The organism is Fimbriimonadaceae bacterium (genome assembly GCA_023957775.1).
Classification (GTDB): domain Bacteria; phylum Armatimonadota; class Fimbriimonadia; order Fimbriimonadales; family Fimbriimonadaceae; genus JAMLGR01.
Genome location: JAMLGR010000004.1, coordinates 57,104 through 252,929, shown reverse-complemented (window position 1 = coordinate 252,929; position 195,826 = coordinate 57,104). Strand labels below are relative to the sequence as shown.

General features: G+C 66.1%; 165 protein-coding genes and 1 riboswitch (1 of these 166 only partly in view). Of the genes, 61 read left to right on the top strand and 104 right to left on the bottom strand.

Features of this window, described 5'->3' with window-relative positions; all coding sequences use genetic code 11:
• From M9921_05380 to M9921_05355, 6 genes are all read right to left on the bottom strand, one after another.
• Window positions 1-776 (bottom strand): carbohydrate ABC transporter permease (locus M9921_05380; GenBank protein MCO5296272.1); only part of this gene is annotated, 776 nt, incomplete at its 3' end.
• On the bottom strand, window positions 766-2,100 hold the full coding sequence (locus tag M9921_05375; GenBank protein ID MCO5296271.1) for an ABC transporter substrate-binding protein: 1,335 nt from the start codon (window positions 2,098-2,100) through the stop codon (window positions 766-768). The genes M9921_05380 and M9921_05375, both read right to left, overlap by 11 nt.
• Before the next feature lie 123 nt (window positions 2,101-2,223).
• Window positions 2,224-3,117 carry a sugar ABC transporter permease gene (locus tag M9921_05370; GenBank protein ID MCO5296270.1) on the bottom strand — a complete coding sequence of 298 codons (894 nt, stop codon included), beginning with the start codon at window positions 3,115-3,117 and terminating at the stop codon, window positions 2,224-2,226.
• Window positions 3,118-3,240: 123 nt separating this feature from the next.
• Window positions 3,241-3,843, bottom strand: coding sequence for a redoxin domain-containing protein (locus M9921_05365; GenBank protein ID MCO5296269.1), 603 nt, complete (start codon window positions 3,841-3,843; stop codon window positions 3,241-3,243).
• 4 nt (window positions 3,844-3,847) lie between these two features.
• Window positions 3,848-4,648, bottom strand: a complete 801-nt coding sequence (locus tag M9921_05360; GenBank protein ID MCO5296268.1) for a hypothetical protein — start codon at window positions 4,646-4,648, stop codon at window positions 3,848-3,850.
• Window positions 4,649-4,680: 32 nt separating this feature from the next.
• Entirely contained in the window at window positions 4,681-5,718 is a 1,038-nt protein-coding gene (locus M9921_05355) for a beta-lactamase family protein (GenBank protein ID MCO5296267.1), read from the bottom strand.
• Window positions 5,719-5,765: 47 nt separating this feature from the next.
• On the opposite strand from M9921_05355, the gene M9921_05350 reads away from it, so the two are divergent.
• The gene (locus M9921_05350) at window positions 5,766-6,299 is read left to right on the top strand and encodes a helix-turn-helix domain-containing protein (GenBank protein MCO5296266.1); all 534 of its coding nucleotides are present in this window, start codon (window positions 5,766-5,768) and stop codon (window positions 6,297-6,299) included.
• A 52-nt stretch (window positions 6,300-6,351) separates the two neighbouring features.
• Entirely contained in the window at window positions 6,352-9,639 is a 3,288-nt protein-coding gene (locus M9921_05345) for a hypothetical protein (GenBank protein MCO5296265.1), read from the top strand.
• A 76-nt stretch (window positions 9,640-9,715) separates the two neighbouring features.
• On the opposite strand, the gene M9921_05340 is transcribed toward M9921_05345, so the two are convergent.
• From M9921_05340 to M9921_05330, 3 genes are all read right to left on the bottom strand, one after another.
• Window positions 9,716-10,975 carry a hypothetical protein gene (locus tag M9921_05340; protein ID MCO5296264.1) on the bottom strand — a complete coding sequence of 420 codons (1,260 nt, stop codon included), beginning with the start codon at window positions 10,973-10,975 and terminating at the stop codon, window positions 9,716-9,718.
• Between the two features lie 62 nt (window positions 10,976-11,037).
• A complete protein-coding gene (locus M9921_05335) occupies window positions 11,038-12,135 on the bottom strand; it encodes a hypothetical protein (protein ID MCO5296263.1) in 1,098 nt (365 codons plus the stop codon).
• A 4-nt stretch (window positions 12,136-12,139) separates the two neighbouring features.
• Window positions 12,140-14,128, bottom strand: a complete 1,989-nt coding sequence (locus M9921_05330) for a hypothetical protein (GenBank protein MCO5296262.1) — start codon at window positions 14,126-14,128, stop codon at window positions 12,140-12,142.
• A 44-nt stretch (window positions 14,129-14,172) separates the two neighbouring features.
• Between M9921_05330 and M9921_05325 the strand changes: the two genes are divergently transcribed.
• Window positions 14,173-16,098 carry an NPCBM/NEW2 domain-containing protein gene (locus tag M9921_05325; GenBank protein MCO5296261.1) on the top strand — a complete coding sequence of 642 codons (1,926 nt, stop codon included), beginning with the start codon at window positions 14,173-14,175 and terminating at the stop codon, window positions 16,096-16,098.
• 12 nt (window positions 16,099-16,110) lie between these two features.
• On the opposite strand, the gene M9921_05320 is transcribed toward M9921_05325, so the two are convergent.
• The 7 genes from M9921_05320 to M9921_05290 all read right to left on the bottom strand — a co-directional run bounded on the left by M9921_05320 (window position 16,111) and on the right by M9921_05290 (window position 24,772).
• Window positions 16,111-16,551: a DUF3237 domain-containing protein gene (locus tag M9921_05320; protein ID MCO5296260.1), complete on the bottom strand. Its 441-nt coding sequence runs from the start codon at window positions 16,549-16,551 to the stop codon at window positions 16,111-16,113.
• A gap of 84 nt (window positions 16,552-16,635) precedes the next feature.
• On the bottom strand, window positions 16,636-17,589 hold the full coding sequence (gene araH, locus M9921_05315; protein ID MCO5296259.1) for an L-arabinose ABC transporter permease AraH: 954 nt from the start codon (window positions 17,587-17,589) through the stop codon (window positions 16,636-16,638).
• Window positions 17,586-19,094 (bottom strand): L-arabinose ABC transporter ATP-binding protein AraG, encoded by a 1,509-nt coding sequence (gene araG / locus M9921_05310; GenBank protein MCO5296258.1) that lies wholly within the window; start codon window positions 19,092-19,094, stop codon window positions 17,586-17,588. The genes araH and araG overlap by 4 nt, the downstream gene beginning before the upstream one ends.
• Entirely contained in the window at window positions 19,091-20,071 is a 981-nt protein-coding gene (locus M9921_05305; protein ID MCO5296257.1) for an arabinose ABC transporter substrate-binding protein, read from the bottom strand. The genes araG and M9921_05305 overlap by 4 nt, the downstream gene beginning before the upstream one ends.
• 242 nt (window positions 20,072-20,313) lie before the next feature.
• Window positions 20,314-21,669 (bottom strand): alpha/beta fold hydrolase, encoded by a 1,356-nt coding sequence (locus M9921_05300; GenBank protein MCO5296256.1) that lies wholly within the window; start codon window positions 21,667-21,669, stop codon window positions 20,314-20,316.
• Window positions 21,670-21,772: 103 nt separating this feature from the next.
• Window positions 21,773-22,402 carry a pyridoxamine 5'-phosphate oxidase family protein gene (locus tag M9921_05295; GenBank protein ID MCO5296255.1) on the bottom strand — a complete coding sequence of 210 codons (630 nt, stop codon included), beginning with the start codon at window positions 22,400-22,402 and terminating at the stop codon, window positions 21,773-21,775.
• A gap of 24 nt (window positions 22,403-22,426) precedes the next feature.
• Window positions 22,427-24,772: a glycoside hydrolase family 95 protein gene (locus M9921_05290; GenBank protein ID MCO5296254.1), complete on the bottom strand. Its 2,346-nt coding sequence runs from the start codon at window positions 24,770-24,772 to the stop codon at window positions 22,427-22,429.
• A gap of 145 nt (window positions 24,773-24,917) precedes the next feature.
• Here M9921_05290 and M9921_05285 point away from each other — a divergent pair, with 145 nt between their 5' ends.
• The gene (locus M9921_05285; GenBank protein ID MCO5296253.1) at window positions 24,918-25,997 is read left to right on the top strand and encodes an SPFH domain-containing protein; all 1,080 of its coding nucleotides are present in this window, start codon (window positions 24,918-24,920) and stop codon (window positions 25,995-25,997) included.
• Here M9921_05285 and M9921_05280 read toward each other — a convergent pair.
• The 5 genes from M9921_05280 to M9921_05260 are packed head-to-tail and all read right to left on the bottom strand — an operon-like array spanning window position 25,994 to window position 30,824.
• Window positions 25,994-26,878, bottom strand: coding sequence for a homocysteine S-methyltransferase family protein (locus M9921_05280; protein MCO5296252.1), 885 nt, complete (start codon window positions 26,876-26,878; stop codon window positions 25,994-25,996). The genes M9921_05285 and M9921_05280 overlap by 4 nt on opposite strands.
• Window positions 26,875-27,972, bottom strand: coding sequence for a hypothetical protein (locus tag M9921_05275; GenBank protein MCO5296251.1), 1,098 nt, complete (start codon window positions 27,970-27,972; stop codon window positions 26,875-26,877). Before M9921_05275 ends, M9921_05280 begins: the two co-directional genes overlap by 4 nt.
• Entirely contained in the window at window positions 27,969-29,117 is a 1,149-nt protein-coding gene (locus M9921_05270) for a hypothetical protein (GenBank protein ID MCO5296250.1), read from the bottom strand. The genes M9921_05275 and M9921_05270 overlap by 4 nt, the downstream gene beginning before the upstream one ends.
• Entirely contained in the window at window positions 29,101-30,180 is a 1,080-nt protein-coding gene (locus tag M9921_05265; protein ID MCO5296249.1) for a hypothetical protein, read from the bottom strand. Before M9921_05265 ends, M9921_05270 begins: the two co-directional genes overlap by 17 nt.
• Window positions 30,181-30,185: 5 nt before the next feature.
• Complete coding sequence (locus M9921_05260) at window positions 30,186-30,824, bottom strand: corrinoid protein (protein MCO5296248.1); 639 nt, start codon at window positions 30,822-30,824, stop codon at window positions 30,186-30,188.
• 124 nt (window positions 30,825-30,948) lie between these two features.
• Here M9921_05260 and M9921_05255 point away from each other — a divergent pair, with 124 nt between their 5' ends.
• Together M9921_05255 and M9921_05250 are read left to right on the top strand one after the other, a co-directional pair.
• Window positions 30,949-31,707 carry a DUF1638 domain-containing protein gene (locus M9921_05255; protein ID MCO5296247.1) on the top strand — a complete coding sequence of 253 codons (759 nt, stop codon included), beginning with the start codon at window positions 30,949-30,951 and terminating at the stop codon, window positions 31,705-31,707.
• Window positions 31,697-33,313 carry an ASKHA domain-containing protein gene (locus M9921_05250; GenBank protein MCO5296246.1) on the top strand — a complete coding sequence of 539 codons (1,617 nt, stop codon included), beginning with the start codon at window positions 31,697-31,699 and terminating at the stop codon, window positions 33,311-33,313. Before M9921_05255 ends, M9921_05250 begins: the two co-directional genes overlap by 11 nt.
• Before the next feature lie 30 nt (window positions 33,314-33,343).
• Here M9921_05250 and M9921_05245 read toward each other — a convergent pair whose 3' ends face one another.
• The 4 genes from M9921_05245 to M9921_05230 form a co-directional block, all read right to left on the bottom strand.
• Window positions 33,344-38,104: an acetylxylan esterase gene (locus tag M9921_05245; GenBank protein ID MCO5296245.1), complete on the bottom strand. Its 4,761-nt coding sequence runs from the start codon at window positions 38,102-38,104 to the stop codon at window positions 33,344-33,346.
• Window positions 38,105-38,205: 101 nt separating this feature from the next.
• Window positions 38,206-39,261, bottom strand: coding sequence for a 2-oxoacid:ferredoxin oxidoreductase subunit beta (locus tag M9921_05240; GenBank protein ID MCO5296244.1), 1,056 nt, complete (start codon window positions 39,259-39,261; stop codon window positions 38,206-38,208).
• A complete protein-coding gene (locus M9921_05235) occupies window positions 39,258-41,057 on the bottom strand; it encodes a 2-oxoacid:acceptor oxidoreductase subunit alpha (protein MCO5296243.1) in 1,800 nt (599 codons plus the stop codon). Before M9921_05235 ends, M9921_05240 begins: the two co-directional genes overlap by 4 nt.
• Window positions 41,054-42,868: an FAD-dependent oxidoreductase gene (locus tag M9921_05230; GenBank protein MCO5296242.1), complete on the bottom strand. Its 1,815-nt coding sequence runs from the start codon at window positions 42,866-42,868 to the stop codon at window positions 41,054-41,056. The genes M9921_05235 and M9921_05230 overlap by 4 nt, the downstream gene beginning before the upstream one ends.
• A gap of 169 nt (window positions 42,869-43,037) precedes the next feature.
• Between M9921_05230 and M9921_05225 the strand changes: the two genes are divergently transcribed.
• Window positions 43,038-43,271 carry a ChaB family protein gene (locus tag M9921_05225; protein MCO5296241.1) on the top strand — a complete coding sequence of 78 codons (234 nt, stop codon included), beginning with the start codon at window positions 43,038-43,040 and terminating at the stop codon, window positions 43,269-43,271.
• 22 nt (window positions 43,272-43,293) lie between these two features.
• Entirely contained in the window at window positions 43,294-45,705 is a 2,412-nt protein-coding gene (locus M9921_05220) for a hypothetical protein (protein MCO5296240.1), read from the top strand.
• Window positions 45,706-45,907: 202 nt separating this feature from the next.
• Here M9921_05220 and M9921_05215 read toward each other — a convergent pair whose 3' ends face one another.
• Both M9921_05215 and M9921_05210 read right to left on the bottom strand, forming a co-directional pair.
• Window positions 45,908-47,383: a sulfatase-like hydrolase/transferase gene (locus M9921_05215; protein ID MCO5296239.1), complete on the bottom strand. Its 1,476-nt coding sequence runs from the start codon at window positions 47,381-47,383 to the stop codon at window positions 45,908-45,910.
• A 27-nt stretch (window positions 47,384-47,410) separates the two neighbouring features.
• Entirely contained in the window at window positions 47,411-48,868 is a 1,458-nt protein-coding gene (locus M9921_05210; GenBank protein MCO5296238.1) for a DUF4139 domain-containing protein, read from the bottom strand.
• Between the two features lie 178 nt (window positions 48,869-49,046).
• Here M9921_05210 and M9921_05205 point away from each other — a divergent pair, with 178 nt between their 5' ends.
• A complete protein-coding gene (locus M9921_05205) occupies window positions 49,047-50,549 on the top strand; it encodes an aldehyde dehydrogenase family protein (GenBank protein MCO5296237.1) in 1,503 nt (500 codons plus the stop codon).
• 42 nt (window positions 50,550-50,591) lie between these two features.
• Here the strand turns inward: M9921_05205 and M9921_05200 are convergent, their stop codons facing one another.
• The gene (locus M9921_05200; protein MCO5296236.1) at window positions 50,592-51,098 is read right to left on the bottom strand and encodes a hypothetical protein; all 507 of its coding nucleotides are present in this window, start codon (window positions 51,096-51,098) and stop codon (window positions 50,592-50,594) included.
• Window positions 51,099-51,177: 79 nt separating this feature from the next.
• On the opposite strand from M9921_05200, the gene M9921_05195 reads away from it, so the two are divergent.
• The 5 genes from M9921_05195 to ftcD all read left to right on the top strand — a co-directional run bounded on the left by M9921_05195 (window position 51,178) and on the right by ftcD (window position 58,792).
• Window positions 51,178-51,843 carry a YciI family protein gene (locus tag M9921_05195; GenBank protein MCO5296235.1) on the top strand — a complete coding sequence of 222 codons (666 nt, stop codon included), beginning with the start codon at window positions 51,178-51,180 and terminating at the stop codon, window positions 51,841-51,843.
• 40 nt (window positions 51,844-51,883) lie between these two features.
• On the top strand, window positions 51,884-53,386 hold the full coding sequence (locus tag M9921_05190) for a sialate O-acetylesterase (GenBank protein ID MCO5296234.1): 1,503 nt from the start codon (window positions 51,884-51,886) through the stop codon (window positions 53,384-53,386).
• Between the two features lie 204 nt (window positions 53,387-53,590).
• A complete protein-coding gene (locus M9921_05185; GenBank protein MCO5296233.1) occupies window positions 53,591-55,495 on the top strand; it encodes a hypothetical protein in 1,905 nt (634 codons plus the stop codon).
• 10 nt (window positions 55,496-55,505) lie between these two features.
• Window positions 55,506-57,083 carry a beta-N-acetylhexosaminidase gene (locus M9921_05180; GenBank protein MCO5296232.1) on the top strand — a complete coding sequence of 526 codons (1,578 nt, stop codon included), beginning with the start codon at window positions 55,506-55,508 and terminating at the stop codon, window positions 57,081-57,083.
• 17 nt (window positions 57,084-57,100) lie between these two features.
• Window positions 57,101-58,792, top strand: coding sequence for a glutamate formimidoyltransferase (ftcD, locus tag M9921_05175; protein ID MCO5296231.1), 1,692 nt, complete (start codon window positions 57,101-57,103; stop codon window positions 58,790-58,792).
• Window positions 58,793-58,905: 113 nt separating this feature from the next.
• Here the strand turns inward: ftcD and M9921_05170 are convergent, their stop codons facing one another.
• From M9921_05170 to M9921_05160, 3 genes are all read right to left on the bottom strand, one after another.
• Window positions 58,906-59,205, bottom strand: a complete 300-nt coding sequence (locus M9921_05170; GenBank protein MCO5296230.1) for a hypothetical protein — start codon at window positions 59,203-59,205, stop codon at window positions 58,906-58,908.
• Window positions 59,206-59,272: 67 nt separating this feature from the next.
• Window positions 59,273-60,133: an AraC family transcriptional regulator gene (locus tag M9921_05165; GenBank protein ID MCO5296229.1), complete on the bottom strand. Its 861-nt coding sequence runs from the start codon at window positions 60,131-60,133 to the stop codon at window positions 59,273-59,275.
• Between the two features lie 22 nt (window positions 60,134-60,155).
• Window positions 60,156-60,890, bottom strand: coding sequence for a class I SAM-dependent methyltransferase (locus M9921_05160; protein ID MCO5296228.1), 735 nt, complete (start codon window positions 60,888-60,890; stop codon window positions 60,156-60,158).
• A 290-nt stretch (window positions 60,891-61,180) separates the two neighbouring features.
• Between M9921_05160 and M9921_05155 the strand changes: the two genes are divergently transcribed.
• Together M9921_05155 and M9921_05150 are read left to right on the top strand one after the other, a co-directional pair.
• The gene (locus M9921_05155) at window positions 61,181-62,413 is read left to right on the top strand and encodes a cytochrome c family protein (GenBank protein MCO5296227.1); all 1,233 of its coding nucleotides are present in this window, start codon (window positions 61,181-61,183) and stop codon (window positions 62,411-62,413) included.
• A gap of 77 nt (window positions 62,414-62,490) precedes the next feature.
• Window positions 62,491-64,038 carry a 5'-nucleotidase/apyrase family protein gene (locus M9921_05150; GenBank protein MCO5296226.1) on the top strand — a complete coding sequence of 516 codons (1,548 nt, stop codon included), beginning with the start codon at window positions 62,491-62,493 and terminating at the stop codon, window positions 64,036-64,038.
• Here the strand turns inward: M9921_05150 and M9921_05145 are convergent.
• A complete protein-coding gene (locus M9921_05145; protein ID MCO5296225.1) occupies window positions 64,035-64,736 on the bottom strand; it encodes a hypothetical protein in 702 nt (233 codons plus the stop codon). The genes M9921_05150 and M9921_05145 overlap by 4 nt on opposite strands.
• Before the next feature lie 134 nt (window positions 64,737-64,870).
• Between M9921_05145 and M9921_05140 the strand changes: the two genes are divergently transcribed.
• A complete protein-coding gene (locus tag M9921_05140) occupies window positions 64,871-66,052 on the top strand; it encodes an amidohydrolase (protein MCO5296224.1) in 1,182 nt (393 codons plus the stop codon).
• Window positions 66,053-66,107: 55 nt separating this feature from the next.
• Here the strand turns inward: M9921_05140 and M9921_05135 are convergent, their stop codons facing one another.
• The 15 genes from M9921_05135 to M9921_05065 all read right to left on the bottom strand — a co-directional run bounded on the left by M9921_05135 (window position 66,108) and on the right by M9921_05065 (window position 82,542).
• Window positions 66,108-67,289 (bottom strand): hypothetical protein, encoded by a 1,182-nt coding sequence (locus M9921_05135; GenBank protein MCO5296223.1) that lies wholly within the window; start codon window positions 67,287-67,289, stop codon window positions 66,108-66,110.
• A gap of 2 nt (window positions 67,290-67,291) precedes the next feature.
• Window positions 67,292-67,738: an RNA polymerase sigma factor gene (locus tag M9921_05130; protein MCO5296222.1), complete on the bottom strand. Its 447-nt coding sequence runs from the start codon at window positions 67,736-67,738 to the stop codon at window positions 67,292-67,294.
• A 178-nt stretch (window positions 67,739-67,916) separates the two neighbouring features.
• Complete coding sequence (locus M9921_05125) at window positions 67,917-68,342, bottom strand: cytochrome C oxidase subunit IV family protein (protein MCO5296221.1); 426 nt, start codon at window positions 68,340-68,342, stop codon at window positions 67,917-67,919.
• Window positions 68,339-69,016: a cytochrome c oxidase subunit 3 gene (locus tag M9921_05120; protein MCO5296220.1), complete on the bottom strand. Its 678-nt coding sequence runs from the start codon at window positions 69,014-69,016 to the stop codon at window positions 68,339-68,341. The genes M9921_05125 and M9921_05120 overlap by 4 nt, the downstream gene beginning before the upstream one ends.
• Window positions 69,016-70,710, bottom strand: a complete 1,695-nt coding sequence (locus M9921_05115; GenBank protein ID MCO5296219.1) for a cbb3-type cytochrome c oxidase subunit I — start codon at window positions 70,708-70,710, stop codon at window positions 69,016-69,018. Before M9921_05115 ends, M9921_05120 begins: the two co-directional genes overlap by 1 nt.
• On the bottom strand, window positions 70,707-71,708 hold the full coding sequence (coxB, locus tag M9921_05110) for a cytochrome c oxidase subunit II (GenBank protein MCO5296218.1): 1,002 nt from the start codon (window positions 71,706-71,708) through the stop codon (window positions 70,707-70,709). Before coxB ends, M9921_05115 begins: the two co-directional genes overlap by 4 nt.
• Window positions 71,709-71,725: 17 nt before the next feature.
• A complete protein-coding gene (locus M9921_05105) occupies window positions 71,726-72,586 on the bottom strand; it encodes an SCO family protein (protein ID MCO5296217.1) in 861 nt (286 codons plus the stop codon).
• On the bottom strand, window positions 72,583-73,011 hold the full coding sequence (locus M9921_05100; protein ID MCO5296216.1) for a hypothetical protein: 429 nt from the start codon (window positions 73,009-73,011) through the stop codon (window positions 72,583-72,585). The genes M9921_05105 and M9921_05100 overlap by 4 nt, the downstream gene beginning before the upstream one ends.
• Window positions 73,001-74,197 carry a hypothetical protein gene (locus tag M9921_05095; GenBank protein MCO5296215.1) on the bottom strand — a complete coding sequence of 399 codons (1,197 nt, stop codon included), beginning with the start codon at window positions 74,195-74,197 and terminating at the stop codon, window positions 73,001-73,003. Before M9921_05095 ends, M9921_05100 begins: the two co-directional genes overlap by 11 nt.
• Window positions 74,194-74,820, bottom strand: a complete 627-nt coding sequence (locus tag M9921_05090) for a cytochrome c (protein MCO5296214.1) — start codon at window positions 74,818-74,820, stop codon at window positions 74,194-74,196. The genes M9921_05095 and M9921_05090 overlap by 4 nt, the downstream gene beginning before the upstream one ends.
• Entirely contained in the window at window positions 74,817-75,365 is a 549-nt protein-coding gene (locus tag M9921_05085; GenBank protein ID MCO5296213.1) for a DUF3341 domain-containing protein, read from the bottom strand. The genes M9921_05090 and M9921_05085 overlap by 4 nt, the downstream gene beginning before the upstream one ends.
• A 3-nt stretch (window positions 75,366-75,368) precedes the next feature.
• Window positions 75,369-76,781: a polysulfide reductase NrfD gene (gene nrfD, locus M9921_05080; protein ID MCO5296212.1), complete on the bottom strand. Its 1,413-nt coding sequence runs from the start codon at window positions 76,779-76,781 to the stop codon at window positions 75,369-75,371.
• On the bottom strand, window positions 76,781-79,807 hold the full coding sequence (locus M9921_05075; protein ID MCO5296211.1) for a TAT-variant-translocated molybdopterin oxidoreductase: 3,027 nt from the start codon (window positions 79,805-79,807) through the stop codon (window positions 76,781-76,783). Before M9921_05075 ends, nrfD begins: the two co-directional genes overlap by 1 nt.
• Before the next feature lie 13 nt (window positions 79,808-79,820).
• Window positions 79,821-80,561 (bottom strand): cytochrome c family protein, encoded by a 741-nt coding sequence (locus M9921_05070; GenBank protein ID MCO5296210.1) that lies wholly within the window; start codon window positions 80,559-80,561, stop codon window positions 79,821-79,823.
• A 133-nt stretch (window positions 80,562-80,694) separates the two neighbouring features.
• Entirely contained in the window at window positions 80,695-82,542 is a 1,848-nt protein-coding gene (locus M9921_05065) for a heme o synthase (GenBank protein ID MCO5296209.1), read from the bottom strand.
• A gap of 245 nt (window positions 82,543-82,787) precedes the next feature.
• Between M9921_05065 and M9921_05060 the strand changes: the two genes are divergently transcribed.
• The 3 genes from M9921_05060 (at window position 82,788) to M9921_05050 (ending at window position 85,987) form a co-directional block, all read left to right on the top strand.
• Window positions 82,788-83,771, top strand: a complete 984-nt coding sequence (locus tag M9921_05060) for a S41 family peptidase (protein MCO5296208.1) — start codon at window positions 82,788-82,790, stop codon at window positions 83,769-83,771.
• Between the two features lie 501 nt (window positions 83,772-84,272).
• The gene (locus M9921_05055; protein MCO5296207.1) at window positions 84,273-85,781 is read left to right on the top strand and encodes a sulfatase; all 1,509 of its coding nucleotides are present in this window, start codon (window positions 84,273-84,275) and stop codon (window positions 85,779-85,781) included.
• A gap of 68 nt (window positions 85,782-85,849) precedes the next feature.
• Window positions 85,850-85,987 (top strand): hypothetical protein, encoded by a 138-nt coding sequence (locus M9921_05050; GenBank protein ID MCO5296206.1) that lies wholly within the window; start codon window positions 85,850-85,852, stop codon window positions 85,985-85,987.
• Window positions 85,988-86,372: 385 nt separating this feature from the next.
• Here the strand turns inward: M9921_05050 and M9921_05045 are convergent, their stop codons facing one another.
• From M9921_05045 to pcrA, 6 genes are all read right to left on the bottom strand, one after another.
• Complete coding sequence (locus tag M9921_05045) at window positions 86,373-86,795, bottom strand: single-stranded DNA-binding protein (GenBank protein MCO5296205.1); 423 nt, start codon at window positions 86,793-86,795, stop codon at window positions 86,373-86,375.
• Window positions 86,788-87,087, bottom strand: a complete 300-nt coding sequence (gene rpsF / locus M9921_05040) for a 30S ribosomal protein S6 (protein MCO5296204.1) — start codon at window positions 87,085-87,087, stop codon at window positions 86,788-86,790. Before rpsF ends, M9921_05045 begins: the two co-directional genes overlap by 8 nt.
• A gap of 486 nt (window positions 87,088-87,573) precedes the next feature.
• The gene (locus M9921_05035) at window positions 87,574-88,938 is read right to left on the bottom strand and encodes an IS110 family transposase (protein MCO5296203.1); all 1,365 of its coding nucleotides are present in this window, start codon (window positions 88,936-88,938) and stop codon (window positions 87,574-87,576) included.
• Between the two features lie 369 nt (window positions 88,939-89,307).
• Window positions 89,308-89,997, bottom strand: a complete 690-nt coding sequence (locus tag M9921_05030; GenBank protein ID MCO5296202.1) for an HD domain-containing protein — start codon at window positions 89,995-89,997, stop codon at window positions 89,308-89,310.
• A gap of 28 nt (window positions 89,998-90,025) precedes the next feature.
• On the bottom strand, window positions 90,026-90,583 hold the full coding sequence (locus tag M9921_05025; protein ID MCO5296201.1) for a hypothetical protein: 558 nt from the start codon (window positions 90,581-90,583) through the stop codon (window positions 90,026-90,028).
• Window positions 90,580-92,805 (bottom strand): DNA helicase PcrA, encoded by a 2,226-nt coding sequence (gene pcrA / locus M9921_05020; protein ID MCO5296200.1) that lies wholly within the window; start codon window positions 92,803-92,805, stop codon window positions 90,580-90,582. Before pcrA ends, M9921_05025 begins: the two co-directional genes overlap by 4 nt.
• A gap of 146 nt (window positions 92,806-92,951) precedes the next feature.
• Here pcrA and M9921_05015 point away from each other — a divergent pair, with 146 nt between their 5' ends.
• The 3 genes from M9921_05015 to M9921_05005 are packed head-to-tail and all read left to right on the top strand — an operon-like array spanning window position 92,952 to window position 97,530.
• Window positions 92,952-94,439, top strand: a complete 1,488-nt coding sequence (locus M9921_05015) for a hypothetical protein (GenBank protein ID MCO5296199.1) — start codon at window positions 92,952-92,954, stop codon at window positions 94,437-94,439.
• Between the two features lie 12 nt (window positions 94,440-94,451).
• The gene (tatC, locus tag M9921_05010) at window positions 94,452-95,282 is read left to right on the top strand and encodes a twin-arginine translocase subunit TatC (GenBank protein MCO5296198.1); all 831 of its coding nucleotides are present in this window, start codon (window positions 94,452-94,454) and stop codon (window positions 95,280-95,282) included.
• Window positions 95,283-95,286: 4 nt separating this feature from the next.
• On the top strand, window positions 95,287-97,530 hold the full coding sequence (locus tag M9921_05005; GenBank protein ID MCO5296197.1) for a DEAD/DEAH box helicase: 2,244 nt from the start codon (window positions 95,287-95,289) through the stop codon (window positions 97,528-97,530).
• On the opposite strand, the gene M9921_05000 is transcribed toward M9921_05005, so the two are convergent.
• On the bottom strand, window positions 97,527-99,497 hold the full coding sequence (locus tag M9921_05000; GenBank protein MCO5296196.1) for a S8 family serine peptidase: 1,971 nt from the start codon (window positions 99,495-99,497) through the stop codon (window positions 97,527-97,529). The two genes, M9921_05005 and M9921_05000, sit on opposite strands and share 4 nt — an antisense overlap.
• Window positions 99,498-99,565: 68 nt before the next feature.
• Entirely contained in the window at window positions 99,566-99,994 is a 429-nt protein-coding gene (locus M9921_04995; protein MCO5296195.1) for a low affinity iron permease family protein, read from the bottom strand.
• A 109-nt stretch (window positions 99,995-100,103) separates the two neighbouring features.
• Between M9921_04995 and aroF the strand changes: the two genes are divergently transcribed.
• From aroF to M9921_04975, 4 genes are all read left to right on the top strand, one after another.
• Window positions 100,104-101,120 carry a 3-deoxy-7-phosphoheptulonate synthase gene (aroF, locus tag M9921_04990; GenBank protein MCO5296194.1) on the top strand — a complete coding sequence of 339 codons (1,017 nt, stop codon included), beginning with the start codon at window positions 100,104-100,106 and terminating at the stop codon, window positions 101,118-101,120.
• Window positions 101,121-101,418: 298 nt separating this feature from the next.
• Window positions 101,419-102,231 (top strand): prepilin-type N-terminal cleavage/methylation domain-containing protein, encoded by an 813-nt coding sequence (locus tag M9921_04985; GenBank protein MCO5296193.1) that lies wholly within the window; start codon window positions 101,419-101,421, stop codon window positions 102,229-102,231.
• Between the two features lie 4 nt (window positions 102,232-102,235).
• Window positions 102,236-102,955: a hypothetical protein gene (locus M9921_04980; GenBank protein MCO5296192.1), complete on the top strand. Its 720-nt coding sequence runs from the start codon at window positions 102,236-102,238 to the stop codon at window positions 102,953-102,955.
• Between the two features lie 40 nt (window positions 102,956-102,995).
• Complete coding sequence (locus tag M9921_04975; protein ID MCO5296191.1) at window positions 102,996-103,508, top strand: PepSY domain-containing protein; 513 nt, start codon at window positions 102,996-102,998, stop codon at window positions 103,506-103,508.
• A 204-nt stretch (window positions 103,509-103,712) separates the two neighbouring features.
• Here the strand turns inward: M9921_04975 and M9921_04970 are convergent, their stop codons facing one another.
• Window positions 103,713-105,530, bottom strand: a complete 1,818-nt coding sequence (locus tag M9921_04970) for a DUF5107 domain-containing protein (GenBank protein MCO5296190.1) — start codon at window positions 105,528-105,530, stop codon at window positions 103,713-103,715.
• A gap of 250 nt (window positions 105,531-105,780) precedes the next feature.
• On the opposite strand from M9921_04970, the gene M9921_04965 reads away from it, so the two are divergent.
• Entirely contained in the window at window positions 105,781-106,245 is a 465-nt protein-coding gene (locus M9921_04965; GenBank protein ID MCO5296189.1) for a hypothetical protein, read from the top strand.
• Window positions 106,246-106,363: 118 nt separating this feature from the next.
• Here M9921_04965 and M9921_04960 read toward each other — a convergent pair whose 3' ends face one another.
• Window positions 106,364-106,855, bottom strand: coding sequence for a fasciclin domain-containing protein (locus M9921_04960; GenBank protein ID MCO5296188.1), 492 nt, complete (start codon window positions 106,853-106,855; stop codon window positions 106,364-106,366).
• A gap of 95 nt (window positions 106,856-106,950) precedes the next feature.
• Window positions 106,951-107,892, bottom strand: a complete 942-nt coding sequence (locus tag M9921_04955) for a metalloregulator ArsR/SmtB family transcription factor (protein ID MCO5296187.1) — start codon at window positions 107,890-107,892, stop codon at window positions 106,951-106,953.
• A gap of 225 nt (window positions 107,893-108,117) precedes the next feature.
• Between M9921_04955 and M9921_04950 the strand changes: the two genes are divergently transcribed.
• The 3 genes from M9921_04950 to egtB are packed head-to-tail and all read left to right on the top strand — an operon-like array spanning window position 108,118 to window position 113,364.
• The gene (locus tag M9921_04950; GenBank protein MCO5296186.1) at window positions 108,118-109,389 is read left to right on the top strand and encodes an amidohydrolase family protein; all 1,272 of its coding nucleotides are present in this window, start codon (window positions 108,118-108,120) and stop codon (window positions 109,387-109,389) included.
• Window positions 109,386-112,070, top strand: coding sequence for an amidohydrolase family protein (locus M9921_04945; GenBank protein MCO5296185.1), 2,685 nt, complete (start codon window positions 109,386-109,388; stop codon window positions 112,068-112,070). Before M9921_04950 ends, M9921_04945 begins: the two co-directional genes overlap by 4 nt.
• Window positions 112,071-112,098: 28 nt before the next feature.
• Complete coding sequence (gene egtB, locus M9921_04940) at window positions 112,099-113,364, top strand: ergothioneine biosynthesis protein EgtB (GenBank protein ID MCO5296184.1); 1,266 nt, start codon at window positions 112,099-112,101, stop codon at window positions 113,362-113,364.
• A 115-nt stretch (window positions 113,365-113,479) separates the two neighbouring features.
• Here the strand turns inward: egtB and M9921_04935 are convergent, their stop codons facing one another.
• From M9921_04935 to M9921_04885, 11 genes are all read right to left on the bottom strand, one after another.
• The gene (locus tag M9921_04935; protein ID MCO5296183.1) at window positions 113,480-116,287 is read right to left on the bottom strand and encodes a VWA domain-containing protein; all 2,808 of its coding nucleotides are present in this window, start codon (window positions 116,285-116,287) and stop codon (window positions 113,480-113,482) included.
• Between the two features lies 1 nt (window position 116,288).
• Complete coding sequence (locus M9921_04930) at window positions 116,289-118,109, bottom strand: VWA domain-containing protein (GenBank protein MCO5296182.1); 1,821 nt, start codon at window positions 118,107-118,109, stop codon at window positions 116,289-116,291.
• Window positions 118,106-118,996, bottom strand: a complete 891-nt coding sequence (locus M9921_04925; protein ID MCO5296181.1) for a DUF58 domain-containing protein — start codon at window positions 118,994-118,996, stop codon at window positions 118,106-118,108. The genes M9921_04930 and M9921_04925 overlap by 4 nt, the downstream gene beginning before the upstream one ends.
• Window positions 118,997-119,001: 5 nt before the next feature.
• On the bottom strand, window positions 119,002-120,009 hold the full coding sequence (locus M9921_04920; protein ID MCO5296180.1) for a MoxR family ATPase: 1,008 nt from the start codon (window positions 120,007-120,009) through the stop codon (window positions 119,002-119,004).
• The gene (locus M9921_04915) at window positions 120,006-120,356 is read right to left on the bottom strand and encodes a hypothetical protein (protein MCO5296179.1); all 351 of its coding nucleotides are present in this window, start codon (window positions 120,354-120,356) and stop codon (window positions 120,006-120,008) included. Before M9921_04915 ends, M9921_04920 begins: the two co-directional genes overlap by 4 nt.
• 9 nt (window positions 120,357-120,365) lie before the next feature.
• Window positions 120,366-121,583, bottom strand: a complete 1,218-nt coding sequence (locus tag M9921_04910; protein MCO5296178.1) for a hypothetical protein — start codon at window positions 121,581-121,583, stop codon at window positions 120,366-120,368.
• Window positions 121,546-123,108, bottom strand: coding sequence for an ABC transporter permease (locus M9921_04905; GenBank protein ID MCO5296177.1), 1,563 nt, complete (start codon window positions 123,106-123,108; stop codon window positions 121,546-121,548). The genes M9921_04910 and M9921_04905 overlap by 38 nt, the downstream gene beginning before the upstream one ends.
• Complete coding sequence (locus M9921_04900) at window positions 123,108-124,037, bottom strand: ABC transporter ATP-binding protein (protein MCO5296176.1); 930 nt, start codon at window positions 124,035-124,037, stop codon at window positions 123,108-123,110. The genes M9921_04905 and M9921_04900 overlap by 1 nt, the downstream gene beginning before the upstream one ends.
• A complete protein-coding gene (locus tag M9921_04895; protein MCO5296175.1) occupies window positions 124,030-124,872 on the bottom strand; it encodes an ABC transporter permease in 843 nt (280 codons plus the stop codon). Before M9921_04895 ends, M9921_04900 begins: the two co-directional genes overlap by 8 nt.
• Window positions 124,869-126,653: a hypothetical protein gene (locus M9921_04890; GenBank protein MCO5296174.1), complete on the bottom strand. Its 1,785-nt coding sequence runs from the start codon at window positions 126,651-126,653 to the stop codon at window positions 124,869-124,871. Before M9921_04890 ends, M9921_04895 begins: the two co-directional genes overlap by 4 nt.
• Window positions 126,654-126,762: 109 nt before the next feature.
• Window positions 126,763-128,823, bottom strand: a complete 2,061-nt coding sequence (locus tag M9921_04885; GenBank protein MCO5296173.1) for an ATP-dependent DNA helicase — start codon at window positions 128,821-128,823, stop codon at window positions 126,763-126,765.
• A 62-nt stretch (window positions 128,824-128,885) separates the two neighbouring features.
• On the opposite strand from M9921_04885, the gene M9921_04880 reads away from it, so the two are divergent.
• The gene (locus M9921_04880; protein MCO5296172.1) at window positions 128,886-129,545 is read left to right on the top strand and encodes a DedA family protein; all 660 of its coding nucleotides are present in this window, start codon (window positions 128,886-128,888) and stop codon (window positions 129,543-129,545) included.
• A gap of 5 nt (window positions 129,546-129,550) precedes the next feature.
• Here the strand turns inward: M9921_04880 and M9921_04875 are convergent, their stop codons facing one another.
• The gene (locus tag M9921_04875; protein MCO5296171.1) at window positions 129,551-129,943 is read right to left on the bottom strand and encodes a GxxExxY protein; all 393 of its coding nucleotides are present in this window, start codon (window positions 129,941-129,943) and stop codon (window positions 129,551-129,553) included.
• Window positions 129,944-130,061: 118 nt separating this feature from the next.
• Between M9921_04875 and M9921_04870 the strand changes: the two genes are divergently transcribed.
• Together M9921_04870 and ligD are read left to right on the top strand one after the other, a co-directional pair.
• Complete coding sequence (locus tag M9921_04870) at window positions 130,062-130,841, top strand: Ku protein (protein MCO5296170.1); 780 nt, start codon at window positions 130,062-130,064, stop codon at window positions 130,839-130,841.
• A 102-nt stretch (window positions 130,842-130,943) separates the two neighbouring features.
• Window positions 130,944-133,673: a non-homologous end-joining DNA ligase gene (gene ligD, locus M9921_04865; GenBank protein ID MCO5296169.1), complete on the top strand. Its 2,730-nt coding sequence runs from the start codon at window positions 130,944-130,946 to the stop codon at window positions 133,671-133,673.
• Between the two features lie 58 nt (window positions 133,674-133,731).
• Here ligD and M9921_04860 read toward each other — a convergent pair whose 3' ends face one another.
• The 13 genes from M9921_04860 to M9921_04800 all read right to left on the bottom strand — a co-directional run bounded on the left by M9921_04860 (window position 133,732) and on the right by M9921_04800 (window position 146,273).
• Window positions 133,732-134,985 (bottom strand): Glu/Leu/Phe/Val dehydrogenase, encoded by a 1,254-nt coding sequence (locus tag M9921_04860; protein MCO5296168.1) that lies wholly within the window; start codon window positions 134,983-134,985, stop codon window positions 133,732-133,734.
• A 17-nt stretch (window positions 134,986-135,002) separates the two neighbouring features.
• Window positions 135,003-135,482 (bottom strand): hypothetical protein, encoded by a 480-nt coding sequence (locus M9921_04855; GenBank protein ID MCO5296167.1) that lies wholly within the window; start codon window positions 135,480-135,482, stop codon window positions 135,003-135,005.
• On the bottom strand, window positions 135,479-136,267 hold the full coding sequence (locus M9921_04850; GenBank protein MCO5296166.1) for a rod shape-determining protein MreC: 789 nt from the start codon (window positions 136,265-136,267) through the stop codon (window positions 135,479-135,481). The genes M9921_04855 and M9921_04850 overlap by 4 nt, the downstream gene beginning before the upstream one ends.
• Before the next feature lie 14 nt (window positions 136,268-136,281).
• Window positions 136,282-137,349 carry a rod shape-determining protein gene (locus M9921_04845; GenBank protein ID MCO5296165.1) on the bottom strand — a complete coding sequence of 356 codons (1,068 nt, stop codon included), beginning with the start codon at window positions 137,347-137,349 and terminating at the stop codon, window positions 136,282-136,284.
• Window positions 137,339-137,605 (bottom strand): DUF370 domain-containing protein, encoded by a 267-nt coding sequence (locus M9921_04840; protein MCO5296164.1) that lies wholly within the window; start codon window positions 137,603-137,605, stop codon window positions 137,339-137,341. Before M9921_04840 ends, M9921_04845 begins: the two co-directional genes overlap by 11 nt.
• A gap of 119 nt (window positions 137,606-137,724) precedes the next feature.
• The gene (locus tag M9921_04835; protein ID MCO5296163.1) at window positions 137,725-138,027 is read right to left on the bottom strand and encodes a hypothetical protein; all 303 of its coding nucleotides are present in this window, start codon (window positions 138,025-138,027) and stop codon (window positions 137,725-137,727) included.
• Between the two features lie 202 nt (window positions 138,028-138,229).
• Window positions 138,230-139,762, bottom strand: coding sequence for a bifunctional phosphoribosylaminoimidazolecarboxamide formyltransferase/IMP cyclohydrolase (gene purH, locus M9921_04830; GenBank protein MCO5296162.1), 1,533 nt, complete (start codon window positions 139,760-139,762; stop codon window positions 138,230-138,232).
• Between the two features lies 1 nt (window position 139,763).
• The gene (locus M9921_04825) at window positions 139,764-141,353 is read right to left on the bottom strand and encodes a hypothetical protein (protein ID MCO5296161.1); all 1,590 of its coding nucleotides are present in this window, start codon (window positions 141,351-141,353) and stop codon (window positions 139,764-139,766) included.
• 90 nt (window positions 141,354-141,443) lie between these two features.
• Window positions 141,444-142,673 (bottom strand): hypothetical protein, encoded by a 1,230-nt coding sequence (locus tag M9921_04820; protein ID MCO5296160.1) that lies wholly within the window; start codon window positions 142,671-142,673, stop codon window positions 141,444-141,446.
• Between the two features lie 49 nt (window positions 142,674-142,722).
• Window positions 142,723-143,925: a M48 family metalloprotease gene (locus tag M9921_04815; protein ID MCO5296159.1), complete on the bottom strand. Its 1,203-nt coding sequence runs from the start codon at window positions 143,923-143,925 to the stop codon at window positions 142,723-142,725.
• Window positions 143,912-144,313, bottom strand: coding sequence for a cupin domain-containing protein (locus M9921_04810; protein MCO5296158.1), 402 nt, complete (start codon window positions 144,311-144,313; stop codon window positions 143,912-143,914). The genes M9921_04815 and M9921_04810 overlap by 14 nt, the downstream gene beginning before the upstream one ends.
• Window positions 144,310-145,266, bottom strand: coding sequence for an alcohol dehydrogenase catalytic domain-containing protein (locus M9921_04805; protein ID MCO5296157.1), 957 nt, complete (start codon window positions 145,264-145,266; stop codon window positions 144,310-144,312). The genes M9921_04810 and M9921_04805 overlap by 4 nt, the downstream gene beginning before the upstream one ends.
• A complete protein-coding gene (locus M9921_04800) occupies window positions 145,263-146,273 on the bottom strand; it encodes an alcohol dehydrogenase catalytic domain-containing protein (GenBank protein ID MCO5296156.1) in 1,011 nt (336 codons plus the stop codon). The genes M9921_04805 and M9921_04800 overlap by 4 nt, the downstream gene beginning before the upstream one ends.
• A gap of 21 nt (window positions 146,274-146,294) precedes the next feature.
• Here M9921_04800 and M9921_04795 point away from each other — a divergent pair, with 21 nt between their 5' ends.
• Window positions 146,295-146,735 carry an SRPBCC family protein gene (locus M9921_04795; protein MCO5296155.1) on the top strand — a complete coding sequence of 147 codons (441 nt, stop codon included), beginning with the start codon at window positions 146,295-146,297 and terminating at the stop codon, window positions 146,733-146,735.
• A 58-nt stretch (window positions 146,736-146,793) separates the two neighbouring features.
• Here M9921_04795 and M9921_04790 read toward each other — a convergent pair whose 3' ends face one another.
• From M9921_04790 to M9921_04780, 3 genes are all read right to left on the bottom strand, one after another.
• Window positions 146,794-148,863, bottom strand: coding sequence for a glycosyltransferase (locus M9921_04790; GenBank protein MCO5296154.1), 2,070 nt, complete (start codon window positions 148,861-148,863; stop codon window positions 146,794-146,796).
• Window positions 148,864-148,879: 16 nt separating this feature from the next.
• The gene (locus M9921_04785) at window positions 148,880-149,155 is read right to left on the bottom strand and encodes a MerR family transcriptional regulator (protein ID MCO5296153.1); all 276 of its coding nucleotides are present in this window, start codon (window positions 149,153-149,155) and stop codon (window positions 148,880-148,882) included.
• A gap of 88 nt (window positions 149,156-149,243) precedes the next feature.
• A complete protein-coding gene (locus tag M9921_04780; GenBank protein ID MCO5296152.1) occupies window positions 149,244-149,609 on the bottom strand; it encodes a hypothetical protein in 366 nt (121 codons plus the stop codon).
• A gap of 81 nt (window positions 149,610-149,690) precedes the next feature.
• On the opposite strand from M9921_04780, the gene M9921_04775 reads away from it, so the two are divergent.
• The gene (locus tag M9921_04775; GenBank protein ID MCO5296151.1) at window positions 149,691-149,870 is read left to right on the top strand and encodes a hypothetical protein; all 180 of its coding nucleotides are present in this window, start codon (window positions 149,691-149,693) and stop codon (window positions 149,868-149,870) included.
• A 6-nt stretch (window positions 149,871-149,876) separates the two neighbouring features.
• Here the strand turns inward: M9921_04775 and M9921_04770 are convergent, their stop codons facing one another.
• Genes M9921_04770 through gatC form a run of 7 tightly spaced genes read right to left on the bottom strand, consistent with a single transcriptional unit; the run spans window position 149,877 to window position 154,274 of the window.
• Window positions 149,877-150,290: a hypothetical protein gene (locus M9921_04770; GenBank protein ID MCO5296150.1), complete on the bottom strand. Its 414-nt coding sequence runs from the start codon at window positions 150,288-150,290 to the stop codon at window positions 149,877-149,879.
• A 6-nt stretch (window positions 150,291-150,296) separates the two neighbouring features.
• Window positions 150,297-150,548 (bottom strand): hypothetical protein, encoded by a 252-nt coding sequence (locus M9921_04765; GenBank protein ID MCO5296149.1) that lies wholly within the window; start codon window positions 150,546-150,548, stop codon window positions 150,297-150,299.
• A 44-nt stretch (window positions 150,549-150,592) separates the two neighbouring features.
• The gene (locus tag M9921_04760) at window positions 150,593-150,883 is read right to left on the bottom strand and encodes a hypothetical protein (GenBank protein MCO5296148.1); all 291 of its coding nucleotides are present in this window, start codon (window positions 150,881-150,883) and stop codon (window positions 150,593-150,595) included.
• Window positions 150,880-151,716 (bottom strand): 4-(cytidine 5'-diphospho)-2-C-methyl-D-erythritol kinase, encoded by an 837-nt coding sequence (gene ispE / locus M9921_04755; protein ID MCO5296147.1) that lies wholly within the window; start codon window positions 151,714-151,716, stop codon window positions 150,880-150,882. Before ispE ends, M9921_04760 begins: the two co-directional genes overlap by 4 nt.
• Window positions 151,713-152,510 (bottom strand): hypothetical protein, encoded by a 798-nt coding sequence (locus M9921_04750; protein MCO5296146.1) that lies wholly within the window; start codon window positions 152,508-152,510, stop codon window positions 151,713-151,715. The genes ispE and M9921_04750 overlap by 4 nt, the downstream gene beginning before the upstream one ends.
• A gap of 13 nt (window positions 152,511-152,523) precedes the next feature.
• Window positions 152,524-153,981 carry an Asp-tRNA(Asn)/Glu-tRNA(Gln) amidotransferase subunit GatA gene (gene gatA, locus M9921_04745; GenBank protein MCO5296145.1) on the bottom strand — a complete coding sequence of 486 codons (1,458 nt, stop codon included), beginning with the start codon at window positions 153,979-153,981 and terminating at the stop codon, window positions 152,524-152,526.
• Window positions 153,982-153,983: 2 nt separating this feature from the next.
• Entirely contained in the window at window positions 153,984-154,274 is a 291-nt protein-coding gene (gatC, locus tag M9921_04740) for an Asp-tRNA(Asn)/Glu-tRNA(Gln) amidotransferase subunit GatC (GenBank protein ID MCO5296144.1), read from the bottom strand.
• Between the two features lie 69 nt (window positions 154,275-154,343).
• On the opposite strand from gatC, the gene M9921_04735 reads away from it, so the two are divergent.
• The gene (locus tag M9921_04735) at window positions 154,344-156,443 is read left to right on the top strand and encodes a DUF255 domain-containing protein (GenBank protein MCO5296143.1); all 2,100 of its coding nucleotides are present in this window, start codon (window positions 154,344-154,346) and stop codon (window positions 156,441-156,443) included.
• Between the two features lie 3 nt (window positions 156,444-156,446).
• Here M9921_04735 and selD read toward each other — a convergent pair whose 3' ends face one another.
• The gene (gene selD / locus M9921_04730; protein MCO5296142.1) at window positions 156,447-157,448 is read right to left on the bottom strand and encodes a selenide, water dikinase SelD; all 1,002 of its coding nucleotides are present in this window, start codon (window positions 157,446-157,448) and stop codon (window positions 156,447-156,449) included.
• A 35-nt stretch (window positions 157,449-157,483) separates the two neighbouring features.
• On the opposite strand from selD, the gene M9921_04725 reads away from it, so the two are divergent.
• Entirely contained in the window at window positions 157,484-158,119 is a 636-nt protein-coding gene (locus M9921_04725; GenBank protein MCO5296141.1) for an O-methyltransferase, read from the top strand.
• 3 nt (window positions 158,120-158,122) lie between these two features.
• On the opposite strand, the gene M9921_04720 is transcribed toward M9921_04725, so the two are convergent.
• Window positions 158,123-158,881, bottom strand: a complete 759-nt coding sequence (locus M9921_04720; GenBank protein ID MCO5296140.1) for a prepilin-type N-terminal cleavage/methylation domain-containing protein — start codon at window positions 158,879-158,881, stop codon at window positions 158,123-158,125.
• An 85-nt stretch (window positions 158,882-158,966) separates the two neighbouring features.
• Window positions 158,967-159,107: riboswitch (cobalamin riboswitch) on the bottom strand.
• A gap of 27 nt (window positions 159,108-159,134) precedes the next feature.
• Here M9921_04720 and M9921_04715 point away from each other — a divergent pair.
• Window positions 159,135-160,004 carry an alpha/beta hydrolase gene (locus M9921_04715; protein ID MCO5296139.1) on the top strand — a complete coding sequence of 290 codons (870 nt, stop codon included), beginning with the start codon at window positions 159,135-159,137 and terminating at the stop codon, window positions 160,002-160,004.
• Window positions 160,005-160,090: 86 nt separating this feature from the next.
• Window positions 160,091-161,158: a peptide chain release factor 1 gene (gene prfA / locus M9921_04710; GenBank protein ID MCO5296138.1), complete on the top strand. Its 1,068-nt coding sequence runs from the start codon at window positions 160,091-160,093 to the stop codon at window positions 161,156-161,158.
• A gap of 43 nt (window positions 161,159-161,201) precedes the next feature.
• On the opposite strand, the gene M9921_04705 is transcribed toward prfA, so the two are convergent.
• Both M9921_04705 and tmk read right to left on the bottom strand, forming a co-directional pair.
• Window positions 161,202-162,299, bottom strand: a complete 1,098-nt coding sequence (locus M9921_04705; protein MCO5296137.1) for a TlpA family protein disulfide reductase — start codon at window positions 162,297-162,299, stop codon at window positions 161,202-161,204.
• Between the two features lie 53 nt (window positions 162,300-162,352).
• Window positions 162,353-162,952 (bottom strand): dTMP kinase, encoded by a 600-nt coding sequence (gene tmk, locus M9921_04700; GenBank protein MCO5296136.1) that lies wholly within the window; start codon window positions 162,950-162,952, stop codon window positions 162,353-162,355.
• A gap of 133 nt (window positions 162,953-163,085) precedes the next feature.
• On the opposite strand from tmk, the gene M9921_04695 reads away from it, so the two are divergent.
• The 3 genes from M9921_04695 to M9921_04685 are packed head-to-tail and all read left to right on the top strand — an operon-like array spanning window position 163,086 to window position 166,689.
• Window positions 163,086-164,531 carry an FAD-binding protein gene (locus tag M9921_04695; protein ID MCO5296135.1) on the top strand — a complete coding sequence of 482 codons (1,446 nt, stop codon included), beginning with the start codon at window positions 163,086-163,088 and terminating at the stop codon, window positions 164,529-164,531.
• Complete coding sequence (locus M9921_04690; protein ID MCO5296134.1) at window positions 164,525-165,355, top strand: FAD-binding oxidoreductase; 831 nt, start codon at window positions 164,525-164,527, stop codon at window positions 165,353-165,355. The genes M9921_04695 and M9921_04690 overlap by 7 nt, the downstream gene beginning before the upstream one ends.
• Window positions 165,352-166,689, top strand: a complete 1,338-nt coding sequence (locus M9921_04685) for a (Fe-S)-binding protein (protein ID MCO5296133.1) — start codon at window positions 165,352-165,354, stop codon at window positions 166,687-166,689. Before M9921_04690 ends, M9921_04685 begins: the two co-directional genes overlap by 4 nt.
• A gap of 3 nt (window positions 166,690-166,692) precedes the next feature.
• On the opposite strand, the gene M9921_04680 is transcribed toward M9921_04685, so the two are convergent.
• The gene (locus M9921_04680; protein ID MCO5296132.1) at window positions 166,693-167,037 is read right to left on the bottom strand and encodes a DUF2007 domain-containing protein; all 345 of its coding nucleotides are present in this window, start codon (window positions 167,035-167,037) and stop codon (window positions 166,693-166,695) included.
• A 105-nt stretch (window positions 167,038-167,142) separates the two neighbouring features.
• Here M9921_04680 and folE2 point away from each other — a divergent pair, with 105 nt between their 5' ends.
• The 3 genes from folE2 (at window position 167,143) to M9921_04665 (ending at window position 171,807) form a co-directional block, all read left to right on the top strand.
• The gene (folE2, locus tag M9921_04675; GenBank protein ID MCO5296131.1) at window positions 167,143-167,937 is read left to right on the top strand and encodes a GTP cyclohydrolase FolE2; all 795 of its coding nucleotides are present in this window, start codon (window positions 167,143-167,145) and stop codon (window positions 167,935-167,937) included.
• Window positions 167,938-168,048: 111 nt separating this feature from the next.
• Window positions 168,049-168,744 (top strand): methyltransferase domain-containing protein, encoded by a 696-nt coding sequence (locus M9921_04670; protein ID MCO5296130.1) that lies wholly within the window; start codon window positions 168,049-168,051, stop codon window positions 168,742-168,744.
• 111 nt (window positions 168,745-168,855) lie between these two features.
• Window positions 168,856-171,807 carry an alanine--tRNA ligase gene (locus tag M9921_04665; GenBank protein MCO5296129.1) on the top strand — a complete coding sequence of 984 codons (2,952 nt, stop codon included), beginning with the start codon at window positions 168,856-168,858 and terminating at the stop codon, window positions 171,805-171,807.
• A 93-nt stretch (window positions 171,808-171,900) separates the two neighbouring features.
• Here the strand turns inward: M9921_04665 and M9921_04660 are convergent, their stop codons facing one another.
• From M9921_04660 to mutS, 3 genes are all read right to left on the bottom strand, one after another.
• A complete protein-coding gene (locus M9921_04660; GenBank protein MCO5296128.1) occupies window positions 171,901-172,350 on the bottom strand; it encodes a hypothetical protein in 450 nt (149 codons plus the stop codon).
• A gap of 100 nt (window positions 172,351-172,450) precedes the next feature.
• Window positions 172,451-174,850, bottom strand: a complete 2,400-nt coding sequence (gene priA / locus M9921_04655; GenBank protein MCO5296127.1) for a primosomal protein N' — start codon at window positions 174,848-174,850, stop codon at window positions 172,451-172,453.
• A 128-nt stretch (window positions 174,851-174,978) separates the two neighbouring features.
• Window positions 174,979-177,606, bottom strand: coding sequence for a DNA mismatch repair protein MutS (gene mutS, locus M9921_04650; protein ID MCO5296126.1), 2,628 nt, complete (start codon window positions 177,604-177,606; stop codon window positions 174,979-174,981).
• Window positions 177,607-177,641: 35 nt separating this feature from the next.
• On the opposite strand from mutS, the gene M9921_04645 reads away from it, so the two are divergent.
• The 14 genes from M9921_04645 to M9921_04580 all read left to right on the top strand — a co-directional run bounded on the left by M9921_04645 (window position 177,642) and on the right by M9921_04580 (window position 189,456).
• Window positions 177,642-178,037 carry a phage holin family protein gene (locus tag M9921_04645; protein ID MCO5296125.1) on the top strand — a complete coding sequence of 132 codons (396 nt, stop codon included), beginning with the start codon at window positions 177,642-177,644 and terminating at the stop codon, window positions 178,035-178,037.
• Window positions 178,030-179,340, top strand: coding sequence for a uridine diphosphate-N-acetylglucosamine-binding protein YvcK (gene yvcK, locus M9921_04640; GenBank protein ID MCO5296124.1), 1,311 nt, complete (start codon window positions 178,030-178,032; stop codon window positions 179,338-179,340). Before M9921_04645 ends, yvcK begins: the two co-directional genes overlap by 8 nt.
• Complete coding sequence (gene gmk / locus M9921_04635) at window positions 179,337-179,894, top strand: guanylate kinase (protein MCO5296123.1); 558 nt, start codon at window positions 179,337-179,339, stop codon at window positions 179,892-179,894. Before yvcK ends, gmk begins: the two co-directional genes overlap by 4 nt.
• The gene (gene coaBC / locus M9921_04630; protein MCO5296122.1) at window positions 179,891-181,084 is read left to right on the top strand and encodes a bifunctional phosphopantothenoylcysteine decarboxylase/phosphopantothenate--cysteine ligase CoaBC; all 1,194 of its coding nucleotides are present in this window, start codon (window positions 179,891-179,893) and stop codon (window positions 181,082-181,084) included. Before gmk ends, coaBC begins: the two co-directional genes overlap by 4 nt.
• A 97-nt stretch (window positions 181,085-181,181) precedes the next feature.
• Window positions 181,182-181,868: a PEP-CTERM sorting domain-containing protein gene (locus M9921_04625; protein MCO5296121.1), complete on the top strand. Its 687-nt coding sequence runs from the start codon at window positions 181,182-181,184 to the stop codon at window positions 181,866-181,868.
• Window positions 181,869-182,015: 147 nt separating this feature from the next.
• Entirely contained in the window at window positions 182,016-183,089 is a 1,074-nt protein-coding gene (gene recA / locus M9921_04620; GenBank protein ID MCO5296120.1) for a recombinase RecA, read from the top strand.
• A gap of 4 nt (window positions 183,090-183,093) precedes the next feature.
• Window positions 183,094-183,543, top strand: coding sequence for a RecX family transcriptional regulator (locus M9921_04615; GenBank protein ID MCO5296119.1), 450 nt, complete (start codon window positions 183,094-183,096; stop codon window positions 183,541-183,543).
• Window positions 183,540-184,751, top strand: coding sequence for an HD domain-containing protein (locus M9921_04610; protein MCO5296118.1), 1,212 nt, complete (start codon window positions 183,540-183,542; stop codon window positions 184,749-184,751). Before M9921_04615 ends, M9921_04610 begins: the two co-directional genes overlap by 4 nt.
• Window positions 184,752-184,758: 7 nt before the next feature.
• Window positions 184,759-185,562, top strand: coding sequence for a TIGR00282 family metallophosphoesterase (locus M9921_04605; GenBank protein MCO5296117.1), 804 nt, complete (start codon window positions 184,759-184,761; stop codon window positions 185,560-185,562).
• Between the two features lie 5 nt (window positions 185,563-185,567).
• Window positions 185,568-186,518, top strand: a complete 951-nt coding sequence (locus M9921_04600; GenBank protein MCO5296116.1) for a PKD domain-containing protein — start codon at window positions 185,568-185,570, stop codon at window positions 186,516-186,518.
• Between the two features lie 164 nt (window positions 186,519-186,682).
• Entirely contained in the window at window positions 186,683-187,318 is a 636-nt protein-coding gene (gene sigH, locus M9921_04595) for an RNA polymerase sporulation sigma factor SigH (GenBank protein MCO5296115.1), read from the top strand.
• A gap of 117 nt (window positions 187,319-187,435) precedes the next feature.
• Window positions 187,436-188,053 (top strand): response regulator transcription factor, encoded by a 618-nt coding sequence (locus M9921_04590; GenBank protein ID MCO5296114.1) that lies wholly within the window; start codon window positions 187,436-187,438, stop codon window positions 188,051-188,053.
• Window positions 188,050-188,859: a phosphatidate cytidylyltransferase gene (locus tag M9921_04585; protein MCO5296113.1), complete on the top strand. Its 810-nt coding sequence runs from the start codon at window positions 188,050-188,052 to the stop codon at window positions 188,857-188,859. Before M9921_04590 ends, M9921_04585 begins: the two co-directional genes overlap by 4 nt.
• A 21-nt stretch (window positions 188,860-188,880) precedes the next feature.
• Entirely contained in the window at window positions 188,881-189,456 is a 576-nt protein-coding gene (locus tag M9921_04580) for a hypothetical protein (protein MCO5296112.1), read from the top strand.
• Here M9921_04580 and M9921_04575 read toward each other — a convergent pair.
• The 3 genes from M9921_04575 to M9921_04565 are packed head-to-tail and all read right to left on the bottom strand — an operon-like array spanning window position 189,440 to window position 195,479.
• Window positions 189,440-190,297, bottom strand: a complete 858-nt coding sequence (locus M9921_04575) for a hypothetical protein (GenBank protein MCO5296111.1) — start codon at window positions 190,295-190,297, stop codon at window positions 189,440-189,442. The two genes, M9921_04580 and M9921_04575, sit on opposite strands and share 17 nt — an antisense overlap.
• 8 nt (window positions 190,298-190,305) lie before the next feature.
• On the bottom strand, window positions 190,306-192,609 hold the full coding sequence (locus M9921_04570; GenBank protein ID MCO5296110.1) for a UvrD-helicase domain-containing protein: 2,304 nt from the start codon (window positions 192,607-192,609) through the stop codon (window positions 190,306-190,308).
• On the bottom strand, window positions 192,606-195,479 hold the full coding sequence (locus tag M9921_04565) for an exodeoxyribonuclease V subunit gamma (protein ID MCO5296109.1): 2,874 nt from the start codon (window positions 195,477-195,479) through the stop codon (window positions 192,606-192,608). The genes M9921_04570 and M9921_04565 overlap by 4 nt, the downstream gene beginning before the upstream one ends.
• Window positions 195,480-195,506: 27 nt before the next feature.
• Here M9921_04565 and M9921_04560 point away from each other — a divergent pair, with 27 nt between their 5' ends.
• Window positions 195,507-195,826: the 5' portion of a hypothetical protein gene (locus M9921_04560; protein ID MCO5296108.1), read on the top strand. 286 nt of this gene lie beyond the right edge of the window; only the first 320 of its 606 coding nucleotides appear in the window; its start codon is at window positions 195,507-195,509; its stop codon lies off the right edge, out of view.

Genomic DNA, 195,826 nt, shown 5'->3' with positions numbered 1-195,826 from the left:
GGGAGGGTGAAGATCGTGGCCGCGGCCATGAGCTGCGCGAAGAACCCGCCGTAGTGCGACACGAACTGCTGCAGACCGTAAGCCAGCGTGTACTTGGCCGGGTCGTTGATGTACAGCAAGGGGCCGAGGAAGTCGTTCCACGTGCCGATGAACTGGAACAGCGCACACGTGGCGAGCGCAGGTTTCGACAGGGGCAGCACGAGCGAGCGGAAGATGGTCCAGTCGCCGGCCCCGTCCACCTGGGCCGCTTCGGACATCTCCATGGGGAGCGTCTTGAAGAACTGCGTGAGCAGGAACACGTAGTACGCGGACGCGGCGAACGAGGGCACCACGAGCGGCAGGTAGGTGCCGTACCATCCCAACGAACGGAAAAGGCTGAACACGGGGATCATCGTGACCTGGCCGGGCAACGCCATCGTCGCGATCATCACCGCGAACCACACCTTCTTGCCCCGAAACTCGATCTTGGCGAACCCGTAGGCCACGAGCGCGCTGCTCGCCACGGCCCCCACCACGGTCAGCCCGCACAACAACAGCGTGTTGCGCAGGTACAGGAAGAACGGCATGTTCTGCAACGCGTCCGGGTAATTCGTGGTCACCAGCGGCGAAGGGATCAGCGCTTTGAAATTGAAATCGCCGCCCGCAAAGATCTGTTCGTTGCCCTTGAGCGAGGTGGAGACCATCCACAGCATCGGCATCAGGGCGGGGATGCTGAGCAGCACCAGGGCGGTATAGATCCCGATCTTCGAGGCGGCGGAGAGACGGTTATTGGTCATAGCCCAACGACCTCCGTTTGTCTCTCTCCTCGATGAACCGCTTCTGCAACGTTTCCAGCGCCTGTTTCGGCGTGACGGCTCCGCGCACCGCCTGATCCTCGGCGCGAACGATCAGGTCGTTGAGGAAGCTGAGGTTCGGGATCGAGGGTGCCGCCTTGCAGTTGGGACTGGCCAAGATGTCGAGGAACGCTTGGAACTGTGGGTTGGCCTTGAGCCACCTCTGAAACGTGGGGGAGTTGGCGACCGCCGGCGAGTAGGGCAACCATCCGCCGAGGTTGTAGAACGTCGCGGCCCGGTCCGGGTTCTCAAGGCCCGTCCAGAACTTGAGGAACTCCCACGCACCCTCCTTCTGCTTGGCCGAGATCGGCACGATCATGTAGTTGCCCCCCACGAGCCCTCCCAGCGGCGTGCCCCCCTGGGCCGGGGGCGGGATGGGGATCACCCGATACTCCATGTCGGGCTTGAACTTGCGCAGCTCTTCGACGCGCCACTGTCCGTCGTAGGTGATGGTGAGATCGCCGTGCATGAACGCCCACGACGCGGCGCCCTCGATGTCGTTCAGCCCCGCCTGGAAGCGCAGCACGTTGTCGAACCCGACCTTCTTGCGGAAATCGACGATGTTCTGCAAGGCGCGCAGATTCTGCGGCGTGTCCAGCTTTGGGGTGCCGTCTGGAAGCACGTCGAACCCCCCGCCATAGAGGTGGGCGAGATACGACACATCGTTGATCAGCAGGCCCAGGCGGGTGAGGTTCCCCTGCTTGTCGTACCGGTTCAGCTTGAGGCCGAGCTCCTCCAGGCCCTCAAGGGTCTTGGGCAGGTTGTCGGGGTCGTAGCCCGCGTCGCGAATCTGCTGGACGTTGACGTAGAGCGCCATGAGGTCCGCGCCGATGGTGACGCCGTAGCACTTGCCCTCGTACATGCCGGTCTCCCTGATCGAGGGGTAGCTCTCTTCGAAGAACCGCTTCTTGTCCTCGGGCGACATGAGGGTCCCGAGGTCGGTGAGGAATCCGTTGGACGCGAGGTTGGGCAGTCCGCCGCTGCCCATCGACATGAGATCGGGCGGGTCGCCGCCGATCACGCCAAGAATGAACTTCGCCTCCGACGAACCACCGCCGGGCACGCTGACCGGCACAACCTCGTACTGGTCCTGGCTCTCGTTGAACGCGTCCACGATCTTCTGGACCTGCTTCTCCCAGTCCCCCTGCCAGCGATGCCAGAAGCGAACGAGTTTGCGGTCTGGATACTTGCGCGGCGTGCTGGAACCGGTGGCCACGATGAAAACCACCAGGGCCAGGAGGCTCGCCCAAACGAGGATGCGCTTCACAGTGCCCCCCCTTTGGGAGTACGCGAGCTCGCCCGCGCTGTCACCCGCCGGACTTGTCCGGCGCCAACTTGCAGCAAGCTGCTCGGGAACACGGCGCGACCAAGGTCGCGCACTCCCATATCCCTAGCCACCGTAATGCACCCACTTCCGCTGCGTGCGGAATACCAGAGCGGTGAGCACCACGATCACCAGGAACAACATCCACGCCATCGCGCTCGCGTAGCCCATGTCGAGGTACTTCCAGGCGCGGTTGTAGAGGTAGAGGCTGTAGAAATAGGTGCTGTCCTGCGGCCCTCCCCCGGGGGTCATCACGAACGCCTGCGTGAACGTCTGGAACGCGCCGATGATGCCCATCACCAGGTTGAAGAAGATCACGGGGGTGAGCATCGGAAGCGTCACGTGTCGCAGTTTGTGGACCGCGCTCGCGCCGTCGATCGTCGCGGCCTCGTAGAGGTAGGTCGGAATGTCCTTGAGCCCCGCAAGGTAGATCACCATGCTGCCGCCCACCCCCCAAAGCGCCATCATCACCAGGCTGTAGAAGGCCCAGGGAGCGGTGTTGAGCCAAGCGGGCCCGTCGACCCCGATCAGGGCGAGCATGCGGTTGATGAGTCCGATGTTGGGATTCAGAAGCCAGATGAACAGCACCGACGTCGCCACCACCGGCACGATCGAGGGCAGAAAGAACACCGTGCGGAACACCGCAATGCCCTTCACGTCGGCGTTGAGCAGCAACGCCAGCACCACCCCGATCACGATCGCGATGGGCACCGAGATCGCCGCGTAGCGCAGGGTCACCCAGGCCGACTTCCAGAAGAGCTCGTCCTGGGTGAGCAGCATCTGGTAGTTCGCTCCGCCCACCCACTTCGGGGCCGTCACGATGTTGTAGCGGGTGAACGACAGGTAGATGCTCTGCACGAACGGCCACGCGGTGAACACCAGGAACCCGACCAGCCACGGGCTGATGAACAGGTAGCCGATCAGGTCCCGCTTGGCCCGGTGGTTCGTCGTGCGCGCCATCCCGGGTTCATGATAGCGAGTTCGTTGGTCGTTTGTCGTCGATCCTTTGTCGTCCAGAGGGAGAGGGAGAACACGACAGACGACCAACGACCCACGACCAGCGGCGCCCCCCCAGGGGGGCGCCTAGTACTTGACCGCGCAGCCGTACGCCTGCGTGGAAGGGGTCGAGACCGGCTTGCCGGCGTGCACCTCGTCCCACGCGCGGCGCAGGTAGTTCTCGGACTGCAGGATCGCCGCTCCGCTGGCCCGCGGGTTGTTGTCGATCGCTCCGTTGTAGAGCATCTCGCCCTTCGGACCGATCAGCACGATCTGAGGCGTCGCGGTGGCGCGGTACGCCTTGCCCGTTTCGCCGGTCGTATCGAACAGGATGTCGGTGGGTTGCCCGCCCATGCCCTTCATCGTGGTCATGGCGTTCTCCGTGGTCACGTAACCCTGCTTTCCTGGGGCCGACGACACAATGGTGAGCCACACCGCGCCCTTCTCGATGAACTCCTTCTGGAGCTTCGGGATGTTCTCGCTGCGGTAGTGCTTTCCGACCACAGGGCACCCGTTGTTCCACCATTCGAGAATCACGTACTTGCCCTTGAAGTCCGTAAGGGACAGGGTCTTGCCGCTTGCGGCGGCCAATTTGAAATCGGGCGCTTCCGGGGCCCTGTTGCCGAACGTGAACGCACCCGCGCACACCACGGCGCCTAGAGCGCCCAACGCGATTACCTGCTTCATCATCATCTCACTCCTTGCCTCCTTCGAGGCTGAAGGGAGCCTTGATCCAATAAGACTCCGTTGTCTTGTTTGCAAAAGATACGGTGAGAACACCGTCCAAAGATCCCGGCTGCTTGGCGCCGGGGAGGGTCTCGAGACTCAGTTCGTAGGTCCCCGCCTCTCGCTTGACCTGCTGGGCGGCACCAGGTGAGACAAGCCCGCTGGCCGCTGCGAAGAACGTCGCCCCGGCCACCTCCGGCTTCCCCTGCAGGTGGAACTGCAGCCGACAGCCCTTCTCCGTCCGGACGGCTCGGGCATTCAACGCCGTCCCCGGTCGCGGAAGGGCCGCACGGGCGGTTTCGAAGAGCTTGGCGGTTGCGGGAGCGCGCCCCCACTCGAGCCCGGCGTTGGAGGAGCCCAGCTCGCAGTTCTCGTTGCACACCATCCAGTCCGTCTCGACCCCGATGGCCGTCGGGGACGCTTGATCCAACCGCTCGGGCGGCACGATCCGCGCGAGCACGATGGGTGCCCCTTCGAAGCCGTAACTGACCAGCCCCCCCGCTTCGAAACGGTGCGGCGTCGGCCACCGAACCTCGGAAACGCGGAACCCGGGCGGGAGCTTCCAACGAATCTCCGTGGGCAGACCCGAATCGCCCGGGTTGGTCCAGTAAATGTGCCAACCCGGCTCGATTTCAAACTGGAGCGCGACCCAAAACGGCTGCCCCGCGGTTACAGTGGCCACCTCGGCATGAAGATTCACGCTGCACCGCTCGGGCTGCATCGTTCCGACGGAAAGCGCCACCCCCACCGCCGCCAAGATCGCCAGCATGCTCTTCCATACGCCGCCCGAGCCCTGTAGGGTTACCCTCCCTCGAGGGTTCGAAGGACGTCCATGATGGCGACCCGCATCTTCTCCGGTGTATTGCTGTTCGAGCAGGTGATCACAAGGTCGCCCTCGTGCGGCATGTAGAGGATCGCGGCCTGGAAACCAAAGTCGTCCCCGCCGCCGACGTTGCAAAACGGGGTGCCCGCCGCTGTGCGACCGACCATCCATCCGTAACCCTCGTGCTCGAAGACCGCACGGAACATCCGTGGCTCGTTGGCCATGCTCAGGATCTTGCCCTGGGTCAGCGCCAACACGGCCTTTCCGAGGTCTTCGGACGTCGAGACAATGCCTCCCGCCCCTTTGAGAGACCAGGTCACGGGCCCCCAGTGATAGGCCATGTTCCTCGTTCCATGCGTTTTGGCGCGTTGTCCGATGGCGAACTGGTCCTCGGGCCACAGTCGATCGCCGAAGAACCCCGAACGCGCCATGCCCGCGGGTTTGAAGATGAGGTTGCGCACACACTCCTCGTAGCTCTGCCCCGAAGCCTTTTCAAGAATCATCGCCAGCAAGGTGTAACCGACGTTTGAATACTCGGTCTTGGTCCCAGGCTCGAACTTCAGCTTCTCGGCAAGGATGCGTTTGAGCGCCGTCGCTCGGTCGATCTTGGCGAAGTCGCCCCCTTCGCCGGGCCGGTCGATGTAATCGCCCAGTCCGGCCGTGTGCGCGAGCAGTTGCTCGATCGTGATCCTCCGCTTGTCGGCGGGCACGTGGTCGATGAGCCGCGCGATGGGATCGCTCAGCTTCAACTTGCCGTCCTGTTCCAGCCGGAGCGTGACGAGGGCGGTGAACCACTTCGTTACCGAGCCGATGGAGAAGATCGTCGAAGGGGTCACCTTGCGCCCCGCCTTGGGATCGGCAAAGCCATACCCCTTGGACAGGACCGATTTGCCGCCGTGCACGACCAGAACCGATCCGCTGAATCCGTCGGAGGCCGCCTCTTGGAGACGTGCGTCGACGGTTTTGGGCAAGTCGGGGGCAGCTGAGCCCTGCATCAGCATGAGAGAGGCTAGCATGGACAACATATAGTGTAATATTACAGTGAATTACACTCATCGGTTCCATGAAACAGAGAATTGTGCTCACCGAACCTCAAATGGAGGCGCTTGCCGACCCCCTCCGTTCCGAACTGGTCCTCGCACTCAGGGCCTTCGGGCCTGGATCCGTCGCCGAGTTGGCGCGCCGAGTCGCTGCCGATCCGAAGTCGCTCTACTACCCCCTCCGCAAACTGGTCGCCACAGGGCTCGTCCGGATGGTGGGTAAGCAGAGGGGGAAACGCCGGGCCGAAACGGTCTATGCCGTGACGGCAGACCGCTTCGAAATCGCCCGCGGCGCAGACCTCGAGTTGCGCGCGCGGCTCGTCAAGGCCACGCTGCGGGCCGCGGAGCGGGAGTTCCTTGCCGCCCAGGCTTCCGTCCCATCGCCCAAGTCGCTTCGGATCGCGCGCGCCCAACTCTGGCTGCAGCCCGATGACCGCGACGCGTTTCTTGCCAGACTGACGGAACTGGAGCACGAGTTTGGCGACCGCTCCGAGGTCGGGCGCGGCGAGTTGATCCATTGGACGTCGCTGGTCGTCCCGGAACCTTCCGGAGACTGACCCGTGGCGCGCGCCATGCGCCTTGACGCATGATGGAGCGGGAGGAGTTGGAATGCTTCTAACGCTCATCGCGCTCGCCTCGTCGCTCGCCCCTACGCCCGTGCTCTCGCAGGACCCTCTGGCCCGGGGTTTCGTGAACCCGCCGGCCTCCGCAAAGCCGCACACGTGGTGGCACTGGATGGACGGCAACGTCACGAAGGAGGGTATCACCGCCGATCTCGAGGCGATGGCCAAGGCGGGGATGGGAGGCGCCCAGATGTTCACCGTAGCCGTGGGCATCCCCGCCGGACCCGTGGGTTACATGAGCCCCGAGTGGCGCGCGATGATGACCCACGCGGTCAAGGAGGCCGACCGCGTCGGGCTCGAGCTGTGCATCCACAACTGCGCGGGCTGGTCGAGCAGCGGCGGACCTTGGATCACGCCCGAAAACGCGATGCAGGTGCTGGCCTGGTCGGAAGAGACCGTTTCCGGCCCCGCGCACTTCTCAAAGACCCTTGCCATCCCCAAAGCGCCGCAGGTGGTGCGCGCGGTCGACTACCACAAGGACATCGCCGTGTTCGCGTTCCGCACTCCCGCGGGAGGCAAGGGCGCGCAACCCCCACAGTTCCTCGGGCGCACGGGCGTCGTGCGCACCGACGGCCTGCGACCGCTCGACCAGCCGGCGACCTCCGCGCCGGTCCCGCTGGAGGGCTTGATCGATCTCACCTCCAAAATGGACGCCACTGGCCATCTCCAATGGGACGTGCCTGCGGGCAACTGGACGATTTTGCGCATGGGGCACACCCCGACGGGCAAAGACAACCATCCGGCGCCGCCCGAAGGCGATGGGCTGGAAGTGGACAAGCTCAGCCGCGAGGCGCTCGATATGCACTGGGCCGGCATGATGGCCAAGGTGCTCGCCGACGTCGGGCCCCTCGCCGGCAAAGTGCTGAACAACGCGCTGATTGACAGCTACGAGGTCGGCAGCCAGAACTGGACCCCCAAGTTCCGAGAAGAGTTCCGCGCGCGCCGAGGCTACGACCCACTTCCCTACCTGCCGACCATCGCGGGCTGGACGATCGGCAGCCCGGCGACGACCGAGCGCTTCCTGTGGGACTTCCGACGCACGATCGCGGACCTCTATGCCGACAATTACTTCGGCTACTTCGGGGAGCTGTGCCACAAGGCGGGACTCCAGTTCTCCACCGAGCCTTACGGCAACGGCGGCTTCGATACGATGCAGGCGGGAGGCCGCGCCGACATTCCGATGGGCGAGTTCTGGGTCAGCGGTGGGGCGATGGAGACCACGAAGCTCGCCGCCTCGATCGGTCACACGTACGGGCACCAGGTGGTGGGCGCCGAGTCCTTCACCGCCGACGAGCAGCGCGGCCGCTACCTCGTCGAGCCGTACTCGATCAAAGCGCTGGGCGACTTCGTGTTCACCCAGGGCATTAACCGATACATCTTCCATCGCTACGCGCATCAGCCCTGGATGAACCTGCAGCCGGGGATGACGATGGGGCCCTGGGGCACCCATCTTGAGCGCACGATCACGTGGTGGGACGAAGCCTCTGCGTGGCTGCGGTACGTCGCGCGCTGCCAGTTCCTGCTGCAGCAAGGTCGGTTCGTGGCCGACGCGGCCTACTTCGTCGGCGAAGGGGCGCCCAACGATCTCCCCTCGCGCAGTCAACTCCAGCCCGCCATTCCCGCCGGCTACGATTACGACGGCATCGACGCCACCCTGCTTCTTGGCCAAGCAGGTGTACGCAACGGCCGAATCATCCTCCCCAGCGGTATGGAGTACCGCGTGCTGGTGCTGCCCGATTCCCCGCTCATGACCCCGCGGCTGGCGCGCAAGATCCGCTCGCTCGTGCTGGCGGGTGCCACGGTGGTCGGCCCGAAGCCGACGCGATCCCCCAGCCTCGCCGACGTGCCGAGGGGCGATGCCGAAGTGCGCGCCATTGCGGAGGAGGTGTGGGGCGGTCTGGACGGCGAGACGGTGAAGGAGCACCGCTTCGGGCAAGGGCGGGTCGTTTGGGGCAAGCCTCTGGAAGAGGTGTTTGCCGGGCTCGCGGTTTCGCCGGATTACGAGGCCCGGGGCGGGCGCACGGCCTTCATCCACCGACGGGTGGAAGGAGCGGAGGTGTACTTCGTGTCCAACCAGCGGTATCTGCCCGCGGACGTCGAGTGCACGTTCCGGGTCGCCGGCCGGGTTCCCGAGCTGTGGGACGCCGCGACAGGAACGATGCGGGACGCGCCAGCCTACCGCGTCGAGGGCGGACGAACCACGGTGCCTTTGCATTTCGATCCTGCAGGCTCGACGTTCGTCGTGTTCCGACGCCCCGCGACCCGCGCGCATCTCGTGTCCGCGGAGTTCGTCGATCCCGACCGCAAGGTCGTGGCCCCGCCGAAGATCGTGATCACACGCGCGCGCTACGAGACGGCCGACGGGCTCGGGGCGGATGTCACCGAGACTGTCCGCCGCCTCGTGGCGGAGGGTCAGGTGGAGATCCCCGCGACCAACGGGATGTTCGGCGATCCGGCTGTCAACGTCGTGAAGCGGCTTCGAATCGACTACACGCTGGATGGAAAGGCGATGAGCCAAACGGTCGCAGAGAACGAGACATTGACTCTCCTGAGAATTGCGGCTCCTCCCGCCTTCCCCTCCTCCACGCTCCGCACCAACGCGCGGGGCGAGGTCGAGCTGATCCCCTGGGCGAAGGGCACGCTGTCGACCAAGAGCAGCACCGGTGCAACGCGTTCAGTGGCCGTCTCAGACAGCCCCCTTCGCCTCGCCATCGGCGGGGCGTGGCATCTTGCGTTTCCGCCCAAGCTGGGTGCCCCACCTCAGGTGGAACTGTCGAGGCTGATCTCTTGGACCGACCACCCGGTTTCCGGCGTCCGCTACTTCTCCGGGACCGCCACGTACACGAAACAGGTCACGGTCCCCTCTGCGTTCTTGGCTCCGGGCCGCGTTGTATGGCTGGATCTCGGGCGCGTGAAGAACTTCGCCGAGGTCGTTCTCAACGGCAAGAGCCTCGGGGTGCTCTGGAAGGAGCCCTTCCGCTTGGACGTCACCCAGGCGCTGAAGCCGGGCGCGAACGCGCTTGAAGTGCGGGTGACCAACCTGTGGCCGAATCGCCTGATCGGGGACGAGCAACTCCCGCCCGATGTCGAGTGGGCTGGCAACCGGTTGAAGGGTTGGCCGGACTGGCTGGTCAAGGGCGAACCCCGGCCCAAGACCGGGCGCATCGCCTTCACGACCTGGCACTTCTACAACAAGGACTCGCCGCTGCTGGAATCGGGGCTGCTGGGTCCGGTGACTTTGCGCTCAGCAAGAATCGTTAGGCTGCCGAAGTAGTTTGGCAGCAACCTAAGGGGATCGGAGACTAGAACTCACGCCCGTCAAGCGGGCGTGGCACCCTCTGAATCGTCGCTCACCCATCCAGCCGCTGCAATGGAACAAGGAGTTGAAACTCCTTCTTGCCCACTACGACGTGATGCTTCACTCCCAAGGAAACGTCGAACTTCACGCCCGCCTTCACACTCTTCGGGTCCACCAACATGCGGACCGCCCAGCCGCCGCGGCTGATCCCTCCACCCGCACCCGACCAGGTCGTGTTCGCGACGATCTTGCCGAAGCTCAGGGAAACGCCGTGGGTGGAGCGCAACACGTTCTGGGCTCCTGGCAAGTCCAGGTTCTGGGTCCCTTGCGGGAACGTGACGTTGAAACCCACTTGGGCTTGTCCGGAGGGATCCATCTCGACCGGGAGTTGAAACACCGGCATGACCACTTCAAGGCCAGTCGAAAGCACGACCCGCTGCTCGCGCCTGTTTGCGATCGCCAACTGTCCTGTCCGCGGGTCGCGCAAAACCAAGAGTCCGCGGAACACGGCCGCCTCCTCGTAACTCTGGCGCACTTCGACGTCGCCCACGACACGCACCCGATCGGCATAGGCTGCAAACTCCGCCCCCTGACCTTCGCTCGTCGAGCGCGGCTCGGTGAAGCGAGAACCGCCGCCGCTCCAGTACCGCTCCTTGCGCCATGTGGACTCGGTGATCGAGTGGTGCAGCCAGACTTCGAGGTCGGGGGGGAATTGCCCGTCCAAGCGCAGGTGCAGGTTCACGAAGCCGGTCTCCCTCCCCACAAACTTCTCTTGCACCGTCTTCGTAGCGGTCGCTTCGATGGAGAAACCCAGGACGTCGTCGATCCGGGTGACCGTGGGCTCATCGGCAGGAATGTGCAACGTGTCGGTGGGGTAGTTCGGCAGGGGCCACCGCGCGACCTCCCGGCCGTCGATCGAAGCGACGAGCCACGGGTCGACGAACGACCCGCCCGATCCCGGCAGGAAGTTGATGCAGGCCACGCTGGTCTGCTTGACGTCAGAGACAACGTTCGCCTCCAGGGGGAAGGAGTCGCCGTTCTTTGCCTCCAGCGCGAAGAGAACGTCACCGGGCTGCAGCTTTTGATTCAGATCTTTGGGCCGGTGCGAACCCAGGTCGACCCAGGCAAAGGCAACGGAGTCGGCGCGACTGATGGTGCGCCTCAGACGAACGCCATCCACGACCATACCCGGCGCATCTTCCGCCCGCTGAAAGCCCAGCAGCCGGAACTGCGTTGCCGGTGCCGGGCGCCGGTAGGCAGCGACAAGCGCGACGATTCCCAGGGCCAATGCGGGCAGCCAGAACTTCCACACAGCAGTTCAGTGTAACCCGGATCTCCCGTCGCAGACTGTCGCAACACCCTGGGTGCCACGACCTAGCGGGCGCCGATTCGGTAGATGTGCACCTGGTACGGGGCAAACGTCTCGGCAGCTCTGCCGTCGTAAAGCGAGAGCATGCGACCCTCCTCGATCTCCTCGACAACGCTCTGCCGCAGTTCGGCGGGCAACTGCAACACCGCGGTCACGGGATGGTCCTCCAGCGACACCGCGAACAACGTCGCATTGCCACCCACCGTCGACGCCCAGCTGTGGATACCGTTGTCGAACATGACCCCGGCGCGGCGCACATTCCCGAGGCGAAGCGCGTACCGTTGGATCTGCTTGTTGAGCGAGGTCACCGCGGCCAGCATTTCGGGGTCGTCCAACAGCGCGTGCTCGTTGAACTTCGGCTGAAACTGGTGGACGAAGTAGATCAGCCCTCGGGCGCCGTGGATGATCGCGGACCACGCCTCGGCCTTGACCTGAGCAGGGGTGGCCTTGCCCTTGGCTCCGATGTCGGTGCACTCGAGGCACGTCCAGATCCGCTTCTTGTCGTCGGCCCACGCCTTGAGGCGGTCCACTCCCTTGGCGACAAGCCCGAGCTGGAGCGGCTCGCCGACGCCCGCGACGGGATACACGTCGAACGACACGATGTCGCTACCCTGCACATAGGTCTTGTAGTCGTCGAGCTTCGCGCCGTTGCCCCGGCCCTTCCACGCGTCGTTGGCGACCCCCTGGCCAAGGTTCAGCAACACCGGCCGGCTCGGATCCGCCGACTTGAGACGCCGATAATCCGCTACGATGCGGGCGGGAGGCACGCACGGGCCCCACGTCTGCTTCCCCGTCGCGGGGTCGATGACCGCCTGCGCGTTGTCCGGTTCGTCGCCGTGCATCCAAGCGACGATCGTGGGGTCCGCAAGATGCCGAAGGCCCACGGCGTTCTGGTCGCACACGACGGGCATGCCAGCCTTCTTGAGCGCGGCGAGTTGCTCCTCCGTCGGACCCTGCCACAACCCTACATAAAGGTTGATGCCGGCTGACTTGTACCGTGTCGCCTGCCCGGGGTCCTGAAGCCACACCGCGATCGGAAACGTGCCTGCGTCCTTCAGCGGATTCTGGAACGTGGTTGCGAGCAGTACGAGAGCGAGGAGCATCGTTCTAGTGCAGTGCGCCCTTTGAGAATCGAACGCTCCAGCCCGCCGGATCGCCGCCCACCGGGAACGTCAACTTCAGCACCTCTCCGTCCAGCGCGTGCGGCACGGATGCCTCCACGACCTTCCAGCCGGCGGGAACGCGAATGAAGACCGACCACGCCTGACCCGGGCCGCGCAGAAACCGGCCCGATAGGCGATCGTTAGCCCACCGAACGTTTTCGAGTTCGTACGCTCCCTGGCTCAGGTGGCGGTTGGTGCCCAGCACCTGCGGACGCCCGAGGTCCGGCCTCAGGGAGAGCACCTGGCACTGGCCCTTCGGAAGCGCGCGGAAGGACGCGGCCTCCACGCTGCCCAAGAACTCTTCGTTCCAGAAATCGAACGCCAGGAACCGGCCTTTGCCCGGAGTCGCGACCTCCCGCGCGGGCAGATCCTGCCACGCGAACCGCGCCATGACCGTCCACTGCTCGCCCCCCTTCTCGGCGTTCAACGTCATGAACTCGGGGTCGGGACCGTGGGAGACCACGTTGAGCGGGCGGGTGAAGATGGGCGGTCCCACGCGGCGCAACGCGTCGAGGTGCGCGGCGTCGTACGCCGCGATGGGATCGCTCACCATCAGATGGCCTCCCGCAAGGAACGTCAGCGTCGCCCACGCGCGCGCCTGGTCGATGGGCACGCGGAAGCACATGTAGTCGGGGTCGTTGCGCCACACGACGTTGTTCAGATACTGGAACTGCGCGATGTACTTCGCGCTGCGGCGCATGCTGTCGAAGTCCGGTCCCACGTCCTCGCCGATCCGCGCGCCGTCCGCCAGCCCCGCGAGTTCGGGAATCGTGCCCCAGCACGCCAGCACATAGGAGTCCTTCGCGGCCTTCTTGGTTTCCGCCAAGATCGTCCGGTACGCGGCCTCCATCGATTCGCCGCGCGCCTTCCAGTAGTCGGGCACCTGGCGGTAGCTGTCGTACAGCACGTGCCGCAGCGTGTCGATCTTGAAGTAGTCCCAGCCCTGCCGTTTGAACTGGCGGATCGTGTCGATGTACGCCTCGTCCCGCGCCGGGCCGTCAAGGCCGTTCATCGCGTAGTTCACCCACGGCCCCTTGTGCGGTTGCCCATCGGGATCGGTGACATAGCCTTCCTTGTGCTGCAGACCCAGCGGAAGGTAGTAACCGACCCACACGCCTGGGGTCATGCCGAGCGCCTTGATCTCGTGGGCCAGCGCCTCCATGCCGTGCGGGAATTTCTCGTTCGGCCGAGTCCAGTAGTTCGAGAACGGTTCCCCACCCTTGTTGTCCTGCCCGAACTGGAGCACCCGCTGGTAGCCGTCGTCGATCTGCACGATGTCGTAGCCGTACGCCTTCAGGTTCTCCGAGAAGAAACGGGCCGCCGCCAGGACATCGCGCTCGGTCACGCCCTGCAGGTGCGCCATCCAGGAGCACCAGCCCGCCACCGGCTCCTTCCACAGAGGTTTGGACTTGTCCCAAAGGAAGTAGCCGAGGTGGTCGCGGTAGTAGTTCGGCTTGAATCGAACGGTGCATGGCACCGCGCACTCGATGCTGAACTCCGTGTTTCCGACGGGCTGGATCGATACCGGTCCGCCTTCCACGCTGATCAGCCAATCGCCCGTCCGATCGTACACGGCGTTGGCGCCTTCGATCACAGGTCGGCCAAAGGTGCTGCCAAGCGGCACCTTCGGGTCGTCGGTGCACGCAAACGCGTCTGCCGAAGCCGAGATCGTGCCGTGGATCCGCTCGAGCACCATCGTGTAGGTCTCGCGCTCGCGTCCGGGAGGTACGAACTCGGCGGTCTTCGGGCCGTGCGGATAGCCGAGAAAGAGGGACTCGCAAGGCTCGACCGCTCGCGCGGGTTCGACCCGCGGACCCACCCCGCTCGCGGCCAGCACGGGCTTGTCGCGCCAACGGACCTCGAACGAGTCGGGCGTCGGCGCATGGAACGAGAACGAAGACGTTTGCATCACGGCAAGAAGAAGGGAGAGCATGGCTCGATTCGATTCTATCCGGTTCCCGGTAACCTCGAGCCACCGTGAATCTGATCTGCCTGGCACTGCTCGGTTCGATCCAAACCTCGACCGTGTTCGTCTCCGATCTCGACCTTTCGCACATCCGCCAAGGCTGGGGGTCGCCGGTGCAGAACCGGTCGGTGACCAACCAGCCGCTCTCGATCGCGGGGCGGACCTTCGACAAGGGCTTGGGAACGCATGCGATCAGCACCTTCAAGATCCGGCTCGATGGCAAGGCGACGCGATTCCATGCGTTCTGCGGGGTGGACGACGACGCGGGCTCGGCCAACGCCAGCGTCGTCTTCCACGTACTCGGGGACGGGAAAGAGCTCTGGAAGAGTCCGAGGCTCTCGTGGAAGCAGCCGCCCGTCGAGGCAAGCGTCCCCCTCCGCGGCGTCAAGATCCTGAGTCTTGTGGTGGACGACGCCGGCGACGGCATCGACTTCGACCACGGCGACTGGGCCGAGGCCACCATCGAGTACACGGGCGCCAAACCCGCGGCGCTCGTTCCGCCCATCGAGAAGGCCGTGATCCTCACCCCACCGCCTCCAGCCAGCCCGAGGATCAACGGCCCGACGGTCACGGGTGCCCGACCGCTACACCCCTTCCTCTACCTGGTGCCGGCCACCGGCGTGCGGCCGATGCGGTTCTCGGCGACCGGCCTGCCCGACAGCCTCACGCTCGATCCGAGCAGCGGCCGCATCACGGGCGCGATCGCCAAGCGAGGCACCTACACGGTGGCGCTGCGGGCCACCAACCGCAAGGGCACGGCGACCCGGAACCTCAAGATCGTGTGCGGCGACGCCATCGCGCTGACTCCGCAGATGGGCTGGAACAGTTGGTACGTGTGGATGGGCGGCGTGAGCGACGCCATCATGCGCGAGGCGGCCGACGCGATGGTCGCGAACGGCATGGCCCAACACGGCTGGCAGTTCGTGTGCATCGACGATTGCTGGGCCCGCGTCCCGGGCAGCAAGGACCCGGTGGTGGGCGGCCCCACGCGCGACGCCCAAGGACGCATCCTTCCGAACGCCAAGTTCCCCGACATGAAGGCGCTGACGACGTTCATTCACGGCAAGGGACTGAAGGCGGGCATCTACACGTCGCCCGGACCCACCACGTGCGCGGGGTACGAGGGGGCGTTCGGCCACGAGGCTGTGGACGCCAAGACGTTTGCGGATTGGGGCTTCGATCTCCTCAAGTACGACTGGTGCAGCTACAAGGCCGAGGTGCCGGGCGTGGAGGGATTCAAGAAGCCGTACCAGGTCATGGGCGATCTGCTGAAGGCGCAAAGCAGGGACATGGTGCTGAACCTGTGCCAATACGGGATGGCCGACGTTTGGAAGTGGGGCAAAGAGGTGGGTGGCCACAGCTGGCGCACCGCGGGCGACCTCGGAATCGGGTTCACCTTGTTCCAGGACAGCTTCGATCTCTATGCGCGCCAACACCTCGACCGCTACGCCGGGCCGGGCGCGTTCAACGACCCCGACTACCTCCTGCTGGGCCAAATCGCCGGATCGGGCGGCAAACGCAAGACGCCGTTCACCCCCAACGAGCAGTACACGCAGATGTCGATGTGGTGCCTTCTGGCCGCACCCCTGATCCTCAGCGGCGACATCACGACCCTCGACCCCTTCACCCTCAGCCTTCTCACCAACGACGAGGTGATCGCCGTCGATCAGGACGCCCTGGTGAAGGCCGCCCACCGGATCGCCAAGGTAGGCGAGACCGAGGTGTGGGCCAAACCACTCGAGGATGGGGGTCTGGCGGTCGGGCTCTTCAACCTTGGCGAGGAGGAAGGGCCGGTGCGCGTGGCGTGGAAGGATCTCGGGATCAGCGGAGGGAAGCGGGTGCGCGACCTGTGGCGCCAGAAGGAGCTCGGCACGTTCGCCGTGAGTTTTGAGGCGAAGGTGCCGAGGCATGGCGTCGTGCTGGTGAAGGTGAGATAGGGGGAACACCCCTCACTGCATGTAGCCGTCGATATGGACCTTGCCCTCGGCGAAGTTGACGGTCCCGACGCCCCATATCTGCCTCGAGTTCACCCAGGCATACCCCTCGGCGGCGGTGGTGAGGCTGACATTCTCGAACAGGTCCGCGATCGGCGCGTCGGCGCGAGGCACCGCGACGCCGTCCGCGGCCAGCGCGATGCGATGCCCGTCCTCGGTCACGATCACTCCGCGGATGTCCAAGTCGATGCGGCCGTCGGCGCGCATCCGGACGTGGTCGATCCCGCTCACGCGTCCCGCAAGGCGACCGTTCGCCGTTCCGTCGAAGGCGACGTCGAACCGCAATCCCTGCGGTGGAACCGCGGCTTGGCCGGAAAGAACGGCCTCCATCGTCAAGCCAAAGTCCGTCACACCCGTGACGTCGACGTCGTATTCGTAGATCTTCTCGCCATTCATGCTCATTCTCCCTGTGTGCGAACTCTCGCGCCGAATCGGATTATGCGGGAAGCCCCTCCCGCCTCCCGCCTCACGCCTCACGCCTCACGCCCTCACGCCCCGCCTCTTCAATCGATCGAGCAGCACCGCCGCCAGGAGGATGGCGCCGCTGACCAGGTACTGGTAGAACGTCGGCACGCTCTTCAAATCCATGATGTTCTGGACCGTGCCCATGATCAGCACGCCCACGATCACGTGGTGGATCGAGCCGATGCCACCGGTGAGCGAAACTCCGCCCAAAACACATGCGCTGATGACCCGCAGTTCGAGCCCCACCATCCCCTTGGGATCGCCCAACTGCTGCTGCGCGGCGCTCACCACACCGGCCAAACCCGCGAGGGTCGCCTGCAAGGTGAAGATCAGCATCTGCGTGCGCGCCGTGGGCACCCCGGCGAGGCGCGCCGCCTCGCGGTTGCCGCCGATCGCCAGCGCGTTGCGACCGAAGACCGTCATGTGGAGCGTGAATCCGAACACCGCCAGACAGCCGAGGAGGACCCACAGCGGAATGGGCAATCCCAGAAAATCCCCCGTACCGAGCCCCGCGAAGGCCTCGCTCGAAATGCCGAGCGAGTTGCCGTCCTTCAACAGATAGGCCAGTCCGCGCACGATCTGCATCGTCGCCAGCGTCGTGATCAGCGCGTTGATCCCGAACACAGCGATGATCAGCCCGTTGAACAGCCCGACGCACGCACAGGCTGCCAAGCACAGCGGAACCGCCCACAGACTGCCTCCCATGGCGTCGAGCAGCACCGCGACCAGCATCCCCGCAAACGCCGCCACGGACCCCACGGACAGGTCGAAATCCCCGGCGGCCAAGCAGAACAGCATCCCGCACGCGACGATGCCCGTGGTGGTCACCGAGAGACCAAGGGCGTACACGAGGTTGGTCGGCGTGAAGAAGTTGCCCACCCCGAAGCTCGCGTAGGCGAACAACGCCAGGAAGAGGAGCACCATCCCACCGCTGTCCCAAGCCGTCGCCAGCCAGTTCGCTCTCTTCATGACGCGGCGCGTCCGCCCGCCGGCAGCGCCAGTTCAAGCACGCGCTCGGGAGTCGCGTCGCCGCGCGGCAACTCGCCCACCAAGGCGCCTTCGCGCATCACCAGCACGCGGTCGCTCAAGTTGATCACCTCGGGCAAGTCGCTGGACACGAACAGCACCGCGGCCCCGTTGCGCGCCAGGTCGCGAATGATCGCATAGATCTCCTGCTTCGCCCCAATGTCGATGCCCCGCGTGGGCTCGTCGAGGAGCAGAACCTCCACGTCGTGCCCGAGCACACGCCCGAGAATCGTCTTCTGCTGGTTCCCTCCCGATAGATTGCCGACCGCTTGCCGCAAGCCCGAAGCCCGAATGCCCAGACGCTCCACTCCCTTAAGCGCGTTGCGATGCTCCCGCCCGGGGTGGATCACAAATCCGAGGGGCGAGAAGCGTCGGCGCACCCCGAGGTTCAGGTTGTCTTGCACGCTCGCGAGGGGCACGATGCCTTCGGCCTTGCGATCCTCGGGGCACCACGCAAGACCCGTGGCGAGCGCCTTGCCCGGGCCGTGCGGCCCCAGTTCGACACCGTGCAGCGACACGCGGCCAGAACGCGCCTTCGCCGCGCCGTAGATGAGCTTCAGCAGCTCGGTTCTCCCCGCGCCGACCAGCCCGAAGAGCCCGACGATCTCGCCCTTGCGGATGGCGAGATCCGCGGGCGCCACCACCCCCGGTCCTGTCACATCGGCAACCCGCAGCGCCACGTCGCCAAGAGCACGCGCCTCGCCCTCTTCAGCAAAGGCGGCCACGTCCCGCCCGACCATGCTCCGCACCAGTTCGTCGCGGGTCACCTCCTGGAGCGAGTCCCACGTCTGGACGTGCTTGCCGTCCCGAAACACGGTCGCCGCGTCGCAGAGCTTAAAGATCTCCTCCATCCGGTGCGACACGTAGAGGATCACGCGGCCCTCGTCGCGCAACTGCCGGATCACCTCGAACAGGCGGTCCACCTCGCGGCTGGTCAGGGAGCTCGTGGGTTCGTCGAAGGCTAGAACACGCGCGTCGAGCGAGAGGGCCTTCGCGATCTCCACCATCTGCCGCTGCGCGATGGGCAGTGCGCCGAGGCGCGTGCGGGGGTTCAACGCCTCGCCGACCCACTCGAGAAGCCGCCCCGATTCGGCGAACAGCCGGTGGCGATCCACTTTGCCGAACCGTTGGGGAAGGTGGCCCAGAAACAGGTTCTCTGCGACGGAAAGATCGTCTACGAGTTGGAGCTCCTGATAGATCACCGCGATGCCCTCGGCGATGGCGTCCTGCGTGTTGCGGAATCGCTTCTCCTTGCCGTCGAGGAGCACCCGGCCCTCGTCCGCCCGATGCGCGCCGCTGAGGATCTTCAGCAGCGTGCTCTTACCGGCCCCGTTTTCTCCGAGCAGCGCGTGGACCGACCCCGCTCCGACGCCAAAGCTCACGTCGTCGAGCGCAACCACACCTGGGAAGGTCTTCCGGATGCCCTCGAACTCGAGCGCGCGATTCACTCGGGAAGCCCTTGGTCGGCGAGCACTTGCTTGAAGTTCTCGCGGGTGATGAGAATGCCGTCGGTGTAGGTGATCTTCGGAGGCGCCGTACCCTCCGTGATCCACTTGAACATCATGTGGCTCGTGTCATACCCGTGGCGCTTGGCCTGCAGGAGGATCGAGCCGTACAGGCCGTTCGGGGTGGGCTTCTTCAGGTCGGCAAGCGCCAAGTCCCCGTTGATCCCGATGCCGATGACGCGCTCCGCGGGGATGTTGAACGACTCCGTGGCGCGTACGGCGCCCATCGCTCCGGCGTCGTTCATCGAGGCGATCAGCCAGTTCTTGAACTCGGGGTGTTGGGTGAGGACGGGCGTGGCGGCGGTGCGGCTGTCGGCGATGTCCTGTCCGCGCTCGGGCGCCTTGAAGACGTGGCTTTCCGGGAAACCACCGGCGACCACCGTCTCGATGGCGCCATCGGTGCGTTCGCGCGCGGTGTCCAGCTCTTCGAAGGTCACGGCGATCATCCCGGTCTCTTCGGGCTTCCAACCCCGCTTCTTCATCTCGTCCAGCAGCGCTTGACCCAGGTTGTTGCCGATCTTGTGCGCACTGATGCCCACGTGGGGGACGTCGAGAAACTTGCCGTCAGGCCCGACCAGTTGGTCGTCCACCGTCAGCAGCTTGAGGTTTCGCTGCGCGCACCGCGCGACGATCGCGGGGCCGAGCTTGACGTCCGGCGTGCAGATCACCAGACCCTGCGCCCCTTGAGCGGCAACGTTCTCGATCGCGGGGAGGACCTTGTCGCCGTCGGTCGCGCCGATGGTGATCAGTTCGAACCCGTCGGCCTGGGCCGCCTCGCCCGCGAACTTCCACTCGAGCTGGAACCACGGCTCGTCGGGCTTCTTGACGATGAATCCGATCTTGACCTTGTCCTTCGGCGCTTCGGCGACTCCTTGGGCGTTCTTTTCCCCGCCGCCGCAGCCCGCGGCAACAACGATCACGGCAAGACTCCAGACGAGGTGCCGAAGGTTCAGTGGAGTGATTCGCATTGAAAGCCTCACTTGGGGAACGCTTCGCGCGCATTCCCGATCGCGAGTTTACGGCACCCAACGGGATTTTCGCTGGCCTCAGCCGCACTTCGCGGGCCGAGATTCGCGGGCCGGCGAGGCCCGCCACTTTGGCGAGTTTCAGACCAGCCTGACCGCTCTCCGCGGCCCATCGCCCCCTGGTATTGATGGGCGCCTCATTCTGGATCCTCCCGACCCTCGCCTCGAAGCTTTCGCTTAAGATAATCCAGCACCGTCTCCACGATCGAGGGGTTGAACTCCGACGCCTTGCCCCACTTCTCCTGGCTGTCGCGCATCGAAGTCGTCTTCGACCAGATGTGGTCTGTGCCCTCCAGCAGCCTGAACTCCCCGGAGCCCGCGCGCTTCCTGTTCATTGCAGCCGCGATACGCTCGTGGTCGTCGCGGCCCGAAAGGAAGTCGTTCTCGCTGTAGATCGCCAGCACATCGGCGTTCGTGCCCGACCACGCTTTGGCGAGGTTCGTGTTCGCGAGTTCCCGCCAAAAGCCGAAACCGACCCCCGAGTAGGTCTCGCCATCGGGGAAGTTGCCCTTGATCCAACTCGCGGTCTCCGGGTGCTCCTCGGAGGCTTGCTTGGGAGTCAGGCCCTCGTCGAACAGGTAGTGCATGGCCGTCAGGCATTGCCGCAGGGTCTGATCGAGGCCGTCGGGCGCCGCGCCGCCGAGTTCGGCCTGGCGGCGCGTGTTCTCCAACATGTACTCGCCGAACGTCTTGTACAACGTGCCGGTGACGAGGAGCGCCTTGACCGGCTCCTCGGCAGCGACCAGCGGCCCGAAGCATCCGCCCATGCTGTGGCCGAAGATCGCGATGCGGTCGGGGTCCACGTATTCCAGCGTCTTCGTGAGCCGCAAGGCCTGAAGGTAGGCGTCCTTCTCCTCGCCGAAGCCGAGGTTCTTGTATTCTGGCCCCTCGCTGTCGCCGATGCCAGGCTTGTCGATACGCACGGTCACGTAGCCCGCTTGCGAGACAGGGCCCAGAACCTTGCCGTAGAAGCTGCTCGAGAGCGCGCCGTCCATGCTGTACGCGCCGATCCCGCCGATAAAGAACAGGGTCGGGAACCTCCCCGGCCCCTTGGGCTTGGTGATCATCACACGGACGCGATTGCCCCGGCTGAGCACTTGGTCGAAGATCACGTCGAGGCCTGGCTCGGAGGGGATCGGGCGTGCGATCATCTTGCCTCCGGCCGCCGCCTCCTTGCCCGCTCGGACGTAGGCGATCTTGAGCGCATCGCCTCCCCTCACCGCGCGAATGGCGATGTTGAGTTGCTGCTGGGTCGCCAGGACTGTCCCATTGAGCGACAGCAGCACGTCGTCGGCCTTGAGGCCGAGCGCTTCGCCCGATCCACCGGGCACGATGCGCACGACTCGGACGCCCTTGCCGCCCTCCACCGCCGCGGTCTGCACCCCGAGGAATCCCGCGCGGGGGAGCGACTTGCCGCGCTGGACCTGGGCGGGCCATGCCGTGCCGCTGAGACAAATGGAGAGCAAGAGGGTCGACAGAGCCAAGCGTCTCATGGACACGAGTTTACGGCAGATGGGGAGCCCCTCCACCTTCACAAGTTTCCAGCCCTTGGGTGGCACGAATCGAAACACCGGACTCGTACGACCCATTGTCGCTCTAAGTTGTCTCAGCGCGTCGATCCGACGTTCCGGGCAGTGCGTCCCGGAACTCCTCCATCTCCTTCCACTCGGGCTCAGGTGGTGTTCGATCGTGGGTGGGCGCGTATACGGAGTGCTCGACCAACCGCAGCCGATGGATGTAGCGCGGACAGTTCGGGAAGATGCGCTCGGCGCGCACCCGGACGATCAATTGCGCGCCTGGAAACTCAGACAGCAACGGGTCCTCCTCGTGCAAAGTGGCAAGGCCATTGATCCGCAGGCGGGCCGGTCTCTCGAAGTCGAGGAAGAGCAGCCCGACGCGGGGGTTCACCGCCACGTTGCCCAGACTCCGGAACATTCCATTCCCATCGTAGTCGGGAAAGGCCAGCGTGCGGGTATCGAGCACCCTCACGAAGCCGGGCATCCCGCCCTTGTAGGAGCACTCCGGCCACCCCTCTTGGTTCGCAGTGGCGAAAAAGAACATCGAGGAGCGGGCGATGAACTCACGGTCGCCATCGGTGAACACCGTATGGGCGGTCACCTGCTCCAGCCGATCCGCGATTCGGCGGCTGTCGAAGCGATCTTGGAGCTGGCGGGAGCCGTCGTGATAGCCGCCCGGAATCTCAGAAGAAGATGGATCTCTCGTCATTCAACACGTCCTCAGTATCGTCTCTCACCCATTGGATCCGAGCCCGAAGCGCACCGTCGCCGTCTGGCCCTTCCTCAGCGAGAGCTCCAACCCGTCTCCCTCCTGATTTGCCATTGCGGGCCTACCGTCGACCGACACGGAGGCCACCTTCGCGCCCCCGGGGAGGCGCACCGTGCAGCTGCCGGCCGAAACAGCCTTCACCACCGCCGACTGCAACCGTCCGGAGCTCCAGGCCATCGACACCTCGAATCCGCCGCGCGCCCGAAGGCCCGTCACAGACCCGTCGCTCCACGCCTTGGGCAGCGCGGGAAGCAGACGGATCTCCCCGCTCTGGCTCTGGAGCAGCATCTCCGCGATCCCCGCGCAACCGCCGAAGTTGCCGTCGATCTGGAAGGGCGGATGGTTGTCGAACAGGTTCGGCAACGTCGAGTGCGAGAGCAGGGCCACAAGGTTCTCGTGAGCCAACTGGGGCTCGCGGAACCGCGCCCAGAAGTTCACGATCCACGCGCGGCTCCAACCCGTGTGCCCGCCCCCGTGGCTCAAGCGAAACTCCAGCGACTTGCGCGCCGCGGCGGCCAACTCCGGAGTGCCCTCGAGCGTGATCTCGTGGCCGGGATGGAGACCGTACAGGTGCGACATGTGCCGGTGCCCGGGCTCGGGCTCGTCGTAATCCTCGACCCACTCCTGCAGCCGGCCGCTCTTCTTGCTGATCTGAAGCGGCGCCAACCGATCGAGCGCCGACATGAGCTCCGCACGAAAGGCGGCGTCGAACCCCTTGTCCCCCTTGCCCAGTTCGTCGATGGCCGACACGCAGTTGGCGAACAGGTCGTGCGCGATCTCGAGATCCATGGTCGCGGCGTAGGTGAACTGCGAGGTCGTGCCGTCGGGCTTGCGGAACGAGTTCTCGGGAGAGTGCGACGGGTTGGTGACCAGCTTGCCCGCCACGGGACTGCCCGCCGGGGCCTTGACCAGAGTGTCGAGCAGGAACTGCGCGGCGCTCTTCATCAACGGGTACCCGCGCTCCTTCAGGAACTTTCGGTCCTGCGTGAACAGGAAGTGCTCCCAGGGGTGCTGCGCCAGCCACGCCGCTCCCACCGGCCACACGCCCCAAACGCCGTCCGCCGGCACGGTGAAGCCCCACACGTCGGTGAGGTGGTGCACCACCCAGCCCCGCGCGCCGTACATGCGTTTTGCGGTGTCCTCGCCGGGCCCCACAAGGCTCTCCATCAGGTCGAACAGAGGGAGATGGCACTCGCCGAGGTTGGCGACCTCCGCTGGCCAGTAGTTCATCTGAAGGTTGATGTTCGTGTGGTAGTCCGCGTTCCAGGGCGCCTTGAGGTCCTGGCACCAGATCCCCTGGAGGTTCGCAGGCATGTCTCCGGGCCGCGACGAGCTCATGAGCAGATACCGCCCGTACTGGAAGTACAGCGCCTCGAGCGCGGGGTCGGATTTGCCGGCCTGCACCGCTTTGAGCCGCTCGTCGGTCGGCAGATTGGCCAGTTCGTTCGAGCCCAGATCGAGCGAGACGCGCCGAAACAGACGTTGGTGCTCCCGAACGTGGTCGGAGACGAGCTTCGCATACGGTTTCGCCATCGCCTTGGCCAGCGTGTCCTCGCACGCCTTCATGCGGTCTCGTTTCAAGGGGACGCCCGGATGCCGGCGATCGTAGTCCGTCTTGGAGGTCAGGTAAACCGTGGCCGACTTGGCGCCCTGGATGCGGAGGCTGTTCGCGGCGCCCGTGATCGTGCCGCCCTCGATCTTCACCCGCAGCAGGGCGTCGTATCTCGCCCCTTTGTCGCCGGCCTGGCCGGCCATGCGCAGGCCGTCGTTGCCGAAGGGCTCTGTCTTGAAGTTCTCGGGCCGGTCCATCTCCACTTCGGCAGAGAACGAACCGCCGAGGGTCGCCTGGAGGTTCAGCACGATCACGTCGTCCGCGGCCGAGGCGAACGCCGTCCGCGTCAACCCACCGCTTTGAACGGTGGCGAGCGCCCGGTCGAGATCGAGCGTCCGTTCGTAAGAGCCCGAGACCGCACCGTCGGCGAAGCGCACGTGCAGGTCCCCCAGAGTTTGGTACGAGTCGATTCTTGGCGGCACGCCCATCATGGCTTGGTCGGCGAGCGCGCGGGCCTCCTCGTTCTTGCCCTCGAAGATCAGCCGCCGCACCTCGGGCAGCGCCGCAAGGGCCTTCGGGTTCACCCGGTCCTTCGGCGCGCCCTCCCACAACGTGTCGTCGTTGAGCTGCAGCCGCTCTTCCGCAGCCCCGCCAAACACCATCGCGCCGATGCGCCCGTTGCCGATCGGCAGCGCCTCGTTCCAGTTGGCCGCGGGTTGCTTGTACCAAAGCGTCAACGCCTCGTGAGGAGCGGCCATCAAAGTTGAGACGAGCAATGTGGCGGCAAGGAGGGACATGAGGGTGAGTTCGGCGCACCCTGCGCGCAACCCTCTTGACGCCGTGATCCGCAAAGCGAACGGCCCCCTGGCCCGATTGCATCGCCAACCTACGCAGGAACCACTCGTGAGCCAGTCGAATCCTGAAGCACAGATGGACTTCGACCAGCTCCGGAAGACTCTCCAGGCGCTCTCGGAGCAAGCGCAACAGAACGCCCAGGCACCCTCCAAGACCGGAGACGGGGGCGAGGCGTTCCCCTTCCGCGAGTCACCCTCTGCATTCTCCACGTCCAACTTCACCTCGCTGCGTCAAAAGCACAGGCTCTCATCGGGGACCACCATGATCGTCAACTACCTCTCGCTTATCGTCTTTCTCATTCTCAGCGGCATCGGCTGGGTGCTCTTTGGCAAAGACCTCACGGAAGAACCAAGGGCGCTCCTGATGCCGACCGCTTGGTTCGTGGCGAGTTGGCTCGCCGCCTCCGCGATCAAACTTGCGGCGCAGTGGGAACGGGTCCTGGTGTTCCGGCTCGGGAAATTCCACCGACTCACCGGGCCTGGTGTGTACGGAGTCATTCCACTGCTGGAACAGATCCGATCCGTGGACACCCGCGTGTTGTCCGTGGACATTCCCCGACAGGAGGCGATCACCCGCGACAACGTGCCGATCGCCATCGACGGCGTGGTCTTCCTGCGCGTCGTGCGTCCCGATCAGGCGGTGATCAACGTCCAGGACTACATGTGGACCATCGTGCAGTACGCGCGCGCAGCGCTTCGCGATGTGATCGGCGGGCGCACCCTCGACGAGGTTCTCACCGAGCGCGAGGGTTTGGGGCACCAGATTGAGCAGATGCTGATCAAAGAGACCGAGCACTGGGGACTCGAGGTGGACGGCATCCGGATCCAGGACATCATCCTGCCGGAGGAGCTGAAGAAGGTGATGAGCCGGCAGGCGAGCGCCGAGCGCGAAAAGCGCGCGAACATCACGAAGTCCGAAGGGGACCGCCTGGCAGCGGACAACCTCGCGGCCGCGGCGCACACGATGATGGAGAGCCCCGGTGCGATGCAGCTCCGCACCCTACAGACGATCGACGGCCTTGGACCCACGGCGTCGAACACCGTGGTGCTGGCCGTGCCGGTCGAAGTCATGGAGGCCGCCTCTGCCCTCGCGAAGCTTCAGAAGGGCTTGCCCTCCGAGTCCGGCTAGCGCCGCAAAACCTGCGCCATGGCGGCCACATGCGCGGGGGTCGTGCCGCAGCACCCTCCCAACACGCGCACGCCGACCTCGGCCGCACGTGCCGCCCACTTCCCCATCTCCTGGGGCGTCGCGGAGTACTCGATCTCCGTGCCCGAAGCGCGCGGAGGCCCGGCGTTGGGTTGCAAGACCACCGGCCGCCCCTTGGCCGCGGCCACCAACTCGTCGGCGAGCTGCAAGTAGTCGTCCAAAGAGAGGTTGGTGCCGCAGTTGGCGCCCGCGGCGTCGGCCCCGGCATCGAAGGCGGCCCCAAGGGCCTCGGCGACGCCGGTCCCCATGATCGTCCGGAACTCCGCGCCCATCCGCTGGAAGGCGTAGCTCGCGAGCACGGGCCAATCCCCGGCCTGGCGCGCGGCGCGAACGGCGATCGTCAGTTCGTTCGGGTCCACCATCGTCTCGACGAGAACGCCATCCGCTCCCGCCACCCGAAGCGCGGCGACCTGCGCGCGATACGTCTCCTCGACCGCCTTGGTCGACGCCTCGCCGTAAGGCTCGAGGAAACCGCCGAAGGGGCCGATGTCGCCCATCACCCGAACGCGGTCGCCCACTGCCTCGCGCGCGAGGGCCACCGCGGCCGCATTCAACTCCGCCGTGCGATCGGCAAGCCCGTGGCGGGCCAACGCGAGCGGCGTCGCGCCGAACGTGTTGGCCGTCACAAACGCCGAGCCCGCTTCCGCGTAGCCGCGATGCACCCCTGCCACAAGATCGGGCTGCTCGACGTTCCATAACTCGGCGCTCGCCCCCGGCGCCAAGCCTGCCCGAAACAGCATCGTGCCCATCGCCCCGTCCCCGAGCAACGGACCCTCCGCCAGGGCAGCCCCGAGCCAATTCAAAGCCGCTCTCCGAAGAGCGGCGTCTTCACATCCTCGATCAACGCCTCCAGGTTGCGCCACGGCACGTCGGGTTCGATGGCGTGGGTGGGAGAAACCACCATCCTGCAACCGCCGCAGGCGAAATCTCTCACCCGCCCCACGGCCGCACGGACGTCGTCCGGAGTGCCGAAAGGCATCGTGGTCTGCGTGCCGATCATTCCCCAAAACGCGAGGCGCTCCCGGTAGGCGGCCACGACCTCTTCGAGCGGCATGCACTCGGGCTGCACCGGGTTCAGGATGTCGATCCCGATCTCGATCAGGTCGGGGATGATGGGGCGAATGTCGCCGTCCGAGTGGTAGGCGATCCATACTTCGCGGTTCTGGGCGTTGCGCGCGGCCGCGACCACGCGCTTGAGGCGGGGCTTCAGGTGTTCGCGCCAGAAGGGGACCGCCATCATCATCCCGCGCTGGGTGCCGACATCGTCGCCGAGCCACACAATATCCGCCCCCGCCCGCACGTAGTGGGCCACCCCGACCTCCGAACGGTGGGTGAACCAATCGAGCAACCAATCCGCCGCCCCGGTTCCATCGACAAGATCGAGGAACACCCGATCCATGCCGCGCAGGTACCAGGTCATCTCGAACATCGTGCAGTCCATCTGACCGATCGACGTGATGCCTTTGGAGTGGATCTCGGCGAAGTGGTCGGGGAGATGCCGGTAGGGCTCCGGCGAGTCCACGTCCGGAAACGGAAGGCTCGCGAGTTGGGCGACCGTCACCTCTCCCGAGAGCGGGTGGCGCATCTCCAGCAGGTGATAGGCATCGCCGAGCGAGTGGGCGGGCGGCACGTCGTCCACCGTACCGAGCGCACCCAAAATCGCCTCCGGGTGGACGGCGAAGCCTAGCTCGCGGTAAGACTCGCGCCAGGCGTCGGGACGCGCGGGAAACCGCGGTCCCACCCGTTCCACCGAGAGGCCAAGAGCCTCCACCGGGTCCCGCGTGCCCCGGTGCGCCTCGACCATGGCAAGCGACGGTGCGGTCAGCCAGACGTCGAGCGGCAGGTGGCTGGCCCGCTCACCGGCCAGCATGCGCAGCAGGTTCTCGCGCTCGGTCACGCGCCCCCCACCTCCCACATCGGTTTGAGATTCACTCCCTTGCCCCACCTCTCGCGGGCCAGCGAGAGGTAGAAGAGGTAGTTCTCGAGCGGGACGTCCGGAGGCACCCGGTGGTCGCAGAACGGAATGTAGCCGCCCTCCTCGACCAGCGGTGTCAACCGCTCGACCTCCTCGACGATGCCGGGCTTCGGTCCGGCGAGGATGTGCTTGTCGAAGCCGCCCATCATCAACAGCGCCTTGCCGTACTCTTTGCGGTAGCGCACCGGATCCGCGCCCCACGTGCCGATCTCGATGGGGAACATGCAGTTGACGCCGGCGTCCAGCCACAAAGGCATGAGCTTCTCGATGTTGCCGTCGCAATCGAGCCAGATCACCTCCACCCCGTTTTTGCGCAAGAGGTCGGTGATGCGCCGGTAGCGAGGCACCAGATACTGTTTGAAGTGATCCACACCCAGCAGCGGGCCGCCGGAGTAACACATGTCCTCCCACATCCCGCACGAGTCGAAGGCGACGCCCGACTCGAATGCCCGGGTCAGGATCCCCTCGATCAACACGCACACGGTCTCCACCATCTCCTCGAACCAGGCGGGATCGTCGTAGACCGAGTACGACACGTTCTCCACCCCCATCCAGTTTCGGATCCAGCCGTACAGGCTGCCGCCGGGAAGGGTGAGACAGTAGGGCCGATCAGGCCTCTTCCAGCGTTCGACCCGCGTTTCCCAAGTGGCCGGAAAGCGCGCGGGGGACAAGGGGTCGAGTCGAGGTTTGTAGTGCTTGTTCCAGCTCTCGCGATCGGTGAGAAGGTGCCCCACGTGCATGGGAATGGAGCTCATGAACTTGTGCCGCAGGGTGCGAACGCCGTCCCCGCCCTGCACGACCTCCTGATCCCCACGGTCCTCGAGGACGAACTCCTCGAACGAGGGGTCGAGAGAATCTCGAATCCCAACCGGTCCCTCAAAGCGGTCCATCCCGAGGAAGTCGGAGGTCGTGGTGTCCGTCCAGTGCTCGGGCAAACCCTGGTCCTTCCAGACCTCGATCGTCTCCGACCAGAACCCGAAGTCGCAGATCGGCACCCGATCGCGCGTCTGGTACCGCATCGTGGCCAAGAATCGCTGGCGGTCGTTCATCTCAATCGTAGTTCCCATGGCGATCGACCAGATCGATCACGAACTCGTAGGTCTCCCAGCTCACGGTCGGGGGAACCGAGTGGTCCGAGTGATACGCGTATCCTCGGGTGGCCATGCCCGCCTGGAGCTTGGTCCGGACTTCGTGCTCGACGAGTTCCAGGTCGTTGGTGGCCATCACCATCACGTCGATGTTCCCGAACAGGGCCAGTCGCTCGCCATAAACAGGGGACAACGATCGGACGTCCATCCCCGCCTTCGCTTCCAGCGGCTGAAGGCAGTCGAATCCCGCTTCGATGTAGTGCTCCAGCACCCCTTTGACGTCGCCGTCCGTGTGGAAGATGAAGGGCAGACCGCGCGCGTGCGCCCAATCGGCCATGCGCTTGTGATCGGGCCAGACCAACTCCCGGTACATCGCGGGCGAACACATCGTGCCGCGCCGATACGCCATGTCGCCGTAGATCCAGACCCCGTCGGGTTTCACGCCGCGGTCCATCAGGAGGTCGAAATCCCTGAGGACAAGCCCGGTCATCGTTCTCGACACATCGACGATCCACTCGGGATCCTCGATCATCCCGATGAGGAACACCTCGTCACCCAACTGACGGCGGGTCATCTCGAACGTCTCCAAACCACACAGGTAGGTCCAGAGGCCGTTGCGCCGACCGCTTTCGAAGTCTCGATACGAGGCGTAGGGGTTGACGAACGGCCAAGCCGCCAACAGCGCAGGCTTGTACGTCTCCTCCCACTCGCGTCGGGACGTGCACCCGAACGCGACGTGCTCGGGGGTGCCGGAGCGATGTTTCCAATAACGCACCGTGTTCCCCCACTCGTCCACGAAGGTCTGCGTCCTACCGTCTTCGGACACAAGGCGCTTCTGCCCGGGAAACGGCCGGGGATCGCTCCACGAAAGCGCCTTGAAATCGGTTCCGAGAAAGGCGTTGAGGTCGCCCTCCTGCCCCTCGTTCCTCCAGCGTTCGGAAGTTTCAGTCCAGAAGCTGTCGGCGCGGGGGATGCAGTCGTGATCCTGCCTCTTGAACATGCGCGCGACCCGTTCGCGGCTGGAGAGGCGCGAGGTACGCATGGGGCCTAGGGGGGGTCTCCGTGCGTCAACATCGCCCTTGCGATCTCAACACCGCTGGCGGCGTCGGCCGCGAACGCATCCGCTCCGATCTGCTGCGCGAACTCGGGCGTGATCGGGGCGCCGCCGATGATGACCTTGGCCCTGAGACCGGCGCTGCGGATGGCCTGGATCGTCTCCTTCATGGACGGCATCGTGGTCGTCAGCAGAGCCGATAGGCCAATCAAGTCGGCGTCGTGCGTCCGCGCGGCCTCGACGAACCGCTCGGGCGGGACGTTGGTGCCAAGGTCGACGACCTCGAAGTGGGCGCCCCGCCACATCATCGCCACCAGGTTCTTGCCGATGTCGTGGAGATCGCCCAGCACCGTGCCGATCACCGCAGTGCGCTCGGGGCGGATTCCGGCCTTCACGAGGACCGGTTCGAGCACGGCCATGCTCTCCTTCATCGCCCGCGCGGCGATCAGCATCTCCGGTACGAAGGCCTCGTTGCGTTGAAACCGTCCGCCCACCTCGTCCATCCCGGCCACCAACGCGGCGAGCACCTCCCGGGGATCGTTGCCCTCCGCGAGCGCTTCGGACGTGAGCCGGGTCGCTTCGTTCCGGTTCCCCGCGATTACGGCGTCGGTGAGGGGCTGCGACTGATTCATCGAGGATGCACCTCCTTGCGATCGTCACGAGGACGACCACTCCGTAATACCCGAGCCAAGACGATCCCCCCTGTAGGCCAAAACGGCGACAAACCGAGGGCAGAAACCTCGTATCATCCCCACGGTGGCGCACAGATCCAAGGCCAACAATCGGAACCCCCGCACGGTGGTCATCACCTGCTCCGTTCTCGAAACCGAGATCGCGCACTTTGCCCGCGGACTGGAGCACATCGTCCGCATCGACCTGATGCCCCAAGGCCTGCACAACGAACCGGAGCGCTTGCGACGCGAACTCCAGGACGCGATCGACAAGGCCGAGAGGGAGACCGAGGCCGAGGCCATCGTGCTGGGCTACGGGCTGTGCAGCCGGGGCACGGAGGGCGTGCGGGCAGCGAGGGCGAAACTGGTGATCCCGCGAGCCCACGACTGCATCACCGTGTTGCTGGGCAGCAAAGAACGGTACGCCGAGTATGTGCGCCAGGCGCCGGGGACCTACTGGTACAGCCCCGGCTGGAACAAGCACCACCTGCCCCCGGGCGAGGAGCGGCACCGTCTGCTCCGCGCAGAGTACGCGGAGAAGTACGGCGAGGACAACGCGGATTACCTCATGGAGACCGAACAGCACTGGTTCTCGACCTACGACCGAGCGACCTACGTGGACCTCGGCCCAGGCGCGACGGAAGAGGACGTCGCGTTCACGAAGAAGTGCGCCCATTGGCTCGGGTGGAGCTTCGACCGGCAACAGGGCGATCCCGAACTGCTGAAGGCCCTCCTGAATGGCGAATGGGACGCCGAGCGCTTCCTCGTGCTGGAGCCGGGGCAGACACTCCGCATGACGGCCGACGAGCGAGTGGTGGAGGCCGCGCCCCCAGATGCGGATTGAGGTCCAGCTCCCAGATGGCACGCGGGAGCTCGTTCTGACCCAAGACCAGGCCCGGCGCAGCCTCGCCCAGATCCTGCGCGGCCACGACCTCGCACTCAACACGCGCTGCGGCGAGAAGGACATGTGCGCGGGGTGCCTCGTCGAACTGGTGCGAGGAACCCTGGAACACGCAGACGGCACCTCGTTGACCGTGTCCCGGGGAGATTCCGTGGAAGTCCGAGGCTGCCGCTATCGGCCCACTGGGGAGTTCGCCGCCATCCGAATCCCTCAACGCTCTCGCCTGGCGTACGCGCCCCAAGTTCTCGACAGCTACCGCATCAACGTCCCGTACGCGCACGATCCTCTCGCCGCAGACGGGCTCGGAATCGCCGTCGACGTGGGGACCACGACCGTTGCGCTGCAGGCGGTGGACCTGGCGACCGGCGAAATCGTCGGCAAAGCCTCGGGATTCAACCGACAGATGCACTTTGGCGACGATGTGCTGACCCGGATCAACCTGTGCGCAACCGACCCCGCGATGCTCGGACGAATGCAGGCGTCCCTCGTCGAGCAAACCCTGCGGCCGCTGGTCCGTCAGGCGGTCGGAGACCCGGAGCGGGTCGTCGGGTACACCGTCGCCGGAAACACGACGATGCTCCACCTGCTCGTCGGCGAGGACCCTTCCCCGATGGGCGTGGCGCCCTTCGCGCCGCGTTTTCTCTCGCGCGAGCCGTTCCAAGCCGAGCGCATCGGTCTTGAGCCCGCCGGCGCGTTCGTTCGCCTCCTTCCGTCGATCGGGGCCTACATCGGTGCGGACATAGCGGCCGGGGCCTTTGCCTCGGGACTGCTCTACGACGACGGCCCCAGCCTCCTCGTCGACGTGGGAACCAACGGCGAGATCCTTCTGCGCGACGTGGGACGGACTTCAGCCTGTGCGACGGCGGCGGGTCCCGCGTTCGAGGGCTCGGGGCTCTCGGGAGGCATCCGGGCGGGCGAAGGTGCGATTTCCCGGATTGCGATGGGCACGGCCCCCTTTTGCGTCCGGTGGGAGAAGATCGGGCCGCGAGCCCTGAAACCGACGGGCATTTGCGGCTCGGGCTACGTCGACATGCTCGCCGAGGGCCGAAGGTGCGGGCTGCTCGGCGCGACGGGTCGGTTCCAGGCCTTGGACGGCCTCGACGAACACGTGGTGGACACCCCCCACGGGCAGGCGGTCCGTGTCGCGTGGGGCCAGGGCAAGCGGCCGATCCTCGTGTCCGAGGCCGACGTCGCGCGCCTCCTTCAGGCGAAGGCCGCGATCGCCGCCGGCATCCTCACCCTCCTGCGCCGCCACGGGCTGACCCCCTCCGATGTGAGGACGCTCTACCTGGCCGGCGGCTTCGGCATGCATCTGGACCTGCGCAACGCCATCGCGTGCGGCCTGCTCCCCGGCTTCACGATCCCGCAGATCGAGCTGGTGGGCAACACGTCCCTGGCCGGCGCGACCTTGGCACTCCTCGACCGCAACACGCTCGCGGAGTTGGAGAGAGTGCGCGATGGCGTCGAGGTGGTGGAGCTCAATCTCGATCCCGGGTTTGAGGACGCGTACCTCGATCAGCTCCAACTTCCAAATCGCCCAGCCCCCTGATCTTCCAACTCGAAGGCCCGGGCCCGAAACTCATCCGCGCCATACGGCGTTCGGTACGGATCCGCGCAGCGCATCCAGCGGCGGCAGCAGGTTGGCGCGCGGCTGAACCAGCAACGGGTTGGCCGACGTGTCGAACACATCCTCCCAACGCTGCAGGCCTCCGCTGGCCTCGATTCGCGCGGCATCGGGCGCGAGAAGGCCCGCGTCCAGCGCGGCCATCGAGGCCAAGGGTCCGCGGGCTTCGATCACAAAGGCGGATCCGTACCGCTTCATCGCTTCGATGGCCCTTGCGATCTGCCACCCCGCGGTATAGGGGACGGCCGTGCCGAGATAGATGGCGTAGCGCAGATTCACCTCGGCCAATTCGCCGATGCCGAGCGTGTCCAAGAACAGCACGGCTTCCCCCGCTCGTTGCTTCCCGTCAAACTCCGCGACGGCGGCCGCCTTCCCACGATCGTCCACGACGATCCGCACGGTGTCCACCTTCGCCTTGGGCAGAAGGAGGATGCCCGGGGTCCGCAGGCCGGGTTCCGACTCGAAGACAACGGCGCGCTTCGAGCCCGAGCCCGTTTCCACATAACGCAGATCGCTCCGCGGCGGCAACCCTCCGTTCACGTCGGCAAGGGTGTAACGCCCGGGGTGCCCAAGGGCTTCGCGCGCCAATTCGCGCATCGTGCGCTCGTCGGACGGCGGATCGGGAAGGACCAACAGCGACCGATCCTCGGCGTCCAACGCCTGGAGGGCGGGCTCGGGCACGGGCGAACCGTCGCCCACCCCGCGCAGGGCGTGGTCGAAGAACCCGATCATCGCCTCCCGCATGGGTTTGCTGTAATCGTGCCCGCCAGGAAAGATCCGCGTCGTCACCGCGCCCGAGGCGCCAAAGAGGCCCCACTCCCGCTGCATCTTCGCGCCGGTCAGCCTCGTGGCGTCGGCGGGAAACTCGCCGTCGTTCTCCGCCCCCATCAGGAGCACGGGCTTGGGCGCCTGGATCGCGATGACGTCGGAGCGGTCGCCAATCTGCAGCGTCCCCGGAACGTGGTTGCACAGGCACCCGTTGTCCGGCGCCAACTCCATGCTCGCCATGTACACGACCGGAACCGCGGCCTGATACCGATCGTCCGCGGCAAAGGCGTAGAGCGTCGCCAACCCGCCACCCGACGCGCCGGTCAATCCCACGTGCGCCATGTCGGCGTCGGGGCGGGTCGTCACGTAGTCGAGCGCGCGCATCGCATCCCACACGTACACGCCGGTCGCGTTCAACCCTCCCTGGACCAAGAACCAGTCGTTGTGCTCGCCCTCGGCGCGGCGCTCGATAAGGCTGTTGCCCTCGAAGCTGTGCCCCGGGCTGTCGATGGCGATCGCCAGGTAGCCGCGCAGCGCTTGGAACGCGCAGCGCAACTGGATGCGGTCCTCGTCCTTCTTGTGCGCCCAGTGCCCGTTCACGTTCATGATCACCGGATGCTTGCCCGGCGCGTCCGGCACGTACACGTGGGCCGTCACATAGAACTTAGGGCGGCTTTCGAACACGACCTTCTCGATCTTGTAGCCGGACCGTTGCAGCACCCCGGTCGTGCGTGCGTTGAGAGGCGTGCGCGACGGCAGGGGGTCGAGGCCGAGGGAGCGCATCAGTTCGGCCCGTCGGCGCGCGCGCTCGCGTTGAAACGCCGGCCTGTCTGCCGGAACGGTCCGCCTGGCGGCCTGCACGACCTTCGCACGCTGATACGCCGCAACGACCGCAGACCCCTTGCCCTCCAGCACGTCGTCGTCGAGGGTGGGACCCGGCACCACGGTGGCGGAGTCCATCCCCTGCTCCCGCGCGATCACCTCGCCCAAGGTCAGGAACGGGATGTCGTGCGCGTTCATCAGGTCGGGATGGTTCGAACTCGAGTAGTCCGCACCCTCGCTGTTGCTGTCGATGAGCACCGTAGGCTTCGTCTTCCCGCCCAGACTGAGCAACGCCACGAACGCCTTCGCGGCCGACGGGATGTGCATGCGCTGCATGAGGCGGGCACTGGTGACCCACACCTCTCCCTTGCCGAGTTTCAGCCGGGCGAGTCCGCCGTTGCCGAACACCTCCCACCCGTCGCTCGGCAGGAACCTCTGCCATAGGATGTCGGCGGTTTCGACCTTGGACAGTCCGAGTTGGCCTCCCGGGTCGAACACGCCCCAGTTGCCCCCCTCGAACTTCAACGGCTTGGGAAGCCAGTCGAGCTTGTACTTGTTGAAATCCTGCTGGAGGATCACGAGACGCATGCCGCGCTCGATGGGGTCGAGCAGCTTGCGCTGCGTGGCTTTGTCGAACGACGTGAAGAAGCGCCACGCCCGAGTGCCGAGCAGCATCCCGCCGTACTGGGAGGGGTCGAGCGCCTCAGGCTTGAGGTACGCCATTGCCTCCTCGGCGCTGTAGATCGGCGGGGTGGGGCCCGGTTGGCTGGGCACGACAAGGTAGGGGCGGGCCTCCGCCGGGGACGGCTCCCGCCAAACAGCCCCGCCGTCGCGGATCTCCACGGCGATCTGGTGCCCCCACTTCTGGCGCGGGAACGTCGCCTCGAAGTGGTCGCCGACTCGTCGCATCGGGACCTTGTGGAAGAACGTCGAACTCGGAAGGGGCTTCTCCAGCAGCCACGCCGCGTCGCTTCCCCGTGCATCGAGGCGAACGACGATGTTGCCACCCGACACACGCCACTCAAGGTTCGCCTTGCCAAACCGAACCGGACGGAGCGGGTCCTCCGTCGAGATCGGAGGCACAGCCTTGGGAAGCGACAGAATGCGCTTGGACTCCGCCGCGACCTTGGCCGTCTCCTGGGCCCAGGCAAACGTGTTCGTGTGCATCCGAAGCCGATCGGTGAACGGCTTGTAGAACGGGTTGTCGGCAAGACGCCGGGACGCGTCGGCCGCCCACTGGATCGCGTCGGTATCCACGGGATCACCCGAAGACCGCTGGGCCACTCCGGAGACAGATTCCACCTTCGCCATCGACCAGGCGGCAAGTAGCCGCTGGGCGTAGTACTCCGCAAGGTCCGACATCAGGCGCGAGGCGTTGGCGATCTCGGGGCCGCGCCCGCCCGGAACCGCGATCTGGTCAAGCGTTGCTCGAACCCGCTTGGCGCGCAATCGCAGCAGTTCGGACGTGGCAAACGAGCCGATGCGTCCGTCCAACCCTCCGGTGGCCGCGTTGGCCAACTCCTCGTTGATGGGAAGGAACGAGTGGGTGTCGAACCCTTGTCCCTGGATGAACGTGGGCGTGTCGCCACCCCATTCCAGCTCCGGCGCGTGGCTGCGGTGGTCGGGCCCCAGCGCGTACGCCATGAACGCCAACGGCAACAGGGTGCTCGCCTCTTTCCAAGCCTGAACGAGCGCCTCGCTCCCCTTGCCCAACATCCGAGCGGTCTCGGCGTCGAACACCTCGTCCTTCACGGTCGGGTCATAGCCCAGGCGGCCCCAGGTGGTCCAGTACATCGCGTCGCGCTGGTGGATCCACTCGTACCCCTTCTTCGAGGGGTCGGCCATGTAGTAGTCGGGCTGCTTCGGGAAATAGGCGTCCTCACCCTCGATCGTGTATCCCGAGGCCGTGCCCATCTTCATCGAGAGGATCGAGCGGCGCACCCACTCGGGGTTGTAGAAGGGGAAGATGCGGTGCGTTCCGTTCGCGCGCACCTGCCACACGATCTTGTACGGTTCGCTCGGCCACCTGCCTTCGGCGGGGGCTTCGGCGGGCCAGCCTGGCCATGTTTTGGCGTTTGTTTCGGGCTTGCCGGGGTCGCTGAGGTAGTCCTCGAAGGAGTAGCTGTACCAGTTGGCCACGCGGCCGCCGGCCACCATGTACGGCGCGCCCCAGTGTTCGCCGTTGTACTTGATCTCGACGGTGAAGTCCTTCGACGCGCGCGCCAGAGGCAGCACGCTTTGGCGCCGCGTGACCCAACTGCGCGTGATCAGCGGGATGTCCCGCCCCGAGTTCTTGACCGCCTCGCCGTAGCACGTGAAGAACGACCCGCCGTGCCCGCTCTCGCCGATCCGGAATCCGATCGAGTCGAGTCCCGGAGCGTTGCGGATCATCTGCTCGACGGCTTCGCGCGTGTAGGCGTAGACGTTCTCCTCGGTCCCCTCGTATGGCGGGTTCGGGTTCTGGGGGATCCTGAGGCTGGCCTGATACGCCATGAGGCTCACGCGAATGCCCCGCGCGTGCGCCATGTCGATCACGTGGTTGAGCTGCGCGAGGTTGGCGGCCTTGATCTCCGGGCTCACCCCGACCTTGGGGAACGAAGGGGCCGTGACGAAGTACGCGTAGAGGTTGGGCGCGTCGGTCACGCTGATGTCCCACGTGCCATGAATGTCGAGCCAGTTCAGGCGGCTGTGGGCCATGAGGTCGAGCAGGGACGTCCAGTACGCGTCGTTCTGGAACCACCAGCGCTTGGGATCCACCAAGGCCGCCGGGTCGTACTCGGTGTCGTTCTTGGCGTAGTTCCAAGGAAGTGTGAGGAAGAGGTTCAGCCCCCGCTCGGGAAGGTACGGCTTGCCCTGCGCCTTGGCGCTCCATGCCCCTGCAGGGTCGTTTTTCACCCGCTCGGCGAACTCGAACGCCCCGTACATGACCCCCACAGGATCGCCTCCCTCGATACGCACTTTGCCCCCGCGCGGAGCGATGGTGTAGCTCTCGGCACCCAACGAGGATCGCACCGCCAGTTCGACCTCGCCCGCCCGCGAGCCGGCAGCGGCCGCGATCTCCTGTTTTGCGAACTCAAGCGGCGTCGAAGCCGCAGCGGAAGCAAGAAGCGCGAGAAGCAATACCATGGTCGTCCTCCGGCGTCGTCATTCGTTCATCGTCTATCGTTTGTCGTTTGTCGCCGGATCTCCTCCCCGACGACAAACGATCAACGATAGACGATAGACGACTATCTAAATCGCTCTTGGAGCTTCTGAAGGGCGGCGTCGCCGGGGCACAGATCCTCGAAGGGCAGGTCTGTAAGGGCCTCGGGGATGGTGCCCATCTGCTCGTGCATGTCCGCGAGGTCCGTTCCCACGTAGAGCAGCCCCGTGGGTACCTCGCCCACGCGCTGGTGGGCTCGGATGTGGGCGTATGCCCGGTCGCGGTCGGTGGGATCGTAATCGTCCTCGACCTTGCGCAGCATGATCCAACTGTCGTCGTGGAGCTGGACGCGGTGCACCTCGCCGGCCGCGTACTGGGCCGTGATCTCGTCGCGCGGAATGATCATGTCGGCGTGGACCACTTCGATCTGGTGCTTGCGCGTGTACGCATAGCTCTTGGTCGAGCCCACGTGGTCGTTGAAGGTCACGCACGGCGAAATCACATCGACGAAGGCGAACCCCTTGTGCGCCAGTCCCGCCTTGAGGATCGGGACCAGCTGCTCCTTGTCACCCGAGAAGCTGCGCGCGACGAACGTGGCGCCGAGGTTCAGGGCCAACAACACGCTGTCGATCGAGGCCATGGTGTTGGGCTCGCCGCGCTTGCTGGTGGAACCCGGGTCGGCCGATGCGGAGAACTGGCCCTTCGTCAGGCCGTACACGCCGTTGTTCTCCAACACGTAGAGCAGGTTCGGATTGCGGCGCATCGCGTGGCAGAGCTGTCCGAGACCGATCGAGAGGGAGTCCCCGTCGCCGGAGATCCCGATCATCATCATCTCGCGGTTCGCCGCCGCGGCGCCCGTCGCCACCGACGGCATGCGGCCGTGCACGCTGTTGAACCCGTGCGCCTCCCTGAGGAAGTAAGCCGGCGTTTTGGACGAGCAGCCGATGCCCGACATCTTCGCGACCTTGTGCGGCTCGACGTCCAATTCCCAAAAGGCTTGGATGATCGCCGCGGTGATCGAGTCGTGGCCGCACCCCGCACAGAGCGTGGTGAGCGAGCCTTCGTAGTCGCGGCGGGTCAGCCCGATCGCATTGCGCTTGAGCGAAGGGTGGTGGACTTTGGGTTTCGTGATGTAGCTCATGCGGTCCTCCGGATCTGGCTCTTGATCCCCTCCACCACGTGGTGGGCGCTCATCGGATAGCCCGCGTAGTAGCGCACGGAGTCAAGCCGCTCGCAGCACACCCCGGTTTCCAGAGCGAGCAGGCTTCGAAGCTGCCCGTCGCGGTTCTGCTCGACCACGAAGTTCGTCTCGTGGGCCTCCAGGAACTCGCGCACCTCGTCCCCGAAGGGAAAGCCGCGCACGCGCATGTAGTCCGAGGCAATGCCCTCGGCGGCAAGCTGATCCCTCGCTTCGACGCAGGCGGCGTGGCATCCACCCACGGTCACGATGCCCATCTTCGCCCCGTCCTGCTTGGCCATCACGGGGGCGGGCACGGCTTTCGCGGCACCTTGGATCTTGGTCGCCAAGCGATCGAGGACCTCCTGATACTCGTCGCCGTCCTCCGTGTAGAGCCCGTGCTTGTTGTGTCCCGAACCGCGTGTGAAGTAGGCGCCCTTCGGGTGCTGGCCGGGAAGGGTCCGATAAGGAATGCCGTCCCCGTCGACGTCGAGGTAGCGGGAGAACTTCGCGATGGCGTCGAGCTGCTCGGGCGAGAGCACCTTGCCTCGGTCGGGCCGGTACGTGTCGTCCCACTTGAGCTTCGGCACCATCCAGTCGTTCATCCCGATGTCGAGGTCGGTGAGCACCATCACCGGCGTCTGGTACCGCTCGGCGAGGTCGAAGGCCGCGACGGCCATTTCGAAGGCCTCCCGCGGGTCGGAGGGGTAGAGGCAGATGTGCTTGGTATCGCCGTGCGAGGCGTAGGCGCACAGCATCAGGTCGCCCTGCTGGGTGCGCGTCGGCATGCCCGTGGACGGCCCGGTGCGCTGCACGTCGAACACCACCGCCGGCACCTCTGCGTAGTAGGCAAGCCCCAGGAACTCGCTCATCAGCGAGATTCCGGGCCCCGCGGTGGGAGTGAAGGAGCGCGCACCCGCCCAGGAGGCCCCAATCACGATGCCTATCGCGGCCAGTTCGTCCTCGGCCTGCAGGATCGCGAACCGGTTCTTCTGCGTCACGGGGTCTTTGCGGTAGCGCTGACAGAACCCGTTGAACGACTCCATCAGCGACGTGGCCGGGGTGATCGGATACCAGGCGCCCACCGTCGCCCCCGCGTAGAGGCAGCCGAGGGCGGCGGCCGCGTTGCCGTCGATGAGGATGCAGTCTTTGGTCTCGTCCATCGGCTCCAACGCGATGGGAAGGGGACAGGCGAACCGCTCCTTGGCGCCGTTGAAACCCAGCTCGATGGCTCGCTGGTTCGATTCGAGCAGCGCGGGCTTGCGACCGAACTTCTCCTTCGCAAGCTCCGACAGGATTTCGGGGTCCAGGTTCAGCAAGGCTGCCAACGCCCCCGCGTAGGCGATGTTCTTCATCAAGATGCGCTCGCGCACCCCGCCGAACGCTTCGTTGCACAATCGGGCGAAAGGAATCCCGAGGTAGACGACGTCGTTGCGGAGTTTGCTCTCGTCCAGCGGCCAGGTGGAGTCGTACAGCAGATAACCGCCCGACCGCAGTTCCGCGACGTCGTCGTCAAAGGTCGCCTTGTTGAAGGCGCCCATCAAATCGAAATCCGGGGTGCGCGCCGTGTAGCCGTCCTTGCTGACCCGAAACTCGTACCAGGTGGGAAGGCCCTGGATGTTCGATGGAAACAGGTTCTTGCCCGTGACCGGAATGCCCATCCGGAAGATGGTCTGCATGATCAAGGCGTTGGCGCTGGCCGAGCCAGTGCCGTTGACCGTGGCGATCTTGAACGCGAAATCGTTGATCCGGGATTTCATGAAACGGGCGCAGGCTCCACAACGCGAAGAGTGCTCTCGGGAACGGGACGGCCCGCATACGGGAGGTGGAGGACGAACTTGCGCATGTCCCAAGCGTAGGTGGGACAGCGCTCGGCACAAAGGCCGCAGTGAAGGCAGAGGTTCTCGTCCTTGACCATCACGCGGCCGGTCTGCTTCAGGTCCTTCGAGACGTAGAGCGCCTGTTCGAGGACCTCGGCGGGAGCGGTCAGCTTCGCGCGAAGGTCCATCTCGTCCGCATTCTCCGTGATGGTGAGGCAGTCGGTCGGGCAGATGTCGATGCACGCGTCGCACTCGATGCAGAGGGAGGCGGTGAAGTGCGTCTCGACGTCGCAGTTGAGGCAACGCTGCACCTCGGCGCGGGTCTGCTCCGGCGTGAACCCCTCTTCGACCTCGATGGTCATGTTGGAGAAGCGCTGCGGCATCGACACGTGCGTCATCTTCTGCCGCATCACGGGCGCGTAGTCGTTGCTGTAAGCCCACTCGTGCAAGCCCATCTTCGTGCTTGCGAGCGTGCTGCCGTGCGGAGGGCGCTCCGTGACCGCGCGTCCCGAGCAGTACTGGTGGATCGAGATCGCGGCCTGGTGTCCATGCTCGACGGCCCAGATGATGTTCTTCGGGCCGAACGCCGCGTCGCCGCCGAAGAAGACCCCGGCGCGCGTGGACATGTGGGTGGTCTCATCGACCACGGGCATATCCCACTTGTTGAACTCGAGGCCGATGTCGCGCTCGATCCACGGGAAGGCGTTCTCCTGGCCGATCGCGAGGATCACCGTGTCGCAAGGGATTTCCACGTGGCCGAGGGGCTCCTGCACCAGTTTGCCGTCGAGTTCGACCGACGAGAACTTCTCGAACTCCATGCCGACCAGCGTGCCGTTCTCGACCAGGAACTGGACCGGCGACTTGTTCTCGAGGATCTCGACGTGCTCCTCCTCGGCGTCCTCCAGCTCCCAGGGCGAGGCTTTGAAGTACTTGCGCGTCTTGCGCGCGATGACCTTGACGTCTTTGGCACCGAGGCGCTTGGCCGAGCGGCAGCAGTCCATCGCCGTGTTGCCCACCCCGATGATGATCACCCGCTCGCCCACCGAGTCCACGTGGCCGAAGTGGATCGACTCGAGCCATTCGATCCCGATGAACACTTGGTCCGAATCGTGGCGGCCCGGAATGTCGAGTTCCTTGCCTTTCGGGGCACCGCTGCCGACGAACACCGCGTCGTACTCGTCCGAGTCCAGGAGCGCCTTGAGGCTCTTGACCGGCGTGTTGTAGCGAATGTCCACACCCATGTCGAGGATGTAACCGATCTCCTCGTCGAGCACCTCGGCGGGAAGGCGGAAGGCAGGAATGTTGACCCGCATCAGGCCGCCGGGCTTGGGTCCGGCCTCGAACAGAGTCACTTCGTAGCCGAGCGGCATCAGGTCGTTGGCGACAGTGAGCGACGCGGGGCCCGCGCCGATCAGCGCGATCTTCTTGCCGTTCTTCTTCTCGGGCGCCTTGGGGAGCCGATCGCGAATGTCCTGCTTGTTGTCCGCGGCGACGCGCTTGAGGCGGCAGATCGCCACGGGTTTGCCGTCGACGCGCGTGCGCCGGCACGCGGGTTCGCACGGGCGGTCGCACGTCCGGCCGAGGATTCCCGGGAAGACGTTGGACTCGCGGTTGACGATGTACGCATCGTCGAAACGCCCTTGGGCGATCAGGCGGATGTACTCCGGAACGTTGGTGTGCGCCGGACACGCCCATTGGCAATCGACGACGCGATGGTAATACTCCGGATTCCCAACGTCCGTGGGTTGCATGCCACCTCGGATTATGCGCGATCCCCCCTTCCCTTCGCCAACCTGCGCCCAGTTCGCCGCCGGCAGGCGCGTAGGAAAGGCGCTAGAGGGGGGACCGAGACCTCCCGAAGCGCGTCGGGAGAGGGGGTGGGCAACGCGGCAGACGACCCCGCCCAAGGAGACGATGACCATGCCATACAGCAGCATTCAGGAGTTGCCGGACCGCGTGAGGGAGAACCTCCCCAAACACGCGCAGGAGATCTTCAAGGAGGCGTTCAACAGCGCGGTGAAGGAGTACAGCGACCCCGACGAGCGTCGCAACAAGGACGACGATCCCGAAGAGGTCGCCTTCAAGGTCGCGTGGTCGGCCGTGAAGGAGAAGTACGAGAAGAAGGGAGGCGAGTGGGTGAAGAAGTCCGACTAGCCGCTCGGGTTTACTGCGGCACGTGCACACCACCGCGCTCGACCACGGTTGGCGCTTTCGCCGCGAATCATCGGGACCGGGCTATTGGCGCCCGCACGCCCCGAAAGACCTTTGGCGGCCGGCGATCGTTCCGGGCCACGTCCACCTCGACCTCGCACGAAACGGCGTGATCGCCGACCCCTTCACGGCCCAGCACGAAAGCGGCTGCCAGTGGGTGGACGAGGAGGATTGGACGTACCGCCTCGAGTTCGAGTGGATGCCCCGCGAACGCGGTTCGCGACGGGTGCTGCGCTTCGAGGGGCTCGACACGGTGTGCACGATCGTGCTCAACGACGAGGAGATCGGGCGGCACGACAACATGTTCGTGCCGCTCGAAATCGATGTGAGCGAACGGCTCCGCGAGGGGAGCAACGCGCTGGAGGTGCGGTTCGCGTCGGCCGTGCGCGTCGGAGCCGAGCGGCGTGCCGCGTACTTTGAAAGGGAGGGTTTGCCCCTCGACACCGCCATCTTCGACGAGCGCGCGTTCGTGCGGAAGATGCAGTGCGCGTCGGGCTGGGATTGGGGTCCCCGCCTCGTTTCCTGCGGCATCTGGAAACCGGTGTCCCTGCTGGAGTTCGACTCTCGGCTCGTCTCGTTCTCGGTGCGACAACAGGCCCTCGGCGACGGGCGCTTCCGGGTCTGGACCGAATCGGTGGTGGAGGGCCCGGGGACGTTGGAAACCCGCTTCGAGGGTACGAAAACCCGGGGGGAATGGGACGACGTCGTGGCCTCGCCCCGACTCTGGTGGCCGAACGGCGAGGGGGACCGGCACTTCTACAGCCTCGAGGCACGGGTACCGGGGGGCGATTGGGTCGGCGCCATGGTCGGCCTCCGCACGATTCGCCTCGTCCGGGAGCCGGACCCATTCGGCGAATCCTTCGAGATCGAGGTCAACGGGCGGCGCATCTGGGCGCGCGGCGCCAACTGGATCCCGCAGCACGCCTTTCCCTCGCAGGAATCGGACCGTCAGACCGCGCTCCTGATCGACCAGTGCGCGGCGTTGAACTTCAACCTGCTGCGGGTGTGGGGAGGCGGACTGTACGAGAGCGACGCCTTCTACGAAGCGTGCACATTCAACGGAATCCTCGTGTGGCAGGACTTCCCCTTCGCATGCAGCCACTACCCGGACGACGAGGGGGCCCGAGAGGCGCTCCGTGTGGAAGCAGGGGCCTCGATCCGCCGCCTGCGCAGCCATACGAGCCTTGCGATCTGGTGCGGCAACAACGAGAACCAGACGATGGTCGAAGGGCGTTGGGGAGGCGAGAAGAGCCCGCCACGCGATCATGGGCTCGCGCTCTACGAGGAGGTCCTGCCCGAACGGCTGGCGGAGTTGGATCCGGACCGCCCCTACATCCCGACGAGCCCGACCGGGTCGCCACCCGGCCAGAACGACTGCAACGCAGGCGGCTACGGCGATCAGCACTACTGGGACGTGTGGCACGGCCGCGGGGATTGGGTGCACTACCGCGAGTCCGACGCCCGGTTCAGCAGCGAGTTCGGCTTCGCGTCCTCGTGCTCGTTGGCCCAATGGCGAGAGGTGGTGCCCGAACCCACGCAGTGGCACCACGAGTCGGCCACCGTCCGTTGGCACGACAAGACGGGCAAGGCGTGGGAGACGTTCCGCGACCTCGTCCAGCTTCACTATCCCGAGGCGAAGTCGCTCGAGGAGTGGGTGTACTTCAGCCAGCTCAACCAGCGCGACGCCCTACGGTGCGCCATCGAGCACTACCGCTCCCACGACGCGTGCAAGGGTTCGCTGATTTGGCAGCTCAACGATTGCTGGCCCGTCCAAAGCTGGGCCGTGCGCGATTTCATGGGGATCGTCAAACCCGCGGGCTTCGAACTGAGCCGCCTCTATGCGCCGACGATCGTGTGCCTGCGCGTGGACGAGGGATGGGCCCGGGTCCGGGTGGCCCACGACGGGTCTGCGCCGCGCCGGATGACCGTGGCCGCGGCCGCGATGGACACCTTGGACGGGCGGCCCCTGGCCGCCACGGAGGCCCATCTCGAGCTAGCCCCCGGCACGCGCGTGGCGGCGATCACCTTGGACCTCGGCGCGCTCGAGGCCGACCGCACGATCGTCTGCGCGTGGATCGAGGGCGAGCCCGAGTCGCGCACGTTTCGGACCCTGGCCGAGCCGAAGGAGATGCGTTGGACCCCGCCTCGCTACCGGGTGAGTTGGTCGGATCAGGAGTTGGCCGTGGAGGTCGAGGGGCTGGCGTACGATCTCGTCATGAGCGATCCTTCGGACGCGCTCAACGTGAGGCCCGTCCCGCTCTTGGACGGCTGCCCGGCGCTTTGCCCTGCCGGCGAGACCCTCCGGATCCGTTGCCCACGCAAGCCGTCGCTGGTCGAGCTGAGGTCGCTTGCCGGTTTTCAGGAGATTTCGCTCTAAAGCAAGGGCGTGGGAGTGCGCGAGCTTGCTCGTCGCCCTGAATCCGAGCGGCTCGCCGCGAGCCCGGAAGCGCCGGGCAAGCGTCGTGGGAGTGCGCGAGCTTGCTCGTCGCCCTGCACCCGAGCGGCTCGCCGCGAGCCCGGAAGCGCCGGACGAGTCCGGCGGGACCAGGGCGACGCGCAAGCGCGCGCACTCCCACGCCTCACCAACCGCTCCGCGGCTGCCCCCCGTGGGTGCGGAACCAATCGGAGTGCCCTTGCCGGCCGCTCGATTCCAACCGCCTGCAGTACTCCTCCCACATCGGGCTCTTCTCGTTGGCGTGGCACGGGCCGCCCTCCGCGAGCACCACGTCGAACGGATCGCCGAGCGGGCATACGCTCGCCGCGTCTGCAAACCAGCTCTCGATCCGGCCGAGACCCTCTCGCACCAGGTCCGGGTGCTCGGCGGCGCGGTTGGTCGTCTCGTGCGGGTCGGCGTCGAGGTCGAACAGCATCGTCTCCGGAAACTCCTTGAGCCCGGTGTGGACGGTGTGGATCAAGATCCACCGATCCCAGCGCATCGAGCGCTGGCAGCTCCACGCCCCCTGGCTGAGGAACAGCGCGTCGCGCCCCGGCTCGAAGAGCGACCGTCCGTCCCAGCCGGCGTCCCTCACCGAGTCCGCACCGGCGGGCCCCGCCAGTTCCACGATCGTGGCCGCGAGGTCCAGGTGGTAGCGCAACCCGGAATCTGCTTGTCCCGCCCGGTGGTCCGTCACGCCCGGCCACCTCACGACGCAAGGGATGTGGCACGTGAACTCGTCCGCCGTCTGGTGGTCTCCCCACACGTTCAGCTCTCCAAGGTTCTCGCCATGGTCCGCCGCGACCACGACGGCGGTCTCCTCCAAGACTCCGAGCGAATCCAACTCATCGAGGATCTTGCCAATATAGTGATCGCTATAACGCACGCCGGTGTCGTATCCGTCCCAGTGCACCTGCGCGTCGTCGAGCGAGGCGATCTCTCCGACGCCCCACCTCCAGGAAGCTGGTAGATCCGGCGTAATGTGCGGGACTTCGCGCGCCGAGTGGGGACCGCAACTCGCGCGCTGACGCTCGAGGATCGCCGGCGTGAGCCAGGGGACCGGCGGCTCCCCGGCGAACGGATTGCCGAACGACTCTGGCGTGTCGTAGGGGGTGTGAGGGTCCCACATGTTCACATGGAGGAACCAGTGGTCGGACGCACCGTTGCGATGCAGCCAATCGGCGACGGGAAGGAAGATTTCGTCGGCGTTCTCCAATCCACCCCTTCCTGTATCGATCGTTTCATGGAAGCCCCAAAAGATCTGGTACGCCGAGTGGCGGCGTGGGAAAGGGCTCACGCTCGCGGTTCGGTAGCCCAATCGCGTGAGTTGGGAGGCCAGCGAGGATTCGACCAGCCGCGATCGAAAGTCGCGGGTCTCGCCCTGCGGTGTCAGATCTGCGCACCGCCCCCCGTGGTTGATCACTCCGGTCTTCGTCCCGAATCGCCCGCCAAAGAACGCGGTGCGGCTGGGCAGGCACGGGACATCGGAGGCGTAGACGTTTTCAAACCGCATCCCCTGGGCGGCGAGTGCGTCGATGTTCGGCGACGTCGCCCTTGGGTAGCCGTAGCATCCGAGGTGGTCGGGCCGCAGAGAGTCGATGTCCAGATAGAGGATGCGCACGCACCCAGACTACTCCGCACCCTTGCGCTAGCCCAAGAGCACCGAGAACTTCACGACCGTTTCCCCGCCGGCGGGCACGGAAACCTTCCACTGGGCCGTGGAGCTGTCGAGCTTCGTGCTCTTGCTGGACTCGGATTCGATCTTCCAGGCACTGTAGAAGCCCTCCACCAACCGCACGTCTACCGCCCGCTTCTTCTCGTTGTGCAGGTGCACTTCCACACGCCGCCTCAAATGACGCTTGTCGACTTGTTGGGATTGAACCAACTTGGGGAGCGCGTACACGTTGAACACGTTGGTCAGCGTCAAGCTGGCTCGCGCGTTCTTGGGCGTGTCCGGAATCCCCGCAGCGCCGATGGAGTCCGGCGTCCCCGCGTCGGACGTCTCATAGACTCTCACCGCCCCTGCTGGGAGCGGGAAGCCGAGTCCCGATGACTCGTCGTTGGTAAAGTTGATCGCAAGCGTCGCTCGAATCCGCTGGTCCGAGGCACCACCGGAGATCTGGGCGCTGGCGGGCAGTCGCACCGAGTAGTCGCGAACGAGCTTGGCTTCGTTTGCCTCCATCATCCGCACGCGGTTCATCTGGCCTTGGCGGATCGTGGCGGTCGACTTGTAAGGGTACGCGACGAGTTCGCCTATCGGACGAGTGTCGGAGTCCATCGCCATCGGATTGGCGAGAGGCCGCATCTCCTCCCTCTGCCATTCCCCAGCAATCGACGTTTCGGCCTCCAATTTGTTATGTGAGGCCGTCACTGCCCGATTGGGCGAGCCCGCCACGAACTGGAGCTTGGCATCCGGATAGTCGATGCCCGTTCCATTCGTGACCGTGGCCCAGCACTCGAGCCGCATCGAGTCCGAGTCTGGGTCGAGGATCGCCGTGTAGTCCGCGCTCCAACTGAGTCCACGCGTCATGTAGGCCAAATCGAGCGTCGCCTTCTGCGCGCTCTTGCTCTCCACTTCGGCGCTGAGCTGAGCGACAGGCACGATGCCCGAATTGGCAGGCACCTCGACCGTGGCATTCGGATTGACGACGAAGTGATCGCCCACACGGACGACCAGGTTGCCAGGCGTCGCCACCTGCAGAATCCCTTTCGTGCGTTCACCCTCCTTGCCGTTGTCTCCTCGGTACACCAGCTCGATCTCGCGGTTGAGGAATCTCTGAAGGAGCTGGGTGCTCTGTTCGATTCCCAGATCGTAGGTGCTGGAATCCACCGAGACACCCTTCGCATCGTTCCACGTGTAAAGGACGGACGCCTGGTCGAGCTGCCGGCTCACGTCGGCGACGTCGACCCGGTTCCGGCCGGCGGCCAACTCCAAGGGCCGCGCCTCGCGTACCTGGGCAAAATCACCGGTGTAGACGACCAGTTCGATCCCGCCCCTCGCGGCGGCGACGGGTTCCGGACTCACGCCAGCCGCTTTCGAGCAACCCGAACCCAGAATGGCCCCGACAAGGACGTAGCAGACAACGCAAAACGCAAGGATCTTCATATCCATGAGTATCCGCCCATCTTCCAATCGTTCATAGGTTTGACGCGCCGCAGCAGTTCTGGAACCGAATGGCCGTGGGGCCTACTCGGGGGAATCCCTGCGCCCCTCCCAGACCGCTCGCTCAGGGCAACAGGAATCGACGGACGACCGCTTCGCCAACAGATACAATGGAGCCGCCGTGGAAAACGCACCCGAACTCCTCTCTCGCCTGCATGTCGACTTGTCCAGCCGTTCCGGCGAAGACCTCGTGGTCACCTCGCCGATCGACGGCTCGGCCTTGGCTTCGCTGAGAAACAACTCGGCGGCCGAGGTGGACCATGCGATCGCCCGTGCGTCCCAGGCGTTCCACGCGTGGCGGGATGTGCCGGCGCCTCGCCGCGGCGAGTTGGTGCGGCTCTTCGGCGAAGAGCTGCGCAGCCACAAGGAGGACCTGGCCCGGCTCGTCACCCTCGAGTGCGGGAAGATCCTCGAAGAGGGCCGCGGCGAAGTCCAGGAGATGATCGACATCTGCGACTTCGCTGTGGGGCTCTCGAGGCAGTTGTATGGATTGACGATCGCCTCGGAACGGCCCAACCACTCGATGCAGGAGAACTGGTTGCCGCTGGGACCGATCGGGGTGATCAGCGCGTTCAACTTCCCCGTGGCCGTGTGGGCGTGGAACGCGACACTCGCCTTCGTCTGCGGCGATCCGGTCGTGTGGAAGCCGTCGGAAAAGACGCCGCTTACGGCCCTCGCGTGCCAGGCGCTGTTCGAACGGGCGTGCAAACGCTTCGGAGCCGCACCCGATGGATTGAGCTCGGTGGTGCTGGGAGATGCGACGGTGGGCAACCTCTTGGTCTCAGACCGTCGCCTCCCTCTCATCAGCGCGACCGGGTCCACCCGGATGGGCCGCGCCGTGGGCCCCAAAGTCGCCGAGCGGTTCGGACGGGCTCTGCTCGAACTGGGCGGCAACAACGCGGTGATCGTCTCCCAGCGCGCCGATCTGGACCTTGCGATGCCGTCGATCCTGTTCGGCGCCATCGGCACTGCGGGTCAGCGGTGCACGTCCACGCGCCGCGTGATCGTCCACCGGTCGATCGCAGACACCCTGTACCAGAGGCTCAAGGGCGCCCTTTCGGGAGTCGTCCCCCGCATCGGCGATCCACTCGACCCGCGCACCCTGGTCGGTCCGCTGATCGACAAGGATGCTTACACGTGCCTTGAGGAGACCCTCGCGGAAGCGCGCCGCGACGCGCGCGAACTGATCGGAGGCGAGCGGATGCACGCGGAGCGCTGGCCCGACGCGTACTACGTCCGTCCCGCGCTCGCGCTGATGCCGAACCAGACGGCGGTGGTCGAGCGGGAAACGTTCGCCCCCCTCACCTACCTGATTCCGTACGACACGCTGGAAGAGGCGCTCGAGATCCACAACGCGGTTCCCCAAGGCCTCTCCTCGGCGATCATGACCACGGACCTGCGCGAGGCGGAGTATTTCAAACGTCGATCCGACTGCGGCATCGCCAACGTGAACATCGGGACGAGCGGCGCGGAGATCGGCGGGGCCTTCGGAGGCGAGAAGGAGACGGGCGGCGGACGCGAGTCCGGCTCCGACGCGTGGAAGGCGTACATGCGCCGCCAGACCAGCACCACCTACTTCGGAACGGAGAAACCCGCGTTGGCCCAAGGCATCACCTTCGAGTAACGCAAGGCGAGGAGAGGGGTCATCCCGGGCGATGTCGAGGGATCAACGATCGCCCTTGCGCACGTACTTCCCGTCGAACGCCACGGTCCACTTCTTCGTGGCCTCGTCGTAGTCCTCGATCAACTGTCGCACCGACCCGTCGGCGTTCTTCGTCAACTTCTCGCGCGACTTGGTCTTCTTGCCACTGGGGTACTTCGATTCGCCTTCGAGAGAGATTCCGCCCTGGATTGGCTTGCCCGTCTTCTGGACGATCCACCCCGTGTCGCTGATCCAGAGCTGGCGCCACGTGCCGTCCGCCGCGTCGAACACAAAGAAGCTTCGCCCCTGGCCACCCCGTGCGCTCGTCCAGTGCTCGGTAACGCCAAACCCCTTCAGCGTCTTCTCGATCACGCTCGAGCCGACCTTCTGCCCGCCCATGAAGACGTCCCACTCGCCCACCCAGTGATCGAGGGCGTCGTGGCCCTTGTAGGTCGTCGCCGCGGGAGGGGTGGGCGTTTGGCCCGACGCAGCGACCGCCAGACCGATGGCGAGAATCTGAAGAAGCCTCATAGCCATCCGACGCGAACCGGGAGCCCAAGCGTCACGCCCTCCGTGCCAAAGACCCACGAGGGTGTCCCATAATGAGCCCATGCTCGCTTCACTCTTCGCCGTCGTGGTCTTGGGACTCCAGACCCCGCCCAAGCCGAACTACACGTTCGTGTTCTTCAAGAGCGGAACGAACAAGGAGGTGCTGACGAAGGAGCAGCGCGAGGAGGCCATGACGGGCCACCTCGGCAACCTCACCCGGCTTTGGAAGGAGGGGATCTCTCCTGCTGCGGGTCCCTTCGGGGACAACACCGCCCTTCGCGGCATCGTGGTCCTCAAGGGGGACCAAGGCGACGCCAAGCAACACTTTGCCAACGACCCCTTTGTCAAGATGGACAAGCTCGTTGTGGATGCGCACCCGTGGTTCTTGCCCGACGACCCCTTCGCCAAGGTGGGAGAGGACGCAGAGATGAAGGAGTACGGCGTCGTCCTCATGTACCGGGGCCCCAAGCGGGGCGACCCGGCAACAGAGGCGGCGCAACGTCTGGCTTCCGGACACATGTCCCACTTGACAGCCCTCGCCAAGGACGGGAAGGTCGCCGCCGCTGGCCCTTTCCTAGACGACGGGGACCTTCGCGGCATCGTGTTCTTCCACACGGCCGATGAAAGGGCCGCCCTCGAAGCGCTCGCCAAAGACCCCGCGGTCGAGGCCGGTTGGCTCCGCATCGAGTACCACCCGCTCTGGATGGCCAAAGGCATCCTCAAGTAACAAGCAGGGAAAGCCGCCGCATCGCCGAATAGGGACAGCGATGGTACGCCCCCTCCTCGCTCTCGCCTCCCTCGCCCTCTCCACCGCGCCCACGGTCGCCTCGGTCGCCATGCCGAGCCTCTTCTCGGACCACATGGTCCTGCAGCGCGACGTGCCGTTGCGGGTGTGGGGCTGGGCCGCGCCTGGCGAAATCGTGAACGTCCACATCGCGAAGGGCGAGCCGGCGAACCGCATCCGCTCCGCGCGGACCGTCACGGGTCCCGATGGCAAGTGGGAAGTTTCCTTGCTTCCGCTCCCGGCGGGAGGCCCCTTCGAACTGCAGGTTCTCGGGCAAAACTCCCTTGCGTTCACGGACGTTTTGGCGGGCGACGTCTGGGTGGGCTCGGGCCAGTCCAACATGGAGATGGCGGTCGCCTCCTCCAAGGACGCGCAGACGGAGATCGCAGCGGCGAACCACCCGGACATCCGGCTGTTCACCGTCCCCCGCCGGTCCACCGAGTTCCCCATGGCCGACGCCTACGGGACGTGGGCCAGGTGTTCGCCCGAAACCGTGCCCCGATTCTCGGCGGCGGCCTACTTCTTCGGTCGGGAGCTGCGGCAGCAGCTGGGAGTCCCCATCGGACTGATCCACTCGTCGTGGGGCGGCACGCCCGCGGAGGCGTGGACACCTCGGCCTTGGCTGCGGGCCCACAGCGTGCTGGGGCAGCGGCTCGGCGCCTACCTCGAGGGCCTCAAAACCTATCCCGAGCGCAAAGCGCAATGGGACGCCGAGATGGAGACCTGGCGTCGGAAGCCCGAGGCCGAACGCGGCCCTCAGCCGCGCGCCCCAGGCGGCGGCCCCGGCGGTGGAGGCGTCCCGGGAGGTTTGTACCAAGGCATGATCGCACCCCTCGTGAAGTATCCCGTCCGCGGCGTCATCTGGTACCAGGGCGAGTCGAATGCGGGCGAGCCCGAGTTGTACTCGGAACTGTTCCCGATGATGATCACCGCCTGGCGCCAGGCGTGGAACCGCCCCGAGCTGCCCTTCTACTTCGTGCAGCTCGCGAACTTCGAGACAGGCTTCAACTGGGCCTGGGTGCGTGAAGCGCAGGCCGCAGCGCTGAGGCTCCCCCACGTGGGACTGGCAACGGCCATCGACGTCGGCGAAGCGAGGGACATCCACCCCAAGAACAAGCAGGCCGTGGGCAGGCGCCTCGCGCTGATCGCCCTCGCCGACGCCTATCGCCGTCCCGTTCAGGGTTTCGGTCCCACCTACACGGGGTTTGCGGTCGAGGGGAGTGCGATCCGAGTGCAGTTCGCCGCGGCGCAAGGGTTGAACGCTCGAGGCGGCACCGTCACCAGCCTCGAGATCGCGGGCGACGATCGGAAGTTCGTTCCCGCGACGGGCACGGTCGACGGACAAACGCTGGTGGTGCGGTCGGCCGAGGTGCCCCACCCCGTGGCCGTCCGATACGCGTGGGCCAGCAACCCGAGCGCCAACCTCTACAACGGTGCGGGGCTCCCCGCGCCGCCGTTCCGCACCGACGCCTGGCCCCGCCAATAACGGCAGGTGCGACCCGTGTCAGGGGTGAGTCCCGGCTGCACCGCTTCTTCGTTCGAAAGCAGCGGGAGCGTCTTCAAGTGGCGCGTCGCCGACGGTCGCGAGTTTCGTTGTACCCCTCGGCAAGCCCCGGCCAGCAGCACCTGGCACTCTGGCCCTGCGCGCAGAACATATGGGTCCCCCCACCCGTCCTCCACATGGAAGCTCATGATCCTCGCCCTGCTTGCGTACACTGTGATAGGCCCCGCGCCGCTCACGCTCGCTATCCGCGGCGCGACGGTTTCGAACGCCGTCCGCCAGATTGGCGAGGCAACGGGCTTGACGCTTCATGCGCGCCCCCCCATTCAAAACCAGATGGTGCTGATCGACGTGCACGAAGCGCCCGTCGAGGAGGTGCTGGAACACTTGGCGCAAGCCGTTCACGGCGAGTGGCTCAAGGATGGCGACGCAAGAATCCTCACGCGCTCGAAGGGACTCCAGACGCGCCTTGAGAAAGCAGCACGCGAGGCGGGGGCCAGGCAGATCGACGAACACCTCCAGAACCTCCTCAAAGCCCAAAGGCCGTGGACGGACGCGCGCTGTCAGGATCTGGTCACCCGCATTCGAAGCGCCCAGGCGAGGTGGCAGGCAAACTACGATCCCGCGGCAGAAGAGGAGCTCTCGCGCCTCTATCAGGAACTCCCGTTCCAGAATGGGCTTGTCCAGCTTCTCGCCAAAATCGGCGGCGCGCGGCTGTCGGGCCTGCAGCCCCTGGAACGCATCGTGTTCTCCAACCAGCCAAACGGGCGACAGCATCGCCTTCCGGAGGGCTGCGATGCCATTCTTCGAGAACTGGCGGAGACCGTGAAGAGGTTCCAACAGGAGGTCGTTCGCCAAGGCGGCGGGGTGGTGGGGTACGGCGAGACATCACCGCGCGCGTTCGACCCGAGCACGAGGGTGATCGTCTCCGTGCAAGGAAGCGATGTCGCCACACTCCGAATGGCGGGTGAACGCGCCTCGGTCACCACTCTTCTTTTGGAAGGAGAGACGCAACCCCACCTCGACGCGCGGTACCCGGAGACTCCGGTCCCACTCAGCCCGACCGCTCAGTGGATTGCCGACTGGTGGGAAAGCCGGAGGACCCAGACCACTCCTCCGAAACCAACCGAGGAGATTCGCGAGTACTTGCTCAATCCCGCCGATCACCCGCGGATCGGAACCCTGGTCTATGAGAGTCTCGACGCCCTCGCGGCGCACGACGGGCGGCAATGGATCGCATGGATCCCGTCGGTGGCCGAGAGGCGCCTGGAGATCGATTGGTCGAGCAAGCCCACGCTCGGCCGGATCGCCACGGCCCTCCAGTTGAGAGGTTGCGAACTGCTCCGGGAGGACGGCTGGCTGATCGTTCGACACGCCAGACCAACGTTGATCGAATGGCTAGAGAAGCCTCTCGAACCCCTGCAACGCTTTGTCAGACACGTGGTCGAAGTCGGTTCGGTACGGTTCTTGGACGAAGCCGCACTGATCGCGCAGATCGGCTATGGAGTTCCCCACGACGAAGTGGCGATGCTGGGATACCCCACCGTTTCGATTCCTATCAACGCGCTCGTTCCTCTCGTAGGCTCGTTCTCACGCGCCCAGCGCACTGCCGCGGCCTCCCCTGCCGGCATCGCGATCAGCCAACTGGCGCCACCTCAAGTCGCCCTTGCCGAAAAGGCCCTGTACGAGCAGGACGTATGGCCAAGGCCTCCCTTCGAAGTCACCGATGCGTACCCAAACGGCATCCCGCGCGACACCGTGTTCAAGCTGGCCGTAGACTCGCGCGATGTGGCCCAGCCCTGGCTTGAGGCCGCGCCGAACGCCCGGACGCCCCTTCTCGACATCGGCCAACTCGTCAGCCAGATCTCGAACCGACAACAGGGCAAGAGCCAAGGCTACGCCTGGGATATGGCGAACCGGTACCTGCACGGCACGCAAAATGTGTTCCACCTCACTCTGGTCTTCAGCACGGGCGATCCGATCGCCGCCGAAATCGGCGAGCCAGCCGTTTTCGACCCCAAGCCTACGCCGTGGACGGAGTTCCCCGAGCCGTTCCGGAGCGAAATCGAGAAACGTCTGAAAGATCGCGGGTAAACCCTGCGCCATGCTCTCCGCGATGGCCATGGCGACTCTCTCCACCCTCAACCTCGTCCCCGCTCCGGTCTCCGTCGTCCCCGGGCTCGGCACGTTCGAGCTGAACGCCGAGACCGTGATCCTCGCCAGCGAGGCGGCCCTCGGCGAGGCGAGGCTCTTTGCGGAACAGATCGCGCCCGGCACCGGGCTGAAACTCGAGGTCGACGAAGGCGAGGCCCCGCGAAACGGCGCGATCCTCCTGCGGCTCGATCCGGATCGGCGAGGCAACACGACCGACGAGAGCTACACCCTCGAGGTGTCCCCCTTCCAGATCCGCATCGACGCGGCCTCGCCGTCGGGGCTGTTCTACGGGTGCCAAACCCTGCGCCAGATGATGCCCGCGGCGACCTTCGGCACCCAACCCTCGGGTCCGGTTCAGATTCCCTGCGCCCGCATCGAGGACGCGCCCCGCTTCCAATGGCGCGGCGCCATGCTCGACTGCGCGCGCCACTTCATGCCCAAGGCGTTCGTGATGCGGTTCATCGATCTCCTCGCGCTGCACAAGATGAACTCGTTCCACTGGCACCTCACGGACGACCAGGGGTGGCGCGTCGAAATCAAGCGGTACCCCAAGCTCACCGAGATCGGAGCATGGCGCGACGAAACCCTCGTCGGCCACTACGGCGCCAAGGAGCCGAAGTACGACGGCGTGCGCCACGGCGGCTACTACACCCAGAAGGATATCCGCGAGATCGTCGCCTACGCCGCGCGCCGGCACGTGAACGTGGTGCCCGAAATCGAGATGCCCGGCCACTCCCAGGCGGCCATCGCCGCGTATCCCGAACTCGGCAACACGGACACGCATCTCAAGGTGATGACCACGTGGGGAGTGAACCCGAACGTGCTCAACACCGAAGACTCCACCATCGAGTTCCTGCAGAACGTGCTGGCGGAAGTGATCGAGCTGTTCCCCTCGAAGTTCATCCACGTCGGCGGCGACGAGTGTCCCAAGGACCAGTGGAAGGCCAGCGAGCGCGTGCAGGCGAAGATGAAGGCCCTGGGGATCCAGGACGAGCATGAGATGCAGTCGTGGTTCATCCGCCAAATGGACAAGTGGCTCGCCGACCGCGGCCGCCGTCTCATCGGGTGGGACGAGATCCTCGAAGGAGGGCTCGCACCGGGGGCGACGGTCATGTCCTGGCGCGGCATCCAAGGCGGCATCACCGCCGCGAAGTCCGGCCACGACGTCGTGATGGCGCCCACGAGCCACCTCTACCTCGACTACTATCAGGCGAGGCCCACCGATAAGGAACCCCTGGCGATCGGAGGGTTCCTGCCGCTTGAAAAGGTGTACGCGTTCGACCCGGTGCCCGAGGGCTTCACCGACCAGGAGGCCGCCCGCGTCCTCGGGGCCCAGGGCCAGATCTGGACCGAGTACATCGCCACGCCGGAGTATGCGGAGTACATGGGCTTTCCCCGCATCTGCGCACTCGCCGAGGTCGTATGGACGCCCCAGGCGGAGCGCTCCTACCCCGATTTCCTGGAGCGGCTCCAGGGCCACCTCGCGCGGCTCGCGGCGATGAAGGTGAACTTCCGAAAGCTGGATTGACCGATATACTTCGACACATGAGCGAGCCCCTGATCGAGTGCGTGCCGAACTTCAGCGAGGGCCGGGACCCGGCGGTGATCCAAGCGATCGCCGACGCGGTCTCGGCGGTCGAAGGAGCGACGCTTCTCAACGTCGATCCCGGCAAGTCCACGAACCGCACGGTCTTCACCTTCGCAGGAGCTCCCGAGGCGGTTTGCGAAGCGGCGTTCCAGGCCGCGAAGGTGGGTTCCGAGCGCATCGACATGGCGCGCCACTCCGGCGAGCATCCCCGCTTCGGCGCGATGGATGTGTGCCCCCTGATCCCCATTTCGGGCATCTCTATGGAGGAGGTCGCGGAGCACGCTCGGGCGCTGGGCAAACGCCTGGGCAAGGAGCTGGGGTTGAGCATCTTCCTCTACGGCGAGGCGGCCACAAGCGAGGAGCGAAAGGAGCTCTCGTCGGTCCGCGCGGGCGAGTACGAGGCCCTACCCGAGCGCCTCAAGGACCCGCGGTGGAAGCCCGACTTCGGCCCCGCGACCTTCCAGCCCAAGACCGGGGCCACCGCCGTCGGCGCGCGCGATTTCCTCATCGCCTACAACGTGAACCTCAACACGACCTCCGCGCGCCGCGCCAACGCCGTGGCGTTCGACATCCGCGAGCGCGGACGCGTCAAGCGCGAGGGCGACCCGCTCACGGGCGAGATCGTGCGCGATGCCGAGGGCCATCCCGTGTACGAGCCGGGCGCGCTCAAAAGCACGAAGGCGATCGGGTGGTTCATCGAGGAGTACGGTTTCGCTCAAGTCTCGATCAACCTCACCAACCTGCGCGAGACGCCGCTCCACACCGTGTACGAAGTGTGCTGCGAGAAGGCCGGCGAGCGGGGGATGCGGGTCACCGGTTCCGAACTCGTCGGGCTTGTCCCCCTCGAGGCGATGCTTGCGGCCGGGCGACACTTCCTGAAGAAGCAGCAGCGCTCCACCGGCCTGCCCAACGATGAATTGATCCGGATCGCGGTCAAAACCATGGGCTTGGACGAACTGGATCCCTTCGACCCCCAGGAGCGGATCATCGAGTACGCGATGCGGGACCGCGGCCTGAAGAACCTCGTGGATTTGGACGTGCGCCAGTTCGCCTACACCGTCGCTTCCGAATCACCGGCGCCCGGCGGTGGCTCGGTCGCCGCTCTGGCCGGCGCCCTCGGTGCGGCGCTCGGCACCATGGTCGCGAACCTCTCCAGCCACAAGCGCGGCTGGGACGCGCGGTGGGAGGAGTTTTCCGACTGGGCCGAGCGCGGCCAGGCGTGCTGCGACGAGCTTCTGCGCCTCGTGGACGAGGACACGCGCGCGTTCGACCGCCTCATGGCGGCCTTCAAGCTGCCCAAGGGCACCGACGAGGAGCAGGCGGCCCGGCACGACGCCATCCAACGACGCACCGAGGAGGCCATGCAGGTCCCGCTTCAGACCATGGAGGTTGCGCTCCGTTCGATGGAGGTGCTGGAAGCCATGGCCGCGGAAGGCAACCCGAACTCCGTGAGCGATGCGGGAGTAGGTGCCCTGTGCGCCCGAGCCGCCGTTCGGGGGGCGCATCTCAACGTGCAGATCAACTCCTCGGGCGTCGAGGACAAGGCGTTCGTCGATCGTATCTTGGCTCGCGCTGCGGAGATCGACGCAGAGGCGGCAAAGCGAGAGGAGGCGACCTTGGCCCTGGTTCGCCAGAAGATGGACGCGTAGGCGTTTTGTGGTTTGTGGTTGTGGTCCGCCCCCCCTCGCCCCTCTGGGAGAGAGGGGGCAGCGGGTGAGGGGCCCTCGTGGTTTGTCGTTTGCCGTCGGTGTCCCTCGGGAGGCTAACGTTTGCGGATCTGGAGCGGGACCTTGCCCGGTACGCGTTCGATAAGTTCCCGCGCCTCGAGATCGAGCTGCACGACCTTACAGTACCACCTCACGGAGCCGGGCTTCGGGAACAGCTCCATCGGCGCTTTCGTCCGCTTGAGGTGGGCCGTCACTTCGGTCTCCAACTCCTGGAAGGTGATTCCACCTTCGGCTGGGACCACGCCCAGGATCGCATCGCGAATGAGCGTGTACTTCTGCTCGTTGAGGGGCTCTTGGTAGCCTGGATGGTTGACGTTCTTCGCTTGAATCGACATCGGGGTCACCTCACACACTACGACCAGTATCCACCGCATGCCCGATGGCGTCCTTGTCGAATCCTGCTCACTCGGCGAACTGGTCGCGATACGCCCCGGGAGGCACGCCAAATCGCCTGCGGAACGCGTGGGTGAAGGAGCTGGGGCTGGAGTAGCCCACCTCGAGCGCGATCTCCAGAACCGACCCCTTGCTGGACTCCAACAGGCGCCGGGCAGCATCCAGGCGCAGGCCGATGACGAACTGCCGCAAGGGCGTGTCGAACGCCGCGCGGAACAGGCGGGCAAAGTGAAACTCGGAGAGCCCGAGCTCGTCGGCAACCGCGCGCGTGGTGAACGCGCTGGCGAAGCGAGCCTCGACCATCTGCCGAGCAAGCATCAGCCGGGGCAGCAACTCTTCCAACGTGCTGCCCCGATGCCTCGCGAGCCTCAGCATCGCCTCATGCCGAATCCGCATGAGGCTCAGGACGACCCCGATCACATCGAAGCCAGCCTCCTCGGCATCGTCATGCCGACCCTCGAGACACGCCTTTGCAAGCTCTGCCGCCGCCGCGGACAACGGGTCTCCCTTGCGAAGCGCCACTCCATGCAGCAGTTCTTGGAAGCCCGCGGGGATGACCAGGCTCTCGGCCATCTCGGCGATGAACCCAGAGCTGAGCCACAGCACCAACACCTCGGCGGGCCCGGCTGGTACACCGAGAGTCAAGGTCGAATCAGCCGCGCCCGGGGCAAGCAGTAGGTAGCGGTCCTTGCGAAGAACCGCGCCCTGACAAATCACGCCCGGCCCCTCCACCGGCAGGACCAGAACCAACTGCCCGCCGCGTGGCAGCTCCAACCGACGTTCCAGCCGCCCGCGCCAAACCGCATTCAGCCGAGTCTCCGGTCCCTGGGGGGCGAGTGGCGCGGGAGCGCGGGGGAGAACGATCAGCATCGCTGCTTCCAACGGACCGTCATCAATGCGGCACCATCCCTCGGCTCGAAACCCAGTTGGACCTGGGCCTCGGCTTGAGAACGTGCGCGTCCAAACGATGCAGGACGGTGAACGACTCGGGAGCAGTCCCATGCAGCAAGGCGTGGTGAGCGGCATCGAACGCCTCGACCTCTGATTCCGAAAGCACTGCTCCCACCCCCCGGCAGGCGCGGAATCGGCCACGCCAGCTCTCTCGCGTGAATGCGATCGGCTCATCGTAGACGAACATAGCCTCTACTTCGAACTCGGGCTCCGCCCAGGAAGGCACTTTCGGCACGTCGCCCGACCAATCGGCTGCGCTCCAATCCGGGTTGAACTCGAGGACCAGTTGCTCGCTTCTCCGAGCGATCGCATCCAACCGGGGGAGCCACGAGAAGTGAGAGGTCACCAGCTTCCCTCCCGGTTTCAGAACTCGCCGAAGCTCCGCTACAACCCTCTCTCGATCGAAATAGAGCCAACACTGATTCGCCGTGGCCACGTCGAACGTCGGTCCAGACCACGGGAGCGCCTCTGCCGGATGGGGAAGGAACTCGACCTCCAAGCCCTCTTCCGCAGCCAGTTGGCCGGCCATCGCAATCTGTTCTGGAGAAACGTCAACTCCTGACACGAGCGCGCCTTGCCTTGCGAACTGGCGCGCCATCACGCCCGTCCCAGTCCCAAGGTCGAGGAGGCGCTGCCCTTCCGTGCCGATTCCAAGCTCCAAGAATTGTTCAAACAAGCTCGGCGGGGGCCCCGGTCGATGAAGGGCGTAGTCTTGCGAGGTCTTGCCCCAGTCGATCACTTTGTTCCCGTCTCGCGGTCCCAGTCCGTGCATTGCCACCCGCCCCGTTTTCCATCGCTCCGCAACATGCCTGCGAATCTTTTCGAAAGTGCCGTTACACTTACGAGTATGGGTCGGGTCGAGCGACGAGTTTCGACTCGGAGCCAATTGCGTTGATCGAGAGGGGTCCGGGGGGACAAGCCCCTTTGCGATCAGGCGGCCGTGCCTGGCCCGTAGGGAGTTGAATCATGTTGGAGAGTCCTCGAGCCACCCGCAAGGGGAAGGCGAATTCCTGGTTGCTCGCGATCGTGTCGGGTGGGTTGCTCACGCTCGGCTTTGGATCCGTCAGCAGCCACCGTCCCGATCCTCCGGCTGCACCGCAGATTCTGGGCGACAAGCTGGTCATCGCCTACAACGACCTGGGCATGCACTGTCTCAACGACGACTTCTCGGAGATCTGCATCCTCCCGCCCTACAACACGATGCGGGCGACCGTCATCGACCGTTCGAACGAAGATCCCAAGATCCTGACGACCGGCGTGACCGTGGAGTATTCGATCCCGGGAAACACGGTGAGTCACACCAAGACCAACTTCTGGGACTACGCTCCGGCCCTGTTCGGCGTCGCTCTCCCTTTGGATGTCGGCCTGACCGGCAACGGCCTGACAGGCTCCATGACTCCTACGGCCGACCGTGATTGGATCGCCTCGGGCATCCCAATCACGCCCATCACGGATCAGGGAGCGAACGACCCGTACCAACTGGCCCGCGTGCAGGTCCGTCAGAACGGACAGGTCAAGGACGTGACCTACGCGGTGATTCCCGTCTCCTGGGAGATCCACTGCGACTACTGCCACCGGCCCCAAAACGGCGACACGGTCGCCGGAGACATTCTAAGGAAGCACGACCGCAAACACGGGACGGACCTGATGAACCAGAAACCGGTCCTGTGCGCAAGCTGCCACGCCGACCCAGCGCTCGGGACGGCGGGAGTGCCAGGAGTCTCGTCCATGTCGTCGGCGATGCACAGTTCGCACGCCAAGCGCGCCATGCCCTACAGGATGCGGTCGGGGCCCGCCAAAGAGGCGTGCTACAACTGCCACCCGGGCACCCAGACGCAGTGCCTTCGCGACGTGCACTACGCGCGTGGTATGAAGTGCGAAGATTGCCATGGCAACATGAAAGCCGTCGGTAGTCCGCTTAGAACGGCCTGGGTGGACGAGCCGCGCTGCGGCAGCTGCCACCACGTGCCTGGGCACGAGTACGAACAACCCGGCAAGCTGTTCCGTGATTCGGTCGGGCACAAGAACGTCAAGTGCGTGGTTTGCCACAACAGCCCCCACGCCATCGTGCCCACGGTGACCGCTCAGGACAACGAGCAGATGCTCCGCGTCCAAGGGCACGTCGGCACGCTGGACACCTGTTCCGCGTGCCATTCGCGGGCGCCCGACCACCCGTTCTTCCACCGACGGGAGTCGTAACGCTCGGCGCCCCCTCCGGCCCAATGGGATCGGAGGGGGCTGTCCCACTTCAGGACACCGCTTGGTAGACTGCCGCCATGCGACGTCTCGCCTCCCTCCTGATCTCCCTCGTCGCCGCCTTGGCGTTCGGCCAGTCGTACACCTTGACCGTGCTCCATACGGACGATCTCCACGGTCACATCGAGCCCGTCAAGGTCGGCAAAGGCATGTACGGGGGCTATGCGAAGCACGTCACGCTCCTCATGCGCTTCGCGGCCACCGAACCCAACCCCGTGGTCCTCTCGGGAGGGGACACCTTCCAGGGCACGATGTACTTCAAGGTGTACGAGGGACTCGCCGACGCGTTCTTTATGAACCTGATGGGCTACCGCGCCATGGCCGTGGGCAACCACGAGTTCGACCTCGGCCCCAAGCCGCTCGGCGTCTTTGCACGCAACGTCCAGTTCCCGATGCTCGCGGCCAACCTCGACGTTTCGGGCGATCCGGACCTCAAAGACGTGATCAAGCGCTCGGTTGTGATCGTGGTCGGCGGCCAACGCATCGGGCTGGTGGGCGCCGTCACACCGCAACTTCCCGATGTGAGCAGCCCGGGGCCGACGGTCAAGATGCTAGAGCTCATGAGCAACGTGCAGAAGGAGGTCGACCAGTTCTCGGCACAGGGCATCAACAAGGTCATCCTGCTCAGCCACCTCGGGTATGAGCTGGAAAAGAAGGTCGCCGCCACGGTCCGCGGGGTCGATGTGATCGTCGGGGGACACAGCCACTCGTTGCTCGGAACGTTCGCCAATCCCGACTTCCCCGCCAGCGAGGGGCCCTACCCGACCGTCGTCCAGAACCCCGGAGGCAACAAGACCCTTCTCGTCGCGAGCTGGGAGTGGGGGAAGGTCCTCGGACACCTGCAGGTGGACTTCAACGCCAAGGGCGCCGTCACGGCTTGGCGCGGCGCGCCGGTGGTCGTCGACGCGTCGATTCCGGACGACCCGTTCGCCCTGTCCGCACTCGACGCGTTCCGCATGCCGATCCTGGCCGCGTCACGGAAAGTCGTCGGAAAGAGCGATGCGGGAGTGCCCAACGAGGAGGGACGGCTCCGCGAATCCGCCATGGGCGACCTCATAGCGGACGCGACGCTCGAGGCCTGCGCGGCCTCCAACCCCGACTTCGCCGTCGTGAACAGCGGCGGCGTCCGCGCCCCCTTGCCAAGCGGGACGATCACCTACGACAAGCTCGTGGAGGTCCAACCGTTTGCCAACACGCTCATCGTGATGGAGCTCACCGGCAAGGAGATCAAGGCGGCACTCGAGTACGGATTAAGCGGGCTCGAAGAGAAGGAGGGTCGCTTCCTGCAGGTTTCCAGGGGCTTCCACTACGCGTTCGACGCTTCGAAGCCCGTGGGCAGCCGTCTGCTCTCCGCCTCGCTGAAGGGGCAACCCGTGGAGGACGGCCGCACCTACCGCGTGGCCGTCAACCAGTACATCGCCAACGGTGGCGATGGGTTCGAGGTATTGAAGGCCGCCCCAGGCATGCGCTGGAATCTGGGACTCGTCGACATCGACGCGTTGGAAGCGTACGTGGCCAAGTATCCGCTGCCGTCGAAGCCCGAGGGGCGAATCGACGGCAGCGGTTAGGGTCTCGTGACCATGAAGACGAACACCATGCTCCACGCGGCCTCGGCGAGCACCGCGAAGCAGAACTGCAAGTCGGCGGGCATGGCGTAGACGCACAGGAGAACGGGGATCCAGAACGCCCAGCAGGGGATGAGCGTCGGCCACACCTCCTTGGCGTAGAACCTGCGCGAGAAGGCCGAACGCCACCCGTCGAACCGAAATCCCCTGCGCTTCCACGCGTAGAGGAACACGGCCGTGGGGATGCTGATCACCGTGGTGAAGAGCGACATGTCGACCGCAGTCTTGACGATGAGGGTTTGGGCATCGTTGCCCGTGCCGAAGACGAGCCCCTGCAGTTGGTAGAAGAGGTCCACCTGGACGCCCACGACCCCATAGACCAGCGCGTTGTAGCCCGCTGTGGCGGCCCAGGCACGATCGAACCGCGGGATGCGGCGCAGAAGGAGCCTGGCGAACTCGGGGATCGCCCCTCCGGCAACGCCCCCCGCCAGGAAAGAGAAGAGCAGCCCCCCCGCCACTTTGACCCCGGCCAGCTTCGCCGCGACCGTCTGCATCTCGGGGCTTCGGTAGTAGGCGATGACGAGCATCACCGCGGCGATCTGGATGACGACCAGAGGCCCGATCTGGCTGCGCACCGCGGCGATGCCGGGGGCAAAGGCCCGTCGGAGCGCGGTTCGTTGGAAAGGGGGCGCGTCAGCCAAGTCATCAGTTTGGCACGCCCTCCTCCCCGACTCCCGATTCCCGTCCCCCGATTCCCGTTTCCCGATTCCCGATTCCCGTCCCCCGATTCCCGATTCCCGATTCCCGTTTCCCGCAACGAAGTATTCTCTTCCCTATGGACCTCGCCCAAGCCATCGCCGCCGAGTTGCCCGAGATCGAGGAGATCCGGCACGACCTGCACGCCCATCCGGAGTTGGGGTACCAGGAGGTCCGAACCAGCGGCGTGGTGCAGCGGGAACTCACGCGGCTCGGTGTGAAGCACGTGCCCGGTCTGGCCGGAGGCACGGGCGTCCTCGCGCTCATTCCCGCAACCGTGCCGAGTGCCCGCACGATTGCTCTCCGCGCGGACATGGACGCCCTCCCGATCGTGGAGAACACGGGTCTTCCGTACAGCTCGACCCACGAGGGGCGGATGCACGCGTGCGGCCATGACGGACACACGTCGATCCTGCTCGGCGCGGCCCGGGTGCTCTCTAAGCTCGAGGAGCGTCCGAATCACGTGCTCCTGTTGTTCCAACCCGCGGAGGAGGGGGGCGGTGGGGGCAAGAAGATGGTGGACGACGGCGCGCTCGCGGGTACGGTGCTTGGGAATCGCGCGGACATGATCTTCGGGCTGCACGGCTATCCCGGCATGAAGGTCGGCCAGATCGCGACGCGAGTCGGAGCGATGATGGCCTCGGCCGACGGTTTCGAGATTCTGGTGACCGGCAAGGGCGGACACGCCGCAATGCCCCACATGGGCATCGACCCCGTGGTCGTCGCGAGCCACATCGTCACCGCCCTGCAGACGATTGCGAGCCGCAACGTGAAGCCGCTCGACTCGGTGGTGGTCACGATCGGCAAGATCGTTGCGGGCACGGCCAGCAACATCATTCCCGACACGGCCTTGCTGGTGGGCACGCTGCGCACGCTCAACGAGGCCACGCGCCACCTCGCGATGCGCCGCATCGACGAGATCGCCTCAGGGGTGGCGGCCGCGTTCGGCGCCAAGGCCGAGCTGAGCTTCAACTACGGCTACCCCGTGACGTGCAACGACGCGTCTGCCGTCGCGCGCCTGCGCGAGACCCTAGGACCCGTGTTCGGCGACGCCCTCTCGCCGGACGAAGTGGAGCCGGTGATGGGCGCCGAGGATTTCTCGTTCTACGGCGCCGAGTGCCCGGCGTGCTTCTACTGGCTGGGCCTCCTCGGCGAAACGCAGGAGCAGTACCCCAACCTCCACGCGCCAGAGTTCGATTTCAACGACAAGGCGCTGCCGGTTGGGATGCGGGCGATGTGTGAGTTGGCTTTGGCGCGTTAGGAGATGTCTCACGCAGAGGCGCAGAGGCGCTGGGGGGGACTCTCCGCAGTAGGTACTACTTGTTCTTGTTGGGATGGGCAGCCCAGTAGGCAGCGGAGAAGGGCTCGTTGAGCATGAAGATCCCACCCGCCGCCACGGTTGGCACGTCCGCGAACGCGTAGGTCTCGCCGTTGAACCTGACGTGGCCCGCGACATTCTTCCCAAACCAGTGCTCCTCCCAGTGAGGGTCGTTCCGACTCGATCTTATCACGGCAAAGTCTCTCCCCCCAACCCGCAACAAGCCCGATCCCAACGGGTCAGCGAACTGTCCTTTGTACATCTTGGTCGAACCGTCCTTCGCGGTCAACGCAATTTCGAAGATCCCGAAGGGCGCCTTTTGGACGCGAGCGGCCTCCATGAGCACGGCAACCTCAAATGGAGCGATGACGACCATCGCAACTGCACCCTTGGCGTCTTTCGCAATCCTGGCCATTGGCTCACGCAGCTTTCGATGATCGATGACCTGCGCGCTCGCGGGGACGTTCGGTTTCAGGCGAGCGGGGTCGAACTTGGCGTAATTGTAGGTCCACTCATCTCCCCACGATCCGCGGTCCCGCATCGAGGTGAACCGAATCGGCAACTTGGTCTCCGGGTCCACAAGCAACTCTTCATCCACGTTGGTGTTGCCGACATCGGCCTTGTACGTGAACCGCGTCACGGTGCGCCCGTTCCAGTTGTAGCCCTCTTCGACCTTGGCGGCAGCGAAGTCCTTGAGCATCTCCTCGACCCTTGGAGCCCGATTCGCCCTCGGTTGAATCTTTGATTTGGCGTCGTAGACAACCAGGTTGAGCGCGGAGCGGTACCAGATCGTCTCCTCTCCATGCGTGCAGTAGAAGTCGCCGGTCGGCTCAGGGTCCAGGGCTCGCTGCAGCTCCGTGCGTGTCTGGTCGCCCAAAACCCACGTCGTGACCGTGAAACCACCGCCCTTCTCGGGACTCATGATCCGTCTGTGCACGATGGTCAGCGAGTCGGCCTTTTGATCGGCCGCAATCACCTGAGCCAGCGTCACCTTGGATGAACCGAAGAAGACGAACAGGGACAGCGCACCGAGGGCCAGACTGGAGCCGCCAAGGCCCAAAGCAAGAACGCGTAAGCGGCGGGACCGGTCCCGACGGGGGATCAAGTCCAGCACGGTGTCCTTCAACGCGAGTTCGGCGGCCCGGTCTCGCCAGCCCGAAAAGTGAATCGGTTCTTCCATGTTCATGTTTTCGCCTCTCGAGGAGTTGTTGAAACTGGGATCTCGACGCCGAGCAGGCGCCGCATACGGTGGACCGCTTCGTGTACTCTGGCCTGCACCGTGCCTTGAGGGAGCCTCAGCACTTCGGCCGCTTCTTTGGACGTGAAGCCCTCGGCCTTCACCAAGACAAACACCTCTTGGAGCTTCGGCGGCAGCTGCCGAAAGGCTCGTTCAAGGTCGATGAGAGCAGCGAGATTGGGCGAGTTTGAGGCGACGAGATCGTCGATTGCGTCGGTCCGGATTCTGCGAACGCGCCGCCACTTGTTCACGACGATGCCGAACAGATAGGCGCGGTGAAGTGGCTCGTCCGCATTCCGATGCAGCCTCTGCAACGCCGCGAGGATCGTCTCGCTCGCGAGGTCCTCGGCCACCGACCGATTGCCGGAGAGCCGGAGCGCAAATCGGTACACCGCCTCACCATGCTCGTCCCAGAGGCGTTCGGCACACTTACTCTTTGAGTCGTTGCTCGGCTTTTGCCCCACACTTCATAGTGCCGCTTCTAGCCGAGATTGTTGGGTGCAATCGCGAGATTTTGCGACCCCCGTTGGGGCCCGGTTCCCGAGTCCCGGTTCCCGGTTCCCGGCCTTCCTAGTGTCCCTTCGCCGCTTCGCCTTCGATCGGCTTGAAATCGCTGTTGACGGGGCCGGGGAACTTCTTGACGCCGAGGATGATCTCGTTCGAGGGCGTCCAGCCCTCCACGGGCTTGCGCGTCGAATAGTCGCCGTAAGTGATCATGAGAAGCAACACCCACGCGAAGCCGGCGATCGCCCACATCTGCACAAGCTTGGTGGTGTACTTCACGCCCATGAAGAAGAGGATCACGAGCGTGGCCTTGGTCACCGCGATGCCCATGGCGATCGCGTTGTTCAGAAACGTCGCGGCCGCGCTGCCCTCGGCGAACAGGTGATCGCCGACGTCGAACTGCGCGGCGGCGATGGTCAGGACCATCAACACGACCAGTGCCGCGAAGTTCTTCGCGTAAACGCCGAGCGGGAGAACGTGGGTGCCTTTCATGACTTGGGGATGAGATAGAACAGCGGGTACAGGAAGATCCAGACCAGGTCGACGAAGTGCCAGTACAGGCCGATCATCTCGGTCGGCAGATAGTCGCGGTTCACCGAGGTGTGGCGCTTGGCCACGAGCGTCGCGAGCACTCCAATCACGATGATGCCGATGATGACGTGGATGGCGTGGAGGCCCGTCATCGAGAAGTAGAGCACGAAGAACATCTCGGCGACGCCCTTCGAGGCGCCGGCATGCGCCCACTCGAAGTGCGCGCCCGGCACCAGATGGTGCTCGATCTTGGCGCTCCACTCGAAGAACTTCACCACGAGGAACCCAAACGCGCACAGGATCGTGATGCCAAGCATCTGCAGCTGCTTGTCGAACTTGCGCAGTTGCGAGAAATGGACGGCGCACGCCATGGTGAAACTGCTGAACAGCAGGATCATCGTGTTCAGACCGCCCAGCCGCCAATCCAACTGCTCGTGGATCACGTACCATTGCGGCGCGTGCATCCACCGTTGGAGGATGTACACCAGGAAGAGGCCGCCGAAGAACATGACCTCGGTGACGAGGAACGTCCACATGCCGACGAGATAGGTCTCGTTCTGCTGCTCGATGTCCTCGAACTGGACGTGAAGATCGACTTCCGCCGGATCGGGCCGCGTGTGTGTGGCGGTTGACACTACTCGTCACTCCCCATGTGTGCTTCCTTCTTCATGACTTCCTGGGCCTGCGCATGCTCGATCTCGTCCACCGCGGCGTAATCGTACGCCTCGTGCGTGACGATGGGAATCTCGTGGAAGTTGTGGGTGTCCGGGGGCGACTCCGTCTGCCACTCCAGCCCCACGGCGCCCCACGGGTTGCGGCCCGCCGGCTTGCCGTACTTCAGGGAGTGCAACAGGTAGAACGCCGGCAAAATGTACCCCAACGCCAGGACGGACGCCCCGGCCGAGGACATGATGTTGTACGCCTGCCACTGCGGGGCGAAGTCGTAGTAGTGGTACCGCCGGGGCATCCCCAGATAGCCCAGGATGAACTGCGGGAAGAACGTGAGGTTGAACCCGACGAACACCAGCGCAGCGCCGATCTTCGCCCAGTTGTCGGAGTACATCTTCCCGGTCATCTTCGGCCACCAGTAGTGCAGCGCGCCGAGGAAGCCCATCATCGCGCCGCCCACCATGATGTAGTGGAAGTGCGCGACCACGAAGTACGTGGCCTGCAGGTGCACGTCCGTCGCCAATGACGCGAGGTAAAGGCCCGTAAGACCGCCCACCACGAACAGACCCAGGAAGCCGAGCGCAAAGATCATCGGGGAACGCAGATCCACGTTGCCCTTGTAGATCGTCGCCATCCAGTTGAAGGTCTTCACCGCGGAAGGAACCGCCACCACGAACGAAATCAGGGAGAACACCAGGCTCTGGAACGTCGACTGGCCCGAGGTGAACATATGGTGGCCCCACACGATGAACCCGAGACCCGCGATCGCGAGGCTCGAGAACGCCACGAAGTGGTAGCCGAAGATCCGCTTGCGGGAGAAGCAGGCGATCAGCTCGCTCATCACGCCCATCGACGGCAGGATCATGATGTAAACCGCCGGGTGCGAGTAGAACCAGAACATGTGCTGGAACAGCACGGGATCGCCACCCAGCGCGGGGCTGAAGATGCCCACGCCCATCGTGGCCTCGACCGCGACCAGCGCCAGAGTGATCGCGACGACCGGGGTGCCGAGAACGATGATCACGGACGTCGCGTACATCGCCCACACGAACAGCGGCATCCTGAACCACGTCATTCCAGGCGCACGCATTTTGTGCACCGTCGCGATGAAGTTGAGACCTGTGAAGATCGATGAAAAGCCTGCGATGAAGACCCCGACAATGGCCAGCACGACATGTCCCGAGCTGTACATGCTCGAGTAGGGCGTGTAGAACGTCCACCCCGTGTCCACGCCGCCCATCAGCAGCGCGGCGAGGATCAGGCCGCCGCCGATCATGTAGAGGTACCAGCTCAGCAGGTTCAGCCTCGGGAACGCCAAGTCTTTGGCGCCGATCATCATCGGCAGCGCGAAGTTGCCGAAGGTGGCCGGGATCGAGGGCACGAGGAACAGGAACACCATGATGATCCCGTGCGCCGAGAACATCTTGTTGTACGTCTCGGACTCGAGCATCACGCCGCGGGGCGAGGTCAGCTCGAGACGGATCATCGACGCCGCCAATCCTCCCAGCAGGAAGAAGAACGAGATCGACACGAGGTAGAGCACCGCGATCCGCTTGTGGTCCTGCGTGAGGAGCCACGACTTGATCGTGTGGGACACGTTCAGGTAGTTCGGACGTGTCGCGTCGTCGAGTTCTTCTGGTCGAGCTGCCGTAGCGCTCATCGATTACCCTCCTGAGGGGTGGTCGCGGCCGCCGGTGCGGCGGGGGCCGCCGGCTTCTGCACTCCCAAAGTCTTCATGTAGGCGATCAACTGGAGCGCCTGCTCCTCGCTTAGCTCCTGTTCGTAGTTCGGCATCGTCGCGATGTAGCCCGCGACCAGCTTCTTCTCGGCCTTGAGCAAGGACTCGCGCAGGTACTCGTCGTCCGCCAGCACCGTCGTGCCGTCCGTCATCTGCTGGCGCTTGCCGAACAGGCCATACAGCGAAGGGCCGCGCGGCGTGTCCACGTCTCCATGGCAGTTTGCGCAGTTGTAGAGCTTGTAGAGATCCTCGCCCGACTCGACCATCGTTCGATCCTTCGGACGCATGGAACGCCCACCGTCGGCGAGCCACTTCTGGAACTCGTCGGGCCTCTGTACGATCACCTTGCCCACCATCTCCGAGTGCTGCGTGCCGCAGTACTGGTTGCAAAGGATCATGTACTCGCCCTCCTTGGTGGCTTGGAACCACAATTGCGTGTACTTGTCCGGCACGACCATGTACTGGGTGCGGAATTCGGGGATGTAGAACGCATGGATCACGTCCTGGGAGATCATGGTGAGCTTGACCGGCACCCCCACCGGCACGTGGAGTTCGTTGTTCTCGCGCACGCCGTTGGGATGCTGGATGTGCCACATCCACTGCTTGCCGATCACGAAGATCTCCATCGCGTCCTTTGGCGGCTTCCGGAGGTCGACGAACAGCTTGGCACTGTAGCCGAAGACCGCCAACGCCAAGAGCAGCGGGATGATCGTCCACGTCAGCTCGAGCTTGAGGTTCTCGTGGCTGGGGCGCGACCGGTCCACCTTGTTGCCCGCCCGAAACCGGACGGCGAAGATGATCGCCAAGATCATGACCGGCACGGAAAACACGATCGTAAGGACCGTCAGAATCCCGAACAGCAGGTCGTGCTGACCCGCAAAGGTCGAGGCGGCCTCGGGACGAAGCGGAAAGTTGAACATGGAACCTGGCTCCGGCGCTAGGCCGAGTCGCCGCCCTCCTTATCGCCGGCACGGGCGCGCCGGCGGTTGGACAAACCCATCACGACCATGCTCATGACCAGCACCACCACGGTGAGGCCTGCCGCAAAGCTGAGCGCGCGGCGGATATTGACCGTGTACTTCCCGTTGTGGGGGTCGTACATGATGCACCCGAGCAGAATCTCCTCCGCTTTGGGGCCGATCTGGCTGCTCGACGCCTGCACCAGCGCGTCGCTCAAAGGCTTCGCGGGAAACTCCACGCCGTAGAAGTAGCGCGACACGCGCCCCTCGGGAGTGAGCACCATGATGCCCGCGGGGTGTCGGACGATCTCCTTGACCGGATCCCAAACGTAAGAGTAGCCCACCGCGTCCGCGACCTTGCGGGCCTGCTCGTACTCGCCGGTCAGGAAGTGCCAACCCTGGGCGGCATCGGGCTGTCGGCTCTTGATCTTCTCGACGTAATCCTTCTTGGTTTCCGCCGCCAGCTCCGGCGTCTCCTTCGGGTGAATGCTGATGGTGACCACGTCGAAGTCGCGGCCCAGCTTCTCGGTCTTGAACGCGCGCAGCGTCTGCGTCATCGAGTCGAATTCGAGGGCGCACGTTCCCGCGCATCGGTAGAACACGAGCATCAGCACGACGGGCTTCTTCCCGAGGTACTCGCCCAGGACGACGTCCCGTCCCGTCTCGTCTTTGAACTTGGCGTCCAAAGGAACCTGGGCGTCGAGCTTCTGCACGAGGGCGAGTCCCGAAGTGGGGCTCAGCGGCGAAGGGCCGCTCGGCGGAGGGCTGTTCTGCGCTCCGACCAAGGCGACCGCTCCGATCAGCGTGCCCACTGCCAACAAGGTTCTTGCGAGTTTCATTGCGGCGCCACCTCCGGCGCTTTGGGCGCGGCCGGCTGCGGCAAGCCGCGCTCGGCGATCTCGTCGATCGCCTGGTCGATGGGGATCCGGTACTTGCCCGGCTCCTCGAGGGAGGGTCCAGAAGTCGTCAGCGCCTCGTGCTCCTTCTTGCGCAGGTCCACGATGTCGGTCTTCGCCGTCTCCCGATTCTGCAGCGGGGGCTGTGGCTCTTCCCAGCGACGCTGGATGGCTTGGGGAGACTCCCCTGCGAACAGCGGTCCCCCGACAAATATCTTGTAGAAGGGGATCATCACGATCGCGCTGAGAACGGTGAACGCGAAGAAGCCCACGACGGCCCAGGCCAGAGGTTTCAACTGCACGTCGCGCCGGTCGTAACCCAGCTTCTTCAGTTCGTTGACGTCGTCGGGCTCAGACTTATGATGCATGTTCGACCACCTGTCGGATGCGCGGATCGTGCACGGGGAAGGCGTTCGCCTTCTTGTGCTGCGACACAAAGACCGAGAACCACAGCCCGCCCAGGCCGAGCAACGCGAGGGCGTCGGCCACGGTGGGAAGGGGACTGCCGTCGTGCCGGATCGCGGGAATCGCAGTCCAGTATAGATCAAGGATGCGGAGCACGAAGATCCACACGGCCACCTTGATGAGCAGCGACGCGTGGGCCTTCGTCCGCGGAGCCAGCAGCGTGAAGAACGGCAGGAAGAACTGCCCCATGATCACGATCCACCCCAAGAACTGCCACCCGTGGTCGGACCGTGCGAGGAAGTACGGAATCTCCTCCTTCAGGTTCGCGGACCAGATGATCAGGAACTGCGAGAGCATCAGATACGCCCACAGCATCGTCATCGTGAACAGCAGATTGCCGTGGTCCTTGGTGAGACCCGGCACGATCACGTCCTTGAAGGGCTGTTGCCCGCGGTGGGCGAGCAACATCGCCGTGCAGAACGCCATTGCCAGCAGCGCCGATCCGACCGCGAGCCACGCGCCCCACACCGTGGAGTACCAGTGCGGCATCAGCGTCATGATCCAGTCCGTGAAGGCCGCGGTGACCGTCAGGAAGAACATCACCAAGCCGGGCGCCGACACGTTCGTGCGCTTGATCGCCTCGTTCGGGTCCCGGTTCTGGTCCTGGAGCACCGACGAGCGCCGAAGGTACGCCGACCAGGCGATCCAGACCACGAAGTAGAACACGGTCCGGGCGATGAAGCCGGTCTCGTTCAACCACCACTGCTTCTGGCGGACGATCTCGTCGATGTGCGCTGGGTCCGCCCAAGGATAGAGGTGGTACGAGTGAAGACCGTAGGCGACGGGAATGAAGGCGACCAGCGCGAATCCCAGCGCCGTGGGACCGCCGCCCGCTTCGAAGAACCGAAGCAGCGAGAGTCCCCATTGCCCCCGAATCGTGTGGTGCAGCAACGTGAGGGCAAAGCACCCCAGCGTCATGCACACGAGCACGATGAAGGCGAACAGGTAGGAACCCAGCAACGCGTGCTTCGCCTCTTCGCCAGCCGAAACGAACAGGCCCGCCCACGCGAGAATGCCCACGAGACCGACGACCAGCCCCACGGACCCGAATCGGTGCAGTCCCATCCCTTGTGGTGTTTCGTTGCTCATCGAACGACCTTCGCCTCCTCAGTCGGGTGCATCTGCGCGCTCACATCGCTCCCGGCGGCCTCCGCGGGGGCGCCGGCGGCGGTCGCGTTCTGGCTGGCCTGCAACACGCGGATATACGCCGCGATGGCCCATCGATCTTCGGGCTTCACCCTTGCCGCGTAGCTGAACATCACGCCGTACCCGTTGGTGATCACATCGAAAAAGTGCCCGATCGGCATGTTCCGCAGCCGTTCGGTGTGGTAGCTCGCCGGCTTCTTGCGCAGGTTGAAGCCTCGCTGGGCGATCATCCCGTTGCCGTCGCCCAGTTGCCCGTGGCACGGCGTGCAGTAGATGGTGAAACGCTCCTTGCCCCGCTCCAGCAGCGCCTTCGTGAGCGGAACGGGCAACTCGGTCACCAGCTTTCCGTTGACGAACCCCGTGCTGAACGCGTCGTCCGCGTTCAGATGCCCCTGCGCCACAGTGCCGGCGACCGGCTTCCGGGCCGATTGGCCGTCGGCGTAGAACGTGCTCTTGTCCAGCGCCTTCGTGCGCGGCTGCACCCACATGTCCGTGTGGCATCCCGCCAACACGAGCATCGCGCCGCCCCCGGCGACCACCGCGCGAATCCCATTCGAGAACGTCACGAGGGCTCCACCTCCGTCACCGCCACGGCACCGACGCCGGAAAGGAACTTCTCCGCTTGATCGAACTGGGGGTCCTCCGCTTCGATGCAGAGGAAGAACCGATCCTGGGACGCCCGCTCGAAGTTCGCCGTGTCGAAGATAGGGTGATGCGGCCGCGGCAGACCGTTGAGGGCCAGCATCCCGAACACCGCACCAAACGCCGCGATGAGCACCGTGCACTCGAACGCGACCGGAATGAACGCCGGCCAACTGAACAGCGGACGACCGCCGATGTTGAGCGGGTAGTCGATCACCGAAATGTAGTACATCATCCCCATGCCGCCGGACACGCCCAGCAAGCCGCCGATGAAGATGATCCACTTCACGCGGACATCGCGCATCCCCAACGCCTGGGACAGCCCCTCCACCGGGAACGGCGTGTACGCGTCCATCTTCGTGAAGCCCGATTCCGAGGCCTTCATCGCCGCCACCAGCAGGTCTTCCGGGTTGTCGAACTCCGCCGCGATCCCGTAGACCCCACCCTCTGGCTCTCCGTGGTAACCCATCGCTTACTCCTTGCCTCCCGTGCCCGCGGGCGCCGCGACGGCATGACTGTGCGCGTGCTCCTCGTGCTGGGTGTGGTGGAACAGCTCCCGCATCTCGAAGATCGAGATCATGGGGAGGAACCGAATGAACAACATCATCATGAACAGGAAGAACCCGATGGTTCCGAAGAACATCCCGAAGTCCCAGATCGTCGGTGAGTAGTAGCCCCACGACGACGGCAGGAAGTCGCGGTGCAGCGACACCGGGATGATGATAAACCGCTCGAGCCACATGCCGAGACTCACGATGAGCGACACGCCGAACACCGTCGGAATGTGGTAGCGCGCCTTCTTCCACCAGAGAATCTGCGGGGCCACCCCGTTGCAGAAGATCAGGGTCCAGTAGAACGGCGCGTACGGTCCGCCGAACCGGTTCATCATCATGAACCGCTCGTAGATGTTGGCGCTGTAGAACGCGTAGAAGATCTCGAGCAGATACCCGTAGAACACGATCAAGCCGGTGGTCAGCATGATCCGGCACATCCAGTCGATATGCTTGTCCGTGATGTACTGCTTGAGGTTGTACCAATTCCGCGCCGGAATGCCGAGGGTCAACACCATCGCAAAGCCCGCGTAAACCGCACCCGCCACGAAGTAGGGCGGGAAGACGGTGGTGTGCCACCCCGGCACGAGCGACACGGCGAAGTCGAAGGACACGATCGTGTGGACGGAAAGCACGAGGGGCGTCGAAAGGCCCGCGAGAATCAGATACGCCTGGTTGTACCGCTCCCAGTGGTACGCCGACCCGCGCCATCCCATCGAAAGGACGCCGTAGACCAGCTTCATCGACGGCTTCGTCGCCCGGTCGCGAAGACTCGCGAAGTCCGGAATCAAGCCGATGCCCCAGAACAGGAGCGAGACCGTGAAGTACGTCGAGACCGCGAACACGTCCCAAACCAGCGGCGAGCGGAAGTTCGGCCAGACCGCGAGGACGTTGGGATAGGGGAACAGCCAGTACGCGACCCAGGGGCGGCCCGTGTGGAGCAACGGGTACATGCCCGCGCACATGACCGCGAAGATCGTCATGGCCTCCGCGAACCGGTTGATCGACATGCGCCACTTCTGGCGCATCAGGAGCAGGATCGCGGAGATCAGGGTGCCGGCGTGGCCGATGCCGATCCACCAGACGAAGTTGATGATGTCGAAGCCCCAGGCGGCGGGGATGTTGTTTCCCCAGATCCCGATGCCCTTGTAGAGGAGCCAGCCGATCGAGATCATCAGGACGTTGACGAAGAGGAACCCGATCAGCAGCAGGGAGTAGAACCCTTTGCCGTGCGGCTTCCAGCTCATCACCACACGGCTGATGCGCTCGGTTATCGTCTCGTAGGTCTGTTCGCCCTCGATCAGTGTGTCTTGGACAATCGCGTCGTTCGCCATCAGTTTGCCCCGATCCCCGGATTCGGATTCTTGACCTTGGCCAGGTACGTGGTCCTCGGTCGCGTGTTCAATTCTTCAAGCAGGAGATAGTTGCGGGGGTTGGCCTTGCGCTTGACCACCGCGCTCTCCGGGTCGTTGATGTTGCCAAAGACGATCGCCTGCGTGGGACACGCCTGCTGGCACGCCGTCACGATCTCCCCGTCCTTGATGTCCCGGCCTTCCTTCTTCGCCGTGATGCGGGCCGCGTTGATGCGCTGAACGCAGTACGTGCACTTCTCCATCACGCCACGGCCGCGGACCGTCACGTTCGGGTTGTTGAGCATCCGCAGGAGGGGAATGCGCTCCTGCTGCTTGAACTGCTCCATGTTGTCGGTGTAGTTCAAGAAGTTGAACCGGCGCACCTTGTACGGGCAGTTGTTCGAGCAGTACCGGGTGCCGACGCAGCGGTTGTACACCATCTGGTTCAAGCCTTCGTGGCTGTGCACGGTGGCGCCGACGGGACACACGGGCTCGCACGGTGCGGATTCGCACTGCATGCACGTGAGGGGTTGGAAGTGGACTTCCGCGTCGTCGAGATTTGAGCCGTAGTAGCCGTCGATCCGGATCCACTGCATGATGCGCCCGCGCATCACCTGCTCCTTGCCGACGACCGGGATGTTGTTCTCGGCCTGGCACGCCACGACGCACGCGTTGCAACCGGTGCACGCGCCCAAATCGATCGACATGCCCCACTGGTTGCCGGTCTTGAAGTCGAACGGCCGGTCGTGGTAGAGGGTCATCTCCTCCGACGATTCGCCCTCCGGCGCGGGGGCGAGGGTCGGATTGCTCGCCAAACCGGCAAGCGTGCCGACGCGCACGATGTCGCGGCCCTCCATCGCGTGGTGGTGCTGGGTCGTCGCCAGTCGAGCGCGGCCCGGCGCCTTGACGGCCTTGGCTCCACTCACCTCCCAAGGAGAGGCCGACGTCCGAAGCGCGTTGGCGTCGAATCCGTCGCTCAGATCCGAGACCTGGCCGCCGCGCGTTCGGCCGAAGCCAAGGTGGAGGGTGATGGAATCGTCGGGAAGACCGGGCACCAACCACACTGGCGCCTTGACCGAGCGCTCCTGGTGCGAGATCTCGACGTAATCCTCTTGGGTCAGGCCCAGCTTCTCGGCGGTGCTGACGCTCATGTACGCCGCGTTCTCCCAAGTGAGCTTTGAAAACGGCTTGGGGAGCTCTTGCAACCACCCGTTGTTCGCGAACCGCCCGTCGAAAATCCCGGGATCGGGTCTCAAGACGACCTCGATGCCTCCGGAGCCGGCGGAACGGGCCACCACGGCCGGAACGCCTGCGACAAGGGTCGGCGCCTTCTTCGCGGCCGACGTGCTGGGAATCACACCGTCGTAGAGCGCCCGGCGCCACCATTTTTCGAACGCCTGGTCGCTTCCCGTGCCGGTCGTTCCGACCTTCGCCTTCCACTGCGCGCGCACCAGGTTGTAGCCCGAGTCGGGCGTATCCAGCAGCGCGGCAACCACCTCGATCTGCGATTTGCCGCCGAAGAGGGGCTCGCTGAGGGGCTGCACGATCGACGCCGTGCCGTCGTACGCGCGCACATCGCCCCAAGCCTCGAGGGGATGGGCTTCGTTGACGTGCCACGTGGTCATCGCAGATGTCTCGTTGTCGTACTGCGCGATATGCGCCGTGTGCTTCACGGACGCCAGACCCTTGGCGAACGGCACGTCGGAGGGGGCGCTGAACACGGGATTGCCGCCCAGGATGATCAGGGTGTCCACGCGCCCGGCGCCCATGGCACCCGTGAGGTCGCGCAGCGACTCGGTCATGTTCACGGGCTTGGCGTGGATGGGCTCGATGTACTTGACGGTCGTCCCCACCGCACCCAGCGACGCGTTCATCGCGTGGGCGAGCGCATGGATCACGGCCGGCTGCTCGTGCCCGGCGACCACGACAGCGGACCCGGCGTTGTCCATCAGATCGCGCGTCAGGGCGTCGAACCACGGCGCAGGCACCGAGGCGGGCGTCGCACCGGTCGCTCCGGCGACCCCGAGCCGCGAGGCAAGCGCCCGCGCAAACGCTTCGATCTCCTCGGCGCGCAATCCGATTCGGTGGTCGGCCGTCGCGCCCGTGAGCGTCATCGTGCACTCGACCGCATAGAGCCGGTTCATCGTCGACGCCGGACCCTCGACCCGGCGGCCCTTCATCAGATCGCGGGCGTACCGCACGTTCGTGCCGATCGCCGTGAACACGTCCGCGTCGAGCGAGAGGATCACGTTCGCGCGGTCGAAGTGGTAGATCGTGTCGACGTCTTCCCCGAACGCCAGCCGCGCCCCCTCAAGCGCCGCATCGCGGTGCGCAGGCTCCCACTGGTGCCACCGCATCGCCGGGAACTTCGCGCGCATCTTCTCCATCAGTCCCGCCATCGTGGGCGAGGAGACGGCTTCCGAGAGCACCCGCAAGCCGGCGCCCCCCGAAGCGAGCTGCTTCGTCAGGACGGGCCGGAGCTCGGCCAGAAACGCCTCGTAGGTGGACGGGTCGCCGTTCTTGCGGACCATGCGCGAACGATCGGGATCGTAGAAATTGAGGATCTCCGCCTGGGCGAACTGATCGGAGGAGCCCAAGCTGGCCGGGTGGTTGGGGTTCCCCTCGATCTTGGTGGGACGCCCCTCGTGGCTCTCGACGAGCACACCGAACCCGAAGCCCGCGATCGAAAGCGCCGAGGCGTACCGAAGCGGCACGTTGGGAACGATCTCCTCGGGCTGGGTCACGTAGGGAACGATCTCCTCCTTGGGGAGCCGCCGGCAACCCGCCAGACCGGCGAGGGCGAGCGACGCGCCCATCACTTTGAGGAAGTCGCGCCGATCCAGCGAGAGAAGCGTCGATCGACCCGGGAACTCGTCTTCGAGGAACGCCTGGAACTGAGGCGTGTCGGCGACCTCTTCGAGGCTCCGCCAATAGCGCTTCCCCGACTTCCCTTCGAGTCGTTTGCGGATCGCGGAAAGATCCAGGGGCGGTGTCTTTTCGTTGTCCATCCAGTCGTGTTTCCTAGCGGTGGCAAATCGAGCAATCTTCCAGTTGCTTGACGTCGATCTTGAGGTCCTTCACGAGCTTCGCGCCCTGTTCGGGGTTCCCGTTGGAGGGCAGGCTCTCTCCATGCGCGAGCGCCTCCTCGGGCTGGGTCAGCTTCACGCCGCCTTGGATCTTCCAGTACAGGTCGAAAACCTGCTGGCGCGGGCTCTCCTTGGAGTCGGGGTTGGCCTGAAGGTACTTCTCGGGGTTTCGGTGGCACTCGAGGCACCAGACCATCTGGAACGGCTCACCCTTGTACGTGATGGGCATCTCTTGGACCGGCCCGTGGCACGTGTTGCAGTTGATTCCCCTGCTGATGTGGATCGAGTGGTTGAAGTACACGAACTCGGGAACCTTGTTCACCCGCTGCCACTCGATCGGCGTGCCCGTCGCATAGCTCTGGCGAAGCGGCTCGAGAAGGGGGCTGTTGGTCCAGATCTGCGAGTGGCACGTCATGCACGTCTCGGTCGGGGGTACGCCGGCGGCGGAGGACTCTTCGACGGCGGTGTGGCAGTAGCGGCAATCGATGCCGAGCTCCTTCGCGTGGTGCAGGTGGCTGAACGGGATGGGCTGGTTGAGAGGAACGCCGACGTTGGTGTTGGCGGGCGACCGGGTGATGGTCATCCCCCCGTAGATCGCCATGACGGGAATGCTCGCCGCCACGATCAGGCTGATTTTGACGAGCGTGTTGGCGCTCGGCTTAAAGATCTGAGCCATGAATTTCCTCCGTTCCCCCTCGGTCGTCCGCGCGCAACGCCCCCCGACGCGGCACAGGCCGGCAAAACCGGCTCCAACCCCACCGCGGGAAATTACCCCACGTTTGGGGTCCTTTGCCATGACGCCAAATCAATTACACGATCCTCGCTTGGTCGACGGCGATGGTCAAAAACAGAATCGCCAAATAAAGCATCGAGTACTTGTAAAGCGAAACGGCGCGCGGCCTCGCCGGGTCCACATAAAGTTGCATCGACCGCACGAGCAGAAGCACATCCAGCGCGATGGCGGTCCACAGGTAGAGCGAGCCGACCTGCCCCAAGAACCACGGAAGGACGGTGAGCGCGGCGGTGAGCACCGCGTACCCCACGATCTGCAGGACCGTCGCCCGTTCGCCGTGCACCACCGGCAGCATCGGCACGCCCGCGGAGTGGTAGTCGTCTTTGATGAGCAGCGCCAAGGCCCAGAAGTGAACGGGTGTCCACAGGAACACGATCCCGAACAGCGTCCACGCCAAGGGGGAAAGAGAGCCGGTGACGGCGGCCCATCCCACCAGGGGCGGGAACGCGCCCGCCGCTCCCCCGATCACGATGTTCTGCCACGTGCGACGCTTGAGCATCATCGTGTACACGATCACGTAGAAGACCAGCCCTGCCAGCGAGAGCATTGCGGCCATGAGGTTGGAGGCCAGGCCCAGGATCGCAAACGAGGCGGCGGCGAGTCCGAGCCCGAAGGTCAGGGCCTTGGGTGCCGGAATCTGGTGCGTGATCGTCGGACGCGTCGACGTTCTGCGCATGAGCGCGTCGAGGTCCCGTTCGAGGACCATGTTGATCGTGTTCGCCGCTCCGGCCGACATGTACCCGCCGACGAGCACCCCGACCAGGGGCCAGAGGCCGGGCCAACCGCCGGCCGCCGCGAACATCGCGGTGATGGTCGTGAAGAGAAGAAGGCTGATCACCCGTGGTTTGGTGAGTGCGACGTAAGCCCGCCACGTCGCCCGCTCGCCGGCGCGCGCGCCCTCGGCCTCCGATTGCGGGACCCATTCGACCCGCTCCACACCCTCGGCGAGGGCGCCGGCCGCAAGGACGATGAGTGCCACCCAGCTCACATCGGCGAGCAGCAGGTGCGCCATCTGCATGGGGATCGGCGCCTTGAGCACGACGTTGAGGAGGCCGAGCCCGAGTTGCGAACCGAAGATCCCGATGACCCACAGCGCGGCGGTTCGCGTGTTCGCCGAAGGCCTCAGCTTCATCGCGAGCCCCGCCACGAGCGTGAGCAGCAGCCCCACGACGAGCGCGAGGAGCGGGTGCAGGATGCGAAGCCGCACCAAGAAGTGCTTCGTCGGGTCGGAGATGTCCGCCACCGTCGCGTGGGCGTCGCTCAGCGGGTAGAGCGTGTCGCCCAGCGCCGTGACGGCGCCGCTGATGCCGATGGCGAGCAGGCCGACGATCGCGGCCGCGATCGCCCAACCCATCGCGCCCTGTCCCTTGAACTTGGGACGAGGGATGCCCGCGCTCCACGCCGCGCACAGCGCCAACGCCCCGATCAGCACGAAGGTGTTCGCGAGGTGCACCGCCAGAACGACCGCGCGGGCGGAGGACGCGTCGTGCGCTACCCATCCGAACTTCACGAGGCCGCGTCCGATCAGCGCTTCGAAGACGATGAACAACAGGGAAACAAGGGCGGCCTTGCGCACCGGCGAGCCTTTGGCGAAGAGCCGGTACGCCCAGATGGCAAGACCCAGGACAAGCAAGCCGTCCAGGGCGCTCATCATGCGGTGGCTGAATTCGATCAGCGTCTTCGAGTCGAAATAGGGGGGAATCAGCGCGCCGTCGCACAGCGGCCAGTGGCTGCCGCATCCATCGCCGGAGAAGCTCGCGCGCACAAACGCGCCCCACACGATCACCGCGAGGTTGTACGCAAGGACGAACCACGCGAAGTTGGCAAAGCGGGCCCGGCCCGGACTGGGCGGAACCGCGCGCATCGTTGTGTCAGACCCCCTGGGAGTGTTAGCGTTCATCGACCCCTCCCCAGCCATCCACCTCACATGGAGCCCGGGCGTAGAAAGCCGCCGCAGCGCTGGGGAACGAGACCCGGCGGTTGCCGGATTTCAACGCGATTCTGCCCGACGCCGCCGCGGGAAGTCAAGCAATCTCCAGGGTCCAAAGCCCCGATCGAGGCACGTGAAGGACGAAGGTTGCGGCCATCTGCCGTATCGTGAACACGCCTATGAACGCACGCAAGCTTTCTCTCCTCCTTCTCGTCGCCGCCAGCGTCGCCGCCGGCGCCCAGGGCCTCGATGCAACCGAGCGTACGAGCGCGGTGAGTTCGCTCGCCGACGCGTTTGAGTCGCGGTACGTGTTCAAGGAGTTGGCAACCCAAGGCGCCGCACTGCTGAGGAAGAACCTACAGGAGGGCAGCTACGACGCGATTACGGACGGCCAAGCCCTCGCCCAGCGACTGAGCGACGACCTCCACTCGCTGTGCAAAGACGCCCACCTTCGCGTTCGCTACAGTACGGCCAAGCTGCCCGAGCGAGCCGACCGCGCCGAGCCCGGCCCGGAAGAGATCAAGGCTCGCAACGAGATGATCCGGCGGCAAAACATGGGTTTCGAGACGGTCAAGCGTCTGGAGGGCAACGTGGGCTACCTCGAGGTGCGCTCGTTCATGGCGGGCAAGGACGCGGCTCGCCCGGCGAAGGCCGCCATGGAGTTCCTTGCCGACACCGACGCCTTGATCATCGACATGCGAGGCAACGGCGGAGGCGACCCCGAAGGGGTGCAGCTGCTGTGCAGCTACCTATTTGGGGAGAAGCCGGTCCACCTCAACAGCCTCTACTTCCGCGAAGGCGACCGGACGATCGAGTTCTGGACTCTGAAGAAGCTCGACGGACCGCGCTACGTGGACAAGCCGGTGTACGTCCTCGTCGGGCCGCGCACGGGCTCCGGGGCCGAGGAGTTCACCTACAACCTCCAGAACCTCAAACGCGCCACGATCATCGGCAAGCCCACCTGGGGCGGCGCGAACCCGGGCGGCACCGTTCGCCTAACGGACCATTTCTCCGCCTTCATCCCTGTGGGCCGCGCGATCAACCCCTACACGAAGACGAACTGGGAGGGCACCGGCGTGATCCCCGACGTGGACGTGCCCGAGTCCGACGCCCTCGCCACCGCCCACCGCATGGCGCTGGAGAAGCTGAGTCGGGGCGGGTAGAGGCGTCCTTGGGCCTTGGGCTCGGCTCGTCCTTCGTCCTTCGTCCTTCGTCCTTGGGCCTTGGGCCTTGGGCCTTGGGCGTTGGGCCTTGGGCCTTTGGCCTTTGGCCGGTCATCCCAACCCCTTGATCATCCCAGCCGCTTGGTATCCCAGCCCCTTGGTATCCCAGCCCCTTGGTCATCCCGAGCGAAGTCGAGGGATCCGCTCGCAGGGGGCACGGGTGTCCGAGCGCGGGTGCGGGCCGGTTGGGGCCAGATCCCTCGACGTTGCTCGGGATGACGGGAACCTCCGCGCCCCTGCGTGCAACTCCCCCTCCGCGCCTCTGCGCCTCCGCGTGAACCCCATAGCGCCCTTTGCGTACCTTGCGTGCAACTCCCCCCCCCGGCGCCTCTGCGCCTCCGCGTGAACCCCTAGCGCCCATAGCGTCCCTTGCGTGCAACTCCCCCCTCCGCGCCTCCGCGTGCGGAGGAATCCGCGCCCCCGCCGCCGAAGCTCCGCAACATGAAAGCCTTGTGCTGCGCCGGGGCGCTGCTCGCGACCTTCGCGTCCGCCGAGCGGCCCAACATCCTCCTCATCTTCAGCGACGACCATGGGTATCAGGCCCTCAGCGCCTACGGGTTCGGCATCAACTCCACGCCGAACCTCGACCGCATCGCGAACGAGGGGATGCGCTTCGACCGGTGCTTCGTCACGAACTCCCTGTGCGGGCCATCGCGCGCCACGGTGTTGACGGGCAAATACGGCCACCTCAACGGATTCGTGCAGAACGGCCAGGTCTTCGACGGCTCGCAGCAGACCGTCGCGAAGATCCTTCAGAAGGCGGGCTACTCGACCGCAGTCATCGGCAAATGGCACCTCGGAACCGACCCCACCGGGTTCGACTATTGGCACATCCTCCAAGGCCAGGGCCCCTACTACAACCCGAAGATGAAGACCGCGGGCGGCATCGTGCCCCACACTGGCTACACGACCGACATCATCACCGACCTCGCGCTCGAGTGGCTGGACAAGGATCGCCCGAAGGACAAGCCGTTCTTCCTCATGTACCAACACAAGGCGCCCCACCGGAACTGGCAGCCCGGGCCCAAGTACCTGAACAAGTACGACGACGTCGAGATCAAGGAGCCGCCGACGCTGTTCGACTCGTACCTCGGGCGCGAGCAGCCCGCCCACGAGCAGACGATGACCGTCGCCAAGGACCTGACCCCGAACGACCTCAAGCTCACGCAACCAGGCGGCCTGACGCCAGAGCAGCTCGAGGCGTGGAACGCGGCGTACGGACCCAAGAACGAGGCGTTCAAAGCCGCGAACCTGCAAGGAAGAGAGTTGGTGCGCTGGAAATACCAACGGTTCGCCAAGGATTACCTCCGCTGTGTAGACTCGGTGGACGAGAACGTGGGGCGCGTCCTCGACTACCTCGACAAGACGGGACTGGCGAAGAACACTCTCGTGATCTACACGTCGGACCAGGGGTGGTACCTCGGCGAGCACGGCTGGTTCGACAAGCGGTGGATGTACGAGGAGTCCTTCCGGACGCCGCTGCTCGTGCGCTGGCCGGGCCATACGGCGCCCGGCACCACCACAAAAGCGTTTGCGATGAACCTGGACTTCGCCGAAACATTCCTCGACGCCGCCGGGATCCCCGCACCCAAGGACATGCAGGGCAGCAGCCTCGTCCCGATTCTCGAGGGCAAAGCGCCCGGCGGCTGGCGACAGGCCGTCTACTACCACTACTACGAGTACCCCGCCGACCACCGGGTCCGGGAGCATCGCGGCGTGCGTACCGAGCGGTACAAGCTCATCGAGTTCTACACTCTGGGGCTTTGGGAGCTGTACGACCTGCAGACCGACCCGCTCGAGCTGTGGAGCCTCTACCACAACCCCAACTACCAGGGCGTCGTGCGGCAGATGAAGGCCGAACTGGCGAAGCTCCGCCACCAGTACCGGGACGAGGATGCGCCTCTGTGCCTGGATTGGCGGCAGCTCACCGGTCTCGAGGAGAAGGCGTGAGGTGGAGACGGGCTGTCGCCGTCTGCGTTGCCGCAAGCCTCCTCTCGTGCGGAGGGTGCGGAGTTCTCATGATGAGCGAGGGACCGACCGCGGACGGGGGCATCGGCTGGCAACCCGGCCAGGAGTTGTCGATTCGCGGCCTCGCCCTGCTGACGCTCACGCTCTGGATCGCCGCCGGGTGGATGGTCCTTCGCTCAAGGCGCTGATCAGGGCGCGAGGGATGCCACGCCCGCTCGACGGGCGTGGCCATCGGAACCAGCCCACCCACGATCCGAGACCTGGGCAGCCCGGTAACTGAAGTTGCTCGCACGCCCGTCAAGCGGGCGTGGCACCCACGGCACCAGCACCGAAGCCCGTCAAGCGGGCGTGGCACCCATGGCACCTGCTCGCACGCCCTTCAAGCGGGCGTGGCACCCGCGGCACCTGCTCGCACGCCCGTCAAGCGGGCGTGGCACCCGCGGCACCTGCTCGCACGCCCGTCAGGCGGGCGTGGCACTCGAGGCACCTGCACCGAAGCCCGTCAAGCGGGCGTGGCACCCATGGCACCTGCACCGAAGCCCGTCAAGCGGGCGTAGCACCCGCGGGACACGCCTACTCGTCCGCGAACGGGTCGTACTCGTCCTCGGTGGGCGCGGCGCCGGAACCGGCGGCCACGGCCGCGGTCGCGGCGGGGGCTCCAGTGTGGGCGTCGTCCCTCGGCCGATCGAGGCCTTGGACGCTCTCGGCGACCACTTCCACGACTTCGCGGTTGGAGCCGTCGCTCGCTTGGTACTTGCGCGACTGCAGACGACCGTCCACGGCCACGAGGCGACCCTTGGTCAGGTAGTTGGCGACGAACTCGGCGGTTTTCTCCCAGCAGCTCACGCGGAAGAAGTCGGCCGTATCCTCGCCGTCTCCGCCCTTGAACCGCTTGTCGACCGCGATCGAGAAGTTCGCGACGTTCTTGCCGGTGTTGGTTGTTCTCAGCTCGGGATCGCGGGTGAGGCGACCGACGAGCACGACTCTGTTAATCACTTAAGTCCTCCTCTCTTCGGAAGATCCGATGACGAATTATATCATCATTGATCCTCATTTGTCGATTCAGCTCCACGGGGACCTTCGGATCGCACTCAAAGTGCATGAGGACGTAGTTGCCTTCCTTGTGGCCGTCGATCTCGTAGGCGAGCTTCCTCTTGTCCCATTTCGCGGCGGACTCGACGGTTCCTCCCCGCTCTTCGACGACCGCCTTGAACTTGTCGGCGATCTTCTGGACGTCCTCGTCGGAGAACTCGGGCTTGACGATGTAAAACGCTTCGTATTTGTTCATGATGCTCCCTCTGGCCTAGGTCGACTCCGCCACGCGGAGCAGAGAGCCGGTTTGCGCGAAGAGGATACCCGGAGGGGGAGTTTCACGCAAGGAACGCAAGGAACGCGAGGGGGAGTTTCACGCGGAGGCGCTGAGGCGCGGGGGGAGGTGCACGCAAGGAACGCAAAGGGCGCTAGTAGGGGTTGCAGAGTTCCACGCGGAGGCGCAGAGGCGCGGAGGGGGGTGTCACGCAAGGAACGCAAGGAACGCGAGGGGGGAGTTTCACGCTGAGGCGCGGAGGGGGAGTTGCACGCAAGGAACGCAAGGAACGCGAGGGGGGAGTTTCACGCTGAGGCGCGGAGGGGGAGTTGCACGCAAGGAACGCCAAGGTCGCTAGGGGTTGCAGAGTTCCGTCATCCTGAGCAACGTCGAGGGATCTGGCCCCACCCGGCCCGCACCCGCGCTCGGACACCCGTGCCCCCTGCGAGCGGATCCTCGACTTCGCTCCTAAGAAACTGTAGCCGCTGCAGATTCAGGAGTGTCCTGGACCGGGACGAGTTGGTAGCCCAGTTTTCGAGCCTGCCGTTGCATGCCCTTGAGTCTTTGTCGCCTCTGTTGTTCTTCGTATGCCGCTGCTCCGATGTCGACATATTCCTGGCCCTTGGTCATGGCGTTGTAGTAGGCGGTCGCGATTTTCCGGGCGATCGCTTTGATGGCCGCGGGCATTCCTCGGCGGGCCGCGATCCGTCTGAGTTGGCAGCCCAAGGCGCAATCGCTGTGGTGCAAGGACTGCGCCGCGAGTCGGAACGTCTTGGACACGCGGCATGCCGCAGGCATCGTAAAGCCACGCAGACGCTTGCCTCCGCTGACGCGGTTGCAGGGAGCGAGCTTGAGCCAGCTGGTCCAGTGCTTGGATGTTTTCCAGGGGCTGTAGTCCGTGCCGCATTCGGAGATGATGCTCAGCAAGGAGAGCGCGTCCAACCCGTCGATTCTCGTGAGATCCATCCCCGTCAGGCCCTCAAGAGTGCCGCTCAGGTCGAAGCGGGCTTCGTTCTTGCGGGGCTTGCGCTGCGATGGGTGCTGGACCGGTTCTCGGCCGTAGCGCGAACACCACCGCTCGAGTTCCTCTTTCAGGCAGCCATCGATCTCTCGAAGCATCCCTTCCAGGTGGTCGTACAGTTCGACTGCTTGGCGCAAGGCGACCATGTGGTGCTCCGCGAACGTCCCTTCCAGAGCCTTGACGATCTCCTCCTGGCTCTTCTTGACGCCAGGCTGTCGTTTGGATGCGAGCACCTGCGGGTCGCGCTCGCCTGCGAGGATGGCGCGGATGATCTCCATGCCCGTTACTCCGGTGATGTCGCTCAGCACCTTGTGCAGTTGCAGGTTCATCAGCTCGAGCGCCTTTTGCATCATCAGGATCTGGTTCGAACGCAACTCGACAAGATGCTCCCGCTGCCGATGATGCGCCCGCAAGGGCAGGACCTGGGCTTCGGGAACGAAACAGCGCGAAAGAAGGCCGTAGCTGTGAAGCTCGCACAGCCACTGGCAGTCCTGCACGTCGGACTTGCGCCCCGGCAGGTTGTGCACTTTCCGGGCGTCCACCAGCTGCACGCTCAGACCCATCGAGACCAGAACCTCGTAAACGGGAACCCAGTACACACCCGTCGCCTCCATCGCCACACTCGTGACGCCGTGGGACAAAAGCCATTGGCCCATCGAGACCAGATCGCACGTGTAGCAACCGAACGAGCGAACGGATTCCTCGCACTTTTCGGGGCTGACGGCGGCGAAATGGGCCTGCGACCCAAGGTCGATACCCGCCGCTTTGGGATGGACCACTTTGAGCGGCCGGCGTGATTTGCGATTCGACATTTCAGACACCTCCATCGAAAGGGGAGTCCAAGCCGGCCGGGGGTATGCTCCAATCTCCTAAACGGGATGGCGTTTCGCCCCCTCGGGGGGCGAACGCCTCTCCAAACTTCCCACCGAATAGGCCGGGACCAAGCTCGGGAACGGGCAATTAAGGCACCAATGCGCAGACGGTCTTGACTCTGTGGACTCCTGAGCCTAGGGTAGCTCGGTTTCTTCGCCTTCCCAGCCGGCGCCAGCCGAGCCCTTGGGGCTGGGATGATAAAGGGGCTGGGATGACAGGTGACCGGCCCAACGCCCAAGGGACCAATGCCCAAGACCCAAGGACGAAGGACGAAGGACGAGCCGAGCCCAAGGCCCAAGGCCTCGCCCCTACTCCAAATTCACGCCGTTCACCCGCAACAGGAACCGGTAGCCGAGCGTGTCGGCGGAGCGGCGGCACATCACCATGCGGCTCAGGAAGATCTCGAAGTACTCCATGACCGATGCGTGGGTCGTATCGATCTGGAGCGTCAGCTCGATCGTCTGGGCCGTCGCGTCCATCTCGACGCGGCTCTTCTGCACGGCGTAGTTCACGCGGTCGTGGATGTCGAACGTCTCCTGGATCGGATTCTGCACGCGGCTGAAGTGCACGTCGCTTTTGTCGGCGATGATCAATGCAGCGGACATCGTGCTCACGGGCACCCCGAGCAGCTCTTCGTGGTTGCCGATGGCGCCGAGGATCGGCGAGATCTCGGAGGCGTCCATCCCCATCTCCGTCAAGATCGAGTACGCGATGTTCGCGCCGGAGATCGGGTGGTCGCTGCGGTTGATCACATTGCCGATGTCGTGCAGGTACGCCGCGATCTGGCCAAGCTCCGTCTCGCGCTGCGGAGTGCCGAGTCCCTCGAGGATGTAACGGGTGATGCTCGACACCACGCCCACGTGCCGGTGCCCGTGCTCCGTGTAGCCCATGGCCTTCATCACGTTGTTCGCGCCGTCGATCAACGTCTTGACCTTGGGGTTCGCCTTCACGTCCCGCAAGACGACCAGCCGCTCCGACAGTGCTTCTTCCTGTGCCATCGTTCCCATCTTCCCACAAAGGGGCAGCCTAGCCGCCGCCGAGGAACTCCATCTCCACGTCGAAGCGGCCATCGGTTTCCTGGCGCTGCCTCACCAGCCCGACCCCCGACGCATAGGCGCTGCGCACGAGAATCTCGTGGCCCTCGAGTCGGATCCGGAGATCCGTCTTCACGACGTCCACCTGCTTGGAGCCCAACGTGTCGCGCCCTTCGGACTGCATCAAGGTCGCCGCCGCGTCGAACTCCCGACCCAAGTGGCGCACCGTTCCCTTCCACGTCCGCGTCGCCTTCGGCTCGCCGTCGACCAGGATCGGAAGCGGCGGCGTGAAGCGCAGATTGCTCGTCTCCTCGGCAAGGAGCACGCCGTCTTTCCACGCCACCCGCGCGACTCCCAAGGGGCTGGCCAACTGCCACCCGTCCACGCCCGCCACCGCGGTCGGCGCCTCGACCTTCAGTTGCTCGACGCTGCGGGGAAAACCCGTCCGCACGTTGTACGTCCAGCTTCGACCCAGCTCCAGCGGAAACAGCTCGTGGCGCGCGCACCCTGCCAGCGCGAGCACCGCCGCAACGCCCGCCGCAAACCTCACACGGCCTCCAACTTCGCCAGACTCTGCACGAGGCGCTTCACTCCCACGACACCGGGAAAGGCGACCGTGACCTCGGCGTCGTTCGTGACGGGATTGCACGCGATCACCACGCCGATGCCGAACTTGCCGTGCCGCACGCGCTGCCCCACCTCGAACGGGGGCTTCCAGTCCGGGCCCTTCAGCTTGCGCGGCGCCTCGACCGCGGCGCGCGACGGTTCGCTGGTCCGATAGCGGCCGGTGCGGTCCGACTCGACGCGCCGGATATCGGGGCTGCGGGGCCCGAACCCGCCGGACTCCACCACCCGCTCCATCGGCAAATCCTCCAAGAACCGAGAGCGGCGGTTGAACGCGGGCGTGCCGAACACCGTGCGCCGGTGCGCGTAGAGTAGATGCAGCTCCTCCATCGCGCGGGTCATGCCCACGTAGCACAGCCGCCGCTCCTCTTCGAGTTCGCGATCGGATGCCATCGAGCGGGAGTGCGGGAACACCCCCTCCTCCAATCCGGTGAGAAACACCACCGGGAACTCGAGCCCCTTCGCGCTGTGGAGCGTCATGAGCGTGACCGCGTCCCCCCCGTGGCCGTCGAGCGCGTCGACGTCGGACACGAGCGCAACGCTCTCCAAGAAGCCGCCCAGCGACGGCTCCTCCGTGGTGGCGTCGTACTGGGTAGTGACCGTGAGCAGCTCCTGCAGGTTCTCGAGCCTTGCCACGGCGTCGTCCGAGCGCTCCAGCTTCAGCGCCTCGATCATGCCCGAGGCGTTCATCAGGTGCCTCAGGAGCGGCGTGACTGGTCCCGACTGGGCTCCCGAGCGCGCCTCCTCGATGGCCGAAACGAACGCGCGCACCCCTCCCGCCGCCTTCTTGGGAAGCGTCGATTGCAGCTCCTGGTCGACGAGCGCGTGCCAGAGCGGCGACGATCGCGCCGCGGCCCACGCTACGATCTGCTGCATGGTGGTCGCGCCGATGCCGCGCGGTGGCGTGTTCAGCACGCGGCGCACCGACACGTCGTCGGCCTCGTTCAGCGCCAGGCGCAGGTAGGCGACCATGTCCTTGATCTCCTTGCGCTCGTAGAACCGCTGACCGCCCACCAACACGTGCGGTACGCGCAACATGAGGAAGGCCTCCTCCAGGACGCGGCTTTGCGCGTTGGTGCGGTACAGCACCGCGAACTCTCGGTAGCTGCGGCGGCCCGCACGGGTGTCCGCCAGAACCCGCTCGGCGACGGCCATCGCCTCGTCCTGCTCGGTGCCCGCTCCCGAGAGCGTGATCGGCGCGCCGGCGTCGTTGTCGGTCCAAAGCTGCTTGTCCGCGCGCGACCGGTTGTGCTTGATCACCTCGTGCGCTGCCTCGAGGATCGTCTTCGTGGAGCGGTAGTTCTGCTCGAGCTTCACGACCTTCGCGTCCGGATAGTCCGAGCCGAACTTGAGGATCAGGGAGACGTCGGCGCCGCGCCACGCATAGATCGATTGGTCGTCGTCGCCCACCACGACCACGTTGCGGTGCCGGCCCGCCAGCAGCTTCACGATCTGGTACTGCGCGTGGTTCACGTCCTGGTACTCGTCCACCAGCACGTGGAGGAACCGGTCCTGATACTTCTCCAGCACGTCGGGGCGCTGCTCGAGCAGCCGCACGGTGTAGAGCAGCAGATCGTCGAAGTCCAGCGCGCTCGCCTTCTCGAGCAGGCGGTTGTACTCCTTGTACACGTCGGAAGCGATCTTCTCGAAGAACCCCGCGGCCTGCTCGGCGTGCTTCTCCGGCGACCACAGCTTCTCCTTGGCGTTGCTGATCTCCGAAAGAAGCGCCCGAGGCTGGACGTGCTTGTCGTCCAGGTCGCGCTTCTTGAGGATGTCGCGGATCAGGGACATCTGGTCGGCGTCGTCGTAGATCGTGAACTGCGGATTGAGCCCGATCGAGCGGCCGTCGATGCGGAGCAGGCGCGCGCACACCGAGTGGAACGTCCCCATCCACATGCCCGAGGCCCTCGACCCGGCGAGTTTCTCCACGCGCTCCCGCATCTCCCGCGCCGCCTTGTTCGTAAAGGTGACCGCGAGGATTCGCGAGGGCGACATCCCTTCGGCAAGCAGGCGGGCGATGCGCGTGGTGACCACCCGCGTCTTCCCGGAGCCGGCCCCGGCGAAGATCAGCAACGGGCCCGAAGCGTGCTCCACGGCTTCGCGCTGCTGGGGGTTCAGGGAGTCGAGTTCGGGAAGCGTGGGGCTCACCGTTTCATTATGGGGAACAAACAACAAACCACAAACCACCCACCCTCTTCTGTAACGAACGCGAAGCGAATCGCGTCATAATCGTATCGACGGGGGTATGCGCCGCGGTCCGCTCGGTCGTCGCTGCCCTGTTTGGAGGAATTCGCATGAAGCGAGGCATTGGAGTTTTGTTGGGCTTGTTCGCCGCGGCGTTCGCGCTGGCGCAGGCGCCTTTCACGATCGTCCGCCCGGCGGAGGGATCGAAGGTGCGCGAAAAGGTCAAGATCGACATCCCTGGGGACAGCATCCCGGACGGGGGCTACGTCGGCATCTTCGTCGGCGGCAAGTTCGTCGAAGCCACCGTGCTTGACAAGGGCGAGAAGTTCTACGAGTACATTCTCGACACCAAGGCGCGCAACATTCCCGACGGCGATCTGCGGATCGAAGTGGTGCTCTACGTCGATTTCAACGACGCTCCGCGCATCGTGGACCGCTCTTCGGTCGACGTCGTCGTCCAGAACTCGGCGAACATTCCAATCCCGGAAGATGGCATCGCGTTGCGCTACAAGTTCGTCCCCGGCGCCCAGATGGTCTACAACATGGAGCAGCGGGTCGCGGTTTCGACGATCACCCAAGCGCAAAACCAGTTGGGCGGCCGCGCGGCCGAGCTTCCGCTCGAGTCGGAGTCCGTCCGGCTCCTCTATGCGGTGGACAACCGGTACCCCAACGGTGACGGCCTCCTCCGCATGCAGGCCCTTCCCGACAAGGGAAAGGACTATGCGACGCTGACGACGCTCGATCAGACCGAGCCGCGCCGCTATTACGATTACGAGATGGCGCCGATCTACATGCGCCTCGACCCCACGGGCAAGGAGGTCTTCGGATCGATCCCGCTGTACGTGCCCATGCAGGGAACGGCCGGCGAGCCTTCCCGAACGGACCTCTTCGCCGACTTCCCCCTGCCCTCTTTCCCGCAGAAGGCCGTGAAGCCGGGCGATCGGTGGCAGGGCCGCTTCCAGTGGGGCAAACTCGATCTCGACCAGATCTACGAGCAGCCGACCGTCGTCGAGAACTTCCCCGCGGTGGGCCAGTTCCTCGGCGTCGAGTGGGAGATGGGCTTCCCGTGCGCGAAGATCCAGCACGCGATCCAGGCCGGCACCAAGAGCATCGAAGGCATCAAGCTCGCCGAGGCGGGCCGTGACTTCACCGACGAGAAGGTCGCCATGACCGAGACCATCTGGTTTGCGCTCGACACCGGCAAGATCGTGAAGATCATCCGGGACATTACCATCGACCGCAAGGTCGAGCAAGCCGCCGATGGCGGAGCGGCCGCCGGCGGCGGCGCCATGGGCGCGCCCGCGGGCGGCGGACGGCGCGGCCCCATGGGGGCAGCGGGAACGGGCGGTCCCGACCTGCCCGGCAACGGAAAGGGCGGCGGGGCGATCGGCGAGGGGTTCTTCCAGCGCGGCGGAGCCCAGGGCGGCGGCCGGCGCGGCGGCCCGATGGGAACGGCCGGCGGCGGTCCCCAGGGTGCCCCCGGCGGAGGCGACACCGGGCTTCAGCGAGGCGGCCAGACGGGCCGCGGCGCGGGCGGCTCGGGCACACCGCTGTACGTTCGTGTGAAAGTTCAGCAGATCTTCACGCTCGAAAAGTAGACTCGACCCCGTATGCGCCTCCCGCTAAAGGGCCGAACCACCTCCACGCGAAACTCTTCCGAGGACCCGGAAGAGTTTCGCGCTACTTTGGGCGAACACCTCGAAGAGCTTCGCGACCGCATCCTCCGCATTCTCCTCATCATCGTCGCGGGATGGGTGCTGGGCTGGTTCATCGAGCCTCCCCTCTACACCGCCCTGTCGCAACTCGTCCGCGACTCCGTTCCCCCCAAACTGCTCGAAGCCGGCGTCTACTCCGAGGCCTTTCGGAACGCGACCGAGCCCTTCATGCTCAAGTTCAAGCTCTCGTTCATGCTGGGCTTGGGCATCACGCTGCCCTTCCTCGTGATGCAGTTGTGGGGGTTCGTCAAACCCGGCCTCCGGCCGTCCGAGAGGAAACCGCTCGCCCTGATGGCGCCGTTCAGCGTGGTGCTGTTCGCGATCGGGATGTTCTTCTGCTGGCTGATTCTGCCGAGCGCGTTCCAGTGGTTCTTCAGCTACATCGAGGAGTTTCCCGGCACGCAGATGATCCAGGAGCCGGGCACGATGGTGTTCTTCATCCTCAAGATGATGATGGCGTTCGGGATCGGTTTCCAGCTCCCCCTGATCGTCTTCATGCTCGGCAAGGTCGGCCTGATCGGGCCCGATACGCTGGTGCAGTACTGGCGCCAGGCCACGGCCCTGATCTTCTTCGCCGCGGCCATCCTCACGCCCTCGCAAGACGCCTTCAGCATGTTGATGATGGCCGTGCCGCTGTCGCTCCTCTTCATCCTCAGCGTCATGGCCGTGCGCTTCACGACCCGCAACTCGGGGAGCAGCTCCCCCGAACTCGACGACCTCGACTGAGCCCATGAACCCGCTCGACCGCCTGCGCGAGGACGAGCTCTTGGCCTCGCAGATCGCCTCCATCCAGGTGACGGAGCCGCGGCCCCCGAAGTGGGGCTCGCTTCGCCACGCGCTGCACCCACGGCTCGCCGAGCGGCTGGAGGCGACCGGGCGCGGGCGGCTGTACGCCCACCAGGCGCTGGCCGTGGACGCGGCCCTCGACGGACGCGACGTCGTGGTCGTCACCGGCACGAACAGCGGCAAGACCCTGTGCACCCACCTTCCGGCCATCCACGCGTGCCTCGCCGAACCGGCCGCGCGCGCCCTGTTTCTTTTCCCGACCAAGGCCCTCGCCCAAGACCAACTTGGCAAACTCGAGGAGCTCTGTCCCCCAGACGTGTGGCCCGCCACCTACGACGGCGACACACCGAAGTACAAGCGGACCACGATCCGAAAGGGGGCCCACATCGTCCTCACAAATCCGGACATGCTGCACGTCGGCATCCTTCCGGGGCACGAGACCTGGGCGAAGTTCCTGAAATCCCTCCGCGTGATCGTGATCGACGAGATGCATGTGTATCGGGGGGTGTTCGGCTCCCACGTCGGCAATGTCCTCCGAAGGCTGATCCGCCTGTGCGAATGGCATCGCAGCCGCCCGCAGATCATCGCGTGCAGCGCGACCATCGGCAATCCCACCGAGCTGTTCCGAAAGCTCACGGGCCGGCACGCGGCGGTCGTGGACGAGGACGGATCGCCCCAAGCGCGCCGCACCTTCGTCTTTTGGAACCCACCGACCCTCGACGACGCGTCCCGGGCGAGCCCGAACCTGGTGACTTCCGAAATCCTGGCGACCTTGGTGGAAAACGGGCTCACGACCCTGGCGTTTTGCAGGTCGCGCATCACCGCCGAACTGGTCCTCCAGTACGCGCGGCGCCGGTTGGAGCGGGGCGGCACGCCCCCCTCATCCATCGAGAGCTACCGGGCCGGCTACACGGCCAAGGAGCGCCGCGGGATCGAGAGGGCCCTCTTCTCCGGTGAGCTGAAGGGGCTCGCCGCCACGAACGCGATGGAGCTCGGGGTCGACATCGGAGGCCTCGACGCCGTGATCCTCAACGGCTACCCGGGAACGGTCTCCAGCTTCTGGCAGCAGGCGGGACGCGCGGGGCGCGGCTCGCGCGAAGGGCTGGCGATCTTCGTCGCCCACGAAGACCCGCTCGAGCAGTTTCTCGTCCGAGAGCCCCAACTGGTGCTCGAAGCCGCCGTGGAGAGCGTGTCGGCCAATCCCGAGAACCCGCGCATCCTCGCCCAGCAACTGCGGTGCGCGGCGCACGAACGTCCGCTCGCGCCTTCCGAGTTGGACGCGTTCGGCCCCCATGCGCTGGACGTCGCCGAAGCGCTCGAAGACGAGGGCGTCCTGGAACGGCGGGGGGGCGTCTTTTTCAACCCCGCCCACGAGGCGCCCGCCCCCGGCGTCGACATTCGGTCCGGCGGGGGAGGGACGGTCCTCCTGATCCACAACGGCGAGGAGCTGGGCTCGATGGAGCGATGGCGCGCGCTCGAGCACGCGCACGAGGGGGCCGTGTACCTCCACCGGGGCATCAGCTATCTGGTCACCGAACTCGACCTGGACACCTGCGAGGCCCACGTGGTGCAGAAGGACGTCGACTACTACACCCAGCCGCTGACCCAATCGATCTTGGAGTCCGGCGAACGGATCGAGGAGGAAGCCTGGGGACGCCACCTCGCGCGATGGGGCGCTCTGCGGGTGACCGACTCCGTCGAGGGGTTCCGAAGGATCGCCCACGACGGCGCCCGCGTCCTGAGCGTCGAATCCCTCGAACTGCCGACCCAGAGTTTCGACACGCTGGGAATCCACCTGTCGCTTCCCGAGGCGGACGATCCTGAAGAGAGCATGCGGCGCGCAGCCGAGCTTCACGGACTCGAGCATGCGCTGATGGCGGTCGCCCCGCTTCTCGCGGGGTGCGATCGAGAGGATCTTGGGAGCACGTGGTACGCCCTGTTCCCCGAAACGCTCGCACCCGCCCTGTTCGTCTTCGATCGCGCGCCGGGGGGCGTGGGCCTGTGCGAGAGCCTCTGGAGCCGCCGAGGCGACTGGGCCTCCGCGGCACGACGGCTCCTGTCCGGTTGCCCTTGTCGGGACGGTTGCCCCGCCTGCCTGCTCAGCCCCCGCTGCCCGAGCGGCAACGAGGTGCTCGACAAGCAGGGCGCCCTGCGGTTGCTTGCCGAACTGCTGGAGCCCTCCGCTTAGCGCGGGATCGCGTTGCGGAACTGAAGCATGTCGATTCGCAACTCGGTCCCCTCCACCACGTCGTTCGTGGTCTGAAGGAGGAAGTACACCGTGTGTTCGGGATCGACGAACCGCGAGGGATTCGAGACCGTATACGTGGCGAAGCCGCCGGCGCTGAGGGGTCTGGACCCGATCTGGACCCAGTTGCCGTAGGGGTACGAACCCGACGTCCAATCGTACAGATAAAGCCGCTCTGTCCCTGCGCTGGTCGGCGTGTAGCGCCGAAGGATCTTCAAGTACGCGCGATCCGTGAGGAGATGGACGTTCTGGAACGTGCCTTGAACGAGAATGGTGCCGTCCTCGCGGCGAGTGCAACGCATTTCCTGGCCGTCCTGGTTGGCCGTCTCGGTGAATCCGCCGGTCAGGGTGGCCCCTTGCGTCGAGGCCTCGGCCAACCCGTAGATCATCACCGGCTCGTGCACCTCGTCGGCGCCGAGTTCGTAGGCGGGCATGCGTACGGTGCCGACCGTCACGCCATCGACCTTGACCTGGAGCACGCCGGGCGCCAAGGGGAGGTCCACATCGATCCAGTCGCGGTCGCGCGCCAGGATGCGAACCGGGAACGGCCCCCACCAGACGCTCACATTCCCCGGAGCCTGGAATCCGCGGCCCTGGATGCGGCCTCGGTGGACGATCGCCTCCTCGCTGGCGGCGTAGGCGATGGAGACCGCGGTCGGGCTCATCCAGCGCACGACCCCGGGCCTGGGAGGCGCCGCGGTGCCCAGGAGCGCGGTCAGGGCCGCAAACGCGTCCACCCTGCCGTAGTTCGAGAACTCTCCGAACGGCGCCTGCACGATGGGTACGGCCGTGTCCTCAATGGCGTCGCGCACTTCGGCGGCCGTCGCGGCCGGCCGCGCCCCGAACAGCAGGGCGGCGACGCCGGCGACGTGCGGCGTCGCGCCGCTCGTGCCCGCGAATCCGAAGGTGTAAGAGCCATCGTTCGTGGTGGTCACCAGGCTGACTCCGGGGGCCGCGACGTCGACCCACGAGCCCCAGTTGGAGAAGCCGGCGCGAAGCAGGTTGGTGTCCAAAGCCGCGACGGCGACCACGTTGGGGTAGGCGCCCGGATAGAACGGGATCACCGAGTTCGCGTTGCCCGCCGCCGCGACGGGAAGAACGCCGTGTTCGGTGCAGTAGTTCATCGCGTCTCGCTCCGCCAAACTCACCCGGTCGGAGAAGTAGCTCATCGACAGGACCCTGGCGCCCATGGCGGCCGCGTAGAGATAGGCCGGGACCGTGGCGGAGTCGTAGAAGTAGCCGTCGTTCGTCGCGGTCTTGAGGGCCATGATCTTCGCCCGCGGCGCGACTCCAGTGCCTCCGAGCCCGTTGTCCTGGACCGCGGCAACGATGCCCGCGCACGCTGTTCCGTGTCCGAAGACATCGGTGATGTCGGCGTCGCTGTACGCGAAGTCCCAGCCATGGACGTCGTCGATGTAGCCGTTGTGGTCGTCGTCGATGCCGTTCCCGGCGATCTCTCCGGCGTTGGTCCACATGTTCGCGGCGAGGTCTTCGTGCTCCGCCATCACTCCCGTGTCGATGACGGCGACGGGCACGGCGCTTCCGAACGAAAGGTCCCACGCCGCGTCGACGCCGATCGCGGGATAGTGCCACATCTGCGGCCACAGGGGGTCGTTGGGGGCATAGGCCGGCTCGGCCGCCCGATCGTACTCCGCCCGCAGGCCGGGCCAGCGGTTGAGCCGGGCGCGGGTCGCCTGGAGACTCCTGCGGGGTACGGAAACGACGACCCAGCCGATCTCCGGCATGCGTCGCGTCACGCGCACCCCCGCGAGTTGGAGTCCGTTCTCCGCGAACGGCGACGCCACGCGTACGAGCAGTCTCTCGGGGTGGCAACGCACCCCCTCGGCAAGGATGGGCGTCGGGGCGGCCTGGGTTCCCAGAGTTGCTAAGGCGATCGCGATTCCAATCATCGTTCTTAGCCTCAGAGTAACACCCCCCGAGACAGCGGATCGAAACGGAGCGAAAAACCTGGTACCGACTAATCCAGACCCTCGTTTGCCTCCACACGTGGCGTGCCGTTGTCCGGCTCGCCGTCGCGCAGTCGTCGACGGGCGTTGGCAGCAAGCCGCTGGTACCGCTTCTTGATCTTTTCAAGATCGGTGTCGTCCAACTCCTCCAGATCGAGGAGCACGTTGTGCGCGTCGTGCGTCGCCCGAATCAACTCGTCGAGCTTGATCTGGATCGCATGGGTATCGCGATTCTGCGAATTCTGGATGAGGAACACCATCAAAAAGGTGATGATCGTCGTGCCGGTGTTGATCACCAACTGCCACGTGTCGCCGAAGGCGAAGAACGGGCCCGTCAGCGCCCAAAGGACGACGATCGCGGCTGCGACCAGGAACGCCAAGGGCCGCCCCGCCGCCAACGCGGCGCCCTTCGCGAACCGAACGAACCAAGATTCTTGCATGCCGACCTCCTGGCCCCGTAGGCCACCTTCATTCAACTCCGTCCGGAAGGGCCGAGGCATAAGAGTTCCGTTTAGTTCTCATCGGGTGCTGGCGGTATCCTAAGCCCCAATGATCGTCCTCATGCAGCGCGGCGCAAGCCCGGAGCAAGTCGAGTCCGTTTGCGACGCCATCCGCGGTTTCAAGTTGGAACCGCTGGTCCTGCCCGGCGATCGTGTGGCGATCGGGATTCCCTCGGCGATCCCCCAGGAGGCCCGCGAACCGCTCGATGTGACGATCTCCTCGATGCCCGGCGTGCACAAGGTCACGCACGTCAGCCGCCCCTACAAGCTGGCGTCGATGGAGTTTCAGGGCCGGCGCTCCGTTGTGGAGGTCGGAGGGGTGTCCATCGGAGGCGGCGACTTCGTGATGATGGGCGGCCCCTGTTCGATCGAGTCGTACGAGCAGTTGGCCGAGTCCGCCCGCATCGTGAAAGAGGCCGGGGCGACCGTCCTGCGCGGGGGCGCCTTCAAACCGCGCACCTCGCCCTACGCGTTCCAGGGCCTTGCCGAAGAGGGGCTGCAGATCATGCAGCGCGTCGGGCGGGAGTTCGGCCTCGTCACGATTTCCGAGGTGATGAGCCCCGAGAACGTCGAACTGGTCGGCAGGTACGTCGACATCCTCCAGATCGGGGCGCGGTCGATGCAGAACTTCCCGCTTCTCGTGGAGGCGGGCCGCAGCGGGAAGCCCGTGTTCTTAAAGCGCGGTCCCGGAGCGACGATCGACGAGTTCCTCCTCGCGGCCGAGTACGTGCTCCACCAGGGAAACCCGAACGTGATCCTGTGCGAACGCGGCATCCTGCCCCTGGATCGGAACTACACGCGCAACACGCTCGACTTGGCGGCGGTTCTGGTGCTGAAGGAGTTTTCGCACCTGCCGGTCATCGTCGATCCGTCGCACGGCACGGGCGTCGCGAGGTACGTCGCCCCGATGGCGATGGCCGCGATGATCGCCGGGGCGGATGGGGTGATGGTCGAGATGCACCCGAACCCCAAGGTCGCGCTCAGCGACGGCTCGCAAGCCCTGACGCCCGAGCAGTTCACCGAGCTCATGGGCGATCTCTCGCGCCTGCGGGCGACGCTGGGGTAGACCGGTTGTGGTCCTTCGTCCTTCGTCCTTAGTCCTTGGGCCTTGGGTCTTGGGTTCGCACGCCCGACAAGCGGGCGTGGCACCCTCGTCCCCCCTTCCCCCGCGCCTCTGCGCCCCTGCGTGAAACCCTTGAGCCCCTTGCGTCCTTTGCGTCCTTTGCGTGAAACTCCCCCCGCGGGCTCCCATTCTGACGGCGAGTTGACAAATCTGACGAAGCCTCGCTGGGTTCAACGAAACGGGGAGGTGATCGTCAAAAACATCAAGTCACGAGGTTCCACCGTATGGGATTCCTTAGGGCATGAGAGTGAAACGTGCATTTACGCTGATCGAGCTTCTGGTCGTGATCGCGATCATCGCGATTCTTGCGGCCATCCTCTTCCCGGTCTTCGCGCAGGCCAAGACCGCCGCCAAGCGAACGATGAGCATGAGCAACATGCGCCAAGTCGGCATTGCCATGCTCCTCTACATGGGAGACACCGACGACACCACACCGACTCTGTACTACTACGACGCCAACAATCTGAGCATCCCGAGCACCCAGGGCTTCTACTACTGGCCCGTGCTGCTCCTTCCCTACACGAAGAGCGAGAGCATCTTCCTCTGCCCCGCCGACAAGGACGAGGATCCCATCCTCGTGGACTCCCAGGGACGCGGCCGCTTCGATCCGAACAACGAGCTGCACTTCTACATCGTGGGAGCGAACCCGAGCTACGGCTACAACTACCGCTACCTCGCCACGCAGATCATGGGCAACGATCCCAACGGGACCAACCCGACGCCCTTCTACTACGTGGGAAAGAACGCCTCGGCGATCAACTCGCCCGCCTCGACCGTCTTCCTCGGCGAGTCGACGATGAAGGACAAAACCCGGCCCGGAGGCGGAACGATCACCTCGACGATCGGCTACTCCCGCATCGAGCCGCCGAGCCGGTGGATCGGCGAGCGGCCCAACGCGAACGCGACCGGCCAGCTCTGGCCCCGATTCAACGACGACACCGTGAACATCCTGTGGCTCGACAGCCATGCCAAGCCGCGCGCGATCGACCAGCTCCGAGTGGACGATCCCGCCCCGGAGATCATGGACCGGTACTGGAACGGAACCGCCAACTGACGCCATGACCACGCAGAACCCCCTCCACTACCTCCCTCTCCTCACCACGGCGGTCTCCCTCGGGTTCTTCGTGGTGCTGGTCCGGGCGGCGCAGGTGCGCCGCTCCGGACCCCATCTCATGTGGTGGGCCATCGGGGCCCTTTGCTATGGACTTGGTACGGGCATCGAGAGCGCCATCACGCTCACCGGCAACTCCGTCGAACTCACCAAAATGTGGTACGTCGCCGGCGCACTCCTCGGGGGCTACCCGCTGGCCCAAGGCACCGCGTACCTGCTTCTCAAGCGGCGCACCGCCAACATCCTCTCGTATGCGACCCTCGCGTTCGTCGCCGTCGCTGCCATCCTCGTGATCGCGAGTCCCGTGAACCTTGCGGCGCTCGAACCCACCCGACCCTCCGGAGCGATCCTCGCGTGGCGTTGGGTGCGGTTGCTGACCCCGCTGATCAACGGCTATGCGGCCGTGCTCCTCATCGGAGGAGCCGTGCTCAGTGCGAAACGGTACGCGCAGATCGAAGGAGGCCGGTCCCGTGCGATCGGCAACGCGCTGATCGCGGCCGGAGCCCTCCTTCCCGGGATCGGGGGCGGGTTCGCCAAGGCCGGCCACGTCGAGGTTCTCTACGTCGGCGAGTGCATCGGCCTGCTGCTGATCTGGGCCGGATACCAGACGATGGTCCAAGCCCGACACCCTTCGCCGGTCCCGCCCGCAGGCGCCGCGAAGGCCTGAACTCAAAGCGGCCGGCAGCGAGCAGGTGTAGACTGCCACCATGTATCGCACGCTGCGGGTCGCCCACCGTTGGATCGGCATCTTTGCCTGCCTGTTCCTCGTCCTGGTTTCTGCCACGGGCTTTCTGCTCTCTCTGAAGCGGAGCGTCGAGTGGATCCAGCCCGCCACGCGCAAGGGCTCGGTCTCATCGACGGTGATTCCCCTCGAGCAGGTCTACGCCACCGTGTTCGCGCTCGGCATCGCCGAACTCCAGACGGTCGCGCACGTCGATCGCGTGGACTACCGTCCCGAGAAGAACATCTTCAAGGTGCTGAGCAACGAGGGGTACCACGAGGTCCAAGTGGACGGCGCCGACGGGTCGGTGTTGAGCGTCTCTCAGCGCAGAGATCACTTCTTCGAGGATCTGCACGACCTGCGCTTCTTCTCGGACCACCTGCACACCTGGGTCTTGCCCGCCGTAGCCTTGGCTCTCTTTGCTCTGGGCTTCAGCGGGCTCGTGATGTTCTTTGTGCCCGTGGCGCGCCGCTGGAAGTTCCGACGCCGGAGCGCCTGATCTCGTCAGACGCCCCCATCCCATCCGAACCCGGAGTCGAGGCAACCCATCGTGCGGGACCTTGGCAAGGCGGGTCCTTGAAACGACGAAGGTGGGCCGCCGAAATCGGTACACGATCCTGCTGGACGCGCCGCTGCGGCACCCCGTCGAAGGAGGACACACGGTCGGCGAGCTGCTGGCGCTCGTGAAGGACGACACCCGCGATTAGGGTCGGGGCTCCAAGATCGAGGCCAAAGCGTTCCACTCGGCCAACCGGGCGTCCTCGGGCCGGTGCCGGGCCAGTTCCCGGAGGGCCCGCCATTCGACGTCCCGCCTCGGGAACGGGGGTTGCAAGGGCTGCGCGCCAGCCAACCCCAGATGGTGGGCGACATCGACTTCCATACCCGTGGCGCGCAGGTGCGAGTACGCGAGCAGATAGCGCAGGAGCGGCTGTTCGCGGTGGCGGAGCAGCTCTTCGGTCAGGCGGATCGCCTGATCCCACAGGCCGAGATCCAAGACCAGGCAGACCGCCTCAAGTGCGACATCGGGCATCTCGGCCAACGGTGCGAGGAGCGGGTTGGGGTCCGGTCCCCCGTCGGCGCCTTGGGAGAGAAAAGCCTCGGCGCGCAACGCGGGCTCGAGCGGAGCGAGAAAATGGGCGTTGGGCAACTCCGGAGCCTCGTCGGAGCCCCCGCCCGAAAGACGATCGGCTACGGCCTTGAGCCACCACGCCAAGGGGTCTTCCGCGTTGAACCCCAGCGCGATCTCGACCTCCCTCGACGCGCGTGCCGAATCACCCGAGCGAAGCAGGTGCATCGCGCCCTGGAGGTGGCACAGGGAACGCAACTCCGGGGCGATGGCGGCGACCGCCAACTCGACCGAGGGATCCTCTCCGTTCGACCGTCGCGCGGCGCCGCGCAGGTAAGCCTCCTCGCAGGAGTTCGCCGCAGGTCGGACGAGCGCCGCGAGGCTCGCGGGCACCGGCGTCGATTCAAAGAGGAGGGCTTCCTTCGATCCGGGCTCCCATCGAAGCAGCACCGCGCCGTCGGGCCCGCGCACTTCCAGCCCCTCGGGTTGGCCGGGGAGATCCAACTCGTGCGGGGTCGTCGGGTCGAGGTCCAGCGTCGCCTCGAGGGTTTCTCTCCCCACCAGGACAAAGACCCGGCACCCCGCCGTGGTCCCAACCGACAACAATCGCAGCGACCTCCCCTGAACGGCCGCGAACAGGTCGGGGGTTGCCGCAACGAGCCCCGCCATTCCTTGAAGCGGCACCAGCGCGACGCGAACGACGTCGCTCTGCCGCGGGCCAAGAAGAGTCCCTCCGGGGTGCCTCCCGATCTCCAGCCCCTCCCCGTCCCACCGCGGCTCGCGAAGCAGCCTCGGGTCGAAGATCCACGCCAACCCGGCGCCCGACGAGGGGTGCACCGCGGCAGAAACCTGGTGGTCCCGGAACGGCTGAAACCCGGGAACGTGCGCGCGCCAAGCGGCGCTGTACGGCGACGGGCGGGTCAAGCTCCGGTTGAAGAACCGGGCTTCCAGCACGAGCTCCGCGCGGTCCGGAGGAAGCTCGGCCACCACGTGAAAGGCCAGATCTCCACCCGCAAGACCCGCCATCACGACCGACGCGGCTTCGTCCTCGTCCATCGGCGGCGAGATCAGCGTTTCCACGGGCGACAGAGACGGCATCGACACGTTCCCACGGTCGGGCGCCAGGAGTTGAACCCCGTGGTCGAGATAGGCGTCGCGCGCATGCTCGATGCCGCCTCGACCCCAAGTCGATCGTGGCTCCAACCGATCGCCCCCGGCGAGAAGCTCCTCGCCTGCCCGTCCCCGCCTGAGCGAGACGATCCGTCCGCCGAGCTCGGGAGCAAAGATCGCGTGTACCCACGGGTTGTCGAGTTCGACCGAACGCATCGAGGGGCGCCACACCCGGGTGGACACCTCGAGACGCCGGTAGGGATAGGATCGGGGATCGATCTCGGCGCGCTCGACCACGTCGAGCGCCTCGCACTCAAAAACAGTCTCCTCGACGCTCGATGCCATGGACCGTGAGCCTACCCAGTGCCCCTCTTTGCGTCCTTTGCGTTCCCTGCGCAAACCATCCCCCTTTGCGAGCTTTGCGTCCCCTGCGTGAAACATCCCCTTCGCGCCCCTTGCGTTCTCAGCGTGAACCATCCCCGCTTTGCGCCCTTTGCGTTCCCTGCGTGAACCATCCCCCCCTTCGCGCCCTTTGCGTTCCCTGCGTGAAACATCCCCCCTCTCGTTTCGCACGCACCGGCGCATAATGGGAGCGATGGCGAAGCGTGCATCCATCGTTTTTGCCGTGAAGTGGTTCGCGGTACCCATCGTCCTTGCGGCGATCGGCTTCTTCGTGCTGGGCCCGTTGCTCGAAGGCCGGGCGGCGGCCGAAGAGGTCAAGGCGTCCGCCAAAGCGCTGGAGGAGCCGCGGCGCTTCTCCGGCGAACCCGACGTGGACGTCAGCGTCGCGCCAGCGCCCAAGCGAACGCGCACCCGCACCCGCTCCGCGCCCGTGCAAAGGACGACGCCCTCGGAGGAGCCGCCTCCCAGCGAGCAGCCCGACAGCGAACCCCCCGCCGCGGAACCCGCGCAGGACCAGGGTGCACCGCCCCCTCCCGACGACATCGGAACGACCGTGCCCGACATTGCGCCAGGCGATGGCGGAGGCGAACCCGGCGGCGACGGAGACGCCCGCCATGAACAAAAAGCCCCTCCCACAGACGGGAAGGGCGGAGGGTAGTAGGTCGCAACCGATGCGACCAGTGGGGGAGCTCTCCTTCCCCCGCAACGGACTCGCGTCCGCAGCGGAGGAGCCGGGCTCACTCCTTGAGCACCGGCAGACCTCCTAGTGGGGGGGGTTATTTCGTCGGTGGGATGAGCACCGTGTCGATCACGTGGATCACGCCGTTGCTCGCCATGATGTCAGTGGCCGTCACCGTCGCGTTGTTGACCATGACCTTGCCGTCGACGACCTTGATCATCACGTCCTCCTTGCCCGCGGTCGTCGCCTTGGAGAGCTTCACGACCTGGGCCGCCGTCACTTCGCCTGCGACCACGTGGTAGAGCACGACCTGCTTGAGAAGCTCCTTATCTTTCATGAGCTTCTGCACGGTGGCCTTGGGGAGCTTGGCAAACGCCTTGTCGCTGGGGGCGAAGACTGTGAACGGGCCCTTGCTCTTCAGGGTGTCGACGAGGCCGGCTTCCTTGACGAGGCTCACCAGCGTGGTGAAGTCCTTCGCACCGACGGCCGTATCCACGATGTCCTTGCTCGGGCCGGCCGCGGTGACCAGTCCCGCGAGCATCGCACCGGCCAGGACCATGGCATTCATCTTTCCAAATCGGATCTTCATTTCAGTTGTCAACCTCCTCAGGTGATATATCATTATTCACTGATATATCACTCGTTGTCAACCCCTTGGCTTCACTATTTTCAAAAGGGTGGGGGTCAGAGGTCCACGCGGGGGGTGGAGACGCGGTCCAACCGTGCGAGCAGCGAGCGGAGGTCCTGGTCCCAGAAATCGGCTCCGCTGGCCTTTGCGAATGCTGGATGAAGGTTGATGTAGCGCCCGCCCAGGCCGATCACGCAATCCAGACCCTCGCTCAGCCGCAGGCTGTCGAGTTCTCCGACCAGCCGCTTGGCCTCCGCAGACGCCGCTTCGACGCCGCATCCGACGAGCACGGCGTCCGGGCGTTCGTGGCGAACGTGCCGGACGAAGTCGGGTGTGGGCACGTCGGCCCCCAGATAGCGCACGTCCCATCCCCGCTGGCTCAAAGCGTCCGCGATCATCCGAAGACCGACGTCGTGCTGGTTTCCCGCCGCGGAGCCGATGACGGCCTTCCTGTCGACGGGAAGCTCCCCGGGGGCGGCCGAACTCGCCCAAGCCATGAGACGCTGGACGATGTTGGTGGCAAGGTGCTCGTCCGCCACCGAAAGCCGGCCCTGCTCGTACCAGGACCCCACGCGGGCAAGGGCTGCTTCAAACACGTCCACGTACAGATCCACCAAGGCGAGCCCTGATTCCAAGGCCTCCCGCACCACGGCCTTCGCCCCTCGATGGTCCCCCTCGACGATGCCGGCAAAGAGACGATCGGCCCAAGCACGGACCCGTTCGGAATCCACCGTTGTGGATCGAGGGACGACCGATGCCGAAAGGACGTTGTCCACCACTCCGGAGGCCAGTCGGTACACCATCCGACGGCCGTCGCGCGTGGCCTCCACGATGCCCGACTCCCGGAGCCGCCCCAAGTGGTTGGAAACGTTGGGCTGCTTGAGTCCGGTCAGCTCGACGATTTCGCCCACGGAGCGCGGCTGCTGGCGCAACGTCCCGAGAATGGCGCGGCGCGACGGGTCCGCCAACTCCTGCAACAACGAGGGGGAACTTAACACAACTGTATCATTCTACTCTGATGGGAGACGGGAATCGGGAGACGGGAATCGGGAGACGGGAATCGGGAATCGGGAGACGGGAGACGGGAATCGGGAGACGGGAGACGGGAGACGGGAATCGGGAATCGGGAATCGGGAATCGGGAATCGGAAGGAATCGGGCGGGGTGCGGCGAAATGCTGGGATCATCCTGGCTTCTGGCCGTCTGCCAGGTGGAGATTCCTTCATGCTGCTTCCTTCCAATTCACGCCCCATCCTCGTCAGTCTGCTCCTCGCGGGTTCGTTATGCGTCGGATCCGCCCAAGAGGCCAGGCCCCTTGCGCTCGTCGGTGCCCGCATCGAACTGGGCAATGGGACCGTTCTCGAAAACGCGACCCTGGTGATCCAAGGCGGCAAGATCGTCTCGGTCGGAGAGGATCTGCAGGCTCCCGGCGGCGCGAAGACGATCGATCTCAAGGGGCAGACGGTCTACCCCGGCTTTCTCGACGCCTACACCACCCGGGGCCTGGACATTCCCGCCGCTCCAAGCCAAGATCCGCGCGACGACAAGGACACGGCGCCCGCGACGATGTGGGAGAAGAACCGCAAGGGCATCCGGTCCGACGTCCGGGCGGCGGCCCACCTCAGCCTGAAGGCCAGCGCCGGGGACTTCCACAAGCAGGGACTCACCGCGGCGCTTCTGGCTCCCGGAAGCGGGACGTTGCGCGGCATCTGCGCGATCGCTCCCATGCTTGGGGAGCCGCAGGAGCTGCCCCACCCCGACTTTGCTTTGGAGATGTCTTTCCGCGGCGGCTCGGGCGCGGGGTACCCGGGCAACGTGCTCGGCATCATCGCGCTGATGCGGCAGACCCTTTTCGACGCGCAGCGCTACGCGACGCTCGACACGGACGAGAAGGACGAGGCACTCGCCAACGCAGCGCCGGCGGCGACCGGGCGGATGCCCGTGGTTTTCGCCGCGGACACCGAACTCGAGATCGTGAGAGCCGTGCGAATCTGCGGCGAATTTGGCATGAAGCCGATGATCGCCGGAGGACGCGAAGCGTACCGGCAGGCCAAAATGCTCGCCCAACAGCGGATTCCCGTCCTGGTGAACCTCAACGTCGGCACCCCGCCCTCGTTGGAAGAGGAGAAGGGCACCGAGCCGGGCGACTCGATTCCAAGGGCGGTCCGCGAAGACCAGTTGCGCGACTGGACCGAGCGTGCCGCCAACGCCGCGGCTCTGGCGGAGGCCGGCGTCCCGCTTGCGTTCTCCTCGGAAGGCGACGCCCTCGGCGACTTCCTTTCCAACGTCCGAACGGCCATCGAGCACGGACTCCCCCGCGCCGACGCGCTGCGGGCCCTGACTGCGACCCCGGCCGAGTTGCTCGGCGTGGGAGCAGGCGTCATCCGGGTGGGGCAGCCCGCATTCCTGACGATCATGGACGGCGACTTCGCCGACCCCAAGTCGAAGGTCACGCGCGTCGTCGTCGACGGGAACGCGTTCGAGGTGAAGTCGTGAAGCGGCGCTGGATGTTCGGCACCGCACTCCTCCTGGCGACCCTCGCGGGCGCCCAGGAGTTCCCCTACGAGCTGGAGTCGCAGCGCAAGCCCACCATCGAAACGCACGGCGACGTGCTGATCCGGGGCGGGCGGATCCTACCGGTGGCCGGGCCCGTTCTCGAGCAAGGCGACATCCTGGTGCGGGGCGGCAAGATCGCCGCGATCGGCCCCCACCTTGCAGCTCCCGCAGGCGTCCAAGTGATCGACGCCCGCGGCAAAGTCGTCACGCCCGGTCTGGTCGATGCCCACGCCCACCGTGGCTCGGACGGCACCAACGAAGGCACCGACAGCATCACCGCGGAAGTCCGGATCGGCGACGTCATCAACCCCTTCGCCAAGAACGTATGGCAGGCCGTGGCCAGCGGCGAAACCACCGGCATGGTCCTGCACGGAAGCGCCAACGCGATCGGCGGCCAAAGCATGGTCATGAAGTTCAAGTACGGACGCCCTCCGCAGGAGTTGCCCGTTCCCGACGCGCCGAGGATGATCAAGTTCGCCCTGGGTGAAAACGTGACCCGGATGAGCTCGGCGGACTCGACGCGCTACCCGCGCACGCGCATGGGCGTGGAGTCCGTGTATCGGCGCGCGTTCGAGGAGGCCCGCAAATACATGGCCGAGTGGGACGCCTATGGCCGAACGCTCGAAGGTCCCCGTCCCCGCAAGGACCTCCGGCTGGAGACGCTCGCCGACATCTTGCGCAAGCGCATCTGGGTGCAGTGCCACAGCTATCGGGCCGACGAAATGCTGATGATGGTGCGGCTCAGCCAGGAGTACGGGTTCAAGCTGAATCTCCAGCACGCGCTCGAGGCGTACAAGATCGCGCCGGAACTCGCGAAAGCCGGCGTGGGCGCGTCGGTGTTCGCCGACAGCTGGGCCTACAAACTCGAGGCGTACGACAACATTCCCTACAACACCGCGATCTGCACTCGGGCGGGGGTGTTGATGTCCATCAACACCGACTCCCTGGGCGGCACGGTCGCACTGAACGTCGACGCGGCCAAACCCATGCGGTTCGGGGGCATGACCGAGCAGCAGTGCCTCGAATTCATCACGATCAACCCCGCGAAACAGATCGGCGTGGACAAGCGCACCGGCACCTTGGAAGTGGGAAAGGACGCCGACATCGCGATCTGGGACGGCCACCCGCTCAGCGTCTATTCGCGCTGCGCGATGACGTTGATCGAGGGCGAAGTGTACTTCCAGCGCCGCGACGCCTTCGGGGTGGACAAGGCGTCGACGACCAAGAACGTCCTCGATTCGCACCCGCGCCGCGCTCCCCAGACGCTTCCGGCCTCGGCCGCCTACGCGGTGATTGGAGCGACCCTTCACCCCGTGTCGGGCCCGGTGATCGAGGGTGGAACGATCGTGTTCGTCAACGGCACCATCACGGCCATCGGCAAAGACGTCGCGGTTCCCAGCTCGGCGGCGCGCATCGACGGGACGGGCCTTCACGTGTACCCGGGTTTCATCGACGGGAGCAACACGATGGGGCTGTCCGAGATCGGCGGCATCGACGTGATGGGGAGCCCCTCGGAGGCCGGCTCCTATCAGCCGGACCTGAAGGCGCTCACCGGCGTCCAGGTCCAGAGCGCGCACTTTGAAACCGCCCGCTTCAACGGCATCACGAACGTGATGACCCACCCCTCGGGCGGGGTGGTCTCGGGCCGGGGCGCGGTCATCCACACCTTCGGGTGGACGGCCGAGAGCATGGGCCTTCAGAATCCGGGACCGCTTTGGGTGAACCTACCGGGAGGCGGAGGATTCGGGAGGCCCGCCGAAGCAGACTGCGCGGACGCGGGCTTCAACGACCTCATCTCGGGCGGATGGTCCGACGGGCACCTCCTCCACGCCCACGATCTTGAAACGGGCGGGCTGCTTCAGCGGCGGCGCGGCGGCGGCGGGGGTGCTCCGACCGACGCACAGATGCGGCCGATCAACGAGTTCTTCGACAAGGCCGCCGCGTACGCGAAGGCGCGCGCCGACGGGAAAGACGTGCCCGTGGACCTCCAACTGGACGCGATGATCCCCTATGTTCGAGGCGAGCGGCCCGTGGTCATGCGCGTCCGCAGCGCCGCGCAGATCCGCGCCGCCGTGGCATTCGCGAAACAACATGGATTGAAGCCGATCCTCCTGGGCGCGCAGGATGCGTGGAAGGAGACCAAGCTCCTCTCGTCCTCGAACGTTCCCGTGCTGATCGAGCCCGCCGGCAAATCCTCGGGTTTCGCCAACGCGCCGACCGCCGACTGGGAGCCGTACGACACGCCCTACGCGCTTCCCGCACTCCTCAAGCGCGGAGGCGTGAAGTTCGCGTTCATGAGCGAGGACAACGCCGACGCGATGAACCTGCCGTTCCGCGTGGCGCAGAGTTGCGCCTACGGGCTGTCCGTCGAGGACGCCGTGCGCGCGCTCACGCTGTCCACCGCCGAAATCCTCGGGGTGGACAAGCAGATCGGCAGCCTGCAGACCGGCAAGCTCGCGAATCTGATCGTCACCGACGGGGATCCGTTCGAGCTGACCACGACCGTGCACCATGTGTTCGTGAAGGGGCGCCCTGCGCCGATGGAGAGCCGGTTCACCCGGTTCCGCGACCAGTACATGAAGCGGCTCGCTTCGAGCGAAAGGGTGTTCGGCGGAGGCTGAGTGGTTTGTGGTTTGTGTAGGCTAAGCCATGAACGCGCCGCCTCTCACCTCCCGGGACGCCCTCTTGACGCGGTACCGACGGGTCCGTGCCCAGACCGAAGCGCTTGTCCGCCCCCTCGAGGTCGAGGACACCGTGGTCCAGCCCATCGAGGACGTCTCACCGCCCAAGTGGCACCTCGGGCACACCTCCTGGTTCTTCGAAACGCTGGTGCTCCCCCGGTTTCTGCCCGGTTTCGAGCCCTACCACGAGCGCTTCGCCTTTGTCTTCAACTCCTACTACAACACCTTCGGCACGCGGATCGCACGCTCGAGTCGAGGCATGCTCTCCCGGCCAACCCTCGCCGAAGTGTTCGGCTACCGGGCATTTGTCGACGAGGCGATGGGCCGAGCCGTCGCCGAAATCGGGGAGGCGGAGTGGGGTGCCTTCGAAACCCTCTCGCTTCTCGGTCTCCAGCATGAGCAGCAGCACCAGGAGCTGCTCGCGACCGACATCAAATACATCCTCGCGAGCAGTCCCTTCCTCCCCGCGTACCAGAACGCCGCTCCCTCGGCCAGCCAGGAACGCCCTGCCGGATTTGCGGAGTTCGACGGAGGCATCGTGCCGATCGGCGACGATGGCAGCGGAGGGTTCGCGTGGGACAACGAAGGCCCGGTGCACCAGGCGCTCCTCGAGGATTTTCAACTGCAGGACCGCCTGGTGACCAACGGCGAGTTTCTCCGCTTTGTGGAGGACGGCGGGTACGGCGAGTTTCGATGGTGGCTCTCCGACGGGTGGGACACGGTCCAGCGCGAGGGGTGGGAGCATCCCCTCTACTGGATTCCCACCGACGAGGGATGGAAGATCATGACGCTCTCGGGCCTGCGTCCCCTCGACCCGAACGAGCCGGTCTGCCACGTCAGCTTCTTCGAAGCGGACGCCTACGCGTCGTGGGCGGGCAAGCGCCTCCCGACGGAGTTCGAGTGGGAGCACGCGGCTCGGCGCACAGGCCCCTCGGCGACCGAGGGGAACTTCGTGGAGGACGGCCTCCTCCACCCTCGGGCGACTGCGGCGGCGGGGATGGCGCAGCTTCTGGGCGATGTGTGGGAGTGGACGAGCAGCGCGTACCTGCCCTATCCCAGGTACCGCCCCGAGCCAGGGGCCCTCGGCGAGTACAACGGCAAGTTCATGAACGGCCAGCGCGTGCTGCGCGGCGGGTCCTGCGCCACGCCCCGCGACCACATCCGCCTCACGTACCGCAACTTCTTCCAACCGGAGAAACGCTGGCAGTTCACCGGCTTCCGCCTGGCGGAGTAGCTCGCTCACCGGGTGGCACGCCCGCTGGCGTGGGTTCAAGGGCTGGTACTCCCGGCACGCCCGCCAAGCGGGCGTGGCACCCAGGGTGGCACCCGGGGGTTGCACTGCCATAGGGCTAGTCGCCCTTTCGGCGGCGCTTGGCGTCGAGCAGACGCGCGGCGGCATCGCCGCCTGAGGGAGCCGGTGAGCCCTCCGGCTTCCGCGGCTCGGACTTGACGATGGGTGCTTCGACCTCTGGCACCGACACCTCGCGCTTGGCTCGCGCCTTCGCGCTCTGCAGCCGTCCCGCCACCTCGACCTGCGGCACCACATCTTCCCTTTCGCGAAGGCGCAAGGCGCGCAGGCGCGACGCCAAAGCCGCCCACATCTCGCCGAACGGAATCGCCACCCGGCGCGCCGCGACGTCCAGTGGAAGCAGAATCGCCGCGGCAAAGAGAAACGCCGCCCACAGCTCTTGGATCGACTCGCCCGGGACCGCCACCGGACGGAGCGCTTCGCGCGGCTCCGCCAGCGCGCGCCCGCCGCCCGCGCGCGCCAAACCCTCCAGCATCGGCCGGTTGGCGCGGTACGCCCGGTACTCCGGAGGGTAGGGCATGGAGAAGCCCGACGACGAAACGCGCGTGGCCCCGGAACCATCGGTCTCCGCAACGGTGACGATGTAGGAGCCGATCTCGTTGGCCCGGAACCGCCCCTCGTACAGGCCCGGGCCCTTCTGCACCATCGTCACGGCCTCGGAACCGCCCCGCGGCGAAGACACCCGCACGTCGGGCCGGAGATTGTCCAACGGCTTGCCGGTGGGGTCCTTCGCCTCCAGCACCACCTTGCCCTCCGCACCGTCCATCTGCGCGCGCATCTCGTAGGCGTTGGAGCTCGCGCGACGCGAGATCGCGCGCACAGCCTGCGCCCAGAACTTCCCGAAACCGCCCCAGGGCACCCACTGGGCCGCCCACCGCGGCTTCGCATCCGACGTGAAGGCCAAACTCGAGCCCAAGCCGAACTGCCACACAGCCAGCAGCGGATCGTCCTTCTGCGTCCGCATCCCGACCCGCGCCAGCGGCCTCGCGTCGGCCAGGCAGTAGCCCAATAGCGGGGGCACACCCTCGGGCGAGAGTCCGCGAAGGATCTCCTCGCCCAGCACCATCTTCGGAATGAACGCACCCTCCTCGATCGCCGAGCGCGACATCACGGCCGCGTCCTGCGTGAAGATCGAGGGCAACTGCCCCGCCTTCTCCGCCAGGTAGAACTGGCCCCCGCCCACGGCCGCCAGGCGGCGCAGGAACGGCACGTCCGAACCGTCCCCGATCGCCACCACCGACGTGGTGATCTTGCGTCCGCGCATGTCGAGCGCCAGCGCGAGCGCTCCCTCCTGCATCTCGCTGTCCGCCCCGTCCGCGAGCAGGATGAGGTGGCGAACCTTCGAGGGCTCCTTCGACAGGTTGTCGTTGGCGAACTCCATCGACGGCATGATGTAGATTCCGCCCCCGCCCGTTCCCAGCCGCTGGATCTGGCCGATCACCGCCGGCTTGTTCGACAGCTTCTGCATCGGCGCGACGAAATCGATCTTGTCGGTGCTGCCCGCCACACCCCCCCGATCCTGCGCTCCCATGAGCGTGATCGTCTGCTCGGCGGCCTTTGCCGCGAGGCGGACCTTCGGAACACCGTCCTCGACCATCGACATGCTTCCCGAGGTGTCGCACACGATGAGGATCGAGGTCGACGGAAACGTCTTGCGCTGCCGGATGTTGAGATCGACCGGGAGCGCCTCGGCGACCGGTGTGCCGTACCACCCGCCGGGGAGGAACGAGTCCTCACCACCCACCATCGCCAGACCCACCCCCGTGTCGCGCACCGCGGAACGGAGCAGCTTCATCTGCGGCTCGGTGATCTTGGAGGCGTTGACGTCGTCGAGAATGACCGCGTCGTAAGGCTGCACCTGCTCGGGCCGCACTGGAGTCCCGCCCGCATCGACCCCGTCCACCAGGATTCCCTGCTGCCGAAGCACGTCCGGCAACGGTCCGTCGTGCCCTTGGATCACGAGCACCCTCGGTTTCCCGCGCACGGCGACGAAACCCATGCCGACGTTGTTGCGCGCGTCCAGGTCGCCCTCGGCCTCGACGGTCGCCCGGTACCGGTGGAATCCCGGTTCGTCCACCACGTCGTTCAAGACCAAGGTGCTCCGGCCCGCATCCACGCGCACGGTCTCGCGCCTGACGATCGACCCGTCGCGATCCAACGTCACGACGGCCCGCGTGGCGCGGTCCGCGTCGACCCCGACGCGCACGGCGAACGGTTGTCCGATGCGGACATCGCGTGGAAGCTCGGCACTCTCGACCAACACCTCGCCCGCTCGGCCCTGCGACCCGAGCGGCACCACGTCGATCTCGATCCCGTCGGCAGCCGCGACCCGGGCCGCGTCGGCCGCATCGCCCAGGGTCTCGTTGCCGTCGGAAAGGACGACCAACCGGCGCGCCTTCCCGTCTGGGAACGAGGCGGAGGCCAGCCTCAGAGCCGAGGCGAGGTTCGAGGCCGAGCGGTCGACCACCGAGGCGATCGCCCCCAACTCCTTGAACCGGGACGGGGCGGCATCGACCATCGCCTCCCGCCCAAAGACCACGACGCCGACCGCGTCCTTCTCCCCCAGGTGCTGCAGGGAATCCTCGACGAACGACTGCTCCCGCCTGCGGTCGGCGTCGGAGATGCTGTCCGAACGATCGAGCACGAAGATCGTGCAGACCCCCTCGTTGGCCCGATGGGACTCCGGCCCGGCCAGAGCCAAGACCAGACAAGCCGCGACCACGGCGCGCAACAGGAAGGCGAACCGCTTTCGGCCGCGCATCATGCCGTGTACGCGGCCGTAGGTGAGCCACAATCCCAGCGCGACGGGGACCAGCAGCAGGAGGGTGGCGGGCGACGTGAATCTCAATTCACGACCTCCTTGCGAAAACCCACCACTCGACCGCCAGCACGATCAGGCCCGCCAACACGACCCAACGCCAAAGGTCCGCCAACCGTAGGAGCGACTCCGAACCGGCGACCTCGGAGCCTCCAGCAAACACTTGGGCACGCGGCGCAATCTCCGACTCGGACTCGGGAGGCGTCCCGACGAGAAGCGTGCGCTTCTTGCCCCCCTGCTCGAATTCGTACACCCCCGACCGAACCGCCTCGCGCACGGTGTAGGCGCCGTTGGTTGCCGCCAAGGTCGCGCTCGCTCCGTCGGGCCCCTTGAGCGACAGCGCGCCTTCGCCGGATGCCGGGAGCGCGAACGTCCTTCCAGGAGGCATCAGCAACGTGTCGCCACCCGACTCTCGCGGCGCCAGGAAATCAAGCGCGTTGGCGACGAAGATGGGGAACGCCACTTGGAGTGGAAGGTCCGAATCGACCGGAAGGAAGGCGACGTACAGCTTCCGCTGCGCCCCGTCGGCCGCGACGATCAGAGGCCCTTGCGAGCCCTCCGCCAACACGCGCCCCTCCGGCTTGGGCTCCACGCGCTCCGCCGTCTCGATGTAGGTGTCCAAAAGGTCCACGGCCTCCATGACCGGGTCCTCCGTCTGTTGGGACCGCACGCGGGGCGACTTCGCCACCCCCACGCGCCGAACCGGGGACGAGGGCCCCGCAGCGCCAAAAGTCAGCACGCCGCGCGCACGCGTCGGCTGCTCGGGCACCCCGTCGAACACCACGAGGTCGTAGGGGGCCTCGCCACCTGCCTCGGGGGGCAGCGCGGCCGCGCGATCGAGGGTCACGCGCGGATCGAGGGCGAGGGCGCGCTCGAGAAAGAGATCGCCCCGGCCCACCAGCAGCGCCCGCACGCGGGCGCCGGGATCGGCGAGCGCAAACGCCCGATTGTCCGCGGCCAGCGCATCGTCCGGCTGGATCCTCGCCTCGAGGACGGTGGCCCCGGACGGAGCCGAAAAGGTCTGCCCGAACGATGCGCCGCCATCGAGCGCGATCCGTTTCGAGTTGAAAAGCTTGCCGTCGGCGAGCAGGTCGAGCGTCGCCTCGATGGGTTTCTTGCCGTAGTTCCGCACCCCGCAAAACGCGAGCACGCCCTTGGCGGCCGGAGCGATGGAGAACGCGGAGATGCCGACGTTCTCCATCTGCGTGCCGATCGGGACGAACTCGAACCGCGCGTTGCCCGGGGAGAAATCGGCGATCGGAGGAAACACGCCGTCCGAAAGGAGCACGATCCGGGCTCCCTTGTGCGGAGCGGCGATCGACGCGGCGAGACGAAGCGCCTCTCCCAAGTCGCCGGCCGCATCGGTTGGCCGAAGCGTCTGCAACGCTTGCCGCATCTTGCCCGCATCCGACGACACGGGGATGACGACTCGCGGGCTGGGCCCGGCTTCCACCACGCTCATCCGGTCCCCCGCGCGTACGCTGTCCACCAGACTCCGACACACCTGGACGGCCAGGTCGAACCGAGTCGACCCGCCCTCCCGGGCTCCCATGCTTGCGGATGCGTCGACCACCACCACGGTCAGCTCGCCCGCCAGCGTGCGCTGGCGCACTTGCGGACGCGCCATGGCGAAGATCACGAGCGCCGCAGCGAGAAGCTGCAGAAACAACAGCAGACTCAGCCGGAGCCGCTGAAACAGCGAATTCGCGCGGACCTCGAACGTGCGGGCGGGCCAAAGGAAGGTCGCCGGCACCACGAAATCTCTGCGGCGCATCTTCAGCAGGTACAGCGCGAGGATCGCCCCGAGAATCGGTGCCAACCAGGCCAGGGCCGAGGCGGAGACGAAGCTCAATCCACCAACCACCCGTCGCGCCGCAGCGGTCCTCGGATCAACGCGACCAACGGGTCGGACGCCAACAGCCGGACGTAGCGGCCCCCGTGGCGGGTCGTCGCGGCCTCGAGAGCAGCGCAGTGATGGTCGAGATTCTGGCGATACCCTTCGAGCGTGGACCCGCTGGCCGTGATCTCCACGGGCTCGCCGTCCTCCGCATCGAGAAGCCGCAGGTCGCCTTCGAGATCGGGGTCCGCCTCTTCTCGGCTCAGCACGTGGACGAAACCCAGTTCATGCCCGCGGCTTGCCAGCACGCGCAGGGCGTCGGGCAGCAGGGGATCCAGTCCATCGCTGACGAGGTACACCAGCCCGGATCGCGCGCTCGACCCGGCGAACCGGCGCACCGCTTCGGTCAACGCGCCCTTGCCCTCGGCGGTGCGGTCGAGCACCCACTGGGCCAATCGCGGGTAAGCCCCGCGCCCGCGCATCGGCGCACCCGGGGCGACGCGGGCGCCCAGCGCGTGGGGGATCAGGGCGTCGTGGCTCGCCAGCGCGACGTAGCCCAGCGCGCACGCGACGCGCTGCGCGGTCTCAAACTTCGGCGGGTTGCCGAAACCCATTGAGGCCGAACAGTCGAGGAGGACGTGCACGGCCAGATCCTCCTCGTCCTGATACGTTTTCACGACCGTCGTGTCGAGGCGGGCGAGCGCGTTCCAATCCAGGTGGCGCAGGTCGTCGCCCTCCACATAGTCCCGAAAGTCGGCGAACTCGATGCTGATCCCCTTCTGCCGGGTCAGCCGCTCGCCTCGAACGCGCCCGGTGAACGTCTTTCGGGGATTCGGGCGCAGACCTTCCAGCAGCCGAAACTCGGCGGGATCGAGCACGAATCGGGGCGCCGTCGATGCCATGGCGCTCACACGGTGATGGGGTCTTTGTCGCCGGCGTTCACCGCCGCAAGAACGGCGTCCACCACATCGTCTGCGCTCACGCGGTCGGCTTCGGCCTCGAAGTTCAGCAAGAGCCGGTGCCGCAAGGCGGGCTTTGCCGCCCGGGCCAGATCCTCCTTCGACACGTTGAAACGACCTTCCAACAGCGCTCGCACCTTGCCGGCGGTCATGACGGCCTGCGCTCCGCGCGGGCTCGACCCGAACCGCACGTACTTGCGCACGGACTCGCACGCACTGGGAGATTCCGGGTGCGTCCCCACCACCAGGGACAGCCCGAAATCCAACACGTGCGGAGCCACGGCGACCTCGCGCACGGTCTGCCGCATCCGCAACACGGCTTCGCGGTCGGCCACGGGCTCGGGCTTCGCTTCGACGGTTCCCGTGGTTCGGTTCACGATCTCGGCAAGCTCCTCCTTCGTAGGATAGGGCACAAGCAGCTTGAGGAAGAACCGGTCGAGCTGCGCCTCGGGCAGGGGGTACGTGCCCTCCTGTTCGATCGGGTTCTGCGTCGCCATCACGAGAAACGGCTCCTCCAGCGCGTGGCGCACGCCTCCCACCGTGACCGCGCGCTCCTGCATGGCCTCGAGCATCGCCGACTGCGTTTTCGGGGTGGCCCGGTTGATCTCGTCGGCGAGCACGATGTTGGCGAATAGGGGACCTCGGCGAAACTCGAACGCGCGTCCCCCGCCCTCGCCCATCGCGAGCACATTGGTGCCCGTCACGTCGGCTGGCATCAGGTCGGGGGTGAACTGAATCCGCCCGAACGAGAGGTCGAGCGCCTCGGAGAGGGAACGCACCAGGAGCGTCTTCCCCAGACCCGGCATACCCTCGAGCAGCACGTGGCCGTTGGAAGCCAGCCCGATGAGCACCCCCTCGACGATCGGCTCTTGGCCGACCATGGCCTTGCACACCTCGGCCCGCACGGACTCGAACGTGTCCCGAAACCACTGCGCGGAGGCGGCGGCGTCGCTCAACGGCCCCCTCCCAGCGAGTCGAAGTAGTCCTTCACCGCCTTTTGGCGATCCTTGGGAATCTGTTGCCGGCGCATGGCCTCCTCGGCCTGTTTCTGATACTTGGGCAACACCTTGCTGTAGGGGGTGGAAGAGCGCTGGCCGGGAGCGACCGGAGCCTTGATCTCCACATAGGACTCTTCACCCTTGTCCTGCCTCTCGCCCCGGACGCTCATCGGAAGCGCCTTGGCCGAGATGTCCTCGGGCTTCTCGTTCTGAGGCACGGTGCCGAGGTTCTTGTAGAACTCGTCCTTGCCCTGGCCGCCGTTTCCACCGAGTCCGAGAGCCGCCAGCAGACCGCTGGCGCACATCGAGCCCTCTCACCCTTCTCCCGCGTGATTGAGTGCCTCGCGCAGTGCATCGAGGTACTCCTTCAGCTTTTCGGGATCCTTGAGCTGCTTCGCCAACTCCTCGAGCCGATCCTGAAGCTCCTTCACCTGCTCGGCGGTGAGCTTCTGCTGGCCCTGCTGCCCGGCTTGCGCCTCCTGGCGGAGCTTCCGGGCCATTTCCATGATCTCCTTGAACTCCTTGGAGTTGAACAGCTTGTCGAACGTCTCGCGCGCCTCCTTCGAGAGCTTCAATTCGAGGCGCTGCTTCTCGGCGTCCGCCTTCTGTTGGGAGAGCTCGGCGCGCTGGGCGTCGCTGAGCCCCTTGTCCCCGAGACGCTTCTCCAGATCCCGAATCTGCTGGTCGAGCTTGGACATCTGGGACTCTGCGGCCGCCGGATCCTTCATCAAATCCGCCGGATCCACGTTCTCCAGCCCTGCCTTGGCCAGTTCGTCCTGCATCATCTTGGCGAGGGCCTGGTCGGCCGTCTGCAGGCTTTGCTCGGCCTGCTTGAACCGCTGCCGCGCCAACTCGTCGGCCTTTTGGGCGAGGTCGTTGGCTTTCTGCAACGCTTCGGGCCGATCGATGCGTGCGCGTTCGAGGAGCTTGGCGAACCGCTTCATCTCCGCGTTCAGCGCCTTCTCGTCCGCCGTGCGGTCCTCGAGGTTCGGACGGGCGACTCGCTCGACGAGCGGTGCCGCTTTCTTCAGCGCCTCTCGGTCCGCCTTCTGCTCCTCGCTGAGAAACAACGACGTGTTGCCCAGAAGGAACAACGAGGCCGCGACGGCAGAGAGCGCCAGCGCGCCTGCATGCCACCGGCCAAGCCGCAAGGGAAACACCTGCTTCGGCCTCACGTCCTGGAGTTGGAGGCGGGCATCCTCCCGCAGGGCGTCCGAGAATGCTCCGTCCGGAACGGCGATCGCCGTGCGCACGCGGTTTTCGAGCCCCGCCCTCCGGTCGATGCTGTCCGCGACATCGATCGTGCGGACGCGCCACAACGCTCCAACGATCGCGCCCAAGACGCCTCCGGCGGCGACCGCCCCCGCCAGGGTCAGCGGCTCGGCGAACACGACCCTCCACGCGTCGAGCCCCGCCAAAGCCGCCGCGACCAGCGCGCCGGCGCACAAGCCGACGGCCGCGCCCCGCCACGCGCGCGCCAGACGCACGCGCCGACTAAACCGAATCAGCCGAAGGTGAGTGTCGTTGTCCATATCCAAGCTCCTGATAACGGTTGCGCGCCAGCGCGGCCGCCCCCATTCCAAACGCCGCCAGCGCCACCAGATGCACGCCGGCCGAGAGGTCGCTGCGCCAGAACAGCGGCGACATCAGATGCAGCGCGAACAGATAGGTGTTTCCCGGATCGGCCGTGGCGGTCATGACCGAAAGCACCGGGAACGGGATGACCAGCACGATCAGCCCCAGAGCGAAGATCGCCGCGCGGGCCCCTCGCAACGTGGTGGCGTACGCCGACACGAACTGACCCAACGCCCACCAGAAATAGAGAAAGGCCAGGGCCCAGAGTGCGCGCGTCGCGAATTCGGCGTCGATCGCGCCGTCCTGCCAAATCAAACCGCGGAGCGCGGAGCCCCCAAACAAGCCAGCCCACAGCAACACCAGATACGGGAGCGACCCCGCAGGCGTTCCACGCCAGACCTGCCGCCAGTCCACCATCCCGTTGAATCGGAAGCGCCGATCCGCATCGGGCGCGCTGCACACGAGGTTGGGCAGGAACACGAGGAGCGGCACCATCAGCAGCGCCGTTGTCGCACCCCAACCCGACCCGAAATCGGCCATCGGACCCGCGGGGGACACGGCGGTGTTCGGCGCGGCCAGACCCCCCAGGAAGAACCCCAGCGCGATCATCACGACCCACCCCTCGATGCGCAGCCGTCGCGTTTCGGGCGCGTCGTAACCGGACATCGCCGAGGCGGCGCCGAGGAGAAGCAGCCGAACCGCGACCAGCGTGACCAGACCCACACTGACCCAGTGCGGGACGGCGATCCCAAAGACCTCGGCCGAACTCGAACCCATCATCCCCGCCGCAAAGGGACTGAACCCCGTCCACCACGGGATGTCGACTCTGCCCATCGCGTAGCTGATGCTCGAAGCGGTGGAGGCGATCCCCACCACCATCGAGTAGACGCCGACGACCGCGTACGTCTGCATGATCGCGGCGACCGGAGTGGCCGCCAGCGTCGAGAGCACGATCCCGATCGCCGAGTAGAGCAGGCCTGCCCAAAGGAGGATGAGGAACGCGCCCAGCGCATCGGTCCACGTGGCTCCGCCCAGCACGATGCTGACAGCGCAGAACGGCATCGCCAGGAGGATCAGAAGCGCGGTCCAGCGGAAGTTGCTGATCAGCTTCCCGACCAGGAAGTAGTACGGCGTGACGGGAGCGCTGAACACAAGGTCGAGCGAACGGCGCTGCTTCTCGCCGATCACGGCCAACGCGCTGAGCGCGGGAGTGATCGCCGTCACCGCCGCCGCGAGCAGAGCCAAGACCGCCACGTAGAAACGGCTCAGGGACTCCTGGGCCACCGAAATCGAGACGGTCGCTACCTGAACGGTCGAGACGTAGATCGCCGCGACGATCATCAACAGGAGCAAGAGGTAGAGCGTGAGCAACACCAACGCGCGCGTGCCGCGGATCTGCGAGCGGAAGTCGCGTACGGCCGTGGCGTTTCCGAAGTAGGTGCGCTTCGCCTCGCGCAGCCCGTCTCCGATCGCGTGCGCCATCAGTTCAACGCCCCCGTCGTCAAGCGCATGAAGACGTCTTCGAGGTCCGCGTGCGTCTCGCGGAAGTCCACCACCCGGTGTCCCGCCGCCACAAAGGCCTCCAGCAGGGACGCCTGATCCTCGAGCGTCCCGACGAAGTCGATGCACACCTGGCCTTCGGGTCCCATCTGCGCGTCGTTCACGTGGGCACGGGCCTTCGCGAACTGCAGGGGCGCACCGGCGTCTTCGAGGAACCGCACCTCCAGCACGCGGGACGTCCGGATGCTGCCGATCACCTCTTTGACGGGACCCGACGCCAACAGCCGCCCCTTCTCGATGATCCCGACGGTGTTGCAGAACCCCGAAAGCTCGGACAGGATGTGCGAGGAGACGATAACGATCTTCCCCATGCGACCGAGTTCGAGAATCAGCTCGCGCAACTCCGCTCGCGCCCGCGGGTCCAAACCGCTCGCGGGCTCGTCGAGAAGCAGCAGCGCCGGGTCGTGCACCAGGCAGCGGGCGAGGCACAGCCGTTGCTGCATTCCCCGAGAGAGCGACTGGACGAAGGCGTCGCGCTTGACCGTCAGGTCGGTCAGCTCGAGCACGTTGTCGATCACCGCCGGGCGCTGGTTGACCGGCACCCGGTAGATCGTCGCGAAGAAGTCGAGGTACTCCCACACCTTCACGTCGTCGTACAAGCCGAAGAAGTCGGGCATGTAGCCGATCAGCCGCCGCACCTCCATCGGGTCCTTCCAGATGTCGGCGCCGTTGATCGTCGCGGTGCCCGAGGTGGGCTCGAGGAGCGTCGAGATCATACGGATCGTCGTGGTCTTGCCCGCCCCGTTCGACCCGATGAACCCGAACACGTCGCCCGGCTGCAACGTGAAGCTGAGCTCCTCGACGGCCACGAGCGGCCCGTAGACCTTGCGCAGATTCTTGACTTCAAGCATGGCGGCGTCCTCCCGCGAATCGAACTTGGTTGTCGGCGAAATGGAGGGTCTTGGAGGCCCAAACCAGCAACGAAACGCCGGCGATCGTGTAGACCGTCGACATCAGCAGAGCCCCCGCCAACGGGGACGTCAGCGCTTGACTGTCCGGGGTGCGCGCAAAGATCGAGCTCAGGGTCGTGAACGGAAACAGCTGTTCGGCGATCTGCCACGTGAACGAGTCGAACACCACCGACCCAAGCACCGGCAACACCACCAGCCAGATCACCAACACGCCGAACGTGGAGGCAAGGGCCGTGAACGCGCGACGGCTCCGCGCCGAAATGAGGATGCCGAGCGCCACCAGGCACAGACTCCAACTCACCACGTAGACCTGCGACAGCGCGACCGTCGAGATCGCCGGGCTGGCGTACCGGTATCCGTCGGCGTAAAAGCTGTTCGAAGCCGTCGAAAACGGGGCGACCATCGTGGCAAGCACGGCGAGGGTCAGGAACGGAATCATCGCCCCGACAAACCGACCCACCACGATCTGCTCGGGACGGAGTGGGGCGACCTGCAGAAGGTCCCACGAACGCCGATCCCGCTCGCCCGCGATCGCCTTGTGGGTCACGGGAGCGACAAGGATCGCTGCCAGGATCATTTCGACCCAGACCACGCCCTCGAACGGCATCTGCGACTCTCCGACGAGGGTCATGAATCCCAGGTAGGCGGCGATCATGCAACCCACGGCCAGGCGGTTGACTGCTCCCGAACCCGACGGCGAGACGAACCTGCGCGCCTGTCGCGGCATCTCGGCGAACATCGGATTGTCGAGCACCGCGCTTCGGAACCAGTTCACTCGTTCACCACCTGGACGACCGCCTCAAACCGCATGGACGTCGGCGAGGAGTAGTCCTTTCCCAACCGCGGCCCCGCCTCGAGCCCCTCCAAGGACCCGAACACGAACACGTGGGGAGGGACCCTCGAACCCGCCAACTGAACGGCGCCCGAAGCGCCAGGCGCCAGGATGCCGACCGGGAGCGCATTGGCATCCCCCTTGCCGATGGTGGGTGCCATAGAGTAAGGCGATCCGTTCGTCAACTCGAGCCTCACCTTGCCGTTCTTCACACTCCCGCGAACAGCCAGCCACCCTGCCGTTTCCAAACGCTGGGCAAATCCGAACTGGTGGAACGCGAGGTTGGGAAAGGCGGCCCGACGCGCGTGGAGGTTGCCGTTGTCGACCAGGCCGAGATCGATGCGGCTCTCCGTGCGGCCACCGTAGCCGGAGCCGTAGAGGTCGAAGCCGACGGGCGCCACCCAGTCCACCGCGTCGAATCGAAGGTCGTACGTCCCGCCGCGCGGGATGAACAGCTGCGCGTTCCCAACGAGGTAGCCGTGGTCGAGCCGGGAGTCCAAGTAGAGCGTCCCAGTCACCGCACGCCCCAACGGGGTCTTGTAGAGGTCCGCGGCGAACGAGAAGAACACGGCGGCGAAGCCGAGGCTCAGCAGCGGCGACGTGACCCAGGCCCACTCGCCCCGCTTCAGCTTGCGCAAGAGGAGGAAGTTGATGGGAACCACCAGGACCACGTACCCTGCGAGCAACATCAGCACGGTTCCGGTCGCCGGCAGTTCGACCGTGAACGGGTCTGGCTCGTTTCGAATCACGCCGGGCGAGCTCGGAATGCGGGTCCCTCCGAAGTACGAGGGCTGGCTCTGCAATCCCATCATCCCGGTCGATCCCATGGCGGGCAGATGCTGTTCGAACATCTTCTTCCGCCCCGGCCACGTGCGCAACGGCCCTTCGAACGGATTGAACGCAAACATCAACACACGTCCCGAACCCAGCGGTCGATCCATCACCAGGGGCACCGGGCCTTGGACGGCGACGCGGGCGCCGGGAGCGACCCTTCCGAACGCCACCGCGATCGGCGCGTCGGGCATCGGCCGCCCCCAGAGTTTCTCGACGCTACTCGGAATCCGGGCCTGGCGGCTTCCCTCTGCCTCGAGCGGCAGGAAGGGCGTCCACCGGCGGTCGAACAGCAGGGGATTCGACGCCCCCCCGACGACCACGATCGTGCCCCCGGTTTCCGCCCACGCCTGGAGCGCGTCGACGACTCCGTCCGACATCCGCTCGGCGCCCTCGCCCAAAACCACAAAGCGCATGCTGGCGTACGCGATGGGGCGATCGGGCGCGCTCTCCGCCTGGACGAAGAGGCCGGTGCTCTCTTCGAGGAAGTTGAGTTCTCCCGAGGCCCCGCCGATGAGGAGGGCACCCGGATGATCTTCCCCGTAGGCGATTTCGGACGGCGGGAGCATGGCCCGCACGCTGCCGCGATCGGTTTCAAGGACGACCGTCGGCGTGCCGTAGTAGGCGTTCAGCGGCGCCAACATGCGGACCCGCTTGACGCTGCCTCGCGGCAGGGCGACCGGAAAGCGCACGGGCGCCATGCCCTCGGTCGAGACGACCACGGCGCCCGTGGCGTCCCGGCCGCTGTTCGAAACGGTCGCGACCAGCGCGACCATGCCGGAAGCCCTCCGACCCTCGTAGAGGGGTTGAACCCGGATGCCGAGCGGACCGGCTCCGCTCGCGAAGCCGGCGCCGATCGCCAATGCGAGGCTCGCCGCCGCTCTGATGCCCATGGGTTTCTATCGTACGGTATCCGTCTCCAATGTGGAAGGGACGGAGCCCAAAGTCCGAAAATTCGCCCCGACAAACGACAAACGACAAACGATAGACGATAGACAACACCTAGCTCCAGCCCTCGATACCGACCCAACCCGCCGCTTCGCGGACGTCGTCGAAGCGGCGCATCTCCTGCGGGAGGTTCGCGAGGATCTCCTCGCCGTAGCGCTTCGTATGGAGCCTCGCGTCGAGGGCGGCCACGATGCCCCGGTCGCCATCGCGGCGGACGAGCCGGCCGGCGCCTTGGCGCATCATCATCTTCGCCATGGGCAGGCTGTGTCCGGCGAAGGGGTTGATCCCTTGTGTCTGAAGCCACGCCATGCGCGCGACTTGAGGGGGATCGATCGGCACTTCGAACGGCACGCGCACCAGAGCCACGCAAGAGAGCGTCTCCCCCGGCGCGTCGAACCCGGTCCAGAACGAGCGAAGGGCGAAGAGCGAGGTGGCGACGTCCTTCTTGAACCGCTCGCCCGCGTACGCGGCCCCCGACCAGCGCTGCATCACGATCGGAAGTTCGTCCGGCACGTGCATCCGCTCGCGCACGGCCTCCATCTCGCGCCGGCTGTGAAACAGGGCAAGGGTGCGCCCACCCATGGCGAGGAGGATCTGCTCGAGCTCGCGCGCGACGGCGTCGAAGTACGCCTCCTCCTGGCCGCTCTTGCGCGCCTCGGTCGGGTCGGGAATGCGACCGGGCGGGGGAAGGTAGAGCGCGGCCTGCGTGGCAAAATCGAACGGCGAGGGGAGCACCTCTTCGAAGTCCGGCGCCATGCCCGTCTGGCGCTTGAAGAAGTCGAAAGCGCCATCGACCGCGAGGGTCGCCGAGAGGCACGCGGCCGGCACGCGCGACCAGAGCAGTTCGTGGAGGGGTCCGGCGAGGTCCACGACGTCGTGGCGCAGGATCGCCCCGGATTCGCGCAAACCCACGTAGCTCACCGACACGGGGTTCGGCTCCATGAGCGAGAGGCACCCTTCGGCGTACTCGCGCAGGTACATGGAGTAGTTGCGCACCGTCTCCGCCGCCTCGTCGGCCTTCCCCGGCTCGACCTCGCTGTTGCGTTTGCTCCGCTCAATCGTCGCTTGCGCCTTCTTGACGAAGGCAGTCGTCTGCTCCGCCACGCCTGCGGCGAGGTGTTCGGCACCTCCTTTGGCGTGGGTCGCGGAGTGCCGCTTCACCTGCTCGTGCGCTTCGACCTCCGCGGGGGCGACCGCCAGGATGCCGGGGTGGCCAAGCGTCGCTCCGAAGGCGCCGACATCGCGCTGCGCCCGCTTGAGAGTCTCCAGGTAGGCGACACAGGTCTGCACCCACTCCTCGCCGGCGCCGGATTGCGCGGCGATGGGGAGCAACGCATGCTCCATCTTTGTCGCGATCCCCGCCACCTGCGAAAGCTTGGCATCGCTCAGTTCGAACTCCAGGGCGTTGAGGGCGGCCAGCGGGAAGTCGTGCGCCTCGTCGAGGATCAGGTAGTCGTACTCGCCCAGCAAGCTGAGTTCGCCGCTCGACGCCTGGGAGAGCAGGGCGTCCTGCATCACGACGCTGTGGTTGGTGATCACGATCGCCGCGCGCTCGGCAGAACGGCGCGCGCGGTAGTAGAAGCACTCGTTGAAGTGCGGACACAGGCGCGCCGGACACACGGCGGGCGCGGCCATCAGCGGCCACAGCTTCGCGGCGTCGCGCTGGCTCACACCGTGCATGCCGCGCAGCTCGGACTCGATGCCCAGTTGGGCGACGCGTCGAAACCGTGCCTGCACCTCGCCTTTCTGCTCGTCCATGGCCGCAAGACACGCGTACCGCTGTCGGCCGATGAGGAACTCGGACTTGGGAGGCTCGCCGTCGAACAGCTCGAGCGCGAGCGGCAGGTCGTCGCGCCAGTACTGCTCCGCCAGCACGTTCGTGTAGGTGGCGATGATCGTGCGCTTCCCGTCGAGGAGCGCGTGCGCGATCGCCGGGACGAGGCACGCGAGCGACTTGCCCAACCCCGTGGGCGCCTCGAACGCCGCCGAGGAGGGTCCTTCGATGCAGTCGGCCAGGAGGAGGGCGAGCTGCTTCTGGTCCGGCCGCTCGACGAACCCTTTGCGACCGGCGAGCCGCTCGAAGGCGGTCTCGATCAGATGGCTGGCCTTGGGCAAGGTCTTCATTATGGGTGAGTTGGCAGCGTGGGGCGGGTGCCAGATACACTGCGTCTTCCTTCATGGAGATCTTCTCGCAGCTCGGCGATTTCATCCTGCACTTCGACAAGCACCTCCAGGAGGTGATTCGGGACTACGGGGCGTGGACCTACGGGATCCTGGCGTTCATCGTGTTCGCCGAGACCGGGTTCGTGGTCACCCCGTTCCTGCCGGGCGATTCGCTCCTGTTCGCCGCCGGCCTCTTCGCGCACCGCGCCGAGCTGAACGTGTGGATCCTGTTCTTCCTGCTCACCGCCGCCGCGATCCTGGGCAACTCCACGAACTACGCGATCGGCCGCTACGCGGGCCACAAGCTGTTCCGCAACGAGAAGGCGAAGTTCCTCAACCCGGCCAACCTCGCGAAGACCCACGCGTTCTTCGAGAAGCACGGCCCGCTGGCGATCGTCGTCGCCCGCTTCGTCCCGTTCGCGCGCACCTTCGCACCGTGCGTCGCCGGGATGGGCGCGATGCCGCCCGCGAAGTTCCAGTTCTACAACGTGGTGGGTGCGGTGCTCTGGGTAGGCGGCTTCGTGTTCGCAGGGTTCCTGTTCGCGGAAATCCCCGTCGTGCGCGACAGCTTCTCGATGGTCGTGCTGGGGATCATCGGGATCACGCTGCTTCCGTTTGTGTTCGAATTGGTGAGGCATGGGTGGCGGGCGAGAGTTTCACGCAAAGAACGCTAAGAACGCTAAGGGGCGTTCTCGACGAGTTTGTTGGCTATTCTTCGGAATCCGTTTCGGAGTTGGGTCTCTCCGAAGTTGATCAGCAGCCCGAGGCGCATGTCTGCAAGTCTCAGGTAGGTGAGAACCACCTTGAAAGCCACGTGAGGGACCTCTTCAACCGACTTGATCTCCACGATCACCTTCTCCTCGATCACGAGATCGGTCCGAAATCCCAGGCCGAGCGGCAGACCATCGTAGACTGCTGCGATCGCCTGCTGGCGCTTCACCGACAATCCCTCCCTGCCAAGCTCGTAGGCCAGCGCCGACTCGTAGACGCTCTCCAACAACCCCGGGCCCAATGCACGATGCACCCCGAGCGCCGCACCGAACACGACGCGGGAAATCTCGTTCTCAGTCATCCGTCTCCCTTGCGCTCTTTGCGTCCTTTGCGTGACCCAGAGCGCCTCTGCGTGAGATAGATCCCATACCAGTATTATACTACCCTCCGCGCCTCGCATGGCTCATAATGTCAGGACCATGGCGCGCTCGATTTGGAACGGGGTTATCAGCTTTGGGATGGTCAGCATCCCGGTTCGGCTCACCACGGCGGTGACCAGCAAGGACGTGTCCTTCCACCAGTTGCACGAGAAGTGCGGGTCGCGGCTGAAGCAGCAGCGCTACTGCCCGGTCTGCGAGCGGACCGTCGAGTTCAACGAGGTCGACCGGGGGTACGAGTACGCCAAGGGCCAGCACGTGGTGCTCGAGCCCGAGGACTTCGAAAAGCTGCCCTTGCCTTCGAAGCACACCATCGAGGTCTCGTCCATCGCGGAAACGGCGGAGATCGACCCGATCTACTACGACTCCACGTACTACCTCGAGCCCGAGGACACGGGGCGCAAACCCTACGCCTTGCTCCTGAAGGCGCTCAAGGAGAAGAACGTGGTCGCCGTCGCGAAGATCGCGATCCGGCACAAGGAGAGCCTGTGCGTGCTCCGACCGGGCAAGGACAACACCATCGTGCTCGAGACCCTCTTCTACCCCGACGAGATTCGAAAGCCGGAAGAGACGAACCTCGATCTCTCCACGGTGGGCGAGAAGGAGATGGCGATGGCCGACAGCCTCATCGATCTCCTCCAGGAGCCCTTCAACCCCTCCGAGTACCAGGACAAGTACCGCGAGGCCCTGCTCGAGATGATCGAGAACAAGATGCAGGGTGGAGCCGTCGTGGAACAGCCCGATGTCGCGGAGACCGGCGTCATCGATCTGATGGACGCCCTCCGCGCCAGCGTCGAGGCCGCGAAGAAGAAGAAGGCCTAGGAGGCGTGGGTCGTTTGTCGTGGATCGCTTGTCGTTCGGACCGGGGGGCGCATCATGCCTAAGTCCAAGAAGGGACACACGACAAGCGACGAACGAAAACCGATGGACGAAGAGCGCGGAGCGCTCGAACGGTACGCGGCCAAGCGCAGCGCTTCGGTCACCCCGGAGCCGGGTCCCGGCGAGGCTGCCCCTGCGCACGGGCCCCTGCTGTTCGTCGTCCAAAAACACGCGGCGCGCAATCTGCACTACGACGTCCGGATCGAACTCGACGGCGTGCTGATCTCGTGGGCGGTGCCGAAGGGGCCGAGCGCGCTCCTTGGCGAAAAGCGGCTGGCGATGAAGGTCGAAGACCACCCGCTCGAGTACCGCCACTTCGAGGGGCAGATCCCCAAGGGTCAGTACGGCGGCGGAGAGATGATCGTCTGGGATGCGGGGACCTACCTTCCCGACGACGACGGCACTCCGGTCCAGCTCGACCGCGACGAGGCGCTGCGCCGGGTGCGCAAGGGCTTGGAAGCCGGCAAGCTCTCGCTCTGGTTCAGAGGCGAGCGGCTCAAGGGCTCGTACGCGTTCGTGAAGATCAAGACCGGCGACAACCAATGGCTCCTGCTGAAACACCGGGACCCCTATGCCCAGGAAGCTGAGGACACCCTGCTCGCACCGGAAACGTCCGTGCTCTCCGGCAGGACCCTCGAGGACGTGCGCGGGGGTCGGAAGGCCGCGGAGGAACCCCCCGTCCATCCCGCCTCCCAGGTTCAAGACGCCCGCCGCGCGCCGCTCCCCGAGGCCTTCAAGCCCATGCTCGCCAGCTCGTGCGACCAGCCCTTCGACGACGACCGGTGGACGTTCGAACTCAAGCTGGACGGGATCCGGATCGTTGCGATCCTCGACCGGGGGAGGGTCAAGCTGCTCTCGCGAGGCGAGAAGGACGTCACCCGCAAGTTCCCGGCGGTCGTCGCGCAGCTCGCGGCGCTCGATGTGCGCCAAGCCGTGCTCGACGGAGAGGTGATCGCCCTGGACGAGCGCAAGAAGGTCAACTTCCAGACGCTGATGAAGCGGTTCCTCCTCGATCGCGACCTCGACATCCGGAACGCCTCGCGCAAAGTGCCCGCCTCGTACTGCGTGTTCGACGTGCTCCACCTGGACGGGTGGGACCTTACCCGCACGCCTCTCTCGGCCCGCAAGGAGCTCCTCGAGACGATCGCCCTGCCCGGCGCCCACCTCCAGCGCGTGGACCACTACCCCGGAGAAGGCAAGGTCTTGTTCGAAGCCGCACGGCAGATGGAGCTGGAGGGGGTCGTCGCCAAACGCCTCGACAGCCGGTACGCGCCCGGCGCGCGCTCCGACCAGTGGCTCAAGTGCAAGACCTTCTTGAGCGACGATTTCTTCATCGGCGGCTTCACTCAAGGCGAAGGCGCGCGAAAGGAGACCTTCGGATCCCTGTGCGTCGGCCAATTTCAAGAAGGCAAGCTCGTCTCGTTCGGAAACGTGGGGAGCGGGTTCGACGATACGATGCTTGCGACGTTTCGCAAGCAGCTCGACGAGATTTCGCAAACCCAGTGCCCGTTCGATCCTCCTCCCCCGGCGCCGCCAGGCACGACGTGGGTCGCGCCCGTGCTCGCGTGCGAGGTGAAGTACGCGAACCTCACGGACGAAGGGAACCTGCGCGCGCCGGTCTTCTTGCGCATGCGGCCCGATCTCGCGCCTCCCGGGCCCGACCCGGCCGAAGCCGCCCCGGTCACCCCGCCCACGGATCCAGCCGAGGCGCTCGCGATCGAAGCGAACCTGGATGCCGTCCTCGACCAGATCGACGGGGCCACGAAGGGGTTCGAACTCCAGGTGCAAGGGGCGATCGTGGCGGTCACCAACCCGGACAAGCCCCTTTGGCCGGGACTCGGGGACGAAGCCCCCGTCACCAAGCGCGACTACCTGCGCTACCTCGCCCAGGTCTCACCCTATCTCCTGCCGAACATGCGCGACCGGCCGATCACCCTCACGCGCTACCCGCACGGCATCGAGGGCGAACACTTCTACCAGAAGCACTACGAGCACGACCTCCCGCCCTTCGTGGAGACGTTCCGCATCTTCTCGGGCCACAACCAGAAGGCCACCGAGTACATGGTGTGCAACAACCTGCCCACGCTCCTGTGGCTGGGCCAGATCGCGGACCTCGAGCTGCACACGTGGTACTCGCGAATCTCGCCGGAGCCGGACGCCCGCGACAAGGGGCTCGACTTCTGGTCGAGCGAGGAGGCACTGGAGGCGTCCGTGCTCAACTACCCGGACTTCATGGTGATCGACCTCGATCCCTACATCTACTCAGGGAACGAGAAGAAGGGCGCCGAGCCCGAACTCGACCGCGCCGCCTTCGCCAAGACGGTGGAGATCGCCCTTGCCCTGCGTCCGATCCTCGAGGCCCTGGGGCTCAAGGGCTTTCCCAAGCTGTCCGGCAAGACCGGCATCCACATCTTCGTGCCGATCGTGCGGAACCTGGAGTACGACGCGGTGCGCGCGTTCGCCGCCACGCTCGGCCACCACCTCCTGCGCCAGCGACCCAAGGACGTGACCATGGAGTGGTCGGTCCCGAAACGCACCGGGAAGATCTTCTACGACCACAACCAGAACGTCCGGGGAAAGACCCTGGCCAGCATCTACTCGCCCCGCCCAGCACCCGGCGCGCCGGTCTCGGTGCCCGTGGAGTGGGACGAGTTGGAGAACGTGTATCCCACCGACTTCACCGTTCGCACGGTGATGGCGCGACTGGAGGTCAAGGGCGACCTGTGGAAGGGCATCTTGGAAGAGAAGGTGGACGTCGCGAAACTGCTGGGATGAGGCCTTGTCGAAGGTCAACACTCAACACTCGGGCGGGCCCCTCGCCCGCCCGCCCTACCTACGGATAGATGCCGCGGGTCGTGGTCGCCTCGGCCACGCGCTTCACACCGATTATGTAGGCGGCCGTGCGCATGTCGGTCTTGTGCGAGACCATGGTGCGCTCGACGGCTGCGCACGAGTGGCGCATGATGCGTGTGAGCTTGTTGTTGACCTCGTTCTCTTCCCAGAAGAAGTTCTGCAGGTCCTGCACCCACTCGAAGTAGCTGACGATCACACCGCCTGCGTTGGCGAGGACATCGGGGACGATGCGCACCCCCTTGTCCGAGAGGATGTGGTCCGCCTCGGGGGTGCACGGCCCGTTCGCCCCTTCCACGATCAGCTTCGCCTTGATCTTGCCGGCGTTCTCCGCGTGGATCTGCGCGGCGATGGCCGCGGGGATCAACACGTCGCAATCCAGCTCCAACAGATCCTCGTTCGAGATCGGCTCGGCGTCCCTGTACTCGGCGATCCCGCCTTCGCGTCCGGAGTACCGATCGGCAAGCTCCCTCACGGGCAGCCCGTTCGTGTTGACGATGCCGCCGCGGGCATCGCTGACCGCGATCACCGTCGCGCCCGCCTCTTCGGCGAGAATCGCTGCGACCGACCCCACGTTGCCGAAGCCCTGCACGACGACCCGCGCCCCCTCGAGCGAGAAGCCCATCGAGTTCGCCGACTCTTGGGCGGAGACGATCACCCCGCGGCCCGTAGCCTCGACGCGCCCCTCGGAACCGCCCAGTTCGATCGGCTTGCCGGTCACGACGCCGGGGACCGTGAAGCCCTTCTGCATCGAGTACGTGTCCATGATCCAGGCCATCACCTGGGCATTCGTGCCGATGTCGGGAGCGGGAATGTCGCCCAACTCGCCGAGGATCGGGGTGATCTCCGTGGTGAAGCGACGGGTGAGCTTCTCGAGCTCGCGCTTGGAAAGCTGCTTGGTGTCGACCTTGACCGACCCCTTGGCTCCGCCGTAAGGGATGTTCGCCACGGCGCACTTCCACGTCATCCACATCGCGAGCGCGGTGGTCTCGTCGAGATCCACGTCGATGTGGTAGCGGATGCCGCCCTTTGTGGGCCCCCGCGTCGCGTTGTGCTGCACGCGGTAGCCCTGGAACACCTGCACTTGCCCGTTGTCGAGCACGACCGGGAAGTTGACGACCAATTGCCGCTTCGGTTGGGCGAGGACGGCGTGAAGCCCCTCGTCGAGATCGAGATACCGGGCGGCGATCGCGAGTTGTTCGCGCGCCATCTCCAGCACGTTGATGTGTTTGCTCATGCTTCGTACCGTGCGGCTTAGCGCTCGATCGGCCCGAGGACTCTCGATACCAGCGCGTAGAGCGGGATGGCCAGCACACCGTTCAGCACCGCAGAGCCTATTGTAGCCCCAAGGAAGGGCCCAATTCGTGCAGGTGGAGCGAGGAACATCAACACCAACTGTGCGATCAGCGTGATCGCAAAGGCGCTGGCCGCCGCGGTGGCAAGCCCCTCCTCGAATCCGAACGCACGGGCCCACGCGCCGCAGAAGCCCGCAAGGGATCGGCTGATCACGTAATGGGCCATGTTCGCGCCCGGAAGAGCCCCGGCCACCACCCCCGTCAGGAAGCCGAGCACCAAGCCGCCGCGCCGCGACGAGAAGTGGGTGAACACCGCGAGGACGATCAACAGGAAGTCCGGACGCAGACCGCACAGCGCGTAGCGGAGCGTCAGCGGCTGGAGCGCGGCAGCGACGTAGAGGCACATACCCGCCACCACCCATCGGCGTCCCCCGCTCATCGCAGCACGAACACCTCGCGCACATTGCCGATCTGCGCGAACGGGTACACCTGCGCGCGCCGCGTCCCGAACTCGCGATCATCCTCGAGACGCACCACCCTCCCAATGGGGATGTTGCGCGGGATGTTCTCAGAGAAGCCCGAGGTCATCACCAGGTCGCCCGTTTCCACCGGCTGCTTCGAGTCGAGCAGCTCGAAGATCAGAACGTCCGAGGACTCTCCGTGGAGCAGGCCGGCCGGCGCCGGATCGCGGTTGGTCACCGCTCCGACGCGAAGCGTGGGGCTGCTGAGCAGCGACACGTGGCTCACGTGCTCCTCGACCACCTGCACGACGCCCAACAACCCGTCTGCCGTGACCACGGGAAGCCCCGACCACACCCCCTGCTTCTTGCCGACGTCGATGACGATGCGGTTCTCGTAGGGGAAGTACATCGTTACGTTCGCGGCGATCTTCTTCCTGCCCGCAACCGGCTCCAACCCGATCTCGCGCCGCAACGCGTCGATGTCCTGGGTCAGCGCCTTGACCCTCTCGTCGTACTGCTCCATCGCGCGCACCCTCGCCTCCAGGGCGCGGTTCCGAGAGACCAGATCGTTGGCCGAGACGATGCCCGTGACGAAGTCGGCTACGCCGTCCAGCGCCCCTTCCAGCGTTTTCGAGGCTGGATGGACGGCCGACATCACCGTCTGACTCACCCCGTCCAGCCTTCCGGCCTGACGCGCCGTCGTCTGCATCCGGCCCAACGCGATCCCCAGCCCGCAAAGGGCCACCAAGAGCAGCCAATCCAACGCGGGGTGGGTGTTTACGTCCTTGATGACTTCTCCAGCATTCGTCGGATCTCGGGGTTCTCGTGCATCGCCTCCACGACTTTGCCCGTCCCGATCACGACGCAGCTCAGAGGGTCGTTGGCGATGTGCACGGTCAACCCCGTTTCCTGGGAGATCAGGTGGTCGATCCCGCGCAGGAGAGCCCCTCCGCCCGCCAAGAAGATGCCGCTGTTCATCGCGTCGGCGGCTAGTTCGGGAGGGGTGGCCTCCAACGTGAGTTTGACCGCCTCCACGATCGCGTTGAGCGGTTCTGCGATCGCCATGCGCACCTCTTCGCTCGTGATCACGGCGCTTCGGGGGAGACCCGTCACGAGGTCCCGACCCTTGACCTGGATGTTCAGCTCCTGCTCCAACGGAAAGGCGCTCCCGATCTCGATCTTCGTCTGCTCGGCGGTCCGATCGCCCACGTACAGGTTGTAGGCGCGTCGGATGTACGCGCTGATCGCGTCGTCGATCTCGTCGCCCGCGATGCGGATCGAGCGCGAGTGCACGATGCCCGCCAGCGAGATCACGGCCACCTCGGTCGTGCCGCCGCCGATGTCCACGATCATCGACCCGATCGGATCCTCGATCGGCATTCCCGCCCCGATGGCGGCGGCCATCGGCTCTTCGATCACGAAGGCCTGCGTGGCTCCGGCGCGGCGCGTCGCCTGGATGACCGCGCGGCGCTCGACCTCGGTCACGCCGCTCGGAATGCCCACGACGACGCTTTGGCGAAGCAGGAACCGCTTCGACACCTTCCCGATGAAGTACTTGAGCATCTTCTCGGTCTGGTCGTAGTCTGCGATCACCCCGTCCTTGAGCGGCCGGATCGCCACGATGTTCGCCGGAGTCCGGCCCAACATCCGTTTGGCCTCCTCTCCGACCGCATACACCTCGCCGGTGTCTTTGTTGATCGCGATCACGCTCGGCTCGCGGAGCACCACGCCTCGGCCGGCGACGTGGACGAGGGTGTTCGCCGTCCCCAGATCGATCCCGATGTCGCGCCCGAACTTCGAGAGGAACTGCTTGAGGAACTGCGGCGTCGCGTTTTCACTCCTCATCGGAGGGGAGCTCCTCGGCCGACAGGCGCTTGGCGAGCGTCTCTTGGGAGATGGCGGAAAGCACCACGGCTTCCCCCGTCGTGAAGATCACACATTTGGTGCGGCGCCCCTGGGTGGCGTCGATGAGCCGCTCGGATTTGCGGATCGATTGGATCAGCCGCCGCATCGGGGCCGACTCGCTGCTCACCAGCGCCACGACCTTGTCGGTCAGCACGTAGTTGTAGAACCCCACGTTGAGCACAGTTGGAGGCGGCATGAGTGTGTAAAGCCCGCGGGCACGAGCTCTCAGTTTGAACCATCGGAGGGGTCTTACGCAACGAACCTCCGGCCCGCGTGTTGCACTCGGACCGGAGGTTCGTTCGAAAAGGGAGGATTCTAGGTGCCCGCCGCGCCCATGGGACCCTTCTTGCGCACGCCGCCGGAAGGACCCGCACCGCCGGCCAGACCGCCCATCCCGCCGCTGGCGACGCCGCCGCCGGGGATGTTGCTGTCCGATGCCGCAGGCAACGAATTGGCAAACTGAACCGAACCCTCGGGCATCTGCGCCGGGGTCACCACCACTGTCTCCGGAGGCCCAGGTTTGATGGGCTTGCGCGCGGTCGCATAACTCACGCCGACACCGATGAGCATCAACACGACCGCGGAGATGGCGATGATCAAATCGTTTTGATTCTTCACTGGAATCCTCCGTTGAACTTTGACGATACCTGATCGTCCGTTGGTTCTCCGATTTTCATACGCCCCGAAGAAGCCCCAGAGTTACACGGGCCGAACGAACGCGCGAAATGCGCCACGCCCCTGCCACCTGGGACCGATGCGGTTCCACTTGCCGACACACGCCCGTCCAGCGGGCGTGGCACCTCGCCACCACGGCCGAGCCCTAATGCCGGAAGTGGCGCACGCCCGTCATCACCAGGGCGATCCCGTGGCGGTCCGCGGCCTCGATCACCGCCTCGTCCTTCTTGCTGCCCCCGGGCTGCACGATCGCGGCGATGCCCGCGGCCGCGGCCGTCTCCACGCTGTCCGGAAACGGGAAGAACGCGTCGCTGGCGAGCGCGGCCCCCCGCGCACCGGCCCCGGCTTGCTCGAGCGCCAGGCGGACCGACTGGACGCGGTTCATCTGCCCCGCCCCCACGCCCAGCAACCGTCCCTCGACGCCCACGACGATCGCGTTGGACTTCACGTGCGGAATCACGGCCCAAAGGAACTTGAGCGCGGCCATCTCGCTCTCGGTCGGCGACCGCCGGCTTGCGATGGTCCACGGCAGGCCGGGATCCTCGTCCGTGTCCTGGAGCAGCACCCCGCCGCGCAACGCGCGAACACCCAGGCCCGGGGCCCGCGGAGGCAGGGGGGTGGCCAACAGGCGCACGTCCTGCCCCCAGCCCGATCGCTCCCGGAAGACGGAGAGCGCCTCCTCGTCGAACGCCGTGGCCAGCACGACCTCGAGGAAGTTCCCTTTTTCCGCCATCACGGCGGCGGTTGCGCCATCGACCGCACCGTGGAACGCCGCGATGCCTCCGAACGCCGAGATCGGGTCGCTGGCCCGCGCCATGCGGTAGCTCTCTCCCAAGGACGCGCCCGCGGCGGCGCCGCACGGGTTCCCGTGCTTGATGATCGCGCACGCGCCTTCGGGAAGGTCGGCGACCAGCTCCCACGCCGCGTCCGCGTCGAGCAGATTGTTGTAGCTGAGCTCCTTGCCCCAAAGCTGCTCGGCTCGCGCCACGCCGGGCTGGCCGAGCGGGTCCGTATAGAGCGCGGCGTGCTGGTGGGGGTTCTCCCCATAACGCAGCGCCAGCGTGCGGCGCCATCCGAGGGTCAGCGTTTCCGGGTACCGGGGAGCCTCTGCCCGATCGCTCAGGTACCGGGCGATCATCGAATCGTAGTAAGCGGTGTGGCGAAACGCCTTCGCAGCGAGCGCGAGCCGCTGCGATTCCACGGCGCCGCTGCGAACGCCCGCCAAAACCCCCTCGTAATCCCCAGGGTCCACGACCACGGTCACGTTCGCATGGTTCTTGGCCGCCGCGCGAATCATGGCGGGTCCTCCGATGTCGATCGACTCGATCGCATCGTCCAACGTGTGCTCGCCCGAGACCGTCTTCTCGAACGCATAGAGGTTCACCGCGACGACGTCGATGGGCGCGATCCCGGCCTCCACCATCGCGGTCCGGTGATCCGCGTTTCGAACGTCTCCCAGCAGGCCTCCATGGATGGCTGGGTGAAGCGTCTTGATGCGCCCGTCGAGCATCTCCGGAAATCCCGTGACGTGGGCGACGTCGGTCACGGCGAGCCCCGCCTCGCGAAGCGCCCTCGCTGTCCCGCCGGTCGAGACCAGCTCGTAGCCGGCATCGACGAGGCCCCGGGCGAACGCGACGACTCCGCTCTTGTCGGTGACGGAAAGCAGCGCGCGCGGCATCCTAGAGGCGACCGCCTGTCGTGGACCCCGTGCCGCCCGTCCCGCCCGTCGTGGAGACCGAACCCGTGTCCGGCGGAGGCGGCTCGAGCATCTTCACCGTGATCGACCGTGTCGTTGTGAGCCCCTGCGCGTCGTAGCCCGTCAGCGTGAAGGTCGTCTCCTTGTCGATCAAGTAGTCGCGCCTCCCCTCCGACGCCTCGACGACCATCTTTTGGGTCCCGTCGCTCAGCTCCGCGCGCACGGCGTTGGAGAACTGCCACGTGACGGTCACCCTGCCCACCGCGGGATCGACGACCTTGGGGTCGACGTCGAACACGACGAACTTCGCCTGCGAAGCCTCGACCACGTTGAGCTTGAGCGATTTGCGCGCTGTCTTGCCGTTTGCATTCTCGGCGACGAGCGTGTACTCGCGCTCGCCCGGAAGCGTCGCGATGAGTTCGCGAGAGCCCACTTTGAGGTTGAGCTCCTCGCCCGTGGGAGCGAGGTACGCCTTCACCACGGACGGACTCACCTTGTACTCGATCACGAACGGCTCGCCGAGATTGACGGTGCTCGCCGACGTCTTGAACGTGAGGATCTCCGGATCGGGGACCACGGCCGGCTCGCCCACCTGCAGTTCGGCGCTCACCGGCGCCGATTGGCGGTTGTCGCGCAGGGCCACCGCTTCGACGAGCACCGTGCCGGGGGCGGTCGGCGTGTAGACGGTCTGGCCCGCCAAACTGCCGTGGTCGATCAAAGCGGTGCCCGCCACCGAGATCCTCACGTACTTCGCGTTGGACGCGCTCCAGCGGATCGTGACCGGCTCTCCCGTCAGCACGCTGGGACGATCCAGGGTGAGGGAGTCCACCGAAGGGGCCTTCGGCAAGAGCAGCACCCACAGGGCGATGAGCGTCGCGACGAAGACGAAGAAGATCGCCCCAAGCGGGGACAGGAGGGGGCGTTGTTCCAGTTGGGCCTGGGCCGAACACATCACCGAGGAGCTTTCGATGCTCCTCGCGACGATCGTGAATCCGAAAAGCCTGCTGCTGGCCAACACGCGGTTCGACGTGGAGGAGAGGACCACGGAGACCGTCCGCTGCTGGCCGGGAGCGAGGGTGACCTGCTCCTGCTCGAACTCGAACGCACACGCGTCGTCGACGTCGTTGCCCACGAGTTGGAGCGTGTGCTCGGTGTTGCCGAGGTTCATGAGCGCGGCCTGGAACTCCGTCTGCTTCCTGAACGGCGTGATCGAGCCCCTCTTGGGCGACAACTCCATGCTCAGGTGGTGATACGGCTTGATCTGCAGCACGCCCTGCACGGTGCGCGACTCGCCGCTGGAGAGCGAACGCACCTTCACGACGAACGGATAGTCGCCGGAAAGGCTCTCGCTGACGCGCGGGGGCTTGAAGAAGACCTTCTCGGATTGCTCCTCAAGCGATCCGACTCCAAAGGCGGGGACGGGAACGGCCGTCCACTCCGGGTCCAGCCCCTCGATCTCGATCTCGTAACGGTCGGCCTCTTCGGAACGGTTCGCCACTTCGATCGAGAGCGGCACCGTTGCCCCAGCCTCGACGCTCAGGACATCCGAAGACAACCGCAGGGTGAAGCTCATGGCTCCCGCCATATTAGCAGATGGTCCGGCCTGTTCCCCGAAGGTCCCATGCAAAGACCGCAAAGGACGCCATGGGGGCCACGGGGCGCCTCAGGGGCGCCGAAGGGACAACCCCGAGCGTGCCAACCGCCGCAGGGCGCGCTCCGAGGCCGCTTCGACGCGGGTCCCCGTGTCGGGCCCGTTGAAGGAGAGCGTCGCCTCGTACCCGCCCCGGCGGTAGTCGTCCGGCTCGAGGATGTACCCGATCCAGCCATCGACGTGGCTGACCACCAGGACCGGGTCGAAACCGAACCGACGCCCCGCGTCGCGAATGGAGCGTCCCACCGCCCCCGTGGGCTCGCCGGGAATGCCGACGATCGCCAATTTGCCTATTCGAAACGCCCGGACCTCCGCTTCTTTCGGGGCGAACTGCTTCACCACGAGCTGAGCGATCGCGTCGGGAACGCCGTACGCTTTGGCGAAGTCGGGGTGAGGCGCCGGCGCGTCCAGCGCGATGGGCTCCGACGTCCAGACCAGGGGATCCTCCCCCTGGGCGACGACCCGAGGGACCGGCTCCCCGCCTTGGAAACGCGACAGGAAATCCGCCATGCGCTGTGGCGCGTCCGGGCCGTCGGCCCGCGGCGAGACGTCGCCGATCGCTCCGGGAAAGAACGCGAACGCCCCGAGCCGACGCAGAAGGGGGGTCGGAAAGTCGGGATGGGTCTGCAGGTTGTCCGCGCCGTAAACCACCGCGTGGGCCGCATAGTGGGCGAACCAGCGCGGCATCCCCTTCCCACCGGTGCCGCCGACCAGCGTCAGCATCGAGTCGGACCACCCCCCGGCCCGCCGCGGCCGGTTCGCCTCGACGTGCCGTTCCCAAACGTCCACGGCGGCGGCGGGCGTGCCCGATGACGCCAAGGCTTGGCGAACGCCCGACGCGATCCGCTCCGCGTACCAATCAAGCCACCGCCGCTTGTAGTTGGCGATGCCGGGAATCTTGAACGTCATCCGGTCGTTCAGCATCTGGCTGTCCGGCGCACTGTGCGTGTGCGTCGCGACCAGAAACAGCTTCACGTCGCCCGGGATCTTCCCGCGCACTTCGCGCGCCAAGCTTTCGGGGATCGTGAGCATGTCGGCCGAAACCATGGCCACGCGCATCGCTCCCTGTTTCCACACGATCACGCGCGCGGCGAGGGGTTCTCCACCGGGCTCGAGCAGTTTGTCCGCCCGCTCGGTGTAGCCGCCCAACGGAAGCGGCTCCGGCGGCGTGAGATCCGCGACGGCGGTCGAAACCGTCAGCAGGGGACCACCCAGGGCCACGGCCGCCACGATCGCTAGCATGGCCCAAGTATGCAGCCACGGACCAAGGACCAAGAACGAAGGACCAACCCTACCGTCCGTCCCAGATCCGGAACGAGATCATATAGAGCGCGCGTTTGATCCTCTGCTCGGTGTCGTCCACCAGTTGGGAGACGCTCATCTTCGCCAGCGCGGCGTCTTCGGCGGTGACGCGGAAGAGGAACTTGCCCTGGCCCTCGATCATTCCGTCGGACATCGTCCGCACTTCGAAAAGCTCGGGCACGTTGTCGAAGAACGCGTTCAAGCTCGCCGACGCGGCATCGGCCCGCTGCAAGGCGCTGTCCCCGCCGAACGTGAACAAGGGCTTGCCGCCGAACTGCACGTCCACGCCGCCTCCGCCGCCCTCGGAGGGCACGACCTTGGTGCTGAACGTCGTGGTGACCTGGCTGCGGCGGATGGGAATGTGGTTGTCGCGCAGCCACCCCATGAGCGCCTCCGCGCGCTCTCGGCTGGGCGGGTGCGTTCGGAAGATGCCCCAGTCCACCAACCGCGCCGGCTGGCTTCGCTCGTCCCGGGCGAGGCGTTCGATGAACGTGAGCAGGCCGACAGGATTGTATTGCGAGTGCATGATGTACTGGAAGCCGCCGTAGTCCGCCGCCTGCTCGGCCTTCACGCTCCAGCCGCTGCCCACCGCCAACCCGATCAACTGGTTCAGCACCAGCGCGTCGGAGCCCGAGCTGCCGCCGCCGAGAATCGCCACGAGAAGGAGAGGCAAAGAGACCGTTTGGAGCCTTTGGGACTCCTTCTCCAAAGTGGCGAGATGCCGCATCGACGCGTGGGAGACTTCGTGGGCCATGACCCCCGCCAGCTCGTCGTCGCTCTCGATGTACTTCATGAACCCTTCGTAGACGTAGATGAACCCGCCGGGGAGCGAGAACGCGTTGACATCGTCGCCTTCGAGGACCCTGAATTCGTAATTGAACGTGTTGAGCCGGTCGTCGCCCCACAGCGTCTCCACGCGAAGGACCTTTGCGATCGCCGCAATCTGGCCACCCACGCGCTGGACCCGCTCGATGTACTCCCTGTTCTTGCTGAGCTTGTACTCCTTCTCGACCTCGACCTTGGCCTTCTCTCCGATCTGTATGTCGCGCTGGAGGTCCGCCTGGTGCTGCTGCTCCTGCTTGGAGAGCGGCGGCGCAGGCGGGTCCAGGGCCTTCTCCTGGGCGCCGCAGACCAGCGGGAGGGACGTGAACAGAAGCAGACCGACGGCCGCCAACCAGTTAGCGGGGCGCATGGACCACCTCGCTGGCATCGAGAAGCTCGGGCCGATCGCGCACACGGTCGACCGTGCACACGATGCCGAAAGGCTCGTCCCCCGCGTTCTCGAACCGATGCGGCGTCCGGGAAGGCACGTGCACCACGTCGAAGGGTGCCACCTCGTGCCACGTCGCATCCAGGAGAACGCGCCCGCGCCCCCGCACGACCAACACTGCATGCTCGTGGTCGTGCCGTTCGAAGGAGGTCATCCCACCGACTCCAAGTTCGAAGTAGCGCATCTCGAATCCCATCCGATCGGAAGAAGCCAAGCAGCGGCGCGTGACCGACACCCATGTACCGGGCTCGTCCTTGTACTGGTCGACGGCGACGCCGTCCCAGTCCCACCGCTCGAACTTTCTGATCAAGTAAACACCACCATGGGTTTGAGGATTTCTCCGCGCTTCATCGCTCCATACGCGCCGGGGAGTTCGTTTATTCCGATGAAGTGACTCACCACCTGTTCTGCTCGGACGACTCCTTGGCGCAGAGCCCTTGCGGCACTGATCGAATCTTCGGGTCCGCACGAGTAGCTGCTCACTAGTTCGACGTCCTGGAAGTACAGGCGGTTCAGCGGAACCCGGGCCTCCTCGCCGGGCGGCATCGGCGCAAAGAGGACGATCCGAGCACCCGGGCGGGCGATCGCCGCCGCGAATCGGAGCGCGTCCTCGCTTCCCGGACACACGACCACCACGTCCGCCGGTTCGGGATGCTCGGCGGGGCGCGCGTCCAGGCCGATTCCGCCGGCCCAGGCCACCCGGGCGGGGTTCACGTCGTAACCCACCGCGCCAGGCGCCCAGTGGGCATGCATCAGCCCCATGACGCCGAGCCCCACGACCGCGACCTGGTCGCCCTCTCTCACGCGGGCGCGACGAAGGGACTTGGCCACGCATGCGAGGGGCTCGATCAGCGCCGCATCGATCGCCCGCAGATCGTCGACGACGAGAGTGTCGTTCAGGTTGGACGCAGCCACGGCGAACCGGTCGGCCATGCCGCCCGGGTCGAGACGCGTGGCCTTCCACTGCGGGCAGTGCACCGGGTGTCCAGCCCGGCACACGTCGCACACCCCGCACGGGGCGTGGTGGTGCGGAAACACGCGGGATCCGACCGGGAACCGCGCGTCGTCGCTCTCTTGCACGATCCCCGCAACCTCGTGTCCCAACACGTGGGGGGCCTTGGCGTCCATGTACCACTCCATCAACTCCCCGGAGCAGAGGCCGCACGCCTCCGTGTGAACCAGCAAGCCGCCCGCCGGAACCGTCGGGTCGTCCCACGGAGCGATGCGCAGGCCCGTTCCCTTCTCGTAGAGGGCCACGTTCACGGCCGCAGCACCACCTTGATGTCCCGGCCGGCGCGCAGGCCCTCGAACACTTCGGGGCCGTCGTCGAGGGGCCGCTCGGAGGTGAGCACCAGGCCGAAGGCGTCTTGCGCCTCGAAGAGCCACTCCCGGGCGCGACGGACCGACGCGGTCCCAAAGTGGAACGGCGAGACCAGGGCGATCTGATCGTAGTGCAGCCGGGCCGTGTCGAACGAGGCGCGCGTGCCGGAAGGACATCCGCCGAACAGTACGACCAGGCCGCCCCGGCGCGCATGGGCGGGGGCCCGCTCCCACACATCCACGCTCCCCGTGCACTCGATCACCACGTCGAAACAGTCCGCTTCCAACGCCTGGAGGGACGACGTCCGGGCTCCCAACTGTTGCGCGACGGCGAGGCGGCTCGGATTGCGGCCCGCAACGGTGACTTCGTGCGTCCGCAGCACCGCCGCAAACATCAGGCCGATCGCGCCCGCTCCGATCACCAGGACGCGTTGGCGGCCCTCGCCGGCAACACCGAGGTGGTTCACGCCCTCGGCAACGCACGAGAGGGGCTCCAAGAGGCTGGCCCGCTCGAAGGAAAGGTCTTCGGGCTTCAAGAACACGTTGAGGCGGGCGATGCGCTCGGGAATCAACAGGTATTCGGCGAAACTGCCCAACACCTTGGTGGCCATGATGCTCTCGCACAGATTCTCTTGGCCGCGTCGACACCAGGAACACGCCTGGCAGGGGGCCGAGTGGACCCCCATCACGGCATCGCCCTCCCGGAAGCGCGCGCCACTGCCCGCGACAGCCACCACGCCGCTGTACTCGTGCCCGAAAACGCCGGGCATGGGAATCTGGGGATGGCCGCGCACGAAGGCCTTCAGATCGGTCCCGCACGTCGTGGCCGCGCGCACGCGGATCAGCAGCTCGCCGGGCCCGGGAACGGGAATGGGAATCTCGCGCAGAGCGATGCAACCCGGGCGCTCGAGGATGAGAGCCCGCATCGTGCCAGAGGGTGATTCGCTCATGCCGGGGGTAAAACGTGGCCCATGCCCACCGTTGAAACGACCGTGTGGATCCAGGCGCCGCTGGCGAAAGTGTACGCGATCGCCAAGGACAACCGTGCCTTCCCCGAGTTCATGAAGGACGTGAAGTCCCTGGAAATCGTGGAAGAGGAAGGTTCGCGCATCGTGAGCGACTGGGTCGGACTGATTCCGCAGTTCATGCTCAAGGTCCGCTGGCGGCAGGAGGACGTGTGGGACGACGGCGCCCACCGGTGCGTCTTCCGCCAGCTTTCAGGGGACTACGACAAGATGGAGGGCTACTGGCAGTTCGCCGAAGAGAACGGCGGCACGCGATTCGACAGCGTGGTCGAGTACGAGTACAACGTCCCCACGGTCGGCGCGCTGATCAAGAAGGTGATCCACGGCATCGTCACCAAGAACCTGGAGAACCTGCAAGCCGCGATCAAGGCAAGAGCGGAGGGTTAGGCCTGGTTCTTGGTCCTTGGTCCTTGGTCCTTCGACAAACGATCAACGATCCACGACCCTAAGCGGCTTGCTCCTTCATTCCTTCTTCGACCAGGGCGAGGTTCGCTTGCGCGCCGGCGTGCTTGGCGTTGATGTTCAGCGCTTGCCGGTAGGCGGTTTGGGCGCCTTGGCCCAATCCCATCTGGGCGAGGCTGTTGCCGAGCACGAACCATCCGTCGGCGTTGAGCGGTGCGTGCCGCAGGCCTGACTCGTACAGGTGGGCGGCGTCGGCGAAGTGGCCGAGCTGGTAGAGGAGGTCGCCGCAGTTGAAGTAGGCGTTCGCGTTCGTGGGATCGCGTTTGAGCGCTTCGGTGAAGCAGTTCAGCCCCTTCTCATGGTCCCCGCACGTGGCGAGGGCGCGTCCCCAGTTCACGAGCATGTCGGCGCTGAGCTCGGCCCGCTCGTTGTACGCTTCGTAGGCCCGCACGACCGCCGGCATGTCCCCGGCGGCTTCCGCGCACTGGACCCAGTGCACCCAGAAGCCGTGGTCCATCGGGCGTCCGCGCCACGCCTCTTCGAAGAGTTGGCACGCGACGTCGAGCTGGCCGAGCCGTTGGTACACGCGCGCCGCACCCTTCTTGTTGGCGGGCCCCATGAAGGGATCGCCGAAGCCGGCCTCGAACACCTTGAGCGCTTCGATGGGTTGCCCCATCGCGTCGAGGGTGGCGGCTTTGGAGTAGAGCGCAACCGTGTTCGCGGGGTCGTGGGCAAGGGCGAAGTCGAAGAGCTCGACCGCTTCGGTGAAGCGTCCGAGTTGGGCGATGATCTGGCCCTTCAACAACTGGCGCTTGTGCGTCTTGATGCCGTAGTCGCCCGTAAGCTCGAGCGGCCACTCCATGGCCAGACATCGGTCGATCGCAGCGAGCGCATCCTCGTCGCGGTTCATCCGCTGGAGGGCGTGTGCTCGTTCGAACTGGGACAGCACGCTGGCGAAGCCGCGCTCGTCGCACTCGTCGCAAGCCGCCAGGGCCTCGTCGTAGCGCCCCAGTTCGATCAGGCTCGCGGCGAGGATCTGGTAAACCTGGCTCCCATAGCCGCTCTCTCGCTCGAGGTGCCGGACCGCGGCCCCGGCCGCCGCGGCCGCCGACGCGTAGTCCCGGGCGACGATCTGGGCGTTGGCGAGGTTGAAGAGCTGGAACGGGTCGTCGGGCCGCTCCTCCAGCTCCTTCTCGATCAGGGACACCGTCCGCTGGATCTTGTCCTTGGACGCCATGTCCGACGGGCGGTAGCCGTAGTGCCGGATCTTGACGCTCTCGAGCGTCGCGTTGGGGAGTCCCAGCGCCTTCAGCGACGGAGTGATCTGCTCGTGCACCCGGCCTTCGAACCGAACCGAGTCGCACCGTTTGAACAGCCGAACCGGGACGTGGACGTACTGGTTCGCGTCCCCGCTCTCGTCGAGGAGGTTGTGAATCTGTACGTAGAAGCCGCCGAACTGCGGCCGCATCAGCGCTTCGCGAACGCCGTTCTCGCTGGATGCGTCCAGCTCCTCGTCGGCATCGATCCAAAGGGCCCAGTCGCCCGTGGCGAGGCGCAGCGATTCGTTGCGCGCCGCGGAGAAGTCGTCGACCCAGTCGAAGTGCCCGATCGTCGCCCCGAACCGCTCGGCGATGGCGACCGTTCCGTCGGTGGACCCCGTGTCCACCACGACGATCTCGTCGGCGATCCGACGCACGCTCGCAAGGCAGCGCTCGAGGTGGGCTTCCTCGTTGCGGACGATCAAGCACGCCGAGAGCCGGATTCCCACGTTGCCGGGCTCGAGTCCCGCAAGGGCTCGGACCGACTCCATAGCTTTCTTGCCAAGAGGATCGTCGATGCCCAGCTTCTTGGCCATCAGGGCGCGGCAGTGAAAGTGATCGGTCAACGATTGGGCGAGTTCGGAAAACCGTTCGGCACCCGAAGCCCGATGAAGGAGGTCGACGGCTTCGATCTCGCGCTGAGTAAACGTGTAGAGGATGCCGAGTTCGGCGCTCGCGTCGGGGTTCGAGGGCTCCTCGGACAGCAGCTTGACGATCAGGCGCTCTGCCTCGTCGTGACGGTACTGCTCGGCCAGCGAGCGCGCCCGCTGGAGAACCTGCTGTGCGTTTGCCATGAACTCTCCCGCCGCTTCAGGCGGCCTGCGCCTCGAGCACGCGCTTGAGGTGTCGTCTTGCGCCTGCGATGCTGAACATCTCGTCCCGGAGAAGGCGCTTGATGATGAAAACGGTTTGGATGTCCTCGGGCCGATAGCGGCGCTGTCCGCCTTCGGTGCGATTGGGAATCAGGTAGTCCGAGAACTCGCGCTCCCAGTAGCGGAGGGTGTGCACCTCCACCGCGGTGATGCGCGCAGCAACGCTGATGCTGACCGCGTTGTCCGGCCTGTGGGTCTTTCGATCGCTCGCCATACTGGTTTCCGAGCATCGACCTGGGTCGACGTCAACCCAGTTATCGGCGAGAACCCGGTGAAAATGCAGGGGTCGGCACGGTGGGCGGTCAGACCCAGGTGGACGCCCGGCGAAAGATCTTCTCGCTGATGGGCTTGCGCAGGTGCGCAAAGACGAAGTTCGGCCAGCCCGCCATGAAGTCCAGCTCGTAATCGTCCGGAGGTGCGATGAGCACCAACGGGACGTCCTTCGCCGCAGGGTGGTCCATCTTGGCGTGGCCGAACGCCTCGTACCCGGCGATCTTGTGCGGCTCGTCCAACGTCGCAACCAGATCGACGAACAGCAGATCCGCTCCGTCGCACCCTTCCAGCGCTTCGCGCCAGGACGCGAACGCCAACGTTTCATCGTCCGGCTGAAAGCCTTTCTTCGCCGTGGCGACCATCTCGAAATCGCATGTAATGAGCACGAACTTCATAGTGGAGACAACCGATGATATCCGAGACGCCGGCCCGCTTCCCCTCCAGTTCGAGGGAATCGTGCCGAAAAATGGAGTGGAATGGAAGTTTCCAACGTCTCCGCGGCCGACGCGGTCGCGCCCGCGGCCAGTTCCGAGGCGAAGATCGCAAGGCTCCAGATGGCCCTGCTTCGCAAGACGCTGGACGCGCAACAAGAGCAAAGCGCGGAACTCATGCGCATGATGGAAGGGAAAGGGCAGGTCGTGGACCTTCGGGTCTGACTCCCCCTACTTCGCCTTCTTCGCCTTTGGCTTGGCTTCCTCGACCTTCTTCGGCTTCGCGGCAGCCTTGGGCTTGGCTTCCTCGACCTTCTTCGGCTTGGCGGCGGCCTTGGGCTTGGCTACCTTCGCCTCGGTGGGCGCCGCGGCCTTCTTGGGCTTGGGCTCCGCCGGCTCGGGGGCGGCTTCGGGCTCGACCGGTGCGGCTTCGACCGGTTCCGGAGCCTCCGACGCCACCGCGGCTTGAGGCGTCGCTTCGACGGCCTTGGCCGGCGCAAGGGCTTCCTCCGGCGCCGCGAGCGTCACCGAGGCGATGCTCTTGACCTGCCGATTCGGGCACTCCTTGCAGATGAACTCGACGTTGATCGAGGCCATCCAATCCGGGATCTTGTCGATCCCCTTTCCACAACTGCAGTAGACCATAGGGTGTTACTCGCTCTCACCGGTCGTTTCGCGATAATGCTGCACGGTCTGCCAATGACTCAGCAGCCCGTTGACCAGCATCAGCACGGATGCGGTGAAGTAGAAGAGCGCCAAACCGCCTTCGCGTTTTTGGCCCGGGTCGCGGATCGTCTCCTGTCCCGCGATGATTCCGACCAGCGCCACGACGAGGAGAATCCCGGCGATCCAAAAATAGGTGTTCTTGTACCAGACCGGCTTCGGTACGGGGCGCTCGCTCACAAGGGCAGATTGTACCCTGCGCGGCGCGAAGGTGCGGCTGGGAGCTAAGCCGCGCGCGGGCGGGCCTGGCTCAGGCGGATCTCGCGGGGGGTTTGGTGGACACCGAGTTCGTCCAGGCACAGCGCCTGGAGCGCCCGACTCGTGACGTCGTTCTCATCGAACACCGTGACGTGCGCCAGCAGGTTCCCCTGGGAAAACCACACCGACGCGTCCACCACGTCCGGCTGGGTGAGGAGAAACCCTTCCGTCAACTTGGGATCGATGCCCCGCATATCCACGCACACGTCGCGCATATCGTCCATATCGGCTGCTCTGAGCAGATTCCACAGGGTCACGCGGTCTCATCCCGCAACATTGCGAGACTTTCTGCGCGCGTCAACGTGTGGACGGCCCAGGCCCGAACGTCGGGCGCCGAGATCTCGGCACGGATCCGCTCGGCATCTTGTCGCGAGGAGGCCCCCGCGGCGACCGCCGAACCGCTTCCGCAGAGCACGGCCGGGTGCGCCCCCGCCGCCCGCAGCCGATCGGCCAACTCGGCGCTTGCCGCCGGCATGACCCTTTCGAAGTCGTTGGCCCAGCCCCGCTCCGCATCTTCGAACTTAGCCCAACGTCGGTCCACGGAATCGAGCGCCCGATAGGCCTCTGCGGTCGAAACGCCGCCCTCCGGGCGGGCCACCACCAGCCACTGCGCGGGCGCGTCTTCCATCGGGCGGAGACGTTCGCCGTACCCCTCGCCTCGCGCGCGGCCTCCCACGAGGAAGAACGGGACGTCCGCTCCCACGGCATGGGCGATCTCCCAGCGGTCTCGCTCGCCCAGCAAACCGGGATAGAGACACTCCAACGCGCGCAGGAGACCCGCCGCATCGGAGCTGCCCCCGCCCAGCCCGCTCTGCGCGGGGATCTGCTTGTCCAAGGTGATCGAAAGAGGCGGGATCGGGGCGAGCTCCCGGCACAGCCGCAGGGCTTTCGTGATCGTGTTGTCCGCCGGCAGGCCGTCCCAGGAACAGGCCAGCGAGTCTCGCACCCCTTCGGCGACACGCAGTTCGTCGAAGAGGGAGACGGCTTGGAAGACCGTTCGGATCGGGTGGTACCCGCTCGCATCGGGCGGGCCGACGGCGAGGAACGGATTGAACTTCGCGGGACACCGCACGCGCAGGCGAAGGCTCATGGCTCCTGGCGAAGTTCGGGCGGACTCTCGACCTCCGCGGGAGCGCGAGGCGGCTCGACGGCGATCATCTTGGGGAAGTTCGAAAGGTCCAGCTCGTCCAGGGCCTGGTCGATCGCTTGGAGTTGGAGCTTCGCCTCGCTCAGCGCCTGCAGGAACTCGATGCTCGACACTTCGGGGCTGCGCCCGGCAAGGCGGTACCCGATCATCTTCATCCGGAGCGTATCGACGGTCGTCATGAAGACCGCGCTCTGCGCTTCGGTGCGCTGCACGCCGGCCATCACCCCCGAGAAGTGGAAGCGGTACTCGGCGATGTTCTTGTCGGCGATGCGGTACAGCTCCTTGGCTTGGGCGTCGTTCGAAGGCGTCGACCAGACTGGCGGCTGCTGGTAGAGTCCCCGCTCGGTCTTCTGCACCTCGTGCGCGATCATGTCCGCTCGGCGAAGGGCGTGGTAGAGCGCATCCGCGACGGACCGGACGGTGCGGGGAACCTCCTTGAGATCCGCCACCTGCTCTCGGCGCATCGCCTTCATCACGTTCTCCAGCTTCTCCAGCCGCTCTTGGCAACCCATCCAAAACGCCTGGAACCGCTTGTCGAGGAACCGCTTCCGCACGCTGGCTTGGTACGCCGTGCCGGCCCACCAGCCGGCGACGATCACGGGGACGGCGTAGAACCAGGGGACCGAGGAGGCGATCATGACCGCGGCGGTGATCGCCAGCGCCGAGACGAGGAGCCTCCCCGGTTCCAACAACTCCCGCACGAAGAGCCTGCGGTCCTGGCGCCGAACGTCGTCCATCTTCTCTTACAGCTTACGGGACCGGAGCCGGGCGCGTCGCACTCGGCAACACGCGTTCGATGGACCGCGCGGTCTGAAGCACGTGGGCGTCGTCCTCGAGCCGGCCCACGAGTTGGACTCCCACGGGCAAGCCGCCCGCAAATCCCCCGTTCAACGAGATCGCCGGAAAACCACCCAGGCTCGCGGGAATCGTGAAGACGTCCAGCCGCTTCAACGCCAAGGGATCCCGAGCCAACACCCCCAACGGAAAGGCCGGGATCGGACTGGTCGGCGAGAGCACGAAGTCGAACCGCTCGAGGCACGCTTGGAACTCATCCCGCAGCCGCGCCCGGATCTGTTGGGCGCGCACGTAGTACGCGTCGTAGTACCCCGCCGAGAGGGCGTAGGTGCCGATCATGATGCGCGCCTTCACCTCGTGGCCAAAACCTCGGCCCCGGGTCCGTTCCATCATCGCGACATGCCCCCCGCCACCGTCCTCGGCACGGCAACCGTAGCGCACGCCGTCGAAACGGGCGAGGTTGCTGCTCGCCTCGGCAGGCGCGATCAGGTAGTAGGTCGTCACCGCGTAACGCGTCGAGGGCAAACTCACCTCGTCCACCTCGGCCCCTTCGGCCCGAAGGGTCTCCACGACCGATTCGAACACCGCGCCCACGTCGGGATCGACGGCCGCATCTCCCATCTCCTTCGGAACGGCGAACCGCTTGCCGCGCAAGGATCCGGATTCCAAGTCGGCGGATGGAACGGGCCCCATAGGGAGCGAAGTGCTGTCGCGCGGATCGTGTCCCGTCACGGCCTCGGCGAGCAACGCCGCATCTTCGACCGTTCGGGCCAGAGTCCCAATCTGGTCGAGGCTGGAAGCGAAGGCGACGAGGCCGTAGCGAGAACACCGACCGTACGTGGGTTTGAAGCCCACGACGCCGCACAGAGAGGCGGGTTGCCTCACCGATCCGCCCGTGTCCGACCCAAGGGCCAGGGGGGCCAGGCGCGCCGCGACGGCCGCAGCCGAACCTCCCGAGCTTCCGCCGGGCGAGCGCGACCGGCTCCACGGGTTGCGGGTGGGATGGAACGCGCTGTTCTCCGTCGAGGTCCCCATGGCGAACTCGTCGAGATTGGTCTTGCCCAGGATGACGGCGCCCTCCGACTTGAGCCTATCGACGACCGTGGCGTCGTACGGCGGGACGTAGCGCTCCAGCATCCGCGACGCGCAGGTCGTGCGCAGGCCCGCGGTCGAGAGATTGTCCTTCAGCGCCACCGGGATGCCCGTGAGCGGTCCGGCGCTCCCGTCCTCCAGCATCGACTGGGCACGCCTCGCCTGCGCTTCGACCGCTTCTCGATCGACCGTGAGGAAGGCGCCGATCTCTCCGTCGAGCTCGGCGATGCGGTCGAGGCACGCCCTGGCGATTTCTGGAGCGGAGAAGGTCCGGTCGGACAGCCCTCGGCGCAATGCGGTGGCCGTGAGGGACGTCGGCACGTTCAGTCCTCGATGATCGTCGGGACGACGAAGAGGCCCGCCTTCGATTTCGGCGCGCCGCGCAACGCCTCTTCAGGCGTCAGGCAAACCCCGATCCGATCCTCGGACCAGACGTTGGCGAGCGTGACGGAGTGGGTGAGTCCGTCCTCAGACCGCGCATCGAGCTCCTCGATGTCGGCGAAGTGCCCCAGCAGGCTGTTCAGTTCGCCCTGCAGCGCGAGGATCTCGGCCTCGTCGAGTTCGAGCCGAGCCAGCTTCGCCACGTGGCGCACTTCGTCGAGCGTGATCGACATGCGACGATTGTAGCATGGCTTTGGGTTGGCCCCTTCGAGGGGCGCGATGCGCCATCATGGATTGCAGCGATGCGCAAGCCCAGCTTTCAGGTGGTGACCCTCGCCACGGCCCTGCTGGTGCTCCTCGGAGTGGCCGCCCAACTGGTCAAGCCTCTGATTCCCCCTCCCAAGGAGAACAAGCTCGCGGTCGAGGCCAGCGAGTTCCTTCGGCGCGCCGCCGAACAGCGCATCGACTGGCACGCGCTGGACGCGAGCGCGTTCGCCGAAGCTCGGCGGCGGGACCTGCCGATCCTGTTCGTGGTCGGGCTGCCCTGGGGACGCTTCGGGCGCGAGTTCGACTCGGGGATCTTCACCCACCCCGACGTGGAGGCCTACCTCGGGAGGAAGTTCGTGTGCGTTCGGGCCGATGGACTCCTCCATCCCGAGTTGCTCAACGGCTTCTTCCCCCTTTCCCGCGGCGCGCTCCGCCTGCGCGACGAGTTTCAGATCTACATCTTGCAGCCCGACGGGAAGATGGTGGATTTTCTGGTGCGGGCCGACTCTCGGGCTTTCGACGCCTACGCGCTGATCGACGCGCTGATCGCCATCCAAAAGCGCCTCGTCGAGCGCGACCCGGATGACCCCACCAATCCCGCCAACGTTCAAGCCGCCGATGTGGCGTCGCTGCTCCAGGACTCGGCGTCCGCCTTTCCCGACTTCCAGGAGTACGCCCTCTTTCTGGCGGACCGGCCCGACCTTGCACGCGACGGCGGCCCCGCCCTCCGGTTCGACCCGCTGTTGCCCAACGCGTGGATGTTTTTGGCCCGGGTCGGAAGGGCGGATCTCGCCGTGGCGGCGATGCGGCGGTTGCTCCGCTCCTCCATGGTGGACTGGATCGACGGAGGCTTCTTTCACATCGGCGTCGGCGGCTGGAACGTCGTCGAGTTCGACAAGGTCGCCGCGCAAAACGCCGAGATGATGTTTCTCGCCTCTGCCCTCGCCTCTCGATCGCGGGAGTTCGAGTTCGCCGACGTCGCCCGGTCGACGTTCGATGCGCTTGCGAGCGAGTTTGTCGATCTCGGGCTCGTGCGCGCGTGCCGGATCGGGGACGAGGGGCCTCTCGACCGAAGCGAGCGTTCGAGCTTTTCTCCGAGGGATCTGCGCGAGATTTTCCCGGATGCGGCCGACCGAACCTTCGCTCGGGAGTGGTTCAGCCTGCGCGTGGAGGAGAACCCCCAAATGGTCGTGCGCGCACGCGACCCGCAGGCCATGCACACGCCCCAGGCCGTCGCCGCGATGACGCGTCTCCGCCGGTTTGCCGAATCCAAGCCGCGCGCCTTCGCCGGCCAGGCGCTCCTCGACGTCAACGGAACCGTCGCGGCGCGAATGCTCGCCACCGCGCGGCTGCTGGGAGACGTCGATCGAAAAGCCGTGGCGACCACCCTGTACGACCAGCTGGACGCGTTCCGGGCGGCCGACGACGTCACCCACACCTTGGACCGTCGCCTCTCCGCCGAAGCGTATCTCGGCGACTACTTGGCTTTCGCCGATGCATCGCTCGAAGACTATCTCGCAACCGGCCGCGTGCCGTCCCTTTTCCGAGGGCTCTCCGTGCTGAAGCGCGCGGTGTTCCTGTTCGACCTCGGAAGGGGCGCCTACGCGATGACGTACCGCCGTTCGGGGGAGCTTGGGCCGCAGGTCGAGCCGGTTCCCCAGTTGGCCGACTCGGACTGCGAGTCGACTTCGGCCCGGATGATCCGCCTCCTCTGCGACTACGGCTGGCTCTTCCCCGAAGAGGCGGCGGTCGGCGCAAAAGGAGACGCGTTGACCTTTTCGGAACGCGCGCGTCAATCTGCGAGCCACTTTGCGGACTCGGCTCCGCGCCTCGGTCCCCTCGCGGGAGGCTACTACCGTGCCTCCTTGGGCGTCTCCGAGGACACCTACGTTATCACGACCGGTCCCAACGCCCAGTCCCTCGCCGACGAAGTCAACCGGCTCGTGCCAATGCGCTTCGTGGCGCCCGCCTATGCCGGCATCCGAACCGATGTGCAGCGGAAGGGGAACGGCGTGTTTCTGGTCTCCGGGAAGGCGATCCAAGGCCCGATGTCGCCGCGCGAGGCGTCCGCCCAGCTCCGGCGCAGCGCCTTGGCGTCGCCGCCGGTCCCCACGCTGGCGCCCTCCCAGAGGTGATGGCTAGGGCACCAGGTGGATTTCGGGAGGGCCCTGGCGGACGCTTCCGATCCGGCGGCAACCCTCGATCGGAACGGCCGAGAACAGCGCCAGCCCGCCGCTGGTTTGCGGGTCCACCACGACCTGGCGCAGCCAATCGGGCACCTCGGGATCCACGTGGAGGGCCTCGCCGAGAAACTCGGCGTTGCGCCCGGCCCCGCCGGTGGTGAGGTTCGCCTCCACCATCCGCTGCACGCCCGACAACACCGGAAGCGCTCCCGCCTCGATGACCAGCGTCGCTCCCGAGCCTCGCGCGACGTTGAACAGGTGGCCGGCCAAGCCGAAGCCCGTGACGTCGGTGGCGCAGCGCACCCCCGCCTCGAGGCCCTTCTCGCAGGCCTCGCGGTTCAGCTCGCTCATCGTGGCGATCGCTTCGGCCAGCTCCGCGTCCTCGCACTGGTCGAACTTGGCGGCGGTCGCCACAATGCCGGTGCCCAACGGCTTGGAGAGGTAGATCGCATCTCCCGGGCGGGCCGCCGTGTTGGCGAACATCTTCCCCGGGTCCACAAGACCGGTCACACACATGCCGAACTTCGGTTCGGCGTCCTTGACGCTGTGTCCGCCGATCACCACCGCGCCGGCTTCGGCGACCTTGTCCGCGGCTCCCCGCATCACCGCCGCCCAGACTTCCGCGGGCGCCGCGTCGGGGTCGAAGCACGAGATGTTCAGCACGGTGATCGGCCGCCCCCCCATCGCGTACACGTCGCTCATCGAGTTGGCCGCGGCGATCGCGCCGTACGCGTAGGGGTCGTCCACGATGGGCGTGAAGAAGTCCACCGTCTGCACCAGCGCCTGGGTGTCGGACAAACGCCAAACGCCTGCGTCGTCGGACGTTTCGAATCCGACGAGCAGGTCGGGGTGGCTCGAGGGTGGAAGCTGGCGGAGAACCTCCGCCAATTGGGATGGCCCCAGCTTCGTCGCTCAACCCGCGCAATCGACAAGGTGCGTCAAACGCATGGCTGGCAGTGTACTCGCGGGGGTGTTTCTGCCAAAGTTCGGGCATGGACCTCATGCACCCCGAACTGCGCGGCTACCTCGACGGGCTCGTTCCCGAACGCAACGCCCAGATGCGCGAAATGGAGGCCTACGCCCACGAACACTCCTTCCCGATCATCGGACCGGCCGCCGGGTACCTCTGCTACCAGGCCGCGCGCATGATCGGAGCGCGGTCGGTGTTCGAGCTGGGTTCGGGCTACGGCTATTCGACCTCGTGGTTCGCCCGGGCGGTCCAAGAGAACGGTGGGGGAGAAGTGCACCACGTCGTGTGGGACAAGGGCCTTTCCGACATGGCGCGCCATCACCTGGGCGCAATGGGTTTCGACCCGATCATCCGCTACACCGTCGGCGAGGCAGTGCAAGCCCTCCGGGAAAGCGAGGGCCCGTTCGATCTCATCTTCAACGACATCGACAAGAGCGGCTATCCCGCCTCGCTCCCGGTCATCAAGGAGAAGCTGCGTCCCGGAGGGGTGATGATCGTGGACAACCTGCTCTGGCACGGAGCGATCTTCGACGCGAACGACCTCGCCGCGGACACCGAGGCGATCCGCGAGTTCACCCGCGCGGTGACGCGGGACCCCTCGTGGATCGCCACCCTGGTGCCCATCCGGGACGGGGTGCTCGTGGCGATGAAGGTGTAGGACTCAGAGGAGATCGAACCACTCGTCCGTGGTGAAATCCCCATCCAGGTCCAACTCGCCAAGCTGCACCGCGGTGAAATCCTCGCCGTGGTTGCCGTAGCCGAATGCGCCCACGCGCCACTTCGGCGCGACCGCCTTGGCGTGGCCGTCGCACCAGAGCGCGTTGCCGAGGCCGTTGTGCCTGGCGTGAAAGGTCGGGTACTCGCTCGACGGCGGCTCGAGGTAGGTGTTCCCCTCCAGGAACGCCGTCGGCCCCGACCAGTTGTTCAGCCGGGCCCCGTCGCCGAACACGACGGTCTCGGCAGGCTTCCCGACCTGCCCGTAGTTCACGGGAACCGGCGTCTCGATCCAGTTGGGCGGCTCGAACGTGGACGGGCTGAGGTACGCGTAGTTGTAGCCGTAACCCGTCCGCCCCAGGTTGCCGATCAGCCCCTTGTCGAACGACGGGCACGCCTGGATGCCGTCGGACTTGCTGTAGGGAAAGAGCAGCCCCTCCTCGGTGCGGAGGGTCGTTCCGTCCCAACTGCCCCACCAGTACACATCGCGGTCCGGGGCTTCAATGCGCACCCGCATGAGGGTGTCGTCGTAGTCGCCTCCATACATCAGCCACGCCGTGCCGATCTGGCGCGCGTTCGACAGGCAGGAGATCTTCTTGGCGGCCTCTTTGGCGCGCGCGAAGACCGGGAAGAGAATGGCCGCCAGAATCGCGATGATCGCGATCACGACCAGCAGCTCGATCAGTGTGAATGCTCGTTGCTTCATCGATGCCTCCAGGTGAGGTCCTCGACGAGTTCAGTAGGGGAAGGAGGGCTGTGCCCGGCTTCGGCCCACCCATGCTCGTAGGTGACGTCTCGTTGCTTGGGAATGCGGGCATTCGGACTAGGGCGATCGAGTCGCCATCACCGTTGCGGCACAGCGCCGGATTCTCACCGGACTTCCCCCGTGAAGCCCCCATACTCGGCGGGCCACTCCCAGGTGCCGAGAGAATACCCCTGGAATTGCCCTAGAATGGGCTGTGTCGCAATCGAAGACCGGCGCATCTGAGAGCAAGCCGCGCCGGCGGCTCCTTGTCCGCTTGGCCAGGCTTGTCTTGGTGGCCGTCTTGGCCGTCGCCGCCCTCACCCTGCTCCTGGTCAGGATGTTCGAGTCCAAGCTGATCTACTTCCCCACCCCGTACCCCGGCGGCAACGGGGGCTTGCCTTCGGGCGCGCAGGACGTGACCTTCACGACATCGGACGGGGTGCGACTTCACGCGTGGTGGATGCCTGCGAAGGATGCGAGGCTCACGCTCCTCTTCGCGCACGGCAACGGGGGCAATATCACCACGCGGAGGGACGTCGCGATCGGGCTGCGGAAACTCGGGATGAACGTGCTCCTCTTCGACTACCGGGGCTATGGGCGGTCCGAAGGCTCGCCCAGCGAGTCCGGCCTGTACCTTGACGCCGAGGCGGCCCTTGCCTTCCTCAAGGAGAAGGGGATTCCCTCGCAGCGCGTGGTTCTGTTCGGCGAATCGCTCGGCACCGCCGTCGTGGCAGAGATGGCCGTCCGCCACAAGGCGGCCGCGATCATCCTCGAGTCGCCCTTTACCAACATCCCCGACATGGCCCGGCTCATCGTGCCGATTCCGATGGGATGGGCCCTGAGCCACCGTTTCGACACTCTCCGCAAAGCCCCGCGCTTTCAGTCGCCGCTCCTCGTGATCCACGGCACCGACGACGACCTGGTGCCCTACGAGTTCGGGCAACGGGTGTTCCAATCGGCACCACAGCCCAAGCGCTTCTTCGGGGTCGGAGGCGCCCACCACAACGACGTTGTCGAAACCGCCGGGCCGCGCTTCACCAACGAGATCCAAGCATTCCTCGATTCGATCGGCGAACACCCGTGAATCCGGCGATCACGGCGGGCCACTCCCAGCGGCGACAAACGACCAACGATAGCGACAGTCGACCCGCAGGTACCATCACCCTAGGAATGACCGACAAACTGCGCGAGATCGAGAAGAAGTTCGAGGAGATCGAGGCGGCGTACAACGACCCCTCGGTCGTCAACGATATCGCGGAGATGCAGCGTCTTGGAAAGGCCCGCGCGGAACTTGAGCCGATCGTCACCGCCATTCGCGAGTACGACTCCGTCAAGGCGGAGCTGGCGGGGGCGACCGAGATGCTCGACGACCCCGAGATGAAGGAGATGGCCGCGCTTGAGGTCGAAACGCTTCAGGGTCGCATCGACGCGCTGGAAGCCACGCTCAAGAAGATGCTGATCCCCAAGGATCCCAACGACGACAAGTCGGTGATCGTGGAGATCCGCCCAGCCGCGGGCGGCGACGAGGCCGCGCTCTTCGCGGCGGAGCTGTTCCGCATGTACACGCGCTATGCCGAGCGCCGCAAATGGAAGTACGAGGTCCTCGAGCACCAGGAGATGGGCATCGGCGGCCTGAGCAAGGTCGTGTTCACGATCGACCAGCAGGGCGCCTACAGCCAACTCAAGCACGAGAGCGGCGTCCATCGCGTGCAGCGCGTCCCCGCCACCGAGTCGAGCGGCCGCATCCACACCTCGACCGTGACCGTCGCCGTGTTGCCGGAAGTCGAGGAGGTGGACGTGGAGATCAAACAGGACGACTTGGAGATCTCCACTTTCTGCTCCAGCTCGGCGGGCGGCCAGCACATGCAGAAGAACGAGACGGCCATCCGGATCATCCACAAGCCGTCGGGCATCGTGGTGACGTGTCAGGACGAACGCAGCCAAACGCAGAACAAACTCAAAGCGATGGCCGTTCTTCGCGCGAAATTGTATGAGGCTGAGCAGCAAAAGCTACACAATGAGCGTGCCGCAGAACGCAAGGGCCAGGTTGGCACCGGGGACCGCTCCGAGAAGATCCGCACGTACAACTTCCCGCAGAGCCGCATCACGGACCACCGCATCGGCATGTCCGTGCACAACACGATCACGTTCATGGACGGCGACATCCAGGAGATGCTGGACTCGCTGATCGAAGAAGAACAGGCCCGAAAGCTGGCCGCCAGCGAAAGCGCGGCGTGACAGGTCGTTTGTCGTTCGTCGTTGATCGCTTGTCGTGGGGCGGTTAGTTCTTCTCTTCTTCTTTGCCGTCCAGGCCGTCGACGACGTCCTGCTCCCACGCCTTCGCCTTCTCGGGGTCGAACCCGTACCAGTAGCGCACGAGCTTGCCCTGCCCGTCCACGAGCGAGAGCGAGGGCGTGCCTTGCAGGCCGAGGGTCGTCCACACGGTTCCGGTGGGGTCGAACCGAACGTCCGCCGCGCCCGAGAGGCCGCGCACGTCCTGTCGGCGCGTTTCGGCGCTGATTTCGACGACCTTGTAGCCCTGGTCTTCCGCGTGCTTGCGCACCGCCGCCAGACTCTTCGCGGCCCGTTGGCTGGCCGGACAGTGGGTTGAAGTGAAGAGAATGAACGTGCCCTTTCCGCCGTAGGTGAGCTTCGACGACCGGCCGTCCAACCCGGTCAGCACCGGTTGTCCCACGGTGTCGTTCTCGTCGAAGTAACGGGCATCGGCGGGAAGCGCGTAGGGGACGTAGCCGAGCGGAATCTTCGTGAGGTAGCTCTCAAGCGAAAGCGCGTGGTCGACGCGGTAGTTCGAGTACTCGAACGCCATCACTCTCGGACCTTCCATCCCCTCCAGCGACTGGGTCATCTTCAACAGACGCCCTTGCGCATCGACGAACACGTTGGTGTGTCCGATGCCCCGCTGCGTCTGATAGATGGCCTCAAGGTGATCGACTTGGACCCCCTTGAGCGTCTCCTTGCCAATCTGTTTGAACCGGGCGCCGTCGGGGAGCATCTGAGACAGATCTTGGTACACGAAGACGGAGGGAAAGCCCACCCCGGGCGCGGGCGAGACCCGGGACAGCGGAGCGATCAGGCGATCCACTGCGTCGAACTCGTCGTAATGCCGAGTCGACCGCTCGATCTCGACGATGCCTCGTTCCGTCGAGGAGAAACTGTAGTCGGCGCCGGCCCACTTCATCGTGAACAGGACGCGATTGGGCCGTTGGAACTGGAAGGTCCCCTCGCCGTCGGCCACGGAGGCGGTGGAAAGCTTGATGTCGACGGCAAGCGATTGGGCCGCTGCGACGTAGCGGGCGAAGCGATCCAGCGCGGCCGGCGCCTGCTGCTGGGCGGCGAGAAGGAAAAAGCAACTGAGCATAACGACCTGTAACAACTATCGGGTCCCTTTCGGCCGGGCGAGACCATTATCCATCACTTCTTGAGGCGCGCATCGATGGCGAGGACCGCCGCGCGTGCGAGCGACTCCTGGTCCTGAGACGCATCGAGGACGACCCAACGATCGGGATCGCGCTCGGCTTCGGCGAGGAAACCCGCGCGCACCCGGCGGTGGAACGCGAGCGGTTCGGCATCCATTCGGTCCTTGTTCGCGAGCCGCGCCAGACCCACTTCCGGTTCGAGATCGAACAAGAGGGTGATGTCCGGGCGCAGTCCGCCGGTGGCGAGGTCGTTCCACGCGCGCAGGCGTTCCACATCGAAACCGCGCGCATGTCCCTGGTACACCACCGTCGAATCCGCAAACCGGTCGCACAGCACGACCTTGCCTGCGTCCAGCGAGGGCCGGATCACCTCGACGGAGTGCTGGGCGCGGTCGGCCAGAAACAGAAACACCTCGGTCGAGGGCTGAAGCGACGGCCCGTGGAGGAGAATCTCGCGGATCGCGGGCCCGATGGAACCTCCGCCCGGCTCGCGGGTAACCACCACCTCGCACCCCTCGGCCTCCAGGTGCGCGGCCACGGCGCGGATCGCCGTGCTCTTACCCGCCCCCTCCGGCCCTTCGAACGTAGCGAACACGACGCAAGGGTACCTATGGTTTGTGGTTGGTGGTTGGTGGTTGGTGGTTTGTGGTTTGGCCGCCCGATTCCCGATTCCCGATTCCCGATTCCCGTCCCCCGATTCCCGTCCCCGAGAGCTACACTCCCATCAGGTGTCTGCCCCTTCTGCCTTCGACGAAGATCTGCTCGTGCGCGAGATGCGCGCGTTGCTGGGCGAAGAGCGCGTGCTGGCCACCGGCGCCGCGCGGCGCGCCTACGACTGCGACGCGTACACGGTGGACCGCTCCAAGCCCACCGCCGTCGTGCTGCCCGAAAGCACCGAGGAGGTCCAAGCTGTGATCCGCTGGTGCGCGGCGCACGACGTGCCCTTCACGGCGCGCGGCGCGGGCACAGGGCTTAGCGGGGGGACCCTTCCGGCGCTGGGCGGCGTGGTGATTTCCACCAAGCGCATGCGGCGCATTCTCGACATCGATGTGCCGAACCGGTGCCTGAAGGCCCAGGCGGGCGCGGTGAACGCCCACCTCTCGGCGGCCGTGGCGGAGGACCGATTGCACTTCGCGCCCGATCCTTCGAGCCAATCGGTCTCGACCCTCGGCGGCAACATCGGGGAGAACTCCGGAGGGCCGCACACGCTCAAGTACGGAGTCACCGTGCAGCACGTGCTGGCGGTCACCCTCGTGACCCCCGAGGGCGACGTGCTCGAAGTGGGTGGGAGGGTCCCAGGTGCCCCTGGCTACGACCTCGTCGGCGTGGTCGTAGGGGCGGAAGGGACTCTGGGCGTTGTCACCGAGGCATGGGTCCGGCTCACACCCGTTCCGGCCCACGTCGAGACGGCGCTGGCCTCTTTCCCCTCGGTGAGGGCCGCAACGGAGACGGTGGCGCAGATCATCGCGCAGGGCGTCGTGCCCGCCGCGCTCGAGTTCATGGACCACGGGGTGCTGCGCGCGGTGTCCCAGACGTTCGCCCTGAGCTATCCCGAAGGCGCGCAGGCGCTGCTGCTCATCGAGTGCGACGGCGCCCCCGACGATGCGTCGCTCGAGATGGCGGCGGCCGAAGCGATCTGCCGCGAAAACGGGGCGTTGGACGTGGCGATCGCCCAGAACGAGCAGGAGCGCCAGCGCCTCTGGATCGCGCGGAAGAAGGGGATCGGCGCGATGGGTCGGCTCGCCCCGAGCATCGTCACTCACGACGGGGTCATCCCGCGCTCCAAGCTTCCGGAGATGCTCGAGGCCGTCTACGAAACCGCTTCGCGCTACGGCGTCGGGGTCGCGAACATCTTCCACGCGGGCGACGGCAACATCCACCCGTGCTTCTATTTCGATGATCGCGATCCCAAACAGGTCGAAGCCGTGGTGGCCGCGGGCGAAGAGCTGATGAAGCGGTGCATCGCCCTGGGAGGGTCGGTGAGCGGCGAGCACGGCATCGGCGTGGAGAAGCTCGACCTCATGGCGCTGATGTTCAGCGAGGAGGACCTGCGGCTTCAGGCCGACGTGAAGGCCATCTTCACCGACGGCCGGCTGTGCAACCCGTGCAAGGTGTTGCCGAACCAGAAGGGCTGCATCGAGCACCGCAAGCGATGGCGGGGGGTGGGATGGTAAGTCCGGACACCCTCGAACTCCTCGCGGAAGTCGTCCGAAGCGGCGGACCCTGGCGGATCCACGGACGGGGCACCAAGGCGGCCCTGTGTCTGGACAACGACGCTTCGCCAATCTCCACGTTGGCGCTTCGGGGTCTCGTCGAGTGGTCGCCGAACGACCAGGTCGTCGTCGTCCGTCCGGGCACCCCGATCGAGGACCTTCAGGACGAGCTGCGCACCCAGGGCCAGTGCCTGCCCATGCCCGCCGGGGACGAGGTCGGCCCCCTTCCCGCGGGGTTGCCGGGAACGGTCGGGGGCCTGGTGGCGATGAATCTGCCGCACGCGCTCCAGGGTCCGTGCGGCGGGGTCCGGGATTGGGTGCTCGGGCTGACCGTCGTGCGGCCCGACGGGACGATCGCCAAGTGCGGGTCCCACGTCGTAAAGAACGTGGCGGGCTACGACGTGCAGAAGCTCATGATCGGCGCGCGGGGGACGCTCGGTGTGATCGCCGAGGTCGTGCTGCGCACATTCCCCCTGCGGGCGCTCCCGGCGCCGGCGCTGACGGGCGAGGGGGCGATCGCCTTGGAGCACGCGTGGATCCAACGGACGTTGCGTGCGGACTTCGCCGGCCTGTGCCATGCGGCGCGGGACGTCCCGCACCGCGCCGACGAGGCCAGTAGCACGCTGTGGGCGGGATCGGCGCTGCCCAGGTTCGCGGAGGATTGGGTGCTTGCTCCGGGCAGGGAGCCCCTTCCCGAAGGACCGATGCGCGAGTGGATGCGCCGCGCCAAGTCGATCTTCGATCCGGATGCGCGCCTGAACCCCGGCGCGATGGGGGCGTGGTGAGCGAGCTTTCGGAACTGACCACCCACTGCATCCGCTGCGGGTTCTGTCTGGAGGCGTGTCCCACATTCGTGCTCACGGGGCGCGAAACGGAGTCCCCCCGGGGCCGCATCTACCTCGCGCGGAGCGCCGACGAGGGGGCGCTGCCTTGGGACGACGGGGTCCGGAAGCACCTCGACACGTGCCTGGGATGCCGGGCTTGCGAAACCGCGTGCCCGAGCGGCGTCCAGTACGGCCAGATCCTCGAACTCGCGCGTCATCGGCTGGAGACCTCGCACCCGCGCCGCGTGCAGGCGGCCCTGGTCGATACGGTCGCCAACCCGACCCTGCTGCGCGTGCAGCTGCTGCTCGGCCGCGTGTTCGGCGGACGGCGCATGCCGCATTGGGTGAGTCGCCTGCTTTCGGGCGAGGCCCCCGAGGCGGACCTGCCACAAGCGCAGCCGACCGGCGACTGGCCGAAACTGGAAGCCGCGGGGCTTCCCCCGGTGAAGGGGCGGGTGTACCTGCTGGAAGGGTGCGCCATGCGCGTGCTCTATCCCCGGGTGCACGAGGCCACGCGCCGGCTCCTGCGCCGCGTCGGGTACGAGGTCGAGCCGGCCCCCAAGGCCGGTTGCTGCGGCGCCCTGCACGTGCACGGGGGCTTCTTGGGCAGGGCCCTCGACATGGCGACGCTCCTCATGCAGAACATGCCGAAGGAGTTGCCGGTCATCGTGAACGCGGCGGGGTGCGGGAGCTTCTTGAAAGAGCTGGGAACCGTGGCGGGACACGCGGTGGGCGGCCACCTCGAGCCGGATTTGACGAAACCGGTGGAGGGGCCATTCCGGCAGTATCTGAAGCGCGCGGAGCAGACCGGCGATCCTGGATTCGACGGCTTTGGGAGGCGGACGTTCGACGCGACCGAGTTCCTGCTGCGAGAAGGCCTGGCCCAGGTCTTGCGCGGTGCCCAGCCGAGGTGGAGTTCGGCGGACTCGAATCGCGACGGGCTTCGCGTGACGTACCACGACGCGTGCCACCTCGCCCACGGGCAGGGCGTGCGCCATCCGCCCCGAGCGCTGCTCGAAGCGATCCCCGGCGTTTCGCTCGAGGAGTTGGGCGAATCCGATCGCTGCTGCGGCAGCGCGGGAGTCTACAACGTGACCCAGCCGGCGCTGGCGCGCGAGCTGCTCGAGCGCAAGATGGAGTTCATCGAGGCGACAGGCGCGTCCATCGTCGTGAGCGGCAATCCCGGCTGCCACGCGTGGATTGCCCAGGGAGCCCGCGAAAGGGGGCGGAAGGTGCGGGTAATGCATACCTTGGAGTTGCTGGAAGCCGCGTTCTCAGGCATGCCCGACGAGTGACCCTTACTCCTCTTTCTCCCAATCCTTGGTGAACCTCGGGTCGAGGTCCTTGAGCGCCTCCATGCCGGCGGCGAGGTCGTCCTCGTTCACCATCACCTCGATGGGCGAGAGCTGCAGATACATCCGGTCCACGACGTCGTTCCTAAGGTAGTACTCGATGTCGCGCGACTCGAGGAACGCGCTCACAATCGCCGCGTCGCCCGGGTTGTAGGTGACCACGAGCGGCACGAGTTTCTTGGGCCGCGGCTCTTCGGGAAGTGGCTCAAGTGCGTCGACGAGCGGTACGTCGCACTCCGGACAGGTGATTACGCCGGGAACGAACTCGGACCTGCACTGTGGGCAATACACGACGCCTCCAAGCGCACCCAACCCTTGGTGCACGCTTCGATGGTACACGACTCGCAAACCACAAACCACAAACCACAAACCACGAATGCCACAATCGGGTTCGCGATGAGCAACGAACCCAAACAGCCACTGGCAGACATCCAGTCCAGCCCCGATGTGCGCAACATCCCCATCGACCGCGTCGGCGTCCGCAACGTGGAGTACCCGATGGCGCTGCTCGATCGGGCGCGGGGCCTGCAGCACACCATCGGCGTGTTCAGCCTCACCGTGGACCTTCCCCACCAGTTCAAAGGCACGCACATGAGCCGGTTCCTCGAGGTGCTCAGCGACCATCGCGAAGAGGTGGGCGTCGAGAGCATCGGGACGATTCTCGCCACCCTGCGGGAGCGGCTGAACGCCGACACGGCGCACTTGGACGTGCGCTTCAAATACTTCCGCAAGAAAGCCGCGCCGGTGACCGGGAAAGAGGCGATGATGGGCTACGAGTGCGCTTTCTACGCCACGGGAGGCGCCGTCGAGGATTTTGTGATCGAAGTCCAGGTGCCGGTCACGACCCTGTGCCCTTGCTCGAAAGAGATCAGCGCCAGAGGCGCGCACAACCAACGGGGCCTGGTCACGGCACGGGTGCGTTTCGAGGGCGAGTTGTGGCTTGAGGAACTGATCGACGCGATCGAAGCATGCGCCTCGTGCGACCTCTACCCCGTGCTCAAGCGCCCCGACGAGAAGTGGGTGACCGAGAAGGCATACGACACGCCAAGGTTTGTGGAGGACATGGTGCGCGAGGTGGCGCTCTCGTTCGAGCAGGAGCAGCGGATCACCTGGTTCGAGATCGAGGTGGAGAACTTCGAGTCGATCCACGCGCACAACGCCTACGCGAAGTTGGAGCGTAACAAGCGTTAGGGTTTCACGCAAGGGACGCCAAGGACGCAAAGACGCAAGGACCCCAAGGCCCAAGGCCCAAGGCCTAAGGCCCAAGCCCCAAGGACGAAGGACGAAGGACCAAGAACCACAATGTTCTCCAAGACCGCCCAACACTACGACCGTATCTACGCATTCAAGGATTACGCGGCGGAGTCTGCGCGTGTGCTCGAGTTGCTGGCCGCGCATGGGGTGACCGGGGGCTCGCTGCTCGACGTGGCGTGCGGTACGGGCCTTCACCTGCAGCATCTCGCCGAGCGGTTCAAGGTCGAGGGCGTGGACCTCGACCCCGGGCTTCTCAAGGTGGCGCGCCGGCGCCTGCCGGGCGTGCCGCTCCACGAGGGCGACATGTCGGCGTTCGACCTCGGGAGGACCTTCGATGCCGTGACGTGCCTGTTCAGCGCGGTGGGCTACCTTCCCTCCGCCGAGTCCTTGAACGCCGCGCTGGAGTGCTTCGCACGCCACACCCGGCCCGGCGGGGTGGTGATGGTCGAGCCCTGGCTCTTTCCGGGCGACTACCGCGAGGGCCACGTCCACGCGCTTCTGGTGGACGAGCCGGAGCTGAAGATCTGCCGCATGAGCAGCAGCGTGCGCGACGGACGGCGCGTGCGGTTCGAGTTCCACTACCTCGTCGGAGAGCCAACGGGCGTAGAGCACCTGGTGGAGACGCACGACACGACCCTCCATTCCCACGAGGAGTACATCGCGGCGTTCGAGGGAGCGGGTCTGAAGGTCTCCTTCGACGAACAGGGCCTCATGGGCCGAGGTCTCTACATCGGCGTCAAGTAGGCGGCCCCAAAAAACCATCGAAGATCCGCCGTAGTGGAACGAAGGCGGAACCACAAACCACGAACCACAAACCACGAACCACGAACCACGCCCGGTATCCTTCCCCTTCGAATGACCGCACGCGAACTGCGCCAGAAATACCTCGCCTTCTTCGAAACGAAGGGCCATCAACGGTACCCCTCGGGTTCGCTGGTGCCCTACGACGTGACCGGCAAGCTCGACGAATCGCTGCTGTTCAACGGCGCCGGGATGGTGCAGTTCAAGCCGTTCTTCCGAGGGGCCGCGACGCCCCCTCACCCGAGGCTCACGAACTCGCAGAAGTGCGTCCGCACCGGAGACATCGAGAGCGTGGGGGACCTCACCCACCTCACGTTCTTCGAGATGCTGGGCAACTTCTCGTTCGGCGACTACTTCAAGAAGGACGCCATCGCTTATTCGTGGGAGTTCATGACCTCGAAGGAGTGGCTCGGGCTGGACCCCGCGCGACTCTCGTTCACGGTGTTCGAGGACGACGACGAGGCGTTCGCGCTCTGGTCGGAGCACGTGAGGGCGGCAGGTTTTGAACCCGAGCACCGCATCTTCCGACTCGGCGAGGAGACGAACTACTGGCCTGCGGGCGCGTTCTCGAACGGTCCTCCTGGTCCCTGCGGCCCGAACTCCGAGATGTTCTACTGGACCGCGAAGGAGCCACCTCCCAGCGGGCCTTACACCCGCGAGGATTACCTGCGCGACGAGGCCGCCGGCAAGTGGCTCGAGATCTGGAACGACGTGTTCATCCAGTTCGAATGGAAGGGCACGCTGCGCGATCCCGAGCGCCCGGCGAGCGGCTACGAAAAGGCCGGACTGGACCCGTTGCCGTTCCAGAGCGTCGACACCGGAATGGGCCTCGAGCGCACGGCGACGGTCCTGGGCGGGTTCCAGAGCGTGTACGACACGGACCTGTTCCAACCCGTGTTCGCGGCGCTCGAGCGGGCGACCGGCTACGCGTACGGCGCGGATGAAGGGCGTGATCGGGCGGCAAGGATCATCGCCGACCACATCCGCACCGCGGTGTTCTGCATCGCCGACGGGATTCTCCCCGGCAACACGGGCCGGGGCTACGTGCTGCGCCGCCTCATCCGCCGCGCGGTGCTGAAGGGCCAGCGCGCGCTGGGCGCCGAGAAGCCCTTCTTCCACCTCGTGTACGAGGGGGTCGTCGAGGCGCTGGGAGACCACTACCACGAGCTGGGCGATCTGCGGGACGTGATCGTGGAGACGCTGCAGAACGAGGAGGCGCAGTTCCGGCGCACGTTGGTGGCGGGCTACGATTCTCTCCTCAAAGAGCTTGCGAGCATCGCAAGAGACTTGATCTTCAGGACGGGGATCAGTGCGTTTCTCAATCTAGATAGCTCTGGCGAAGGCGAAATCGATGAGATGCTCCTCCATAAGGAGACCCGTTGGCTCAATCAGATCACCAATCATCAGGAGTTCCTGCAAGTCATCTCTGGCTGCTGGGATGAGATCGAACACGCTCAATCCGAACTGCCCAAACTAGAAGGTGAAAGAGCCTTCAAACTCTACGACACCTACGGATTCCCCCTCGAAGTCACGGTCGAACTCGCCGCGGAAGCGGGGATCGAGGTGGACGTCGAAGGCTACGAGATGGCCCTCAAGGAAGCGCAGGAGCGCTCGCGCGGGGCGAGCGAGATGGACACGGTCTACGGCAGCCACAGCGGCACCCTGGTCCTTTCGGTCGCCTCCGACGCGCTGCCCGTGTCCCGCTTCGTCGGCTACCGCTTCACGGACCACACCACGCGCCTCGTCCAGATCAGCCCGATCTTCGACGAGGAGAACCGGGCCACGGGTCGGTTCCAAGTCTCGCTCGCCGAAACCCCGTTCTACGCGGAGTCGGGGGGACAAGTGGGCGACACGGGGCGGATCGACGGCCCGGGCTTCGCCTTCCACGTCGACAACACGTGGAAGGCCGGCGGCCTGATATGGAACGACGCCGAGCTCGCCGACTTCGAAGGTCCCAGCGTGGTCGGCATGGACCCGCCCACGATCCGCCAACTGCTCGACACGGGTGTGTTTTTCAAGGACGTGCGGGCTACCGTCGACCTTGCCCGAAGGCGGAACATCTGCCGCAACCACACGGCGACCCACCTCCTTCACGCGGCGCTGCGCGCTGCACTAGGCAAACACGTGACGCAAGCTGGCTCGCTCGTCGCACCCGACCACCTGCGCTTCGATTTCACCCACGGCAAGGCGATGGCCCCCGATGAGGTGGCCCGCGTCGAGGAGATGGTCAACGCGGCGATCCTGGCCGCGACGCCGGTCGCCGTGCACGAAGATCTGCCCCTGGACGAGGCCAGAAAGGCCGGCGCGATGGCGCTGTTCGGCGAGAAGTACGGCGACCGCGTGCGGATGGTGCAGGTCGGGCAGTTCAGCCTCGAGCTGTGCGGCGGGTGCCACGTCAACCAGACCAGCGAGATCGGGCTCTTCAAGATCCTCAACGAGTCGTCCGCCGCGAGCGGCGTCCGGCGCATCGAGGCGCTTACCGGCGAAGGGTCCGTCGAGTGGGTTCGCGGCCAGGTCGAGACGCTGCGCGAAGCGGCGGCTTTGCTGAGAACGACCCCCGGCGAACTCCCAACGGCGATCGAGAAGACCCTGGAGACGCTGCGCGAGGAGCGCAAGCGGCTCGAGCGCATGCGCACGCAGGCCGTGGACTCCGGCGCCGATGCCGACATCTCGGCCGTAGGCGAGCTGGAACTGGCGGTACAAGGTCTGCGCGACGGGGACATGAAGGAGGCGACGCTGATCGCCGACCGCCTCGCCGAGGGCAAGCCGGCGCGCGTGGTGCTCGTCGGCCTCGCGGCGGAGGGCAAGCTCACCTTCGTGTGCAAGGTCGGCCCGGACGCGCAGGCGAAAGGCGCGCACGCCGGCAACCTCGTGCGCGAAATCGCGAAGCTCGCCGGCGGGGGCGGAGGCGGACGCCCCGACTTCGCCACCGCAGGCGGCAAGGACCCCGCGATGTTCGACGCCGCCCTGGCGGCGGCGAAGGGGTTGCTCGAAGCGCAACTCTAGTGTGGGAGTGCGCGCGCTTGCGCGTCGCAGTACCCCGAGCCGCTCGCGGCGATTTCCAAGGCACCGGGCAAGCCCGGTGGACGGGCGTGAGTTCTACGACCCATCGTGCGGTTTGAGCGTGTCCTGCCCCAGGAATCCGATGATCATCCCCATCATGCCGAGCATGATCAGAAGGACGGGCAAGGCAATCAGCACGATGTTTCCAACCATGAGTCCGAAAATCGATCCCGAGATGCCGAGAACCGTCAGTGCGCCCCCGAGAGCGATCTGGTTGCGCACACCCTGCACCGTGGGTCGACCGTGCTGGTAGTCGCTTTCCACCTGAGCCGGTTCGCGAACGGTCGTCGGAACTTCGATGGCGTATTCCTCCCAGCCTCGATGCGCGAGCGCTTCGGGATCCTCCCGTCCGATCTCCTTCAGTCTTCGGGCGAGCGTCTCCAACGCTTGCTCCTTTGAGGGTTCGACGACGGAGCATCCCGGCAACCACGGAACCATGGCCTCATAGGTCGTTTCCTGCTTGCGAGTCCACACGTGAAATCTCATTTAGGTTGCCCTCCACTTACTCTAACGCCGATACAGCGAATGCGACAGTCGGCATCTTGGTGTCCCCTGAAAGGAGTTCATCCGCGCACTGCCACGGGGGCTACATCATGCTGTAGGGGTCGACGTCGATGGTGACGCGCACGTCCGTCGGGCGGAACTCCACAAGGGGCTGGAGGGCGGCCATGTCCGAGTCCGGCGCGAGTTTGACCAGCAGGTGGCGGCGCCAGTCGCCCAGCAGACGCTCGATCGGACAGTCGGCGGGGCCCAGCACCATCCCGTCGATCTCCTCCAGCAGCTCCAGAGCCTCGTCGGCACACGCTTTCACGCGCTCGAGGCGGGGACCGCTGAGCACGATGTTCACCAGGCGCGCGAAAGGCGGATAGTGCGCCTCCTCGCGCTCGACCCGCACCGCTTCGAAGAACGGGAGATACGCGTGCGTCTGCGCGCACACCAGCGCCACGTGCTCGGGGTTGAACGTCTGGATCACCACGTGGCCGGGCGCCTTGCCGCGACCCGCGCGGCCCGCCACCTGGGACAGCAGTTGGAACGTCCGCTCCGACGCCCGGAAATCGGGAATGTTGAGCGAGAGATCCGCGGCGATCACGCCCACGAGGGTCACGTTGGGAAAGTCGAGGCCCTTGGCGACCATCTGCGTTCCCACGAGGATCTGCACGTCCCCCGACCGGAACTGCGCGAGCGTCTCCTCGAGGGCCCCGCGCTTGCGCGCCACGTCGCGGTCCAGACGCGCGACGGCCGCATCGGGAAACGCCTCGCGCACGGCCTCCTCCACCTTCTCGGTTCCAACCCCCATAGGGCTGAGCTTGGGGCTCTGGCACGACGGGCAGAGATCGGGCGGGACCATCGAGTAGCCGCAGTGGTGGCACCGAAGGCGCCTCAGGTGCCGGCTGTACGCCAAGGAAACGGCGCACCGAGAACATCGGAACGCATACCCGCACTCGCGGCACGAGAGGTAGGGGGCGTACGCGCGGCGGTTGAGGAACAGGATGATCTGCTCCTGGCGCACAAGGGTCGCGTCCATGTGCGCGTGTAGCTCCGCGCTGAGGAGCGACGGGCGCCGGTTGCGGTAGCCCTCGGCGAGGTTCACGAGCTGCACCGAGGGCAACGTCGCACTGGCGGCACGCTCGGGCAGGGAGAGCAGGTTGATTTTGCCCTCTTCGGCCTCCTGCATGGACTCCACGCTGGGCGTCGCGGAGCCGAGCACCAACGGGCAACCAAACCGCTGCGCCAGGAAACCCGCGAGCCGCTTGGCGTGGTACCGCGGCGAGGTCTCCTGCTTGTAGCTGCCCTCGTGCTCCTCGTCCATCACCACGAGCCCCAGGTTCGAGAGCGGCGCGAAGAGGGCGCTGCGGGCGCCGAGCACGACCGGCGCCTCGCCGGAGCGGACCCGTGCCCAGTTCTCCAGCCTCTCCCGCGGGGGAAGATCGCTGTGCAGCAGCGCCACGCTCTTGCCGAACCGCTCGCGAAGCTGGGAGAGCGCCTGCACGGCGAGCGCGATCTCCGGCACGAGGAACAGCACCTGCTTGCCCCTGCGCAGAGCCTCTGCCGCGCAGCGCAGATAGACCTCGGTCTTGCCGCTTCCGGTCACGCCGAACAGCAGGAACGTCTTCGCCGCCTCGCCGTCGTCCATGGCGTGGACGATCGCGTCGATCGCGAGCTGCTGGTACCGGTTCGGAGTGGGCGCGGGCCGCATCTCCGGCGCGTCGGCGTCGATGGCCTCGAGCAGCCCCGCCTGCACCAGAGCGCGGATCGTCGTGTCGGTCACCCCGCTCATCGCCTTGATTTCGGCGGGCGTGAGACGGCTTTGGGAAGCGGTTTGGAGGCGCATGAGCGTGATCGCCTGCGCGGGCTTCTTCTTCCCTTCGCGCTTGAGAAACTTCTCGACCTTGTCTTCGTCGAGAGTGAGCCGAAGAAGGCTGAGCCCCCGTCGCGTCTCGGCGTAGGGCGCGAGGGCAAGGCTCTGGTGCACCACGCCCTTGGCGCGCATCAGCTTCAGCGCCCGCTGGGTGGGCTTGGGGAGCTTCTTCGTGGGGGATTCGACCAGGGTTCCCCCCTGCTCCTCAAGCGTTCGGACGATCTCCTTCTGGGTCGGCGTGAGGGGCGTTTCGGCGTTGAGGTCGGCAAGCGTCCAAGTGGCCACCACGCGCTCTCGGGCGGCGGGCGGCGTGGCGACCCCGAGCGCAACGGGCAACGGGCAGAGATACTCGTCGGCCACAAACCGCACCAGGTGGATGAGCGACTCCGGGAGGCTGAGGCCGTCCACCCGATCCTCCGCCTCGCGCAGGTGTTCGACGGGAAACCCGAGATCCTCGGGCGCGACTTGGCGCACTCCCACGACGAACCCCAGGACGGAACGGCCGCCCAGAGGCACCACGAACGCGTCGCCCACCCGCGCCTGCGCGTCCCACCGGTACGTGTACTGCGCCCCCGCCCCACCCGAGCGCACGTCGAGCGCCACGTCGATCACGGGGATGGAGGTCATGGGAAGAGTATGGTTTGTGGTTTGTGGTTTGTGGTCTGTGGGTCTTCTCGACGCGATCTCGACACGGGACGGGGGTCCTAGGTTGATATCGGCACGCCCGTCGATCGGGCGTGGCACCCCTCCCGGAGTTACTCGGTGCGGCCGAACTTGCGCTTCCACTCGTCGAGCAGTTTCAGCGCTTCGAGCGGGGTCAGGGCGTTGACGTCCACGTTCTCCAGCGCGCGCTGCACCGGCGGGGTCTCCGCTTCGAACAAGGTGAGCTGCAGTTTCTGAACGCTCGGGCCCACGGCCTGCGGGGGCTGGGCCGTCTGCTCCAACTCGCCGAGGATCTCGCCGGCGCGCGCGAGAACCGAGTGCGGCACCCCGGCCATCTTCGCCACGTGGATGCCGTAGGAGCGGTCCGTGCCGCCGGGCAGCACGCTGTGCGTCCACACGATCTCGTCGCCGAACTCCTCGACGCTCACGCGGAAGTTCGCCACACCCGGGATCTGGTCGGCGAGCGCGTTGAGCTGGTGGTAGTGGGTGGCGAAGAGGGTCTTGGCGCCGATCGAGGCGAGGTGCTCGACCATCGCCCACGCAATGGCCAGGCCGTCGTAGGTGCTGGTGCCGCGCCCCACCTCGTCCAGGATCACGAGGCTGCGGTCCGTCGCGTGGTTGAGGATGTTCGCGCTCTCGATCATCTCGACCATGAACGTGCTTTGGCCGAGCGCCAACTCGTCTTTGGCGCCGATGCGCGCGAAGATCCGGTCGCAAAGCCCCAACCGGCACTCCTTCGCCGGCACGAACGCGCCGATCTGCGCCAGCAGCACGAGCAGCGCGTTCTGGCGCAGATAGGTGCTCTTGCCGCTCATGTTGGGGCCGGTGAGGATCATGACTCGGGTGACGGGAATCGGGAATCGGGAATCGGGGGTCGGGGGACGGGAGTCGGTGAGGTTGGTGTCGTTGGGGACGAACTGGCTCGTGTGCGCTTCGACCACGGGGTGCCGCCCTCCCACGACGTGCAGGACGTCCTCGTCCACCAGCTCGGGCCTCACGTACGCGTTGCGCGAGGCGATTTCCGCGAGCGTGGCCAGCACGTCGATCTCGGCCAGCGCGCGCGCGGTCTGCAGCATCGCCCGCGTGTGTTCGGCCACCCTCAGCCGCACCTTGTGAAACAGCTCGGCCTCGAGCGTCACCGCCTTCTCCTCTGCGCCCAGCACCAGCGACTCGTGCTCCTTCAGCTCGGCGGTGATGTACCGTTCGGCGTTCGCCGTGGTCTGCTTGCGGATGTACTCCGACGGCACCTTCTCGAGCTGGGTCTTCGAGACCTCGAGGTAGTAGCCGAAGACCGAGTTGAACCCCACCTTGAGGTTTCCGATCCCCGTTCGCCCCCGCTCCTTTTGTTCAAGTTCCGCAATGTAGTGTTTGCCGTTTTTCGATAGATCGCGCAGCTTGTCCAGCTCGAGGTCGTACCCGGGGCGGATCACTCCTCCCTCGCGGACGATCGGAGGGGGATCGTCGACCAGCGCATCGGCGAGCAGCCGAGCCACGTCGCGGTGGTCGGAGAGCATCTCCCGCAGCTCTTGGATGCGCCCCAGGCCCACCTTGCGCAGGGGCTCGGCGAGGTCCGGCAGGGCGTCGAGCGAGGACCGCAGCGCGCCGAGGTCCCGAGGGGAGGCCAAACCCGCGGCGGTGCGGGAGACCAGCCGCTCGACGTCCGAAAGCCGCTTGAGGCCGTCGCGCAGATCGCCGCGCACGAGGGCGTGTTGCAGGAACCGCTCCACCGCCTCCTGCCGGCCCACGATCGCATCGCGGTCGAGCAGCGGCTGGTCGATCCATTTGCGCAGCAGCCGCGAGCCCATGGCGGTGACGGTCGCGTCGAGCACTTCGAGCAGGGTGAAGCGCTGCCCGCCGTCGGCAAGGTTCGCCGTGAGTTCGAGGCTCCGGCGGGTGGCGGGGTCGAGCCGCATGAATCCGTCCACCGAGTACGAGGCGATCGTGTCCACGTGGTCGAGCGCCAGGCCGTTCTTCTCGGCGTAGGCGAGCACCATCGACGCCGCGACGATCGCGCCGGGCCGGTCGTCGCAACCGAACCCGCGCAGGTTCTTCACTTTGAACTGATCGAGGAGTTTGCGCTCGGCGCGGTCGGCGGCGATGCCCTGCGCCTCGGTGATCGCGGTGCCCAGCCCCGCGCGCGCCAGCTCGCCGTACGCGCCCGCCTCGGGCCCGACGAGCAGCTCGGACGGCTGGAGGCGCGCCAGTTCTTGAAGCAGTCGGTCCTCGGCCTCGGCGGCGTCGAGTTCGGTCACCACGAACTCCCCGGTGCTGGTGTCGAGGGTCGCGAGGCCCGCGCGGCCGTCGATCACGCACACGGCGGCGAGGAAGTTGTTGCGCCCCGCCGGGAGCATCGCGTCCTCCATCACCGTGCCGGGCGTGAGGACGCGGGTGACGCCTCGCTTCACGAGGCCTTTGGCGGCCTTGGGGTCCTCGAGTTGGTCGCACAGCGCGACCTTGAACCCCTTGGCGACGAGGCGCGCGAGGTACTTCTCCACCGAGTGGAACGGCACTCCGGCCATGGAGATGCGCCCGTTCGAACCGTCCTCGCGGCCGGTGAGCGTGATCTCGAGCGCGTGGGCGGCCGTTTCCGCGTCCTGGCCGTAGAACTCGTAGAAATCCCCCACCCGCATGGCCATCAGCACATCCGGGTGGTCCGCCTTGGCCTTGAAGTACTGCTGGAGCATCGGCGTCTTGGCGTTCACGACGAAGAGAGTATCCACGATCCGACCCCTGCTAAAATGATCGCGGCCCACCCATGACCCGATTGCTTCTCCGCTGGATTCTGCTTGCGTGCTCCGTGGCTGCCGCGTCGTTCGTGACCCAAGCCTTGGGGCTCGCGTTCCGCGTGGATCTCTCGGGAGCGGCGAAGTTCCTGCAGCTTCTGCTCGGGGTCGCGGTCCTCGCGTTTCTCAACGCCACGTTGGGGCGATTCCTCAAGTTCCTCACCCTCCCTTTGAACTGCCTCACCCTGGGTTTGTTCTCGCTCGTGATCAACGCGTCGATTCTGTGGCTCGTCGCGGGATTCGGCCTTGGATTCACGATCGAGGGCGACACGTGGAGCCAGTTCCTGGCCGCGCTCGTGGGCAGTTTGATGATCGCGTTCATCAACGGCGTCTTGGGTGTGTTCCTTCCCGACAAGCCCGATGATTAGCCGCAAACGACTGCTGCGGATGATCGCGCCGACCGCGGGCTTCCGCAAAGCCATGGTCGGGTTGCTCGCGGGGCTCGCGGCGTTTCTCATCGGGGCCGCGCTCAGCTTCAAGCTCCTCATCTCGCCGCTTTTGGAGTGGCTCCAGCGCGCGTCGCAGGCCGTGCTCGGCACGTTCGTTCCCATCGAGAGCCTCGACATCGCCACGCACTGGCTGGGGGGCGCGTTCCTCGCGCTCGGCATCTATCTGCTGTTCGTCAGCGTGCGCGCGGCGATCCGGCAGGTGACCGGCACGCTCGACCCCAAGTTTCGCGGGGGGATGGTGGACAACTACGTGCGGCGACAGCAGCTTGCGCACGGTCCCCGCATCGTCGCGTTGGGCGGAGGCACGGGTCTGAGCACCCTGCTGCGCGGCCTCAAGCAGCACTCGAGCAACGTCACCGCGATCGTGACGGTGACGGACGACGGGGGAAGCAGCGGCCGGCTCGTCAACGAGAAGGGGATGATCCCGCCGGGCGACATCCGCAACTGCCTCGTCGCGCTCGCCGACGCGGAGAAGTCGATGACCGACCTCTTCCAGCACCGGTTCAAGAACGACAGCGGCTCGCTGAGCGGCCACTCGATGGGCAACCTCCTCATCGCCGCGCTGGTGGACCAGGCGCACGGCGACTTCGAGCAGGCGGTCGAGCGAGCGTCCGACGTCTTGGCGATTCGCGGGCGGGTGGTGCCCGCGACCCTCGCGCACGTTCGGCTGAGGGCGGAGATGGAGGACGGGTCCGAGGTGTGCGGGGAGACGCAGATCGCCCAGGTGGGAAGCAAGATCCGGCAGATCCACCTCGACCCCGCCGACGTCGCGGCGCACAGCGGGGCGATCGAGGCGATCCTCGAAGCCGATCTGATCTGCATCGGCCCGGGCAGCGTGTTCACGAGCGTGATTCCCAACCTTCTGGTGCCGGGGATCGCCGATGCGATCCGCGAGTCGAAGGCCGTGAAGGCGTACATCTGCAACGTGATGACGCAGCCGGGCGAGAGCGACTCGTTCAGCGCGTGCGAGCACGTGGTGGCGCTGCAGACCAACGTGGTGAAGCGCGTGTTCGACGTGGTCGTGGTCAACACCGGCGTGCCGAGCCCGGCGGCGACGGAGAAGTACCGCGAGTCGGGCCAGTTTCTGGTGGACCCGGACATCGACCGGATTCGCGCGATGGGTTTTCGCGTGGTCGCGTCGAACCTGATGAGCGAGACCGATTTCGTTCGCCACGACCCGATGCGGATCGCGGCGCTGATGATGAGGCTGGTGGGCAAATGAGCGGCAAACTGGTGATCCTGAGCGGCCCGAGCGGGGTGGGCAAAGACACGGTGCTCGACGCGTGGCGCGGCATCGACCCCCGCGTGGTCCGCGTGGTGGCGTACACGACGCGCGCCCCGCGGGAAGGCGAGGTGGATGGGGTGGACTACCACTTCGTGACCGAGCGGGCGTTCATGGAACGCGCGATGCGGGGAGCCTTCCTCGAGTGGATGGAGGTTCACGGAAAGCACTACGCGACGCCGCTCGAGGACATGGAGGCCCTGCTCGCCGACGGGAAGACCGCGGTGCTGAAGATCGACGTGCAGGGCGCGCTGCGCGTGATGGAGCTTCGTCCGGGCGTGCTGAGCATCATGCTCGTGCCCCCGTCGTGGGAGGCCCTCGAACAACGGATGCGCGACAGGGGAACCGAGTCGCCGGAAGCGCTTGCCCTTCGGCTCGAGAACGCGCGCAAGGAGTTGGCGCACGCGGACCGCTACACGCACCAGGTCGTCAACGACGACGTGGCGCGCGCCGTGCGCGAGATCCAGGGTCTGGTTTCGGAGGCCACGGCGTGAGCGGACGGGCCGTGCTGGGGGTCAGCGGCAGCGTCGCGGCGTACCGCGCCGCGGACCTTGCCCGAGAGTTGATGCGCGCGGGCTTCGAGGTGCGCACGTGTCTCACCGACGGGGCGCAGCAGTTCGTGACGCCCGCGCTGTTCGAAGCCCTGACCGGGCAACCGTGCCTGGTCGACACGTTCGAGGAGCCCGAGCGCGGGCGCATGGCTCACATCGACTGGGCCCGGGCGGCGGACGTGTTGGTGGTGGCCCCCGCGACCGCGAACGTGCTGGCCAAACTCGCGGGCGGGTTGGCGGACGACATGCTCTCCACCCTGGCGCTCGCCTACGAGGGTCCGTGGGTGATCGCCCCGGCGATGAATCCGTCGATGTACGCGAACGAGGCCACCCAGGCATCCATGCGGGTGCTGCGCGCGCGCGCTGCCCGGTTCGTGGAGCCAGTCGAAGGCGATGTCGCATGCGGGGAGAACGGCCAAGGCAAGCTCGCTTCGATCGCGCAGATCGTCGAGGCCGTCTTGGAAGTCGCGCGGGTCGCCAAGTCGCTCGAGGGCAGGACGGTGTTGATCACAAGCGGCCCGACGCAGGAGGCGATCGATTCGGTGCGCTACCTCTCGAACCGCTCGAGCGGGCGGATGGGCGCGGCGCTCGCGCGGGCCGCGCTGCTGATGGGGGCGCGGGTCCAGGTCGTCGCCGGGCCCGGCGACGTTCCGATGCCGCGCGGGGCCGAGGTCGTACGCGTGCGCTCGGCGCGGGAGATGTTGGACGCGGCGCTGCCCCTGGCGTCGGGTGCGGATTGGATTCTCGGAGTCGCCGCGGTGGCGGACTACCGCCCGGCCGAGGCGATCGAGGGCAAGCGGAGGCGGGACGGCGCGCCGTGGACGTTGGAGCTCGTCCCGAATCCGGACGTGCTGGCGTCGCTCGCGGCGGCCAGGAAGCCGGGAGCCAGGGCCGTCGGGTTCGCGGCCGAGCCCGGTTCGGAGGTGGAGACGGCCCAAGCGAAGATCGCCGCGAAGGGGTTGGACGCGATCGCGGTCAACGACGTATCGCGTTCGGACATCGGCTTCGAGTCGGAGTCGAACGATCTGGCTCTCGTGTTCGCGGACGGGCGGTCGGAGTCCAGCGGGCGGCGGTCGAAGTTGGCGTGCGCGCTGTGGTTGCTCCGGACGCTTTCGGACCGTCTTGGGACCTAATGCGCCCATCTTGAGAGGCTAAAAGGCCAAATGTGTTGTATCCTACCAATTGCATTTGCAAGAGCAGAGCTTTCCTCTGCTTGAAAGGGGGACAACCATGCCATCCAGTTCCAAGATTCTCGCCTTCGTCGGTCTCGCATCCGCGAGCATGTCCGTGAGCGCCCAGCTGATCACGACGGATCGTTGGCTTCCTCCGCCCCTTGGCGTCTATACAGACCAGTTGCCGTTCGGTGCGCCGCCCATCAACTTCGGCCCGGCGCACCAGTTGTTGCCCGGATTGCAGTGGTCGGGATTCTCCAACTGCATCTTGCCGCCACTGGTCGTGACTCCGCTCACGACCACAACGGAGATGACGGGTGTCTTTCGGGACAACTCGGGGTCCACGCCGATCGATTCGTTCTTCGATGTCTTCGTCGAGATCGACATGATGGTCGGACCCGTCGTTTCGGGCCCACCCGAGCAGATTCCGATCGAGATCGTTGCGTTGAGCTTGACGAGCGTGCAACCGATTCCGCTGCCGCCGCTGGTGCAGATTCGCGAGAACCCGGTCGTTCCCTCGTTCGGCAACACCACGATCACCCCGCTGGGGGGCGGCCAGTTCCAGGTCGACAGCTTCTTCGACGTCTTTTTCGAAGTGAGTTTGGATGGAGGCCAGTCGTGGACTCCAGGCGACCGGCCGGCCCACATGGTGCTCAATCCAGCCCCGGTTCCTGAGCCCGCCACGTTCGCGTTGGCCGGAGCGGCGCTCGCCTCGGCCCTCCGTCGCCGCAGACGAAGAAAGTAGGTTTCGTCCCCCATGCACGACGAAGCGCGGCATCCCATCGGTGCCGCGCTTTTTTTGCCTCCTCCACCACTTTCTCGGGCCATTCCCAGGGAAATCCTGTATACTGACATCTACTGCTTTTTGAGGACGGAGGTCACAATGGCCAACATGGCAAATGGAACAGGGGCGAAGGGCGCCTCGAGCGAGAAGGACAAGGCGTTGGAGTCGGCGCTCGGGCAGATCGAGCGCTCTTTCGGCAAGGGAGCGATCATGCGGCTCGGATCGGGCCAGCGGGAGGCCATCGAGGCGATCTCGACGGGTTCGCTCAGTCTCGACATGGCGCTCGGAGTCGGAGGGATTCCCCGCGGGCGCATCACCGAGATCTACGGACCGGAGTCCGGCGGCAAGACGACGCTGGCGCTCCACCTGGTCGCCGAAGCGCAGCGCGCGGGCGGCCTCGCGCTGTTCGTGGATGCGGAGCACGCGCTCGACACGGAGTACGCCCGCGCCCTCGGCGTGGACGTGGACCGGCTGTACATTTCGCAGCCGACAACCGGCGAGGAGGCGCTCGAGATCATGGATGCGATCATCCGCTCGGGCGCGGTGGACGTGGTGGTTTTGGACTCCGTGGCGGCCTTGGTGCCTCGCGCCGAGATCGAGGGCGAGATGGGAGATTCGTTCGTGGGGGTCCAAGCCCGGATGATGTCGCAGGCGCTTCGCAAACTGGGCGGCAGCATCAGCAAGTCCCGCACGTCGGCGGTCTTCATCAACCAGCTTCGCGAGAAGATCGGCGTGATGTACGGCAACCCGGAGGTCACACCCGGCGGCCGGGCCTTGAAGTTCTGGGCGTCGGTGCGGCTCGAAGTCCGGCGAGGCGAGGCGATCAAGAACGGCACGGAGCAGATCGGTTCCCGGACGAAGGTGAAGGTCGTCAAGAACAAAGTCGCACCTCCCTTCCGCAACGTCGAGTTCGACATGATCTTCGGCAAGGGCATCTCCCGCGCGGGCGATCTGCTCGACGTCTCGGTGGAGCGCGGGGTCGTCACTCGTGCGGGCACGTACTACAACTACGGAGACATCCGTCTGGGTCAGGGGCGGGACAACGCGCGCCAGTACCTCGACGAGAACCCGGACGTTCTCGCAGAGATCGACGCGAAGGTCCGCGAGATCTTCCGGATCGAGCGGGCGCCCGTCAAGGCGGTCACCGAGCAGGAGGTCGAAGTCGCCGTCGAAGCCGAGTAGCGCCATGGGTTCGGAGTTTGCGAAGGCTCTGGAACTCGCGCTTGCCAAGCTCGCCTCTGCGGACCGGTTCGAGTCCGAGATCGCTTCGGCCTTGGAGCGGAAGGGATTTTCTGATGAGATCGGCGCCGTGTTGGAGCGACTTCGCTCTCGAAGACTGGTCAGCGACGAGCGGGTCGCCGAGGGGGTCGCGCGCGCGCGGTCTGGAAAGCGGGCGTGCGGCGATCGCTCCCTGCGCGCCGAATTGACCCGCCGGGGAGCCCCGGCCGCCTGCATCGACGCCGTGCTCGCACAACTTCCTCCCGAGCGCGAACGGGCGGAAGCCTGGTTGGCGACCCTGAAGCCGACGCTTGCGGAGCCCGCCCGCGTGGCTCGCCGGCTCGTGGGCCGCGGGTTCTCCGAGGAGACGATTCGCGAGATCGTCGAGCCTCTGCTCGAGGCGGGGGAGTCCCTTTGATCATCGACCCCCTCGAACTGGGGCTGATCCTCGTGGGGACCACGGGGCTCGGCGCCCTGCTCGCGCTCGTTTTCGAGCGCAGCCGCGCCAAGCGAACGCCCGAAGCGAAGACCCCTCCTTTCGTGCAACTCGACGAAGCGGCGTTTCGCGGGCAGTTGGAGGCCCGAGTCCAAGCCCTGGAGCAGGAGGCGGACCAGCGTGCCCGCCGAACGCTGCTCGCCGCCATCGAGCGGGTTGCGGTCCCGGTCACCGCCGAATCGGTGCAGGCCGTGGTCCCGCTCGCGAGCGAAGATCTCAAGGGACGCATCATCGGGCGGGAGGGGCGAAACCTCCGCTCGTTCGAGCAGGTCGCGGGCGTCGAGCTTCTCGTCGAGGAAGGGTCGCCGAGCGTCGCGATCTCGTGCCTGGACCCCGTGCGGCGCGAAATCGCCCGGCGTACGTTGGAGGCGTTGCTCGAAGAGGGCAAGATCCAACCCGCCCGGATCGAGGAGACCCACGGCCGGACGCGGGCGGCCTTCGAGCGCGAGCTGCCCGACATCGGGCGCGAGGCGGCCCGGCGCGCCGGCGTCGGGGGTCTGCCCCCCTCCACCCTCAAGGTTCTTGGCGCGTTGCGCTACCGGTCGAGCGCTTCGCAGAACGTCCTCGAACACAGCATCGAGTGCGCGGACCTCGCCGCGCGACTGGCAGCCGAGGTCGGCGCCGACCCGGACGTCGCCAGGCGCGCGGCCCTCTTGCACGATCTGGGCAAAGCATTGGGAGAGGAGTGGCCCGGCCCGCACGCCGTCGCGGGCGCCGCCTTCTTGCGGTCCGCGGGCGAGAGCGACCGGGTGTGCCACGCCGTCGAAGCGCACCATTCGGACGTCGAGCCCAAGACGGCCGAAGCCGCGGTCGTGCGGATCGCGGACGCGGTCAGCAGCTCTAGACCCGGCGCGCGAAAGCAGGATCTGGAGGCGTTCCTCGAGCGGATCGCCGCCCTCGAGGCCGTGGCGCGCGCCGAGCCAGGGGTTCAGGACGCCTACGCCCTCCGCGCCGGTCGCGAACTCCGCGTGGTCGTCGAGCCCGACGCAGTTGGCGAGCGCGAGGCCGAAGGGCTCGCCAGGCGCGTCGCGGCGCTGCTGGGGGACCAGCCGGAGTTCCGCGGTCCGGTCGATGTCGTCGTGGTCCGCGAGACCAGGCACCGAGCGATCGCAGACGGTGAGGTACCGTAGCGCTCGCATGACGTACCGGATTCTGTTTCTTGGCGACGTGGTGGGCAAACCCGGCCGCGAGGCGTTGCGGCTGGGGCTCCCGACGTTGCGCGACCGCCACGCTCCGTCGTTTACGGTCGTCAACGGAGAGAACTCGGCGGGGGGCGTGGGGATCACGCCTGCGATCGCCGAGGAGTTCTTCGATCTCGGCATCGATGCGATCACGCTCGGGAACCACGCGTTCAACAAGCGGGAGATTTACCCCTACCTGGATGGCGACCGGCCGATCGTTCGGCCGGCGAACCTTCCCAAGGCGGCCCCGGGGCGGGGTTGGGTCGCCGTCGAGAAGGAGGGGATCCGCTTGGCCGTGGCCAACGTCTGCGGCCGCGTGTTCCTCGACGGGTACGACGATCCGTTCCCTGCGATCGAGCGAATCCTCGAGGAGGCCCAAACCCCGCACCTGCTCCTCGACTTCCATGCCGAGGCCACCAGCGAGAAGATCGCGATGAGCCTGTACCTCGACGGTCGCGCGACCGCGGTGCTTGGAACGCACACCCACGTGACGACCGCCGACGAACGCGTGCTGCCCGGAGGCACCGCAACGATCACGGACGTCGGGATGACGGGTCCCATCGACAGCGTGCTCGGGATGGATCCGAGCGTCATCCTCAAGCGGTTTCTCACGTCGCTGCCCCAACGATTTGAGGTCGCCGACAAACCTGGTGTAATCTCTGGTGTGGTCTTAGACGTCGAAAGGGTAACCGGCCGCGCCCGGTCCATCGAACGCGTTCGATGGGTCCACCCGGATGCGGCGCGCGGGAGGAACGAATGATTCGGATGATGTTGGCAACAATGGCAGGGGCGATGTGCGCGGGCGCGGTCGCCCAGAGTGGGGTGCTCTACGCACCGGGCAGGACGATCGACGACCAGGGGATCGTGCTCCGCTCGTGGGGCAGCGGTGCGGCGAGCCAAACCGACGAGGCCGCGTACGAAGGCATCTACTCGGTGCGCGTCTCGACCCGCAACTTCTTCCAGGGGGGCATCTTGAACTTCGCCAACACCCCGGACTTGGCCACCCTGTATCCCGACAAGAACAACCTCTTGCGCCTGACGTTCCGCGTCGCGGACCTCAACCTCACGCTCGGCGGGGGCGGCGGCAAGGGCGATGCCCAGGGCGGCGCGATCGGCGGTCTTGCAGGGGGCGGCGGAGGCGTTGCCGGCACGGCCGGTGGAAAGGGGGGTGGCCGTGGGGCCGCGCAGGGCGGCGGCCAAAGCGAAAAGGCGGCGCTCAAGGAACTTCGGTTCGTCATCACCACGACCGACGGCAAGCGCAGCGAAGCGTACGTCCCGATCGACACCAGCAGCAGCGGCGATCGAGGCTGGCGGACGACCGCGATCCCCCTCCAGGCCATCGCAGGGTTCGACAAGACCAACAAGATCGTCAGTTCGGTGGCCCTCGCCGGAGACGCCACCGCGGTCTTCTACGTCGGCGATCTCCGAGTCATCAACGACAGCACCCCGATCAGCGGCGAACCCAACGTGACCAAACTCAACCTCGCGCTCGGGGACGAGGTCCAACTCTGGGCCTATGGGTACGGCGGAGCGAGCGTCCTCACTTACAAGTGGGACTTCGATTCGAAGGACGGCATCCAGGTCGATGCCGAAAGCCAGGTGGTCAAGCGCAAATTCCGCAAGCCGGGCAAGTACACCATCACGGTCACGATCGCCGACAAGTACGGGCTGAAGAAGCCCTACACGACCACGATCGACGTGACGGTCAACCCTTAACTTCGCATCGAAGGCCCCACACCCTCCCAGGTGTGGGGCCTGTTCATTTCCGGGTCCGCAAAAATCCCTGCGCGCAACGCGTTGACAAGCTCCTCCCCCATCCCCTAGACTGAGGCCACGCGCATCGCGCGCGACCGCGGAGGAGCGGAGGAGGATGGGAGGAGTTGGCTAGCGTCGGGGTTTACGCTCGTGGCAACCGTTTCACCTACATGCCGGACGAGGAGGTGGTTCACCTTGCTCGATGCGGCAACGAGGGCGCGACGGAGTTCCTGATCACGCGTTACCGTCCTCTCGTCGAAAACAAAGCCAAGGCCTACTTCGTGATGGGCGCCGATCGGGACGACGTCATCCAAGAGGGCATGATCGGCCTCTACAAGGCGATCCGGGACTTCCGGAGCGATCGCCTGAGCAAGTTCCGACCGTTTGCCGAGCTGTGCGTGACGCGCCAGATTATCACGGCCGTCAAGACCGCGACCCGCCAAAAACACGTCCCTTTGAACGGCTACGTCTCCCTCAATCGGGCGCTGGGGGCGGAGGGCGCCGACGGGTCGCTGATCGACGTCCTTCCCGACCAAGCCGGCCCCGATCCCGAGCGGGCCGCGATCGCGACGCGTCTGCCCCGGAACCTCCACGAGCTCGTCCAGCACGCGCTGAGCGACCTCGAACACTCGGTACTCCGGTGCTACCTCGACGGGATGTCGTACCGCGAAATGAGTCGCGAACTTAAATGCCATACCAAGTCCATCGATAACGCCCTGCAGCGTGTCAAGCGAAAGATCGGCTTGATCCTGCGGGACTAGATGGGTATCTTCTTCCAAAGAGTTCGGTGCGGAAACATTTCTTGATGGAACGAACCGCTGACGTATGTCGTCCCAAGGAGTAACTCCGTAATTTGGAATGACTCTGGAACTGTGGATATGAGAATAGTAATCGTTTGCCGTGAAGGCCTTCTTCGTGAAGGCATCGTCTGTCTTCTCACGTACGTTGGCGGCTTCCAAGTCGTCAGCAGCGAGGGTCGCCTCAAGGCGGCGGTCGCCCGTGCCAAGGAGCAGGATATCGACGTGATCGTCGTCGACGAGAAAGCCGTCGACGCCGCGGACTGGGAGCACGTGACGGGTCTGCGCGAAAGCCAGCAGATCAGTGTCGTCTGCCTTGCGGGCGACATCACGAACCGACGGGGGCCCTTGCCCATCGACACCGAAGTGGAGCGCAATGCGAACGGCATCGAGCTGATCCGCGCGATCCGCGAGGCCAAGCACGGCGAAGAGCTCGCCAGCGCGGGCAAAGGCGTTCGCGTCCGCGAGCGGATGACCCCGTACGGCATGGCGCAAGACCTCAGCCCGCGCGAACTCGAAGTCGCCCAACTCGTGGCCAAGGGTCTTCCCAACCGCCGCATCGCCACGATCACCGGCCTCCAAGAGCAGAGCGTCAAGAACCTCGTCAGCACGATCATGCGCAAGCTCCGCTGCGAGAATCGGGTGCAGGTCGCGCTTTGCCTGTCGACAGGCAAGCCCGGCGGCGTCCAGGCCGATTGAAGACTCGGGTAGCGACCGCCTTCGTCGCGGCCGTTCCCGTATTGGCCGCGGTCGCCTACGCTGGCAGATGGCCGCTGTTGCTGATTGCGGCAGCGGCCTCTCTCGTCGCCACCTATGAGCTGTCGGCGTTGGCGCGGATCGCCGACCGGCGTGTGAGCTTCTTCGCGTTGCTCGTCGGCGCGGTCTTGGCCGCAAGCGTCGTGTATCCCAACACCCGTTTCCCGCTCGCAGCCGCGCTTTGCGCGGGTGTCACCGTGCTGGGCGTGCTCGCCGCGGCCCGCCTCCGCAGCCACGGGGGTTCGATCCTCGTGTTCGAGGCCGCCACCTTGTGGATCGTGGGACCGCTCGTCGCGCTCGCCTCCTTGCACGCGGCGCGGGCGACGGAGGCGGTTTGGCAACCTGCGAACGTCGTCCTGCTCGCGCTGGTTCCCATCTGGGTGGGCGACTCGGCGGCGATGCTCGTGGGAAAGGCGTGGGGCAAACGCCTGTTGGCTCCCGCCCTCTCGCCCAAGAAGACGGTGGAAGGGGCGCTGGCCAACTTGGTCGGATGCGTCGCAGCAGCCCTCTTGCTGGGACCCTGGCTCGAAGTGGCGTGGCCTTTCGCCCTCGGCGCAGGCCTCGCCTGCGGCGTTCTCGGCCAGGCGGGAGACCTGTTCCAGAGCAGCCTGAAACGCGCCGCGGACCTCAAAGACAGCGGCTCGATTCTGCCGGGCCACGGGGGACTGCTCGACCGGATCGACTCCCTGCTCTTCGCCGCGCCCGCCGTGGCCGCGATCCTGGCCGTTCCCGGTGCGCTGCACCCGTAGATGGCGGGTAGGCTCCCGCCCATGTTCGCCCTCCTTGCGGTGGCCGCAATCGCGCAAGCGGACGCCTTGCTCGATTTCGCCATTCCCCGGTGGCAGGCTCGACAGGAAACACGCATCGAGGACGCCTACAAATGGCTCTTCCAGGCGACCCGAGGAGGCGAGCATGCGGTTGCGGACGACCTTGGCCCCCGCCGCTGGCTCGACCAGGAGTGGCGAACCCTGGGCCGCGCCCGACCCCGGGAAGAGGAGGTCGAGCCCCTTCGGCCCGACGGCGCCGTGCTGCGGATACATCTCCGCCCCTATCGGGACAGGGGTGGCAACCGCGAGATGCTCCTCGCCCTCTTCGTCGCCTCCGCGAAACGGTTCGACGCCCGGCGCGGCGCGTTCGAAGAGGCGTGGCGCCGACTGGGAGAGCGGCTGCGAAGGACAGCGATCGGCGCCATCTCCCGCAACGACTGGGTTCGCGTCGATCGAGAGACACGGGCGCTGGGGTACCCGGCGCTGCATCACTCGGCCGCCTACGAGAAGGCGTGCCAGCCCGCGTACCGGGTGATCCTCGGGGAGCTGTGGCTGCCCCCGGCTAGCGCAGATCGTTAGCCAACCGAATGATATCGGACCACGCGGTGCGCAGATCTGCGGACAACGGGAACGAAGCGCGCGCCAACTCGACCTCGTCCAGGTCGATCTCACCTAAAAGGAGGTGGTCCTCCTGCACGGGGCTTTTTGCCACGACCCGACCTTGCGGATCGACGATGGAGCTTCCCCCGACGAACCCCTTCCCTCCCTCAAACCCCGAGAGCTGGCAGTTCACGCAGTACATCCCGTGCTCCTCGCCGATCGCGCGCAGCATGCGCGCGTAGCGATCGAGATTGCCGATCTGCTCGCCGGAGAAGTTGCGGGCCGGCGAGGCGCTCGGCACCACGAGGATCTGCGCGCCCGCTACCGCGGCCAGCGTCGGCAGGATCGAATGCCACACGTCCTCGCATATCAGGAGCCCCACGCGACCCAGCCGAGTGTCGAAAACGCCCAGTTCGCGGCCCGCGGCGACAAACCGCTCCTCGTCGAACACCCCGTAGGTCGGCAGGAAGAACTTTCGGTACACGTGACGGAGCACCGGCTTCCCCGAGCCGCACTCAAGGTAAGCCGCGCTGTTGTACAGGTCTCCGCCGCTGCGCTCGTAGAATCCAACGACCAGGTCGAGCGGGCGCCCGAGGGCGCCCAGACGCGGGCCAAGGCGGTCGGCAAGCTCTTCGGCCTCCAACGCGCATTCGAGGACACCGCCCTCGAGGAAGTAGCCGCTCGTGCATGCCTCGGGACACACCACGAGCTCCGCGCCCTCGGCGGACGCCCGGAGCCCCATCTGCGCGACCGTATCGAGGTTGGCCTCGATCTGGTGTTTGCGGGGGGCGAACTGGGCGCAGGCGACCGTGAAGGCCATGGCCGAGTTTACCGTTCGGCCGGTCGCTCCAACTCGACGGTCTCCAACCCAGGCGGCAGGCGGTCTCCGCGGGCCGCCTGCTTCCCGATCAACTCCGCCAGCGAGCCTCCGGTCGCCTGCGGATGGGCACAGACGATCAATCGGTGGCGCGCCCGCGTGAGCGCCACGTACAGCACGCGCAGCTCCTCTTCCCGTTCCCGTTCGGCAAGCCTCTCCGAGAGCCACAAGTGTCCCCAGCCCGGGTGGCCTCCGTAGGAAGCCGCGACGAGTCCCAACCAGGGGTCTGCAACGACCGGGTTGGGACGCCGTGCGATCTTCGTATGGGTGTCGGGAACGATCACGACGGGAAACTCGAGCCCCTTGGCCTTGTGCACGGTCATCACGGTCACGGCGTCGACATCCTCGTTCATCGCGGGCGCGTCCCCCTCCTTGTGCTGCAGCGCTTGGATTCCTCGGATGCGTTCGGCGAACTCGCTGGGTCCCAACTCGGGCTCCTCGACGGCGAGACGCAACAATTTGCGCACGTTCGCCAGGCGCTGGTCCGCGTCCGGCCGCACGGCGAGCGCCTCGAGGTAAGGCGATTTCGCGAAGACCTCCGCGATCACCTCCCACGCACCCAGCCGATCGGCGTACGCGCGCAGGGGTTCGAACCAGGAGAGGAACCGCTCCAACAGCGCACGGTCCTCCTCCAGCGGGGGCGAAAACGCTGCCAGCCGCTCGCCCAGCGACTCGCCCGCCAGACAGACGATCGAGTCGAGCGAGAGCCCGACCATCGGCGAGCCGAGGGCGGCCAGCAAGGCGAAATCGTCGCGCGGGTCGGTGAGGGCGCGCAGCATGTTCGCCACGTCGCGCACCTCCAAACGCGTGAAGAAACGCTCCGATCCGCCGACCATGCGCGCGGGCACCCCTTCGACGGCCAGCCGCTCCACCAGGTCGATCCCGAACCGTGCGGACCGCACGAGGACCGCAACGTCCTTGGGGCGCGTGCCGCGGCGCACCAGCTCGCTCACGCCTCGAGCCACGCTGGCGGAGTCCTTCTGGCGCTGGAGCCAGATCTCGACGCCCTCGCACGACGGAGGAGGGGCATCCGAAGCGAGGTCGAGCGGCGCCTCGTCGCGCATGGGCCGGTACGTCTCGCCCCACAGGCCCCCGAAGAGGCGGTCGACGAACGCGAGGATGCCTGGGTCCGAGCGGTAGTTCCTTCGGAGCAGCCGGGGGTCGGAGGCCAGGGCCCGCTCGCGGAACAGGCGAACGTCGGCCAGACGGAACCCATAGATCGACTGCTGGGGATCTCCCACGAGCATCGGGTCGATCCCAAGCGCATCGAGGAGCCGGTACTGCACGGGGTTCACGTCCTGGGCTTCGTCCACAAGCACCGCGCGGTATTGCGATCGAAGGCGCTCGCGCGTAGCCGGCGAGTCCGCCAACAAAGCGACGGCACGGGCCTCCAGGGAACAGAAATCGAACGCTTGGCGGGCGGCCATCGCCTCCTCGGCGATGCGCCAAGCCGCGCATGCGATGCGCACCAGTCCCGATGCGTTCGCCGCCGCCGCACGGGCGTCGCCACCTCGCTGGCGCAACCACCTCGGCGCACGGATGCGGCACTCCTTGTACGCCCGAGCCAACGCATCGAAGTCCAGCGCGGCTTCGTCGCCACTGTACGCCGAACGAACGCGGGGGTCGAGCTGCGCGAGAAAGGCCCCGGAGAAGGCCGCCTCCACCGCATCTGCCGAGGCGTGGCTCCTTTCGATCTCGTCGGGGGAGAGCCCGCTGCCCCGGAGGGTGTCGAGGACGCGGCGGACCGCGCTCTTCAAACCCGCGTGCGCGGTTCGGGCCTCCCATCGGGATCGCCTGCCGGCCAGCGTCGCAATCAGGGCGTCGACCTCGTCGCCTTCAGGCGGATGGGCCAGCGTCGATTCGATCGCGTCTTCCAAGAGGCGCGAGGCCTGGGCGTCCGCGAGAATCTCCACGTCGGGATCGACCCCCGCCTCGAGCGCATTCTCGCGCAGCAGCCGCTGACAAAAGGCGTGGATCGTCTGGATCGGTCCGGTTTCGGCCGTCTGGGCGTCCTCGGCGCGCCCCTCTTCTCGGAGCGCGTCCACGATGCGGCGCTTCATCTCCGCGGCGGCCTTGCGGGTGAAGGTGATCGTCAGGATCGCATCGGGAGGCGTGCCCTCCCTCACGATCCGCAGGTAGCGCTCGACGAGCACGCGCGTCTTCCCGGCGCCCGCGGCCGCAAGGACGACCAGCTCCCCCTCGACCGCCTCGACGACCGCCCGTTGCTCGGCCGAGAGTTCGATCCGCCCGCTCATGCACCCCCCTCGAAAAGCGCGGGCTCGTCGCTGAACTCCTGCGATCGCCGGCACAACTCGCCGTAGCCGCAACCGAGGCAAGCCTCGCCGGGAACGGGCTGCATTACCCCCGAACGCAACGTGTCGACGGCCTCGCGCAAAGCCTCACGGGTCGCGTCGAGAACGGGCCGGGGCTCGCCCATCGACACGATGCGCAATCCGGCCGCCTGATCTGAGATCATCGACGCCTCTGCCACGCGGGGCAGCACGAACAACGCCCTCCCGTCGGAAGGCGTATCCACTTCGACCGCCACCGGGCCGGCGCCCCACAGGGCGAGCAGGACGATCTGGATCTCCAACAAGTCCAGATCGTTCGCACCCCCCTCGTCGTCGGGAGTGGGCGGCATCTGGCCTCGGAACAAGTGGGCGACCCTGTACGGTCCGATGCGCGATACGGCATCGACCCCGCCCGCGAGCGCGAAACCCCCGTCGATCGGGAAGCCCTGCCGAAGGGGCCCGTCTCCGAAGCGCGCGTCGAGCGCGGTGCTCCCCTCCTCCCTCTGCCACAGCGACCGCGCTCGAAACTCGCGCTGGACCATCTCCTCGACCAAGCGCGGACCCCCGATGCGCATCATCGAGACGTCGAACGCCGACGCTTCGGGACGGACGGTCTCGATCTCGGCGTCGAGAGCGGCCAACAATGCCCGGCGCGCACTCTCCTCATCCGGACTCGAGGCGAGGCGCCCCTTCACGGCCAGTCGGCGCAGGCCGGACCACCAGGCGTCTCCCGCCGGCCCGTGGAGGTGCAAGCGGCTTCGAGCGACTCCTCGAAACGGGCACTCGAGGGCGTCGCGCAGATCTCGTGTCGAAAAGGGGCCGGCTTCGGGTGCCCGGATCTTGGCGCGCGCCTCCTCGGATCGAACCACGCGCGCCTGGGGCCGCTCCCTGGGTTTCGCCAGGGCTTCGAAGAGCCGCCTGTCCGCTTCGGAGCACAACTCCGACCCTTCCGGCACCCAAGCCAACCGCGCCCGCGACGAGCGCTCGACGGCTTCGCCCGCCGCTCGAGACACCTCCGCGAGGTAGAACGCCGGGACGTTGTCCCGATCCTCTTCGGTCTCCGGGTAGCTGAAGACAAGCTGCTCGGAAGCCGCGGTACACGCGCGGTAGAACGCGTCGCGCTCGGCGCGGGCCGTGCGCCGCGAGTCCGGCAGGGGCGGAAGGTCGGATCGAAGCGCCCCCAGCTCCTGGCGATGGGAGTCGAAGAGCACGGGATCCTCGGCACGGCGCCGAGGAAACACCCCTTCGAGCATTCCCAGGACATGGACGCACCGGACGGGGCCCAACTCTTCCGCCGAGGCGACCACCGCGATCCCCTCCTCGAGCGGGGGAAGCGGCGCATCGGCAACGTCGCAAAGGGAACGGCACTCCGCGGCAAACTCGGCCAGTCCAATGGCCGGGTTCTCGCGCACGCGATCGATCGACGCCGCGTGGGCCAACGCGCGCTGGAACGCGGACTGGGCCCACTGGTCCCGCTCCGTCGTCGGCAGCACCGCTTCGGGATCGTCCGGCGCGGCGAGGTCGGCGAACAGCTCGCGCAACCGGGCATTCCAAACGGCGAGCGGGGCACGATCCGCCACGTGCTCGGCCCGCCACGCGAGCAGCCGCACCAACCAACCGTGCTGGCCGCTCGACGCCTTCGCGGCGTCGGCGAGCACCTCCCACTGGCCCCTTCCCGCCGCCAAGGCGTCTCGCACCAAACCCTCCAACGCGTCCCGGGATTCTCGGCCCAAGGCCAGGTAGCTGGAAGCCAGGATAGGAACCAACCCGCGCACATCCCTTGCCGCGCAGAAGGCGAGCGCGTCGAGCACCAGGCGCGCAAAGGCGTTCGAATTCAAGGGAACCCGGCGGTGAAGGCGAAGGGGCAACCCCAACCGTTCCGCCGACGCCGTCAACAGGGGCGCGTACGTCTCGAGGTCCCGCGCGATCATCGCGATCGACTCGGGCGCGATGCCCGCTTCAAGGTTCGCCAAACACCGCCGCACGGCCCACTCGGACTCGGCCAACGGGTCGGCGCAGGACTCGATCACCACGCGCGGACACGCATCGCTGGACACCGCATCGGTGAACAGCGCGCGGGCCAATCCGCCCTCGGGACCGAAGGGGATCGGCGCCGCGCCGAGCCCGTCCGCCATCTGTCCCGCCCCTTCGAACAAGCGTGCTTCGCCAGCGTGCCGATCGACGCACACGGTCATGGGTTGGCCGCAGGCGCCGAGCCACTCGAGCGTGGCTGCGAGCAACGGCGAGTACTCGGAGCCTGCGACGACGAGCACCGATTCCCAGCGCGCGTCGGGCTCGGGTCGCAAGTCGAGGTTGCGTTCGATCTCGTAGGCGGGCACGGTCCGTCCCAGGTCGCCCAGGAGCCGATCCACTTCCGACTCGATCTCCGCCAGCGAGTGCAGGCGCGCGGCCAACGTCGAAGTGGCGGCCTCGGCGCAGACCCGCATCGCCTCCGCGTCCATCCGCCACTCGCGCAGCTCGCTCAAAACGTTGGCCACCCGGCGGTGCAGACCTGGGAACTTCGCCACCGCCCCCATCGGCGAATCCGGAGGGAGGTGGCGACAAGCCTCGGCCACGGCCGCTTCCACCAGGCTGCGCGGTGCGACCGACGTGGCAGGCCCCCCACACCGCGCGACGGCCCGTCCAAGCAGAGCGGGGAAAGGCAACACCTCGATGTTCGAGAGCGATGCGGCCGCACGGGCAACGCCCCGCAGCCGCGGATCGAGCAGAGCCGTCGCGATGCCGCCGCCGCGCGACTCGAAATCGGCGAGCACGGCCTCCATGCTCCCGGCGCCGGGGACGACGCTCAGCACTCGGATCTGCGCGCGGGTCATCGGAGGGCAGAGTGTATCCTACGGTCCGTGTCGGGCAACGTGTGGAACACGCGACGGAAGATGATGGGAAACCTCATCCCGATCGTCCTTGCCCTTCCTTTTGCCGCCGTCGGCGTTTGGCGGGTGCTCGAAACGCAGGAGATGATGGGGGACGGCCTCGCGTGGCTCGTCGCCATGCCCGTCGTCGGTTGGATGGCCGTGAACCTGTTCGGCCATTTTGAGAACGCGGCAATGCGCGACGCGATGCGCGCACGGCTCGTTCAGCAGGGCGTGGACCTTGGGGAGAGCCGCACGTTCGTGGGGTTCGCGCGGCCCGGACGTTCGGGGCTCCTTGATCCGCACGAGGA

What these genes read in the sequence shown, in the direction of transcription:
- M9921_04820 (MCO5296160.1), bottom strand. Translation starts at nt 142,673, where the DNA reads ATGCTAGCGATCGTGGCGGCCGTGGCCCTGGGTGGTCCCCTGCTGACG.
- M9921_04915 (MCO5296179.1), bottom strand. Translation starts at nt 120,356, where the DNA reads ATGTGCGCCAGCGGTCTGCTGGCGGCTCTCGGACTCGGTGGAAACGGC.
- M9921_04660 (MCO5296128.1), bottom strand. Translation starts at nt 172,350, where the DNA reads ATGAGATTTCACGTGTGGACTCGCAAGCAGGAAACGACCTATGAGGCC.
- M9921_04705 (MCO5296137.1), bottom strand. Translation starts at nt 162,299, where the DNA reads ATGCTCAGTTGCTTTTTCCTTCTCGCCGCCCAGCAGCAGGCGCCGGCC.
- ligD (MCO5296169.1), top strand. Translation starts at nt 130,944, where the DNA reads ATGGACGAAGAGCGCGGAGCGCTCGAACGGTACGCGGCCAAGCGCAGC.
- M9921_05370 (MCO5296270.1), bottom strand. Translation starts at nt 3,117, where the DNA reads ATGGCGCGCACGACGAACCACCGGGCCAAGCGGGACCTGATCGGCTAC.
- M9921_05135 (MCO5296223.1), bottom strand. Translation starts at nt 67,289, where the DNA reads ATGGAAGAACCGATTCACTTTTCGGGCTGGCGAGACCGGGCCGCCGAA.
- yvcK (MCO5296124.1), top strand. Translation starts at nt 178,030, where the DNA reads ATGATTAGCCGCAAACGACTGCTGCGGATGATCGCGCCGACCGCGGGC.
- M9921_04985 (MCO5296193.1), top strand. Translation starts at nt 101,419, where the DNA reads ATGAGAGTGAAACGTGCATTTACGCTGATCGAGCTTCTGGTCGTGATC.
- M9921_05265 (MCO5296249.1), bottom strand. Translation starts at nt 30,180, where the DNA reads ATGCGTACCTCGCGCCTCTCCAGCCGCGAACGGGTCGCGCGCATGTTC.
- M9921_05060 (MCO5296208.1), top strand. Translation starts at nt 82,788, where the DNA reads ATGAACGCACGCAAGCTTTCTCTCCTCCTTCTCGTCGCCGCCAGCGTC.
- M9921_05065 (MCO5296209.1), bottom strand. Translation starts at nt 82,542, where the DNA reads ATGCGCGCGGTTCCGCCCAGTCCGGGCCGGGCCCGCTTTGCCAACTTC.
- tatC (MCO5296198.1), top strand. Translation starts at nt 94,452, where the DNA reads ATGCGCCTCCCGCTAAAGGGCCGAACCACCTCCACGCGAAACTCTTCC.
- M9921_04795 (MCO5296155.1), top strand. Translation starts at nt 146,295, where the DNA reads ATGCCCACCGTTGAAACGACCGTGTGGATCCAGGCGCCGCTGGCGAAA.
- coxB (MCO5296218.1), bottom strand. Translation starts at nt 71,708, where the DNA reads ATGTTCAACTTTCCGCTTCGTCCCGAGGCCGCCTCGACCTTTGCGGGT.
- M9921_05235 (MCO5296243.1), bottom strand. Translation starts at nt 41,057, where the DNA reads ATGAAATCCCGGATCAACGATTTCGCGTTCAAGATCGCCACGGTCAAC.
- M9921_04950 (MCO5296186.1), top strand. Translation starts at nt 108,118, where the DNA reads ATGCTGCTTCCTTCCAATTCACGCCCCATCCTCGTCAGTCTGCTCCTC.
- M9921_05050 (MCO5296206.1), top strand. Translation starts at nt 85,850, where the DNA reads ATGATGAGCGAGGGACCGACCGCGGACGGGGGCATCGGCTGGCAACCC.
- M9921_04815 (MCO5296159.1), bottom strand. Translation starts at nt 143,925, where the DNA reads ATGCGCCCCGCTAACTGGTTGGCGGCCGTCGGTCTGCTTCTGTTCACG.
- M9921_04725 (MCO5296141.1), top strand. Translation starts at nt 157,484, where the DNA reads ATGGACCTCATGCACCCCGAACTGCGCGGCTACCTCGACGGGCTCGTT.
- M9921_04975 (MCO5296191.1), top strand. Translation starts at nt 102,996, where the DNA reads ATGTATCGCACGCTGCGGGTCGCCCACCGTTGGATCGGCATCTTTGCC.
- ftcD (MCO5296231.1), top strand. Translation starts at nt 57,101, where the DNA reads ATGAGCGAGCCCCTGATCGAGTGCGTGCCGAACTTCAGCGAGGGCCGG.
- M9921_04780 (MCO5296152.1), bottom strand. Translation starts at nt 149,609, where the DNA reads ATGAAGTTCGTGCTCATTACATGCGATTTCGAGATGGTCGCCACGGCG.
- M9921_05170 (MCO5296230.1), bottom strand. Translation starts at nt 59,205, where the DNA reads ATGTCGATTCAAGCGAAGAACGTCAACCATCCAGGCTACCAAGAGCCC.
- M9921_05225 (MCO5296241.1), top strand. Translation starts at nt 43,038, where the DNA reads ATGCCATACAGCAGCATTCAGGAGTTGCCGGACCGCGTGAGGGAGAAC.
- M9921_04825 (MCO5296161.1), bottom strand. Translation starts at nt 141,353, where the DNA reads ATGAGCTTCACCCTGCGGTTGTCTTCGGATGTCCTGAGCGTCGAGGCT.
- M9921_04995 (MCO5296195.1), bottom strand. Translation starts at nt 99,994, where the DNA reads ATGCAAGAATCTTGGTTCGTTCGGTTCGCGAAGGGCGCCGCGTTGGCG.
- rpsF (MCO5296204.1), bottom strand. Translation starts at nt 87,087, where the DNA reads ATGAACAAATACGAAGCGTTTTACATCGTCAAGCCCGAGTTCTCCGAC.
- M9921_05330 (MCO5296262.1), bottom strand. Translation starts at nt 14,128, where the DNA reads ATGCTCTCCCTTCTTCTTGCCGTGATGCAAACGTCTTCGTTCTCGTTC.
- M9921_04800 (MCO5296156.1), bottom strand. Translation starts at nt 146,273, where the DNA reads ATGAGCGAATCACCCTCTGGCACGATGCGGGCTCTCATCCTCGAGCGC.
- aroF (MCO5296194.1), top strand. Translation starts at nt 100,104, where the DNA reads ATGATCGTCCTCATGCAGCGCGGCGCAAGCCCGGAGCAAGTCGAGTCC.
- M9921_05245 (MCO5296245.1), bottom strand. Translation starts at nt 38,104, where the DNA reads ATGGTATTGCTTCTCGCGCTTCTTGCTTCCGCTGCGGCTTCGACGCCG.
- M9921_04840 (MCO5296164.1), bottom strand. Translation starts at nt 137,605, where the DNA reads ATGCCGCCTCCAACTGTGCTCAACGTGGGGTTCTACAACTACGTGCTG.
- M9921_05085 (MCO5296213.1), bottom strand. Translation starts at nt 75,365, where the DNA reads ATGGGTTACCACGGAGAGCCAGAGGGTGGGGTCTACGGGATCGCGGCG.
- M9921_04690 (MCO5296134.1), top strand. Translation starts at nt 164,525, where the DNA reads ATGGTAAGTCCGGACACCCTCGAACTCCTCGCGGAAGTCGTCCGAAGC.
- M9921_04910 (MCO5296178.1), bottom strand. Translation starts at nt 121,583, where the DNA reads ATGGACAACGACACTCACCTTCGGCTGATTCGGTTTAGTCGGCGCGTG.
- M9921_05150 (MCO5296226.1), top strand. Translation starts at nt 62,491, where the DNA reads ATGCGACGTCTCGCCTCCCTCCTGATCTCCCTCGTCGCCGCCTTGGCG.
- M9921_04980 (MCO5296192.1), top strand. Translation starts at nt 102,236, where the DNA reads ATGACCACGCAGAACCCCCTCCACTACCTCCCTCTCCTCACCACGGCG.
- araH (MCO5296259.1), bottom strand. Translation starts at nt 17,589, where the DNA reads ATGAAGAGAGCGAACTGGCTGGCGACGGCTTGGGACAGCGGTGGGATG.
- M9921_05105 (MCO5296217.1), bottom strand. Translation starts at nt 72,586, where the DNA reads ATGAAACTCGCAAGAACCTTGTTGGCAGTGGGCACGCTGATCGGAGCG.
- egtB (MCO5296184.1), top strand. Translation starts at nt 112,099, where the DNA reads ATGAACGCGCCGCCTCTCACCTCCCGGGACGCCCTCTTGACGCGGTAC.
- M9921_04790 (MCO5296154.1), bottom strand. Translation starts at nt 148,863, where the DNA reads ATGGCAAACGCACAGCAGGTTCTCCAGCGGGCGCGCTCGCTGGCCGAG.
- M9921_04590 (MCO5296114.1), top strand. Translation starts at nt 187,436, where the DNA reads ATGAGAATAGTAATCGTTTGCCGTGAAGGCCTTCTTCGTGAAGGCATC.
- M9921_04565 (MCO5296109.1), bottom strand. Translation starts at nt 195,479, where the DNA reads ATGACCCGCGCGCAGATCCGAGTGCTGAGCGTCGTCCCCGGCGCCGGG.
- gmk (MCO5296123.1), top strand. Translation starts at nt 179,337, where the DNA reads ATGAGCGGCAAACTGGTGATCCTGAGCGGCCCGAGCGGGGTGGGCAAA.
- M9921_05320 (MCO5296260.1), bottom strand. Translation starts at nt 16,551, where the DNA reads ATGAATGGCGAGAAGATCTACGAATACGACGTCGACGTCACGGGTGTG.
- M9921_04880 (MCO5296172.1), top strand. Translation starts at nt 128,886, where the DNA reads ATGGAGATCTTCTCGCAGCTCGGCGATTTCATCCTGCACTTCGACAAG.
- M9921_04860 (MCO5296168.1), bottom strand. Translation starts at nt 134,985, where the DNA reads ATGAGCAAACACATCAACGTGCTGGAGATGGCGCGCGAACAACTCGCG.
- M9921_04775 (MCO5296151.1), top strand. Translation starts at nt 149,691, where the DNA reads ATGGAAGTTTCCAACGTCTCCGCGGCCGACGCGGTCGCGCCCGCGGCC.
- M9921_05345 (MCO5296265.1), top strand. Translation starts at nt 6,352, where the DNA reads ATGCTTCTAACGCTCATCGCGCTCGCCTCGTCGCTCGCCCCTACGCCC.
- M9921_05355 (MCO5296267.1), bottom strand. Translation starts at nt 5,718, where the DNA reads ATGCTAGCCTCTCTCATGCTGATGCAGGGCTCAGCTGCCCCCGACTTG.
- M9921_05030 (MCO5296202.1), bottom strand. Translation starts at nt 89,997, where the DNA reads ATGGCACAGGAAGAAGCACTGTCGGAGCGGCTGGTCGTCTTGCGGGAC.
- M9921_04600 (MCO5296116.1), top strand. Translation starts at nt 185,568, where the DNA reads ATGATGTTGGCAACAATGGCAGGGGCGATGTGCGCGGGCGCGGTCGCC.
- M9921_04900 (MCO5296176.1), bottom strand. Translation starts at nt 124,037, where the DNA reads ATGCTTGAAGTCAAGAATCTGCGCAAGGTCTACGGGCCGCTCGTGGCC.
- M9921_04960 (MCO5296188.1), bottom strand. Translation starts at nt 106,855, where the DNA reads ATGAAGATCCGATTTGGAAAGATGAATGCCATGGTCCTGGCCGGTGCG.
- ispE (MCO5296147.1), bottom strand. Translation starts at nt 151,716, where the DNA reads ATGAGCCTTCGCCTGCGCGTGCGGTGTCCCGCGAAGTTCAATCCGTTC.
- M9921_05015 (MCO5296199.1), top strand. Translation starts at nt 92,952, where the DNA reads ATGAAGCGAGGCATTGGAGTTTTGTTGGGCTTGTTCGCCGCGGCGTTC.
- M9921_04665 (MCO5296129.1), top strand. Translation starts at nt 168,856, where the DNA reads ATGACCGCACGCGAACTGCGCCAGAAATACCTCGCCTTCTTCGAAACG.
- gatC (MCO5296144.1), bottom strand. Translation starts at nt 154,274, where the DNA reads ATGTCGATCACGCTCGACGAAGTGCGCCACGTGGCGAAGCTGGCTCGG.
- M9921_04785 (MCO5296153.1), bottom strand. Translation starts at nt 149,155, where the DNA reads ATGGCGAGCGATCGAAAGACCCACAGGCCGGACAACGCGGTCAGCATC.
- M9921_04890 (MCO5296174.1), bottom strand. Translation starts at nt 126,653, where the DNA reads ATGGGCATCAGAGCGGCGGCGAGCCTCGCATTGGCGATCGGCGCCGGC.
- M9921_05250 (MCO5296246.1), top strand. Translation starts at nt 31,697, where the DNA reads ATGCGGATTGAGGTCCAGCTCCCAGATGGCACGCGGGAGCTCGTTCTG.
- M9921_04965 (MCO5296189.1), top strand. Translation starts at nt 105,781, where the DNA reads ATGGCGAAGCGTGCATCCATCGTTTTTGCCGTGAAGTGGTTCGCGGTA.
- M9921_04770 (MCO5296150.1), bottom strand. Translation starts at nt 150,290, where the DNA reads ATGGTCTACTGCAGTTGTGGAAAGGGGATCGACAAGATCCCGGATTGG.
- M9921_05335 (MCO5296263.1), bottom strand. Translation starts at nt 12,135, where the DNA reads ATGCTCCTCGCTCTCGTACTGCTCGCAACCACGTTCCAGAATCCGCTG.
- M9921_04625 (MCO5296121.1), top strand. Translation starts at nt 181,182, where the DNA reads ATGCCATCCAGTTCCAAGATTCTCGCCTTCGTCGGTCTCGCATCCGCG.
- M9921_04875 (MCO5296171.1), bottom strand. Translation starts at nt 129,943, where the DNA reads ATGACTGAGAACGAGATTTCCCGCGTCGTGTTCGGTGCGGCGCTCGGG.
- M9921_04580 (MCO5296112.1), top strand. Translation starts at nt 188,881, where the DNA reads ATGTTCGCCCTCCTTGCGGTGGCCGCAATCGCGCAAGCGGACGCCTTG.
- M9921_05270 (MCO5296250.1), bottom strand. Translation starts at nt 29,117, where the DNA reads ATGGGAACTACGATTGAGATGAACGACCGCCAGCGATTCTTGGCCACG.
- M9921_04605 (MCO5296117.1), top strand. Translation starts at nt 184,759, where the DNA reads ATGACGTACCGGATTCTGTTTCTTGGCGACGTGGTGGGCAAACCCGGC.
- M9921_05350 (MCO5296266.1), top strand. Translation starts at nt 5,766, where the DNA reads ATGAAACAGAGAATTGTGCTCACCGAACCTCAAATGGAGGCGCTTGCC.
- M9921_05005 (MCO5296197.1), top strand. Translation starts at nt 95,287, where the DNA reads ATGAACCCGCTCGACCGCCTGCGCGAGGACGAGCTCTTGGCCTCGCAG.
- M9921_05055 (MCO5296207.1), top strand. Translation starts at nt 84,273, where the DNA reads ATGAAAGCCTTGTGCTGCGCCGGGGCGCTGCTCGCGACCTTCGCGTCC.
- recA (MCO5296120.1), top strand. Translation starts at nt 182,016, where the DNA reads ATGGCAAATGGAACAGGGGCGAAGGGCGCCTCGAGCGAGAAGGACAAG.
- M9921_05070 (MCO5296210.1), bottom strand. Translation starts at nt 80,561, where the DNA reads ATGGCTCAGATCTTTAAGCCGAGCGCCAACACGCTCGTCAAAATCAGC.
- M9921_04925 (MCO5296181.1), bottom strand. Translation starts at nt 118,996, where the DNA reads ATGGCATCGACGGCGCCCCGATTCGTGCTCGATCCCGCCGAGTTTCGG.
- M9921_05140 (MCO5296224.1), top strand. Translation starts at nt 64,871, where the DNA reads ATGGACCTCGCCCAAGCCATCGCCGCCGAGTTGCCCGAGATCGAGGAG.
- M9921_04905 (MCO5296177.1), bottom strand. Translation starts at nt 123,108, where the DNA reads ATGGCGCACGCGATCGGAGACGGGCTGCGCGAGGCGAAGCGCACCTAC.
- M9921_05200 (MCO5296236.1), bottom strand. Translation starts at nt 51,098, where the DNA reads ATGAGGCTTCTTCAGATTCTCGCCATCGGTCTGGCGGTCGCTGCGTCG.
- M9921_04615 (MCO5296119.1), top strand. Translation starts at nt 183,094, where the DNA reads ATGGGTTCGGAGTTTGCGAAGGCTCTGGAACTCGCGCTTGCCAAGCTC.
- M9921_05165 (MCO5296229.1), bottom strand. Translation starts at nt 60,133, where the DNA reads ATGCTGATCGTTCTCCCCCGCGCTCCCGCGCCACTCGCCCCCCAGGGA.
- purH (MCO5296162.1), bottom strand. Translation starts at nt 139,762, where the DNA reads ATGCCGCGCGCGCTGCTTTCCGTCACCGACAAGAGCGGAGTCGTCGCG.
- M9921_05035 (MCO5296203.1), bottom strand. Translation starts at nt 88,938, where the DNA reads ATGTCGAATCGCAAATCACGCCGGCCGCTCAAAGTGGTCCATCCCAAA.
- M9921_04855 (MCO5296167.1), bottom strand. Translation starts at nt 135,482, where the DNA reads ATGAGCGGGGGACGCCGATGGGTGGTGGCGGGTATGTGCCTCTACGTC.
- M9921_04735 (MCO5296143.1), top strand. Translation starts at nt 154,344, where the DNA reads ATGCGCAAGCCCAGCTTTCAGGTGGTGACCCTCGCCACGGCCCTGCTG.
- nrfD (MCO5296212.1), bottom strand. Translation starts at nt 76,781, where the DNA reads ATGGCGAACGACGCGATTGTCCAAGACACACTGATCGAGGGCGAACAG.
- M9921_04570 (MCO5296110.1), bottom strand. Translation starts at nt 192,609, where the DNA reads ATGAGCGGGCGGATCGAACTCTCGGCCGAGCAACGGGCGGTCGTCGAG.
- prfA (MCO5296138.1), top strand. Translation starts at nt 160,091, where the DNA reads ATGACCGACAAACTGCGCGAGATCGAGAAGAAGTTCGAGGAGATCGAG.
- M9921_04845 (MCO5296165.1), bottom strand. Translation starts at nt 137,349, where the DNA reads ATGAGGAGTGAAAACGCGACGCCGCAGTTCCTCAAGCAGTTCCTCTCG.
- M9921_05125 (MCO5296221.1), bottom strand. Translation starts at nt 68,342, where the DNA reads ATGAAAGGCACCCACGTTCTCCCGCTCGGCGTTTACGCGAAGAACTTC.
- M9921_05230 (MCO5296242.1), bottom strand. Translation starts at nt 42,868, where the DNA reads ATGCAACCCACGGACGTTGGGAATCCGGAGTATTACCATCGCGTCGTC.
- M9921_04670 (MCO5296130.1), top strand. Translation starts at nt 168,049, where the DNA reads ATGTTCTCCAAGACCGCCCAACACTACGACCGTATCTACGCATTCAAG.
- M9921_05180 (MCO5296232.1), top strand. Translation starts at nt 55,506, where the DNA reads ATGCTCTCCGCGATGGCCATGGCGACTCTCTCCACCCTCAACCTCGTC.
- M9921_05115 (MCO5296219.1), bottom strand. Translation starts at nt 70,710, where the DNA reads ATGAGCGCTACGGCAGCTCGACCAGAAGAACTCGACGACGCGACACGT.
- M9921_05290 (MCO5296254.1), bottom strand. Translation starts at nt 24,772, where the DNA reads ATGGCCGCTCCTCACGAGGCGTTGACGCTTTGGTACAAGCAACCCGCG.
- M9921_05295 (MCO5296255.1), bottom strand. Translation starts at nt 22,402, where the DNA reads ATGACGAGAGATCCATCTTCTTCTGAGATTCCGGGCGGCTATCACGAC.
- M9921_04750 (MCO5296146.1), bottom strand. Translation starts at nt 152,510, where the DNA reads ATGGACGACGTTCGGCGCCAGGACCGCAGGCTCTTCGTGCGGGAGTTG.
- M9921_05095 (MCO5296215.1), bottom strand. Translation starts at nt 74,197, where the DNA reads ATGAGCAACGAAACACCACAAGGGATGGGACTGCACCGATTCGGGTCC.
- M9921_05240 (MCO5296244.1), bottom strand. Translation starts at nt 39,261, where the DNA reads ATGAGCTACATCACGAAACCCAAAGTCCACCACCCTTCGCTCAAGCGC.
- M9921_05195 (MCO5296235.1), top strand. Translation starts at nt 51,178, where the DNA reads ATGCTCGCTTCACTCTTCGCCGTCGTGGTCTTGGGACTCCAGACCCCG.
- M9921_05360 (MCO5296268.1), bottom strand. Translation starts at nt 4,648, where the DNA reads ATGCTGGCGATCTTGGCGGCGGTGGGGGTGGCGCTTTCCGTCGGAACG.
- M9921_05000 (MCO5296196.1), bottom strand. Translation starts at nt 99,497, where the DNA reads ATGATTGGAATCGCGATCGCCTTAGCAACTCTGGGAACCCAGGCCGCC.
- M9921_05260 (MCO5296248.1), bottom strand. Translation starts at nt 30,824, where the DNA reads ATGAATCAGTCGCAGCCCCTCACCGACGCCGTAATCGCGGGGAACCGG.
- M9921_05210 (MCO5296238.1), bottom strand. Translation starts at nt 48,868, where the DNA reads ATGAAGATCCTTGCGTTTTGCGTTGTCTGCTACGTCCTTGTCGGGGCC.
- M9921_05300 (MCO5296256.1), bottom strand. Translation starts at nt 21,669, where the DNA reads ATGAGACGCTTGGCTCTGTCGACCCTCTTGCTCTCCATTTGTCTCAGC.
- M9921_04575 (MCO5296111.1), bottom strand. Translation starts at nt 190,297, where the DNA reads ATGGCCTTCACGGTCGCCTGCGCCCAGTTCGCCCCCCGCAAACACCAG.
- folE2 (MCO5296131.1), top strand. Translation starts at nt 167,143, where the DNA reads ATGAGCAACGAACCCAAACAGCCACTGGCAGACATCCAGTCCAGCCCC.
- M9921_04870 (MCO5296170.1), top strand. Translation starts at nt 130,062, where the DNA reads ATGGCGCGCTCGATTTGGAACGGGGTTATCAGCTTTGGGATGGTCAGC.
- M9921_04720 (MCO5296140.1), bottom strand. Translation starts at nt 158,881, where the DNA reads ATGAAGCAACGAGCATTCACACTGATCGAGCTGCTGGTCGTGATCGCG.
- M9921_05185 (MCO5296233.1), top strand. Translation starts at nt 53,591, where the DNA reads ATGATCCTCGCCCTGCTTGCGTACACTGTGATAGGCCCCGCGCCGCTC.
- M9921_05155 (MCO5296227.1), top strand. Translation starts at nt 61,181, where the DNA reads ATGTTGGAGAGTCCTCGAGCCACCCGCAAGGGGAAGGCGAATTCCTGG.
- M9921_05190 (MCO5296234.1), top strand. Translation starts at nt 51,884, where the DNA reads ATGGTACGCCCCCTCCTCGCTCTCGCCTCCCTCGCCCTCTCCACCGCG.
- M9921_04970 (MCO5296190.1), bottom strand. Translation starts at nt 105,530, where the DNA reads ATGGCATCGAGCGTCGAGGAGACTGTTTTTGAGTGCGAGGCGCTCGAC.
- M9921_05075 (MCO5296211.1), bottom strand. Translation starts at nt 79,807, where the DNA reads ATGGACAACGAAAAGACACCGCCCCTGGATCTTTCCGCGATCCGCAAA.
- M9921_05365 (MCO5296269.1), bottom strand. Translation starts at nt 3,843, where the DNA reads ATGATGAAGCAGGTAATCGCGTTGGGCGCTCTAGGCGCCGTGGTGTGC.
- priA (MCO5296127.1), bottom strand. Translation starts at nt 174,850, where the DNA reads ATGACCTCCATCCCCGTGATCGACGTGGCGCTCGACGTGCGCTCGGGT.
- M9921_05100 (MCO5296216.1), bottom strand. Translation starts at nt 73,011, where the DNA reads ATGCATCATAAGTCTGAGCCCGACGACGTCAACGAACTGAAGAAGCTG.
- M9921_04645 (MCO5296125.1), top strand. Translation starts at nt 177,642, where the DNA reads ATGACCCGATTGCTTCTCCGCTGGATTCTGCTTGCGTGCTCCGTGGCT.